The organism is Peribacillus frigoritolerans (genome assembly GCF_030676415.1).
GTDB classification, from domain to species: domain Bacteria; phylum Bacillota; class Bacilli; order Bacillales; family DSM-1321; genus Peribacillus; species Peribacillus frigoritolerans_A.
On the sequence record NZ_JAUUTW010000005.1, the window covers coordinates 1 to 222,525 of the forward strand.

The 222,525-nt window shown below is 40.5% G+C and carries 222 protein-coding genes, 1 other RNA gene, 2 pseudogenes and 2 riboswitches; of the genes and pseudogenes, 37 read left to right on the forward strand and 188 right to left on the reverse strand.

Annotation, left to right across the window (positions count from 1 at the left end):
* Window positions 1-197: 197 nt before the first annotated feature.
* The 3 genes from Q8G36_RS06550 to Q8G36_RS06560 are packed head-to-tail and all read right to left on the reverse strand — an operon-like array spanning window position 198 to window position 2,066.
* Window positions 198-446 (reverse strand): hypothetical protein, encoded by a 249-nt coding sequence (locus Q8G36_RS06550; protein ID WP_305159997.1) that lies wholly within the window; start codon window positions 444-446, stop codon window positions 198-200.
* A gap of 17 nt (window positions 447-463) precedes the next feature.
* A complete protein-coding gene (locus Q8G36_RS06555) occupies window positions 464-754 on the reverse strand; it encodes an SAV0927 family protein (protein WP_192205254.1) in 291 nt (96 codons plus the stop codon).
* Between the two features lie 34 nt (window positions 755-788).
* Window positions 789-2,066 (reverse strand): Glu/Leu/Phe/Val family dehydrogenase, encoded by a 1,278-nt coding sequence (locus Q8G36_RS06560; protein ID WP_305159998.1) that lies wholly within the window; start codon window positions 2,064-2,066, stop codon window positions 789-791.
* A gap of 507 nt (window positions 2,067-2,573) precedes the next feature.
* Between Q8G36_RS06560 and Q8G36_RS06565 the strand changes: the two are divergent.
* Window positions 2,574-2,853 (forward strand): annotated as a pseudogene (locus Q8G36_RS06565) (transposase); the annotation flags it as partial.
* 8 nt (window positions 2,854-2,861) lie between these two features.
* Window positions 2,862-3,092: a hypothetical protein gene (locus Q8G36_RS06570; RefSeq protein ID WP_305160153.1), complete on the forward strand. Its 231-nt coding sequence runs from the start codon at window positions 2,862-2,864 to the stop codon at window positions 3,090-3,092.
* 36 nt (window positions 3,093-3,128) lie between these two features.
* On the opposite strand, the gene Q8G36_RS06575 is transcribed toward Q8G36_RS06570, so the two are convergent.
* Window positions 3,129-4,475: an APC family permease gene (locus Q8G36_RS06575; protein WP_305159999.1), complete on the reverse strand. Its 1,347-nt coding sequence runs from the start codon at window positions 4,473-4,475 to the stop codon at window positions 3,129-3,131.
* Between the two features lie 164 nt (window positions 4,476-4,639).
* On the reverse strand, window positions 4,640-4,780 hold the full coding sequence (locus Q8G36_RS06580) for a hypothetical protein (protein WP_305160000.1): 141 nt from the start codon (window positions 4,778-4,780) through the stop codon (window positions 4,640-4,642).
* Between the two features lie 115 nt (window positions 4,781-4,895).
* Between Q8G36_RS06580 and speB the strand changes: the two genes are divergently transcribed.
* The gene (gene speB, locus Q8G36_RS06585) at window positions 4,896-5,864 is read left to right on the forward strand and encodes an agmatinase (RefSeq protein WP_305160001.1); all 969 of its coding nucleotides are present in this window, start codon (window positions 4,896-4,898) and stop codon (window positions 5,862-5,864) included.
* 233 nt (window positions 5,865-6,097) lie between these two features.
* Here the strand turns inward: speB and Q8G36_RS06590 are convergent, their stop codons facing one another.
* From Q8G36_RS06590 to Q8G36_RS06625, 8 genes are all read right to left on the reverse strand, one after another.
* Window positions 6,098-7,162 carry a M14 family zinc carboxypeptidase gene (locus tag Q8G36_RS06590; RefSeq protein ID WP_305160002.1) on the reverse strand — a complete coding sequence of 355 codons (1,065 nt, stop codon included), beginning with the start codon at window positions 7,160-7,162 and terminating at the stop codon, window positions 6,098-6,100.
* 262 nt (window positions 7,163-7,424) lie between these two features.
* The gene (locus tag Q8G36_RS06595; protein WP_305160003.1) at window positions 7,425-8,618 is read right to left on the reverse strand and encodes a M14 family zinc carboxypeptidase; all 1,194 of its coding nucleotides are present in this window, start codon (window positions 8,616-8,618) and stop codon (window positions 7,425-7,427) included.
* Window positions 8,619-9,154: 536 nt separating this feature from the next.
* On the reverse strand, window positions 9,155-10,246 hold the full coding sequence (locus Q8G36_RS06600) for a GerAB/ArcD/ProY family transporter (protein ID WP_305160004.1): 1,092 nt from the start codon (window positions 10,244-10,246) through the stop codon (window positions 9,155-9,157).
* A gap of 13 nt (window positions 10,247-10,259) precedes the next feature.
* Window positions 10,260-10,493, reverse strand: a complete 234-nt coding sequence (locus Q8G36_RS06605) for a hypothetical protein (protein WP_305160005.1) — start codon at window positions 10,491-10,493, stop codon at window positions 10,260-10,262.
* 6 nt (window positions 10,494-10,499) lie between these two features.
* A complete protein-coding gene (locus tag Q8G36_RS06610; RefSeq protein ID WP_305160006.1) occupies window positions 10,500-11,687 on the reverse strand; it encodes a Ger(x)C family spore germination protein in 1,188 nt (395 codons plus the stop codon).
* A 25-nt stretch (window positions 11,688-11,712) separates the two neighbouring features.
* Window positions 11,713-13,341 (reverse strand): spore germination protein, encoded by a 1,629-nt coding sequence (locus tag Q8G36_RS06615; RefSeq protein WP_370694041.1) that lies wholly within the window; start codon window positions 13,339-13,341, stop codon window positions 11,713-11,715.
* A 1,343-nt stretch (window positions 13,342-14,684) separates the two neighbouring features.
* Window positions 14,685-14,897 (reverse strand): hypothetical protein, encoded by a 213-nt coding sequence (locus Q8G36_RS06620; protein ID WP_305160007.1) that lies wholly within the window; start codon window positions 14,895-14,897, stop codon window positions 14,685-14,687.
* 55 nt (window positions 14,898-14,952) lie between these two features.
* A complete protein-coding gene (locus Q8G36_RS06625; RefSeq protein ID WP_305160008.1) occupies window positions 14,953-15,306 on the reverse strand; it encodes a GNAT family N-acetyltransferase in 354 nt (117 codons plus the stop codon).
* 891 nt (window positions 15,307-16,197) lie between these two features.
* Here Q8G36_RS06625 and Q8G36_RS06630 point away from each other — a divergent pair.
* The 4 genes from Q8G36_RS06630 to Q8G36_RS06645 all read left to right on the forward strand — a co-directional run bounded on the left by Q8G36_RS06630 (window position 16,198) and on the right by Q8G36_RS06645 (window position 18,131).
* Entirely contained in the window at window positions 16,198-16,521 is a 324-nt protein-coding gene (locus tag Q8G36_RS06630; protein WP_305160009.1) for a GerAB/ArcD/ProY family transporter, read from the forward strand.
* Window positions 16,521-16,796, forward strand: coding sequence for a hypothetical protein (locus Q8G36_RS06635; RefSeq protein WP_305160010.1), 276 nt, complete (start codon window positions 16,521-16,523; stop codon window positions 16,794-16,796). Before Q8G36_RS06630 ends, Q8G36_RS06635 begins: the two co-directional genes overlap by 1 nt.
* A 163-nt stretch (window positions 16,797-16,959) precedes the next feature.
* The gene (locus tag Q8G36_RS06640) at window positions 16,960-17,535 is read left to right on the forward strand and encodes a membrane-spanning protein (protein ID WP_336622955.1); all 576 of its coding nucleotides are present in this window, start codon (window positions 16,960-16,962) and stop codon (window positions 17,533-17,535) included.
* Window positions 17,536-17,555: 20 nt separating this feature from the next.
* Entirely contained in the window at window positions 17,556-18,131 is a 576-nt protein-coding gene (locus Q8G36_RS06645; protein WP_305160012.1) for a hypothetical protein, read from the forward strand.
* Window positions 18,132-18,402: 271 nt separating this feature from the next.
* On the opposite strand, the gene Q8G36_RS06650 is transcribed toward Q8G36_RS06645, so the two are convergent.
* Together Q8G36_RS06650 and Q8G36_RS06655 are read right to left on the reverse strand one after the other, a co-directional pair.
* Entirely contained in the window at window positions 18,403-18,873 is a 471-nt protein-coding gene (locus Q8G36_RS06650) for a hypothetical protein (protein ID WP_305160013.1), read from the reverse strand.
* Complete coding sequence (locus Q8G36_RS06655; protein WP_305160014.1) at window positions 18,863-19,243, reverse strand: hypothetical protein; 381 nt, start codon at window positions 19,241-19,243, stop codon at window positions 18,863-18,865. Before Q8G36_RS06655 ends, Q8G36_RS06650 begins: the two co-directional genes overlap by 11 nt.
* Window positions 19,244-19,766: 523 nt before the next feature.
* Here Q8G36_RS06655 and Q8G36_RS06660 point away from each other — a divergent pair.
* Complete coding sequence (locus tag Q8G36_RS06660) at window positions 19,767-20,192, forward strand: DUF5392 family protein (RefSeq protein WP_305160145.1); 426 nt, start codon at window positions 19,767-19,769, stop codon at window positions 20,190-20,192.
* Window positions 20,193-20,387: 195 nt separating this feature from the next.
* Here the strand turns inward: Q8G36_RS06660 and Q8G36_RS06665 are convergent, their stop codons facing one another.
* From Q8G36_RS06665 to hmpA, 11 genes are all read right to left on the reverse strand, one after another.
* On the reverse strand, window positions 20,388-21,419 hold the full coding sequence (locus Q8G36_RS06665) for an aromatic ring-hydroxylating oxygenase subunit alpha (RefSeq protein WP_305160015.1): 1,032 nt from the start codon (window positions 21,417-21,419) through the stop codon (window positions 20,388-20,390).
* A 68-nt stretch (window positions 21,420-21,487) separates the two neighbouring features.
* Entirely contained in the window at window positions 21,488-22,930 is a 1,443-nt protein-coding gene (locus Q8G36_RS06670; RefSeq protein WP_305160016.1) for an aldehyde dehydrogenase family protein, read from the reverse strand.
* 94 nt (window positions 22,931-23,024) lie between these two features.
* On the reverse strand, window positions 23,025-24,455 hold the full coding sequence (locus Q8G36_RS06675; RefSeq protein WP_305160017.1) for an amino acid permease: 1,431 nt from the start codon (window positions 24,453-24,455) through the stop codon (window positions 23,025-23,027).
* Between the two features lie 59 nt (window positions 24,456-24,514).
* Window positions 24,515-25,696, reverse strand: coding sequence for a Glu/Leu/Phe/Val family dehydrogenase (locus Q8G36_RS06680; RefSeq protein WP_305160018.1), 1,182 nt, complete (start codon window positions 25,694-25,696; stop codon window positions 24,515-24,517).
* Between the two features lie 84 nt (window positions 25,697-25,780).
* Window positions 25,781-27,445: a thiamine pyrophosphate-dependent enzyme gene (locus tag Q8G36_RS06685; RefSeq protein WP_305160019.1), complete on the reverse strand. Its 1,665-nt coding sequence runs from the start codon at window positions 27,443-27,445 to the stop codon at window positions 25,781-25,783.
* A gap of 298 nt (window positions 27,446-27,743) precedes the next feature.
* The gene (locus Q8G36_RS06690; protein ID WP_305160020.1) at window positions 27,744-28,718 is read right to left on the reverse strand and encodes a hydroxyacid dehydrogenase; all 975 of its coding nucleotides are present in this window, start codon (window positions 28,716-28,718) and stop codon (window positions 27,744-27,746) included.
* 187 nt (window positions 28,719-28,905) lie between these two features.
* Window positions 28,906-30,840, reverse strand: a complete 1,935-nt coding sequence (locus Q8G36_RS06695; protein ID WP_305160021.1) for a sigma 54-interacting transcriptional regulator — start codon at window positions 30,838-30,840, stop codon at window positions 28,906-28,908.
* A 674-nt stretch (window positions 30,841-31,514) separates the two neighbouring features.
* Entirely contained in the window at window positions 31,515-31,949 is a 435-nt protein-coding gene (locus tag Q8G36_RS06700) for a general stress protein (protein ID WP_305160022.1), read from the reverse strand.
* A gap of 80 nt (window positions 31,950-32,029) precedes the next feature.
* A complete protein-coding gene (locus Q8G36_RS06705; RefSeq protein ID WP_305160023.1) occupies window positions 32,030-33,277 on the reverse strand; it encodes a glutamate-5-semialdehyde dehydrogenase in 1,248 nt (415 codons plus the stop codon).
* Window positions 33,278-33,315: 38 nt separating this feature from the next.
* Window positions 33,316-34,404 (reverse strand): glutamate 5-kinase, encoded by a 1,089-nt coding sequence (gene proB, locus Q8G36_RS06710; RefSeq protein ID WP_305160024.1) that lies wholly within the window; start codon window positions 34,402-34,404, stop codon window positions 33,316-33,318.
* A gap of 334 nt (window positions 34,405-34,738) precedes the next feature.
* A complete protein-coding gene (hmpA, locus tag Q8G36_RS06715; protein ID WP_305160025.1) occupies window positions 34,739-35,947 on the reverse strand; it encodes an NO-inducible flavohemoprotein in 1,209 nt (402 codons plus the stop codon).
* A gap of 170 nt (window positions 35,948-36,117) precedes the next feature.
* On the opposite strand from hmpA, the gene Q8G36_RS06720 reads away from it, so the two are divergent.
* The gene (locus tag Q8G36_RS06720; RefSeq protein ID WP_305160026.1) at window positions 36,118-36,582 is read left to right on the forward strand and encodes an RrF2 family transcriptional regulator; all 465 of its coding nucleotides are present in this window, start codon (window positions 36,118-36,120) and stop codon (window positions 36,580-36,582) included.
* A gap of 61 nt (window positions 36,583-36,643) precedes the next feature.
* On the opposite strand, the gene Q8G36_RS06725 is transcribed toward Q8G36_RS06720, so the two are convergent.
* From Q8G36_RS06725 to Q8G36_RS06735, 3 genes are read right to left on the reverse strand one after another with little or no spacing between them, the layout of a single operon-like run.
* The gene (locus tag Q8G36_RS06725; RefSeq protein WP_305160027.1) at window positions 36,644-36,949 is read right to left on the reverse strand and encodes a hypothetical protein; all 306 of its coding nucleotides are present in this window, start codon (window positions 36,947-36,949) and stop codon (window positions 36,644-36,646) included.
* Entirely contained in the window at window positions 36,950-37,135 is a 186-nt protein-coding gene (locus Q8G36_RS06730) for a zinc-finger domain-containing protein (protein WP_305160028.1), read from the reverse strand.
* Window positions 37,136-37,140: 5 nt separating this feature from the next.
* The gene (locus Q8G36_RS06735) at window positions 37,141-37,812 is read right to left on the reverse strand and encodes a ribonuclease H family protein (protein WP_305160029.1); all 672 of its coding nucleotides are present in this window, start codon (window positions 37,810-37,812) and stop codon (window positions 37,141-37,143) included.
* 222 nt (window positions 37,813-38,034) lie between these two features.
* On the opposite strand from Q8G36_RS06735, the gene Q8G36_RS06740 reads away from it, so the two are divergent.
* Window positions 38,035-38,448, forward strand: a complete 414-nt coding sequence (locus tag Q8G36_RS06740) for a reverse transcriptase-like protein (RefSeq protein WP_305160030.1) — start codon at window positions 38,035-38,037, stop codon at window positions 38,446-38,448.
* Entirely contained in the window at window positions 38,432-39,340 is a 909-nt protein-coding gene (locus tag Q8G36_RS06745) for a DMT family transporter (protein ID WP_305160031.1), read from the forward strand. The genes Q8G36_RS06740 and Q8G36_RS06745 overlap by 17 nt, the downstream gene beginning before the upstream one ends.
* Before the next feature lie 44 nt (window positions 39,341-39,384).
* On the opposite strand, the gene Q8G36_RS06750 is transcribed toward Q8G36_RS06745, so the two are convergent.
* From Q8G36_RS06750 to Q8G36_RS06850, 21 genes are all read right to left on the reverse strand, one after another.
* Entirely contained in the window at window positions 39,385-39,666 is a 282-nt protein-coding gene (locus tag Q8G36_RS06750; RefSeq protein WP_305160032.1) for a DUF6123 family protein, read from the reverse strand.
* A gap of 121 nt (window positions 39,667-39,787) precedes the next feature.
* On the reverse strand, window positions 39,788-40,663 hold the full coding sequence (locus tag Q8G36_RS06755) for a 5'-3' exonuclease (protein ID WP_305160146.1): 876 nt from the start codon (window positions 40,661-40,663) through the stop codon (window positions 39,788-39,790).
* 85 nt (window positions 40,664-40,748) lie between these two features.
* Window positions 40,749-41,576 carry a sulfurtransferase gene (locus Q8G36_RS06760; RefSeq protein ID WP_305160033.1) on the reverse strand — a complete coding sequence of 276 codons (828 nt, stop codon included), beginning with the start codon at window positions 41,574-41,576 and terminating at the stop codon, window positions 40,749-40,751.
* 12 nt (window positions 41,577-41,588) lie between these two features.
* Window positions 41,589-42,350: a DNA polymerase beta superfamily protein gene (locus tag Q8G36_RS06765; RefSeq protein ID WP_305160034.1), complete on the reverse strand. Its 762-nt coding sequence runs from the start codon at window positions 42,348-42,350 to the stop codon at window positions 41,589-41,591.
* Between the two features lie 15 nt (window positions 42,351-42,365).
* Window positions 42,366-46,079, reverse strand: coding sequence for a dynamin family protein (locus Q8G36_RS06770; RefSeq protein WP_305160035.1), 3,714 nt, complete (start codon window positions 46,077-46,079; stop codon window positions 42,366-42,368).
* A gap of 192 nt (window positions 46,080-46,271) precedes the next feature.
* Window positions 46,272-46,430: a hypothetical protein gene (locus tag Q8G36_RS06775; RefSeq protein WP_251430661.1), complete on the reverse strand. Its 159-nt coding sequence runs from the start codon at window positions 46,428-46,430 to the stop codon at window positions 46,272-46,274.
* A gap of 164 nt (window positions 46,431-46,594) precedes the next feature.
* Window positions 46,595-47,125: an isoprenylcysteine carboxyl methyltransferase family protein gene (locus Q8G36_RS06780; protein WP_305160036.1), complete on the reverse strand. Its 531-nt coding sequence runs from the start codon at window positions 47,123-47,125 to the stop codon at window positions 46,595-46,597.
* Window positions 47,125-48,213, reverse strand: a complete 1,089-nt coding sequence (locus Q8G36_RS06785; protein WP_305160037.1) for a type III polyketide synthase — start codon at window positions 48,211-48,213, stop codon at window positions 47,125-47,127. Before Q8G36_RS06785 ends, Q8G36_RS06780 begins: the two co-directional genes overlap by 1 nt.
* A gap of 455 nt (window positions 48,214-48,668) precedes the next feature.
* On the reverse strand, window positions 48,669-49,982 hold the full coding sequence (locus Q8G36_RS06790; protein ID WP_305160038.1) for a nucleobase:cation symporter-2 family protein: 1,314 nt from the start codon (window positions 49,980-49,982) through the stop codon (window positions 48,669-48,671).
* The gene (locus Q8G36_RS06795; protein ID WP_305160039.1) at window positions 49,975-50,574 is read right to left on the reverse strand and encodes a xanthine phosphoribosyltransferase; all 600 of its coding nucleotides are present in this window, start codon (window positions 50,572-50,574) and stop codon (window positions 49,975-49,977) included. Before Q8G36_RS06795 ends, Q8G36_RS06790 begins: the two co-directional genes overlap by 8 nt.
* 161 nt (window positions 50,575-50,735) lie before the next feature.
* A riboswitch (purine riboswitch) is annotated at window positions 50,736-50,837 on the reverse strand.
* 265 nt (window positions 50,838-51,102) lie between these two features.
* Window positions 51,103-52,620 carry a carboxypeptidase M32 gene (locus Q8G36_RS06800; RefSeq protein WP_305160041.1) on the reverse strand — a complete coding sequence of 506 codons (1,518 nt, stop codon included), beginning with the start codon at window positions 52,618-52,620 and terminating at the stop codon, window positions 51,103-51,105.
* Window positions 52,621-52,753: 133 nt separating this feature from the next.
* Window positions 52,754-54,670 (reverse strand): ATP-dependent DNA helicase, encoded by a 1,917-nt coding sequence (locus tag Q8G36_RS06805; protein ID WP_370694040.1) that lies wholly within the window; start codon window positions 54,668-54,670, stop codon window positions 52,754-52,756.
* 211 nt (window positions 54,671-54,881) lie between these two features.
* A complete protein-coding gene (locus Q8G36_RS06810) occupies window positions 54,882-55,082 on the reverse strand; it encodes a cold-shock protein (protein WP_034307871.1) in 201 nt (66 codons plus the stop codon).
* Between the two features lie 192 nt (window positions 55,083-55,274).
* Window positions 55,275-56,423 (reverse strand): THUMP domain-containing class I SAM-dependent RNA methyltransferase, encoded by a 1,149-nt coding sequence (locus Q8G36_RS06815; protein ID WP_305160043.1) that lies wholly within the window; start codon window positions 56,421-56,423, stop codon window positions 55,275-55,277.
* 647 nt (window positions 56,424-57,070) lie between these two features.
* An RNA gene (gene rnpB, locus Q8G36_RS06820) (RNase P RNA component class B) lies at window positions 57,071-57,460 on the reverse strand.
* Window positions 57,461-57,540: 80 nt separating this feature from the next.
* Complete coding sequence (gene gpsB / locus Q8G36_RS06825) at window positions 57,541-57,852, reverse strand: cell division regulator GpsB (RefSeq protein ID WP_076365757.1); 312 nt, start codon at window positions 57,850-57,852, stop codon at window positions 57,541-57,543.
* Between the two features lie 203 nt (window positions 57,853-58,055).
* Complete coding sequence (locus Q8G36_RS06830) at window positions 58,056-58,607, reverse strand: DUF1273 domain-containing protein (RefSeq protein WP_305160147.1); 552 nt, start codon at window positions 58,605-58,607, stop codon at window positions 58,056-58,058.
* 64 nt (window positions 58,608-58,671) lie between these two features.
* Entirely contained in the window at window positions 58,672-58,962 is a 291-nt protein-coding gene (locus tag Q8G36_RS06835) for a CotD family spore coat protein (RefSeq protein WP_305160044.1), read from the reverse strand.
* Between the two features lie 674 nt (window positions 58,963-59,636).
* Window positions 59,637-60,893, reverse strand: coding sequence for a ribonuclease H-like domain-containing protein (locus tag Q8G36_RS06840; RefSeq protein ID WP_305160045.1), 1,257 nt, complete (start codon window positions 60,891-60,893; stop codon window positions 59,637-59,639).
* 36 nt (window positions 60,894-60,929) lie between these two features.
* Window positions 60,930-63,206 (reverse strand): DEAD/DEAH box helicase, encoded by a 2,277-nt coding sequence (locus tag Q8G36_RS06845; protein ID WP_305160046.1) that lies wholly within the window; start codon window positions 63,204-63,206, stop codon window positions 60,930-60,932.
* Window positions 63,207-63,327: 121 nt separating this feature from the next.
* Window positions 63,328-64,089 carry an alpha/beta fold hydrolase gene (locus Q8G36_RS06850; RefSeq protein WP_305160047.1) on the reverse strand — a complete coding sequence of 254 codons (762 nt, stop codon included), beginning with the start codon at window positions 64,087-64,089 and terminating at the stop codon, window positions 63,328-63,330.
* 141 nt (window positions 64,090-64,230) lie between these two features.
* Here Q8G36_RS06850 and Q8G36_RS06855 point away from each other — a divergent pair, with 141 nt between their 5' ends.
* Window positions 64,231-64,683, forward strand: coding sequence for an Hsp20/alpha crystallin family protein (locus tag Q8G36_RS06855; protein ID WP_305160048.1), 453 nt, complete (start codon window positions 64,231-64,233; stop codon window positions 64,681-64,683).
* Window positions 64,684-64,751: 68 nt separating this feature from the next.
* Here Q8G36_RS06855 and Q8G36_RS06860 read toward each other — a convergent pair whose 3' ends face one another.
* From Q8G36_RS06860 to Q8G36_RS06875, 4 genes are all read right to left on the reverse strand, one after another.
* Window positions 64,752-65,339, reverse strand: a complete 588-nt coding sequence (locus Q8G36_RS06860; protein WP_305160049.1) for a YppG family protein — start codon at window positions 65,337-65,339, stop codon at window positions 64,752-64,754.
* 78 nt (window positions 65,340-65,417) lie between these two features.
* Entirely contained in the window at window positions 65,418-65,786 is a 369-nt protein-coding gene (locus Q8G36_RS06865; protein WP_305160050.1) for a YppE family protein, read from the reverse strand.
* A 69-nt stretch (window positions 65,787-65,855) separates the two neighbouring features.
* Window positions 65,856-66,131, reverse strand: coding sequence for a hypothetical protein (locus Q8G36_RS06870; RefSeq protein ID WP_305160051.1), 276 nt, complete (start codon window positions 66,129-66,131; stop codon window positions 65,856-65,858).
* 355 nt (window positions 66,132-66,486) lie between these two features.
* Window positions 66,487-67,434: a DUF2515 family protein gene (locus Q8G36_RS06875; protein ID WP_305160052.1), complete on the reverse strand. Its 948-nt coding sequence runs from the start codon at window positions 67,432-67,434 to the stop codon at window positions 66,487-66,489.
* Between the two features lie 143 nt (window positions 67,435-67,577).
* Between Q8G36_RS06875 and recU the strand changes: the two genes are divergently transcribed.
* Both recU and Q8G36_RS06885 read left to right on the forward strand, forming a co-directional pair.
* Window positions 67,578-68,189, forward strand: a complete 612-nt coding sequence (recU, locus tag Q8G36_RS06880) for a Holliday junction resolvase RecU (protein ID WP_305160053.1) — start codon at window positions 67,578-67,580, stop codon at window positions 68,187-68,189.
* A gap of 27 nt (window positions 68,190-68,216) precedes the next feature.
* Window positions 68,217-70,952, forward strand: coding sequence for a PBP1A family penicillin-binding protein (locus Q8G36_RS06885; RefSeq protein ID WP_305160054.1), 2,736 nt, complete (start codon window positions 68,217-68,219; stop codon window positions 70,950-70,952).
* A 42-nt stretch (window positions 70,953-70,994) separates the two neighbouring features.
* Here the strand turns inward: Q8G36_RS06885 and Q8G36_RS06890 are convergent, their stop codons facing one another.
* The 6 genes from Q8G36_RS06890 to Q8G36_RS06915 all read right to left on the reverse strand — a co-directional run bounded on the left by Q8G36_RS06890 (window position 70,995) and on the right by Q8G36_RS06915 (window position 78,114).
* Complete coding sequence (locus Q8G36_RS06890; protein WP_305160055.1) at window positions 70,995-71,534, reverse strand: YpoC family protein; 540 nt, start codon at window positions 71,532-71,534, stop codon at window positions 70,995-70,997.
* A complete protein-coding gene (nth, locus tag Q8G36_RS06895) occupies window positions 71,531-72,187 on the reverse strand; it encodes an endonuclease III (RefSeq protein ID WP_305160056.1) in 657 nt (218 codons plus the stop codon). Before nth ends, Q8G36_RS06890 begins: the two co-directional genes overlap by 4 nt.
* 22 nt (window positions 72,188-72,209) lie before the next feature.
* Window positions 72,210-72,905, reverse strand: a complete 696-nt coding sequence (locus Q8G36_RS06900; RefSeq protein ID WP_305160057.1) for a DnaD domain-containing protein — start codon at window positions 72,903-72,905, stop codon at window positions 72,210-72,212.
* Between the two features lie 116 nt (window positions 72,906-73,021).
* Complete coding sequence (asnS, locus tag Q8G36_RS06905) at window positions 73,022-74,314, reverse strand: asparagine--tRNA ligase (RefSeq protein ID WP_305160058.1); 1,293 nt, start codon at window positions 74,312-74,314, stop codon at window positions 73,022-73,024.
* 261 nt (window positions 74,315-74,575) lie between these two features.
* The gene (locus Q8G36_RS06910; protein ID WP_305160059.1) at window positions 74,576-76,435 is read right to left on the reverse strand and encodes a XylR N-terminal domain-containing protein; all 1,860 of its coding nucleotides are present in this window, start codon (window positions 76,433-76,435) and stop codon (window positions 74,576-74,578) included.
* A gap of 146 nt (window positions 76,436-76,581) precedes the next feature.
* Complete coding sequence (locus Q8G36_RS06915) at window positions 76,582-78,114, reverse strand: 4-hydroxyphenylacetate 3-hydroxylase family protein (RefSeq protein ID WP_305160060.1); 1,533 nt, start codon at window positions 78,112-78,114, stop codon at window positions 76,582-76,584.
* Between the two features lie 206 nt (window positions 78,115-78,320).
* Here Q8G36_RS06915 and Q8G36_RS06920 point away from each other — a divergent pair, with 206 nt between their 5' ends.
* The 3 genes from Q8G36_RS06920 to Q8G36_RS06930 are packed head-to-tail and all read left to right on the forward strand — an operon-like array spanning window position 78,321 to window position 80,298.
* Window positions 78,321-79,109, forward strand: coding sequence for a fumarylacetoacetate hydrolase family protein (locus Q8G36_RS06920; protein ID WP_305160061.1), 789 nt, complete (start codon window positions 78,321-78,323; stop codon window positions 79,107-79,109).
* Window positions 79,106-79,894: a fumarylacetoacetate hydrolase family protein gene (locus Q8G36_RS06925; RefSeq protein ID WP_305160062.1), complete on the forward strand. Its 789-nt coding sequence runs from the start codon at window positions 79,106-79,108 to the stop codon at window positions 79,892-79,894. The genes Q8G36_RS06920 and Q8G36_RS06925 overlap by 4 nt, the downstream gene beginning before the upstream one ends.
* A 17-nt stretch (window positions 79,895-79,911) precedes the next feature.
* Entirely contained in the window at window positions 79,912-80,298 is a 387-nt protein-coding gene (locus Q8G36_RS06930) for a 5-carboxymethyl-2-hydroxymuconate Delta-isomerase (RefSeq protein WP_305160063.1), read from the forward strand.
* A 78-nt stretch (window positions 80,299-80,376) separates the two neighbouring features.
* Here Q8G36_RS06930 and hpaB read toward each other — a convergent pair whose 3' ends face one another.
* Window positions 80,377-81,849 (reverse strand): 4-hydroxyphenylacetate 3-monooxygenase, oxygenase component, encoded by a 1,473-nt coding sequence (gene hpaB, locus Q8G36_RS06935; RefSeq protein ID WP_305160064.1) that lies wholly within the window; start codon window positions 81,847-81,849, stop codon window positions 80,377-80,379.
* A 165-nt stretch (window positions 81,850-82,014) separates the two neighbouring features.
* On the opposite strand from hpaB, the gene Q8G36_RS06940 reads away from it, so the two are divergent.
* Entirely contained in the window at window positions 82,015-82,884 is an 870-nt protein-coding gene (locus Q8G36_RS06940; RefSeq protein ID WP_305160065.1) for a LysR family transcriptional regulator, read from the forward strand.
* 183 nt (window positions 82,885-83,067) lie between these two features.
* On the opposite strand, the gene Q8G36_RS06945 is transcribed toward Q8G36_RS06940, so the two are convergent.
* The 21 genes from Q8G36_RS06945 to Q8G36_RS07045 all read right to left on the reverse strand — a co-directional run bounded on the left by Q8G36_RS06945 (window position 83,068) and on the right by Q8G36_RS07045 (window position 103,930).
* Window positions 83,068-84,633, reverse strand: a complete 1,566-nt coding sequence (locus Q8G36_RS06945; RefSeq protein WP_305160066.1) for a solute symporter family protein — start codon at window positions 84,631-84,633, stop codon at window positions 83,068-83,070.
* A gap of 3 nt (window positions 84,634-84,636) precedes the next feature.
* Window positions 84,637-84,975 (reverse strand): DUF485 domain-containing protein, encoded by a 339-nt coding sequence (locus Q8G36_RS06950; RefSeq protein WP_305160067.1) that lies wholly within the window; start codon window positions 84,973-84,975, stop codon window positions 84,637-84,639.
* A 251-nt stretch (window positions 84,976-85,226) separates the two neighbouring features.
* A complete protein-coding gene (locus tag Q8G36_RS06955) occupies window positions 85,227-86,105 on the reverse strand; it encodes an FAD synthetase family protein (RefSeq protein ID WP_305160068.1) in 879 nt (292 codons plus the stop codon).
* Between the two features lie 224 nt (window positions 86,106-86,329).
* Entirely contained in the window at window positions 86,330-87,313 is a 984-nt protein-coding gene (gene hpaD, locus Q8G36_RS06960; protein WP_305160069.1) for a 3,4-dihydroxyphenylacetate 2,3-dioxygenase, read from the reverse strand.
* A gap of 31 nt (window positions 87,314-87,344) precedes the next feature.
* On the reverse strand, window positions 87,345-88,859 hold the full coding sequence (gene hpaE / locus Q8G36_RS06965; protein ID WP_305160070.1) for a 5-carboxymethyl-2-hydroxymuconate semialdehyde dehydrogenase: 1,515 nt from the start codon (window positions 88,857-88,859) through the stop codon (window positions 87,345-87,347).
* Window positions 88,860-88,937: 78 nt separating this feature from the next.
* Complete coding sequence (gene hpaI, locus Q8G36_RS06970) at window positions 88,938-89,855, reverse strand: 2,4-dihydroxyhept-2-ene-1,7-dioic acid aldolase (protein WP_305160071.1); 918 nt, start codon at window positions 89,853-89,855, stop codon at window positions 88,938-88,940.
* A 109-nt stretch (window positions 89,856-89,964) separates the two neighbouring features.
* The gene (locus Q8G36_RS06975) at window positions 89,965-90,642 is read right to left on the reverse strand and encodes a GntR family transcriptional regulator (RefSeq protein WP_305160072.1); all 678 of its coding nucleotides are present in this window, start codon (window positions 90,640-90,642) and stop codon (window positions 89,965-89,967) included.
* Window positions 90,643-90,932: 290 nt separating this feature from the next.
* The gene (locus Q8G36_RS06980) at window positions 90,933-92,117 is read right to left on the reverse strand and encodes a pyridoxal phosphate-dependent aminotransferase (RefSeq protein WP_305160073.1); all 1,185 of its coding nucleotides are present in this window, start codon (window positions 92,115-92,117) and stop codon (window positions 90,933-90,935) included.
* Between the two features lie 19 nt (window positions 92,118-92,136).
* Window positions 92,137-92,613 carry a DUF5590 domain-containing protein gene (locus Q8G36_RS06985; protein WP_063233239.1) on the reverse strand — a complete coding sequence of 159 codons (477 nt, stop codon included), beginning with the start codon at window positions 92,611-92,613 and terminating at the stop codon, window positions 92,137-92,139.
* A gap of 18 nt (window positions 92,614-92,631) precedes the next feature.
* Window positions 92,632-92,802 carry a YpmA family protein gene (locus tag Q8G36_RS06990; protein ID WP_065310840.1) on the reverse strand — a complete coding sequence of 57 codons (171 nt, stop codon included), beginning with the start codon at window positions 92,800-92,802 and terminating at the stop codon, window positions 92,632-92,634.
* A 156-nt stretch (window positions 92,803-92,958) separates the two neighbouring features.
* Window positions 92,959-95,739, reverse strand: a complete 2,781-nt coding sequence (dinG, locus tag Q8G36_RS06995; RefSeq protein ID WP_305160075.1) for an ATP-dependent DNA helicase DinG — start codon at window positions 95,737-95,739, stop codon at window positions 92,959-92,961.
* Window positions 95,740-95,899: 160 nt separating this feature from the next.
* The gene (gene panD, locus Q8G36_RS07000) at window positions 95,900-96,283 is read right to left on the reverse strand and encodes an aspartate 1-decarboxylase (RefSeq protein WP_054400285.1); all 384 of its coding nucleotides are present in this window, start codon (window positions 96,281-96,283) and stop codon (window positions 95,900-95,902) included.
* 26 nt (window positions 96,284-96,309) lie between these two features.
* Window positions 96,310-97,158, reverse strand: coding sequence for a pantoate--beta-alanine ligase (gene panC / locus Q8G36_RS07005; protein ID WP_305160076.1), 849 nt, complete (start codon window positions 97,156-97,158; stop codon window positions 96,310-96,312).
* Complete coding sequence (panB, locus tag Q8G36_RS07010; protein ID WP_305160077.1) at window positions 97,155-97,991, reverse strand: 3-methyl-2-oxobutanoate hydroxymethyltransferase; 837 nt, start codon at window positions 97,989-97,991, stop codon at window positions 97,155-97,157. The genes panC and panB overlap by 4 nt, the downstream gene beginning before the upstream one ends.
* A gap of 340 nt (window positions 97,992-98,331) precedes the next feature.
* Window positions 98,332-99,312 (reverse strand): biotin--[acetyl-CoA-carboxylase] ligase, encoded by a 981-nt coding sequence (locus Q8G36_RS07015; protein ID WP_305160078.1) that lies wholly within the window; start codon window positions 99,310-99,312, stop codon window positions 98,332-98,334.
* The gene (locus Q8G36_RS07020) at window positions 99,297-100,478 is read right to left on the reverse strand and encodes a CCA tRNA nucleotidyltransferase (RefSeq protein ID WP_305160079.1); all 1,182 of its coding nucleotides are present in this window, start codon (window positions 100,476-100,478) and stop codon (window positions 99,297-99,299) included. Before Q8G36_RS07020 ends, Q8G36_RS07015 begins: the two co-directional genes overlap by 16 nt.
* A gap of 14 nt (window positions 100,479-100,492) precedes the next feature.
* On the reverse strand, window positions 100,493-101,632 hold the full coding sequence (gene bshA, locus Q8G36_RS07025; RefSeq protein ID WP_305160080.1) for an N-acetyl-alpha-D-glucosaminyl L-malate synthase BshA: 1,140 nt from the start codon (window positions 101,630-101,632) through the stop codon (window positions 100,493-100,495).
* 4 nt (window positions 101,633-101,636) lie between these two features.
* Window positions 101,637-102,350, reverse strand: coding sequence for a bacillithiol biosynthesis deacetylase BshB1 (gene bshB1 / locus Q8G36_RS07030; protein WP_305160081.1), 714 nt, complete (start codon window positions 102,348-102,350; stop codon window positions 101,637-101,639).
* Window positions 102,334-102,759, reverse strand: coding sequence for a methylglyoxal synthase (locus Q8G36_RS07035; RefSeq protein ID WP_048681639.1), 426 nt, complete (start codon window positions 102,757-102,759; stop codon window positions 102,334-102,336). Before Q8G36_RS07035 ends, bshB1 begins: the two co-directional genes overlap by 17 nt.
* Before the next feature lie 18 nt (window positions 102,760-102,777).
* On the reverse strand, window positions 102,778-103,578 hold the full coding sequence (gene dapB / locus Q8G36_RS07040) for a 4-hydroxy-tetrahydrodipicolinate reductase (protein WP_305160082.1): 801 nt from the start codon (window positions 103,576-103,578) through the stop codon (window positions 102,778-102,780).
* Complete coding sequence (locus Q8G36_RS07045) at window positions 103,571-103,930, reverse strand: nucleotide pyrophosphohydrolase (protein ID WP_076366321.1); 360 nt, start codon at window positions 103,928-103,930, stop codon at window positions 103,571-103,573. Before Q8G36_RS07045 ends, dapB begins: the two co-directional genes overlap by 8 nt.
* 166 nt (window positions 103,931-104,096) lie before the next feature.
* Between Q8G36_RS07045 and Q8G36_RS07050 the strand changes: the two genes are divergently transcribed.
* A complete protein-coding gene (locus Q8G36_RS07050; RefSeq protein ID WP_305160083.1) occupies window positions 104,097-104,969 on the forward strand; it encodes a YitT family protein in 873 nt (290 codons plus the stop codon).
* Between the two features lie 138 nt (window positions 104,970-105,107).
* On the opposite strand, the gene Q8G36_RS07055 is transcribed toward Q8G36_RS07050, so the two are convergent.
* The 27 genes from Q8G36_RS07055 to Q8G36_RS07185 form a co-directional block, all read right to left on the reverse strand.
* Complete coding sequence (locus Q8G36_RS07055) at window positions 105,108-105,782, reverse strand: zinc metallopeptidase (protein ID WP_305160084.1); 675 nt, start codon at window positions 105,780-105,782, stop codon at window positions 105,108-105,110.
* Between the two features lie 85 nt (window positions 105,783-105,867).
* A complete protein-coding gene (gene ypjB, locus Q8G36_RS07060) occupies window positions 105,868-106,653 on the reverse strand; it encodes a sporulation protein YpjB (protein WP_305160085.1) in 786 nt (261 codons plus the stop codon).
* A gap of 119 nt (window positions 106,654-106,772) precedes the next feature.
* Window positions 106,773-107,369 (reverse strand): DUF1405 domain-containing protein, encoded by a 597-nt coding sequence (locus tag Q8G36_RS07065; RefSeq protein WP_305160086.1) that lies wholly within the window; start codon window positions 107,367-107,369, stop codon window positions 106,773-106,775.
* Window positions 107,370-107,546: 177 nt separating this feature from the next.
* On the reverse strand, window positions 107,547-108,314 hold the full coding sequence (locus tag Q8G36_RS07070) for a menaquinol-cytochrome c reductase cytochrome b/c subunit (protein ID WP_214750469.1): 768 nt from the start codon (window positions 108,312-108,314) through the stop codon (window positions 107,547-107,549).
* Between the two features lie 56 nt (window positions 108,315-108,370).
* Window positions 108,371-109,045, reverse strand: a complete 675-nt coding sequence (gene qcrB, locus Q8G36_RS07075) for a menaquinol-cytochrome c reductase cytochrome b subunit (RefSeq protein ID WP_034307974.1) — start codon at window positions 109,043-109,045, stop codon at window positions 108,371-108,373.
* A 3-nt stretch (window positions 109,046-109,048) separates the two neighbouring features.
* A complete protein-coding gene (locus Q8G36_RS07080) occupies window positions 109,049-109,555 on the reverse strand; it encodes a ubiquinol-cytochrome c reductase iron-sulfur subunit (protein ID WP_034307977.1) in 507 nt (168 codons plus the stop codon).
* A gap of 160 nt (window positions 109,556-109,715) precedes the next feature.
* Entirely contained in the window at window positions 109,716-110,177 is a 462-nt protein-coding gene (locus Q8G36_RS07085; RefSeq protein ID WP_305160087.1) for a YpiF family protein, read from the reverse strand.
* Window positions 110,178-110,339: 162 nt separating this feature from the next.
* Window positions 110,340-110,891: a ReoY family proteolytic degradation factor gene (locus Q8G36_RS07090; RefSeq protein ID WP_063233222.1), complete on the reverse strand. Its 552-nt coding sequence runs from the start codon at window positions 110,889-110,891 to the stop codon at window positions 110,340-110,342.
* 41 nt (window positions 110,892-110,932) lie between these two features.
* A complete protein-coding gene (locus Q8G36_RS07095; RefSeq protein WP_305160088.1) occupies window positions 110,933-112,204 on the reverse strand; it encodes a tetratricopeptide repeat protein in 1,272 nt (423 codons plus the stop codon).
* A 370-nt stretch (window positions 112,205-112,574) separates the two neighbouring features.
* Window positions 112,575-113,861, reverse strand: a complete 1,287-nt coding sequence (gene aroA, locus Q8G36_RS07100) for a 3-phosphoshikimate 1-carboxyvinyltransferase (protein WP_305160089.1) — start codon at window positions 113,859-113,861, stop codon at window positions 112,575-112,577.
* A gap of 23 nt (window positions 113,862-113,884) precedes the next feature.
* Entirely contained in the window at window positions 113,885-114,988 is a 1,104-nt protein-coding gene (locus Q8G36_RS07105) for a prephenate dehydrogenase (RefSeq protein ID WP_305160090.1), read from the reverse strand.
* Window positions 114,989-115,035: 47 nt separating this feature from the next.
* On the reverse strand, window positions 115,036-116,148 hold the full coding sequence (hisC, locus tag Q8G36_RS07110) for a histidinol-phosphate transaminase (RefSeq protein ID WP_305160091.1): 1,113 nt from the start codon (window positions 116,146-116,148) through the stop codon (window positions 115,036-115,038).
* A gap of 87 nt (window positions 116,149-116,235) precedes the next feature.
* Window positions 116,236-116,604, reverse strand: coding sequence for a chorismate mutase (gene aroH / locus Q8G36_RS07115; RefSeq protein ID WP_095389661.1), 369 nt, complete (start codon window positions 116,602-116,604; stop codon window positions 116,236-116,238).
* A 25-nt stretch (window positions 116,605-116,629) separates the two neighbouring features.
* Entirely contained in the window at window positions 116,630-117,709 is a 1,080-nt protein-coding gene (gene aroB / locus Q8G36_RS07120) for a 3-dehydroquinate synthase (protein ID WP_305160092.1), read from the reverse strand.
* A gap of 3 nt (window positions 117,710-117,712) precedes the next feature.
* Entirely contained in the window at window positions 117,713-118,885 is a 1,173-nt protein-coding gene (gene aroC, locus Q8G36_RS07125) for a chorismate synthase (protein WP_144478429.1), read from the reverse strand.
* A 254-nt stretch (window positions 118,886-119,139) separates the two neighbouring features.
* The gene (locus tag Q8G36_RS07130; RefSeq protein ID WP_305160093.1) at window positions 119,140-119,913 is read right to left on the reverse strand and encodes a CheR family methyltransferase; all 774 of its coding nucleotides are present in this window, start codon (window positions 119,911-119,913) and stop codon (window positions 119,140-119,142) included.
* A 188-nt stretch (window positions 119,914-120,101) separates the two neighbouring features.
* Window positions 120,102-120,548 (reverse strand): nucleoside-diphosphate kinase, encoded by a 447-nt coding sequence (gene ndk / locus Q8G36_RS07135; protein WP_034308008.1) that lies wholly within the window; start codon window positions 120,546-120,548, stop codon window positions 120,102-120,104.
* Between the two features lie 96 nt (window positions 120,549-120,644).
* Window positions 120,645-121,607: a heptaprenyl diphosphate synthase component II gene (hepT, locus tag Q8G36_RS07140; protein WP_305160094.1), complete on the reverse strand. Its 963-nt coding sequence runs from the start codon at window positions 121,605-121,607 to the stop codon at window positions 120,645-120,647.
* Between the two features lie 34 nt (window positions 121,608-121,641).
* Complete coding sequence (locus Q8G36_RS07145; RefSeq protein ID WP_305160095.1) at window positions 121,642-122,352, reverse strand: demethylmenaquinone methyltransferase; 711 nt, start codon at window positions 122,350-122,352, stop codon at window positions 121,642-121,644.
* A 3-nt stretch (window positions 122,353-122,355) separates the two neighbouring features.
* Window positions 122,356-123,186, reverse strand: coding sequence for a heptaprenyl diphosphate synthase component 1 (locus Q8G36_RS07150; protein ID WP_305160096.1), 831 nt, complete (start codon window positions 123,184-123,186; stop codon window positions 122,356-122,358).
* Between the two features lie 248 nt (window positions 123,187-123,434).
* Window positions 123,435-123,683, reverse strand: coding sequence for a trp RNA-binding attenuation protein MtrB (gene mtrB, locus Q8G36_RS07155; RefSeq protein ID WP_076365643.1), 249 nt, complete (start codon window positions 123,681-123,683; stop codon window positions 123,435-123,437).
* A gap of 20 nt (window positions 123,684-123,703) precedes the next feature.
* On the reverse strand, window positions 123,704-124,270 hold the full coding sequence (gene folE, locus Q8G36_RS07160) for a GTP cyclohydrolase I FolE (RefSeq protein ID WP_063233209.1): 567 nt from the start codon (window positions 124,268-124,270) through the stop codon (window positions 123,704-123,706).
* Window positions 124,271-124,282: 12 nt separating this feature from the next.
* Window positions 124,283-124,456 (reverse strand): hypothetical protein, encoded by a 174-nt coding sequence (locus Q8G36_RS07165; RefSeq protein WP_305160097.1) that lies wholly within the window; start codon window positions 124,454-124,456, stop codon window positions 124,283-124,285.
* 122 nt (window positions 124,457-124,578) lie between these two features.
* Window positions 124,579-124,851, reverse strand: a complete 273-nt coding sequence (locus Q8G36_RS07170; protein ID WP_034308023.1) for an HU family DNA-binding protein — start codon at window positions 124,849-124,851, stop codon at window positions 124,579-124,581.
* 503 nt (window positions 124,852-125,354) lie between these two features.
* Window positions 125,355-126,833, reverse strand: coding sequence for a stage IV sporulation protein A (gene spoIVA / locus Q8G36_RS07175; protein ID WP_125162210.1), 1,479 nt, complete (start codon window positions 126,831-126,833; stop codon window positions 125,355-125,357).
* Window positions 126,834-127,065: 232 nt separating this feature from the next.
* The gene (locus Q8G36_RS07180; RefSeq protein ID WP_370694042.1) at window positions 127,066-127,788 is read right to left on the reverse strand and encodes a hypothetical protein; all 723 of its coding nucleotides are present in this window, start codon (window positions 127,786-127,788) and stop codon (window positions 127,066-127,068) included.
* 16 nt (window positions 127,789-127,804) lie between these two features.
* A complete protein-coding gene (locus Q8G36_RS07185) occupies window positions 127,805-128,002 on the reverse strand; it encodes a DUF2768 domain-containing protein (protein ID WP_048681698.1) in 198 nt (65 codons plus the stop codon).
* A 473-nt stretch (window positions 128,003-128,475) separates the two neighbouring features.
* Between Q8G36_RS07185 and Q8G36_RS07190 the strand changes: the two genes are divergently transcribed.
* The gene (locus tag Q8G36_RS07190; protein ID WP_305160099.1) at window positions 128,476-128,601 is read left to right on the forward strand and encodes a hypothetical protein; all 126 of its coding nucleotides are present in this window, start codon (window positions 128,476-128,478) and stop codon (window positions 128,599-128,601) included.
* 170 nt (window positions 128,602-128,771) lie between these two features.
* Here the strand turns inward: Q8G36_RS07190 and Q8G36_RS07195 are convergent, their stop codons facing one another.
* From Q8G36_RS07195 to Q8G36_RS07225, 7 genes are all read right to left on the reverse strand, one after another.
* Entirely contained in the window at window positions 128,772-130,145 is a 1,374-nt protein-coding gene (locus Q8G36_RS07195) for a putrescine aminotransferase (protein WP_305160100.1), read from the reverse strand.
* Window positions 130,146-130,448: 303 nt separating this feature from the next.
* Window positions 130,449-132,554 (reverse strand): sigma 54-interacting transcriptional regulator, encoded by a 2,106-nt coding sequence (locus Q8G36_RS07200; RefSeq protein WP_305160101.1) that lies wholly within the window; start codon window positions 132,552-132,554, stop codon window positions 130,449-130,451.
* 607 nt (window positions 132,555-133,161) lie between these two features.
* Window positions 133,162-133,401, reverse strand: a complete 240-nt coding sequence (locus Q8G36_RS07205) for a hypothetical protein (protein WP_305160102.1) — start codon at window positions 133,399-133,401, stop codon at window positions 133,162-133,164.
* A 49-nt stretch (window positions 133,402-133,450) separates the two neighbouring features.
* A complete protein-coding gene (locus Q8G36_RS07210; RefSeq protein WP_305160103.1) occupies window positions 133,451-134,788 on the reverse strand; it encodes an APC family permease in 1,338 nt (445 codons plus the stop codon).
* Window positions 134,789-135,174: 386 nt separating this feature from the next.
* Window positions 135,175-136,227, reverse strand: a complete 1,053-nt coding sequence (locus Q8G36_RS07215; RefSeq protein WP_305160104.1) for an NAD(P)H-dependent glycerol-3-phosphate dehydrogenase — start codon at window positions 136,225-136,227, stop codon at window positions 135,175-135,177.
* 16 nt (window positions 136,228-136,243) lie between these two features.
* Window positions 136,244-137,554: a ribosome biogenesis GTPase Der gene (der, locus tag Q8G36_RS07220; RefSeq protein ID WP_305160105.1), complete on the reverse strand. Its 1,311-nt coding sequence runs from the start codon at window positions 137,552-137,554 to the stop codon at window positions 136,244-136,246.
* Window positions 137,555-138,054: 500 nt separating this feature from the next.
* Window positions 138,055-138,675 (reverse strand): YphA family membrane protein, encoded by a 621-nt coding sequence (locus Q8G36_RS07225; RefSeq protein WP_305160106.1) that lies wholly within the window; start codon window positions 138,673-138,675, stop codon window positions 138,055-138,057.
* A gap of 112 nt (window positions 138,676-138,787) precedes the next feature.
* On the opposite strand from Q8G36_RS07225, the gene Q8G36_RS07230 reads away from it, so the two are divergent.
* The gene (locus tag Q8G36_RS07230; protein ID WP_069981702.1) at window positions 138,788-138,919 is read left to right on the forward strand and encodes a YpzI family protein; all 132 of its coding nucleotides are present in this window, start codon (window positions 138,788-138,790) and stop codon (window positions 138,917-138,919) included.
* A 67-nt stretch (window positions 138,920-138,986) separates the two neighbouring features.
* Here Q8G36_RS07230 and fni read toward each other — a convergent pair whose 3' ends face one another.
* From fni to Q8G36_RS07325, 19 genes are all read right to left on the reverse strand, one after another.
* On the reverse strand, window positions 138,987-140,033 hold the full coding sequence (gene fni / locus Q8G36_RS07235) for a type 2 isopentenyl-diphosphate Delta-isomerase (protein ID WP_305160107.1): 1,047 nt from the start codon (window positions 140,031-140,033) through the stop codon (window positions 138,987-138,989).
* Window positions 140,034-140,052: 19 nt separating this feature from the next.
* Window positions 140,053-141,192, reverse strand: coding sequence for a 30S ribosomal protein S1 (rpsA, locus tag Q8G36_RS07240; RefSeq protein ID WP_305160108.1), 1,140 nt, complete (start codon window positions 141,190-141,192; stop codon window positions 140,053-140,055).
* A gap of 214 nt (window positions 141,193-141,406) precedes the next feature.
* Window positions 141,407-141,988 carry a lysophospholipid acyltransferase family protein gene (locus tag Q8G36_RS07245; protein ID WP_305160109.1) on the reverse strand — a complete coding sequence of 194 codons (582 nt, stop codon included), beginning with the start codon at window positions 141,986-141,988 and terminating at the stop codon, window positions 141,407-141,409.
* 2 nt (window positions 141,989-141,990) lie between these two features.
* Window positions 141,991-142,665 carry a (d)CMP kinase gene (cmk, locus tag Q8G36_RS07250; RefSeq protein ID WP_305160110.1) on the reverse strand — a complete coding sequence of 225 codons (675 nt, stop codon included), beginning with the start codon at window positions 142,663-142,665 and terminating at the stop codon, window positions 141,991-141,993.
* Window positions 142,666-142,857: 192 nt separating this feature from the next.
* Window positions 142,858-143,043, reverse strand: a complete 186-nt coding sequence (locus Q8G36_RS07255) for a YpfB family protein (protein ID WP_305160111.1) — start codon at window positions 143,041-143,043, stop codon at window positions 142,858-142,860.
* A gap of 462 nt (window positions 143,044-143,505) precedes the next feature.
* Window positions 143,506-144,861 carry a germination protein YpeB gene (gene ypeB, locus Q8G36_RS07260; protein ID WP_305160112.1) on the reverse strand — a complete coding sequence of 452 codons (1,356 nt, stop codon included), beginning with the start codon at window positions 144,859-144,861 and terminating at the stop codon, window positions 143,506-143,508.
* Between the two features lie 14 nt (window positions 144,862-144,875).
* Complete coding sequence (gene sleB / locus Q8G36_RS07265) at window positions 144,876-145,682, reverse strand: spore cortex-lytic enzyme (protein ID WP_305160148.1); 807 nt, start codon at window positions 145,680-145,682, stop codon at window positions 144,876-144,878.
* A 154-nt stretch (window positions 145,683-145,836) separates the two neighbouring features.
* Window positions 145,837-146,523, reverse strand: a complete 687-nt coding sequence (gene prsW / locus Q8G36_RS07270; protein ID WP_095389678.1) for a glutamic-type intramembrane protease PrsW — start codon at window positions 146,521-146,523, stop codon at window positions 145,837-145,839.
* A 97-nt stretch (window positions 146,524-146,620) separates the two neighbouring features.
* Window positions 146,621-147,586, reverse strand: a complete 966-nt coding sequence (locus Q8G36_RS07275; RefSeq protein ID WP_305160113.1) for an asparaginase — start codon at window positions 147,584-147,586, stop codon at window positions 146,621-146,623.
* 28 nt (window positions 147,587-147,614) lie between these two features.
* Entirely contained in the window at window positions 147,615-148,583 is a 969-nt protein-coding gene (locus Q8G36_RS07280; RefSeq protein ID WP_305160114.1) for a YpdA family putative bacillithiol disulfide reductase, read from the reverse strand.
* Between the two features lie 152 nt (window positions 148,584-148,735).
* On the reverse strand, window positions 148,736-150,013 hold the full coding sequence (locus Q8G36_RS07285; RefSeq protein WP_305160115.1) for a Glu/Leu/Phe/Val family dehydrogenase: 1,278 nt from the start codon (window positions 150,011-150,013) through the stop codon (window positions 148,736-148,738).
* Window positions 150,014-150,282: 269 nt separating this feature from the next.
* Window positions 150,283-150,858 (reverse strand): genetic competence negative regulator, encoded by a 576-nt coding sequence (locus Q8G36_RS07290; protein ID WP_305160116.1) that lies wholly within the window; start codon window positions 150,856-150,858, stop codon window positions 150,283-150,285.
* 91 nt (window positions 150,859-150,949) lie between these two features.
* Complete coding sequence (locus Q8G36_RS07295; RefSeq protein ID WP_305160117.1) at window positions 150,950-151,843, reverse strand: MerR family transcriptional regulator; 894 nt, start codon at window positions 151,841-151,843, stop codon at window positions 150,950-150,952.
* Between the two features lie 98 nt (window positions 151,844-151,941).
* Window positions 151,942-152,757, reverse strand: coding sequence for a metallophosphoesterase (locus Q8G36_RS07300; RefSeq protein WP_305160118.1), 816 nt, complete (start codon window positions 152,755-152,757; stop codon window positions 151,942-151,944).
* A 96-nt stretch (window positions 152,758-152,853) separates the two neighbouring features.
* Window positions 152,854-153,312: a YpbF family protein gene (locus tag Q8G36_RS07305; protein WP_063233188.1), complete on the reverse strand. Its 459-nt coding sequence runs from the start codon at window positions 153,310-153,312 to the stop codon at window positions 152,854-152,856.
* A 141-nt stretch (window positions 153,313-153,453) separates the two neighbouring features.
* On the reverse strand, window positions 153,454-154,278 hold the full coding sequence (locus tag Q8G36_RS07310) for a LysM peptidoglycan-binding domain-containing protein (protein ID WP_305160119.1): 825 nt from the start codon (window positions 154,276-154,278) through the stop codon (window positions 153,454-153,456).
* Window positions 154,256-154,882 carry a CPBP family intramembrane glutamic endopeptidase gene (locus Q8G36_RS07315; protein ID WP_305160120.1) on the reverse strand — a complete coding sequence of 209 codons (627 nt, stop codon included), beginning with the start codon at window positions 154,880-154,882 and terminating at the stop codon, window positions 154,256-154,258. Before Q8G36_RS07315 ends, Q8G36_RS07310 begins: the two co-directional genes overlap by 23 nt.
* Window positions 154,872-156,383, reverse strand: a complete 1,512-nt coding sequence (locus tag Q8G36_RS07320; RefSeq protein WP_305160121.1) for a RecQ family ATP-dependent DNA helicase — start codon at window positions 156,381-156,383, stop codon at window positions 154,872-154,874. The genes Q8G36_RS07315 and Q8G36_RS07320 overlap by 11 nt, the downstream gene beginning before the upstream one ends.
* Before the next feature lie 2 nt (window positions 156,384-156,385).
* Window positions 156,386-157,447, reverse strand: coding sequence for a helix-turn-helix domain-containing protein (locus Q8G36_RS07325; RefSeq protein ID WP_305160122.1), 1,062 nt, complete (start codon window positions 157,445-157,447; stop codon window positions 156,386-156,388).
* 289 nt (window positions 157,448-157,736) lie between these two features.
* Between Q8G36_RS07325 and Q8G36_RS07330 the strand changes: the two genes are divergently transcribed.
* Window positions 157,737-157,985, forward strand: a complete 249-nt coding sequence (locus Q8G36_RS07330) for a ferredoxin (RefSeq protein WP_034308087.1) — start codon at window positions 157,737-157,739, stop codon at window positions 157,983-157,985.
* A 139-nt stretch (window positions 157,986-158,124) separates the two neighbouring features.
* Here the strand turns inward: Q8G36_RS07330 and Q8G36_RS07335 are convergent, their stop codons facing one another.
* Window positions 158,125-158,706, reverse strand: coding sequence for an ECF transporter S component (locus Q8G36_RS07335; protein ID WP_305160123.1), 582 nt, complete (start codon window positions 158,704-158,706; stop codon window positions 158,125-158,127).
* A gap of 165 nt (window positions 158,707-158,871) precedes the next feature.
* A riboswitch (FMN riboswitch) is annotated at window positions 158,872-159,008 on the reverse strand.
* Window positions 159,009-159,338: 330 nt separating this feature from the next.
* On the opposite strand from Q8G36_RS07335, the gene serA reads away from it, so the two are divergent.
* Entirely contained in the window at window positions 159,339-160,913 is a 1,575-nt protein-coding gene (gene serA, locus Q8G36_RS07340) for a phosphoglycerate dehydrogenase (protein ID WP_305160124.1), read from the forward strand.
* A gap of 130 nt (window positions 160,914-161,043) precedes the next feature.
* Here the strand turns inward: serA and Q8G36_RS07345 are convergent, their stop codons facing one another.
* The 18 genes from Q8G36_RS07345 to Q8G36_RS07430 all read right to left on the reverse strand — a co-directional run bounded on the left by Q8G36_RS07345 (window position 161,044) and on the right by Q8G36_RS07430 (window position 179,049).
* Window positions 161,044-162,267, reverse strand: a complete 1,224-nt coding sequence (locus tag Q8G36_RS07345; RefSeq protein WP_305160125.1) for a hypothetical protein — start codon at window positions 162,265-162,267, stop codon at window positions 161,044-161,046.
* Window positions 162,233-162,793, reverse strand: coding sequence for an RNA polymerase sigma factor SigX (gene sigX, locus Q8G36_RS07350; protein ID WP_305160149.1), 561 nt, complete (start codon window positions 162,791-162,793; stop codon window positions 162,233-162,235). Before sigX ends, Q8G36_RS07345 begins: the two co-directional genes overlap by 35 nt.
* A gap of 218 nt (window positions 162,794-163,011) precedes the next feature.
* Window positions 163,012-164,805, reverse strand: coding sequence for an ATP-binding protein (locus tag Q8G36_RS07355; RefSeq protein ID WP_305160150.1), 1,794 nt, complete (start codon window positions 164,803-164,805; stop codon window positions 163,012-163,014).
* Window positions 164,802-165,518, reverse strand: coding sequence for a response regulator (locus Q8G36_RS07360; RefSeq protein ID WP_305160126.1), 717 nt, complete (start codon window positions 165,516-165,518; stop codon window positions 164,802-164,804). The genes Q8G36_RS07355 and Q8G36_RS07360 overlap by 4 nt, the downstream gene beginning before the upstream one ends.
* 297 nt (window positions 165,519-165,815) lie before the next feature.
* Window positions 165,816-166,994, reverse strand: a complete 1,179-nt coding sequence (gene ccsB, locus Q8G36_RS07365; protein WP_305160127.1) for a c-type cytochrome biogenesis protein CcsB — start codon at window positions 166,992-166,994, stop codon at window positions 165,816-165,818.
* Window positions 166,987-168,636 carry a cytochrome c biogenesis protein ResB gene (gene resB / locus Q8G36_RS07370; RefSeq protein WP_305160128.1) on the reverse strand — a complete coding sequence of 550 codons (1,650 nt, stop codon included), beginning with the start codon at window positions 168,634-168,636 and terminating at the stop codon, window positions 166,987-166,989. The genes ccsB and resB overlap by 8 nt, the downstream gene beginning before the upstream one ends.
* Window positions 168,637-168,653: 17 nt before the next feature.
* Window positions 168,654-169,184, reverse strand: coding sequence for a thiol-disulfide oxidoreductase ResA (gene resA, locus Q8G36_RS07375; RefSeq protein ID WP_305160129.1), 531 nt, complete (start codon window positions 169,182-169,184; stop codon window positions 168,654-168,656).
* Between the two features lie 205 nt (window positions 169,185-169,389).
* The gene (gene rluB, locus Q8G36_RS07380; RefSeq protein WP_034308106.1) at window positions 169,390-170,130 is read right to left on the reverse strand and encodes a 23S rRNA pseudouridine(2605) synthase RluB; all 741 of its coding nucleotides are present in this window, start codon (window positions 170,128-170,130) and stop codon (window positions 169,390-169,392) included.
* A 313-nt stretch (window positions 170,131-170,443) separates the two neighbouring features.
* Window positions 170,444-170,983, reverse strand: a complete 540-nt coding sequence (locus Q8G36_RS07385) for a spore maturation protein (protein WP_133347649.1) — start codon at window positions 170,981-170,983, stop codon at window positions 170,444-170,446.
* Between the two features lies 1 nt (window position 170,984).
* A complete protein-coding gene (locus tag Q8G36_RS07390; protein WP_305160130.1) occupies window positions 170,985-171,578 on the reverse strand; it encodes a nucleoside recognition domain-containing protein in 594 nt (197 codons plus the stop codon).
* Complete coding sequence (locus Q8G36_RS07395; RefSeq protein ID WP_305160131.1) at window positions 171,571-172,731, reverse strand: D-alanyl-D-alanine carboxypeptidase family protein; 1,161 nt, start codon at window positions 172,729-172,731, stop codon at window positions 171,571-171,573. The genes Q8G36_RS07390 and Q8G36_RS07395 overlap by 8 nt, the downstream gene beginning before the upstream one ends.
* Window positions 172,732-172,889: 158 nt before the next feature.
* On the reverse strand, window positions 172,890-174,536 hold the full coding sequence (locus Q8G36_RS07400) for an FAD-dependent oxidoreductase (RefSeq protein ID WP_305160132.1): 1,647 nt from the start codon (window positions 174,534-174,536) through the stop codon (window positions 172,890-172,892).
* Window positions 174,537-174,718: 182 nt separating this feature from the next.
* Entirely contained in the window at window positions 174,719-175,282 is a 564-nt protein-coding gene (gene ahpC, locus Q8G36_RS07405; protein ID WP_063233159.1) for an alkyl hydroperoxide reductase subunit C, read from the reverse strand.
* A gap of 452 nt (window positions 175,283-175,734) precedes the next feature.
* Window positions 175,735-176,610, reverse strand: a complete 876-nt coding sequence (locus Q8G36_RS07410) for a superoxide dismutase (RefSeq protein WP_305160133.1) — start codon at window positions 176,608-176,610, stop codon at window positions 175,735-175,737.
* A gap of 120 nt (window positions 176,611-176,730) precedes the next feature.
* A complete protein-coding gene (locus Q8G36_RS07415) occupies window positions 176,731-177,219 on the reverse strand; it encodes a YpuI family protein (protein ID WP_034308117.1) in 489 nt (162 codons plus the stop codon).
* A gap of 22 nt (window positions 177,220-177,241) precedes the next feature.
* The gene (locus Q8G36_RS07420; RefSeq protein WP_305160134.1) at window positions 177,242-177,658 is read right to left on the reverse strand and encodes a hypothetical protein; all 417 of its coding nucleotides are present in this window, start codon (window positions 177,656-177,658) and stop codon (window positions 177,242-177,244) included.
* Window positions 177,659-177,713: 55 nt separating this feature from the next.
* Complete coding sequence (gene scpB / locus Q8G36_RS07425) at window positions 177,714-178,295, reverse strand: SMC-Scp complex subunit ScpB (RefSeq protein WP_305160135.1); 582 nt, start codon at window positions 178,293-178,295, stop codon at window positions 177,714-177,716.
* Complete coding sequence (locus tag Q8G36_RS07430) at window positions 178,282-179,049, reverse strand: segregation/condensation protein A (RefSeq protein ID WP_305160136.1); 768 nt, start codon at window positions 179,047-179,049, stop codon at window positions 178,282-178,284. The genes scpB and Q8G36_RS07430 overlap by 14 nt, the downstream gene beginning before the upstream one ends.
* Window positions 179,050-179,264: 215 nt before the next feature.
* On the opposite strand from Q8G36_RS07430, the gene Q8G36_RS07435 reads away from it, so the two are divergent.
* Together Q8G36_RS07435 and Q8G36_RS07440 are read left to right on the forward strand one after the other, a co-directional pair.
* A complete protein-coding gene (locus tag Q8G36_RS07435; RefSeq protein ID WP_072273196.1) occupies window positions 179,265-179,357 on the forward strand; it encodes a YjcZ family sporulation protein in 93 nt (30 codons plus the stop codon).
* 167 nt (window positions 179,358-179,524) lie between these two features.
* Complete coding sequence (locus Q8G36_RS07440; RefSeq protein WP_305160137.1) at window positions 179,525-180,061, forward strand: DUF309 domain-containing protein; 537 nt, start codon at window positions 179,525-179,527, stop codon at window positions 180,059-180,061.
* 27 nt (window positions 180,062-180,088) lie between these two features.
* Here the strand turns inward: Q8G36_RS07440 and Q8G36_RS07445 are convergent, their stop codons facing one another.
* A complete protein-coding gene (locus Q8G36_RS07445) occupies window positions 180,089-180,433 on the reverse strand; it encodes a GNAT family N-acetyltransferase (protein ID WP_305160138.1) in 345 nt (114 codons plus the stop codon).
* 590 nt (window positions 180,434-181,023) lie between these two features.
* Between Q8G36_RS07445 and Q8G36_RS07450 the strand changes: the two genes are divergently transcribed.
* A complete protein-coding gene (locus Q8G36_RS07450; protein ID WP_370694043.1) occupies window positions 181,024-181,884 on the forward strand; it encodes a DUF1002 domain-containing protein in 861 nt (286 codons plus the stop codon).
* Between the two features lie 382 nt (window positions 181,885-182,266).
* Here the strand turns inward: Q8G36_RS07450 and lysA are convergent, their stop codons facing one another.
* From lysA to Q8G36_RS07475, 5 genes are all read right to left on the reverse strand, one after another.
* Window positions 182,267-183,595: a diaminopimelate decarboxylase gene (gene lysA / locus Q8G36_RS07455; RefSeq protein ID WP_305160140.1), complete on the reverse strand. Its 1,329-nt coding sequence runs from the start codon at window positions 183,593-183,595 to the stop codon at window positions 182,267-182,269.
* Window positions 183,596-183,870: 275 nt separating this feature from the next.
* On the reverse strand, window positions 183,871-185,337 hold the full coding sequence (locus tag Q8G36_RS07460) for a spore germination protein (RefSeq protein WP_370694044.1): 1,467 nt from the start codon (window positions 185,335-185,337) through the stop codon (window positions 183,871-183,873).
* Window positions 185,318-185,923, reverse strand: a complete 606-nt coding sequence (locus Q8G36_RS07465) for a stage V sporulation protein AE (protein ID WP_305160143.1) — start codon at window positions 185,921-185,923, stop codon at window positions 185,318-185,320. Before Q8G36_RS07465 ends, Q8G36_RS07460 begins: the two co-directional genes overlap by 20 nt.
* A 42-nt stretch (window positions 185,924-185,965) precedes the next feature.
* Window positions 185,966-186,388: a stage V sporulation protein AB gene (locus tag Q8G36_RS07470; protein WP_127778505.1), complete on the reverse strand. Its 423-nt coding sequence runs from the start codon at window positions 186,386-186,388 to the stop codon at window positions 185,966-185,968.
* Window positions 186,378-186,998, reverse strand: a complete 621-nt coding sequence (locus Q8G36_RS07475) for a stage V sporulation protein AA (RefSeq protein ID WP_305160152.1) — start codon at window positions 186,996-186,998, stop codon at window positions 186,378-186,380. The genes Q8G36_RS07470 and Q8G36_RS07475 overlap by 11 nt, the downstream gene beginning before the upstream one ends.
* A 380-nt stretch (window positions 186,999-187,378) precedes the next feature.
* Here Q8G36_RS07475 and Q8G36_RS07480 point away from each other — a divergent pair.
* Window positions 187,379-188,737: pseudogene (locus Q8G36_RS07480) on the forward strand (IS1182 family transposase).
* Between the two features lie 156 nt (window positions 188,738-188,893).
* On the opposite strand, the gene Q8G36_RS07485 reads toward Q8G36_RS07480, so the two are convergent.
* The 12 genes from Q8G36_RS07485 to spoIIM form a co-directional block, all read right to left on the reverse strand.
* Window positions 188,894-190,183 (reverse strand): NCS2 family permease, encoded by a 1,290-nt coding sequence (locus Q8G36_RS07485; RefSeq protein WP_305162673.1) that lies wholly within the window; start codon window positions 190,181-190,183, stop codon window positions 188,894-188,896.
* Window positions 190,184-190,470: 287 nt separating this feature from the next.
* Window positions 190,471-191,238, reverse strand: coding sequence for an RNA polymerase sporulation sigma factor SigF (sigF, locus tag Q8G36_RS07490; protein ID WP_034308137.1), 768 nt, complete (start codon window positions 191,236-191,238; stop codon window positions 190,471-190,473).
* Between the two features lie 13 nt (window positions 191,239-191,251).
* Window positions 191,252-191,692, reverse strand: coding sequence for an anti-sigma F factor (gene spoIIAB, locus Q8G36_RS07495; protein WP_034308139.1), 441 nt, complete (start codon window positions 191,690-191,692; stop codon window positions 191,252-191,254).
* A 1-nt stretch (window position 191,693) separates the two neighbouring features.
* Window positions 191,694-192,044 (reverse strand): anti-sigma F factor antagonist, encoded by a 351-nt coding sequence (gene spoIIAA / locus Q8G36_RS07500; protein WP_305162644.1) that lies wholly within the window; start codon window positions 192,042-192,044, stop codon window positions 191,694-191,696.
* Between the two features lie 131 nt (window positions 192,045-192,175).
* Window positions 192,176-193,342, reverse strand: a complete 1,167-nt coding sequence (locus tag Q8G36_RS07505; protein ID WP_305162645.1) for a D-alanyl-D-alanine carboxypeptidase family protein — start codon at window positions 193,340-193,342, stop codon at window positions 192,176-192,178.
* Window positions 193,343-193,548: 206 nt separating this feature from the next.
* Complete coding sequence (locus Q8G36_RS07510; RefSeq protein ID WP_305162646.1) at window positions 193,549-194,853, reverse strand: pyrimidine-nucleoside phosphorylase; 1,305 nt, start codon at window positions 194,851-194,853, stop codon at window positions 193,549-193,551.
* 67 nt (window positions 194,854-194,920) lie between these two features.
* Window positions 194,921-195,733, reverse strand: coding sequence for a purine-nucleoside phosphorylase (locus Q8G36_RS07515; protein WP_305162647.1), 813 nt, complete (start codon window positions 195,731-195,733; stop codon window positions 194,921-194,923).
* On the reverse strand, window positions 195,734-196,936 hold the full coding sequence (deoB, locus tag Q8G36_RS07520) for a phosphopentomutase (protein ID WP_305162648.1): 1,203 nt from the start codon (window positions 196,934-196,936) through the stop codon (window positions 195,734-195,736).
* Between the two features lie 298 nt (window positions 196,937-197,234).
* Window positions 197,235-198,128 carry a site-specific tyrosine recombinase XerD gene (gene xerD, locus Q8G36_RS07525; RefSeq protein WP_305162649.1) on the reverse strand — a complete coding sequence of 298 codons (894 nt, stop codon included), beginning with the start codon at window positions 198,126-198,128 and terminating at the stop codon, window positions 197,235-197,237.
* A gap of 5 nt (window positions 198,129-198,133) precedes the next feature.
* Window positions 198,134-198,361 (reverse strand): YqzK family protein, encoded by a 228-nt coding sequence (locus Q8G36_RS07530; RefSeq protein ID WP_057914302.1) that lies wholly within the window; start codon window positions 198,359-198,361, stop codon window positions 198,134-198,136.
* Window positions 198,362-198,529: 168 nt separating this feature from the next.
* The gene (locus Q8G36_RS07535; protein WP_034311309.1) at window positions 198,530-198,979 is read right to left on the reverse strand and encodes a Fur family transcriptional regulator; all 450 of its coding nucleotides are present in this window, start codon (window positions 198,977-198,979) and stop codon (window positions 198,530-198,532) included.
* 119 nt (window positions 198,980-199,098) lie between these two features.
* Window positions 199,099-199,746 carry a stage II sporulation protein M gene (gene spoIIM / locus Q8G36_RS07540; RefSeq protein ID WP_034308157.1) on the reverse strand — a complete coding sequence of 216 codons (648 nt, stop codon included), beginning with the start codon at window positions 199,744-199,746 and terminating at the stop codon, window positions 199,099-199,101.
* Window positions 199,747-199,888: 142 nt separating this feature from the next.
* Here spoIIM and Q8G36_RS07545 point away from each other — a divergent pair, with 142 nt between their 5' ends.
* Window positions 199,889-200,452 carry a GNAT family N-acetyltransferase gene (locus Q8G36_RS07545; protein WP_305162650.1) on the forward strand — a complete coding sequence of 188 codons (564 nt, stop codon included), beginning with the start codon at window positions 199,889-199,891 and terminating at the stop codon, window positions 200,450-200,452.
* 37 nt (window positions 200,453-200,489) lie between these two features.
* Here Q8G36_RS07545 and Q8G36_RS07550 read toward each other — a convergent pair whose 3' ends face one another.
* Window positions 200,490-201,671 carry an endonuclease Q family protein gene (locus tag Q8G36_RS07550; RefSeq protein WP_305162651.1) on the reverse strand — a complete coding sequence of 394 codons (1,182 nt, stop codon included), beginning with the start codon at window positions 201,669-201,671 and terminating at the stop codon, window positions 200,490-200,492.
* Window positions 201,672-202,223, reverse strand: coding sequence for an NUDIX hydrolase (locus tag Q8G36_RS07555; RefSeq protein ID WP_305162652.1), 552 nt, complete (start codon window positions 202,221-202,223; stop codon window positions 201,672-201,674). It lies immediately after the preceding gene.
* A gap of 75 nt (window positions 202,224-202,298) precedes the next feature.
* On the opposite strand from Q8G36_RS07555, the gene mciZ reads away from it, so the two are divergent.
* The 3 genes from mciZ to Q8G36_RS07570 all read left to right on the forward strand — a co-directional run bounded on the left by mciZ (window position 202,299) and on the right by Q8G36_RS07570 (window position 204,121).
* Window positions 202,299-202,460: a Z-ring formation inhibitor MciZ gene (gene mciZ / locus Q8G36_RS07560; protein ID WP_076365517.1), complete on the forward strand. Its 162-nt coding sequence runs from the start codon at window positions 202,299-202,301 to the stop codon at window positions 202,458-202,460.
* Between the two features lie 56 nt (window positions 202,461-202,516).
* Complete coding sequence (locus tag Q8G36_RS07565; RefSeq protein ID WP_305162654.1) at window positions 202,517-203,425, forward strand: aldo/keto reductase; 909 nt, start codon at window positions 202,517-202,519, stop codon at window positions 203,423-203,425.
* A 270-nt stretch (window positions 203,426-203,695) separates the two neighbouring features.
* On the forward strand, window positions 203,696-204,121 hold the full coding sequence (locus tag Q8G36_RS07570) for an Ohr family peroxiredoxin (protein ID WP_053535641.1): 426 nt from the start codon (window positions 203,696-203,698) through the stop codon (window positions 204,119-204,121).
* A 378-nt stretch (window positions 204,122-204,499) separates the two neighbouring features.
* On the opposite strand, the gene Q8G36_RS07575 is transcribed toward Q8G36_RS07570, so the two are convergent.
* Together Q8G36_RS07575 and Q8G36_RS07580 are read right to left on the reverse strand one after the other, a co-directional pair.
* Complete coding sequence (locus Q8G36_RS07575; RefSeq protein ID WP_305162655.1) at window positions 204,500-204,937, reverse strand: MarR family winged helix-turn-helix transcriptional regulator; 438 nt, start codon at window positions 204,935-204,937, stop codon at window positions 204,500-204,502.
* Window positions 204,938-205,099: 162 nt separating this feature from the next.
* Window positions 205,100-205,360, reverse strand: a complete 261-nt coding sequence (locus tag Q8G36_RS07580) for a YqkE family protein (RefSeq protein WP_095389715.1) — start codon at window positions 205,358-205,360, stop codon at window positions 205,100-205,102.
* A 130-nt stretch (window positions 205,361-205,490) separates the two neighbouring features.
* Here Q8G36_RS07580 and Q8G36_RS07585 point away from each other — a divergent pair, with 130 nt between their 5' ends.
* A complete protein-coding gene (locus Q8G36_RS07585; RefSeq protein WP_305162656.1) occupies window positions 205,491-206,390 on the forward strand; it encodes an alpha/beta hydrolase in 900 nt (299 codons plus the stop codon).
* Between the two features lie 42 nt (window positions 206,391-206,432).
* On the opposite strand, the gene Q8G36_RS07590 is transcribed toward Q8G36_RS07585, so the two are convergent.
* The 3 genes from Q8G36_RS07590 to Q8G36_RS07600 form a co-directional block, all read right to left on the reverse strand.
* The gene (locus tag Q8G36_RS07590) at window positions 206,433-206,756 is read right to left on the reverse strand and encodes an iron-sulfur cluster biosynthesis family protein (RefSeq protein ID WP_305162657.1); all 324 of its coding nucleotides are present in this window, start codon (window positions 206,754-206,756) and stop codon (window positions 206,433-206,435) included.
* 222 nt (window positions 206,757-206,978) lie between these two features.
* Entirely contained in the window at window positions 206,979-207,311 is a 333-nt protein-coding gene (locus tag Q8G36_RS07595; protein WP_305162658.1) for a YolD-like family protein, read from the reverse strand.
* A 26-nt stretch (window positions 207,312-207,337) separates the two neighbouring features.
* On the reverse strand, window positions 207,338-208,597 hold the full coding sequence (locus Q8G36_RS07600) for a DNA polymerase thumb domain-containing protein (RefSeq protein ID WP_305162659.1): 1,260 nt from the start codon (window positions 208,595-208,597) through the stop codon (window positions 207,338-207,340).
* 413 nt (window positions 208,598-209,010) lie between these two features.
* Here Q8G36_RS07600 and Q8G36_RS07605 point away from each other — a divergent pair, with 413 nt between their 5' ends.
* Window positions 209,011-209,670 (forward strand): C40 family peptidase, encoded by a 660-nt coding sequence (locus Q8G36_RS07605; protein WP_305162660.1) that lies wholly within the window; start codon window positions 209,011-209,013, stop codon window positions 209,668-209,670.
* Window positions 209,671-209,753: 83 nt separating this feature from the next.
* Here Q8G36_RS07605 and Q8G36_RS07610 read toward each other — a convergent pair whose 3' ends face one another.
* The 3 genes from Q8G36_RS07610 to Q8G36_RS07620 form a co-directional block, all read right to left on the reverse strand.
* A complete protein-coding gene (locus Q8G36_RS07610) occupies window positions 209,754-210,275 on the reverse strand; it encodes a hypothetical protein (protein WP_305162661.1) in 522 nt (173 codons plus the stop codon).
* Between the two features lie 156 nt (window positions 210,276-210,431).
* Window positions 210,432-211,223 carry an SDR family NAD(P)-dependent oxidoreductase gene (locus Q8G36_RS07615; RefSeq protein ID WP_305162663.1) on the reverse strand — a complete coding sequence of 264 codons (792 nt, stop codon included), beginning with the start codon at window positions 211,221-211,223 and terminating at the stop codon, window positions 210,432-210,434.
* A gap of 23 nt (window positions 211,224-211,246) precedes the next feature.
* Window positions 211,247-212,215, reverse strand: coding sequence for an MBL fold metallo-hydrolase (locus Q8G36_RS07620; protein ID WP_305162664.1), 969 nt, complete (start codon window positions 212,213-212,215; stop codon window positions 211,247-211,249).
* 514 nt (window positions 212,216-212,729) lie between these two features.
* Between Q8G36_RS07620 and proC the strand changes: the two genes are divergently transcribed.
* Window positions 212,730-213,575, forward strand: coding sequence for a pyrroline-5-carboxylate reductase (gene proC / locus Q8G36_RS07625; protein ID WP_305162665.1), 846 nt, complete (start codon window positions 212,730-212,732; stop codon window positions 213,573-213,575).
* A 112-nt stretch (window positions 213,576-213,687) separates the two neighbouring features.
* On the opposite strand, the gene Q8G36_RS07630 is transcribed toward proC, so the two are convergent.
* Entirely contained in the window at window positions 213,688-214,119 is a 432-nt protein-coding gene (locus Q8G36_RS07630; RefSeq protein ID WP_305162666.1) for a VOC family protein, read from the reverse strand.
* Window positions 214,120-214,400: 281 nt separating this feature from the next.
* On the opposite strand from Q8G36_RS07630, the gene Q8G36_RS07635 reads away from it, so the two are divergent.
* The gene (locus Q8G36_RS07635) at window positions 214,401-214,952 is read left to right on the forward strand and encodes a MerR family transcriptional regulator (RefSeq protein ID WP_305162667.1); all 552 of its coding nucleotides are present in this window, start codon (window positions 214,401-214,403) and stop codon (window positions 214,950-214,952) included.
* 162 nt (window positions 214,953-215,114) lie between these two features.
* Here the strand turns inward: Q8G36_RS07635 and Q8G36_RS07640 are convergent, their stop codons facing one another.
* The 5 genes from Q8G36_RS07640 to rnz form a co-directional block, all read right to left on the reverse strand.
* Window positions 215,115-215,909 (reverse strand): ABC transporter ATP-binding protein, encoded by a 795-nt coding sequence (locus tag Q8G36_RS07640; protein ID WP_239858464.1) that lies wholly within the window; start codon window positions 215,907-215,909, stop codon window positions 215,115-215,117.
* A complete protein-coding gene (locus tag Q8G36_RS07645) occupies window positions 215,884-216,915 on the reverse strand; it encodes an ABC transporter permease (protein WP_305162668.1) in 1,032 nt (343 codons plus the stop codon). Before Q8G36_RS07645 ends, Q8G36_RS07640 begins: the two co-directional genes overlap by 26 nt.
* 32 nt (window positions 216,916-216,947) lie before the next feature.
* Window positions 216,948-217,943 (reverse strand): ABC transporter substrate-binding protein, encoded by a 996-nt coding sequence (locus Q8G36_RS07650; RefSeq protein ID WP_305162669.1) that lies wholly within the window; start codon window positions 217,941-217,943, stop codon window positions 216,948-216,950.
* A gap of 206 nt (window positions 217,944-218,149) precedes the next feature.
* Window positions 218,150-218,968 carry a phytoene/squalene synthase family protein gene (locus Q8G36_RS07655; RefSeq protein ID WP_305162670.1) on the reverse strand — a complete coding sequence of 273 codons (819 nt, stop codon included), beginning with the start codon at window positions 218,966-218,968 and terminating at the stop codon, window positions 218,150-218,152.
* Between the two features lie 63 nt (window positions 218,969-219,031).
* The gene (gene rnz, locus Q8G36_RS07660) at window positions 219,032-219,973 is read right to left on the reverse strand and encodes a ribonuclease Z (protein ID WP_305162671.1); all 942 of its coding nucleotides are present in this window, start codon (window positions 219,971-219,973) and stop codon (window positions 219,032-219,034) included.
* A 229-nt stretch (window positions 219,974-220,202) separates the two neighbouring features.
* Between rnz and zwf the strand changes: the two genes are divergently transcribed.
* Both zwf and Q8G36_RS07670 read left to right on the forward strand, forming a co-directional pair.
* Window positions 220,203-221,702: a glucose-6-phosphate dehydrogenase gene (gene zwf / locus Q8G36_RS07665; RefSeq protein ID WP_305162672.1), complete on the forward strand. Its 1,500-nt coding sequence runs from the start codon at window positions 220,203-220,205 to the stop codon at window positions 221,700-221,702.
* A gap of 501 nt (window positions 221,703-222,203) precedes the next feature.
* A complete protein-coding gene (locus tag Q8G36_RS07670; RefSeq protein ID WP_305162674.1) occupies window positions 222,204-222,371 on the forward strand; it encodes an asparagine synthase in 168 nt (55 codons plus the stop codon).
* Window positions 222,372-222,525: the final 154 nt, after the last annotated feature.

Below are 222,525 nucleotides of genomic sequence, written 5' to 3' on the forward strand. Positions count from 1 at the left end.
AGCGAGTCCAAGGGAGACCCCACAGGCGCAAGTGCGCCGAGGAGGCTCCCGGACCGCCCGCGAAAAGCGAGTGCCTGAAGTGGAAATCAACGTCCAAATTTGTACAAGCCAAAAAAAACTGTAGACAAACTCGATTTTCATCGAGTTTGTCTACAGTCTGAGAAGATGAATCATTTCATCTTCTTTTCATTTTTATATTAATCGCTGCCGGTAACAAATAAATCTTCTTTAAAATAGGCGAGGACCTCGCCGGCCACCACTGGTTCGCCCTCCAATACCTCCAATGATTCAATTTTCCCGCTGACACCCATGTCAATGATTTCCACACGTCCATCTGCCTTCTTAATCTGAAATAATTGTTCCCATTCATAAAATCTGGAATTTTTGGATATTGAAATTTTTTCAATCCTGCCATCACAAGGGCTAAGAATCACATCAACGTACATTTACATCATTCCTTCCTTCAGTATTCTTCAAAATGAAATGGGGTTTGTAAGACTAATTTGAGAAAGTTTTGGAACTCATGTATATCTTCTTGTTCAATGCCAAGGGTCGGAGCCCAGTACTGATCTAAATTAATATCATTGGCACAAAGCAGGATCATTCTTCCGCTTTGCATGGAAGTCACCATTGCTTTACCGAAAAACTGGGCCGAATATACAATGGTCACATCATATCTATAATCTTGTGACAATAAGCAATAATGATGAATAGCTTGGTTTTCTTTATTTTCGGAAAGAATATCAAAATTCAACGGATTGCCTCCTTTCTTGTAAACCCTAATTCGTTCAGAACCTGACCCAACCTCGAAGCTGGGATGCTTCTGCTATTTTGCGAATCCCTTCAATGTAAGCAGCCACTTTCATGTTCACTGAATATTTTTGTGAGGTATGATATACATTCAAAAAGCTGGCCGTTATCTTTTCCTTCAATCGTTCATCCACAAGCTCTTCCGTCCAGTAATAACCTTGGTTGTTCTGGCACCATTCAAAATACGAGACTATCACCCCTCCTGAATTCGCCAAAATATCCGGGACTAGCACTATACCTTTATCATCGAGAATCTTGATCGCTTCCTTTGTTGTCGGCCCATTTGCTGCTTCGATCAGGATTTCACATTTTAATCGTTTTGCATTATCTTTATTCACCACTCCGCTAATAGCTGCGGGAATCAGCACATCACACTCTTTTTCCAATAATTCTTGATTGGATAATGAATCTTTGTATACGTTCGAAACGACCCCAAACGAGTCCCTGTTCTCCAAAAGGTAAGGAATGTCCAAGCCGTTCGGATCATATAAACCTCCAAGCTCATCCGCTATTCCGACAACCTTAGCCCCCATTTCATGTAAATACAATGCTAAATGACTGCCAACATTCCCGAAGCCCTGGATGATTACCCGCATGCCTTCAATAGGAATCCCCTTTAAATCACATATCATTTGAAGTGTATATAATACTCCCTTGGAAGTGGCTTTTTCCCTGCCCTTCGATCCTCCTAATCTCAGAGGCTTTCCTGTAATGAAGCCTGGTGAATCGAATTCCCTGATGTGATCGTATTCATCCAGCATCCAGGCCATGATTTGTGAATTCGTATACATATCAGGTGCCGGAATATCTTTTGTAGGGCCCACTATTTGACTTACTGCCCTGACATACCCTCTGCTTAATCGTTCTAGCTCAGATGAACTCATCTGTCTGGGATCACACACAATGCCACCTTTTGCCCCTCCATATGGAAGGTCGGTTATTCCGCATTTCAAGCTCATCCATCCGGCCAATGCCTTAACTTCTTCAGGAGTGACATCCGGGTGAAACCGAATTCCCCCTTTCGTTGGACCGGCTGCATCATTATGTTGAGCCCTATACCCTTGAAACATCCTAGTCTCCCCATTATCCATTTGAATAGGAATACAGACTTCCAGAAAACGCATTGGCGCTTTCAGAAAATCAAAAACCTGATCTGGATAGTCCAAAACATGAATCGCTTCTTTTAAGATATCCTGGAATTCTTGCAGTGGATTATCCAATTGACGTTTTTCAATTACCTTAATTTTCTCTGTCATTTTAGCACCTCACTTTTATTCTTATAACTTTATTAAGCAACTTTCATGCCAGGTTTGAGGATATAGTGTGGATAGCAATATACCGCCATTTGCAATCATCAATATGACACATACATTCATCAGGACATATGTATTAATTCATAAGCAATTCAGGTTTGCATATGTAAAAAGTGATGATTAAAAACATAAAAAAAACGCATCCTTTTTAGAATGCGTCAGACTGTAAACAAACCCCGATAATAATAAATTCTAACGTGGCCTCCAGGCACTCGCTTTCCGCGGGCGGTCCGGGAGCCTCCTCGGCGCCTTTGTGCCTGCGGGGCCTCCCTCGACACGCTTTTCCCGCAGGAGTCTCGCACCTTCCGTTCCATTCAACTTTGTTTATCTTTTAAATAGAACCCTTTTGCCTACCAGTCTTATTTGTTTTTAAAAAAGAAGTATTAAAGTTTGAAGTGAAAAGGATACTTTCTAACATGATTCTATTAAGCGAAATCGACTTTAAATGTTATTTTATGTCATTTGGCGCCATCGAAACATTTGGTTCGTATAATTGAGTCCGCCATTGATATCTCTTTCATTTATGACTTGGTGAAAGATATGTATTCAGAGGTAGTACGCCCAAGTATTGACCCAGTGATTTTGGTTAAACTGACATTCATTCAATCTACCTATTTATTCGATTGATGCGTAAGACCATTGAAGAGGTAAATACGAACGTGGCCTATGCTGATTATCAGGTTATGTCATACATGATAAAGGACCTCACTTCTCTACTACTTATGGAAAAATTCGCTGATGCAAAAGAAAAGCCATGGCATGCTTTGGACAACAAGCGGACGTAAAATATTGTCGATGCAGGCGACGCTTACCTTCGCTGCCAGGAATTTAAGAAGATATCCAACTGGACAGGCAAGGGCCAGAAATGGTCGCGGTCATTTATTCTTTAAACCTGCTTCAAATCCAATTAAAAATCAAAAAGGTTCCGGAATGAAACCATTCCGAAACCTTTTGAAGTCTATTAACTGAAGCATCCTTATCGGATGCGTTTTTTCTTGGAAAATCTCATAGCTGAATTTCTTCAACTTGGTATTGGGGCGGAGCCTTCCGGAATGCCTTTGTGATATATAATAGATAACAAAAGCCAATAATGAACCAACTTGTCCCCATTATTAGGGAACTTGCCTCAAGGTTGATCCAAAGAATGCTAATTGCTATGGCTCCAATTAAAGGCATAATTAAGTATTGAATACACCCCTTTATCGTTCGATGCTTCTTTTCCCGAATGATAAAATGGCTGATCACTGACAGATTTACAAAGGTAAATGCCATTAATGCACCAAAGTTGATCAGTGACGTTGCTGTGACTAAATCAAAGAATAAAGCCGACAATGAAATGACTCCGACTATGAGTACATTAATGGCTGGTGTCTTCCATTTAGGGTGAATAAACCCAATCCATTTTTCCGGAAATACTTTATCACGTCCCATAACATACAAAAGACGGGAAACGCTGGCATGCGATGCTAGTCCCGAGGCTAGCGTATTGACGAAAGTGGTACAAAGAAAAATGGATTGAAATAGCTTCCCGCCTACATAAAGGGCGATTTCCGGTAATGCAGCATCCGGTTCCTTAAAACGGGATATATCCGGAAAAAAGAGCTGAATAAAGAAAGATGCGGTAATGAAGATGATTCCACCCCAAAGTGCAGTTAAAAATATCGCTTTTGGTATCGTTTTTTTCGGATCCGGCGTTTCCTCAGATAGTGTCGTTACCGCATCAAATCCCAAAAAGGAAAAACAAAGGATCGTGGCCCCGGTTATTATGGCCGAAACGTCCATTCCTTCTTTTATGAAAGGGATTATTGTAAACACTTCTCCTGTACCTTCTCCATTATTCAAACCTTTGACAACAAGAATGATGAACACTGCCATGATGGCAATCTGAATTAAAACAAAAAGCGCATTAAAGTTAGCTAGTACATTGACGCTCCTGAGATTGAGAATGGTGACGATTGCAACGAACACTACTACCCAAATCCATGTAGGAACTCCTGGAAATAATGCTGTCAGATAAATCTTGGTCAACAATGCATTTACCATAGGTAAAAACAAATAGTCTAACAACGAAGACCATCCTACCAGGAATCCTAAATGCGGGTTTATGGCCTTTTGCGTATAAGTGTAGGCAGAACCTGCAGCAGGAAAAACCTTTACAAGTTCTCCATAGCTTGCAGCTGTAAAAAGCATCCCCACCAATGCAACGATATAGGCAGTCGGCACATGGCCGCCCGTAATCCCAGATACAATGCCGAATGTATCAAATACGACCATGGGGGTCATATATGCTAACCCCATCATAACGATTTGCCATAATTTCAGTGATCTTTTCAATGTAACCTCATTTTCCATCTATCATTCCTCCTTGAAACCGCTTTCAAACTAGTAGGTTCAATTTCTTTACTAGATTAATCTCATTCCTCCCTCTTTTATAAAAGTTTTACATGTATACCTTAATGCAATTTATGTGCCACATGATTTCGGTTTACTTTGACAAACGAAAAACGCCTAAAATGCTACTTAATTCCTGTATTTTTAACGGAAAATGATTGATTCATGGAAATGAAGTCTTTCAGCATCTCTTCCATCGGCGATTCAATTTCCCATAAATTATTCGCCTTTGCATACACAAAGCCAATGTTATCTGGTAAAAACACTCATTAATTCACTTACTTTGACTTGGCATGATAATTGCATGATTAATCATCTATAGGAATTCATTTATATGAATTTCAAAACTATTAAGTTATAAGAAAATGGAGGAATAGAAAAATGAAATATCCTTTATCACCTGATGTTAAACCAGAGTTTTGTACCACGGGATCATTTATGCGCTTACCTTCTACAAGAGAAAATGCCAAATTGGCAGTGGTAGGTATGCCTTTTGATACAGCTGCTTCATTCAGGGTAGGAGCCCGGTTTGCTCCACAGGCGGTCCGCCAAGCATCCATGACGTTGTTTCCTTATCATCCCATTCACAAGGTATTTCCGTTTGACGAATGTAATGCCATTGATATTGGGGATGTTTCGGTGATTCCCCATAATATACATCGAAGCTATGAGTTAATTGAAAAGGCTATGTCAGACTTGATGAAAAACGGGATCATTCCAATAGGCATCGGAGGAGATCATTCAGTAACATTGGCTAATCTAAGAGCAGCCGCAAAAATACACGGTCCTGTTGCACTTCTTCATTTTGATTCACATACTGATACCTGGGATACTTACTACGATGAAAAATACTGGCATGGTTCCCCGTTTATCCGTGCATATGAGGAAGGCTTGCTCCAAACGGATAAAGTTTTCCAGATTGGCATCAGAGGTACGCTCAATCATCCAGGAGATATAGATTCAAGTACAGATCTAGGCTACAATGTGATAACTACGCCCGAGCTGAAGAAAAGAGGAATTGAAGATGTCGTGAAGGAAGTCAGGAAAGCCATTGGGGATACACCATGTTTCTTGACCTTTGATATTGATTTTGTTGATCCGTCCTGCGCTCCTGGAACTGGCACATTGGAGGTCGGCGGTCTAAATAGCTTTGAAACCCTAGAGATGATACGCTCTCTGCAAGGATTCAACTTTATTGGGTTCGACCTGGTGGAAGTCCTCCCGCCGTATGATCCAACACAAATTACTACACTATTGGCAGCCACCATCATTCATGACTTTGCCAGTTTAGTAGCCTTACAACTAAAAGAAGAACAAAAAAAGGAGAATTCAACCGAAAAAAGCTTATAGGAGCAAACAGTAACTATGAAAGAAGGACATCATTTCAGGTCGATACTGTTACCGTTCAAAAGGCATCTGCTTTTAGTGAAAGCAGATGCCTTTTTTCTATGTAATCTTTTCTCTTGTCCTGCTATTTCCACTATAAATCATTTTCATATAAACTGATGAACAAGTTCGAGCTTCTATCGGTGTGGGAAAATAAAAAACACATCCCATCAGAAAAAATGGGATGTGTCATCATTTTATTCGTCCGATTCTGCCCCAGGACGATTGTATTGTGTTGGCAGCGTGTCCCAAAAGCTTGCATCAGCAGTTTCAATTGAATCATCGGCAATAGCCCTGACAGCTGCATCCAAAGTGGTTACCGTTTGCTTTATTAGATAGCCATTACTTTTTTGTCCAAGCGCTACTGACTCGACATTGTGGTCCGACATACCTCGCATCTCAAAGAGCAGTGTAGCAATATCATAACGAACGGCTGCACCATTACGGCCTATATTTACTCCAGAACCGCCATCATACCTACCAATATGCCCCCAACCAGTTGGTTCAATGGAGTTATATACAACAGCACCCAGTTTTTTTGACGCTTCTAACACTTCAGGCTTTACGTTTGCGTTTGTAGGATAAAGAATTGAACCTGAAACAAGTTCACCGTCCGTTTCACTTAGCGTCCCTTGATGATGTAAATCTATCATATAATCTATATCGTATTTCGCAAATACATTTTCGTGTAAAGCCTTTACCTCTACTTGCATGGAATCAGTTTTTTTATCATGCTCACGGTTCAAGTCGATCCCATTTGCATTTGCCCGTGTTAGATGCCGATCACCTTTTGCTAAATAGTCATCAAGAGGGAAATTAACATCTCCCATGGCCCCATCTGCATTTAACATGGGTATGATCAGGATATTAACATTTTCCAATAAACCTTTAGTCTTATCCGTGCCTAGATGTTTAATGAATTCGAGTGCACCCTCAGTAGTCAGTTGTTCATTTCCATGCTGTTGAGTTAAAAATAGTATAGTAGGATTTTCAGGATTTGACATGTACTTCGCTAGGTAAATATCCCTCCCTTTTACCGTTTGCCCGATTACTTCCAGTGCCAGCTTTTCTTGTTTAGCATCCTGTGTTTCAAGATAGCTTACCAAGCTTTCATATGTATGAAGATTTGAAGTTGTCACTTGACCATTTCCAGCACTGGGGCCATTTCCAACCGCTCCGACTGGTAGCGCAACAGCTGTTACTGCGCTTAACGTCATTAAACTAGATAATGAAACTGATAGAACTTTCTTTTTAAAATTCAATAAAAACCCTCCTTATCAAATATAATAACCATAAAAATAACTATTAATAATATTCTGACATTTTTACTACTTTATGTTAATAGTGAAAAATAACTATGTTTCCAAATAGTTTTCTTCTACACAATATAACTTGAAAGGAATTACTTCTACAAAGGCGGTATTCCAAATAAACATTTTCTGTTCCCGATGAAGAAAAACCAGGCGGGTACCCGTCTGGTTACTTCAATCTATACTGGAAGTTGATAAAAGTATCCAATTTTCATTATTGCCTGCCCTCCGTCAGTGGAATTGATTCGTATTGTTCCGGATTGATTTTATATACAGAACCATCAGTAACTCCATCAATTATCCCATATAACCCTCTTTCCACTGCTTTAATAAGCATGCCTTTTTTCTTTTGGCCAAAGGACTGTGTTTGGCCTCTAACTTCAAAGAGTACTGTCCCACTTCCGTTTAAAGCAAAGGCTCCTAAAGCCGTTCCAGGAAGGTTTTGGTTTTGCGGATATAAGGATATATTTCCATATGGAGAATTACCTTGTTCTTTCATGGCATTATATACCGCTACATTCAATTGTCTCGAAAAATCATAATTATAATTTTTTGCATATTTGGCATACTCTTGTCCCGAAGCCGTGCTTGGATCAGGAACAAATTGGGCGGAAAGCGAGTATGTGACTATATCATCCGTTCCATCAACTTCATAATAGGGAGCTTGGTGGTGCAAGTCCACAAAAATCTCCACCTTTCCGTATTGCTTCAGTAGAGACTTGTAAACATCACGTGTTGTTTGTGATTCAGGTGTTATGAACCAACCAGGGGCGGATGATTTTCCAGGGAAGTCTTTAAATTGAGGAATATAATTTAAATCAGGATTAAAGTCACGATTGACATCGAAACCAGGTTTGGACTCATAATCGAATGATTCATTTTTGTATGTATAATAGTTCCATGATGGATTAGCTCCTGCTAACTGCGGAAACTGTTCCACGGCCTCTGCCCAGGTCATATCATTTCCACGACGGTTCAATTCAGCAGCATCCGGATTCATTTTAGGCAAAGCGACAAGGGTAATTTCTTTACGAATTTTCTCCGCTTCAGGAGAATTGGTCCCCAAAAACTTCAAGATATTCAAGATGGCATCCGTTCCAGTTTTCTCATTTCCATGGATCTCACTTTGAATGAAAACGACTTTGTCGCCTGTTCCCACGGTTGCTTTATAGATTTCTCTATTTCTATTGGAATATCCAGCTACATCCACTTTTACTTTACCTTGGCTATCACTCGCAATTTGTTCTAGCTTTTTCCCTAGTTCAGCATGATCTGTAAAACCTGAAACCGAATAAGCTTGTTGAATGGGTGTCCCCGGGGATGTTTCATTAGCTGCAAATGTTGGTACCGCAAAACTTGCCGATAAAACAGCAACTCCTAGAGTTGAAACAATTTTCCTGGTTTTCATATTACAACAATCACTCCCTTAAAATTAACTTTCTATCTCATTATACAAAATGGAAAAGTAGAAATATGTTGGAATTTGATGTCGTATTATGGCTTTTTTGATTCGGGAACCTGCTTTAAACATTGAAGTATTGTCCATTTTCTTACAAGGGTTTTTGGACGGACTAAAATCACACATTTTGTTCTGTTTTCTTTCCAAGACGAACTGACTAAATCGTCCTTACCACCTTTCTCTATATCCCTCCTCCTTTTCCTCTGTACAGATTTTATCTATGAAGAAGGAAGGTTTTCCAAATTGCCAAGTAACTATAGGATTTCTGCTACGTCATTATTCAGAATCGTGATTATATGCTATTTGAAAAAAATGCCGATTTTCCCATACAAAAAGATTCGCGACATGTGTATCACGGATAGTTCCCGGAAGTCCTTAAACATGTAAAAAAGTCGTCAAGTTGCAGCGAATCCTGTCTCTTTTGTGATTAATTCCGTCAGCCGCTCTAGATGCATCAACCACTTGAACATCAAATGTGATGCAAGCTACCCTTTCTTTTTCTTAATTTTCCCAACCAATAATAATAACAAAGGCAGGATAAAACAAATCGTTAAGGAAAAAGGTGTCCAAGCTGTAGCCATAAAGTTCTGATAATGCACTATATCGGGATGCGAAAAGATGGTAAAAGTGAGAATTAAAAAAGCTAATGGGAAAAGAAGAATTTTGTAATTTTGCATACCTAGCAATTGAGCTAGTCCTAAGGCGAGTCCATAAAAGCAAATGGTCAACTTAAAATACTCTGTAAATACCCAAATGAATGCCACAATGATCTCGACCCTTTCAAAAAATTCACCAATGCTTATCCTCATCCCCAGTTTATAAGAAGGATAGGTTAATCTTGCTGTATTAGAAGCATCCAATACGAGGATACTGAAAGTAATCACTAAGAAAAGAACGCCGCCGCCTAATAAAGTCCCTAAATAAAAGTTTTTCTTCATTTCAGCCTTTTCCGTTACATTTGGAGTGATCATTAAAAAGAAAACAAGCTGAACATAAGGCAGTGCTAAAGAGTGATAGGATCCCTTCATTATCGGTATCATGCCTTCTTCAAATATAGGTTGCATATTTTCGAATTTGATATCCGGAATAAGAAATCCGAATAATATGAAAAGCAGCAGTACAAGCCAAGGAAAAAAGATTAATGCAGTTCGGCAGATGACTTCCAATCCTAGCCGTGCACCAAATAAGCTTGTTAATATAAACAAGATCATAATCATTTCCATAGGTGTATCAACCAGAACCTGTGTCGAAAAGAAATTCCCAATTTCACTAAGTAATGCAGAAGAAAGGTAATATATATAAAATAGGAATAGCAGGGCCGAGATTTTCCCGATCCATTTCCCTAATATTTTTTCATTAACTTCAATATAAGTCATGGATGGGTAAAGTGAGGAGAGCCGGGTAAATAAGAAAACGAAGCATAAACCGACGAGAGTAGCTATAATATAGGCAATCCAGCCATCCTGTTTTGCTAATGAGACAAGTACGGAAGGTAAAGTAAGTATCGCTCCTCCTATGGTGAATATGATGACTAATATAAGAAATTCACCAGAGCTGATTTTTCCTTTTTCGAGCATATTCGATACCTCCCTAGGATAAAATGCGATCCATGAAATGAGCGAGTGGACTATATATTTTCGTTATCCAGTCTATGGGAGTGGGAATGGTAATATCCTTGATAATTAAAATACTCAACGTCATGCCAACTAAAAGCAATAAATTAAAAATGATAATTTCCTTCCAGCACTTCTTTTTAATGAGAGGAGGCATTTCGAAAAATGAAATAATAACTCCAGTACATACTGTTCCGATAATTGCCCACATTGATCTTTACTCCTCGATTTCTTTTTGAAAGGATTCTGATATCGTCCCTAAATTGCGAATCTTTGCTTTAACGGTTACATTCACGTCCAAATTTGCGAATTCCTGTTCCCAATTTCCTTCTAAACGTTTCCATGCTTTAGGATCAGTTCTATGAATTTCTTCACCAAAACCAAAGATGTCACTTTGATACTTCTCTTGAAGCGTTTTTATCGCCCCTTCTATTTTAGCTTCAATCGTTTTTTCATACCTTTTATTCAATTCTTCGATTTTTTCGGGTTTAGTTAAGTCAATTGTGCATTCTACTTCACCTATACCCCCTTCTGACGTGACATTTATATCAATTTTTGGATTTCCTTTTTCCATTTTCCCCTTGATTTTCGTTTTTGAACTAGTCGTGTTGACCGAAATTTGCTCCCCTTCACATGGAATATTCTCCACAGTGGACTTAACATGATCTGTAATGTAACTAACACCTTTACTGTCGCTTCTGTTTAACCAACCTACAAGTTTATCCTTCTTGAATACTCCAATATAATCCAATCGCAAGCCGGATTTCGGGGAGATATTTTGTGCATTCGTAACATTGCTTCCTGATTCGGGATCACCATAAACGTAAATCCCCGTTAGCATGGCCTCACTGCCTTTGCTGACGATACTGCTGACCAGCTCATCCAAAGTGACCGTCCTTGTCGGCGCCCATCCTTTCTCTGAATTTTCCAAGGAGTCATAAACTTTATTTGCCGGAATTTTTTCAAGAGCCGTTTGCACATTAAGCGTATCATAAGCAGTTGAACCCTTCGCAACTGTCATATAGAAATCGGAACGCAACTCCTTTTGCCGGGAAAGGACATCCAGAGTTTTTGCAATTCCTTCCCTGGCCATTTCCTCACCAAAGACAACTTCACGAAGATGTGCTACATATAACCTCCTTGGTATATCAGTTGATAGGCTTCTTATTGCTTCATAAATGGTTGCACCGCTTTTCCTGAAGGTTACAACTTCCGTGCGACCAGACTTGGCATCACCTGCCAGCTCGCTCGAATTCAGAACTTGGACGGATACAAGATAACCATCTTCTGTTTTATCAATTCCCATGGCAGTAACGATGGCAAGTTCATTCAACTCAATGCTGCTCCAACAGCCGGATAAACAAATCATAGATAACATTAAAAATACCTTCAGCATTTTTTTCATCGTAAACCCTCATTATCTCATCATTTTATCTAGGTGGTTTTGGAGGACTGACATCTCCTCTGTCTGTATTGTTTTTACCGATCAAACGAGGCCGCTTTAATAATGACCAATGTGGCAATCGGATGATATTGTCTTTTTGATCTTGTAAAATGAATGGTGCATTTGGAGCTAAATATGGTAAACCAAAGGATCGCAAGCTATTTAAATGTAGGACCATCACGATCAGCCCCAAAATGATCCCGTATAATCCAAATGTAGCGGCAAGGATCATAAACAAGAAGCGAAGCATCCGAAAAGCCATGGCCATACTATTGGATGGGAACACAAAGCTGCAGATGGCTGTTAAGGACACGATGATAACCATTGTTGCTGAAACGAACCCTGCTTCGACAGCAGCCTGCCCAATAACTAATGCACCTACGATGGAAATGGATGAACCGATTGCCCTAGGCATCCTCACACCTGCCTCACGCAAGATTTCAAACACGACCTCCATTAGCACCGCCTCTACAAAAGCTGGAAAAGGAACACCCTCTCGTTGTGAGGCTAGACTTATGAGTAAAGGAGTAGGTAGCATTTCTTGATGAAAGGTTGAAACAGCTATATATAGTGACGGTGTAAGCAAAGCAAGGAAAAAGGATAAATACCGTAATACTCGAATTAATGTTGCAATGTCTGCCCTTTGATAATAGTCTTCACTGGACTGAAAAAAATGCACCATAAGTGCTGGAACGATAAGGACAAACGGCGTTCCGTCAACTAGTATCGCAATCCTTCCTTCTAAAATGGCAGCGGCTACAGCATCAGGACGTTCCGTATTATAAACGGTTGGAAATGGAGTATATACTTCATCCTGAATAAGCTCTTCAATGTAACCACTCTCAAGAATCGCATCTATATTGATTCGATTTATCCGGCTTTGCAATTCTGAAACCGTTTTATCATTGGCAACACCTTTTAGATACATAATCGCAACGTCTGTTTGCGTTTTTTCTCCAATCTGTTTTGTTTCAAGCCATAGGTTAGGATCTTTTATTCTACGTCGTATTAAAGCAGTATTCGTTCGCAGTGTTTCAGTGAAACCATCCTTTGGTCCTCTTACTACTGTTTGGGAGGAAGGTTCCTGAACTCCGCGATCGGCCCAATCTCTTGATCCGAGTGCCATTCCTTTTGGGGTACCGTCCATCAATAACATCGTGTCTCCCGATAAAACATGGTTAAAAAGTTTTTGAAAATCAGTTATTTCCACTATTCCACCTACAGGAAGAGTATGTGATTTTATCATTTCAAAACAGTCAGATGGATTAAGGACCGCTACGTTCAAGTCCGAGTTCCGAATTTCAACCATCAAAGTGTTGAGGATGAAATCTTGGATGGAAGCTGAATCCGTTAATCCATCTGTGTAAACAATGCCTAATTTAATTTCCCCATTTTCACCTGCTTGAAAATCCCTTATAACTATGTCTGAACTATTTCCTAACGTTTTTTTAATATGGTCTAAATTATATTGAAGATCAGAAGATATAAGTTTTGTTTGATGATTCTTTGTGTCTTTACTTCGGTTTTGGGCTTGAACTGGATTTTGATTTTTAGTTTTGCTGGAGTTTGGATTTGCGCTTTCATTTAGGTCTTCTTGTTGTTTTTTATCTTTCACTGATTGTTTATCTTCAATTAACTTCCTTAATGGGATAGGAACTCGAGATTTCAATGCTAACCCCCTCATAGCCAAAAGCCTGTTAAAATTATGTTTTCACCTTGGCTACAATTATATCCATCTAAGTAAAATAAATTGCAATCAATAAAGAGCTAAACCATTGGAGACAGGATAACTTTATCAAAATTTTACTTTTTTCTTCAACAAACACGCCCTATTCTTGAAGCTTGATGATTTAATTAAAGGTTGTTGAAGGAGGCTCGGATATTAACCATTCTGAAAAGCAAATATCTCTTTTAGAGTCAGATCAGCAGGTATAAATAGACATTAAATAAGGATTTTCTTTGACAACATCCGATGTAGGCATTTTCCGCTGAAAATACAGATTGTATTTGTAGCTATAAGTGAAAGCGATTTCCTGAAGTGTTATGATTGATGACTGAGAAGATGAGGAATGTAAGATTGCTAACCCGTTCGTTGAAAGAAACTGATTATATTGGTTACGTAATGGAAAAGCTGAAACTACCCATATTTCTTTATTAGAGGGTGGGGCGGATGCCACGGAGAGACATCAATTTGCAAGTTATGTTTTAGGAAGAAAATAAATGCGGGTGACTTTTTGCAACGGATAAGCAATGATTGCTTTTTTTTTGGTTCATTACTATGTATTTCAAACTAACAATTTATTTTTATGCATGGGTTTTAAGCCTTTCCCACGTGTTTAAACTATATGACTATCGTTTTCTAACTTATCCTCTGGGAATGATCACTATGGTTTTATCTCTAGTGATAAATGAAAATATAGTCGAATCAAATAAACAAGCTGAATTATGGACTTCTTACTCTCTGTCTTTTGGACATTTTTTCCTTTTTGTTGTTGGTAGTTTGTAAAATAAATTCCAAGGATGAGAAAAACGGTTTATAAGATGATTTTGATGAATAGCTGATTTTCTATATTTTCGGAAAGAATACCGATCCTTCAATAGATTGCCTTCTTTCATGAGCTATGGCAAGAATAATCCACCTTAAGACTTTTCTTTTCACTTAAGGTAATTTGGTATGTTAATTGTCTTTTATTAATCTCCAACTTACTTGCCTCTGGCGACAGTTGCCTCATCCAATCGTTTATGGGCATCCTGAAGCACAATCTCCATTAAATTTATTGGAAGTTTGTTTAAAAGTAACCTATGAGTAAATGCATAGATTGCCAATATTCGCATAATCTAAGCAACGACTTCAATTTTTTTTGTAGGACTAAAGTGGCAGAATGTTGGAGGGTTTAGGAACACAAAAAGATAAATGAAGAAAAACTCTGCAGACCTCTACAGAGTTTGTATAAGCTTTCAACTAATTTTTGGATGGCAGGGCACCCTTCCCTTTGAAGCATAGAATTTTTTTCCTTTAACTTGTTCAGATGTATGTTTCATCCCAAGTTTATTAATACCTGGTTTTTCCACCCTTAACTTCATAATTGTTTTGTCCCATTTTTCCCCACACTCTAAAAGTCGTAAAATATCATTGCTGATACATATGTACGAAAAAAAGGCTACACCCAATAGGTACCATCCCCATCCTAAAAAACTTGTACATTATGGCGTCAATACGCCAAATTCAAGACTCTAATGTAATATATTCAGCTCCATGTTCTTTTGCCCAGTTATGTATATAACTGAGCAGACTATATCCAAGGCCACTAGGACGATGATTTACATCAGTAACCAAATCTTGCACATAAACGTAGCGTTCATTATATGAATCTTCACGCCAGCTGACACCTGCTAATGCTACGATGCTTGTATCATGATATAAGGCAAATAACTGATTACCCTCCTTACGCATATCATTTAATAATTCTAGATATTCCTTTAAAGTCAAATCAGTACGTAACTGACTCAATATAGGATAAGCCTGTAAGAATTGATGTTCAACAGTTAACTCTACTATATTTTCCACTGGTATTTTCATACTAATATTCTCCTAACTTTTTTAAGTTTAATTGCTTCGCCTTCCCTTTGTGAATCCGGATTAATTTTCTGACATATAAACCTATCCAATATGCTTGATAACCTTAAATGTTTTTCAATAAATGGGTGTCTAACAGTTTCCTATCTCTTCCTTTCTCCTATATATTCGATATACCAACAAATTATATGCAAGAATCGTGCCATTCCAAAGGAAATATACAACTTATAACATAGTGCAATTAATATGCTTAAAAAATCATTCCTAACATTTGCACCAAACTCTAATCTACTTGCAAAGGATTTTGTTGTACCTTTTCCTTAATTGACGAAACAAGGCAGATTAATCAGAAAATCTCACCAAATATACATCGTCTAGAAAAGTCGTACTATGAGGATTATGAAAAATTAGGGGTCAGTTAAAACAATATTCAGTTCCTAAAACATTAAGGTCCGGGACTAAGAAATTAGGGTATGATTTATCTACTTTAAGGAGGTTTTCTATCATGAAAAAAAACAATCAACAGCGAAAAATGGAGTGTCATTAAAAAGAAAACATGTATCGGAGTGCTACACTTCTTTCAAATGAAGGTTGTTTATTTTCGATTTTGGTTCTGGAATAAGAATAATATAAAAAACAGCACTAAAAAATTTGTAATGGCATTTCATTGTTTTTCTTTTAAAGCGATTTCGCGATATATTTTTATACCTATACCCATGCAACCGGTTCTAATGAATATCTTAGAATTTTGAGGAAAAAGCCAGAAAAATTGAGGACCGAATGAAACGGGGATGGATTGTTGGAGAAAGGCATTAATTTCTGTATGAATAACTTTAACATGAATAGCCAAAAATAAGGAGTATTAAGAAGGAACTAACAAAAAGGTGAATAATAATGCCTGGTAGTTTCAAAATTTCATCACATCAATTGATGATTTTAATCCTTTTATATTCGGTAGGAACGGTGATTTTACATACTCCTTCTCCTTTAGCTAGTTTTGCAAAGCAGGATGCGTGGCTTGCTGCATTATTTGGGACGGGAATCGCATTGATTTTTGTATGGTTCTACATCAGGGTTAGAAATTTATATCCTGATCTCGCTTTAGATCAAATAAAGGAAAAGGTTTTCGGTAAGTTAGTCGGAAAGATGATCAATCTCACATTTTTTTGTCTTTTTCCACTGTTGCCTAGACTACTTATTATGTGGGGAATTTCTTAATGCGGATTGAAGCTATAATTGCTACGATTTGGATCTTTACAACCTATACCAGGACGGTGATGTATTTTTATGTATCGGTTGTTGTATTTTCAAACATATTCAATATAAAAGATTTTCGTCCATTTACTACAGCTTTAGGGATGATAATGGTTTTTTATTCATTGATTGTTTTTCCGACGGTCCCATCATCCGGGGAATTCAATAAAAATATATGGTTATTCTATGCATCGCGCTTTTGGTCTGGTCATGCCTTTATTATTGTTTATCACCGCTAAATTTAAAATCATCATTAAAAAGCACCATGGTAGCCAACAATGATACTACTACTGTGAGTTGGATAATTTAAAAAAGAACATCATAAAAATACCCCGAAAATTCAATTTTCCGGGTTGCATCTGACTGAATTGGATATGACCGTAATGAATATTTACGAATGAGGTGAGTATATTGAAACATAAAATAATCATTATTTTTAGTCTGGTTTTTATAGCATTCATGACTGGTTTACTCATCTTTTACCTCATAAAAGATGATTCTTCCCGATGGATGGTAGCTCTTGGGGGAATATTGGTAAGTGCCTTGCCCATTTCATTACTGTTTGTAAAAAATAATCCCTTTAACATTCCAATCATAATCGGTTATTATGTTTTTGTTTTCTGTACGACATTTTTAGGATCTATCGCAAATTTTTATGTTGATTTTAAATGGTGGGACTCTAGCCTTCACTTCTACAAAGGTATTTTCGTGGGTTTTGTTGGGATTGCTCTTTATAAACTGTACATCCCTCAAAAAGCGAGAAAGGATGTTTCAAGGTGGGTCATCTTTCTTTTTGTTCTTTCACTTTCAGTCATTGCCACTGTTCTTTGGGAAATATATGAGTTCGCAGGAGATCTCACTTTTACTCATACCATGCAGCGAGGCGGTAATAAAGATACCATGTACGATATACTTTTCGGTCTTGCCGGCGGCCTGCTTATTTCCATTTATTCTAGTGTACAAAAATTAAAATTATAATGATTTGTTGAGGTAATCATATGAATCGTAAGCTAGTTATTTCATTAAGTTTAGTGTATGTACTTTTCATGGCAGCTTTATCTATTTTTTACTATACAGCCGATGAAACTTTCAAATCACTGGTTTCGATAGGCGGTGTGGTATGTGGGGCTATTCCCCTTTTATTGGCCCTTTTTACCAAGCTTCAATTCAATCTGCCAATTATCATTTCCTATTTAATCTTCTTATTCGGTTCACAATTTTTAGGATCTATTTTAGGTTGGTATGGACTGGGGTGGTGGGACACATTCTTACATTTACTTAGCGGTTCCCTTCTTGCTTTTACGGGAATTGCTTTATATGAACGATTGGTATACAGAGATGCAGGCAAAGAGATATCCCCTTGGTTTGTCTTTTTGTTTACCCTCTCTTTCTCAGCACTTGGTGGTGTCATATGGGAGATCTACGAATTTAGTTCTGATCAATTATTCGGAATGACACTACAAGGCGGAGGAAATAAAGATACAATGATAGATTTAATCGCGGATACTATTGGAGGACTTATCATTGCAGTGTGGGCCGGAGTGCGGACAAGGATTAAGGTCAAGAAAACATGAAAAAACGCTTGGTTTAATCACAGCAAACCATATGTAATATTGAATTGCTGCATTAGTTGATTTTAGAAATCCATCCCTTTCCGCCGACTGTCTGCCAAGCCTCCTTGACGCAAACGTCTCCGGGGTCTCGGCTAACCAGTTATTCGCCAGGAGTGTCGCAAATTTCTTCAATCTAGTGAGGGAACAGTAAAAAACCATAGGATTCAGGATGAACCATACCCCTTTTGCCGACAAACTGAAACGACCATCTTATCGATGGTCGTTTTTATGTTCATTTAAATATGATGGAAATTATTTTTTCCGTCGTCATCGCACTATCTACCACATATGTTCCAGGACGCAACCCGTTGGCCTTGCCTTTCTTTTCAACCGCGTCAGAAAACTCATAGGCATTTTTAATGACTTTAGCCTTTTGTAGGTTTTTACCCACATCGATGCTTGTCGAGCCTTTAGACACAGTAAGAACAGTACGGTATATGATTTTTTCCGTTGGTTCTTTTACTGTTTCTTTTTCAGCCTCCGCTTTATCTTTAACCGACTGTGCTTCAGCAATCTGATCTTCCCATTCTTTTTCGGAATGTATGACATACCCTTCTGAAGCCAGAGACTCTTTCATTTCATCTTCTGATGGTTTCTCTGATGTGCCGGTCGCTTCACCTGGACCAAAGAAGTACACTGCACCGCATAAGCCTGCTGCAACAACAAGGCCTCCGGCAAAGCTTCGCATTGATTTAGATGTCATTGGCCACATTTCTCCTTTCATTCTTCGTTTTTATGTAAGGAGTAAGCATGCGTTCAATTTCATCTTCCGGCTGTTTTGTCTTTAATGCAATGCTTTCAAATGAATAGCCTCGCTTATGTAGGTCGAGTACTTCGCGCAACAATTTCCGTTCTTCCGAAGACATTGCTAGAATGCCTGCCTCTTGCACCGTAATTTCAGCATCTATCTCGATGTTCCTGATTTTTTCCTGTAGTACATTCATTTCATCCCCAAAAGTGATAGCAAGCTGTTCCAATTGACTGTCCACTTTTGCAGAATCCTTTTTAATAAACGATAAAATGAACAGTAATACTGCTACAGCAAACAAAATGATCAGAGCCCATTCCATCATTCTATGTCCCTCCTTAATCTTTGAATCTAATATCTTGCTTTCTAATTATATATGGATTTGTTCCAAAACTCGATTTAAAAGTACTAAATACCACAATAGTCACGTATTTATAACAAAAAAAGGCGCAGGGTCGCCATCCATAACGATTACTAATGATAAAACGAATAATATAGCTTCCATTTGAGGACCATTTTACCATAATCCATTCATCATTTATACCATTGTTAGTATATTAAGGCAAATGATCTTTATTTGTCCCCCTCCTCATACTGCAAGAACGCTGTCTATCTGGGATAGTTCAACACATATAACTGGGCATACCATTCATCACCCACATGCCTCACTGCGTTTACTTTTCCCTTAAAAAAGTCCAAGGGGTATATTAAATGACAAACACGTTTCCAAACGATAAGATATATATTATTTATTTTGATATTCATTGTTTCCTCCTTAGTATCTTGCATCACCCAATAAATGGCACTGAAAAATCGTACCTATTCAATGAAACAGGAAATGGAACCTAATACCGGGTTTCATGCAAGCCGAAATCGAACAACTTCAATCAAAATTGTCCCCCTTGTTGAAGAAAAATATGAAATACGGTTTTTTTTCGACGGTAATGATTGGCTTTTCCATCATTAATCTTTTTTTTCTTTTATTTAAGAACGAATCTTTACCCATCTCGAAAATCGCACTTGGAATTTATGCATTGGTGGGAGCTGTAGGATTTGCCTTATTAAAAGAAAACAAACACAACCAAAGAGAAATAGTGAAAATGAGTCAAAAATATATGTTGGAGAGAATAAAAAAATGCAGCTATTTAACGGATTCCAGAAAAAGTAACTACTTTAAAAGAGTAAATGAGCATCCGCTTACTGCCATGAATGTTTTTTTTGAGTTTCTTGCTGAGGAACAACAATGGAAGAACAAATCCTCACACCCGGAATAAATAAAAGGATGTTCGCAAATTTCATAACTTTATCGGTCGTTCAAATAAGGCAAAAAAGTCATCACTAAAAAACAACTTAACCAGTATGCTCCGGTAAACTACCGAATCACACTGGTTGGTTGCTTAGGCTATTAAATTTATACATTCTCTATGAACGTTTCTTTTTTTAATGTATTCCTATTGGCAGCTCAGTGGTTAGGCCTGGAGGTTATTATCAATAAGTTCATGGAAATAGACTGCTGCATGTTCAGTTGGAGAAAAGATACCATTTGTAAATGCCTCGGAACTCAATCCTATTTGCAATTTTTCCACCAGTTCAAAATCTTCCTGCCGTACTTGGTCAACAAATTTAAAATATTCTTCTTTTTCCTTGGTTGTTTTTTCATTGAGTGAGTAATCACGATAAATGCCTAACGACGTCACAGCATCAACAGGAATTACTTGAATGGTATTCACATTCCCGTCCCCTGGATAAACGTTAATCATCATATTTGGCCAAACCCAATAAAAACGTGCTTGGTCACCTTCACCATTCTTGCTTGCTGTCATATATTGATAGGTGAATTTTTCGTGTGTCGTTGTACAAAAGTTTGATAAATCAAAAGATTTTGCAAAGCCAGGATGAGCAATGGAACAATGATCACATTCAAGGTAATTGTCAACAACAGCTTTCCAATTAGCTTTAACTACACGGCGGGTTTCCCTAACTAGTTTCAGTGAATCAAAGAAGGGATACTCTTTCATTTCCTCTAAAAATTCCTGATACGCTTCTGCCATAGAAGGTGCATTTTTGTCTAGATTGACAAAAATCATAGCATTCTGAACTTCTAAGCGTATGGATTTCATACAGCTGTGTACTCCCAGTTCATTCGTTTTAAAATTAGGAGCTCTATATACACTTCCATCTAATTGGAATGTCCATCCATGGTATCCGCATTGTAAAATTTTTTTATTTCCTTTATCGGAGTTTTCTACTTTCATTCCGCGATGAGGGCAAATATTGTAAAAGGCACGCAGTTCACCATCGGTACCGTGAGAAACGATGATAGGCTCTCCAGCGATATCTAATGTCATGAAATCGCCTGCTTTTTCAACTTGGCTTGCATGCCCAGCTAATATCCAACTCTTTCTGAAAATTTTTTTACTTTCTTCATTGAATACCTCTGGATCTATATACCGTGAATAAGGGAGTGTAGGGCTGAACTGTACATTTTCTTTAGTAGACATATAAAATACCTCCTGATTATTATCTAATTAAAAGTTTTAAAATCGCATAGAACAATTTTTATTTCTAGTTATACCCGATCCATATAGACTGTCTTGATTTCTGTATAAAATTCAACGGCACTCTTCCCTTGTTCACGGCTCCCTGCACTTGAATTTTTACATCCGCCAAATGGCATTTGCGGTTCGGTTCCCGCTGTTTCAGAATTGACATGGACAAGTCCCACTTCGACATCTTCAATAAACCGTTGAGCCAAGGTTAAATTATTCGTACAAATTGCTGCGCTCAAGCCATACTCTGTATCATTCGCCATCTTAACTGCTTCCTCATAATTTCCAGCCTTAAAAAGAGCGATGATTGGTCCAAAGATTTCTTCCCGTGCAATGCGGGCATGTTGAGGAACATTTTCAAAGATAGCCGGTCGGACATAAAAACCGTTCGCCAATTCCTCTTCTGTCGGAACCTCTCCTCCACACAAAAGATTTGCTTCTGATTTCCCAACATCAATCATTTCAAGCACGCCATCGCGTTGTGATCTAGATACAGCGGGACCGATATATGTTTCTTCGTTAAGCGGGTCGCCCACTTTTAATTCTTTCGTCCGAGCCACCAGAAGTTCCCGGAATCCTTCATAAATTCCTTCTTCCACAATCACCCGGCTAGTGGCTGTGCATTTTTGCCCTGTGGATTTAAAAGCTCCGCCTATGGCTATTTCCACTGCTTTTTCAAGATCAGCATCAGCGAGAACGACAAGCGGGTTTTTCCCTCCCATTTCCACTTGCACTTTCTTTCCATGTTCAATCGCTTGTTTTTGAATTTGCTGACCTACTTGATTCGAGCCGGTAAAAGAAATAGCCTTCACATCAGGATGTTCCACTAATGCAGCACCAATGACGGAACCCCTTCCGAATACACAATTAATGACACCAGGCGGAAGACCCGCTTCATCAAATGCTTTTATCACATGATAGACCGACTTAGGTGTAAGATCAGCCGGTTTAATCACGACTGTATTCCCGTAAATCAGGGCCGGCGCCAATTTCCATACAGGGATGGCGATAGGAAAGTTCCATGGTGTAATCAACCCCACCGGACCGAGCGGGGTACGGGTAGTGTATAAAAATGTATTGGCATTAGCTGAAGGAATTACTTCCCCGAGTGGCTGCCGAGCTTCAGCAGCATAATATTCAAGTATGCTGGCAGCACGATTGGCTTCCCCCATCCCTTCCAAGAATGTTTTCCCTTCTTCCTTTATCAAATCTTGACCTACTTCCTGCACATTCTTTTTCAAAATATCAGCTGCTTTCAGCAAATATGAAGCCCGTTGCTGAAACGACAGTTTTTTCCATTTGGAAAAAGATTTTTTTGCGGCTGCCACTGCATCATGTAAATCAGCCGCCGCACTAGATGGAAATTCCCCTAAATTTTCACCATTATGGGGACTAAGATTTTCCTTATACTCCCCTGTAGTGGGTTTTTTCCATTTTCCATTAATATAATTTAAGTAACGCATAATATTTCCTCCGTATTCTATTTTTCTACTTTTAAATTCAACGATTCCTGCTTACTTGACCGTTTTCTTTTGTCGGGCATATTAAGAATAATCCCTATTGAACAAAATCATTGGACTGTTCATTTGTTAAGGCTGGCACCTCCACTTTCCTTCTCGCATATCTGAAATAGTAAAATATATAGCAAGCAATGACGAAACCTAATCCCCAATACAACGAGGTTCGCTGTGTCGGATCATAAGCGGTGAACACGAAAATACCTAGACACATAAGGATGCAAAGAATCGGGGCAAGCGGGAAAAAAGGTACTCTAAACTTCAGATTTTCAACCTTTCCGCCTGCTTTGATATACTGCTTACGGAATCTGTACTGAGCGAACGCAATAGCCATCCAAGTAAGCACCCCTCCAACCCCGCTTATGGAAAGCAGCACAACGAATAACGTTTCTTCCGCTACTACACTAGTAAGTAGCGACAGCAAGGCAAAGACCATGGTGACGAGTAAGGCATTCATAGGTACACCGCGCCGATTGAGCTTTCCAAATGAAGAATGCGCCATACCGTTTTGAGAAAGGGAGAAAAGGATCCTGGTACAAGCAAAGAGACCCGTGTTCCCTACAGAGAGGACCGCCGTCAAAATTACGAAATTCATAATGTCTGCTGCATAAGGAATGCCTACCATTTCAAACACGGTAACAAATGGGCTTTCCAGCACTCCAACTTCTTGCCAAGGGACGATAGCCGAAAGAACAAAGATTGCTAGTACATAGAAAAGCAGCACACGTATTACGATGTTTCGAATCGCTCTCGGAATGCTTTGTTGCGGGTTTTCCGTCTCTCCTGCTGCAACTCCCATGATTTCCGATCCCTGGAATGCGTATACGACGGTCATCATCGATATAAACACACCCGTGAATCCTGTAGGGAATAGTCCATCACCTATAAAATTGGAAAAGAACGGAGCAGGTTGTGCATCCTCCATATGAATCAATCCAAACATCGCTGCCGCACCGATTAGTATGAATAGAATAACGGCAAGTACTTTAATCCCGGAGAACCAATACTCTGTCTCTGCGAAACTTCTCGTTGTTAAAGCATTTATAGTGAATAAAAGTACCGTAAATATCACACACCATACCCATACTGGTATATCAGGAAACCATCTAGTCATAAGCAAACCGGCCGCTACAAATTCCAAGCCTACGTAAAGAGCCCAGCTCAGCCAGTAAATCCAGCCAATGACAAAACCAGTGGCGGGTCCAATAAATTTCGTTGCATGGACCTGAAAGGAACCGGACACCGGCATCACTACAGATAATTCACCGAGACAAATCATCGCCAAGTACATTAATAATCCACCGACCAAATAGGCAACAATCGCTCCTAAGGGTCCAGCTTCACCGATCGCATATCCTGATCCAAGGAAAAGACCAGTTCCAATCACGCCACCTAAGGAGAGCATGAATAAATGTCTGCTCTTCATTGAACGCGGTAATTCTTTTGGCTGATTTTCATGTTCTGTTTGCATGAATTCCCCCCCGTTTCTGATCGACAAACTGCCCTAAACACACTTATGATTAATACAAGTTAACGAGAGTTCCCCGATAACGCTTCGGAAGGCTCTGCGTATTCTGGCAAGTCGCTGATTGTCGGTTTGAATATTTCATAAGCCACTTCTCTTTGATATTTTTTTTGTTTTTTAGCTTGTGTAAACAAGTGATACGTATTTTTCCTGCATAGTTTTTCGATATCATCAACGACAGCTTGTGGATTTGGTTTAACTAGTCCGAAAATAACCACATCATAAAATCTTATTGCCCCCAGGTTGGCAACGAAATCATTGACAACATCAATTCCTCTCTGTTTTAAGATTTCGTCTCCCTCGGAAGAAACGGGAATGTTTGCCGCTTCCACGATCAAGCCCGCTTTTACGCTTTTTGCATTGGATATGTGGATGACATCCTCCAGTGCGGACGGAATCAAAATGTCGCAATCTATGTCGAGCCATTCCGTGTTTGGCCTTACATCATAATGCGGTTCAAAAAAGGCTTTATCCATTTCGCCGTATATATTCTTATGATCAATAAGCTTTTGGACATCTAATCCTTCTTCACACGTTACCAAAAGAGCTGCATCGGAAATTCCCACAACTTTATAACCTAACTGGGACATTTTCAATGCACAGCTTGCCCCTACACAGCCGAATCCTTGAATGACTACTCTCGCTCCAGCTTTTCCGCTTTTAAATTTCCATGCCTCATCTGCGGAAAATGCTACACCGTAGCCTGTTACGACATCGTTTAAAAACAACCCGTCGATTTTTGTCGTCAACAGTTCATCGAAGTCTTTTATCCCTTGCAGAACATTCGGATTCTGCTTCATTGATTTCGTAAGAGGGATATCAATACCAAATTCATTAAATATTTTGAGAACATCTTCATATTTGGTACCTAAATCACTGCCTAAAGATACCCCGATATCTATATAAGGCATCATCGCAATCAGAAATCTTCTTAACACTGCATATGCGTCTGGCGCTTTATAATCATAGGCAATGCCCGCTTTACAACCGCCAGTCGTCTCAGACTCACAGGCTACATACTTATAAGCCATAGCCTGGGCCAACCTTTCGACCTCTTCTCTTGTAACCGTTGGGTGCATTCTTGTACCGCCGCCTGTGTATCCTTTTACAAAGTTATGGACGACCAGCCAGCCTATAGCATCTGTTTCAGTATCATTCCATTCCACAACCAAATATGGTTTTAACAACTATGAAACCTCCCTTAAATACCTTACTTTTATTGGTTCCTGCTAACTTCCAATGCAACAATACCAAAGCGGTCATGCCGGCAATTAATTGTTTGACACTAGCTTTTCGTGTACTTCCTTCTTGTCTTGGCCTACAGATAGAATCATTGGATTGACTGCAACTTCGATTACAGCCGGCAGCCCAGAAGCAATAGCCCTTTGCAGAGCTGGCGCAAAATCACTATTTTTTTCAACCTTTTCACCATGTGCTCCAAATAAGCGGGCCAATTCGGCAAAATCAGGATTGGACAAGTCAGTTCCAACGACCCGATTTGGAAAATGCCTTTCTTGATGTACACGAATTGTTCCGTAAATATTGTTGTTCACAACAATTGATATGGTCGGAATTTTATACCGTACAGCAGTTTCAATCTCTTGGAGAGTCATCATAAAGCCGCCATCTCCTGAAATAGAAACAACATGTTTGTGAGGCTGCGCCAGCTTTGCCCCAATAGCAGCAGGCAGTCCATATCCCATCGCACCCGACGTTGGCCCTACGTATGTGTTTTCTTGTTCAAAGCGATAATATCTGGATAGCCATCCAAAAAAGTTGCCTGCATCATTTGTAATGATGGTATCCTTCGGCAGACTGACAGCAAGATCATGCATCAATCCGTCCATATCCACGAAATCTTCTGTATAGTCGGCCTTTGGTTCAGAAAATTCCATATATTTATCGTGCAATTCTTTCAAATGATCTTCGCTTGAAGTAAAAGATTCGGATTCTGGCGTTTGCAGTGTTTGTTCCAAGAAGCTCTTGGCATCTGCTTCAATGGCAAGAGAAGGAGCATACACTTTACCAAAAATATCGGGACAAATATCCACATGGATCAGTTTTGTATTTTTAGAAAGCAAGGTGTAATCTTGCGTTCCTACTTGAGAGAATCGTGTTCCTAATGCCAAAACTACATCGGCATCCCGGATTGCATCAAGTAAATATTGCGGTGTCCCAAACCCAAGCCATCCTGCATAGCAAGGATGTGAGTTCGGAAACGCGTCAAATCGACGGAAAGCAGTAACGACAGGGAGTTTCATTGCCTCGACAAACTGTACAAGCAACCTGTTGGCCTTAGCATGAATCACACCTCCGCCAGCAATCAGTACGGGGCGCTCCGCGTTTCGTATCGTATCCATCGCCTGCTTCACAACGTCCTTATGTGGTTGGGGAGGAAGTGAGCGATAAGAAGGATTTATATTCAACTCTGCCTCATCTTCTAACATGTCATGCGGCAAAGCCACTAATACAGGGCCCGGACGCCCCGATCGCGCAATATGGAAAGCCCGTTGCAATAATTCCGGAATTCTTTCCACACGATCGATCTCCACCGTCCATTTACATAAATGACTGAAACAACCCGTTAAATTCACTTCCTGGAATGCTTCCTTTTCTTTAAAAGGGCGTTCGACTTGGCCAATAAGTGCAACCAAAGGGGTTGAATCCTGAGCAGCAGTATGAATGCCGATAGCTAAGTTTGTAGCACCCACTCCACGCGTTGCCATACAAACTCCTACCTCTCCTGAAGCCTTGGCATACCCTTCCGCCATAAAAGAGGCACCTCCTTCATGCCTGGCGGAAATAAGTTCTATTTCATGATGTTGATATAGTGCATCCATTACACTAAGATAACTTTCACCTGGTACACAAAAAGCTTTTTTTACCCCTTCTTTAGCCATTACTTCTACGATTGCTCTTCCTCCACTGACTTTCATAATCAAGCCTCCCGCTTTCAAGTACGTGTTATTGTTCTAGTAATTTATGATTCTATTAATATTGGACTCATTCCCTCTATCATTTAACGAGTTTTTCCATTCCTGAAGCTTGTTTATTATCTTCTTCCTCCCAATTGAAGTTTTTCTTGTAACGGCACTCACTCCCAAAGTTACTGCAATGTTGATGAATTCACATAGATTATTTTCTTCATTTGTTCACCATCCTTATCAACAAATGACAAACTTGAACCATTCAAACCTCATTTTTCTGAAAAAACAGATAATTATAATTGTATTATCACATTGACACCCCTTTAATTAAGGGCTCATTTACAGCCCAATTCGGTTTCGTGCCAGTAAGAACTTGTTCCACTTGCATTGCTGCATGTACAGCCATCCGTGTCGAACCTTCCTTCGTCAATGCCGCATTATGAGGGCTGACAATCACATTTTCCAATTTAAAAAGGGGATTCCATTTATCAGGAGGTTCAACTTCAAATACGTCTATTCCAGCACCTGCAATCTCGCCCGCTTGCAAAGCATTCACTAAATCACTTTCCTTCACCACACCGCCTCTGGAAGCGTTTACAAAAAAGGAGGAAGGTTTCATCCAGGAAAACTCACGGCTTCCTATTATACCTTTTGTTGTTTTCGTTAACGGCAGATGCAAACTAATTACATCAGAGTTTCTGAATACCCTTTCTAAATCTGTTGCTATCTCCAACTCCGAATTCGTGCTGGCTGTAACATAGGGGTCGTAGCCAATTACTTTCATATCGAAGCCTTTGGAAGCCTTTTTTGCCAGTATTCTACCGATTCTCCCTAGTCCAATAATCCCCAAAGTCTTGCCTTCCAAGTCCATGCCAAAAAGTTGATTACGGATAGCAAAATTCCCGCTGCGCAGCTCTTTATCAGCCAAGCTTAAGTTTTTGGACAATGATAAAATTAATGCCATTACATGTTCAGCTACAGAATTCGCATTTGCCTCTGGGGTATTTGTTACATAAATGCCACGCTCTGTAGCAGCTTCGATATCAATATTGTCCAATCCCACTCCATACTTAGCTATTACTTTTAGGTTTTCAGCTGCTTGAATAACTTCTTTATTTATTACAGCCGTTGATCTCGTTAGTACTGCATCACAACCCTTGATTTCTTCCATAAGAATTTCTTGCGACAGATCAGACCCTACTTTAATCTTGTAACCTTTTTCTACTAAATAACTTTTCCCCTCTTTCTCAATATCTTGAGGAATATACACTAAATGACACACATGCCCACCAACCTTTCATGTTAACCTTTCAGGTAAAATATTTCCTACTCCATTCTATATATACAATTATTGTGCCAACATAAAAAAACATCAAATTATTCAAGTAAGAAGCCAATTAGTTCTCAAATTAAGACATAAATAAAGTTAACAAATTGTTTCAAAATGAATGAATTAGTTTCATTACGTTTCAATTTGTTTCAATATTCAAGTTTTTCATTTTTCTCCATAAAGTCGTGCGACTCATCCCTAACTCAAAAGCAGCTTTCCCTTTATTAAAATTCACCTTTATTAACGTTTGAACAATTCTTTCACGCTCGGATAAATGTACCCCAGGTGACATATCCATCTCTTCGTCTTGTTCCGACAGAAGTATTTTCTTTTTACTTCTATTCGGAAAATACATTTCGATATCGTACACATCAATTAATTTGTTCTTATAAAGAGCGCATAATCGCTCACAAAAATTTTGCAATTGGCGAATATTCCCTTCCCAATTCGCTTCACTCAGCTTTTTCATGGCAGTATCCGTAATCTTGATTTTTTTTTGATCCGAATGACCTTTCCGAATAAAAGCATTCACCAATAACGGAATATCTTCTCTGCGTTCCCGAAGTGGAGGCAATACAAGGTCCAGTACACTCAAGCGATAATACAGATCCTCCCGAAAGTCATTACTCTTTACCATTTGCATGAGGTCTTTGTTCGTTGCCGACACAATTCTCACATCAACCGGAATTACTTTATCATCACCGATGCGCATGATTTCCCGCTCTTGCAGGACACGTAGCAGCCGGCTTTGCATTTTTGGGGAGATTTCTCCTATTTCATCTAAAAAAATCGTACCTCTATGGGCCAGTTCAAAAAATCCTTGCTTTCCGCCTTTCATGGCTCCCGTGAAAGCTCCTTCTGCATATCCGAAAAGCTCACTTTCCAATAAATTTTCGGGCAGGGCTGCGCAATTAATGGCTACAAACGGGTTATTTTTCCGGTTGCTATGATTATGTATGCTTTGGGCGAATATTTCCTTGCCCGTTCCAGTTTCTCCAATTATAAGAATGTTTGAATCTACTTCACTATAATGTTGAGCTGTTTCAATCGTCCTCTTGATTTCCGAACTCCGATACAATATATCATCAAATGTATACTTAGCCACATGTCCGCGTGAATGAAGCTTTCTGAAGAACTTCCCTTCCATCTCCTGAATGCGTGTAACATCTTGAAAGGCGACCATATCCCCCACTTTTTTACCTTTTAAAAATATCCCAACCTTTTTTACCGATAATTGAATGGATTGGTAAGCAACGGTATCTTTTTCGTATTCATCGTCGCTTAAAAGCATATTACGAAATTTCCCGGGCTTTATTATAGCGTATATAGAATTTCCAATTAAGCTCCCCTTGGAAATGGATAATATCTCCTGAGCCGCCGTATTAAATACAGATATTTGTCCTTTTAAATCTATAGCAATAACCCCTTCATAGGCATAATTAAGAATCGTTTGGTAACGTTTGGTCTTCTCCTGTTCCCTTCTGCTGACAAGAGCTACTCTTTTCGCCTCAATCAACGCCTGCCGAAATGATTCCTTTCCAGTGTCAACCAGAATGGCCCCCAACCCTATCTCTTCGGCATATTTACAGGTACTTAAACCACTTAACACAACCTCACAGCCATCTCTGGCTGCTAAATCCACTAAACTGACTGAGGACTCGATATCATTTAATATATAGGACTGAATTGGCAAATCAACGATATCCGAAAGATTTTCCACGCCATAAATCATATTTAACGCACCTATAACGGCCACTTTTTTACTGCCAAATCGTGCCTTGCAATCATACAGGGAACGAATGAGATCAATACCTTGTACAGGTATATCAACGATAGGAATGAATTCATTGCTTTCTTTTAAAAGTTTCGTGATTAATCCCCTTGAGATGATTACATCAGCATCAAGCTTTAACTTCCCAATCTTATCGGCATCCTCAACTACCTCCTCTAATACAAACTTCACTGAACCGTTATCATTGTTTTCCGATTCTTCCAACTTGTTGAATTCCTCAAATCTTTCAAAAGCATCCGTAATATACCCTTTTCGAGGAACAACGAGTTTTATCTTTATCAAAACACCCACCTCCAACGAAAAATCATTTTGGTTTATTGGATATAAGCTCAAGTAACCTGTTATTCTAGCCCTAGTCATACAATGACTTGATATAATCGGGTAAGCTAAGAATGCCGCAAAGGTTTTCAGTCAAAACCGTAATGCCTTAATTTCAATTGAGACTTTCTAAAATAGTAATTTTGCATTTTATTTAGATTTTAGATATTAAAATGACTTTGAAAAATAAAAAACCCTGTTATCGTGGGTTTTTTCAGCATAGGTATTTCGATTGATACTACAAAAAGAATAGTCATTCAAGTCATCTCATTAAAACTTGCTTTTCATCACTAGAATACGCTTTTTAACCTGAACATCAGTATAATGTTCCTTAAGGTGAAAAAAATCATGAATAAAATCCTCTTTAATATCTTAAAGTGGCATCGTCATCTACTTTATTTTCCATAACTCCCCTTCCTTTCTCGCTAACGGGACTATATTCCTTTTATTCTTCATACAAATGTGTAATTCCTTTTGATTTTATAGTTACTGACAATAAAATTAGTCTACAAACATATTAACCCCGTTCAAGAGATCCTGAACGGGGTTTTCAATAAATATTTTAAGTTTTTGTGGGCATTGAGCACAGTTGTCAAACTTCGTAAATCTGTTCATTCAAGATGGTTTTACTTACGAACTTAAAAAGGATCGGCGATGACAAGGATTTTCCCTGCTTTAATATCCTCTACATATTGATCGACTTCGGCTTCCTCCAGTCCAATATCCAATAATGGCTTTCTCAATCCGCCTGCTCCCGATGCTGCCCCGGCTGCGGCTCCGCCAAAAGTGGCGAAAATCGGTCCTGCTGCCAAAATCGGGCCAATTCCTGGTACGGCTAATGCACTCATTCCAATAAGCAGGCCTGTCAATCCGACAGCTCCGCCGGCTGCTGCCCCAGCCACTAATCCATCCGTCTTTGCCGGGCTGACTTCCTCGGCTTCATTCGGTAATTTATCGATGTTTTTCGCCACTACTGATATTTGATCGGATGTATATCCTTGTTCCTTTAGATTTTCGACTGCTGAAGTCGCTTCATTTTCATTTTCATATATTGCAATAAACCTCTTGTCCATGGTATCTGCTCCTTTAAAAGTATTGTATTATTCAATACCCTTAATTGAGTTTTACTAACCTTCCATGAAAGAAATGAATTTCATTCCCGGATTTGCCCCTGGCCGTAAATGAAGTACTTGCTTGATGTTAAGGCCGGTAAACCCATTGGTCCACGTGCATGCAGCTTTTGTGTGGAAATGCCGATTTCTGCGCCATAACCGAATTCAAAGCCGTCGGTAAAACGGGTGGAAGCATTGTGATAAACTGCTGCGGCGTCTACTTTATTCAAAAATGCGGAAGCGTTTTGTTCATCCCTCGTTAGGATTGCTTCGGAATGCTTGGAACCGTATCGGTTAATGTGTTCAATCGCATCGAATACACCTTTTACAGTTTTCACGCTGATTTTTAAAGCCAGGTACTCCGTTGACCAATCTTCCTCCGTAGCCGCTTTCGCTCTCGGAAAGGCGCTGCAAACCGCTTCATCACCATATACTTCAATACCCTTTTCGTCCAGGAGTTCCAAAATACGCACTCCATTTTCTTCAAACCATTTTTCATGAATTAGAAGCCCCTCGATAGCATTGCATACGGATGGACGCTGAGTTTTACCATTTAAGACAATTTTCTCGGCCATCGTGATATCTGCGGTCTGATCGATGAAAATATGGCAATTGCCTGCTCCTGTTTCAAGGACGGGAACAGTGGACTCCTTAATGACCGTTTCAATTAAATTCTTTCCGCCGCGAGGAATCAAAACATCTAAATATTCATTAAGATGAAAAAGTTCCTTAGCAGTTTCACGACTCGTATCCTCGATCAACTGAACAGCTTCTACAGGAATTTCCGTATTCACTAATGCCTTATGAACGGAGGAGACTAGTGCCATATTGGAGTATTTGGCTGACGAGCTGCCTCTTAATAGGACGGCATTCCCCGTTTTCAATGACAATGTAGCTGCATCGATGGTCACGTTCGGCCTGGCTTCATAAATCATCCCGATTACCCCGATCGGCACCCGTAACTTTTTAATCAATAAACCATTCTCTTTTTCGATCGTCTCCAATTGTTCCCCAATCGGATCATTTAAATCGATTAAAAGCATAATGGCCGCTGCCATGTCATCAATACGGTTAACATTTAACATAATTCGATCTAATATAGACTCATTGATACCTTTTTTCCTGCCTTCTTCCAGATCCTTTTGGTTTTCTTTTATCAAAAAATCTTTATCGATAATAAGTTGTTTAGCAATTTTTCTAAGTGCCTCATTCTTCTTTTCCGTCGTCAATCCGATTAGCTGATAACTGGCTTTTTTGGCTGCCTTTCCTTTCGCCGTCACTTCACTCATTTCCAAATGCCCCCTTTTCTTTCTCTGATATTGATTATTTATGCTTTCACCCATTTATCGCGGTGGATCACTTCTATGGAAGTGATCACAAGCTCGGATGTCCTCTTTCCCATCGCCTGTTTTAATTCTTCGTCGGAATAAAGGACCTCACCCCGCCCCAATAATCCATTTGCACCAAAGACTTCGACAACATCCCCCTTATTGAAGACTCCTTTAATTTCATAAATTCCAGCTGGCAGCAGACTGCTGCCATTTGAAACTAAAGCCCTTTCAGCACCTTCATCAACGAAAATTTTCCCGGATACTTGTGAGTGAAGGGATATCCATTGTTTGTTTTTCGTTACTGTCGCCATGACATCATTCCCAATATACGTACCATCACCATTGCCTTCAAGAATTGTTAGAAGTTTATCACTCCCCAAACCTGATCCGATGAATACTTTCACCCCAAGAGACAATGCAGTTTGCGCTGCAATCAGCTTCGATTTCATACCCCCGGTTCCGACATTAGATCCTGCCCCTTCTGCCATTTGCAATAAATCCTCCGTTACTTCGGATAATTTTTCAAATCGTTTGGCCCCTGGATTTGTCTGTGGATTGGAATCATAAAGCCCATTAATGTCTGTTAATATGATCAAGTTGGTGGCGTGGACTAGTCCGCTTACTAAGGCGGATAGCATATCATTATCCCCAAAAGTCAACTCCTCGACCGATACTGTATCATTTTCATTTATAATCGGAAGGATGCCGCGTTCAAGCAATTCCATCAATGTCGCATATGCATTTTTATATCTATCTTTTTTCGAGAAATCTTTCCTTGTTAATAAAATCTGCGCCGGAACGATTCCAAAGTGCCCTAATTGTTCCATATATGATTGAATCAATAGGCTTTGCCCTACAGCAGCAGCAGCTTGTTTTCCTTTGAGAGTGACAGGTCTCGTAGGGTAGCCAAGCTTCCGGAAACCTGTCGCTACAGCACCTGATGAAACAAGGACAACTTCATGTCCCGCTTTCCTTAATGCTGCCACTGCCTGGATATGATCGGAAAATTTATCTTGGTCGATTTCACCTTGTGTGTTGGTCAAAGAACTACTTCCTATCTTTACAACGATACGTTTCTTTTCCATCGATTACTTCCTCCAAATAAATATCTAAGACATGAAAAAAGCCCTTTTCATCCTCGAAATAAGGACGAAAAGGGCTGCTCTCCGTGGTACCACCTTCATTGAATGCACGTTCATGCATTCCACTTTGCCTGATAACGCCAGGATTTGCGCCTATGTTTTGCATAGGACTCAAGAAGCAGGTTCTGCGCTTTCCTGTCGCGGGTCTTCCAGCAATTGACGCCGCTCTCTGTCACAGTGATTCTCGCATACTAATCTTCTCTCAACGTTCATTGTTTTAATATAGTATGCAAAATTATCTCCTTGATGTCAATAACATTCCTAAGAAGAATGAACCTTATAGCGCCATGGCTGGGCCGAAGAACTCATAATGAATTTTATCCGTATCTATCCCAAGCTCTTTCAGGTAAGTGATGATGGCCTTCATGAAAGGAACAGGGCCACACACATAATAATCAGCTTCAGGTTTAACAAAACTGCTCAATAATTCCCTATCGATATACCCTTCCTTTTCAAAATTCGGCAGGTTCTTATCATCCTCACTCGGATTTTTAAAGACAAAGGATAAATGATAGTTGGCAAGCTTGTGCGTCAGTTCTGTCAGTTCCATTCTGAACGGCTGTAAATTGCCATTATCGGACGCATGAAGGAAATGGACATCACGCTCAGGTGTTTGTTCAGCTACCGCATGGACCATACTCATGAAAGGCGTTATGCCAACGCCTCCGCTCAAGAATACTGCCGGTGTTCGTTTTTCCAAATCGATGGTGAAATCACCTGCAGGAGCCGTTACGTCTATACTGTCACCCATCTGAATGGATTCATGCAAGTAGTTAGAGACCCTTCCATCAGGAGAAGTTCCCGGCTTTTCTTTTTTAACGGAAATCCGGAAGTAATCTTTTCCCGGAACATCAGACAAACTATACTGACGATTGAATAAATAGCGTTCACCCGGTATCTCGATACGAACGGTAATATATTGTCCAGGAAGAAATAATGGAACTTTATCTCCATTTGATGGCTTTAAATAAAAGGAAGTGATCACGTCACTTTCCCGTACTTTTTCCACCACTGTGAATCGTTTGAAATCAGACCATCCGCCGACCTGATTGGAAGCTTGGTCGTACATTTCCTTTTCGATGCTAATGAAAACATCGGCAATGACTCCATAGGCCTCTCCCCAAGCTTGAAGAATCTCTTCTGTAGCCGCATCTTGTAACACTTCCTTGATTGCACCTAATAGATATTCTCCAACAATGGGATAATGTTCGGCTTTAACTGCAAGACTTCTGTGTTTTTGTGCTATTTGCTTCACGGCAGGTATTATCGTTTCAAGTTGATCTATATATTTAGCTGCTGCCAAAACCGTGTTGGCAAGTGCATTTTGCTGGCGCCCCTTTTTTTGATTGGCATGATTAAAAACATTCAATAATTCAGGATGTGCTTCGAAAAGATTTTTATAGAATACAGTTGTGATAGTTGTACCATGCACTTCTAATACAGGTACGGTTGATTTGATAACATCGATAGTTTTCTGGGATAGCATAGGTAAACCCCTCTTCATAAACAAGTATTTTGAATACATGTTTATATTAGAACTTAAATGCATTAAAAGCAATATTTTTCATACATCTTTTCAAATAATAAGTTTTCATGTTTATAAAATGTTCACATTTATGATATAGTCAAATGGGGATAGAATGTGAGGCGATAAACATGAGGTTGACGAGTTATTCCGATTACTCACTTAGAGTGTTGATTTACCTGGCTTCCCACGACCAAAGCAAATTATCAAATATTAAAGAGATTTCTGAAGTATATCAACTGTCTAAAAATCATTTGATGAAGATTGTTCATAATCTAGGTAAATTAGGCTATATTGAGACGATACGTGGAAGAAATGGCGGTTTCCGGCTTGCAAAATCACCCACTGAAATAAATGTAGGCGAACTGGTGCGGAGAACCGAAGAAGATTTTTATCTAGTGGAATGTTTTAAAGATCACGATAACTGTGTGATTTCTCCCGTTTGTTCATTGAAATTTGTCCTTAATAATGCCTTGGATGCTTTTCTTCAGGTCCTTGATCAATATACGATTGCAGACTTCAGCGAAAATAAAGTAATGCTGAAAACCTATTTTAATTCGGTAAAGCAGAATGACGAAGAGCCCGATTTATTATAATCGGGCTCTTTTTCATTAACCGATGATCCGTTCGATTTGCCAATCTTTTTCCATTCACAAATCAATGATCCGTACTGGTTTTCAATAAAACTTTAAGGGGAACGTATGGATTGATCCTGATGATCGTCCCGATTCGTCCATTGGTAAGCATGGCTTCTTTTCCGACCAAAGTGGACATTAATCGGCTTACAAACTCCAGCAGGATTCCTGGATTGAATTTACTGAACATATCGCTTTTCTTTTGCTCAATCCCCTTATAAAACGGCATGGCCTGATGGAAATCAATTTCAGTTATGGTAAGAGGCGGGTTCGCTTTATTATTCAGTTTGCCTCTTCTATTTTCATTGCTCTCACACTTTTTGGGCACTTAAGATCGTTCACCAAGTTCATTGCCCAGCTGTTTTAATTTTTCACCAACCGTACATTCTGAAATACAGAACTGATGGGCATACGTACGCCCCTTCTCTTTTCGAAAATGCTTTCGTAAAAAACAATCTTGGCAAAATGAAGCGAGAACATCTTCCACTTCTTCATATATTTTTTTCCTGTTCATTGTTGTTATGGCTCCTTTGACCCATCAATTTCTATTTTGCTGAAAATGGCTTTTCCCTGCAGTGCAAGAGTTGCCAGGCGATCGGCTTCCTGGTTTTCCTTTCGAGAAATTGGCTTGCAGACCGGAATGATCTTTAATTTATCCAATTTCGCTTCAATGCGGTCCAGCCATTTATTTAAGTTTTCTTCCATACAGGGCCATTCACCTGAAAGTTGATTTAAGACAACTAGAGAATCCCCTTTAAAGACACAGCTTTGATGGTGGATTCCAAGTTCGTCCATCTGCCTGACCGCTTCATGAAAGGCCGCATATTCCGCTTCATTATTGGATTCGAATTGCTCCAATTTCACATTGGTGCGTAACCGCCAGAACTTCTTACCTTGACGATAATAAATGGCAACACCGATTCCTGCCACCTTTTCATCTTTTTGAAAACCGCCATCAAAAAAAACTGTCACATCCTGCGGCTCTTCCTCAACTTCCGTCAGGAGTTTCTTTAGCTCCTTCTTGGTCCATGTTGTATCGAATTCATCCTTGAATTCCACTTCCTTCAGCCTTCCTGCCTTTTCAAGATCTTCCGTAATGACCAGTGCAGTCCCGGCATCAAGCCAATCCGAAACGAAATCGGCAGTTGGTTTTTTTGAAGCATGATATGTCCATTGCATAATTACCTTCAAAGATTTCCAGCTCCTTATCCATTCACCATTCATGCAGAACAGCTTACAATTTTCATACCTTTTTTTCGTCATACCCTTTATAATATATTGTAAGCATTTGAATCACTCTTTTTAATTATAGTTCCCATATCAGCCTGAAATTCTCATGTTTCAATCTTAATTTTATATGAAACGTTTTTTTATCAAAGCATATTAACAGTTAAACTCGAGGAGGGGCACATCTTGATTGAAGTGTATATTGATGGTGCCAGTGCGGGCAATCCAGGGCCGAGCGGCGCAGGTGTTTTCATAAATAATAACGGTGTGGTCGAGAGGCATTCCTTTCCGCTTGGAAATATGGAAAACCATGAAGCGGAGTACCATGCTTTAATCAAAGCATTGGAAATTTGCGTAGCCAATAAATATCAAATCGTTTCTTTTCGGACTGACTCCCAAGCCATCAACCAGGCCATTGAAAAAAGGTTTGCAAAAAATAAGTATGCCATATTGCTGGAACGGGCGCTAAAGCTTTCCGATGAGCTTGAATTATTTTTCATTAAATGGATTCCAAATCTTGAAAACAAGTCCGCGGATGAGTTGGCGAGACGGGCCATTCGATTGAATAAGGCTGAGGAAATTCATGAACAAGACAGCTGATTTTTCATTATTATTCGTTGTATTCATCTGGGGCGTCACTTTTGTCATGGTCCAAAATGCCCTATCTTTTCTTGACCCCTTCACGTTTAATGCCGTCCGTTTCTTCATGGCCTTCGTTTTCTTGCTCATCCCTTATATATTGACTTTACACAAAAAGGGGAAAACTTGGAATAAGCGCCTTTTTATAGCTGGGTTTCATATTGGAGTTTGGCTTTTTCTAGGATATGGGCTTCAAACGATCGGATTAAATTATACAACTCCTGCGAAGACAGGCTTCATAACAGGATTAAGTGTCGTCATGGTACCTGTTTTTTCCCTGCTGCTTTTAAAACATAGGCTTTCCCGCAATACTATAATAGGTGTAGCAGCCGCAACCATCGGGCTTTATTTAATGACTTTCGCTGACCGCTCCAATTTGAATATCGGTGATTTACTGGTATTTTTATGCGCAATCAGTTTTGCCATGCAGATCATTACTACCGCTAGATATGCCAAGACGCTTCCCGCTTTACCGTTGACGCTGATTCAGGTTTCCACCGTATCTTTATTATCATTTATTTCAGCCTTCATTTTCAAAGAGAATCATTCCGTCATCTTCAGCTCAGAGGTCATGATGCAGAAGGATGTATGGACTGCTTTATTGGTTACGGCAGCCCTGGCCACGGCGTTCGCCTTTTTCGCACAAACCTTCTTCCAAGCCTATACGACACCTACAAGAGTGGCGCTGATCTTTTCAATGGAACCGGTTTTTGCTGCGTTATCCTCATACATATTGATAGGGGAAAAATTGAATTCCGCTTCTATCATCGGCTGTGCATTCATTTTCTTGGGAATGATATTTGCAGAACTGCCTGTTAAGAAAAAGAAACCGGTGACACAGGAGTTTTCTTGAAAAGCCCAATAAAATAAATCGGACTTCCAGTTACGAAGTCCGATTTATTTAAGCAGCCCTTGTTCTTTTGCAAACGATACCGCTGCACTACGCGTTTCAATGCCATTTTGTTTTAAGTTTTCCAAAAAGGAGATATAAAAGCTGCCATCAAAATTCTTTTGTACCTTCAATGTCAATTCTATTGCTGCATTGACTAAAATATCACTCGCATCCGTGTAGCGCTTACCAAAATAAATAAAACCAATTGCGTCATTACCAAAAGTGAATCCCTTACCCTCTAAAAAACTAACATACTCTTCAGTTGATTTCGCCACTTCTGTATCCACTCCATACTTCATGCCTTATTTTCATCTTACCGTATATCAAAGATTTTGACTATCCATTTTTCGACAAAAAACTCACCATACAATATAAAGGAGCTCCCATTGGGAAGCTCCGCTTGTTTGATTAGATCATTCGCAGTAAAGCCTTGAATTCATGATCTCTAGCCAGATTTTTGACCTTCTCGCGATCATACTGATAGACGGCATCGTCCAAAGAACATGAAATTGGTACATCACATTTTATTTCTGCTAGCTTTCTGGATAAATGAAGCATATCGACTGCGGATTCAATTTTAGCCCGCTGACCATTCGTCAATGAAGTAACATTTTCAAGAATCCCTTCGATACTTTGATACTGGATCAACAATTTCAACGCTGTCTTCTCCCCAATTCCTTTAACTCCGGGATAGTTATCAGCTGTATCACCCATTAAAGCTTTTAAATCGATCATTTGTCTTGGTGTGATCCCCTTCCATTCAAAAAAGCTATCGGGATTATGCACTTCATAGTTACCATACCCTTTTTTTAACAATAGTACGGAGATGTTTTCATCTATTAACTGTAGCATATCTTGATCGCCAGTCAATATACCCACCCGGCTATGTTTGGCAGATGCCTTGGCAATTGTCCCGATACAGTCATCCGCCTCATATCCAGAGAGCCCTATGTTAGGGATATCAAATGCTTCAACCGCTTTTTTCGCTAGGTCGAATTGAGGGATCATTTCGACTGGAGCTTCTGATCGATTAGCCTTGTATCCATCAAATAATTCATTTCTGAAAGTCTTGCTGCCCATATCCCAACATACCGCTACATGACTAGGTGAAAAGTGATTCACCGCCGTCAGCATATGCTTCAAAAAACCTTGAACGGCATTAGTCGGGATGCCTTTTGAGTTAATCATGAATTGACCAGTAACGGCCGTTGCATAAAAAGCTCTAAATAAAAGCGCCATCCCATCGACAAGCATAAAGGAAGGATGCTGCTCATTTTCTTTCATTAACACATTATCACCTCTATCATGATGTACTTCCATTTTAACATAACTGTCCTCTTTTTTAAGGATCGTTTAATTGGAAAAAATATTATTCAATTGGATTATCATCATAGGAGATCCAGTCACTGAAACTGCCAATATAAATCTTCACATCTTTAAAGCCTGCTTCTTTCAGGGCGATATAATTGGGTGATGCCGTTACACCTGAACCACAGTACACAATGATTTCCTTATCTTTACCTATGCCTGTGAAATTCGACTGAAGATCTTCCTTCTTTTTAAAATAGCCATTTTCCACAACGTTCGTCCACACCTTATTTACTGCACCAGGTATATGGCCGGCTTTTTTATCAATCGGCTCCTCGATTCCCTCGTAACGTTTAGATTCCCTTGAATCCATTAATACGACATCGTCAGGCCTATTCATTGTGTAATCCTTCACTTTATGAAAAGATGCAAAAACGGACTCATTTAAATCGATATGATATTCTGTTGGAACATAATTCATTTGATTCGAGTCAATCGGATAGCCCGCATCCCTCCAGGCGCGATATCCCCCGTTAAGAACAAAGACTTTCTGATGCCCAAGGTAGCTCAGCAGCCAGACAAACCTGGAAGCAAAAGAACCTTCCCCGCCATCATAAGCAATAAGAACCGTATCATTTGTGATTCCATTTGATTCCAGTTTATCTTTAAAGGTTTCCAGGTCGGGAAGAGGATGTCTTCCGCCATGTTCTTGAACCTGCCCCGATAAGTCCTTTTCAAGATCGAAATAAACAGCGCCGGAAATATGGTCTTTTTTGTATTCATTATACCCTGCATCAGGAGAGCCTAGCTGAAAGCGGCAATCACAAATTCTGATATCACTGGAATTCAACAACGGCAGCAGCTCTTCTTTTTCGATTATAAAACTCATCTGCAAAACCCCCTATTTAAAAATGGTCCAAATTAATTCATTAAGCTCCGTTTCCATGTTCTTCCCTTGATGTAGCCTAGTTATCTCATTCTTTATGGAAAGTGATTTCCCTTCTATCAGCGAAAGATTCTTTTCAATTTCAATGTCGCTTATACATTTTTCCATTTGTTTTGCCTTAAAAATCCGGATCATCATGGTTTTCAGTTCTAGATCAATTGAAACCAAATCAAGTAATTCCCATACCGGTAATGGTGGCAGTGAACTCCGTTGGATGATATATTCAAGGATTAAATACGAACGGTATACTTGTACCCATATTTTTAGTTCTTTTCTTTCGGAATCCCTTGTTTTTGTCAATTGTTGAAGATTGTCGCTCATCATCCGATAGTAATGGTGCCCCAGTGCCTTTTTGGAATAGGAATCCGCTATCAAACCATTCATTTTCCTATAATAATCCGGATGGGTTATCAACTTGATTGGCGATTGAAATAATTCAAAAAGAGCAGGATTACTCTTTAAGGTAAGGCGGGATGATTTAAATAGATCCCAGCCTTCGATGTCAAATAGGCCTTCTTTGAATTGAATGACTTCAACTGGCTGACTCAAACTGAGGTATGATCGCTTATCATTATGAACATATATAAACCGAACATCGTAATCCGATTGGACCGATGATAAACCAAAAGAATGGCTGCCAGTAACAGCAGCCATCAAAATGGTCATATCCTCTTTCTTTTCCAGGTTTCTCAAACGTGAAATAAGGTTTTCTTTCATGAATGGACCCCGTTTCTATTTCGAATGCATTTTTGCCAATTCCGCTACGGCATTTTCATAATACGGTAAATCGACCGTTTCCTCCAATGCTGCACGTAAACCTGCAAAGATATCCGATATTTCCGCCTTAAACTCTTTTTGAATCGCGAGTAACTCTTGATCGAGGACTTCATTATACATTTCGAAAATCCGCTCACCCTGTTCTTTTACATATATAAGGGCAGGTTCATCTAAACGCTTCTGAAGCCCTTCGCTCATTTTCGCTTTTTCATTTTTTTCAAAGAAAGATTTTGGATTTTTAAATAATGCCAATTCCTTTTTGAATTCCCCCGTATCTAATTGGTCAAAAGCTCCTGTAAATTCAAGGGACTCCCTCTCATTAGGTTCATATGGCTGTAATGAAAGGGTTCTTCTTATTTTTTGCATTTGCTGAAGCAAACTGCTTTGTTTCTCATTCAGTAATTTATTTACGAACATTTCCGTCCTTAAAGCCGTTGCCCGCATTTCCTGGGCAAGGTCAAACCCTAACGCATCCAATAAGTTCTTCATCGATTGCTTGAGGACAATTTTCAGATCGCCTCCATCATCTTTTAAAACAGCCGGATTGAACGATTCTTTGAAGAAATCATTAAACCGGAAGAAGACCCGTTGTTTACTATAGAAAGTCAATTCGTCTATCTCTTTTTTCAAACGTTGCTTTTCTGCATCCCCTTTAATGACTGAGAGGAGTTCAGAAATGGACTGTGCCTCATGAGAAAGGGTCTCCAGGGCATTTCGTTTCGCTTTCTCATCCTGCCTGGAAGCTGTAATTACATCTCGTAGCAGTTCTTCCGTTCTTATTACAGCCGCTTGAGCCGATTCAATTGCAAGTCCAGTCAAATCGTTTTCTATGAAAGAATCAAATTGACCTTGGAATTCCGAGATTCCGCTATTAGGAAGGAACGAATGCTTAAACGAACCAGGCGTTTGTTTTTCCATCAACGCTCCCTTACTCGTAAGCGGGAACAGTTTTGGAAAACGGATTCCGAATCCATTCAATTGATCTGTGACATAATCCATCACTTCGTCCAATTCGTCAGTGGTTTGTGCCAGGTCGACGGCATTGACAATGAAAAACATCTTATCCATAGCGAATGAATCTTTCACACGTCCCAGTTGTATCAAGAACTCCCTGTCTGCCCGTGAAAATGGGTGATTATAATAGGTCACAAAAAGGATGGCGTCCGAATTCTTAATATATTCGAAAGCTGCTCCTGTATGTCGTGCATTTATCGAATCCGCCCCAGGTGTATCAACAAGGACCATCCCCTGCTTTGTCATTTCACAGTCATAACGCAATTCAATCAGATCAACAAGACACGACTTGGACTCTTCTGCAGCAAAACGTTTAAATCCTTCAAGATCTACCGTAACCACATTTCCTAAGTCATTTTGGTACTCAGGAAGCCCTTGATGAAACGCCCTTAGAAAGGATAAATGCGTTTTCCCCTTATCGACTTCCCCCGCCTTCGCAATGATTTGTCCTGCTAGTTGAAGTGCTTCATCTAAAGTCTTTGCCGATTTATCAAAAGCTGCCAAGGCCAGGCTTACATCTTCCAACAGCATCGCTTCCGTCTTTAATTTGACGGTTGCCGTTCCATGTGGATGCTCCGCGTCTGAAGACATGATTTTGTTGATTGCGGCAGTGGTCGGATTTGGTGAAACAGGAAGGACGCTTTCTCCCATCAACGCATTGGCAAAAGAAGATTTACCCGCACTGAATGCACCGAAAAGGGCAACCGTGAACGTTTGCTGTTCCAAGCGATTTGCCTTCTCTTTCAATTCTTTATAAAGTGATTGAAACCCTCTCAATGGTTGGATCAACTTGGCCGCATGATTCAAACTCGTTGCAGTCTCCATCAGCTTTTCTTTTCCGCGTAAATCAGTAGCATCAGATGAAGAAACAGTCACGGAAGGTACAGCTTCCGTGTTTTCTTTAACATGATCCGTTTCAGGTTGTTCGTTGACGGACCTTGAATTACTTCCTTTATCGGTTTTCATGATTTTGACTGTAATATTTTTCTCCTCTTCATTCCATTGAGTTAAAAGCATATCGATATCGCGCTCATCGACTAATGATTCAGTTTGATGAGCAATGGCCTCTAAACGTTCCGTTTGGTACTCGATTTCCGCGTTCATAGCAGCAGTGACTTTAAGGGCTTCCGCAAATTCAGAAAAACCTTCAAGTTCCTTATCAATGGATATAGACTGCTGTTCCACTATTCCTTCCATAACGGTAACCATATTATTCAAAAATCCTTCTGATACATCACGCGCTTTCTTTTTGATGGCTGATGCCAAATCATTCGTATAGTTTAAAACGTATTCACCCGTAATATCGACTTGAGGCTTCAAAGAGTTTTTTATGTAAGATTCCGTTACCTCGATCTGAAGTGCCTGAGCCTTACTTTCAAGTGTTGAATCATGGATCTCCGCTTGATTAAGCGTTTTAACGGCTAGTTCTTTAAGATGCCATTCAAGCTGGGTTTTCACCTTTTCTTGTAAATCGGTCAAGAACGCCGTGATCCGTGCCTCACGTTCGGCATCCGTTTTTTTCTTGGCAAATAATAGACCCATTTTAAAGTCCGGCTGAGCCGATTCCAAGAAAGATTTACCTAGGTCCCGTGTTGCCGCGGGCATGATGTACGCACCTTTCAAAATGGTTTCTAATGCATCAGCATATTGGACCTTGATTTCCTCTATACGTCCAGTTAATGATTTTTTTTCTTTCAATAGGCTGTCCACCTGATTCGTCAGGTGTATTCGCTCTTCATGAGGAAGTTCCGATAATACTTCAAAATCATCGGCATGTTCCTCTTCATACTGCTCCTTAACCCATTTAAGGTGCCTTTCGACCAGGGCATTAGCCGATTGCATGATGGCATCTTTCCCATCATTCAGACCTTTGCCCGCCATTTCATATATGAATTGCTTGACCACTTCTATTTCATTTTCGGTATTGTTCAAGTCTCTTACGGATGTATAAAAAATACCATCAGGATATACATTCCAGTTCGCAAATGCTTCAGAAACGGAAAGCTTGAAGTCTTGAAAGCTTAGCTCGTTCTCATCATGCTTATCGATCATATTGATAATTAAGTATGTCGGTTTTTCAGCTTCTAACAATTCTTTCGTGAATAGGAAGTTCACTTCTGATTGGACGTGATTGTAGTCCATGACATAAAAGACGACATCAGCTAAATGCAAGGCAGATTCCGTAGAAACTCTATGTGCATCATCTGTCGAATCAATTCCTGGCGTATCCATGATCGCGCATGAATCCGGCAGTGAAAAATCATTGGAGCTTATCGTTATTGCCGATACTGAATCTCCATCCTTGGCAAATTTCTTGACCTCTTTAAAATCATAAGGTGCAGGAAATAAGACTGGTGGCTGATGATGGTAAAAGACTTTGGCATAGTCTTCCCCTTTTTGGACTTTTACGGTATTTGCACTTGTTGGAATCGGACTTGAAGGCAATACTTGATCACCGAGGAGAAAGTTGATCATACTGGATTTCCCCGCTGAAAAATGCCCGCAAAAAGCAATGATGAACTCCTCATTATTCACTTTCATGATTAACTGTTTCAGTTTATCGGCATTCCCTGTATCACCTGCCGATTGAAATTTCTCATACATGGCAGTCAAAATCCCCAATTTGGACTGTTGCTTTAATGTTTCTTGAATCATGAATCCATACCCCTTAATCTATCGTCATTTTGATATTCTTATTGTAAACGATTTCGTTTGTTATTCATACCATCAGCTTTATTTTTACTATATGATTCATTACAGGCCTTGTTCAAAAAAAAAACCACCGATTGGTGGATTCATGCAGTTTGAATCATATTGACTTTGAATGCAAAAAAAAAACCAGGATGTTTACCTGGTTGTAGGGGTGGGGTTAAATGCAGCTCGGTTTTCCATTGGTGACTCGGTGTAAGGTTTTACTGCCTTTGCCGGTTTTTGAATATTATTCAATACATGTTTCATCACAAAACCATATGTAGCGACTGTCAATAAAATGAATACCCAAACCATTACCAACACCATCCTCTTATATATTGATTAGCTTTTAGTTATTAGTTATTAGTTATTAGTTATTAAAATAAATTTATCGAAATACGAATGAGAATAATTTTCATCTTCATTTAGAATCTTATCACGAACGATAATCATTTTCAATAAGAAATTAACATTTTTTATTATTTTCCCTTAAAAACCGTAGAATATTCCGTATGTTCCTTTAATGCCTTCTCTTCCAGCGGGATTCTTACCGTCATCATCCAAACATTCAATAAACTGAAGATGATAGTTGTATAATATGCATTGAATAATAAGGAAATAACAATAATCTCAGTTGCCACTATGATATAGTTCGGATGTTTGAAATATTTATAAGGACCTTTAATGACTACATCGGCATCAGGAACCACTATGATTTTTGTATTCCAATGTTTTCCCAATGAGCGGATTACCCAAATCCTTCCTGACTGCGCAATTAGAAAAAGGGTCAGCCAAATTGGCCAAAGTCCCGCCACATCCCTTTCAAGCACGACCACTTCAATAATGAGAACAATAAAAAAACTAAGGTGCATTAGTACCATCCACCTGTAATGGGACTCACCATATTCTACTGCTCCTGCAACTTTCAGCTGTTTTTCATTTTGTTTGGCGATATATAATTCAAACATGCGCTGTATAGCGATCAAGATAATGAAAATGGCAAAGATCATCACTTCCACCTCATTAACACAAGTTCAGATGAAAACCCAGGCCCTAATGCAGCAGCCAAGCCCACCTCATTTTTATTCCCGCCACGCTGCATGAACCTCTCCAGGACGTACAAAATAGTTGCTGAGGACATATTGCCAAATTCCCTCAATACGCTCATTGACTCTGCAGTCATGCTTTCATCGAACCCGAGGGCTTCGTGATAAGCATCAATTACTTTTTTGCCTCCAGGATGAGCAATGAAATCTTTTATATCCGTGAGATCAAATCCATTCCCCATTAAGAACTCTTGAACATTCGGTTTAAGCCAATCCTTGATGATTGTAGGGATATCTTTCGAAAAGATCACGTATAACCCTTGATCTTTAACATCCCAACCCATTACATCCAATGAATCCGGCATAAGCGTAGATCGAGAATCCAAAAATTGTAAATGTCTTGTTTTTTTGGAAAACTGTTCATCCGGCACTTCATCACCGCAAACCAAAACACAGCTTACTCCATCAGAAAATAAGGAAGTTCCAATTAAATTGCTTTTGGAGATATCATTCCTTTGAAATGTCAGACTGCATAACTCCACACATAAAACAATGACCTTCGCCGTCGGGTATGCTTGGCAATATTCAAAAGCACGTGATAGGCCACTCGCTCCCCCTGCACAGCCAAGCCCCCAAATCGGAATCCTTTTAGCATGCGGGTTAAATGGGAGTTCATTCATTATCCTGGCATCAATGGTCGGGGTAGCAATCCCCGTGCTTGAGATAAAGAAGAAAGCATCTAGCTCGTTTGCCCGCAGTTCTTCTTTTAAAAATTCTGTGTTGGCTAAGCATTTTTCTATAGCTTCTTTTCCAAACTTGACTGCCTGTTGAATATATAAATCATTCCGATCGGCAAAAGAATGATCCTCTTTAAACCAATCAAGATCATTTGAAAAATATCGATTTTCCACTTGTCCATTCTTAAAGGCCTTTAGTAACCGTTCTATATTCTTAAACGATGCTCCAAATATTTCTCTAGAAAATTCCATGATTTTTTCCTGTGAAAATAAATGCGGCAGCTTAATATGTGATGCAGATAATAAATACGGCATGACTCCACCCCTTATTATTCATTACATGGTTAATATACCCAACGGGATATCATTTATGCTTTATAGCCAGATGGTTCATGAAACATTAAACCCCCTTACCTATAATCGGTAAGGGGGCGCTTTCATTCTTCTTTCTTTACTGAAGATTGATTTTGCACTTGAATAATGATATTTTGAAACTCCTCTTTTCCACAAACACTGCACCTATACTCCTGGCTTAGAATGGTTCGACAATGAATACAATATTTTTTCTCCATCCCTATCACTACTTTCCTAAACATATACTATCAATATATTCGAAAAGTGAAGAGAGTTTCCTTTTATCTGACAAAACTCAAATTTCATTATCAATGATATGCTTCGGCCTAAATGAAAAAATGCCCAAAATCCTCATCACCTGAGGATTTTGGGCATTTAATGGGTGAAACTATCAAGTTTACCGAATCTATTTTTAATCAGGCTACATTTTTCCCTTCAATACGCGCTTCCTTTACTTTCCCTTTTGTAGGGACGATGTTAAAGACGATATTCAAGAAAATGGCAGTCAAACTTCCGGCTACAATACCGTTTTCCGTTAAGATTTGAAAGCTTTCCGGAATTTGCGCAAATAGCTCAGGAACGACCGTCACCCCAAGTCCCATACCTACTGAACAAGCAATGATCAATAAATTTTCTTGAGAAGCAAAATCCACTTTGCTCAACATCTTAATTCCAGCGGCAATTACCATCCCGAACATCGCAACCATTGCACCGCCAAGTACCGATGAAGGGATAATTGTCGTGAATGCACCAATTTTCGGAACAAAACCTATGAAAATGAGAATGCCAGCTGTTGTGTATATGACATTTTTAGTTTTAATGCCTGACAATTGAATCAATCCGACATTTTGTGAAAAAGCCGTATACGGAAACGCATTGAACAAACCGCCAATCATGATGGCAAGTCCTTCAGAACGATATCCGCGAGCTAGATCGTCTTCTGAAATCTCTTTGTCCGTGATTTCTCCAAGGGCATAATAAACACCAGTCGATTCCACCAAGCTGACGATCGCCACCAATGTCATAGTAATGATCGCCGTGACGTTAAATGTAGGAGTTCCAAAGTAGAAAAAATGAGGCATATGCAGCCAAGTGGCACTGACCACTGAGCTAAAATCCACTTTTCCAAGGAAGAAAGCTGCAAATGTTCCGACTAACAGCCCCAATAAAATAGAAATGGAGCGTACGAATCCTGATGAGAATTTATACATAAATATAATGAATAACAAAGTTCCAAAACCAAGAGCTACATTATTCAAGTCTCCGAAATCAGCAGCACCTTGGCCTCCACCAAGATTGTTGATGGCAACAGGAATGAGCGTAATACCAATAATCAAAACGACCGATCCAGTGACAATGGGTGGAAAGAACCTTGCCAGTTTTCCGAAGAATTTACTAATGATAACGACGATCAATCCCGACACCAATATAGATCCATAAATGGAGTTGATTCCATATTGCGTACCAATTGCAATCATCGGGCTAACTGCTGTGAATGTGCAGCCTAGGACGACCGGAAGCCCAATTCCAAAGAATTTATTTTTCCACACTTGCAATAAAGTTGCTATCCCGCACATCAAAATGTCTATCGAAACTAAATAAGTTAACTGCGCTGCAGTCAATCCCAGCGCCCCACCGACAATCAATGGAATGACGACTGCACCGGCATACATGGCAAGAACATGTTGTAATCCTAAGGAAGCAACTTTTAAAGGTGATTGATTAGACATTGACCGTTGCTCCTTCCATTTCCTCAGCGAACGTTATCTCACCGAATTTCAACTCAGAAATTCGTGCAAGTGATTCCACTTGGAAACCTTGTTCCCTAAGATCCTTTCCACCACTTTGGAATGCTTTTTCAATCACGATCCCGATTCCGGCGACTTCTGCTCCAACCTGCTTACAGATTTCCACCAAGCCCCTGGCTGCCTGTCCGACCGCAAGGAAGTCATCGATGATCAAAACCTTATCTCCAGCTTCAATATATTTATTGGAAACCGTAATAGTATTGGTTTCTTTTTTTGTAAAGGAATGAACGGACGCCGTCACTAAATCATTTGTTAAAGTAAGTGATTTACGTTTTCGGGCAAAAATTAGCGGAACTTCCAATTCCAACGCAGCCATCAAACCAGGTCCAATGCCTGAAGATTCAATCGTCAGCACTTTCGTTATTTCCTTTTGTTCAAAACGTTTTACGAATTCTTTACCAATTTCTTTCATTAGCATAGGATCCATTTGATGATTTAAGAATGAATCTACTTTTAAAATATCTTCTGATAAAGCTTGACCCTCGGACAAGATTTTTTCCTTTAAAAGTTGCATGAAGGTTCCTCCCAATCTTGGATGTTTATTGACCCATAAACCACGCAATTATTTCCCGGCATATAAAAAAGCCCAAGAAACATTGCGGCACTTTTTTGGAGTGAAGCAATACTTCTTGGGCATGAATGAAAAATGAATCAGCAAAAGCCTTCCTTATGCAACAAGATCTATTACTCACCCATAGTCGAATTATTTACGGTAATCCGGTAGAAACTTGCAGGCCATATCCCTGCTATTATACGAGTGAAACTTTATATTTTATTAATATGTGAATTATAACAACGCTCGCTCTATTTGAAAAGTAATTTTTGATAAAAAACCGAACTTTCAATTAAAAAAAGAAGTCATCATTCGTATTCTTAGAAAATTGTGAAATCACCAAGCCTAAATAACATGGATTTTCCTATCAAGAAAAACATCACCCCGTCTTCATATTCCATTTACTAGTATTACACACATGCTCTTTTGTAGCGACCCCAAAAAAAGAAGAAGGCCTTGTCATTTAACCCAAGGCCTTCTTCTTTTGATTCATTTGATTTTATAAACTTCTTTATATTTATTTTCAAGGTACTTTATTAAATACTGAACATTCAGGCCTTCCCCTGTCGTTTCTTTCAAAATCTCAAGAGGCTTTTTTGTTTTTCCGTATTTATGTATCTTTTCATTAAGCCATTTCCTGATTGGAGCAATATCACCCGCTTCCAACAGTCCATCAAAATCTGGCAAATCTTTAAGCATCGATTGCTTGATTTGGGCTGCATACATATAGCCCAATGCATAAGAAGGGAAATAACCAAAGCTGCCATCTGCCCAGTGTACATCTTGCAGCACGCCCATGGCATCATTTTCAGGCACAATTCCCAAATAATCCTTGTATTTTTCATTCCAGACTTCCGGTAAATCCTTCACTTCAAGTTCTCCATTAAAGAGAGCCTTTTCCAGTTCATACCGAATCATAATATGTAGAGGATACGTCAGTTCATCAGCTTCAATACGGATGAACGATGGTTTTGATTCGTTAATGCCCCGGTAAAATTCATCCAGCGTCACATCATTGAATTGTTCGGGAGCATACTCTTTTAATAAGGAGAATTTATTTTTCCAAAAGCTGCGGTTCCGTCCAATGAAGTTTTCGAAAAACAAAGATTGTGATTCATGGATCCCCATTGATGTCCCGCTATCGAGAAGTGTTCCGGTTAACTCTTCGGCGATATTCTGCTCATAAATGGCATGCCCACATTCATGAATGGTACCAAAGATTGCCCCCCTAAAATCATTTTCATCGTATCGGGTCGTCACCCGGACATCGCCCCTATTTATTCCAGTCGCGAAAGGGTGAACAGTTTGATCCAGCCTGCCAGCCTTGAAATCGTATCCTAGCTGTTTTAAAACTTCCAAGTTGAGTTGATGCTGTTTTTCTTTTGGAAATTCTTTATAAAGGAACGCTGTTTCAGGTCTATGTTCGCTTTCAGCAATCTGTTTTACCAAAGGAACGATCCTCGAACGAAGCTCACTGAATACGCTGTCAAGTATATCTACAGTCATGCCTGGTTCATACATATCTAAAAGGGTATTATACTTCGTCCCTTCATATCCCCAGTACTCTACGAACCTACGGGTATAAGCTACAATTTGCTCCAGATAAGGTTGAAATAAAGAAAAATCCGCTTTTTCCCTTGCCTCTTCCCATGCACTTTCAGAACGTGATTGTAAAATGACGAATTCCTTATATTCGTTTGCAGGAATTTTCTTATTCCTTTCAAACTCTTTTTTACACTCTTGTACCATTTTATTTGTCGTTTCACTAATTGTGGCTTTCTCCATCGAAAGTTCTGCAATGAAGGATTCCATTTCTTTACTTGTACTCATATTGAACACCTCGGAGGAAAGCACGCCGATAACTTCGGAACGTTGCTCAACTCCCTTTTTCGGTGCACCTGTACGCAAATCCCAAAAAATTAACGCGAGAGCTTCATTATAGGCCGAGATTTTCTTTACATATTCTTTAAAATCTTTTTCTATCAGATCTATACCCTTTTTTTTCATATTCACTGCTCCTTCCAACTACACTTTACCATATTATACAAAAATCTTTCATATCAGAACCACTCCGATTAATAAATTAAAATAAACTAAGAGCCAAGGGGGACCTTGGCTCTTAGTTTGGATTGGACCTTAGTTAAAGCGTTACAGGAAGAATGGATACAATCTTCTCTTTCACCTGTTCCGAAAGATCCTTTTCAATCAAAATCTGGACTGTTCCCGAATCATTGCTCGTCCTGATCAAACGCCCTATTCCCTGACGCAATCGAAGGAGCATGTATGGAAGATCCACTTCTTCGAATGCATCGGTAACCGAGTTGCGTTTGGCCTCGAAAACTGGATCGCGTGGCGGGAATGGAAGGGAGTGTATCACTACATTTTGTAATGAAGGCCCTGGAACATCAAGCCCTTCCCATAAGTGATAGGAGAAAAGGACAGATTGCTCATCCTCTTGGAACTTCTTAACAAGCTCGCTGATTTCCGCTTCCCCTTCAAAATAAAATGGATAAGAAGAAATTTTGCAGTTTTCCTTGAACCAATGCAATTCTTCTTTTGACTGGAACAACACTAGTGTTCGACCTTCATTTTCCTCAATTGTCTTCATCGTATATTGAAGTTTTGCCAATTGATCTCCATTTTCGAAGGCCGGCATGTTCATTTTCATGACTTCATCGTAATCAAATGGTGATTCAACGGAGAAGCTGTCATACTTTTCTATCCCTAAACTATCTGCAATATACTGGAAGGATTTATTATCCGATAATGTTGCCGATGAAAAAATGTAAGGGATTTTTTTAGAGAATACCTGTTCAGACAAAATATCCTGTACAAGCCTTGGCATGATGACCAAAGTTTTGGTCATTTCATTTTCTTCAAACCAAGAAACGGCCTGTTCATCCTTCACAAATAGAGAAAGGGAGTAGCCCAGCTGCTCTAAATATTCTTCCGTCACTTTTAAATCATAATCATTGATCGTGTACATTTCCGCTTCAAAAACAAGGTTCTCCTCTAACTCTTCAACCTTTTTGTGAAGCTTTTGGGCAAAGCTTGTTATTTCTTTGGACATCGGGATTTCATAACGATTAGATCCGCTGACATGTATCGCTTTTTCATCCAACAAATCAAAAAATTCTTCATTGATATCAATTAAATCCTCAATGATGTATAAGGTTTCTTCACGAACCTGATTGGCTGTAAGCAATTCTAAAACCGAAGCAAGGGTTTGTTCCCCAACTTTATAAGTTAAAGCCTTTTGAGCAGCAAATTCCAATAAGTGACCTTCATCAAAGACAACGCAGCTATGATCAGGCAGCAATGGTAACTGTCCTTCACGCTTACGCTTTTCCTTAGTCCATACATGCTCCATGAAGAAGTCATGTGAACAAATAATCAAATCACTTGATTTTCGGTAGTGGTCCCGTGATAGAGTTTGCCCACAACGATGGCGTTTATCACAAGTAAAACAGTTTTGGAGCTGATCCCAGCCAACTTTAGACCAGTCTTCATCATTTAAATATGGGTACTGTTTACGGTCCCCATATGCTGTATAGGCGTTCATCGATGAGTTATCATGGACAAACTTGGGAAGTTCATCATATAGCTGATCTATTCCCTCTGAATCTTCATGATTCACTGCATAATCCAATTTCTTAAGACATACATATTGATCGTGATATTTGGCAAGCCGAACATCCACTTCAATACCTAAAGCATTCTTGATTTTTTGGATGTCGCCTTCCTCTTTGACAAGCTGTTCAATCAACGTTTCATCTGCACACGAAATAATTGCCGGTTTATTCGTATATCTCGCATAACAAATCGCATATAGTAAATAGACCAATGTCTTACCGGTCCCTACCCCTGCTTCAGCAAAACTTACATTCTTTTCTTTAAAGGCTTTTTCTAACTGAAAAGCCATGAAGATTTGTTCGTCACGCAGCTCAAATCCTTTTTCGGGAAGAATATCGTAAAAAACATCACCGATCCATTCTGAAAGCTTATCGTAAAAAGAATCTTCCTTTGTTACCGAAAAAGGCAGTGTTTTAAGCATCATGGTCTCCCCTTTTATCTATCATCAGTATATAGAATCCGAATCATTATAATCTTAAGCAAAAGTATATTATCCTTTATTTCACATTAATAGTCAAGATATTTACCAACCATCAGAAATGAAACGTATTATGTATGCTGCCTGGTTGCCCCGATTCGTAAAATAAAAGACAGGCTCCAATAGAGAGCCTGTCTGTAAATAATATAGGGTTGAATTAAGCTTTGTTTACGTTTGATGCTTGTGGTCCACGTTGACCTTGTTCTACATCAAATGTAACGTCTTGGCCTTCTTCAAGTGTTTTGAAACCTTCGCCTTGGATAGCTGAGAAATGTACGAATACATCGTCTCCACCTTCACGTTCGATGAATCCAAAACCTTTTTCTGCGTTAAACCATTTTACTTTACCTTGTTCCATTTTTGTTGCCTCCTAGTGTGTTCTCCACACATTATATTACTATCCTTGCTCATTGAATATTAAGGTATTCCTTAAATCTGAACAAAAATAATTCATTATTAGAATAACAGAAAAGGAAATGATAAGCAAGACTGGAACCTATTATGAATAAATCGTCCTGACTATCTAAATCCTCTGTTATATTCTACCTATTTATTCACCTTGAGGTTGTCTTGGCGGCCTTTTCCCCCAATATTGATAAAGGTCAGCACGGATGAAACCATTGAACAATTTCCTTTTTTTCGTTGCAGGCTTACCGTAATGCTGTTCGAAGTCAGGATTGGAGGTAATCATGTATACAGACCATGTATCAAGCTTCTTGAAGGCTTGGCCCATTTCTCTATACATCTGCTCAACCGCTTTTTGCTCACCAAGACGTTCTCCATAAGGCGGGTTCCCGACAATGACACCATACTCTTTCCTGGTCGAGATATCCCTCACCTGCATTTGTTTGAATTCAATCAAATCACCAAGTCCGGCTTCAAAACTATTCGCTTTAGAAATATCGACCATTCGATGGTCAATATCACAACCGGTTATGTCCAAGTACTGATCATAATCGGCTAAATCTTCAGCCTCAATCCGCGCTTCATCCCAAACCTTGCTGTCCATCCATGACCAGGTTTCAGATACGAATTCCCTGTTAAACCCAGGTGCAATGTTCTGCCCAATTAAGGCCGCCTCGATGGGAATCGTTCCAGATCCACAAAATGGATCTATGAAAGGTTTATCCGGTTTCCAATTGGTCAGCATGATTAACGCAGCTGCCAATGTTTCTTTAAGGGGTGCCTCCCCCTGCCCTGTCCGATATCCCCGTTTATGCAAACCAGCACCTGAAGTGTCCATGGTAAGTGTCACTACATCTTTTAAAATAGACACTTCAATTTTAAACAAAGGACCAGTCTCTGCAAACCAAGATACTTGCTTATATTTGCTTTTCAATCTATCAACTATCGCCTTTTTGACGATAGCCTGACAATCAGGGACACTGTATAGCTTTGACTTAACGGATTTTCCACTCACGGGGAACTCGACATCGGCTGATAAGTAATCTTCCCAATTCAAGGCCTTTGTTTTTTCAAACAACTCATCAAATGAATATGCTTTAAATTCTGCGACTTTAATTTTCACCCTATCGGCACTGCGCAGCCATAAATTAGAGCGGGCAATGGCAGATTGGTCCCCTTTATACGTGATTTTACCATTTTCGACTTGACAATCGTAACCAAGATCCCGAACCTCCTTGGCGACAATTGATTCCAATCCCATTGCTGATGTTGCGATAATATCGAATTGTTTCATTAATCCTGCACCTTCTTTCCATTAATGCAAATCAATGGCACCTTTTCCGCGAATTTCTTTCATATATGTACTTAAGAATTAGGCATTGATTTTAGACAGGTAAACCTTATTCAAAAGGTCCACCGCCTTTTTATATTTTAGTTTGTATTCTTCATTGTTTGCCTAGCTTATATCATGATCATGTAGCGAGAACATTTATTAATTACCGTGAAATAAAGCTTTACTCAATTATCCATGTACCTTAAGATACACGCTGCAATTATATGATTGAAATCATCCAAACCAATTATGTATGCTTCCCATCCATTATCCTAAAATTTGAAGTTTCTGTCTTGATACCTCATTTTAGGGCTAACAGAAGAGTTAAGGAACCTTTATAAATAGGATACCCAGAATCATGAAAATGCTTAACATTCCAACAATATTTTTAAAAACGTTACCGACAGACTTCATTCAAGCCATTTTCTTTCCGCTTGACACTTTTCGGATGGAATGAAAAACATGCCAAGTTCTAAGTTTAACACAGCGGTGTTTCAGAAAACGAAAAATAAATGGAAATGCCCAATCTTTTTATAATCGGGCAATCTCCATAAACAAAAACTCCCCTTTTAAAAGGAGAGTTGTGCTTTTGGTGTTATATGATAACGTTCTGTAAGCCATGTTTTGTTCCTCAGTACTGCAAGCGACTCGCGTCTCGTACTTCGGCGGTAATCATCTATCTACAGAAGCATGTGCTTCTGTCCTTCTCCTCGTTCAATTCCGAGGAAGAAAGCGCCCCTACCATTAATTTGGGTTTCTCGCTCGTGGGGTTTACCTCGTTCCACCCTTTACATTTCTGTAAAGGCTCCGTCACTGTGGCACTTTTATAGGTATTCATGCCATATCCCAAAGGACTTAGGCATTTTCCCAGCCGTCAGCAATCCAAGATTGCTGCCCAAGCTTATTTTTTCGCCAGGCACGAACACTACGGACATCGCAGTCCGTGCGAGCATGGACTTTCCTCTACTGCATAAATGCAGCAGCAATTACCCAAACGTTAACATAACATTATTGATTATACTCCATTATTCATGAAAACACAATACCAAAATCATTTTCATTTTTACAATGCAAAATCTCAGTCAAAAAGCTTGTTACCAAAAACGTGCTTTTCCAAGTTGGATAACCGTTTAAGGATGTCAAAGTTAGTGGTTCCCGGAGTGGCACTTGGAGCAGGTTGATTTGGACGTTTTGTACTCTCTTCGGCTAGTTTTTTCAATTTAAGATTTTCTTGTTTAAGATCTTCAATTTCCTGATGGAACACTTCATAATCTTTAATGATCAGATCCAGGAATTGATCCACATCTTCAGGTTTATAACCGCGCATGGCTGTTTTAAAATCTTTTTCAAGAATATCTTTAGCCGTTAATTTTATCTTATCGGATAGCATAAGACTTCACCTCAATACTTTCGCCAATACAATCGACTTTTTATTATTTTTTCAAATCTGCTTGGGTTTGTCAACGAAACACCTTTTTGTAAACTCACTGTTTCTATGAACGATATGTATTCCCATTAAATCTGTATCTAGATTTCATCATAATATGATTATGCTTTAGAAACAACTTTTAATCCATAATTATTTTCACTCCATCATTCTTCGGTCCAGCTCGCTTCTTCCGCAGCCAGTTGCAGATCATCAAAGTTTATCTGAAAGATGGGGTATGGCTGTGTTTCGGCTTTTTTCATCGCCTCGAAATAAGGATATCGGGCTGATCCTTCTTTTTCAGCTTCGAAAATGATGAGCATGGCATCGCTTTTATGGACCATATACCTATTTTTGATTTTCAGCTGTTGTGGCCCTTCATATGGTTTGTTGAAAATGGACTCAACAAAATCGGCACGGGCCAATATGGATCGGTAATAGTCTTGATTCGTCTCGTTCCATGACTCTTCCTGTTTCAGGAAAGGAGTAAGCACCCCTAATTTAAGCTGATGATATTCTTCCTGTAATTCGAACACCACTTCGGCACCCCATAGTTCCGTACCCAACTGACCTGAGATGATCACCCATTCCAGCCCATCTTCCACCAATGTCAGGAGACGCTCCTTCATCGCTTTCTTTATATATTTTACGGCTTCATGGTCATTTTTGAATATCCCGAATTCAAAAGCTTTGTAGCCCGTCATATACAAAACCTTCATCACTTGACTAATCTCCTTTTAACATGATTATGAAAGAAAACAAGGGCTTAATAAGCCCTTATTTTTAATAACCGAAATGCCTAGGCGGACAGTGTGGGTTATGCGGCGGCCTTCCACAAATCAAGTGTTGATTATAGCACTCGTTCACCACGGATTGAGTATGCGGGAAATAATGCTTATACGTGTTCACATGTTTATTGACATTTGTAGTATGTGATGGATGAACGACAGGAATCACTGTGTTCGATACATTCGTATTGACATATTGCTGTGTTGGAGAGACTTGCGCTGGGGCAACTTGAGATGGAGATGTTTGTGTTGGACCATATTGCGCTGGAGACACAGCCGTTGGCATTGGACTAGTATACGCTCCCATTACGTTGTTGGGGTGTTTACCGGTTGACGCACCCATTACATTGTTGGGGTGTTTACCGGTTGATGCGCCCATTACGTTGTTGGGGTGTTTACCGGTTGATGCGCCCATTACTCCAGGTGCGTTCCCGTATGCTCCCATTACATTGTTGGATGCTCCCATTACATGGGGTTTATTTCCTCCACAATTACGAAAATACATTTATAATACGTCCCCTTTCATCATGATAAGTTTAGTCTTACCATTACAGACTATGAAAAGAAAGGGATACGTGTACTGATGAAATGACCTATTTATACAGTATAAGTATAAAACTACGTATGGCTATCAATAAGTACACTATTATTATAAAATCTGGCTAACCTTCAAATGAACTGAGGAATTTTCTATAAAAAGGAATAGAGACTGTCTTTTAATGAAGTAAATAATACTATCGTTAAACAAAGGACAACAAAAAATAGAAATAAAGTCGTTTTATACATTTCTTCGCTCCGCTTTCACCTTGAATTTATGATGTAAAGGAATGAAATGAACGCTTCGGAATTTCACCCTCAACCCTTTCCATTTTACACATAATAGTTGAAGGCTACAATAATTGTATACATATTTTTTATTTTCAGCCTTTTGCACTAAAAGACCCTTTCGATTCCCATATTTTATACAGAAATACCCTTAGATTGCTCTTTCTTTTCGAGCCGATGAATCCTCTTTTCCAATTCCAATTGTTTTTTCCCTGGCAAGGTCCCTTCCCTCACCATCTCTTGAAGTGCGATTATTGAACATTTTAAAGCTAGACCGACTTCCTTAAATTGATGTTCATATAATTTTGCACATTCAATCTGTGCCTGTATCCTAATTTGCACATTCCCTTTTAAGGCGACTTCCTTCCAAATTCCCAACGCTTCATTGAATTGTTTTTGCTTCTTTTTCTGGAAGGCTAAGGCATGGCCAGCTATTATCCGGTCTTCCTCATTCCCCGCTTCCACTATTTTTTCATATGTCTCGACCGACTCCTCTTTTTTTCCCAGATATGCGAGCCATCGTGCAATTTCCATGGACTCTTCCGTATACCCATCGATTTGGAGGATTTTTCGGGACAAATGAATATACAATGTGATCAGTGATAGGATATCCAATTCATTATGCTTCATGATCCCAAACAGTATTTCCGGATTCTTCCGCTCAACAAAATCAAAATAAATCATCGGTGCCAAATATCCTGGAATATCACCTTCCCTATGTACACCTAGAATATCTGTTTCGACTACTGATAATTTCACTCGTTCCAATTTGTTTCTCCAAAGGCGTCTTGAAGCATGATATAAATCGAAATGTCCGAATTCCGGTAATTTTGGTACATGTTCTTTTATCAAGGTATGTCTGGTTTTTAGCTGGGGCCAATCAAAGGATTTACCATTATATGTGACCAGCGTTTCGTAATTGATGTTTTCCAGAAAGCTTTGATAAAGCGGGATTTCACTTCCAGGCTGCGGAAGGATATGTTGCTTCACGACTACTTCTTCACCTTCTAAATACGCATAGCCAAGTAAAAAAATCGTATTGCCGGCTCCGCCTCCAAGCCCTGTCGTTTCCGTATCGAAGAAAAACAGATCTTCACTTTTAACGCCCCTAGCGGATAGGGGATGCTCCAATGAAGTTCGATTCCACTCTTTTACGACCTTTTTCAGCTCGGAAAATGCATATAACCCGTGTTTGTGATTTATAGGGTAGCGGACTTCCCTAATGAAACAATAGTCACCATCGAATTGAAAGGAAACGGTATCGTTCTCCAGCCACTTTTCAAAGTAAGGAATTTCGTCATTCACTTTCTGGTCATTTTCTTCTACAGGAGAAGGATGTTTCCCTAGGTTCATATGCGTTTTCATACGGTTCAATTTATTTTTTAAAGACATAAAATCACACCTCTTTTCACTTATCACTGCAATCTATTAATGGTTTTGCTTACAAAATTGACTTAATAATTGTTTGGCATCACTCTTGGCTGTTTTCGTTGCGGATTCCGTCCCGATACAGGAAGGACAGCCGCTTTCACAAGTGCAATTTTCGATCATTGATATTGTTTCATGCAGAATGACTTCAGAGTTTTCATATACTTTATCACTTAACCCTATGCCTCCCGGATAACTATCATAGATAAAAATGGTCGGTTTTTCATTATGCGCTGCCTTAACCTGCGGATAAACATGAATATCATGCGGATCGCACATAACATATAGCGGAATCATGTAATTAAGAGCATGGGAGGCACCTATCATTCCTTGTTCTATTCGATTTTCGTCCCAATTGAATATATCAGAATCCATGGAAAGCATGGCCGAACTCGTGTGCAGTTCCATCTCCGGGAGACTGATTGGTCCTGAACCAATATTTTCATGAGTTTCGAATTTGATTTTTTTGAAGATCGTAGGCATTGCCCGGATTGCGACATCACCAAAAGCAGCTGCTGTGGAAGCGAAAGTTCGCTGTTTATCGACTTCCAATACAGACAACTGAACAGCAAGGTTAGCATCCGTATAATAATCCACATTGACTTCACGTACATAAGCTTTCTTTTCATCCCAATCAAGTTCTTCCACCTGAAATTGAATTCCCTGGTGCAAATAAATGGCTTCATCGTGGAGAAGGGTCATTGCACTGAACGTATCCATTTCCCCTATGACCCGATTAACCGGTGCATTCGTTTGGTCGATGATCACGACATTTTCCTGTGCCGCTGAACGCAGGCTGATATTGCTTGCGGGAAAAGCATCATTCATCCAATGCCATTTGTCCCCATTTAGGTGTAAGACCCTTTCTTCTGTAAGGAATTCAAGAACGTCCATAATCTCCGTATTCCCAAAGGTATCGCCTTTTTTAAATGGCAGCTCATATGCTGCACATTTTACATGATCAACCAAGATCAAAAGATTATCCGGATTGATTCTTGCCGTTTCTGGATTTCTGGTAAAAAAATAATCGGGATGCTGTACGATATACTGATCAAGGGCACTAGAACTGCCGACCATGATGATCAATGCTTCACCATGCCTTCTTCCTGCTCGTCCCGCCTGTTGCCAGGCACTCGATATCGATCCAGGGTAACCAGTCATAATGCAAACCTGAAGCTGGCCGATATCGACACCCAACTCAAGTGCATTTGTAGAAACCACTCCATAAATGGAACCATCCCTGAGGCCTTGTTCAATTTCTCTACGCTGTGTTGGCAGATATCCACCGCGATAGCCCCTGATCGATTTTGGCCCCAATTGCTTTGACACAAGTTCCTGTAAATAGGTCAATAGAATTTCCACACGAACCCTGCTTCGCGCAAAAACGATCGTTTGAATTTTATTTTTCAAAAATTCATTTGCCAGCTTCCGGACTTCCAAAACCGCACTCCTTCGTATGTTCAGCGGTTTATTGACTATTGGGGGATTGTAAAACACAAAATGCTTTTTCCCACTTGGGGCTCCGTTATTATCGATAAGGACCATTTGTTTTTCTGTAAGCTCCTCTGCCAACTCTTTTGGGTTATTGATCGTAGCGGAAGTACAGATGAATACAGGATCGCTTCCATAAAACTTGCAGATCCTTTTTAACCTTCTTATGACGTTGGCTGTATGACTTCCGAAAACGCCGCGGTAAATATGAAGTTCATCGATGACGACATACTTCAAGTTTTCAAACAAAGAGACCCATTTCGTATGATGGGGCAGGATTCCAGAATGGAGCATATCGGGATTGGTGATCACGATATGCCCGGCCTGGCGGATTTTTTGCCTGATATTTGAAGGTGTGTCCCCGTCGTATGTATAACTATTTATCTCAGCATCCATTTCATGAATCATTTCATTCAATTCACTTTTTTGATCATAACTCAGCGCTTTTGTCGGAAAAATATAAAGCGCCCTAGTTTTTTTATCTTCCAATATTTTTTGAAGGACCGGCAAATTATAACATAATGTTTTACCAGAAGCTGTAGGTGTGACCGCTACAAGGCTATTGCCCCTGACAGCAGTATCAAATGCAGTTGCCTGATGGGTATACAACCCATTTATCCCCCTTATTTCAAGAGCATGCTTGATCTTGTCATTCATTGCATCGGGAAATGGAACATGTTTTGCCTCTTTTGCTTCAATTACTTGCCAATGTACTATATTATCTTTAAAATCTTCATTTGTTTTTAAATCCCTGATGACTTCTTGTAAATTTTTTCGCAGTTTCATATACCCACCTCATACTCCTATTCTACCGAATGAACGTTCTATGCAAAAGGGAAACTATTTCCTATTCCAAAAAAAAAACTGGAAACGTCAACATCTCGTTTCCAGCTCGGTCTTTTTTCATTTAATTCTTCTCGACAAAGCGAGTGATTTCTTCGATTAGTCTGCTTGGAGCTTCCAACATTCCCATATGGCCGCTGCCCTTAAGTATAACTTCATTGATATGGCTCCCTTTTACAGAAAAGGTTTTTTCAACGGGAATCACCTTATCCTGTTCACCTGCAACCAATAGGACAGGCAACTTCGTATCTTTGAGTACATGATTTCTGTCTATTCTGTTCCTCATGGCATGTAAAGACCCTATCGCACCAATTTCACTTGTTTTATATCCGATTTCCTTTGTATGGTCAATATTGGGATCATCGGAATTAGCGAAAAGCTTCGGTATAAGTCCGTCAATGAAAGCAGGGATTCCCTCACTTTCGATTTTCTCGACAGATTTTAAGCGCCCCGCCTTTCCAGTCTCATCGTCCGGGAAAGCGGTAGAATGTACTAAAGAAAAACCGGACAATTTCCCAGGAAACCTTTCTGCGAATGCCAAGGTGATATACCCCCCAAGCGAATGACCAAACATATATACCTGTCCGATTTCCATTTCTTCCAAAAATGTCGCAATATCAGCAGCCATATCTTCAATCGAGAAAGATTCCCCTATTTCTTCACTTGCACCATGCCCCCGTAAATCAACGGCAATAACCCGGTATTCATCCTTTACTTCAGCAATGATGTCACTCCAATATTCATGGCTTCCGCAAAATCCATGGATAAACAACAATGTTTTATTTCCTTTCCCGGTATCTATGTAGGAAAGCTTGCTACCTGTCATATTAATCCCTCATTTCCTTTACTAATCACTCAGTACCGTTATTCCCTATAGACCTGTATCTGAAACCCAATAGTGCATTCACATTTCTTCATTCCTCACATAGCCTATAGGCAAAGGAATTTTTTAGAAAGGAGCACCGTGATGACCTCTTCTGAAAAAAATAATAATCGGAATCGAATAGAACCCTTTACCCATTTCATTAACAAAATGGATCGGCTGTTTTCCGAAAGGCCACCTAAAGGCATGCTGCAATCTCTTGACGATTTCTTCGGTTCGGCGAAAGAACGCAGCTTTCCGGTTGATGTTGACGAAACGCATTCAGAATATACCCTTACTGCCACCTTGCCCGGAATTGCACGCAGCCAAATATCAATTGATGTACTGTCCCATGCCGTAACCATATCTGCAAAGCATGTAGATAGAAAGCATAAAAATCAAAAAGTGTTCCAAAAGGAAGTTTCAGCCGGTACTTTTTCAAGAACCATTTCCTTTCCAAAACCGATTGATGAAGCAAAAGTGACCGCTCGACATCGCGATGGCATCCTCACGCTTCACCTGCCCAAAATCAAAGGGAATCGGATTGAAATCGATTAGGCATGAATAAAAGCAGACTTAAAAAAGTGGCTGGTCACTTGTAAGTCTGCTTTTCCTTTATTCACCATCTAAGCTTTGAAGAAGCCACCTACTCCTTTGACCATGGAAGATACTTGAGAAACTGTATTCATCATTTGTCCAGCTGTATTCATCATCTTCGTTATATCCATGGATCCATCTTGTGTTTTGAATTGATTCATGACCGATTTGAAACCCGATGGCTGGGGTTTTTGCATGAACTGCTGCTTAGGATATGGATTATGAGCCTGATGCTGACTTTGCGGAGGTCTTTTAGCTGGCTGCAACGGATTGGCGAACGGACTAAAAGCTTGCGGCTGATAATTGGACTGGATTGGCTGCATTTGTGCCATTGGCTGCATTACACTGCTGCCCGGATAAGCTCCCACAGGCATCGCCTGCTGTTGGACTGGTTGGAATGGGTGATAGGCCGCCTGCTGATAAGGATCATGATATGGCGGCGTCATATAGCCCCCTGTATCCTGGAGATGATATGGATACATAAATGGTTGTTCAAGATTATGATTATTTGGCGGAGGATACGGCATTGGCTGTTGGTATCCTCCCCAATTTTCCGGCATTGATTGAGGAAACTGTCCTTGATTTGGGGAGATTTGGTTATAACCGGATCTCATCATGTCAATGAGCCCTCCTCTTTTTTCATTACATGGTTCTGATAATATATGAAAAAAGTGGTAATAAAGTGTAGGTGTTTTTTATGATAAAATCCGATCGATTTCCGTTTTTACATTATTAAGGATGAATTCGACCGATTGGACATGGCTCTTAAATCGCTTATAACTAGTTTTAGGAAAAAATGCCTGGACGGCCACATCAGAAAGGTTATGGGCGGTTTGTTCGATTTGCTCGGGGAAAAGATGCCTAAATTCAGTTTCTTTCATCCACTCCTTCATTCCGGTTTCCCATTCGATGCATACGGTCCTGACTTGATCTGCAAACGGTTTTACCTCCGAAAAGAAATCCTTTTCCTTTCCTTCCTTGCGTACACACTCATAAATATCATCCGCTTGATCCGTATATTTTATTAATTGTTCTGTTAATAGCTGCAGTTTTTCTTTTTGCACAATATATTCCTCCGTACATTTGTTTCCCTAAGTATAATCCAGTTCTTTATAAAATGATATTCCTCCGGCTTATACGTGCAATTCAGTGAAAACTTTGTGTTTTATTATTGTTTTTTCCGGGACAATGGAAAAGGAATGGTTCAAACCTTCAGCATTTACCCAATAATCCTCGGCTTTCTCAATGGCTTCCTGGGCTTCATTAACTAATGTATATTGCTCCGCCCATAGTTTGCACCGCACTGTATTTACAGTTTCCCCATATGAATTCTCCAAACGATCCAGGCTGGTACTGATCTCAGCTATCATCCTTAATATCTCTTCTGTTGCGACGCTTTTATTGACCATGCTGATCCCTCCCATTCTTTACCTGTACTATTCTTTTTTTTATCTGAAAGCCCTTCATGACTGACAAAACTAGAAGGGAATCGGCAAAGAAAGTGCAATTCACTTAATTTATTATGCCCTTCGACAACAATGACAGAATGAAGAATGAAGTTTTAAACAAGAATACAGACAGGAGGTGATTTTATGCAGTCGAATGAAAGCAGACAGCAAAAAAACGAAAAACGACAAAAGCCGCCCACTAAAAAGGCAGGAACGGGAAACCCGAAACTTAGTGGAGAAAACCGCCCCTCTACGTAAGACATAAATATTGACCGATAAACAGGGAAGGCTTAATCGACGCCTTCCCTGTTTCCTATTATAAAATCCAATTTTTGATCATTGCTGCCGTGTGCAGCTGCTTTTGTTTATGGTCATACCAATCGGTCAAATGCGGGTCTTCTTCCCATTTGGGTTCAATGAACCATTTTTTTTTAACCTTTTTTTTCATATCCCATTGCTCTGTCTCCCCTGCTCGATGATGAATCAACGGATATACTCCCCTCAGCATCGGGGTTTCATGGTACCTAGGCTTTTTTCGATATTGTTCATAATCATATCTGGCACCCGTTGGTTCAGTCCTGCAGGAAAATTCATAAAATAGCGGAAACAAATCTTCAGAAAATAAAAGGCCAGCCAACCTTTTCCCCAATTCAATCCTTTTATCGATATTTCTGAAATGCGAAACGGACGAGCCATACAGTTCTCCATTGCAAGTAGGAAATAAAACGGTGCTAAAATGCATCCAGTCCTGCAGGAAAAATAATAATGAATGAAAAACGAAAGATTGCTTTTTAATAACCGGTTCTTCAATGATGTTTTGTTCATTTATGATAAGCGCAGTGACTAATTTTTCACGATTTCCATGTTTCCAAAAGGAATACCATTCGTTCTTCATGAATTTGGTAATAAAAAAATAATGACATAAGTGAAACAAAGGACGTCCATACTTCGTCGAATAATGATAGAGAAGTAATTGGGGATACGCATCTTGGAATATTCTCCAGTTGGCTTCTTCATACGTTAGGAATAAGTGATGCCTGTATTTAACGCCAAGCAAATGGGAAAACCAAATTCCTTCAAGATCACACATATTCCAGCCTGCATTCCTAGAAACCATCCCAGCTAAAAAAGACCATTGTATTTCTGGATGCAGTCTGAAAAATTGTTCATATGCTTTTGTTCTTGATATATTATCCCTATTCCCTTTAGCGGTTTGGGCTTTTATGGAATGGAGCAATTGCTTCTCCGTCTTTAACATTCGCATCTATGTGTCCAGCCTTTCTATAGCGATGAATTGTGACATATAGTTGTACATAAATCCTATCGTTCTAAGAAACAATTCTTTTTATTCACATATTGGATTCTTTTTTTGCTAATATAGATAAGTGAAAAAAAGGAGGGGTAAAAGTGGCATTTCATTATCCCAACGGACGAAGATTTGTACCGCAGGCTATGGAAGAAAAGAAAAGCCCACTAAAAAAAATCAGTTTCAGCAACCGGGGAAAAACATTGGAAGACGATTTGAACGAAACCAATCAGTATTATTTAGCACACGGCATTGCCGTCATCCATAAAAAACCGACACCCATTCAAATTGTCGATGTCCACTATCCGAAAAGAAGTGCTGCAGTCATTAAAGAAGCTTATTTCAAACAAGCATCGACCACCGATTACAATGGTGTTTATAAAGGAAAGTACATTGATTTTGAGGCAAAGGAAACGAAAAACAGCAGTTCGTTCCCTCTGAAGAATTTTCATGACCATCAAATTGAACATATGAAACATATCGTTCAGCATGACGGAATTGCGTTTGTCATCATCCGGTTTTCCGCAATGGATGATATATATCTAATGAGTTCTGAACAACTGAGTTTTTATTGGAAGAGAATGAAAGAAGGCGGACGCAAATCTATAACTCTTCAAGAGGTTGAAAGCAGTTCACGAAAGATTACTCTTGGCTTTCAACCGAGAATTGACTATATTAAAGTAGTAGATTCGCTCATCGCAGAAAATTTTTAGTTTTTTTAGAAAGGCAGGTTAGCTGTAATGGCTGAAAAATATAATACTAGAGAAGAACGCCGAAAGCAGGGGCAGACTCAAAAAAAGGGACAGAACAAAGGTCCTGAAAAGCCAACCAATATGCTTAAGCGAATTTTCCTTATACTTGTTACAATCGGAATAATAGGCCTGGTTGCCGGAGGAGCTGCAATGGCTTACTTTATAAGCGACGCTCCAAAACTTGACGAAAAGCTTTTGAAAGATCCGGTCACATCCAAGATTCTCGATGAAAATGGTAAATTGCTAGCTGAAATCGGTAAGGAAAACCGGGATTATGTAAATTATGAAGACATACCCGATCTTGTCGAAGAAGCTTTCCTGGCTACGGAAGATTCACGCTTTTATGAACACCACGGGGTCGATTTCTTACGCCTTGGCAGTGCCGTCATAGCAAACGTCAAAAATGGGTTCGGCTCAGAGGGTGCAAGTACATTGACCCAACAGGTTATCAAGCGTTCTTATTTAACACCTGATAAGACCATTAAAAGGAAAGTCCAGGAAATGTGGCTATCCATACAGCTTGAAAGAAAATATACTAAAGAAGAAATTTTCGAAATGTATGTGAATAAGATTTTCTTTGCAAACCGTGCCAACGGAATCTTAACTGCATCGCAAACTTATTATGGAAAAGATCTTAGCGAATTGAAATTGAACGAAGCGGCCATGCTTGTAGGATTACCGCAAAGCCCAAGCAGGTATAACCCGTATATATACCCTGAACGTGCAAAAGAACGCCGTGATATTGTTCTGCACTTAATGAATAAACATGGATATATTACTGAAACGGAAATGAAAAATGCACAAAGCATCGATATAACACAAGGACTTCAAGAAATCGATAAGAGCCAAATCGATACGACCGCATACGATGCATTCATCGATTTGGTAATTGAGGAAGTCGGAGATATGGGTGACTATAACGTCTTTACCGATGGTTTGGAAATCCAAACGACCATTGATAAAGATGCCCAAGAATATGTATATAACATGTTGAACAGTGATGAAATCATCAATTATCCAAGTAAAGATCTCCAAGCCGGGGTCACATTACTCGATACAGAAACTGGTGAAATTAAAGCAGTGGGCGGAGGCAGGAACACCACGGTTAAACGCGGCTGGAATTATGCAACGGATGCCAAGCGATCACCTGGTTCGACCATTAAGCCGATTCTGGATTATGGTCCTGCCGTAGAATATTTAAATTGGTCCACCTACCATCAAATCAAGGATGAGGAATATAGTTACACTGATGGAACACCGCTTAAAAATGCTTCCGGACGACATTATGGTACTGTAACGACTCGCGAAGCACTGGCACGTTCATTAAATATTCCTGCTTTAAAAACGCTTCAAGCAGTAGGCTTGGACCGGGCACGTGATTTTGCCACTGACCTTGGCATTCCTTTTGACAAGGAAATTACCGAATCGGCAGCATTGGGCGGCGGTAAGGATGTTTCTACACTTGAACTTGCCGGTGCATACAGTTCATTCGGAAACAAAGGTATTTATAATGAACCGCATAGTGTGAAAAAGATTGTTTTACGTGATAAAACAACCATCAAAAACAAGACGGAATCAAAACCGGTCATGAAAGATTCCACAGCTTTCATCGTGACGGACATGTTGAAAAGCGTCATGAAAGAACCTTATGGAACAGGAAGATTAGCCAATATACCTAATCTCCCGGTAGCCGGTAAAACGGGGTCAACTAATTTCACGCCTGAACAGCGTGCCAAGAACAACATCCCATCTTCCGGTGTAAAAGATAGCTGGATGGCAGGTTATACAACCAATTATACAGTCGCGGTTTGGGCTGGTTATGATAATGCATCTGGTGAGCAAATGGAATATCTGGGTGAATCATCTCAAAGGATCCCTAAATCCATCTTCAAGAATTTAATGGAACATATGGCTCAATCAAAAGAAACGAAGGACTTTGATCAACCTGACAGTGTTGTGAAGGTTGGAGTCATCAAAGGTTCAAATCCAGCTGTTAAAGCCAATGAATATACACCAAGCAGTAAAATCACTTATGAATATTATGTTAAAGGTCACGAGCCAACACAAGTGACGACAGAATATGAAAAAATCGACTCACCTGGCATTAACGCTTCTTACAACCAGGAAAGCAATGAAATCAATCTATCATGGTCACACCCTAAAGGTAATGGGAATACCCAATTCGAGGTTAAGATGTCCGTTGACGGCGGAGCACAGAGCGTATTAAAAAAATCGAAGGATACTAGTTTAACGATCCCTAATCCAACCCCTGGAAGTAAATATACTTTCTCAGTGGTAGCTCTAGTGGATAACCAACAAAGTGATCCTGCGAGTACATCTGTCAATATACCTGCTGAAGCGGAAGTCCCTGAGGATACTGAAGACGAGGAGATTGAAGATCCGGCCGAAGGTGAGGATACGGAACAAGAAACTCCTGCTGAAGGCGAAGAAGATAAACAAGACGAAGACAAAAATAACAATGGCGAAAACGGCAATAACGGCAACAATGATAATGGTGGTAATGGTAATGGCAACAATGATAATAATGGCAATGGCAACAACACTGATGACGGAAATGGAAATAAGGGTGATGAGGACGTCGAAAGCGGGGATGATGTCACTGACCCTGGAACGGTAGAAGAGGAAAAACCAGTCGAGACCCCGGACCCGGACCCGGACCCTAACCCGGACCCAGATCCAGATCCAGACAAAGATACGGAATAAATATATATAAAGTTTGACTAAAAAAACGTCTAAGCTAAAAGCTTAGACGTTTTTTTGGCTCTTCTTATTTTTGATCATGAACTTCACATATTGTTTTTCAAATTCTCGGAACAACTCACTAAGCTGTCTATAAGAATGAAAAAAAGCGGGTCTAGCAATGATGAAAGAAAGCCTTTCATCCATGTTTACCGGAATATTGTTAAAGGATTCTATTTGGACCCGGAAATCTTTCAATGCCACTGGCTTCCCATGCATCCAGAAGACTGCGGTTAAAAATAAACCGACCCCCTGCTTCATGAGTCCCAAAGTCTGTCCCACTTTTCGCTCAGAAAATAGCAAACTGCATTCTGAATCAATTCCCTTCCATATTTCCAGCAGTTCCTTTACATGCATTGCCCCCTTAGTCCAAGGAGCATACGCCTCTACATTGTTATAATAAAGTAACTCATATGGGAAACCTTCGAATGGGAACGTTTCACTCCAACCTGCATATCGCTCTTTTTCCAAGGTGGTTTCCTTTTCAGGAAAAAACAAAGGATGGTCCAATTCTTCAGGGACTTTTATTGATCTGGACTGCGTCAATTGGCTTCTTTCCTTTTCATTCTTTTTTTTCCTTCGCGGCATAATTCGAGAAGCGGGCAGGTTTCACATCTTGGTGACTGCGCTTTGCAATGATAGCGTCCAAAGAATATCAGGCGGTGATGCGTAACGGACCATTCATCCTTTGGTATCTTAGCCATCAACGTTCTCTCAACATCGAGGACACTATCCTTCCAACGGCATAATCCCAGGCGCTTGGAAACACGCTCTACATGGGTATCCACAGCAATCGCCGGCACATCAAAAGCAACGGAAACGACTACATTCGCCGTCTTTCTGCCAACGCCAGGCAATTTAACAAGCTCATCACGATCTTTGGGAACTTCCTTACCGTATTCTTCGATCAGCATGCGCGACAACTTTTGTATGTTCTTAGCCTTGTTACGAAACAAACCGATTGAGCGAATGTCATTTTCCAGCTCTTCTATCGGAACGCTTATGTAATCCTCAGGCGTTTTATATTTCTGAAATAAATCCTTCGTGACTTTATTGACTAATACATCCGTACACTGAGCTGACAGGGCAACAGCAACCACCAATTCAAATGGATTGGAGTGATTCAGCTCACAATGGGCATCTGGAAACATTTCACCCATCGTATCCAGACAATATCGAATTTGAGCTTTATTCAACATATTGGTTCTCCTTCACTTTACATTACTGCTCGAGCCAGTTATAGAAAGGCACATCTTTCAATGGTTGTGCAGTTTCCGTCTTTCGGTCCCTCTTTTGGTGAACTCTAAATTTTTGTCCTTGCTCCCTAGCCTGTTCCAAGGTTTTAATTCCATTCTTTTTCCACTCGAATAAAATTCGATCAATGTATCGGAAATTCAATTTTCCGGAAATGACAGACTCCCTCAGAGCTGACTTAATGATTTCAGGTTGATGGTCGTCCTCCATCCACATTGCCAAGGTCTCACATTCAAATGGAGATAAAGGGCGGCCGAACTCCTGTTCAAAAATCGTATAAAGGCTCTCCCCCGCTTTTTGGATTTCAGCAGACTCTGACTGTTTCAAAGTTTTCAAGAAACAGTCCATCATTTTTTCATAAAGTGGCGACAACGAATATTTTTCCTGCCCGATTTCTTGGCTCCCCTCAACCACCATTTCAACAAATCCCCTTTGAACCAGACGCTGGATCAAGAATAGACATTCCGTTTCCTGCAATGTCATTCGGTCAGAAAGTTGGGATGGTGCAGGGAAATGGTTACCTTTATCGATGAAGCTTTGCAATTGTAATAATAGGACCATTTCTTGTTCATTTAGTCCCATTGTACTATAGTTAGTCAACAAAAAGGATGGAATCGTTATCGTTCCTTCCTTAAACCACGCATATAAATGTTCTTTATTCATGTTTTTGGACACCTCTGGTTAAGTATAACATGAATACGGCTCTCCGAATAAGTTTATAATTTTAACAAAAAACGGTTATCTGCCATATATGGCAAGATAACCGCTTCATTACGGAATCAAGGATATAATCGATTTAATAGACGTGGGAACGGGATGGTTTCACGGACATGCTCGACTCCACTGATCCATGCAACGGTGCGTTCTAATCCCAAACCGAAGCCTGAATGCGGTACAGAGCCATATTTTCTTAATTCCATATACCACTTGTAAGCATCTTCACTCAAGCCATGCTCATTGATTCTCTGTTCAAGCAATTCCTGATCATGAATCCGCTCTGAACCGCCAATTATTTCTCCATATCCTTCCGGAGCGATCAAATCGGCACAAAGAACGACTTCTTCCCTGTCAGGATCTGGCTGCATATAAAAAGGTTTAATTTTGGTTGGGTAATGAGTTATGAAAACGGGCTTATCATAACTTTCCGCTATCGCAGTTTCATGCGGAGCCCCAAAATCATCCCCCCATTGGATATCATCAAATCCTTGTTCATGAAGGAACTTAATGGCCTCATCATATGTAATACGCGGGAAAGGAGCTTGAATTTGTTCAAGCTTCGCTGTATCACGCCCCAGTGTATTCAACTCAAGCTGACAGTTTTTCAATACGGATTGGATGATGGAAGAAACGAATTGCTCCTGGACCTCCAGGTTTTCTTTAAATTCGATAAATGCCATTTCTGGTTCAATCATCCAGAACTCGATTAAATGTCGTCTTGTTTTGGATTTTTCTGCCCTGAAGGTAGGACCAAAGGAAAATACCTTCCCAAGTGCCATGGCAGCCGCTTCCATATAGAGCTGACCACTTTGTGAAAGGTATGCATCCTCATCAAAGTATTTAGTGGCGAACAATTCACTCGTTCCCTCTGGTGCGCTTCCAGTTAAAATTGGGGGATCCACTTTAACGAAACCTTCTTCATTAAAGAATTCATATGTAGCACGGATTATTTCATTCCGGATTTTCATGACTGCATGCTGCCGTTTTGAACGCAGCCACAAATGGCGGTTATCCATTAAGAATTCCGGACCATGCGCTTTAGGTGTAATGGGATAATCCAATGATTCATGAATGATTTCAATATCTTTCACCTGTAACTCAAAACCGAACGGCGATCGTTCATCCTTTTGAATGACACCTGTTACATACAAGGATGACTCTTGAGAAACCGATTTCGCACGAGCGAAAATCTCTTCACCCACTTCAGCTTTCACGACCACACCTTGAATGAAACCAGAGCCATCACGGATTTGAAGGAAAGCAATTTTCCCACTGGAACGTTTGCTGGCAAGCCAGCCTCCAATGGTAACTTCTTGATCGACGAATTTGCTAGCATCTTTTATTGTGATTTTCACGGAATTTACCTCCAAAAATAGCTTAACTTACTAAGGAATTTACTCTACTTATTATACCCATAGCCCTGCTTACAAGCAAATAAATCAATTGAAGCGGTAGTTCCATGCCTTTTATATCACTCTCATTATGTTTTTGTAGAGTATACACCAGATTTAATGGTAGATTACTTTTCACTAACGCCCAAACTCTTATTACGGTAAAATCATCTCGGTATATGTATCGATCGACATTTCTATTTTTAAACAAAGGATTGAATCCAATCAACCAATGGTAATCATTTTCGCCTTTAACAGGGTTTCAAATGATGCATATAATTGAAAAGCACTTTTAGGATTTCTTATTTGGCAGGAAAGCAGCTCTTCAAGTCTTTTGATCCGATAGCGTAAACCACTCATTGAAATGTTCAATTCTTTCATACTGCATTCAAGATTTCCACCGCATTGCAGAAATACATAAAGCGTTTTCAATAATTCATTCATTTTTGGATCATCTTTCATCAATAAAGGACCCAGCATTTTCTCAGCTTTTTGCAGGACCGCTGGCGTACTCCCAGTATGCATTAAAATGGATAGCAGATCGACTTCTTCAAATTTGATAATATCCCGAGTTCCTTCATTCATATTCAAAGCGGTTAAAGCTTCTTGAAAAACATCATGAGCCCGTTCCAATTCATCACTTATTGTGCTAAGTCCCATTTTAAAGTTATATCCGCTGAAAACAGTATATAAATGATTGATGCATTCCTTGGTTCGAAATTGAAATTCATTTCCAGGACTCAGCGGTATAAGCAATACGATATTACCATCCCTTAAGGCTGATAGGACGACTTGATTCCACTTCTTAAAGAAACTATAAATCTCTTCGATGATTTTCTGCTGAATGAAATAGTCATTCTCTGTCCCCCGATCGGAGGAAAAACGATAGCCCAGCACCGCAATGGTGAAAGGATGATCCAATGAAGCGTCTAAATACATGCTTTTTTTGATTATTTCTTCTCTAGAAGCAAACTCTCCATTTAATATCTGTTCAAGGAATAAACCTTTTACCCTTTCAAGGGCTTCAAAACTGCTTTTCTCATTTAAGAGGAATAGGGAACCAGTCATGGACACCCTCTCAAGAATCATTCGATTGATTTCCAGGTTCGTATTTCCTTCGACCAGATCAGATTGCGCAAAGGTACAATAGCCGTAAGTTTTATTTTGTAACGTAATGGGAGTATACAGCAGCTCCATCCCATCTTTTACGATACTTCCGGTCTCCAAAGTCAAAGTACCATTTTCCCTCATTAATTTAAGCTGATTCCTGACTTCGCTTACCTTCCCTTTATGAAACCCAGCATGATAAACCTGATTGCCATTGAAATTCTCCATCAACAAAGGTATTTTTGTTTTCTGATAAACCATCCTCACTATGGATTGAAGGCTTCTTCCGTTAATTAACTCTTCTGTAAGCAAATTATGAATATCCATCACTTTTGACAAACTATTGCGTTCCTCCAGCAGCTTTTCATATGTTACGGCAAGCTCTTGAACAATCGGTTTGGTTTTATAATATTTCAACTCATCCTGAATCTCAATGCCCCATAAATGTATCGATTTACCTTCGTATCTACACTCTGATTGCCCTGCTCCCTTACAGGCGCTTTCCTTAAAGATCACTTCATGACCGCACACCGTTGAATAAAATCCACTTGCATAGCCCGTCAATGTATAACAGACTGGCTTTTCCGCGATGCCTGTCTGGGTGATATGTTCCTCTGCCTCATAGGAATTCACCCAAACCCCTTCCACCTTTACAGAGTGTACATCCGCTTGACTATCCATCGATAATTCCAGTTTCGTAGTATTAACTTTTGTATAACCTTGCAGCATATGTAAAATGGGGCCTTGCCTCAGTATCTCCTTAACTGTTGACAAATTCCCTTTTAGTGCCTTTTTAGCATCATTGACTCCGATATTCCAGCCATAACGTATTAAAAAAGACTTCATTCTTTCAAATCCAATATTCTCGATCAAGTCCTTTCTTAGGGTACCGAAAATTGAAGAGGAAGTGAGGATCATCCTCTCATCATTTAAATGAATTTCACCATCATCATTCTTAAGATTCAAAAGGTTCGTCATGATTCCCCCCAGCTTTCCTTTTACATAATATTATACTTTTTCCATACCTTACCTATCAAGAAAAATGTAAACGCATTCATATCATGCAGTGGTGGAAAACCGGTGGGAGTCCGATACAAACCATTCTTTTTCACGTTTTAATCAGATTAATTCATTCGGAGCTGGATCAAATCAGCATTAATGCCTTCATCTGCATTTATCCACTTATCATTTGTCCAGCCATGAAGGTCATAATCGTCCATTGCCAAGTCCACAAAAGCTTTGAATTTTTCCGATTGTCCATTTAAATCTGCCATTTTCATGGTTTCAAGCCTAATATTTTCATGGTTACCCGCATAATTGATTTCATATAACTCATTCCTGCCACCAAATTCCGTTCCGATGGAATCCCATATAAGTTTCATCAGTTTTACCCTTTCCACTGCCGAAACCCCGCCTGAACCCTTATAATATTTATCGAGATACGGACGGACCTCAGGGTTTAAAAAATCCTTGGAGCTTGATGGGAGTTGAATGAGATTACCTGCTACAACCTGTTCAAATATCTGTTTCACCTTTGGCCAAACCATAGGTGCGAACACCCTATATGCAGTTGCATATGTGCTATTGGGGAGAACAGTGCCATTCGGTCCTTCCATCGGATCTGTAGCCATCGCTGTCGAGATTGCCCAAAACATATTCCTGTAAGCAAGCACTTCCCCTATATTGGCTTGAACTCCCCTAAATTGATTCGTTCCTGCCATTTCCGTAGCCTTCATCAGAAGGCCAGCCATAAAGTCCAATTTCACCGCATAGCGAGTGCAGCCATGAAAGGTATATCGATTCATCCACCCAGTCTTGGATCTAAATCCATTTGCAATATCCACATTATTATAGGCGAATACATTCTCCCATGGGATGAATACATGATCAAGGACGATGACTGCGTCATTTTCGTCGAACCGACTGGAAAGCGGGTAATCGAAAGGAGTGCCTGTCTTGGCAGCCGTTTCTTCAAAAGACTGTCTGCTGATCATTTTTAATCCCGGCGCATTCATCGGCACAAAGAAAATCAATGCATGGCTTCTATCTCCTTCCCCAAGATCGACGGGAGAATAATTCGCGACAAAATTATAATTCGTAAGTGCTGCAGAGGTTCCAACCATTTTGGCTCCGCTTACGATTATTCCATCATCCCGCTCTTTCACCGTACGTACAAATACCTCTTTATTTTCATGTAGCGGTTTATTCCTGTCCATGGCCGGATTTATAATTGTATGGTTACAGAATGGAACGTCCCTTGTGGTTTTTTCATACCATCTTTTCGCATTATCTTCAAATCCCTTATAAAAATCGCTATACGGTCCCAATGATCCTGTAAAAGCAGCTTTGTAATCAGGGGTACGACCCATGAAACCATAGCTCAATTTTGACCATTGTGCTATGGCATCCCTTGCTTCAAGCAGCTCTGTTGCGTTCTTTGAGGCCTTGAAGAACTTATGGGTAGTATGGCCTTCATCTGTCTTAGCCGTTAAAATCCGTGCAGTAACCGGATCATGGAGAGCATCATATAGTTGGGCAATTGACCTGGCAGAATTGCGATATGCTGGGTGTGTCGTCACATCATCTACCTTATCGCCGTTTAAGAATACCGTTCTTCCGTCTCGTAAACTTTCTAAATACTCTTTGCCATTCATCATCGGAACATCCCCCATTTCACAATCTTTCAATTTGAATTCCTAGCTTCATACTAACTAAATGTTCAAGACATTTTTCTGTTGAAACTCATCTTTTTTCTGACATTTTTTGTTTAATTATACTGAATAATCTAAATATGTTGAACTTAAACAAAAAATCATATACGATATCATATATGATTAATAATAAAATCAAGGGGTGAGTGTCCATGGCAAAAGCAAGAGTGAAACTCCAAAAGTCAGATTATTCAGAAGAAATGGAGATACTTTCGAACCGCTATATTTTAATGAACGGAGATAAGTATGAGGTATCACAGGTCAAGTTGGATAACCCTATTTCAGGAACGGTATATGGAACATTATTAAACTATAAAGGATCATTGGAGGCATTGAAGGGAAAGATCGACCATCCTCCTTATAATGAACCTCCTAAAGGGCCGATCCTTTATATTAAACCTAGAAACACGTTTTCTTCTTTTTCCAATCCAGTTCCCCTTCCAACCGGCATACCTGAATTGGAAATCGGGGCCGCACTTGCCATAGTAATCAGTAAAACGGCCACAAGAGTCAAGAAAGAACATGCATTGGATTATATAGAAGGTTTTACGATTGCCAATGATATTAGCATTCCACACGAAAGCGTTTTCCGTCCTGCTATCCGCCAAAAAGCCCGTGATGGATTTTGCCCGATCGGTCCATGGGTCGTATCCAAGGAATCCATCTCCAACCCCGATTCTTTAGGAATCCGTGTATATATAAATGGAGAACTAAGGCAAGAAAATTCAACTTCAAATCTAATTCGCTCCATATCCCGCCTTATTGAAGATGTAACTGACTTCATGACTTTGAGTACGGGTGACGTCCTTCTAGCTGGAGTTCCAGAGAATGCACCGCTGGCAAAAGCCAATGATCATGTCAGAATAGAAATAGACGACATCGGATATTTGGAAAATACTATCATTTCCGAGGAGAAACTATCACTGGAGGGGATTTTATGAAGAGAGCACGTGTAGCCTATGCAGGTGCCGTACATCCAGCAAGTGAATATTGTGGCCGGCTCAAATTGGCGGATGGCCGGATTGTCAATGAGCAGGATGTTGTCTGGCTTCCCCCGGTGGAACCACGAACGGTCTTCGCGCTTGGCCTGAATTATGCAGACCATGCGAAGGAGCTTGCTTTTAAAGCACCGGAAGAACCCCTAGCGTTCTTAAAAGGTCCCAATACCTTTATCGGCCACCGGGGACAGACAAGGCGGCCTGCTGATGCAGCTTATATGCATTATGAATGTGAATTGGCAGTCGTCATAGGTAAAAAGGCGAAGAACATAAAAAAGGAAGAAGCCTTTAAGTATGTATGTGGATATACGATTGCAAATGATTATGCAATACGGGATTATCTGGAGAATTACTACCGACCAAACTTAAAGGTCAAAAATCGCGATACCTGCACCCCCATTGGGCCTTGGTTAGTCGATGCCGAAGATATTCCTGATCCTTCGAATCTTGCCATCAAAACTTACGTCAACGGAAAATTGACTCAGCAAGGCAACACGAAAGACATGATTTTCGGCATTGCTGATTTAATTGAATATTTTAGCAGCTTCATGACATTGAGTCCAGGCGATATCATATTGACAGGCACACCTGAAGGATTGGCAGATACTGCTGTAGGCGATGAAATCATCACTGAAATTGAAGGGATCGGGAAACTCGTTAACACAATAGTCGGTGACGATATATTTACTGAAGGCGGGGATCGGCCGTATCTAAAAATCCATAATTAACGGAAGGGACTAATCACATGCCTCATATTATTATTGAATATACGGATAATATCAAAGATGAAATCCAGATTGACGGCTTATTAAGGAAGGTGAATGATGTACTTATATCCTATCCTTCCATCTTTCCAATTGGCGGCATTCGATCCCGGGCCATTGAATTGAAGCATTACCGTGTTGCCGATGGTACAGAAGATGATGCCTTTGTTCATGCCATACTAAAAATTGGCGCTGGTCGCCAGGACAGTGATAAAACCAAAGTATGTGACCAACTTTTCGAAACGATGGAATCCCATTTGGCACCCCTTTTTTCAAAAAGATATCTTGCCCTCTCCATGGAACTTACCGAATTCAGTGATTTTGGCACATATAAAAAGAATAATATCCATGATCGATATAAAAAATGAACAAGATTTCATATTTAAAGGCCTTCCTCATCATCGGGAAGGCCTTTAAATTAAAATGTTTTGCCATTGCTACCGTGCTCAGTTGATTTCTGCAAGGTTTTCAGTACGGTTCAAGAACTCCTTGACACGGTCCACATATTCCTGTTTATCATAGCCGTTATATAAAGCGCTTGCCATACGGACCGGATCCCCAAAGAAGAATCTTTCGTACAGCGTTTGCCTGGATCCAAATGAACTCATGCATACATCCCATGCGAGACGATACAATTTAACCCTGTCATAGGCTCCACCATTCGCGGCTTGGAGATATTTATCCAAATCCGGTCGAAGCTCCGAATTGAAATCGGCTTCATTTGGTATCGCCATTAAGCCACTAGCTCCAAGAAGCTGCATAATTTCACTGAATCTAGGGTAAATCTTCGGATAATAATTACGGGCTATGTTTAACGGTGTGAAATCTGGTGTCATCATTCCCCACTTATCCACTTTCGCGTTTGCCTCCGAAGCTGTAATGAAAGCCTTTACCGTTTCAAGCGCTATGATGACTTCCGAGATTTTCTCCTGAACATGCTGGTATTGCCCGATATTGATGGTTTCCACCATTAGTTGCAAAATCCCCAGAATGAACTCGGTTTTGGCGATATTCTTCGATACCACCTGATGGGTCATATGAACAACTGCATTGCTTTCATTATAAGCCTGGTTGCAAATGCCGACATCCCCATATGCAAATACCCGATTCCAAGGAACGACTACATCATCAAAAACGATGATCGTATCCATTTCCTCAAATCGTGAACCAAGTGGATGGTCAAAATGTGATTTGCCATAGTCGAATGATTCACGACAGATGAATTTCAACCCCGGTGTATTATTTGGTATGGAGAATGCGAATGCATAAGGGTTTTCTTCTTCTGATTGTTTAAGCAATGTTGAAGGGAAAACCATGATTTCATCCGTTATTCCTCCTTGTGTAGCTAATAATCTGGCTCCCTTTATAATAAGCCCTTCTGAATTCTTGCCAGCAATCCGTGCAGCAATGTAAGGGTCCGGAAGCTTTGCGGCACTAACTCCCCTATTAACCTGGGGTTGAATCAAGGTATGTGTCAACGACAAATCCTTTTCCCGGCAGAGCTCATAATAATCTTTCATATTTTTAGCAAATGCCGAATCTTGAGTGCCGAACATATCAGCTGCAGTACCGTAAGCCATCATCCCGCTGTTGATATAGTCAGGGGAACGCCCCATCATTCCATTATTATGTCTTGCCCATTCTTGAATCATCTTCCTCCTTTTTTCAAGGTCTTCCTTAGTCCGCGGCTGCATGAATGAGGTCCCTACTCTTTCGTTTGAAGTTGGTGAAATATAAGTCATGATGTCATTTTTCTCGGAATCATGCTGCAAATCATATAATTCGGCCTGTGTTTTCATGACCCCTTTAAAAGCTGGATGTTGACTGATCTTATCTTTTACTTGCTCTCCATTGATCCATACATTCGCCTTTGCTTTGTCTACCCTATCGATATATTCTTTACCTGTTTTAGCCGGCATGCTTACATCCCCCTTTAGTATCAATGTTAATTAAGCGCTTACAATTAAATAAATTCCAAATATTGAATTAATTCCTATAACAAAATATACCATGTGTTATGATATATATATAATACTTAAAAAATTCAATATGTATATGTAAATCATATGTATGAGGTGTATATAATGGACATCCGGCAGTTAAAATATTTTGTGACGATTGTACAGGAAGAACAAGTAACCAAAGCCGCAAAAAAATTACATATGGCTCAACCGCCTCTTAGCCAGCAACTTAAATTAATGGAAATGGAAATCGGTGAAAAACTTTTCGATCGGAATGGAAAGAAACTTGAACTCACTGAAACTGGCAAGGTCCTATATAAAAAAGCTGAAGCCCTATTAAACCAGTTTGAAGAATCACTACTGGAAGTGAAGGAAGTCAGTAAAGGGGTAAAGGGCACTCTTTCCATAGGGTCAGTAAAAACTTGCTTTTCTTACATTCCGCAAAGGATGAGAACCTTTAGAGTAAAATACCCTGACATACGCTTCAAGTTAATGGAAGGTGATACGTTCCGTTTGACAGAAGGCTTGATAAACAGGGAAATCGAGTTGGCCATTGTACGGCTTCCTATTAACGGTAAACAATTCTCATCGATTAACCTTCCGCCGGAAGATTTTGTGCTTGTCACCCCAAAAGATTGGGATATCCCAGACTCCATCGAATTTAAACAAATTAAGGAATATCCCCTCTTATTGCTGCATAGGGTAAGCGGACAAGGTACTTATGAACTTATAGTGGATGAATGCTTCAGACATGGATTTGAACCTACGATTGTATGTGAATGTCCTGATGCTGCAATGATATTATCTTTAGTGAAGGAAGGAATAGGCGCTACCATCATGCCACGTACCACCTCCAAATCGTTTTCAACCCAGGGTATAAAAATAGTCGAATTGATAGATTGTGAAGTACAATCGGAAGCCGCCCTTATTTGGCTCGAAGAACGCTATCTTTCCAAAGGCGCCGTCAAATTTCTAGAAACATTTTCTGAATGAATGGCCAGTTATCCTTGAATATTATTGCATCTGTACCTCTTTCTGATAATCTTTGGTGGTTTGTTTGAATTTCTTTATCCAATGAAAAGAAAAAAGCAACCTATCAGTAGATGGCTGCTTTTTCAAATCCATTCACAAGTGCGATGACCTCCGCTTTATTTATAGGCATGCTTTTTTCACCGTTCAATGCCGCAAAACACCCTTAACATCATGACCGGTATTGGACTTTACGAGGATTTCATTATAATTGTCTTTTGTAACCGTTTTCAATCCTTTCCTGCGGTTCCCGAACAGGGAACCTAAATAGCATGCGAGGAACCCAAGCGGAATGGAAACGATTCCTGGTGAATTCAAAGGGAAAATCGGGGCACCTGTCATAATGGTGGCTCCTGGGGTCGGGTTCCAGACATTTGGACTTAGGGCCACGAGCAAAAGTGTACCAAAAAGACCTGTCATCATACCGACTATTGCTCCGGTTTTATTGAATTTTTTCCAATAGATCGTAAGAAGGATTACTGGCAAATTTGAACTAGCGGCCAATGTAAAGGCAATCGATGCCAGAAACGCTACATTGAATTCCTGCAGCCCTAATGATAAGACGATCGCAAGTGCAGTCACACCAATGGAAGCACATCTAGCCATCGTCATTTGCTGTTTTTCCGTCGCTTTTCCATCTTTTAATATTTCATTATAAAAATCATGTGAAAAAGCCGTAGCACCTGTTAAAACGATTCCCGCAACAACAGCGAGTATCGTTGCAAAGGAAACGGCCGCAATGAATGCGAATAAGATGTCCCCGCCCACAAGTTGGGCCAATAAAGGTGCAGCCATGTTACCCGCTGGATTAGCGGCGATGATATTCGATGTTCCAACCAACTTCGCAGCACCGAATCCGAGAAAAATGACCATGATATGAAAAGCACCCATAATCCACATCACCCAAACAACCGACTTTCTTGCCACTCGTGCATTCGGGACAGTCAAAAAACGTATTAAAATGTGAGGTAGACCTGCCGTTCCCAGAATTAGGCCCAGTGACAAAGAAGCTGCATCCCACCCACTTGCATATTTAATACCTGCCTTCAGGTAATCTGCACCCATGGGTGTCGCTGTTTTCATATCCGTGAAAATTCCGATGAAACTAAAATTCAACTTCCACATGACGATCATGAATAATATAAACACTCCGCCTATCAGCAGGATGGCTTTAATGATCTGCACCCAGCTCGTCGCCGTCATCCCCCCAAATAGAACGAATACCAACATTACAATACCTACGATGATGACAGAGGTATTATACGGGATGTCCAAAAGCAATTTAAATAAAGCACCTGCCGCAACAAGTTGACCCAGCATGTACATGACTGATATCACCAGGGTATTAAAAGCGGTCACTCCCCGGACCTGTTTATATTTAAACCTTGTAGTCACCATATCAGCCAATGTGTATTTCCCTAAGTTCCTTAAAGGTTCAGCCACTAGGAATAACACGACAAGAAATGAAACAAGTGCTCCATACATCAGGAAAAACCCATCATACCCCGTTAAGGAAAATGCTCCAATCAACCCTAAGAACGTGGAAGCCGACATAAAATCCCCGGCCAATGCAAGTCCATTTTGCCTAGCGGTCAACCCGCCCCCAGCCGTATAAAAAGAGCCTGCCGTTTTAGTTTTTTTGGAAGCGAAATACGTTATGAAAAGGGTACCTATCGACAATAGCGCAAAGAGAATAATAACTTTCCAATTCATGATTCAAAGCCCTTCTTTCTCGATGATTTCTTTTATTTGTTCATCGATTCTTTCTGATTTCCTTACATATATGCTGCAAACCCATACAGACATGACCGTAATGGAGACACCGTACACCCACGCCCATGTTATGTCTCCAATGAAAGGGTGATCCAGGATATCTGTGTAAAAAACTAAGAAGGGCAAAAGCAGGGAATATCCCATAAAGAAAATCGTAAAAGGGATGACGAATTTCCTTTTATCGGAAAGCATATTCTGAAACTCTTTGGAGGCAACAATTTTTTCATAATCCACTAGATTAGTTTGTTCCGATTCTTCAAGGTTTTTTTCCAACCGAACCATCTCTTCACACCTCTTCTGATATTTATTTTTGCAAGGACGGTACTAGAAGTATATTGAGCCTCTCCAATGTCAGCCGCTTTCTTCAATGGCACATCCCCCCCCCACCATCCCAAAATCCAAACAAACTCATCTGCACAAAGAGGGTCTAAATCCCATTCCTAAGCTTTCAGTACTCCTTTTGTCTAACCGATGACGCATACAGATAGGGCAGCAGTAAGTTCCCACTGCTGCCCTGTCCCAGACCATATCTTTTAGAAGGCTTGCACTTTCGTAATAGACTTGGCTCGCATATCCGTCATCTGTTTCGACTTCTTTATACTTTCACTTTTCCATTTGATATGAATCTTCTTTCCTTCCAAGGGAAGGGAATCATAGAAATGTAAGTGCCAACTCTCTTGAAATGATCTGTCCATTGATTGATAGGCAATTCCCTCATAAACATTTCCTTCGTTTTGGATTTCGATTAAATAAATGCCTGGCGGGGGTGTCAGGAATGCTTCCGATAATGTAACGATGACATGTTGATTGTCCTTGGAATTGATTGTCCCTTGACTTTCAAAATATGTGCCAAGGTATGACGGGATATCTGCGAACCGACCTGCCGCAATCAAGTTTCTAAGCTTAGTGGAACTTACCTTTTCATGATCAATTTCAAATTTCTTCATTTCCGTCACTTCAAAAAATCGCTTACCTTCGATTTTCAGCGTTTCCATATTCCCTTCCCCTTTATACCCATAGCGGAAATCGAATCCTGCCACGGCATGTTTGCATTTAAATCCACATAGATAATCCTCGATAAAACCAGAAGGTGAAAGATGGGCAAATGCGGAATCGAAGTTCACGACTATCAAGGTTTCTACACCTAAATCCTGCATGATTTTTGCTTTTTGCTCTAAGGGAGTAATGTATGTTCGGGGCGTTTGATCGTTTCCTATGACTTGCTTTGGATGTGGAAAAAATGTCATGACTGCCAATTTCAAATCTTGCTGTATGGCAATCCTTTTGGCTAGATTTATCAATTCTTGATGGCCTAGATGAACTCCGTCGAAAAATCCAAGAGCCATTACACACGGTTCTGCTTCTGCTGTATATATAATGGAAAGTGGGTGCTGAACATGAATGATATCCAAATCCATCTTCCTTCCTTTGCTTCTTGAAAGGTTCCATTATAAACTCAGTAAACGGACCTTCCATAATTCAGCAGTTTTCCATCAACTATTCAACAATTCCCTTAAACGGTGACAATAGGTCTTGGAACAGGTATAAATGGACTAGCGTCCTATCCAAATGACCATGAGAGTCCATGTATGTTTTGCCGAAACGTTCGATCATTCATCCTAAATCCCGCCTCTTTTTAGATGATGAATTCAGGCTTGCTTTTTGCCAGAATCGGTTCTTCAAGAGGAACTTCTTCACCTGATATTATATCAAGTACAGCAGAAGCCTCATCAAACCATGAATCCGGAGCTTTGGCTCCCCAGAATGTCTGGCGTCTTGGATCATTCAAATCCCAATGAATCGGTTCGGTATCCGGGTCAGATGTTAAGTAATCCCCATTGTATAATTCGATCCTGTGACCGTCCGGGTCTCTTAAATATAGGAAGAATGCATTGGATAGGCCATGCCTTCCTGGTCCGCGTTCGATGGACTGTGCATATCCAAGTGATGCCAGTACATCGCAGGCATGGATAAGTGCAAGGGGGTCAGGCAGAAAGAAGCCTACATGATGAAGTCTTGGACCGATTCCATTCATGAATGCCTGGTCATGGACCGTTTGCTTTCTATGTAGCCACGTTGCCCATAATTGGCCCGACTCATCCAATGTATCTTCCGAGCAGGCAAAACCTAATCCTTTCACATAAAAATCATAGGCTTTTTGCACATTTGTTACACAACAATTCACATGATCGATCCTTTGGACCCTTGAACCCCTATGCATATCGAATCGTTGCAGCAATCTCTCGGCTTTATCCATTTTGCTGAAAAATTCCACTGGCAATCCTGAAATATCCTGAACTCGTATCGACTTGCCTAGTGCATGCTGTGTTCCTTCCTGCATCCACTTCATCTTCATTCCCTTGGACAGGAAGAAAGATTCCAATTCTTCAAGGTCTTCCTCTTTTTCAACCTTGTATCCTATTGCTTCAACGCTTGGCTTTTCTGCCTTTTGCAAGATAAGCGAGTGATGATGCGCTTCCTCTAAACCACGTAAATATATGTGATCATTCGTTCTTTCCGTTTCAATAAATCCTAAAGCATCCACATAAAAGGCTTTTGATTTATCTAAATCTGTTACATTAAGGATCGTTCTCGCAACACGAATAATAGAAAAATTCATAGTATTCTCCCCTTCTTTAATGAAACCCGGATTATTTTTCAGCAGAAGAAACGGCATTTCGTTTTATGTCTCCAAATTTTGGAATGTGATGTTCTCCAATTGCTACGTGGATAACTTGTGTTTCCGTATAGAATTCAAAGCTATAATGGCCACCTTCACGTCCTACCCCACTATATTTCGATCCTCCAAATGGTATCCGTAAATCCCTAACGTTTTGGGAATTCACCCAGACCATCCCACTATCGACAGCTTGAGCAAACCTATGTCCACGTTTCATATCATTTGTCCATACATAAGCAGCTAGCCCATACTTTACATCATTAGCCATTCTCAGTACTTCCTCTTCAGTCTTGAAAGGAATGACTGCCATGACTGGTCCAAAAATCTCTTCTTGTGCTACCGTCATATCATTTGTACAGTTCAAGAGAAGCGTCGGGGCAATATAATTCCCTTCCTTGAACGCACTTGGTATGGCACTGCTTACAATTTCCGCCCCTTCATCTTTTGCTATATCCAGATAGCGGGAGACATTATTATAATGGTTACGATGGATCAGCGGTCCGATTTCCGTTTCTGGATCCATTGGGTTTCCAATTTTGATATTATGAACACGTTCCTTCAATTTTGCAACGAACTGTTCTATTATCGATTCATGGACAAATAATCTGGAATTGGCTGTGCAGCGCTCCCCATTGAATGAATAGATTCCCCATACCACTGAATCCAGGGCCTTTTCCAGTTCGGCATCTTCAAAAATGACCGCTGGTGATTTACCGCCGAGTTCCATGGAAAAACGTTTCATTGTATCCGCACCATTTTTAATGATTTCAGCGCCAGTTGTCGTTTCTCCGGTAAAGGATATCAATTGGACTTCAGGATGGGCAACCAAGGACGCCCCTGCTGTCTCCCCAAACCCGTGAACGATATTGAATACGCCTTTTGGCAGACCGGATTGGTCAACGATTTGTGCTAATTTATTGGCAGTCAATGGAGACCACTCCGCCGGTTTAAGGACACATGTATTACCTGTAGCCAAGGCCGGGGCGATCTTCCAGGTTTCTAACATGAAAGGCGCATTCCAAGGTGTGATTAACCCTGCCACTCCTATCGGTTTATGAATCGTATAATTGATGAAAGTGTCATCCACTTGATACGACTCTCCTATTAGCCTGCTTTTCACCATTTCAGAATAAAAACGGAAATTCTCGGCTCCCCTTGCCGCCTGTTTTTTTGTCTGACTAATCGGCAACCCTGTATCAAGTGATTCCAAAAAGGAAATTTCTTCTGCATTTTCTTCAATTAAATCAGCAATCCTATTAATGTACTTCAATCTTTCTTCCACTTTCATCGTTCTCCATGGACCATTATCGAATGCAGCTCTTGCGGCAGCTACCGCTTGATCAATATCCTCTTTAAACCCTTCTGCCACATTATTGATGGCTTGATTATTAAAAGGGCTCAGATTTTCAAATGTTTTTCCTGAGATACCAGCGACAAATTGACCATTGATGTAATGCTTGACATCCTGCACGGGAAAAGTTTGCATGATAAATCCTCCTTTAAAAATTAATACGGGAAGATGACAATAATCGTTTGGATTTGTGCAATCTTCCCAATCTAGCAATTATGACTGGATTATTTGATCAATCAACCCGTATGATTGAAGGGTTTCACGCAGTTCTTTTTCCAATGGTTCCGAAGGCGGTCCCATAGGCGGCCTTAATGCAGGATTGATTTTCCCCATCATCCCCATTGCAGCCTTTAATGGTCCTGGATTGGTTTCTTTAAACAAAACATCATTCAATGGCATTAATTTGTAATGGAGGTCAAGTGCCTTATCCACATCCCCCTCCACCCAATGGTTATAAATTTCCGCCACTTCTTTAGGAGTGATATTAGCTGTAGCACTTATATGTCCTGCCCCTCCAATAGCCAACATTGGATAGCATAATAATTCGATGCCCGAATATAAGAGAAAATCCCTTCCGCAATTCAATAAGACACGGTTCACATGTTCAAAATCCTTATTTGATTCCTTCACACCAATAATATTTTCACAATCTTCAGCAAGACGTGCCAATGTCTTCACTTCTAAATTCGTCGCCGTTCTTCCGGGAATGTTATAAACGATAAGCGGGATATCAACAGAATCGGCTACCGTTTTAAAATGATTGTAAAGTGCCTGTTGATTCGGTTTATTGTAATAAGGAACGATGACTAGAGCAGCATCCGCACCCATTTCCTGTGCCCTTTTTGTCAAATGCAACGTTTCTTTCTGATTGGCAGATCCAGTACCTGGTGCAACTGGAACACGGGCTTTTGCTGCTTTAATTGCCGTTTCCATCACTAATTCCCGTTCCTCAATCGTTAGTGAACTCGGCTCGCCGGTAGTCCCGCATACCGAGATTCCATGGGAACCGCTTTCAATATGCCAGTTTACTAGATTTTCAATTGCCTTTACATCCACTTCCATCTTGTCATCAAACGGGGTGATAACGGGAGCGATGGATCCTCTTAAACGACTTTTGATTTCCTCGTACATTTTTTCTACCACCTTTTTATTATTTGAATATTCGGAATAATTAAAGTGAAAAAATCGGCTTTGCTTTTATGAATAATCGATCGACTATTATAAAACAAAGCCTGGGTCATCAAAGTGCCTGATCGTGATTAGTTTCCGCCCTCTGCTTGAATGTGCTGATGGCATTCAGTTTATGCTTTCTCACCAATGATTCAATTTCTTCAAAAGATGCTTTTTCCTTTAGAAGCTTTATGATGCTTTCATGTTCGCGAATCGATTGGACTGCGCGTTGCGGCACCATGGTGAACATGGACTTTCTGACTCTATTCATTCTTTGTTGCGCCTGTTTAATTTCCTCCTTTAAAAAGGAATTTCCGCACTTTTCATAAATTTCCGCATGGAAACATTCGTTTAACTTACCAAACAGCTCTAATTCAAAGTTATGGAGGGCTTTTTCCATTTCTTGGTTTAAATTAATTAGATTTTCAAAATCATGATCATTCATCGTTAAAGAACTGAGGGCAGCTGCATATCCTTCAAGCAAAGATAAAACAGAAAGGGTTTCAATGTATTCGCTCTCATTAATGCTTGTAACCACTGCTCCACTATAAGGCTTATATTGAATAAGGCCTTCAGATTCCAGTTGTCTGATCGCTTCCCTGACAGGAATCGGACTTAAACTAAGTTCTTTTGCCGTTTGATCGATAATGATCCGCTGTCCAGAACCATATGTTCCATCCAAAATTAATTTACGAAGGTGCTCATAAGCTATTTGCTTTTTGCTGGGGTTTTTGTTTTTCTCTTCCATATTTTCATCATATATGAAATCATATATGATTGCAATCGATTTTTATTAAAAATCATATATGATTTTTATTTTTCTTTACAAGCTTGTTTTGCCATATATAATGATCCGTTCCTATGAATAGTCTGAATTGCAACAAAAAAATCCAGTTGCCCACCTTTTCCTTTACGATAGTGAAGTGAGCTAAAATGCTTATCATGTCTCCTTCCCGAAAGTACCATATCGAAATATAATCCAACTAAAAAAACCTGCAGACCCTGATGTAACCAGGTAGTCTGCAGGTTATAAAAAAATTATGCCATTTTTGATTTAACGAATGAATGTATTCTTTCAACGGCTGCCTCCAGCAGCTCCAGTGAAGTTGCATAAGAGAGTCTGATGTTATCAGGTGCACCAAACCCTGAACCTGGAATGACAGCCACTTGAGCTTCTTCCAGCAACGCAGTCGTAAAGTCTTCGACATTGCTGTACCCTGTTAATTCAACTGCACGTTTAACGTTCGGGAATAAATAAAATGCCCCTTGTGGTTTAATGCAGCTAACGCCTGGAATTTCAACCAATTTATCATATATCTTATTCAAACGGCCTTCAAATGCCTGACGCATTTCTTCAACAGGCTCCTGTGTACCTTCATAAGCGGCAATCGCACCATATTGAGCAGTTGTGGTAGGGTTGGATGTACTATGGCTGGCAAGGTTCGTCATTGCTTTAATGATGGACTCTTCACCGACTGCATAACCAATTCTCCAGCCAGTCATCGAATGCGATTTAGAAACACCATTGATGATGATCGTTTGCTTTTTCAATTCAGGTGAAATCTCTGCAATGGATGTATGTTTAGCATTTCCATAAACCAATTTTTCGTAAATTTCGTCGGAAACGATCAAAATATCATGAGCCAGGCAAACTTCCCCGATAGCCGCCAATTCTTCCCTTGAATAAAGCATGCCCGTTGGATTGCTTGGAGAGTTGATGATAACAGCTTTCGTTTTTTCGGTAATTGCTTGTTCTAATTGTTCTTTAGTGATTTTATATTGATTTTCTTCCGTACCGACTACATAAACTGGCTTTCCGTCAGCAAGCTTGATTTGCTCAGGATAGCTCACCCAATATGGTATCGGTACAATGACTTCATCTTCTTCATCCAGGATAGCTTGAAACAATGTGTAAAGCGCGTGCTTTGCACCTGAGCCAACTAAAATTTCAGATGGTTTGTATTCCAAGCCTTGATCACGCTTTAATTTAGCCGCAATTGCTTCTTTTAGCTTCGGCAGACCAGCGGATGGCGTGTATTTAGTTTGACCTTCATTCATGGATAGAAGTGCAGCATCTATGATATGTTTTGGCGTATTATAGTCTGGTTCACCAGCACCCAAACCAATTATATCTAGACCTTGGGCCTTAAGTTCCTTTGCTTTTGCCGTAATGGCCAATGTTGTTGATGGCGTTAATGACTGAACGCGGTTCGCTAATTTCATTTTAAATTAATCCTCCATTCTAAATGCTTCGATAATACTTTAGCCATTCCCCAGTTTTAAAATCATAATAGTCATAGTTAAAACGCTCGGATTCATCAAGATACGTTACTTCCCAAAGCGGAACGTTCTTTTCCATGCCTAGCTTAACGGAAATGATTTTTTGGGGATTAAGCTTTTCTTTGACAATGTTTAAGATCTCTTTTTTTGATTTACCATCTTTATAGTTTTCCACTACTATTTCTTTCTTCTTGTCCTCAGGAAGCCAGACTATTTTTTTAGTCCCTTTTTCTCCCTTACCAATGATGACGGAGTATGAATCCTGCCCATTATAAAGGTAGAACTCTTCCATGGTCACAAGGCCGCCCTCTTCCTTTGCCTTTTTAAAAGCTTCATTACCAGCCTCTTTTTTAGGCTGCAACGCTTTAATATATGCCCCGCTGACAAATCCGATAAAACAAAGGACTAGGATGGAAGCAATAATCAACCATTTTTTCAAAGCTGCTTTTCCTTCTTTCTATGTACGATAAATTGTAAATATCGCTTTTTCTTGATCTTGGGAATCCAATGCCAGACCGAACATTAAGTCATCTTTTTTCAGTGTTCGGTTCAAAGAATCCACAATTTTATACAGATCAGGAGAATGTTGCAACCTGACTGTTGAAATTACTTCGATTTTACTTTCCATGAAAACGCCCCTCCATTTTAATAAATTGTCAACAACCACTGGTATGAATAGGATTTGAAGGCTTTACCACCTATCACATTATACCAGTTCAAAGGTTATTTTTCTTTATAAATTCATAAAAATTCATTTTACATTAATGAATAATCTAAAGATTCTTTAAATCCACTCTTCTATCATTTCAGCCATTTCTGTTATTGAGGCTTGGTGCCAGTCCACTTCAGGTATGGCCTTTTGAAATTCAGGTCCATATTTGGCAGTGATGATGCGGCGATCAAGAATAACCAAAATCCCTTTATCTTCTGGAGTGCGTATAAGCCTGCCGAAACCTTGTCGGAACCTTAATAGGGCTTCAGGTAAAGAATACGCAGAGAAGGGATTGCGCCCTTGCTTCTCGAGAAGTTGGCATTTTGCAGCTGTCACTGGTTCATCCGGTGGCGAAAAAGGCAGCCTGACAATGATTAAACAAGATAAATCCTCGCCGGGGATATCGACGCCTTCCCATAGGCTGGTTGTCCCAAACAGGACGGCTTTCTCGAAGTTTTGGAAATTCCTGAGCAGTCTCATCCGGCTTCCGCCGGAAATCCCTTGTGCAAACAGCGTGAACTCATCCAGTACGGCACTGTCTTTGATGGAATGATAGGTTGCCCGCAGCATTTCATGCGAAGTGAATAATACCATCATCCTCCCTTTCGCTGCCTGAGCGGCAGCAATAATATGGTTTGCCGCGGTTTCGGAGAATTCCTCCACCGATAAGCCATTGATATCTGGTAAATCATTGGGAACCAGTACCTTCACGAGTTCCTTATAAGGAAAGGGTGAAGGAAAGCTTGCTGTCTGCATTGGCTCATTCTCTAAACCGAGTTGTTCTTTAAAATACTTAAAGGAATCCTTCACCACGAGGGTTGCCGATGTCATGACCACACTTTTTTGGCGCCCGAAATATGAATCCCATAACCGTTTACTTCCTGCAATCGGCTGAACCGTCAAAGTTACCCCATGCTGGGGTGCTGCATTCGTATAATCAAGCCAATAAATATTTTCTTCATGCGGCTTGATGAAAAATTCATGCAAGGAATCCCTGGTATCCTGTAAATGTCCAAGCAGCACCTCGATATCATTCAAGTGAAATAATGAATTTTTTCCTAAGGGGGACTCATTATTCAATAAAAGAGCCAATCTTTTCTCTAACTCCGTGATGATGCATCCTAATAAATCCACCAATCGCTCAGCGACCAGAATCGCTTTACCCCATCTTCCATCATCTATTTTGAATGAAAGCCGTTTCGGACTCATGGAACGTGAAAGTTTTTCCGCCTGATTGGAAATGTAATAAAAAAGCTGTTCGAATTCATACGAAAAATCACTAAGCTTTTGATCTAATCCATGTGTAGACTTCCCATCCGTCAGTCCATTATTTAAGAGCATCCTGTCCAATTTATATAATAATTGCTTTTGATCTGATGTCCCTAGTCTGTTCAAAACAGTCTTCACCGAAATGTAATTAAGCCTGCTCCCAAGCTGTTTAGATGCAGCCTGTTCCAAATGGTGTGCTTCATCGAGAATTAAATACCCTTTTTTTGGAATCAAGGCGTCTTCTGTAAGCAGATCCGTCATTAAAAATGAATGGTTAGTAATGATGATATCCGCCTTGGCAGCCGTTCTTTTTGCCCGTTCAAAAAAATCCAATTCAAGCCAGGGCTGTTTTAAACCGGCGTATGTAAGACCATCACTTTGAAGCCTATTCCAAAATAGCTGACCGCCGCTTGTAAGATTCAATTCATCTTTATCGCCTGTTACGGTTTCAGTAAGCCAAACCAATATCTGCATTTTCGTTAATGCCGTTTCATAATTATCTTCCTTCTCACGCAATGCCCTTTCGAACTTTGCCAAGCTCAAATAATTACTTCTCCCCTTTAGCAAAACAGCTTGAAAGGTAAAGGGAAGGATTTTCTTAAGCTTAGGAACCTCGTTTTGAAGAAGTTGATCCTGTAACTGAAGCGTATACGTCGAAACGACGACAGGTTTATGATGTTTTTTTGCAAAATAAACGGCCGGAAGCAGATAGCCTATGGATTTTCCAATACCTGTCCCAGCTTCAATGATTGCATCTTGGCTGGATTCGAAGGAATGGTGAATCATGTTCATCATATCAAGTTGTCCGCTTCTAGCTTCAAAGGCAGGGAATGCACTTTGAAGCATAGCTATTTTTTCCGCATTATCGAGCGGGAATTCAGACTCCGTGTCTTTATGATCACTTTCGTCTTCGGCCTTTTTAAATGCGAGGCCCCTATAAGTAATAAGATCAGGTGAATGGACTTCTGCTTTAGCAAGTTTGCTTGCAATGCAAGCATCTATTAATTCGGAAACCTCACTTTGTAAGGAATAAGATAATCGATATAACTGTTTAAGTGTCATCACTGGAAGATTCATCAGCTTTTTTTTCAATTCCAACAATAATAAAGCGGTGGCATATGCATCACTATCCGCTTGATGGGGCCTGGAATGATCTAGATTTTCTTCTTTAGCCAGCTGGTGCAGCTTATATCCATCGGATGTTGGTTTTAATATTTTCGCTAACTCTACCGTATCAAGGGTGGAACCATAAAACGGCTCAAACCCGCATCGTACTAGTTCTTCCTGTAAAAAAGATAAATCAAATAAAACATTATGGGCAACAAAACAAGCCCCATCTATAAGCCGGGCAATATTTGCTGCAACATCTTCAAAGTCAGGTGCATTTTTTACCGTCTCGTTGCTTATTCCGGTCAATTCTTCAATAAACAAGGAAATTTCCTGTCCAGGATGGATGAATGTCGAGTATTCATCCACAATTTGATCATTTTCGATGACCACGCCAGCAAACTGAATAATCCTATCTCCTTTTTTCGGAGAATTCCCTGTTGTTTCCAAATCGACCACTACATATCGTTGCATCATGAATTGTACACCTCAAACTTCGCTTTCTCCACTTCCTGATGGAATTCTCTTATCTTTTTTATACCATAATAATCGTAATAAAGGAAACAAGCCGTTCATCAAAGGACGAAAAGGGCCGGCACCTGTATGCGTGATTCATGCACACGTGCCGGCCCTCCGCTTACATGATTGTAGCTGCAGGTTCGTTTGAAATCAGATCAATGATTTTGTTGTTTTCATCCATGATCGCAACTTTTGGTTTGTGATCTCCCAGTTTATCCTCTGAAACCATCACATAAGAAATGATTATCACGATATCATCCGGCTGCACCAGTCTAGCTGCCGCTCCATTCAAACACACGACACCGCTACCCCGTTCACCCGCAATCACATACGTTTCAAGTCGTGCACCATTATTATTATTCACGATGGCGACTTTTTCATTAGGCAGAATGCCCACCGCATCAATTATGTCTTCATCAATCGTAATGCTTCCTACATAGTTCAAATTAGCTTCAGTTACCCGTGCACGGTGGATTTTTCCATTCATCATCGTTCGAAACATCTCAATTCCCCCCTGATCTTCATGAATTATTCTACAAATAAAGTGATATTATCAATTAGTCTTGCATGCTTGAACTTTACAGCCATTGCAATGATGACGTTTCCAGCTAACGCTTCAAGTGGTTTAAGTTCCGGGTATTGATAGACTTCAATATAGTCGATCACTCCACTTGTATGGGCACCAATATGATCCCTTACTAGAGCCGTGACGGATGCTGCATTTCTTACACCTGATTCGACCGCTTCTTTGGCCTTTAATAAACTTTGGTACAGCTCTTTAGCCTCCAGGCGTTCCCGATCTGATAGATTCACATTTCGCGAGCTCTTCGCTAACCCATCCTCTTCGCGAACGGTATCTACAGCAACAAGCTGGATAGGGAAATTAAAGTCTTTGATCAGTCCATCTATCACGGCGACTTGCTGGGCATCCTTCTTACCAAAGTAAGCTCTATCAGGAAGGATGATATTGAAGAATTTCGTTAAGACTGTCGCTACACCATCAAAGTGTCCAGGCCTTTGCCTCCCGCATAAAACATCCGTCCTGCTTTGGACAACAACTTTCACAGATGGTTCTTCACCGTACATTTCGTGGACTGTTGGATAGAACAGATAATCCACTCCGCCATTGGCTGCGACATTTTCATCCCGTTCAAAATCCCGCGGATATGTTTCAAAATCCTCATTGGGTCCAAATTGCATCGGATTTACAAAAATACTCAATACCACAATATCATTTTCATTGCGCGCCTTTTCCAAAAGGGTTGCATGCCCCTCATGTAAAAACCCCATTGTCGCTACATAGCCAATGCTTTTGTGATTGTTTTTTTCCTCTTTAAGTGCCAATTGCAAATCAGCTGCTGATGTAAAAGTTTTCATCTTTTCCCTCCGTAAAGTTCAGAAAGCTGCTCTTCCTTCATCGTAAAAGTATGTTCTTCCGACGGAAAATCTTTAGATTTTACTTCATTCACAAAACTTGTTATCGATTGGCCAATCAGTTCATTTGCATCTCCATAAACTTTTACGAATTTCGCTAGCCGGTCTACCCCATACTTGATGACATCATGGTAAACGAGGACTTGACCATCCGTTTCTGCGCCTGCCCCAATTCCAATGGTTGGAATTCCCAGGTTCCGTGTGATGAGTTCCCCCACTTGATATGGAACACATTCAAAAACTACTGCCATCGCCCCCGCCGCTTCACACTTTCTCGCATCTTCCAAGAGCTGTGCTGCACTTTCGGCATCTTTTCCTTGCACTTTATATCCACCTAGAACGCCGACTGATTGAGGAGTCAAGCCAAGATGTGCTACAACTGGGATGCCCGCCTTGGTCAATGCAGATATTTTTTCAACAACATCATCCGCTCCCTCGAGCTTCACGGCATCCGCATGACCTTCCTGCATGATCCGGGCTGCATTCTTGAGTGTTTCATCCATGGATAGGTGATAGCTCATAAAAGGCATATCCGTCACGACAAAAGTATTTGGTGCCCCGCGTTTTACTGCCTTTGTATGATGGATCATGTCATTCACCGTAACTGGAATCGTTGAGTCATATCCCAATACGACCATTCCTAAAGAATCGCCGACTAAAATCATGTCTACACCAGATTGTTCGGCTAACTTTGCTGACGGGTAATCATAAGCCGTCAACATGACAATTTTCTCTTGATTTTGTTTCATTTTCAAAAAATCTCCGGACAATTTCATTACGTTTCCTCCTTTTGATGGAGGAGATGAAAACATCAGCGAATACTGGTGTCTATACATTCATGCGTAAAAAAAGGACTGACTAAAAAAGTATCTGTTTCGCTACGAAAAATGGCTTAAAAGCCACAAATCGATCAATAAACAGCACTTATCTTTTAGTCAATCCCTTTGTTTCATCAGAAGTTTCATCCCTCCGTCCCCGTCCAGTTCTCTGGATCAAGGCAGATTTTCAAATAATTTGGTATTTATGGGGGTGCAGTTCACATGAGATACTGCCCACTTGCATTATATCAAGCCAAATTGAAAAATTCTATTTAATTTTCACGAATTTGACAAAAATCTACTGAATTTCAATATCTGCAGAATATATCGAATGTACGGTTCCTTTTCCGTCTTCAAGAAGTAAAACGCCTGAATCCGTTATGCCCAACGCTTTTCCGACAATCGTGTCATTAACGGTACTGGCTTTGATTACCTGTCCAAGACTGATCGCATAACTCTCCCATAAATCCTTTATAGGCATGAAGCCTTGATCTAAATAGAGTTCGTACAAATTTTCCAGTCTAAACAATGCTCGTTGAATGACCTTGGACCTTGAAACCGCCCCTCCACTTTCTATAAGAAGGGAAGACGCTTTTTCCTGCAGTTCTTCAGGAAAATCCTCCAATTGCTGATTGATATTCATTCCAATTCCGATAATGACAGAATGGATTCGATCTGACTCCGCCTGCATCTCCGTCAGGATGCCCACCACTTTCTTGCGATTCACCAAAATATCATTCGGCCACTTTATTTGTGGCTTCAAATCAGTGGTATCCTCTATAGCCTGAGCCACAGCGACAGCAGCCAATAATGTAAGTTGTGGAGCCTCATGAATCGGGATTTTCGGTCTTAGGATGAGACTCATCCAAATGCCGCTGAATTTTGGGGAATGCCAAGATCTCATTAGCCTTCCTTTACCGGATAACTGCTCCTCGGCAACTACGAGGGTTCCCTCCTGAACGCCTTCATTTGCTAGTTGATGCGCAATTTTTTGAGTGGATTCTACAGTTTCCTGATAGTGGATCATCTTGCCGATTGTTTTTGTTTCCAAGCCAAGTTGTATTTCGCTCTCGGACACTTTTTCCGGCGCTGATATGATCCGGTAGCCTTTTTTCCTAACGGCTTCCACATTATAACCTTCACTGCGCAGGTCTTCTATATGCTTCCAGACAGCTGTGCGCGAACAGCCAATGTATTCAGCAATTTCCTGACCGGATATAAACGTACCATCCGCTTTTGAGAGGGCTTCCATCAGCTTTGTTCTTAACTCAGATTGCATTTCACCAGCCACCTCTTTATTTCTTCTTTATCATTTCTTAATTCTTCATTCAAGACAGCTTTCAATATATTTTCCAAGTATTCTTTGACCCATGGACCTGGCTTTTCTTGATGCCAATTCAATAAATCCGTACCCGTAACGGCAAGATCCGACATTTGTTTGATAATAAGTTCATTGTAGCGTCTATGTGCATCCTCCTCCGCATCCGATACATTACCGCCAGTCAGTGCCGCCCTGACTTTAGCAGCTTGTACAGTTACGCCATGACCTGCCTGAAATACATCGAAGGCTGATGGTTCTTTCTTTACTAGCTGTATCGTGCTTTTAACATTTCTTATAGTTTTCAATGGCAGCTTCCATGCCCTCAAAGCCTTTTCCATTTCCTGATCCTTAGTGTGAACCATGATTATAGACCAAATTTCTGCCGCTTTTAGCTGGTGAAGCGGCAGGTTCAGTAAGTCCATTAAATGATCTTTTTTACTGGAGAATAAAGGCAGGTATTGATATAATCCGCTTTCCAGCAAGAGTGAGAAAGCCCTTATCTTATTGGAGCCGGCCACTAGCTTCTCAAATTCAACCAGGATTCTTTCGACAGCGATTTCACTGATTATCTGGGCGTTCTCTTTAAGGGAATCAAAGGTTTCTTGATCCAGTTCAAAATCAAGTTGACTGACGAACCTTAAAGCACGCATCATTCTCAATGCATCCTCATGAAACCTTTCATGCGGGTTACCAACCGTGATAATCCTTTTTTCTGCCAAATCACACTTACCATTAAATGGATCGATGATCTTTCCGGTCTTATCCATTGCCATTGCATTCATCGTAAAATCTCTTCTTTGCAAATCCTCAGTCAAAGAACGGACAAATTGTACAGCATCTGGTCTGCGAAAGTCCGAATACCCGCTTTCCGTTCTAAACGTCGTAATTTCGTATGTACCTGTATCCGTAATGACAAGCACTGTTCCATGGTCGATTCCGATATCAGCCGTATTAGGAAAAATCCTTTTGATTTCCTGGGGTGTTGCGGAAGTAGCGATGTCCACATCGTTTATGGGCCTGCCAAGGATATAATCCCTTACGGAGCCGCCAACGAAATAAGCCTCGTATCCTGCTTCTTCAATCAATTCCAGAATGGGTACTGATTTTAAGAATAACCGATCCATCAGCATTCCCCTCCCTATTCCATGGATTTACCTTCAAGTGCTTGAATGTAGATGGCTTCATACTCTGACATAATCGTATCGGAGTGAAAATCAGAATTGGCCCTTTCCAGCGCAGCTTCAGAAAAGCGTTTATGTAAAATCGGGTCGCTTAAAAGTCCAATCGCTTTTTCAGCAACCATTTTGACATCTCCCAATTCACAAATATAACCAGTCTCCCCATCAACGATGACTTCAGGAATTCCCCCGATATTCGTCCCGATACATGGAACTCCACATGCCATCGCCTCGAGCAGCACAAGTCCGAAACTCTCTTTTTCCGATAACAGGAATATCAAATCACTGATTGAATATAATTCGGCAAGGTTATCCTGCTTACCAAGAAACAAGACAGAATCATCGATTCCAAGATCTTTAGCCAATTTCAATACGGTTGTCACTTCCGGCCCGTCTCCTACGAGTAGAAGCTTTGCAGGCATTTTCCTTTGTGTTAAATAAAACGCCTGAATGACGTCTTTCACCCGCTTGACCGAACGGAAATTCGAAACATGTATGATCACTTTTTCATCTTCCCTGATTCCGTATTCATCCTTTAGATAATCGGAATTGGTTTTATGGTATTCCCTTTCATCAATAAAATTATAAACGGTTTTGATTTCCTTATCCGGCGAGATTAATTCGTGCGTTTGCTGAACAAGGGAATTAGATACTCCTGTAACGACATCGGATTGCTCAATGCCGAATTTTATCAAATTGGTCAATGAGGGATCATGGCCTAATACAGTTATATCCGTACCATGCAGTGTGGTTACGATTTTTACTTCATTACCTGACATCTGCTTTGCAAGGATCGCACAAACTGCATGTGGAATTGCATAATGAACGTGGAGAATATCTAATTTCTCCCGTTTTACGACATCCGCCATCTTGCTCGCAAGCGCCAGGTCATATGGTGGATATTGAAAGACTGAATATGAGTTCACTTCAACCTGGTGATAAAAAATATTACAGTACATTTTATTCAAGCGAAAAGGGATGCTCGAAGAAATGAAATGTATTTCATGTCCTTTTTCTGCAAGCATCTTACCTAATTCAGTTGCTACGACGCCAGAACCCCCAACTGTAGGGTAACAGGTAATTCCAATTTTTAATTTCATAAGATTATTTTTCTCCTAACAAATCGGCTTCGATCAGTAACGGCTTTTTTGTCATGAATCCCTCCGCAAAGGCGACACCCACTTCTTTGCCGAACATCCGCTCCCGTGCCTCTACAGTCTCGATATAGCCATTAACCAGCGGTGTTTCTACAGATACTTGACTTTTTTCGAATTGGCTGCCATATGCCCTAAGGCTATCCAGCTTGTTCGATATTGTAGAAGAGATGTCCACGACGAAATCCGGTTTGTGAAACCCATTGATCATATAATAGTACATATTTTGGATACGATGAGAATCCAGGTCTTCTTCTTCCATATACTTTCTTACTCCTGCCGAAAAAACTGCTTCCTCGACTAATTTGGCACAGTTACCATGATCCGGATGGCGATCTTCCAAAAATGGTGCAAATACAAGGGCAGGTTTATATTGGCGAATGACCGTAATGATTTGATTTATGTATTCCGCTTTCATGTATAGTCCCCGGTCGGGTAGATTAAGGGAAATCCTCTTCACCCCAAGGATTTCAGCAGCCTTATGCGCTTCCTCTTGCCGCAATGGAACGGATCCATTGGATGACATTTCAGCTTTTGTCAAATCACAAATGACAATTTTCCTGCCTTGTTGCACATATTTAGCGATCGTGCCACCCATACCGATTTCAACATCATCCGCATGTGCGCCGAAAGCCAGGATATCTATGTTACTTTTGTTTATCATTTATCTCACCTTGTTTTTGCCGTAGTTTTAGCCAGTCCATATACCCATGTTTCAAACCTTGTATCAGCACTTCTGCCGTGCCCATATTTGTCGCCAAGGGAATTTCATATACATCTGATAGGCGTATAAGCGCCGATACATCCGGTTCATGTGGCTGTGATGTCAAAGGATCGCGGAAAAATAGGACCATGTCCATTTCTCCGCGTGCAATCATTGCACCTATTTCCTGATCCCCGCCAAGAGGTCCTGAATGAAAACGATGGACAGGCAGTGATACTTCTTCCATGATTCGTTTCCCAGTGGTACCTGTTGCAAATAATTCATGCTGCTCAAATACATCTTTATAGGCTGTTACAAATTGAATGATATCTTCTTTTTTCATATCATGGGCAATTAAGGCAATTTTCATCGTAAATCCTCCTGATCCCTATTCAATAATATTTTCCAGGCCGTATACAAGAACATCCAATTTCATGACGGTATCGACAGCAAGTTTGACACCTGACATGAAGGACGCTCGATTAAAGGAATCATGCCGAACCGTCAATAGCTCTCCATCACTACCGAAAAGCACCTGTTGATGGGCAACCAGTCCCGGTAGCCGTACACTGTGGATATGCATGCCATCTACATTTGCACCTCTTGCCCCCTGGATGGTTTCTTTTTCATTAGGGTGCCCCTGTTGTTTTGTTTCACGTACCGCTGCAATCATGTCTGCCGTTTTGGAAGCAGTTCCAGAAGGTGCATCCAGTTTTTGATCATGGTGCATTTCTATGATTTCCACATCCGGGAAATACTTTGCGGCCATTTGGGAAAACTTCATCATCAAAATGGCTCCAATTGCAAAGTTTGGCGCGATGATGCAACCAATGCCCTTTTCTTTTGTTAATGAATCCAGCTTAGCTAAATCTTCCTTAGTAAAACCAGTCGTTCCCACTACAGGACGGATGCCATGATTAAGTGCCGTTTCGGTATGGAACATCCCCACTTCTGGTGTGGTCAAATCGATCAATACGTCCGCCTTTATAGAAGAAAAGCATTCATTTATATCCGAAAAAACCGGCGCTTCAATACCCTGAAAACCTTCTATTGCGGAGAGGCTTTCCCCGTTATGCTTGCGATCTATGACAGCTGCCAATTCAAACCCTTCTGTCCTGTGTACAAGCTTCACCGCTTCATTTCCCATTCTGCCACGTGGACCAGCTACAATCACTTTAACTTTACTCATCTTTACCTTCCTCCTCCATTTTCTCTTCTTTTCTTGTCCATCTATCTTTATCGCGGGTTGTAAATTTCTCCATGACCAAATCATGCGAGTTTTGAAGATCAATCCCTAAAGAATTGGCAAAACAAATCAAGACAAAAAGCATGTCCCCTAATTCCGCTTCAATCGTATTCTCTTCCTCTGTTGCTTTCTTTGGTTTTTCACCATGGTAATGATTGACTTCCCTAGCCAATTCCCCAAGTTCTTCAGACATACGGGCGAGCATGGCCAGAGGGCTGAAATATCCTTCTTTAAATTGTCCTATGTATTGGTCGACTTCCGCTTGCATTTGTTGGATCGTCTTATGCTTTTCCATATAGTCACCCATTCTTGATTTTCGTTTTCAAACATCATACCTTCTCCATGTTAGCTAAAAGTGAAACAGATGACAACAGATACGTTCGCTAATCTAAATTGCCCATAGTTGGTTAATTAGTTATAATAAGTAAATTGATGATTTGCAAACTTTGGAGGTATGGGACATGCTTTTGGGATTAAAATTGAAAAATATTATATTCATCCTTTTTGGGGCTGGAATATTCGCCTTTGGCCTCGTGCATTTTAACATGCAGAACAACTTGGCCGAAGGCGGATTCACCGGTCTCACCTTGATTATATATCAACTTATCGGGATAAATCCTTCATATTCTAATTTGATTTTGAATATTCCCTTATTTTTAATAGGGTGGAAATATTTAGGGCGCACATCTTTCCTTTATACGATTATCGGAACGGTTGGCCTCTCCGTTTGGCTATGGGTTTTCGAGAGATACGAAATTGAAATCGACCTCGGTAACGATTTGATGCTGGTGGCATTGTTTGCCGGGGTCTCGGTAGGTGTCGGGCTGGGCATCATCTTTCGTTACGGCGGGACAACAGGCGGAGTAGATATCATTGCCCGTTTTGCCCATCGTTACTTAGGGGTGGGCATGGGACGGACCATGTTCATCTTTGATGCCGTCGTCATTGGCCTGTCCATCCTTACCTACCTGGATTACCGGGAAGCGATGTATACCCTCGTTGCCGTATTTATAGGTGCCAGAGTAATCGACTTTATGCAAGAAGGAGCCTATGCTGCTAGAGGTGCAATGATCATTAGTGATAAAAACAAGCAAATTGCTGAAAAAATCATGAATGATATGGAGCGGGGCGTAACCGTATTAAGGGGATATGGATCATTTACACGCAATGACCGGGAAGTGCTCTACTGTGTTGTTGGTAAAAATGAACTAGTCCGCTTAAAAAATGCCATAACATCGGTGGACCCTCATGCATTCGTATCTGTAAGTGAAGTGCATGATGTATTGGGTGAGGGCTTTACCCTTGATGAGAACAAGAATCCCATTGAAAGGTAATCCATTGATTTGTGGCATACCGATGGAATGCAATCCTTATGAATGTTGCCCTTTCCAACTGAATTTTATTAGCAATGTACAGCAAATACCTTTAAAAATGAAAAAAGGACCCCATCGCAGATGGTGTCCTTTTTCAAATTAATCTTCTTCCCTCATTCCTGTATACATAAGCAGAAGACGAACTAATTCCAGTACGGCTACAAGAGCGGCAGCAACATAAGTCATCGCAGCGGCACTTAATACTTTTTTCGTTTCGCGTTCTTCATCATTCCGGATGACCCCAGCGGAAACGAGTTGATCCATCGCCCGAGAAGAAGCATTGAATTCAACCGGCAGCGTTATCACTTGGAACAATACAGCGGCTGCCATAAATACGATACCTGCCAATAGCAACCCAGGAAGTGAAGCTAACATCCCGATTAAAATCAAAATCCAAGATATGTTAGAGCCAAAGTTAGCTACCGGTACTAATGCATGGCGGAAACGCAAGAATGCATATGCTTCTTTATCTTGAATCGCATGTCCAACTTCATGGGCTGCAACCGCTACACCGGCAACGGAATGGCCGTGATAGTTTTCCGTCGATAAACGCACTGTTTTATCCCTTGGGTCGTAATGGTCCGAAAGCATTCCAGGTGTCTCTTCGACCCTGACATTGAACAGTCCATTTTGATCCAAAATGGCCCGTGCCGTCTCAGCACCATTCATACCAGAAGAGGCTGATACCTTTGAATATTTTTTATACGTGCTTTTCACTTTCATTTGTGCATAAATCGGGATTAAAATGATAATCGCCAAATAAATGAAATACATGGTATCCTCCTATAACTATTATTACTCTTAATTCTATGGATTGAAGGCAACCGTGTCAAATATAGTGTTCTCTTCCCCTGTCTTTTTAATCATTATGTTCTTTCCTTGGTTTTTCCCTATCACCTTTATATTTTCTCCAACCAACATAAGAAAGCGTCATGATAATGATTGAGCCTGTCGATATGATGACCCACCAAAGGGAAGGATCTGCATCATCTTCCCCCATATCATCAAAAATGGAGGTTAGTTCGTTTTGCAGCGCATCCAGTTCCTTTTGACTTTCTCCATCACTGATTACCTCCGGACGGTATTGGTTGATGTATTGAATCCTCGTGTCCAGTTGCTGCATCGTTTCTTTAGAAAGGTCGACTTTCAAGCTTGGATATATCATTTCATATTGTGATAGGAATAAGTTCAATTGGCTATTGAATTTAATTGTGTCTTGATTGATCGCGGCATTCTTTGTCTGCTGGAAAGAATTCATCATTTGATCCTCCATCTCTGTCCAAAGAGGCTGATGGGTAGACTTGACCGCATCAACAACAAGCCGGAACTTTGTAACAGAATTAACCTTTTCGGAATCTCCCTTGTTCATATCCTTTATTGTCATCAACGCCTCATTATGAGCTACAGTGATAATTCGAAGTTCGTCCATGTCAAGGATCTGCTCTTTCGCTGTCTCTTTTAAAAACCGGTCAGAAAAAAACGTCAGCATCTTTTCCGAATCTCCATATCGCTTCAACTTGGTCATTTCCAAGGCTCTATCGGAAATGTTATCTAATTGCTCCAAACTTGAAGAGGATTCTGCATAGACAGGGAAATGTAAGACGACAAATAAAACAGCAATGGTTAATATGAATTTTTTCAACATGCTACTCGTCCCTCCTCATATCTCTACTAAAACGATATGAAAGAAAAAACATGAGTAGACCTCGTTCATCATAAAAAAGTTAACCCTGCTTTTACAAAGCTGTATTTATAGTTAACTTTTTAAGAGATGAAGGATAGGGTGATTCTTTTTTTTCTGTATCCAAAGTACCAGCCGACAAAAATGGAAAGTATGCTGAGCCAAAAAGTGAAATAACCTATCGAATTCATATATACCAATAAATCACGGTAAATTGGCATCATTTTAAAAACATAATCGATTATGTCATTATGTATGGTCCAAATCCCTGCCACTATCAAATGCCAAGGTTTTATTCGATAAAATGGTGCATATAATACCCCTTGAATCGCCATCCCCAAATGGGAAGCCATTAACATATAACCTTCCCATGGCAAAGAACCTGTTGTCACGAAGGTCATCAAATTCATTACTACTGCCCATATGCCATATTTGAATAGTGATATTATCGCCAACGCTTCCATAAGTCCAAAATTCCTTCTTAACAGGAACCCCAATAAAACAAATACAAAAAACAGGCTGGCTGTCGGGCTGTCCGGTACAAATGCCAAAAAAATCGCCGGAGTGCTTTCCAATTGACTACCGTACCAATAATATCCATAGGCAGTTCCGAATATATTTATTATTAATAACAAAGCAAGCATTTGCCGATTTGCAAGCCAACTGTAGATAACATTCATTCTTTTACCCTCACTTACATTCTCATGTATACTCATTTTACAGGCCATCAACCAGAAAACCAAGTATTCATTTCAATTTCTTCTCATTAACGCTTCAATTTACCAATAAAAAAGCCGACAACCGTAGTCGTCAGCTTGATTTGCAGCATAAGAAAGAAAATGCTGTTGATGGCTATATTATTTTGCCGATAAACCAGATACAAATTCAGCTAATGTTGCCAATTCTTCATCTGTACCTTTGAACATGCCAGCTGGCATAGCGCCCTGGCCTTTGACTGCGATTTTAGAGACTTCTTCTGGGCTCAAGCCAGTGTCAATTAAGCTTGGCGCTCCTGCTCCACCAGTTAACTCTGCTCCGTGACAGCTAATACAGCCACTGGAATCCATCAGTTTATACCCATCGCTCTCTTTATCAATGTCTGCACCTTCCACAATCGCTCCTTGTTTCTTGGAAGCTTCCCAATCGTGGTGGGCTGCAGACTCCCATGTTAAATAGAATACGCCGGCAATTGCCAATAGCATGAAGCCTACTGCAAAAGGACGTTTTGCCGGGCTCCGCTCTGGACCACGATCTAAAAAAGGTGCCAAGAGCAATGCTCCGAAAGCCAAACCGGGTATTACTAGAGCCCCGATTGCATTATAAGGGCCTGAAGCATAGGTATATTTAAGTAATTGGTAAAGGAATAGGAAATACCAGTCTGGCAGCGGAATATACGCTGTATCTGTAGGATCTGCTATCCTTTCCAACGGTGACGGATGTGCGACTGTCAGGCATAGATAACCTACAAGAAATACAGCTCCTACCATCCATTCTTTTAAAAGGAAATTAGGCCAAAATGCTTCAGTTTTCCCAGGATATTCTGAATAATCTTTCGGAATATTCGGTTTACGGTCCGCGGAGATACGCGAGTCACCTACGAATTTCATACCTTTCCCACGATGCATTGAACAATTCCCCTCCTTTATGAAAAGGTTTTTTTGGTTCTTGGTTCACCATTCTTTTATAGTGGACCTGAAATACCTTGTTTTCGGATCATCAGGAAATGAGCCGCTAGTAAAGCAAATAATGCTGCAGGCAGGAAGAATACATGAATTGCAAAGAATCGTGTCAATGTCTGTGCACCAACGATGGTTGGATCTCCTGCTATCAATGTCTTGAGTGCCGGTCCCATCAACGGTACCGATTCGACAATTGTCAAAGTAACCTTCGTTGCGAATAGCGCTTTCATATCCCATGGCAATAAATAACCAGTCAAGCCTAATGCCAGCATGATGAAGAAAATCAATACGCCGACCATCCAGTTCAATTCACGCGGTTTTTTGTAAGCTCCCTGGAAGAAGACACGAAGAGTATGTAAAAACATCATAACGATAACTAGACTTGCTCCCCAGTGATGCATACCACGGACAATTTGACCGAAGGCAACTTCATTTTGCAAATAATAAACAGATTCCCAAGCGTTTTTAATGTCCGGGACATAGTACATCGTCAAGAACATGCCTGACAAGATTTGGATGACCGTAATAAAGAAAGTTAACCCACCAAAACAATATACGAATGCAGAAAAATGATGTGCGGGGTTAACATGTTCAGGAACCTCATGGTCAGCAATATCCCGCCATAACGGCGTAATATCTAAACGCTCGTCCACCCAGTCATATAACTTTGTTAGCAATGTTTACGCCTCCCCGTGCGGTTTTAGTTGACCCAAATAAAGTATTCCATCTTTTTCTTTCGTGTCAAAGACATCCAATGGTGAAACCGGCGGTGTCCCCTTGACATTCATCCCATCTTTCGTATACCTGCCGTAATGGCAAGGACAGAAAAATTGATTCGGATTAGTCTTATCCGTATTCCACCCTACCGTACAGCCTAAATGTTTACAGATTGGAGATAAAGCAACGATCTTACCATCATCCGTTTTGTAAACCCAAGCTGTATTTGTTTCTTCAGACTCATACCACCCATCGACCTGTTTAAAACTAAAGTCGACTCGGGTTGGTTCGGTAGTCAGTTCACCTACCTTCTGTTTAGTTGCAACGTAATCCCCGCCTTTATCAGCTGATAAAACAGGATCAATTGCAAACCTAACCATAGGCATCAACATACCGGCCGCCATAAATCCACCAACGCCAGTAAGTGTGTAATTAAGGAATTGACGTCGTGAAACATTATGCTTGCTCATGCGTTTTCCCCCCCTCTATTACTATACTGAGAGCCCAAAGGACCAATAAATAGCGACACTATAAAACTAGGACATTTCCATGATATCTCAATAATTTACCAAGGTCAATATTTGTAAAACCCAAAAGGTGGCAACTATGTGTCAAATAATGCGAAAAATCCTACTTTTTTTCATTTTTCCAATTATAAGAGAAAATATCAAGGATTTGGAGAACTTGCTGGTTAATCATTTCCCTTGCTTGTTCAATTTCAAGCCCCTCCAGGGGGATGGCAGGAATCCATACTAAATTATTTTCTAATTCCCGCTCTTCCTTTTTCCACTCAAAATCCGATGTAAGAAAAAAAACATGCTCGAAATTATTTTCTTTCACTTCATTGGCCCAATGCTTTAACCGCTCAACCTTATCCATTTCATCACTTAAATAATGAAATGTTGGCAATAAAAGAATCCTTCCTTTCATCTGCTTTTCAATTTCCAAGCTTAAAATGGTAAGAAATTCATTCATTGAGCCCGTTTGTTTCATTTGCCCTTTAAAAGATAGGGGAACCAAAGGAATCAAAACGGTATCCACATACTCTTTTGACTGCATATACATGTCAAGATCTTTTGCTGTCCACTTCATGTTTTTTCTTCACTCCCGATTTTTTGAATCAACTCCTTATCATTTTACCATTATTTTTATAACATCTTTACCATATACCCATAGTCTTTACAAAAATGTGGATTTTATCATTGTTTTATAAAAAATAAAAACCTTTCCTGATTACGGAAAGGTCAATTTATTTCATCCAAGCACTTTTAATTGATTCAATTGTTCGGTTAAGTTCTTAAATGCTTGTTCATCATGCTTATCAAGTGCTTCATCGATTTCCTTAAGCAGACGGTCCCTTTGAAAATACAACATGCTTCTTTCTAAAAATTGTTCAGCCAGCAGCTGATCTTTTTCATTCGATGCCGTCGATTTCGGCATGAAGGGATTGTGCTCGAGTACCGCTGCATATTGATAGGAAGAGTAAGACGATTTAAAATTGAGCTGAATATAAATGTCTTCATCCCGATTTAAACGGATATCATGAAAAGATTTCTCTGCATCGGTCGTCATGATATTGGACTTATAGAACCTGAAAGGGACCTCATCCACACAATGTGTCGACATAATCAGTCCACGTGGGCAATATTGTGCATTTTCTACAAAATGAACCTTTTTCATCAGTTGATCATGACTCATTAAGTAATTCAATATCCAAACGCATTCTCTTCGTTTCAGTTGATAATGATTTAAAAACCACCGAATAAAATCCTTCTTTTCATTCACAGAAACAGGGGCAGCCACCATGAATTCCCTCCTCTGTCTTGATTTAGTTTTGTTTCACTTATCTACATTTCATCTGTGCTTTCACTTAGCCGCTCCAAAATCATCGCATACTCATCATTCGCCGGGTTCATCTCAAGCAGCTTATTAAATACTTCTCTAGATGTGGCTCTGTCTCCTTCTTCAATTAAAAAGAAACCATAATCTTCAAGGAAATCTTGATTGTCCTTGAATGAATTATATGCTTTATGATAGCTGGTTAATGACTCTTTAAATTGTTCAGTATGCTGATAAGATACAGCAGCTATCCATTCAAACTGCGGATCATCCTCTCCATATCGCCTAACTTCACCAATACACTCCAAAACATCTTCATACCTTTCGTTGTGCATATACAATTTCAAGAGGGTCAGTGCAGCTTCCAGGTATCCCGGATCAATGGCAAGTGCTTCTTTAAATAGATTTTCCGCCTCTTCATCAAGCCCGCTTTTCAAGGCTATTTTTCCACCGAAGAAGTAAAGTTCCTTATTGAATTCATCAGCCTTGATTCCTTCTTTGACCGTTTTCAAGGCCTTTTCCAGATCTTCAAGATGTTCATAACTCTTTGCCAGGTACAAATATAGAGAATGGTATTCATGATCTAATTCTTTCAGTTCAATAAACTTTCGTACGGCTGTCTCATAAAGACCTGCCTGAAAAGCTGTAAATGCATATTCAAATAGGGTATTGATTTCAAGTCCATCCTTTAAGGCCTTTTCAAAGTGCGGAAGGGCCTCCTCGAACTTCCCTGAACTGCTTAGTGCTTCAGCAAGCCTCTGATTGACATTAACACCAGCGATTTCTTGTTCCTGTTCCAAAACCTTTATGTAATTTGCAATGGCTTCCTGATCCCTTCCTTGATGAAAGAACAGTTCAGCTAGTGCAAAATCAATGATGATCTCATCTGGAAGCATTTCCTTGGCCTGCAGTAATTTCCGTTCGCTGACCTCATCCATCCCCTGTAATTGATAAAGGTCCGCTTCCAAAAGCAAAGCACTTGGATATACTTCATCATCTGCACTTACTTTTTCAAGCATCAGCATCGCTTCATCTTCCTGGTCCATGTCAATCAGGATTTCCGCCAACGAAACAATCAATTCCCCTTCATCGGGATAGAGTTCCAACAGATGTTCAAAAAGATCCTTTGCCTCCTCCGCAAACCCAAGCTGGAGCATTTCTTCGGCCAGCAACAATATGTCCTCCGCTGACTCTGATGATTTAATTCGATTTATATGTTTAAGAGCTTCTGTTAATTCCCCTTTTTTTAAATGCTGTATAACTTGTTCCACTGTGTTCATTGTTGAATCCTTCCTTTTGCATGATAGACTTGGTCCCTAGTCATACACACTCACGCCATAATGTTACATATTCTGTCATTAAGTACAAAATACCATGTAATTCGCGAGATGCATAGTAAACAGTATTCATTAGTTTACCATACTGTAGCCCTGTATTCCATTGATGAAGTCCCCTCCCATTCTCATTAAAAAAAGGTTACTAGTTAATTCTCCACGCTACGGTAAATCTCCTTTTTGATCATGAACCCCTTTTTCATTATTTTCATGATTAATACTGGTACAAAAAGCCCGCAATGTTAGCGCTTTCAACACTTTTAAGCATTTAAAAAAAGTTTACAGACCAAATAAGGTATGTAAACTTTTTTTATCTTTACTTTATCAATTGCGTCAAATGCCCAAAAAATTGTGGATATGATACATCTATGGCATCAGGGTCAGCAAGTTCCACTTCCCCATCCGTTATCAAAGCCGCTACAGCAAGCATCATCCCGATACGATGATCTCCATGGCTTGTAACCATACCTCCATTCAGGGCTTTACGTCCTTTGATGATCAATCCGTCTGCTGTCGGGGTTATATCTGCCCCCAGGATGGAAAGCTCATTTGCAACAGTATCAATTCGATTCGTCTCTTTCACTTTAAGTTCTGCTGCATCCTTGATTGTCGTTATCCCTTCAGCCTGTGTTGCCAAAAGTGCAATTACCGGTATTTCATCGATGAGACGTGGAATCAGATCACCGCTGATGGTCGTTCCTTTTAATCGGGAGCTTCTGACAGTGATGTCTCCTGCAGGTTCACCCTCGCTCGTCTTCTTCTCTATCGTAATATCCGCCCCCATCGATTTCATGACCTCGATGATTCCAGTCCTTGTCGAATTAAGGCCCACATTCTTTAACACCACTTCACTATTTTCCGTAATCGCTGCAGCCACCATGAAGAAAGCCGCTGAAGAAATATCACCCGGCACATGGATGGTGGTCCCTTTGAAGACTTGATTTCCGCTTACTTTAATCGTTTGGCCGTCCTTTTCGATTTTCCCGCCAAACTCTTGGATCATTCGTTCTGTATGATCACGGGTCTCTTCCGGTTCGATAATGATCGTTTCACCTTCTGCCTGTAAACCCGCCAAGATTATCGCTGATTTTACCTGCGCACTTGCTACAGGCAATTCATAGCGAAACCCTTGTAATTTGCCTCCTCTTATGAAGAGCGGGGTGTATTCGGCTTCCTTTCGGCCATCAATGACTGCTCCCATCTGACGAAGAGGGTTGACTACCCGGGTCATTGGACGTTTCGCTATCGATTCGTCACCTGCCAAAACGGCCGAAAATTCCTGTCCTGCCAAAATGCCCATCATTAACCTGATCGTGGTACCAGAATTTCCGACATCCAGAACTGATTCAGGTTCCTTTAATCCATTAAAACCTTTGCCTTCAATTTTGACGTGCTGGCCATCTTGTTCAATATGGACTCCCAGCTGCTTAAAACAGGAGATGGTACTTAAACAATCGGCTCCTGGAAGAAAATTAGTGACTGTCGTTTCCCCCTCGGCAAGGGCTCCGAACATGATCGAACGATGGGAGATCGACTTATCTCCAGGTATGGCAATCGAACCACGTAATGTTTGGATGTTCGTTTGTAATTTTTTTGTATTCATAAAACCATCCTTCCCTATCAATATTATGCCAGGATCGTTTCATAATCTGTATGTCTTGAAATACACTCCGCAGCTTTTATGCGATCAACATCCGTTTGGAAGCTGATGACCAGCACACCGTATATCTCTTCCCTGGTTTCAATGATCCTTATGTTTGTAATGCTGATACCTTCTTGAGCCAAATATCCGGTAATCTCAGAAATTATTCCGGCATAATCCGGTATATCGATATATAAATCATAAAATGCTGGTATGGCGCCTTTCGCATGTGTTGGCAAATCATCCCTGAAAATCTTGGCATCTGTAAAGAATCGAAGGATTTCTTCACTATCTTCATTCGCAACGAGACCTTTTATATGCTCCATTTCATTCAGCCAATCATTCATTAATTCAAGTAGCACATCCCGGTTATGTAACAAAATGTCACGCCACATTTCCGGACTGCTTGAAGCAATTCTTGTAATATCTCGAAATCCACCTGCTGCAAGCCTTGAAATCAACTTGTTTTCCTTACTGTAATTTTCTGCCTGCTTAACGAGCCCCGATGCGACAATATGCGGAAAATGACTAATGACCCCAGTCAGCTTATCATGTGTGGCAGGACTCACAACCAGAAAGTTAGCTCTTGTCCCTTGTAGCCACCCTTTTAACTGCTCAACTTTTTCTTCTTCGATGGAATCTCCGGGAGTAAGCAAATAAAATGCATGTTCGAATAAATGCAATTTGGCTGCCGCAGCGCCGCTTTTATGGGAACCAGCCATAGGGTGCCCCCCGATGAAGGCCACCCCTTTATCTATCAATGGTTTTGCTGCCTTAACGACTGTATCCTTCGTACTTCCTGCATCCGATATGAGGACATCACTTTTTAAATCCATATCAGCCAATTGAGCTAAAATCTTCACGGTTTCATTGACAGGCACAGCAAGTAGAATCAAATCAGCTTCACATGCTCCCGCTTCCAAAGATGATACAGAATCATCAATGATCCCCAATAGCATCGATAGTTGAATATTCTTTTCACTTAGGTCCGTACCAACAATCACGGCTTCAGGATGTGCATGGCGTACAGCCATGGCCAGTGATCCGCCAATTAGACCTAGACCTATTACAAAAACCTTACCCTTCACTCTTCTCTCCCCCGCATCTTTTATGCTCCTCTAGGTTTGATGAAACGTTAAAGCAGCGAATCAGAAGGTGCCTCAACTTCATTCAAAAAAGTTTTAATAGCATTAATCATTCCTTCATTTTCTTCCGTAGAACCAATCGTTACCCTCAGGCTGTTAGGAAAACCGAAAGATTTCCCCGACCTTGCGATGTACCCGCGCTCAAGCAAATATTGAAACACCGCATCGGCATCCTGTTTAAAATGGATAAAGATGAAATTACCTTGTGACGGGTAATAAGCTAAATTTTCCTTATTGCAAAATTCATAGTACCGCTTGAGCCCTTTTTGATTTTCTTCCTTGCATGTTTCAATGAAGGCTTGATCTTCCAAAGCGACGATAGCAATATTCTGTGCGAATGTGTTCACATTGAATGGTTCCCGGGATGGATCTAGTTTCTGAATAATATCCTCATCCGCCAAACCGTACCCTACCCTAAAACTGGCAAGTCCATAAATTTTTGAGAATGTCCGGAGTATGATTAAATTTTTATATTTATTAATCCATTGATTCGTTCTCGGGTAATCCTCAGCCGTTGCATATTCACAATAAGCTTCATCCAAAACGATAAGAACATCTTCCGGCACTTTTTCGATGAACGATAATAGGTCCTGTTCCGAAATGTATGTACCTGTTGGATTATTTGGTGTACAAAGCCAGACAACCGCTGTTTTGTCATCTATTACTTTAAGCATTCCTTCTAGATCATGAGCACCGTCAATATGCGGAACTTCCCTGATTTCCGCACCTTCTAGCGTGGCATTATGGCGATACTGCGAAAAAGTGCCTGTTGCCATGACCGTATTCTTTCCAGCTCCCAATAGACTCCTGGAGATGATTTGAATGTTCTCATCAGATCCATTTCCAAAAATAAGCTGAGTTTCTTTCACACCTGTATGTTTTGCAACAGCTGCCCTAAGCATCGTTGCATATCCATCAGGATAGATGGCAAACGAATGGGTTGAATTCCTAACGGACTCCTTGACCTTTTCCGAACAGCCAAAAGGATTTTCATTTGAAGCTAATTTCGTGATTTTTTCCAAGCCGTATAATTTTTTCACTTCATCAGTGGATTTTCCCGGTTGATAAGACTTCAAGGAAAGGACCGCTTCATTCCATTTCATGTCAATCACCTCTATATATATATATTTATCACTTTAAAGTAAGAAAGTGTGAGAATAGTATAACATATTCATAGATTTAAAATCATCTTATATCTGCTTTGTCAAATCTGGCCGTAATACCGTAGCCCCTGCCTGGTATACATGCTGTATCTCTTTTTGAGATTTTGTCGTATTTACGTGGATCATGACCCGGATGCAAAATGGCAAGGAATTGCTCACCGGTATTTCTTTCATGCATGTAACCGGTACATAAGTCCAGCCTTCGAATTTCCTCAAGGCTTTGGCAGGGAAGACAGAACGAATCTCTTCCGTAGCGGAAAAAAATACAGAAGCTACCATATCGGGATCAATCTCGTTGACCTGAATGATCTCTGCCATCAACTTTTCGACGGCGGAAATCACTTCCATTTCTGTATCTCTTTCTACTGTAGTGGCACCCCTTATTCCTCTTATCACACATAGTCCCCCCTTCTCCTGAACTCTATATCATATCCGCCATTTCCTTTATCAGCTCAGAGTCGGCTATATCCATTACTAGCGGTGACCCCACTTCGTTTAGCAGGACAAAGGTAGCTGCATCATTGACCGATTTTTTGTCTGTTTTCATTAATTCAAGTAGCAATGCATGTTCAAGTCGGGTTGGAATGGTTATTTGATAACCTAAAGTAGAAACCCAGTTAATGAACTCATCTAGTTTAAAATCAAGATCCACTTTCTTTCTGCTTAATTTAAGAGCATACACCATCCCGATTAAAATGGATTCCCCATGCGTAAAGTTTCCGTATCCCATTGAACCTTCCACTGCATGTCCAAGTGTATGACCAAAATTCAAAAAGGCACGAATGCCGTTTTCCTTCTCATCCTCTTCGACAGTTTTAGCTTTGATGCCAATCCCTTTTGTAATCATGGTTAGGAATTGCTCATCCGTTATATCATTCAAATCAACAATATTCGACTTTAACCATAGATAAAACTCATTATCTGCTATCAAGGAATGTTTAATGACTTCTGCAAAACCTGACCTTAATTCTTTAAGAGGCAGAGTTTTTAAAAATTCAAGATCATAAATGACCGCTTCAGGCTGATGAAAGGCCCCAATCATATTTTTCCCTAGCGGGTGATTGATGGCAACCTTGCCGCCCACTGCACTATCGTGGGCGAGCAAAGTCGTCGGAACCTGTATAAATGGAATCCCTCTCATAAAAGTAGCCGCAACGAATCCAGCTAAGTCACCGACTGCACCACCGCCAAGGGCGATAATCAATGACTTGCGATTAATCTGTTGGGATAAGCAGAAGCTTTGGCATTCATAAAACACATCGAATGTTTTAGCATGCTCCCCTTCTGGCACTACATGATGCAGGACCGGTTTTCCCGTCTTGATCAGGGCGTTTTTCACAGTCTGCAAATGAAGTGCAGCCACTTTCTCATCAGTTATGATCAGAATCTTGTTTAGATGATTTAATTCATTTGTTATTAATTCGGGCAATTCATTTATTGCCTTCTTGCCAATTAAAACCGGATATTGCTTGGAAGCCGTTTTTATTTGGATGGATTCCATGATTTAAAACCCCTTTACTTCTTCCCGATATGATCTTATGTATTCAGCTAATTGCTCATAACGATCTGAAGGGAATTGATCAACGATGGCAGCCGCCAGTTCCCACGCTACTACCGCCTCAGCAACTACTGCTGCTGCAGGAACTGCACAACTATCGGAACGCTCGACACTTGCTTCAAACACTTCCTTCGTATCAATATCAACACTTTTCAAAGGTTTATATAAAGTGGGGATCGGCTTCATCACACCGCGTACAACTATCGGCATTCCAGTTGTCATTCCGCCTTCAAAACCGCCAAGGCGATTGGTTTTCCGGTAATAACCCTGTTCTTCGTCCCATGCGATTTCATCATGGACATCACTGCCGAATAGATGGGCCGCTTCAAATCCAAGACCTATTTCAACACCTTTAAATGCATTGATGCTCATTATTGCTGCGGCTAGTTTTGCATCAAGCTTACGGTCATAATGCACATAACTTCCCACACCCACCGGCATTCCTTCTACAATGACTTCAACGATTCCGCCTATGGAATCTCCTTTTTGTTTCGCTTCATCAATTGCATCCTTCATCTGCTGTTCTACGTTTTTGTCAAAACATCTAACAGAAGATTCTTCTGTTACTTGTTGCAATTGCTGAATCGTTTCGTATTTTGGCGGTTCTGCCTTCACACCGCCAATTTCCAAAACATGCGATGCCACTTCTATCCCCAATAAAGACAATAGCTTTTTAGCGACAGCACCTGCTGCCACCCTTACTGTCGTTTCACGGGCTGAAGAACGTTCCAGAACATTTCTCAAATCGCGGTGCCCATATTTAATCCCGCCGTTCAAGTCGGCATGACCTGGACGAGGCCGGGTTATTTTACGTTTAATTTCTTCAGCTTCCTCTTCTGAAAGCCCTTCACTTCCCATAATCTTTGTCCAATGCTTCCAGTCATCGTTCTCAACCACCAAAGCAACCGGTGAACCGAGTGTGTAGCCATGTCTGATTCCCGAAGAAATAAAAGCCTGATCTTTCTCGATCTGCATCCTTCTTCCACGTCCATGCCCTTTTTGCCGGCGCCCTAATTCTTGATTAATATCCTCATTCGAAATCGGCATTCCTGCCGGTAATCCTTCAATGATAGTAGTCAATTGCGGACCATGTGATTCTCCCGCTGTTAAATATCTCATCTTCCAGCCCCCTTTTAGCACTTTAAAGTGTATATGTATCAATATACCACAATTTTATGAAATGTGGGTATATGTAAAACGTAAAAACCATATTGTTTGAATTTAATCACTTTTCTTTCTATTTTACAAGTACTTAAACATTTTTGATATCGTTTAATCTTTCAAATTAGAGTTCCACTGGATTTACTATTACACGACAAACGGAAAGGGACTGAATGCTCATGTGCAGAATCAGTCCCTTTTTTCCAAAGTATTTACTTTTTCTTATAAAAAAATGTGTCGATCGTTTCAAATTGATATTTTCCTGGGGTGAATATTTGCTCTGTACTTCCTACAAAAAAAACCCCGCCGTTTTTTAGTGATGCACTGAATTTTTCATATAATGAATTTTTGGCTTCTTCAGTGAAATAAATTAACACATTGCGGCAAACGATTAAATCGAACCCCTGTTCGAATCGGTCAGCGAGAAGGTTTTGCTTTTTAAATGTTACCCTTCTCTTGATTTCATCATCGACACGATAAAAATCCGCTTTTTTTTCAAAGTATTTCCTTTTGATTTCTTCAGGTACTTCATTTAAGGAACGTTCAGGATACATCCCCGATTTCGCTCGCGCCAATACATTTTCATCCAGATCCGTCGCCAATATCTCTATCTGGCTTAGTGGAACCAGATTGGATAATGTCATTGCAATCGTATATGGTTCCTCGCCAGTTGAACAGGCCGCACTCCAAATTTTCAACTTTTTTTTGCTTGCTAATAGCCCAGGAAGGATTTTCCGCTCCAACACTTCCCATCTTTTCGCATTTCTATAAAATTCGGAAACATTGATAGTCATTCTATCCAAAAACTCATTTAAAACTCCGGGATTGGTTTGAATGTCTTTATAGTATTCACGAAATGAATGATATCCTCTTTTTTCATATAGAGATGTTAGTCGCCTTTTCATTTGCCCTTCCTTATATAATGTTAAATCAATGCCCGTCAACATTTTGATATTACGAATAAACTCTTCATATTCTTGAGGCATTCCCACGACTCCCCTGCACATAATTATTTTAAGTGGATCTTCTCTTTATATATCGGAGAGTGCCATATTTTCTTTAAACTAAAATAATTCCTTACGTTGCTGTTCGAACCTAAAAAAGCAACTCAAAAAAAGCGGGTTCCATCGCATAATGACGATGGAACCCGCTTTTTTTAAAGTGATCGTATTAATTAATAAACCCACTCGTTAACAAGTTTAGAATACTCAACAAGTTCTTCTTCTTTGAAGAATAAACCGATTTCACGTACAGCGCTTTCAGCTGAATCAGATCCGTGAATGATGTTTTTGCCAACAGTTACGGCAAAATCGCCACGAATTGTTGCTGCTGCTGCATCTTTAGGGTTAGTGGCACCCATCATTTGACGTGCAGTAGCGATTACGTTTTCACCTTCCCAAACCATTGCGAAGACAGGGCCTGAAGTAATGAAGTCCACTAATTCGCCAAAGAAAGGACGTTCTTTGTGCTCGCCATAATGTTGCTCAGCCAATTCTTGAGAAATGACCATTAATTTTGCTCCTGCAAGAAGGAAGCCTTTCTTTTCAAAACGGGAAACGATTTCACCGATTAAATTGCGTTGAACGCCGTCAGGCTTAACCATTAAAAATGTTCTTTCCATGAATGTCACTCCTAATATGTATCATTGTTATTTGCCTATATAAGGCAATACTTTTAGAATATTACCATTGTTTGATGAGTTTCGCAACTCCCATTATCAAAACTTTCTTTTTCCGATATTTTTCGCGATATCCGATAAAGTTTTTCTAGCTTTAATGGCAGGAAGACCTTTCAACTCAGTAAAAGCCTTTTCTAAATACATATCACTGATCCTCGCTGCCTGTTCAATGGCACCGGAAGTTTTTATCGCATGGATTATATGGGACATTTCGTCTTTTGGCGTATCTTCCCGAACTGTTTCGATAAGCTTTTTTAACTTTGGATCTTCCATAGCAATCAAAACGGGTAAAGTGATATTACCTTGAATCAAATCACTACCGGCTGGTTTACCAAGCTCTTCTTCCGAAGCCGTAAAATCCAATATATCATCGGTGATTTGATAGGACATACCGACATAATATCCGAATTTAAATAGCTTTTGGTGAATCTTCTCTTCAACACCTGCTGAAATGGCTCCCAACTGGCAGCTGGATGCAATGAGCAATGCCGTTTTCCGTTTGATCCTTCTAAAGTATATCCGCCAATTCTGTTCGAAATTGTACTTATCTTTTATTTGTTCAATTTCCCCAAGACATAGTTCAACCATAGTATCAGCGAGAATTTGATGCGCAAGCGGCGACTCGATAACCGCCATCATTTCCAGCGCACGAGCAAAAATGAAGTCGCCTGTGTACATGGCGACACGATTATCCCATTTTGACTTAATGGTAGCCGATCCCCTGCGTAAATCCGCATCATCCACCACATCATCATGTACAAGGGAAGCCGTATGGATCAGTTCCAAAGTTGCTGCGACATGCTTTACGACATGAATATCATAGTTGCCAAACTTAGCACCCAATAGGACGAATACCGGACGGATCCGTTTTCCACCGGATTGCAGTAAATGCAGGGAAGCTTCCCTTAAAACCGTGGAATCCGCTTCAATTGCGGCTTCCAGTTCTTTTTCTATTAATTGCAAATCTGCATTCAAAAATGAATACATCATTTTAAATTTCATACATTCCACCCAGCTTTGTCCATTGCTATTCTGCTTATTTTGAAGGCTTGTACCCGAAATGTGTTGCTGCTACCCCACCGAAATGGGCCTTATAACTGACATTTTCCATTCCAGCCTGCTTAAACATGTTTTCAAGCTTTTTCATGCCTGGGAAATCTCGAGCTGATTCCTGCAGCCATGAGTATTCACTATAGCTTTTTGCGAATAATTTGCCGAACATGGGCATGATGAAACGGAAATAAAAATAATAGCCCTGTTTAAAGCCTAGCATCGTTGGCTGTGACGTATCCAGGCAAACGACCATTCCACCCGGCTTGGCTACCCGGTTTAACTCTTTAAGCACTTTCATGTAATCAGGGACATTCCGCAGCCCGAAACCGATCGTGACATAGTCAAAGCTATTATCCTCAAAAGGAAGTTCCATTGCATTCCCATGCATTAGGGACACTTGATCCAGATTGAGTTCATTCACCTTTTGTTCGCCGATTTTCAGCATGTTCTTACTAAAATCCAGACCAACAACCTTTCCTTCTGGTCCTACTTCATTAGCAAGGGCAAGGGTCCAGTCCGCTGTTCCACAGCATACATCCAGTGCATGGGCGCCTTTTGGGACATTCATGATGGCCATTGTAGCCTTCCGCCACTTAAGATGCTGTTTGAAGCTGATGAGGGAATTCATCTTGTCATAATTTCCGTAGATCTTTTCAAAGACATGATGAACTTTTTGCTCTTTAGACTGCTCCATGATTCACCCTTCTTTCACATATGAATTTGCTATACTCTCTGTTTGTTCCAAGATGACCTTCACTCTTTCCAGTAGTTCACCATCCAACTTTGCCAGCTTCCGCATCGAGCGCTCTACGGATTGCCTGGCATCCCTCAGGCACTTGTCGAATTGGGTGCGTACCTGTTCTTCTTTTTCCGAAATGGGAACTTCCCCACCAATCGAGTCATCAATAGGCATTTCCCTTAGGACATCAAAAACTATCGATTGCCCCGACTTCATATAACTGCTCTTCTCGGCATGCAACCGTTTTAAAAGCAGCAGATCTTCCGATATTTCTATCCAGGCAGGCTCACTATAGTAATCCGCCAGTTTATGAATCAGCGAAGCCTCGATCGCTTTTATCGTCATTATAAGCGTTGGTACATCATTAATGGACCCTTGTTGGTAAAGAATGATTTTATTATCATTTATTTTTTTTATCGCGCTTGAAAGTATACGGATCATATCAACATTACCTACACTGGCAAGCCCTTGATAATATAAGCCACTATAGTAATCACCGGCAAGCACTTGTAATTGACGATTTTTCAATACCTCGGGCGACTCGATTCCTTCACCCGAATTCGAGACGATTTCATGGGTATTAAGAGCTATTTGCACTAACATGGTTGAGATGATGTATTGATTCCGTTTTTCGCTTGTAACGTCCAAATCGTTAAACAATCCCCAAAGCAATATCAGTTTATCTTCGTCCAAGCTTGGCTTTTGTATATACTTCAATAAATATGGATGTTGAGCTTTCGTTTCTATTAATCGTTTTAATTGCCGTATGTCGTCCGTTATGTTTAACAATTGAGATCACCCTTGCATCCCCGAAAGATAATTTTTTTCATACATATTGGTTTCTGTCTGTGTAAAATACACATTATTATACCATAAAAACAATCAGATGAAATGGTCAACGTTTATAAAATGAAACTTCCAAAAATAAGGAAACCATCGTCTTTTGCTCTTCAAAAAAATGGATGCGGGAAATTTACAGCTTGTTAAACGCGATATCAGATGATTGATTTACTAATTAACCATGCATTGAGAAGCTATCATTTGTCAGGTGAATTCTTTTTTGAATCACTTTCTATCTCTCCGAATGGAGTATAGACCTTTGCATGGCCCCTGATTTTAATTGCCGAGGTATGCTCCGTGAATTGTGCGATCATCACCTCTCCTGAGTCAAGTTTTTCGGAGTGATGAAACTTGGTGTCCGTTCCCCTTGTCAACCCGATGACATTCACACTGTCCTCAATGGCTTTGATTACGACAAAATCATTCAGAATCTTTTTTTCATTCATTTTTTCCAGCCCCCATGTCCTTAGTCTTTAATGAATGCCAGAACTTCAGCTCTAGTACGGTGATCCTTCGCAAACGTTCCCCTTACAGCTGAAGTCACTGTTTTAGATCCGGGTTTTTTTACACCTCGCATGGTCATGCACATATGTTCAGCCTCTACTACAACCATTACACCATGAGGTTCGAGCTTTTCCATTATCGAGTCAGCAACTGTAGAAGTGATGCGCTCTTGAAGTTGCGGACGCTTCGATACAGCCTCAACCGCCCGTGCCAATTTACTTAAGCCAGTCACTTTTCCGTTTTTCGGAATATATGCTACATGGGCTTTCCCGTAAAAAGGGACTAAATGATGTTCACATACTGAGTAGAACGGAATATCCTTTACAAGTACGAGTTCTTCATGGTCCTCTCCAAAAACAGTATCGAAATATTCCTTCGGATCTTGATTAAGTCCAGAAAAAATTTCTTCATACATTCTGGCTACTCGGCCAGGTGTATCCAGCAGTCCTTCCCTCGTTGGGTCTTCCCCTACAGCCTCAAGAAGCATTTTAACCGCTTCTTCTAATTTGGCATGATCAACATTAGCCATTTTTTGTACCTCCTAAAAAATCAATAATATTATGTATTCAGATAAAAAATCCAAAGCGCGTTGCACCCGGATATCCATAATTGCAATTATTAAAGCGACCCATCCCCCCATACAAGGACGCCCTTGAAAGGCCGTTTCGTCGTAAGCGGTTTTCGGATGGTTATTTCCTTGTGACGGATTTACCATCTGCAGCGCTTCTAAAATATTCACTGTCTTTTATATTATCACAGATGGAAATTAAGAAGCAAAAAAAGGACCGCGTTTTCACGCGGCCCTTTTCGGTTAAGCACCCGTATGTAATGGTGGAATTACTTCACTGCATCTTTCAGCGCTTTACCGGGTTTGAAAGCTGGCACTTTGCTAGCTGCAATTTCGATTTCGTCACCAGTTTGTGGGTTACGGCCTTTACGAGCCGCACGTTCACGAACTTCAAAGTTACCAAAACCAATCAATTGGACTTTATCACCGTTTTTTAGAGCTTCTAAGATTGTATCAAAAACAGCATCAACAGCTTTTGTAGCGTCTTTCTTAGAAATTTCAGTTGCTGTAACAACTTCATTAATTAATTCTGTTTTGTTCATGCCATTCACCTCCTCCCAAAAGGAATCTTTATAAAAAATCATTATTACAACACTATAATAGTGATTTGATATTAGTTTCGGTCAAAAAATTTCATTCCCTGGCAATCAAGGATTACCAAGCCGGATTTATTTCCAAATAATTCATCCAGAAATTTATAAATAGGTTGAAATCGCTGTTATAACGCGTTTTCTGTATGTAGATTATCACAAATCCTATTAGCTTAGCAAGGGAATTCAAAAAATAGTGGGAATCTTTTCATTAATAATTGTATATATTATAAATTTTGTCTTTCGCTATTCATCATTTCCCTTTTTTATAGAAATTAAACTTATTATATTGCTGAAAATCGCTTAACCACAGGGTTTTTTCAAGATTATACTAAAAAACAGCAGATTATTTCAAATATGAACGTTCATAAATGTATTTTTCTTGCAATCCTGCCGTTCATTCCATGCAAAAAGACCAATCCATAAATGGAGTTGGTCCAGCTTTTAAACGTTTTCTATAAGATGATGGCAATCAATCCCCCACTGCCCTCATTAATAATTCTCTCCAGTGTTTCTTTCAATTTATAGCGCGCATTGTCTGGCATCATCGCTAATTTCACTTGTATGCCTTCCCTTACGTAGGAACTTAGGCTTCTTCCAAAAATATCGGAGTTCCAAATGGAAAGTGGATTGTCTTCGAAATCCTGCATCAGATACCGTACTAATTCCTCACTTTGCTTTTCCGTACCGATGATTGGCGAGAATTCGGATTCGACATCGACCTTGATCATATGGATGGAAGGAGCTACGGCTTTTAGCCTGACACCGAACCTGGCTCCCTGACGGATGATTTCCGGTTCATCAAGACTCATATCGTTAAGGGATGGGGCTGCGACACCATATCCAGTTTGTTTGACCATTCTCAATGCATCGGCCACCTGATCATATTCTGCTTTCGCATACGCAAAGTCCTGCATCAAAGATAACAGATGATCCTTGCCCCGAATCTCCACGCCGACAATTTCCTTCAGAATATCATCATAGAGTTCATCAGGGGCGTATAGGTCTATTTCTGCAACACCCTGCCCCATCTCGATGCCCGCAAGCGCGGCACGGTCAATGAACTCGAATTCATTGAAATGACCGACTACACGATCTACATCCCTCAGGCGTTTAATGTCCTTGACGGTCTCTTTAACCGCTTCCTGGTAACTTTCCCTTAACCAATGATCCTCGCGCAGAACCATTACCCAGCTCGGGAGATTAACATTGACCTCGAGAACAGGAAATTCGTACAGGGCCTCGCGCAGTACGCTGTAAACATCCGATTCCCGCATTCCTTCGACACTCATGGCCAATACAGGGATATCATACTTTTCCTGCAGGGATTCCTTCAGTGCTACCGTATTCGGGTGGTGAGGCTGAACGGAATTGACAATCATGATAAATGGCTTGCCAACCTCCTTCAATTCTTCGACAACCCTTTCCTCGGCTTCTAAATAATCACTTCGAGGGATTTCTCCTATGGACCCATCCGTCGTAACGACTACGCCTAATGTGGAATGATCCTGAATTACTTTGCGAGTACCGATCTCAGCCGCTTCATTGAACGGAATCGGCTCTTCATACCAAGGCGTGTGAATCATGCGGGGACCATTTTCATCTTCATAACCTTTAGCCCCGGGTATTGTATAACCGACACAATCGACTAAACGGATGTTCACGTCGAGACCTTCCGCTACTTGAATCGATGCTGCCTGGTTCGGTACGAATTTGGGTTCGGTCGTCATGATCGTCTTTCCGGCAGCACTTTGAGGCAATTCATCCTGTGCCCTGGCACGATCCGCCTCTGACGGAATATTCGGAATGACGACTAACTCCATGAATTTTTTAATAAATGTGGATTTCCCAGTCCTGACGGCACCGACCACCCCCAAGTATATATCGCCACCGGTCCGTTCAGCTATATCTTTAAAAATATCTACCTTTTCCAAGGTATCCCCTCCCGAATTAGAGTTTTGGGATTTCGTTTATCCATTTGCATTTATTTAGGACATTATATATCTATGATGTTGTCCTAAAAATTTATTCCAATTATTTCCCTGGTTCAATCCCTTCCTCCACCAGAAATTTTATATAAGGGTTGTTATTTTAAAAGTAAGATGAAATAAAGATAAAAGAAATAACCCTTCCCCTACAATATATTTTGCAGAAGAAGGGTTATGCCTATTTTGTAAGAAATATTGGATTATTTGTTTTTTCATCAATTGTATATGGCAATGAATAGGCAGGGACGAACTCCGAACTCTGAACAAGCAGTTCCCGGATATCTTCACCTGGCTTAATTTCTCCCTCATGCTTCTTCAATGCCTCAAGTAAATCCGGGGTATAATCAACAAAAATGCTGCCTTGACCATCGACTACAAGATATAAATCTTTTTGTGAAAATGGGCTCGTGACCGTCGGAGCTTCCTTCAGGCCCATTTTCTCATAATCAAGCGTGAAGACATTATCGGATAATCTTTCCTTAAATGGCGGGTATCCGTTGCTTTGCTGATAAGCAGTCAATCTCAAGGAAACATCCTGGATCTTCTGCGCCATCCTGACATCCAACAGCTTTACAGTCGGATCCTTTTCAACATTAACGAGGATGTATTGAAAGACACCTCCTGATTCAAAGGCATTGTCCGGTGGTTCAGCCATATACCTCGGTGAAATCTTAGAAAATTTTATGACATATTTTTGATAAATCGGTGTACCTGCATCTTTTGTAACGATGGGCAGTATGCCGCCTTCATCTTTCTGAAATTGATCCACTGCACTTTGGACGGATTGGATTTGCTCTTTATAAGGCAGTTGGTTTTGCATTTTTTGCTTCTCCGGATATAAGCAGCCAGATAATGTTACAGAGATGCATAATACACATAATATTTTGAAAAAATTTCTCATCATTTCTCCTCACCTATCAAGTGGTTGGCCCGCTTAGAACAACGATAAGGATGATCAAGCCGGCTAGAATCATAAGTATGTATGCGATAATTGCTGTCAAGACTCTCCAAAAACCTTTTAATTTATAGCGGCTTAAGTAGATTAGAAATATAGAGATAACCATAAAGCCCATAGCTATAAAGGATATCCACATTTTTTGCAGAGCAGGTGTCATATCTTCATCACTCCTTTTTCCAGAAATTATTATAACATACCAAATTACGTTAAAGGAATTAAATCATTGTCCAATCTGTGTAATTCGCGTTTTCATGACTCCTTTTCGCGAAAAAAATTTTTGAGGTACAGGTATATAACAAGAAATATGTATAGTAATTTCCATACCTCCTCCCTCCAAACAACAAAAAAACAGCCCAAAGGCTGTTTCAGACTGTAGACAAACTCGATGAAAATCGAGTTTGTCTATTTTTATGGCTTGCACAATTTGGACGTTGATTTCCACTCCAGGCACTCGCTTTCCGCGGGCGGTCGGGGAGCCTCCTCGGCTTTCGCCTGCGGGGTCTCCCCTAGACGCGCTTTTCCCGCAGGAGTCTCGTACCTTCCGTTCCAATCAACTTTGTCTTACCTTTTAGATAGAACACTTTTGCCTGGAGTCATTTCTGTTTTAAAATAGAAGGATGAAAACTTGAGGTGATGAGGATACTTTCTAAACATGATTCTATTCAGCAAGATCAACTTGAAATGATTACTTTAAACCAACTGGCGCCAGCGAACCATTTGGTTCGTAAAATGGAGGCTGCCATTTATGTAAAGTAGATAGCCAAATGGACTTGGCGAAGGCTGACCTAAATAATGACCTTGGAGAGGTCACCATTCTCTAAAACTGCTTCAAATCCAATAAAAAATCAAAAAGGTTTCGGAATGAGAACATTCCGAAACCTTTTTGTCTGAAACCGCCCAAAGGCATGTTTTTTTGCTTACTTAAATTAAGATTGAAGCGTCGGCAAGACCTCTTTGAACGCTTTAATGACTGTATCGACTTCATCCAACTGAATAGTCAAAGATGGCTCAATCCTGATTGTTTTGGAATTTATAAGCGTACCTGCTACCAAGATGCCTTTATCAAAGAGGGCTTTTGAGAATTCATAACCCACTTCGTCTTTATGGAACTCAATACCAATCATTAAACCTTGGCCGCGGATCTCCAAAACCTTATCTTTGTGCTCAACAGCCACTTCCCTTAACCCATTTAAGAAGTATTCACCAACTTCTGCAGCACGCTGCGGTAAGTTTTCTTCCAAAAGTACGTCAATTGTAGCAATGGCCGCAGCACAAGCTAGTGGATTTCCTCCAAATGTCGTAGTGTGCATGAATGGATTGTCGAACCAGCTTTTAAACACTTTCTCATTGGCTACAACAGCCCCTGCAGGCATTACTCCGCCGCCAAATGCTTTCGCTAAACAAATTATGTCCGGAACTACATCATATAGCTCAGAAGCGAACATTTTACCTGTACGGCCCATTCCAGTTTGCACTTCATCCAATATTAATAAAGCATCATATTCGTCACATAATGCCCGAACCTGCTTTAAATAACCTTGCGGAGGAAGGATGACCCCTCCTTCACCCTGGATAGGCTCCAACAGCACAGCAGCAACATCTTCACCGACCAACGCACAACTTTCAAACGTTTTTCTCATCATATCCACATCACCAAAAGGTACATGACGCACACCTGGTATCAATGGAATGAACGGTTTTCTGAACATGCCCTTTGCCGTTGCTGATAGTGAACCAAGGCTTTTCCCATGAAATGATTTTGTCGTGGAAATGATCGTGTATCGGTCACTGTACATTTTGGCTAGCTTAAGTGCAGCCTCCACGCTCTCGGTACCACTATTCGTAAAGAACGAGTATTTTAGATCTCCCGGCGTGATTTCGGCAAGGATCTTGGCAAGCATTGCACGTAATGGATCAAGTAAGTCCTGGCTATGAAGGGCTTGTCTTTGCAATTGATCGGTTACAGCCTTTACTACTTTAGGGTTACGATGGCCAACATTATAAATACCAAAGCCACCTAAACAATCAATATATTTTTTTCCATTTACATCCGTAAAACAGGAATCTTGATCAGACCACTCCACCGAAGCGAATTGTGTGTCTTTAGTGACCGTCTTCCGGTATTCCAAAAACCCTGGGTTTACATGGTTACGGAAATTCTCGACCGTTTCTTTTGTTATCCACTGCGCATCTTCTTTTGAAATTTCTTTTTGTTCGATTAATTGAAGCACTTTTTTAATATAATCTTGGGTTGCTGATTGGTTAGCTTGAGTGTTTTTACTTTCTACGTTAATTGACATTTTATAATCTCCTTTTTTTTATAACTTTAGTGGATGGTTAATTAAGATTGCTTTTTTAATGAAACTTTGATGCTTACCTCCCTTTTTTCTTATACTTACTAATCAAGCAAGAACCATGCCAAGTTAATTAACCAATAAAATCGCATTTTTTTTAATAAATCACTCAAAAACTATGCAAATATGCATATCGTTATTTCACTTTGCATAATCATCCTTGGAAAATCATTGAAAAGCTTCCCAAAAGCATTCATAAAAATAAAAGCCGTTGACAAGTGATTTTCAACACTCGGCAACGGCTTTTATTCAAAATGCATTTTTTTCGATTTTCTTACTCTGTTCAGCTAACACTTTTTGATACTTCCTGCTCACTGAAGATTGACTTATCCCGAGCGCTTTAGCCGCTTTGGTGGTAGTTTTATACTGTTTCATGGCAAGCATGATCAATTGCTCTTCGACATGATCCTGAGCTTCCTGCAGTGGAAGAATTCTCGTAATGATGGGTTTCGTTTGTTTAAAGTCACTGCCCACAGGTATGAACCTTTGAATGAAGTCAGCATCGATCATCTCTTCATCTGCAGAAACAACCAATCTTTCAATCATGTTCTGCAACTCACGAATGTTCCCCGGCCATGTATAGACTTCCAGTATATTTAATGCATCCGGGGAAAAGTGGTAATTCCGCTGATACCTTTCATTCAGTTTTTGCAGGAAATGAAAGGCTAGCGGTGGTATATCCTCCGGCCTTTCCCTTAAAGGGGGTACATGTATGGGTATGACGTTCAATCGATAGAATAAATCTTCTCTGAACGTGCCCATCTCGACCATTTTTTCCAGACTCTTATTCGTGGCCGCAACAATTTGTACATCAATGGAAATGGGTGTAGTGCTGCCAATCGGAATCACTTCCTGTTCCTGGAGGACCCGCAGCAGCTTGACTTGCAGATGTATAGGCATGTCACCTACTTCATCAAGGAATAAAACACCTTTATTGGCCTGTTGAAAGTATCCTACCTTCCCATTTTTATCCGCTCCTGTAAAGGAACCCTTCGTATAACCAAACAATTCACTTTCGAGGAGGTTTTCCGGAATCGCCCCGCAATTTATCTTCAGGAAAGGTTGTTTAGAGCGCCTGCCCATTTTATGAATGGCTTCGGCTATCACTTCTTTACCTACTCCCGACTCCCCATTGATTAATACAGTAGATGAAAAATGAGCGATTTTCTTGACTTGGCTGATTATCTGCTCCATTTTAGGACTTGCAAAAACCAACTCTTTATAAAATTGATCCTGTTTTTTGAAAGAGTCCAGTTCTTTCCTCATTTCATTTAATTCCGATTTCAATTGTGTCGTTTCCGTTATATCCCTTGATGCAATGACTATTCGATCAATATCCCCTTTTTCATTGAACACAGGGGTGCCCACGGAAAGGACTTTCTTATTCATTTTCGTATCTTGGACAATCGATACTTTCTTTTTTTGTTCAAGGACTAACCGGGTGACCGAAGGATTAAAAATCCCTTCATCTTCTAATTGCAAGAGATTCTTCCCGATATAATCTTTTAAATCCTTCCCCCAGAATCCTGAGATGATGCTGTCACTATAGCGCAGCAGCTCTCCTTTTTGATTGACTACAAGTATTTCATCATAGATATTCGCTAAAATGGCATTCAAGTCTTTATTCGAGCTTTTTATCAATTCTATTTCCATGGCCATTTCCTCAACCATCGGTAAATCCTGAACGATGATGATCAGGCCTTCGACTTCTTTTTCATGGTTCAGAATCGGGCTATAGTCGACAAGCACACTCATGACATCAGTAATCTCCAACTGATTCAGAATACTGCTCCCGCTGGCAAACACGCTATGTATATGCTGCTTATTGAAGATGTTCGCAGCAGGTTCATTAAGGACTTGTTCAGAAGGCTTTTTTATCATCTTCAAGCCTGATTCATTAAAGTTCACAATATTTTTTTCTTTATCAGCCACAAAAATCCCCATAGGAATGGAGGTTAAAATAACATTTAGCAGGTCTAAATTTTGTTTGCTGTCCTGCTTGAATAATTCAGCTAATACATCTTCCCTTTTTACATAACCGGTTAGCTGGCCCTCATCCGTTTTTATCAGTACGATAGGTTCACCGATAATTTGAAACAGAAGCGGCAAGGAAATGTTAGGGTGCAATTTACAGACATTATCAATCGAAAAAGCATACTGTAAAAGCTGATCGACTGTCGTTATTTTTTCGTTTAACGGGAGGTCATCCATACGGATATAGGCAAACACTTGATTTTCCTTCATAAGAAAGAAGAAAGGTTCCTGTATCTCATGAATTTTTTGGTCTGAAAATGTAGGCTGATCAATTGTTATAGTTATGAATGGTCTAATTTTATCATCCGGAATAGATAACACAGTTTCACTCTCCTTTTGTAACCTAACCTATATTTTATCACAATTCTGAATTGCAAAATAAAAAAATAACATGCACCATTACTCATATCCAGTATTTACCTTAATTCATTCCACAACAAAAGGGTCCTTTAACGGACCCTTTTAACCTAAAAACCAGATATGCACCTTAGACTTAATTATAGAGGACCGTTCACCTTACCTTATTAATTCTAAACAGGTTAGACTTTGCTTACCCCTGCTTGTTATGATTCGTGGATGGTCGTCCTCGCCCTAGGCCTTTTATACAGATAGGGCAGCTTCCACCATACCGTCATACGGTTCCATACCTGTTTGCATAGTTTATAAGAACCCGTGGGTATATGCTTATAAAGCTTTGCTCCGTCACTTTTCCTTGTTCATTCCCCGTATGTAATTTCACAGATAGATAAAAAGATGAATATGACCATGAAGTAAGTGCAAGGCGACTAACGTTAGTACAGCATTTGCTTTCGTAGCCATTTTCATCCCCGACATGGATAAACGTCACAATAATCAGCAAATTCAGCATGCATAAACCGGTACAGAAGGAAAAGCTGCTGAAAAGAAAATGCTGAACAATCAGTTTCGACTAACCTACAAGAAAACCGACATTAATAGACTTTTGCGTATACGCATACACCAAACCTACCGAAGGAATGACTTTGCCATCTGTCCATAACTGTACGCTGTGAAAAGCATCACCATAAAAGCGTGCCAGCAGGCTCCCGGAACCATACCAAGTGACATATTTGCTTATAAGTGCTGAACACGTTGTTAACGCCATGAACGAAAATAGAACAACAGGCATGAGCATTAACGACCTCTTCATTTCTCATAACCATATAACAGCCTCCCTCGGTTTCATGAATACAGTTGATTCACTGTGCTTTTTCAAAATGGAATAGCGGAGGGGATTCCGTAAACCATTTTGTCCGATAAAGAAGATAACCAATCCCAATTACCGCCCAGACAATTCCTAAAATCAACGAACTCATCTCGAGATTAAGCCAAAGGATGAACACCGAAGCCGCGCCTAAAACCGGGGACAGAATAGTTGAAAGAAATCCTTTAATCGTTCTAAAGCCTTTGTTTCTTATTGCATGGACGATTACGCAAATATTCACGAAGGTAAAAGCAATTAAAGCTCCAAAGTTTATGAGGGAAGTGGCCGTAACCAAATCAAGGAATAAGGCAACCATTGATATGGACCCAACAAATATGACATTAAAAAATGGCGTGTTGTATTTGGGGTGGATAAACCCAAATAGTTTTTTCGGGATCATTTGGTCACGCCCCATGACATATAGCAACCTAGAAACACTAGCATGAGATGCAAGACCGGAGGCAAGGGTACCGCATAAGGTTCCTGCAAGAAAGAAAGCCTGAAATAACTTCCCGCCCACGAAAAGGGCAATTTCCGGAGAGGCTGCTTCAGGATCGCTAAAACGGGAAACATCCGGGAAAAATAACTGTGTAAAGAATGATGCCGTCACAAATAAAACCCCTCCGATAAGAGCAGTCAAAAAGATGGCCCGGGGAACCGTTTTGGATGGATTCGGTGTTTCTTCCGATAAAGTAGTGACTGCGTCAAACCCCAAGAAAGAAAAACAAAGGATTGTAGCACCCGTTATGAGCGTCGACATTTCCATATGAGGCCCGATGAATGGCTGAACCGATAAGACCTCTCCAGTCCCTTCTCCACCCATGACTCCTTTAACGACAAGTACCACAAAAATAATGATGACCAACATTTGAAAAAAAACAAGAAAGCTATTGAAATTGGCTGCAAAATTAACATTGAATAAGTTAATGACTGTCATTAAAAGGACAAATGCCACCACCCATATCCACGGGGATACATCCGGAAAAAGAGCAGTTAAGTATATTTTTGTTAAAATGCCGTTCACCATCGGTAAAAATAAATAATCAAGTAACGAAGACCACCCGACAAGGAAACCTAAATGTGGATTGATCGTTTTTTGGGTGTAAGTATAGGATGAACCTGCCTGCGGATAAATTTTCACCATTTTTCCGTAACTGGCTGCAGTAAACAACATCGCTAAAAGAGCAATGACATATGCGGTTGGCACATGCCCCCCCGTTTTTTCGGAAACTATCCCGAATGTATCAAAAACAACCATCGGCGTCATATATCCAACACCAAGCAATACGATATGCCATAAGTTTAAAGACCTTTTCAGTTTACCTGTTTGCATGTATCATTCCCCTTCCTTTTTAGAGAGAAAAGTTAAGCAACTTTTCTCGCCTCCCATATAATTTTTTTGGTCATATTACACTTCGCAATTTTCATACCAAAAAAAAGAGTCGATTTTTAACAAAAAACAAGGAAATATGTAGAATGATTTATGCAAATTTGAATAATCTATTCAATTATTCATAAATTAAAAGAGAACAGATGATTTTTTGCCCATAAAAAAAAGCAGAAGATATCTAGATATCTTCTGCTCATTTGACTAAATCCCCCGTGCCGAGGTCAAATTACTAGTTTACTTTCGTTGCATTGTATGCTGATACACAGCAAGGCGCATCATCAAATGCCTAATTTAATGAAATTCTTTTATGAAAATCAACAGATTGGAGGTTAATCCTGCTGCCTGCTATCCAATATGTTAAAAAGTTCTTCCATCTCATTCGTTTTTGAACGATTCATCAAAAGGTCAACTGCCTTTTTCACTTCTTCCCCATTGAATAAAACATCGTACAGGGCTTCAGTGATCGGCATGTTCACTTCGTACTTTTGGGCTAGTTGATAAGCGGCTTTAGTGGTTCTGACACCTTCAACGACCATACCCATGTTTTCCAAAACTTCTTCAAGCTTTTGCCCTTTACCAAGCATATTTCCAGCTCTCCAATTACGGGAATGAACGCTTGTACAAGTGACGATCAAGTCGCCAATCCCAGCTAAACCTGAAAACGTTAGTGGATTAGCCCCCATGGCTACCCCTAGACGGGATATTTCAGCCAATCCTCGTGTCATTAATGCAGCCTTGGCATTATCCCCATAACCTAAACCGTCCGTAATGCCGGCAGCCAAAGCAATGATGTTCTTTAATGCCCCTCCGATTTCAACACCAATCAAGTCCGGATTTGTATATACACGGAAATTATTATTGATAAAGATGTCCTGAACCCTTTCGGCAGCTTTCATATTCTTTGAAGAAACGGCAACTGTTGTCGGATGACGTAGACTGACTTCTTCTGCATGGCTCGGTCCTGAAAGAACCACTATATCCTTAAGCCATTCAGCCGAAGAGACTTCTTCAATCATTTCCGATATACGAAGCAGGGAATCAGGTTCAATTCCCTTACTCACATGGACGATTGTCAATGGTTTATCATGAGCCTCTTCAATCTGACCAAGCACTTCCCGGTAGGCTTTGGTCGGCACAGCCAAAATTATTATTTCAATCCCGACCAATGCTTCCTTAATGGAAGAATAACCTTTAATCCCCAATGGCAATTCAATCCCAGGCAAGTATTTTTCATTCGTATGATTTTGATTTATTTCATTGATTTGTTTCTGATTATGTCCCCATAATCTCACTTCATGCTGGTTATCAGCGATTACGAGCGCTAAAGCAGTTCCCCAGCTCCCAGCTCCAATCACTGCGATACTTTCTTTATCTTTCACCATGGTATAACCACCTTTACTATTTTCTCTGGCGTCCAAAAATTCGTATTGGTGTTCCTTCAAAACCAAAGGCATCCCTAATTCGATTTTCTAAAAATCTCTCATATGAGAAATGCAACAACTCTGGATCGTTAACGAATACAACGAAAGTTGGCGGCTTGATCGCTACCTGAGTCGTATAATAAATTTTCAAACGGTTGCCATTATGAGTTGGTGTCGGATTCATAGCCACGGCATCCATGACCACTTCATTCAATACATTTGTCTGAACCCGGATAGCATGATTCTCACTAGCCTGATCGATGACCGGTATTAAGGTATGTGTCCGTTTTTTCGTTAAGGCAGAAAGATAAATGATTGGCGCATAATCCAAGAATAGGAAATGGGCACGGATCTTTTCTTCAAAATCCTTCATCGTTTTTTCATCTTTCTCGATGGCATCCCACTTATTGACGACGATGATGACCGCCCTACCCGCTTCATGGGCATATCCGGCAATTTTTTTATCCTGCTCACGAATACCTTCTTCAGCGTTCAGGACCACAAGAACAACGTCTGAACGTTCAATTGCCCTTAATGCACGAAGTACGCTATATTTTTCCGTACTTTCATACACTTTACCTTTTTTCCGCATCCCTGCTGTATCAATAATGACATATTCTTTGCCATTATACTTATAAGGAGAGTCAATCGCGTCGCGAGTCGTACCTTCAATATCACTAACAATGACACGTTCTTCACCTAACAATGCATTGACCAGAGATGATTTACCTACGTTCGGTCTTCCAATCAAACTGAATTTAATGACATCATCAGCATAATCCTGGCCGGTGAATTTAGGGAAATGTTTGGCCGCTTCATCCAGAAGGTCACCAAGACCAAGTCCATGAGACCCGGAGATCGGGAAAGGATCGCCAAAACCTAACGCATAGAAATCATAAATTTGATCTTTCATTTCTGGGTTATCGACTTTATTTACCGCAAGGACAACTGGCTTTCTCGATTTAAAGAGTATCTTAGCGACTTCTTCATCAGCAGCCGTTACCCCTTCACGACCATTCGTCATGAAAATTATCACATCAGCTTCGTCGATGGCAATTTCAGCCTGCTGGCGAATTTGTTCTAGGAACGGCTCGTCACCGATATCAATTCCACCTGTATCAATAATGTTAAAATCATGTGTCAACCATTCACCAGAACTATAAATCCTGTCCCGAGTTACTCCAGGAACGTCTTCGACAATCGAAACCCGTTCTCCAACTATTCTATTAAAGATTGTCGATTTTCCTACGTTCGGACGACCGACTATCGCAATTACCGGTTTTGGCATTGCTATTCACCCTTTCTGCTACTATATCTCTGTCAAAGTCACGAAATTCATGAATGCATTTATTACGGTTGCTTTGCATTATTGATTTTCATTATTTCCTTTTAAAGGAAAAGGCTGTATCCATAATCATTTAAAGGAATCTTTCATCAGTAAGAAAATCCACACTGATGTTCAGTTAATCTCATCAAATATTCACGGGCAGTTTGTCCACTTGACGTCCCGGTTCCTAAGGTGACGTGAAGCTGAACCCTCTGCATGCTCAAACTTGATTATAAACAGACCAAAAAAATGAAGAAAGCTTCGACATACGGCTTCCTTTTTAATTGTTTAGAGCATTTTACGATTTATCTACAGACCTCTAACTATCCTATAGTAACAAATTTCTCGCCAATCAACAATGATTGTATGAATAAAAGCCTTCCAATTCCAATTGGTTCCATTTATAATTCTGCCTTTTGATGAAGCGGCTAATACCACATAACTATTTTTTACCATGCTCTTCATTGATTAAAATTCTCTTTTCCTTGTTTTGATAAAAATCTCGATTGGGATATTAAATAAATGTATTGGCCAACCAGTTCCAACATTCTCCACAGTATGTTTGCGCCCAATACCAGAACTGCATTATCATGCCATGCGTAAGCAAGGGCCACATAAGGTAAAGAGTGGTAAGCAAGTAATCCAGAATATATGATATCCCCCATCATCATCCCAATTAAAAGGACGAACAATCGATGTTTCCAATTTTTAAAAAGTAATAGGATAAGATAATTCAGGAAAATACACAAAAGATAAGAGGGTTTCATGATGAGCCATATCGGATCAAGCAAAGAAAAAAGTTGAAAACTGGCATAAGCGAGAGTGATGATAAGACTTCCGCTGATCAGTTCCATCATCTTGATGATTGATATCTTCCTAATATACACACACAGTATAAAGAAAAGATACGGACCACTCAAATGCACGGAAACCAAAGGAGCCTCCAGTTTATAGCCCGCTAATACCATAACGGCTAATAGATGAAAAAGAAAATCAAATCGAAAGGGAACCGTTTTCGGAATAAAATACATGACAATGACCCAAACTATCCATGAAATCCAATAAAATATAATCCCATCCATGCAGCGTCCCCCTTTTAGGAACATTATGGCTTGTTTATTCAAAGTATAAACCTAAAGCACGGCATTTAATGAGGAATACCTTCCCCCTATCATTTAAAAAGGAGGTGTGAACATGGGAAAAGATCGTCAAGAGAAGAAATTGAAAGAAAGTAAACGGGTGGAGTCCGACAGGGACCAATCACTGGATCATAAAGGGGCAACAAGAATGGAAAGCCCTGAAGAGGCACGAAAAAGGAATAGTTAAGTCTATCCCTGAACAAAAAAAAGCATCTCAATTCGTTTCATTTGAGATGCTTCCTTTTTGTGGTCATTCATTTAGCATACGCCGAACAATCAATGCCTCTTTGAGATAACCAATGATAGGTATTTCCTTTGATGACTAATTTCGATTTCCTTAGCTCTGAGATATTACCACATCCGAGTGCAGTCATGATGACCTTCAAATCTTCATGTATGTAATGTATTTCTTTAATCAACTGTTCCAAGCCCAACTCTTTATAGAGTTTGAGGAAATGTCCGGCCAATCCGACACCTTTCGCTCCTAATGCCAGGCTTTTTGTAATTTCCAAAGGGCTTTGAATGCCACCCGACCCAATGACTGAAAGCTGTGGTGAAACATTAATCGCTTCGACAATCGAAGCGGCTGTCGGTATGCCCCATTCATTAAAATATCCGAGTACTTTTGCTCGTCTTTCATTCTCGATTTTAGCAAAATTCGTTCCGCCAAACCCGCCTACATCAATGATTGAAACACCCACGGATTGTAATTGCTGCACCGTTTCCATACTCATCCCAAATCCAACCTCTTTTACGATGACAGGAATTCCGATCGATCTGTTGATTTTTTCTATTCTGGAAAGGGTACCCGCAAAATCCCTGTCCCCTTCAGGCATCGTCAATTCTTGGATGACGTTAATATGAATCTGAAGGGCATTGGCCCCGATCATTTCACTGGCCTGCTTAGCCTGTTCGACTGTTGCTTCACCACCGAGATTACCAATCAACACACCATCTGGATTTTCCTTCCTTACAACTTTAAAAGAAGCTTGCTGGCTAGAATCCTTGATGGCTGCCATTTGCGATCCTACCGCCATGGCGATTCCTGTTTCCCGTGCAACAATGGCTAGGTCACCATTCAATTTTTCGGTTTCAGGGCCTCCGCCTCCGGTCATGGCATTTATAAAAATTGGCGAACTTAATTCAAGTTCGCCAACTTCTGCTGTGAGGTTCACATTATTCAAGGAAATACCTGGTAAGCTTTGGTGAATAAACGAAATATCTTCTAGTCCGGTTTTATGCTGCTGTCCTGTCTTTAGAGCAAATTCTATATGATCTAATTTTCGTTGTTTTCTCTCCAAGGCCATCACCATTATTATCTTATTTTAGTTTTTTCAATTGATCACCGATCATTTCACCTAGCTGAAATCCCTTAGATTCTTCAGGGAGCTCATAATCTGATGTGTTGTAATTGGATTGAGGTTCCTCAAGTTCCTTAATGCTCAATGATAGACGTTGATCCGTTTCATTGACTTCCAGCACTTTCACTTCGACAGACTGGCCTTCTTTAAGTACTTCTTGCGGTGTGGCAATATGCTTGTGCGAAATCTGTGAAATATGGACAAGCCCTTCAACCCCTGGAAAAATCTCCACGAATGCACCGAAAGAAACAAGGCGTTTGACGGTACCTTCCAGTTTAGAGCCTTTGGCCGCTTTTTCTGCTATGCCTGCCCAAGGTCCCGGAAGGGTATCCTTAATGGAAAGTGAAATCCTTTCATTATCACGATCGATGGATAGTACTTTCACCTGCACCTTATCCCCTTCGGAAACGACATCGGATGCCTTGTCGACATGCTGATGGGAAAGCTGGGAAATGTGGACAAGGCCGTCTACGCCTCCAATATCCACGAATGCACCAAAATCGGTAATCCTTTGGACCACGCCCTCAAGCACTTGCCCGCTTTCAATCTTATCCAAAACGTTTGCTTTTTGCTTTTCCTTTTGGTCTTGGACCACTGCCCGATGTGAGAGGATTAAGCGATTCTTGTCTTTCTCAAGCTCAACGATCTTGAATGTTAAGGTTTTGTTTTTGTAATCAGAAAAGTCTTCAACGAAATAGTCTTCTACTAGAGAAGCTGGAACAAAACCACGTACGCCTAGATCTACAACAAGCCCGCCTTTGACGACATCTTTAACTTCAGCCTCAAATACGTCTCCATTTTCAAATTTCAATTCCAGGTCATCCCATGCTTTAAGAGCGTCAATTTTACGTTTTGATAGAATGAGAGCTTCTTCTTCGACTTTAATGACTTCCAGCTCCAATGCATCACCTTCCGAAACGGCATCTGATGCCTTTTCGACATGCAGGCTTGAAAGCTCACTGATGGGTATGATTCCATCAGTCTTGCTGTTTTCCACATCGACAATGACCTGTTTTTCTTCTACCTTTGAAACGGTTGCTTTAACTTGATCCCCAACTTTGTAATTGTTCACTTCTACCTGGTTCATATCTTCTGTCATTACTAACTCCTCCTTAACCCATGACTGATCTGCAAACTTCCTCTTCATCGGCCACATATTTTATTTAAAGTGGTTCAATAAAAACACTTTCCTAATAAAGATAAAAACAGTTTTTTTAGAGTAATAAAGTTATATTCCTTTTCATCCGCAATAAGGAACAATACCCTTATTTTATAAATTCTAACAAAATCAGAAAATTGTCAAGTATTAAGGACTATTTATGCTCGGAAATCAATTTCCCAATTTGGTCCATGATGATTTTTGTAGCATCATCGGCTGATATTTTCTGTTCACGATATTCGGTAAAATTTATTGGAGGACCGTAAACGACCTTCAACGGACGCAAAAATTTATATGGGCCGATGATTGCACACGGTATGATAACGGCATCAGACCGCAACGCAAAAAATCCAGCACCCGCCAAACCTTCTCCCAGTTCACCAGTCTTGCTTCTGGTTCCCTCGGGAAACAGACCAATCGCCTTGCCCTCCTTCAAAAGCTTTAAACCTTTTCTAAGGGATTCCCGATCGCTATTGCCCCGCTTTACGGGAAATGCATTTACTTTGGGTAATATACCCTTTAAAACAGGTGCTTGAAACAACTCTTCTTTCGCCATGAAATGAATATCCCTTGGAGATGTCATGCCAACTACAGGCGGATCAAAATTATCAATGTGATTGGCACAGATCAATACTCCGCCCTCTTTAGGGATATGTTCCTTTCCGGACGTCTTAACCCTATACGCAGGCGTTAAAACGCCTTTTACGACGTTTTTGGCAAATGTGTAAAAATCCAATTTTATCTTTTCCTCTCTTCTATTAAAGACATGATACTTTCTGCAACTTCCTGAATCGATAAAGAAGTCGTATCAATTTCGATAGCATCTGCCGCCTTTTTCAGGGGAGATACCTCGCGTTCGGAGTCCAGCTTGTCCCTTGTTGCGATTTCTTCCCTTAATTTTTCGATATCTGATGGAAAACCTTTCAATATATTTTCCTGATGCCTCCGCTGTGCCCTTTCATCCACAGAAGCGATTAGAAATACCTTCACTTCGGCCTTTGGTAAAACATGCGTACCGATGTCCCTGCCATCCATGACGACACCGCCATTTTCACCAAAGATTTGCTGCCTGCGAACCAATTCTTCCCGGATGCTCCGGTGCTTTGCCACTTCCGAAACGGAACCAGTCACTTCATTGTTCCTGATTTGGGCTGTTACGTCCTCATTATCCAAGAACACCAACTGTCCATTTTCACTTGGTCTTAATTCGATTTCCGTATCGATGAGAACTTCTGATAACGCTTGTTCATCATCCAGGCGAATCTTTTGATTAAGGGCCTTATAGGTAAGGGCCCTGTACATTGCACCTGTATCCACATATATGTAATTGAACTTTTCTGCAACAATTTTAGCAACCGTGCTTTTTCCAGCAGCTGCTGGTCCATCGATTGCAACTGATAATTTTTTTTCCATAAATCCTCCCAAGAATCCTACAATCATGCTGATTATTTAATACCCTTTCATTTTATCACAACTAGCGGGAAAATCATTAATAAAAGGGATGTGTACATTCAAAATCACCTTAGTTCTTTTTTTTGATCACTACAGCCATCAGAAGTTAACCTTTATTGAAAATCTTCATACAAAAAAAGCGGATCACCGCTTTTACTTTTGGGTCCCATTGAATGTTTCAATGATTTTCGTATAATTATTGCTGGTGACACCTTCATACCTCGAGAGCTTGGTCAAATCAAAGATTTGATCCTCTCTGCTCAAAAGGAACTGGAAAAAAAATAAGCAGGCCAATTGGATGATGATCACTTTAATTAATAGTCTTTCAAAAGTTTTCACAAGCCGTACCCTCCATCCGTTTATATTAGCAGTATGGATGGAATCGCTGTTTTTCATTCAATCATGTTAAACATACAAGCCTTTTTTCTTTAAATCCACCTGCTTTTCAAATATAAACATCATTAATGTCTGTACATCATTTTTTGTGGGTTCAAGAAATTGGACGTGCAGCAGCATTTTCCATGCTCTTTCTCCGTTACGCGAATGACTTTGCTTTTTAACCTGATTTTAGCGTAAGCGCCATTCACAGGTATAATTGCGAAACCGATTGAATATAAGTGCCTCTTAAAAAGCCTTATGGAAGCTCCGCCTGCACTGAAAGGAAGGAAAATGAATAATATCACCCATGCATTTCCCTATATAATCCAATATTCTTTTAAGTTGTTATGTCATGGAATAAGAAAAAGGGAAAGTGACTAAGCACATTTCCCTGCAACCGATAATTTATGATAACAGTTTAAATTAAATTAAATTCTCATATATCGGTTCCGAATTCTTTAATTTTTCCACTTTTTCTTCTTGACCGGTATCTGCATTAATGAAAATACGGTAGGTATCATCTTTAATCGTACCGAGAAATTCATAACAAAGAACTTCTTCACCAATATCATTGGTGATTAACGCCTTTCCTTCTTCCATTATTTTTACATTACTATTAATTTTGCCCTTAGCTTCTTTCTCGGATATGTTCGCATTCCCTATTTCCCTGGTTTTATGTGATTTTAAATACTCATCGGCTGAAAACCCTATAACGGATCCATCATCCAAAGCGATTTTGACCTTGACTGAATCTGGATAAATCTTGACACCATTTTCTGATGTCACGAAATTCAATAATGCGATATTATCGTATTGAGCACTTTCAAATAATTCAAGTGAACTGAAATCATGTTCCTTTAAAAAATCTTCGGCTTTTGTATAGGCTTGATTCAAATCAATATTTGTTTTATTCACGTCCCTATTATTGATGTACCAAATAGGGTAACCGCCTTTTTTTGTCAAATCCATATTCAATTCGGTATCGGAATCTTTATCGAGGATGCTCACACTATAAAATCCATAATCGGAACCCTTTCCGTTTTCTTCCACATTCACCTTCAAATTTTTGCTTTTTGAGTGTGCATAATTTTTTGCCGTCGAAATTGCTTCTTCTTTTGTAATGGTTTCACCTTGCAAATTTTTGAAGTTTTCATCCCTCTGTTGTGCAGAAGTAAAGGTCGGATTCATCTCATTCGTTTCCCCGTACCCAGATACTTTTTTCTCTACCGTCTTTAATCCGTCGATGATCGTGTTATCTGAATTTTCTTTCCCTGATGCAAGAGCCATTTCGACATCCATCCATCTTAAATTGTTTTTAAGGACTAGATACTGGACTTTTCTTAACTCGCCCTGGATGTCCCCTGCCTGTGTGTACAAGGATTGCAGAGTCGCATATTCCTTATCATTCAATGGTTCTTTTTCAAGGTCACGTACCGCTGTTTTATAACTGAAGTCCGCAATTTTTGATAAAAATTCCTCTGTCTTATTAAAAGGAAGCAAGGTCAATGGCAACTGCCCGACATCACTTTGGGCTTCTGAAGTGATACGCCAAACATCTGTTAAAGCTGGACTTAATGAATAACGTGAATTCATAGCCAAAGTACTGCCGACCTTATCGTGCAATAAATCCACTTGATAGCTTAAATCATGAAAGGCTCGCTGATACGTATTTTCCGCGTTGATTAATACAGCATTTTTTTCCTTATGTTCTTGATAGCCCCAGAATGCAGTTCCCGCAACAACTACAACAAGCAGGGCAATCACTATATTCCTGATCATTTTCCTTCACCTCTTTACTTACAAAAGATATGTTTTCCGATTCTTTTAATTTGTTCCCTTGACCAGATCCATTTGCTTGTTGCCGTATCGGGATTAAAGTAATATTCTGCATTTCCGCTTGGATCCCACCCATTGATAGCATCCACCACGGCTTCTTTTGCCCGTTCGTTCGGTGTCAGCCAAATCTGTCCATCCGCAACAGCCGTAAAGGCCCCAGGTTCAAAAATCACTCCCGAAATGGTATTCGGAAAAGCAGCACTTTCCACCCTATTCAGTATTACTGCTGCAACGGCAACCTGACCTGTATATGGCTCCCCTCGTGCCTCTCCATAAACGGCATTGGCCATCAGCTGTATATCGTTTTGAGAATATCCTCCTGGAAGATTGGCTGATGTCGTTGTTTTGGAAGGGGCATTTCCGGAAGCGGCCCCTCCAGACGCAGATCCATTTCGTTTCGCTTTTACCTGTTTTTCAATGGGGACTCCCCCATAATAGGTGAACTCGTTCCCTTTATTAAGCTGTTCGTGAACAAATTGTTTATTGAAATTTGAGGCATTCGCCAACTTCTGTTTTGTTGTAGTCCCTGCCAAACCATCGATTGGAAGTCCGAAATCTTGTTGAAAGTTTCGAAGTGCCCAATAAGTGCCCCATCCATAGGCTCCATCGATCTTTCCATTATAATAACCGATGTTTTGTAGGCGTGCCTGCAGTTCAATTACATCATCACCAACCGCACCTTTTTGGATGACTTGGCTTGAAAAGGCATTTGTTCTTGTTTCCGGGTAAATTCCGAAACAAATAGTTATACACGAAAACAGCAAAAGCCATTTCCATTTTGACGAAATTCCTTTCACCAAAAACACTCCTCTTTTTCTTGAATTAATGTAATTCTATTTTCTTCTTTACTGGCTTTTTTATTCCAAACATGAAAAAAACGGAGCGGGCAAAATATGCCAGCACTCCGTTTTGATAGTATCATTTGCTAAGGTAATGATTTTGAGAAAGTTTTTCTGCGTGAAAGTCAGACAACAAACGTGCTTTTTTTACTTTTTTCATGCCTAACCACCATAGATAAATCATGAATGGCATAATAAAGTACACCCAAAATTTTTGGGAAACTAAAATATAATCGTAAACCCCATGTAACGAAATTGGTATGATCAATGCCAATAATAAATAGACCCTATTATTCGAAGCCGAAAATTTCGCCTTGCCCAAATAATATCCCATGATAACACCGAACAAAGCGTGACTGGATACAGGGAGAACGGCCCTGAGAAAAGCGTGTTCCACCCCGTTGGCCAGCAGGTACAAAATATTCTCCATTGTAGCGAATCCAAGGGAGACTGCAGCTCCGTAAACAATCCCATCATAGGGCTCATCGAATGCCACATGCTGATAAATAACATAAATGAGTATGAACCACTTGAAGAATTCCTCAAGCAGTGCAGCCCATAAAAAAGCATTTGCTAAATCAGTATTCAAGATATGTTCGGTTTCGAGTACATACTGTATGAACATAATCGGCAATACAAGAAATACACCGAATAAAAATGTTTTGACCACAACCGATATCGGTTCGGTTTCATATTGATCTTTCAAATAGAAATAGCTTAGTAGCGCCAATCCTGGCGCAATAGCCGCTGACAACATGACCAGCATTAGCTGACCCTCTTTTCATCTTCTTTTCCTTAATCGTACCATGGAATGAAGAAAAACTGAATCCAAGAATCAAGTCTTCCAAATTTTATTTAACCCTTCAGTACTTAAAGAAGGTCTCATCTATAGGATTTTCGCTTGCCAGCATGACAGCTAACTTAATTCGAGCCTTCTTGCTGTCATAATCAGCGCCTAATATCACACCGCGTTGTTTTAAATCAAATGCGCTGCCTTCATAATCATAAGCTGGGTAAACTTTTCCTTCTTCTGCACTTGTAGTCATGATGATCGTTATGCCTTTATCGATTGCAGCTTGTATGGAAGTTACCATTACAGGGGTAACTTGTCCCCTTCCTACACCCTCGAGCACGATGCCTTGCGCACCGTTTGCAACCGCAGCATCAATAAAGAGGCCATCAGCACCCGTATGGCACTTGATGATATCCACCCTAGGGATGCGATTCTGAATTTCATAACACTCCCTATGTAAAGGTTTTTGATAGATGCTGACGACATCATTATCAATGATCCCCAAATATCCATAGCCAAAAGATTCGAATCCCTGCAAATTGGAAGCATGCACTTTTTTGACATACTTTGCTGAATAGATCCGCTCATTAAAAACGACCACTACGCCAACATCCCTAATAAGATCACTCGCAGCGCATAATATCGAATTCCTTAGATTGGAATATACATCAGTGCCCACCTCTTGAGGAGACCGTTGGGAGCCTGTTAATACGATTGGACGTTGATCTTTACTCGTGACATCAAGGAAATATGCCGTTTCTTCAAGGGTATCTGTACCGTGGGTCACGACGATTCCCGTAACTTCAGGATCCTCCAATTCCTTTTGAATGGCTGATTTAAGCTGTTGCATTTTCTCAAAGGACATGGACATGCTTGAAATCTGGAAAAGATCAACCACTTTAACCTCGATATCGCTGGGCAATTCGCAAAGTGATGCCAACTCATGGCCAGTTAATGCACCAGAGGCCAACATACCATTCGCAGTTTGTTTACTGGCAATAGTCCCACCAGTCGTTATTAATGATATTTTTTCCATACGGTCATAGCTCCTTAATTGTATTTATTCACTTTTCTTTAACAGCCAAATGATAGGCAATCAATCCACCATGAAACCTGCCATTCTCGATGAAAATTTCGTTCGCGTTATTTCCGGCTGCCAGAACTCCTGCAATATATAGACCTTTAACGTTCGTCTCCATCGTTTCCTCGTTATATGCGGGCCTTCCAGTGTCCTTATCAATAGTAATGCCCATTGAAGCTAAAAAGGAATGGTCAGGATGGTAACCAGTCATTGCAAATACAAAATCATTTTTAATGACTTTTTCCTCCTCACCTACATGATAGATGACGCTGTCTTCCGTTATCCTGGCAACATTCGCATTAAATTCCATCTTGATCGTTCCATTGCGGACTAATGATTCAAATTCCGGAAGAATCCAAGGTTTGATACTTGAAGAGTAATCCGATCCTCTATAAAGGACTGAAACCCTCGCTCCTGATTTCACCAATTCCAGAGCTGCATCCACACTTGAGTTTTTGCCACCAATGACTGCAACATCACAATTAAAGTAGGGATGGCCCTCCTTGAAGTAATGAAACACTTTAGGTAACTGTTCACCAGGAATGCACATATAGTTAGGATGATCATAATATCCGGTCGATATGATCACATGTAGAGCTGTATAGTCACCTTTCGATGTCTTGACTAAAAACTTCCCATCTTCACGCTTTTCCACTTTTTCCACTTTTTCGAATTTATTGACCCGCAATTCTTTCCTTCTGACTACCTCCCTATAATAGGCTAGCGCCTGATTGCGGACCGGTTTACGGTTTTCGATTATAAAAGCGATATCACCAATTTCCAGTTTTTCACTCGAACTGAAAAATGTTTGATGTGTCGGATAACGGTAAATGGAATCAACCACATTGCCTTTTTCAATGATCAGGGACTGTATTCCCACTTCTTTAAGAGCGATTGCAGCAGCCAATCCACAAGGGCCCCCACCTATGATAATGACTTCTTCAACATTCATTTATATTCCACTGCCTTTCCATGCACTATGTAATTCGTTCGTCTAAAAAATAAAAACTCCTATCAATACATGATAGGAGTTTTTACAAATCATTTCAATGATAAAGCAATGAACATGATTTTAACGATAAATTTATACATGATTTGGATCTTTTAGATCCAACCACGGAAGCGAGAAGCTTCAGCCATTTTTCTTACGCCAATCATATAAGCCGCTAGACGCATATCGACACGTCTTGATTGTGCAAGTTCATAAATGTTATTAAAAGATTTCACAAGGATTTTTTCCAGCTTTTCGTCCACTTCTTCTTCAGACCAGTAATATCCTTGATTATTTTGTACCCATTCGAAGTAAGAAACCGTTACACCACCAGCAGAAGCAAGGACATCAGGAACAAGAAGGATTCCGCGATCCGTTAGGATTTGTGTCGCTTCAATTGTTGTAGGTCCGTTAGCTGCCTCGACAACGATCGATGCTTTGATATCAGCAGCATTTTCTTCTGTGATTTGGTTTTCAATTGCAGCCGGAACTAAAATATCACATTCCAATTCAAGCAGTTCTTTATTAGAAATTGTGCTTTTAAACAATTTCGTTACGGTTCCGAAACTATCTCTCCGATCGAGAAGATAATCGATATCCAATCCTTCAGGATCATGAAGTGCACCATATGCATCCGAAATCCCAATAACTTTAGCACCTGCATCATGCATGAATTTAGCTAAGAAACTACCTGCGTTACCAAAACCTTGAATGACGACCCGTGCCCCTTTAATATCGATGCCGCGTTTCTTGGCAGCTTCATTGATACAGATCGTTACACCCTTAGCAGTGGCTGATTCACGGCCATGAGAACCACCAAGCACTAGCGGTTTACCCGTAATGAATCCTGGCGAGTTGAATTCATCCATACGGCTGTATTCATCCATCATCCATGCCATTATTTGAGAGTTTGTAAATACATCAGGTGCCGGGATATCTTTAGTCGGCCCCACGATTTGGCTGATAGCACGCACGTAGCCCCGGCTCAGCCTTTCAAGCTCACGGAATGACATATTACGAGGATCACAAACGATACCGCCTTTACCCCCGCCGTATGGCAAATCTACGATGCCGCATTTCAAACTCATCCAAATGGATAATGCCTTCACTTCACGTTCCGTTACATCAGGGTGAAAACGGATACCACCTTTTGTAGGCCCAACAGCATCGTTATGCTGTGCACGGTAACCCGTGAAAATTTTAACCGAGCCATCATCCATGCGGACCGGTATCTTCACCGTTAATAAACGCAAAGGTTCCTTCAACAGCTCAAAAACTTCTTCCGGGTAACCCAGCTTATCCAAAGCTTTATGTATTACAGTTTGGGTAGACCTCAGTACGTCGTGTTTTTCTTCTTCATTTACATGGCTATTGCCTTTTGCCGATTCCATTAAAAGTACCTCCTAGAAAATCTCATCCATATATAAAATTATAATGTACAAATAGTCCTCTTCATGTGCTAGTATACACCTTCGTTACATTTATGCAAGAGTAAAAATGGGAATTTAAAAGTTGGAAATATTCTAAAAATGAAAACGTTATCATATCAACGGTTTTCTTACTCTTTTATCGTATATCTTCTTCGGCCGAAAGTTGAGACAAATAAGGCAAACCGCATTGTTTTACCATAATGTGGCTGCCTTGTCTCATTCGTTTTACATCAGCTAAAGTGTGTGAGCAAAACATGTATCGCTTCATTTTCGATTATACATGTTCCATATTCATTGATGCGGCTGAGTGTCAATGTAGATGCATGGCCATACTCAGCCGCTAAAGATATGACCGTGTCATAGGTCGTGTCTTTAACATTTTCGATAAGTAAATAATATCTTCCCTCAAAATGATAAAGAGTACTCTTAAGCAAACCTTGAAAAGATAATCTAAGAGATAATTGGACGATATCTTCAAAGTCATTGAAAACATACAGAATATGGGGGAAGTCATCAATTTTCACTTGTAAATCCAAGAATTCCTCTTCGTCAGTCAATAATTCCTCTTCGTCCTTTGTCACAATGATTATCAACCCTTGAGCAGGCAAGGAGAAAATTTCGATTGCAATGGAACCACTCATTTTAAAGCTGAGTTCTTCGCACGCTTCTTCGACCATATCCTGAAATAGCTTGTGGACCTTTAAGGAATTCCCTAAAATATCTTCTTTTGTTATACCTCTATCAATTAAATCATCAAGGGTCAAAAAAATCTTGATTTTATTATTAGTTAATCGCTCCAGCTTCATAAAAAAATGCCCCCTGGTTACCATCTTCATACATCATATGAAGCCTTGGTCGCAGGGTGCATATCCATTATTTAGCCTAAGCCGCCGGCCGCTAATCTTTCAGCCATTCCTCCCATTTAGATTGCGTGTCCCCCATTAAAACTCCGCTGAAGGCCGTACTGTTTTCTTCGGAAATAAGGCTCAGAGCCGCACCGCCAAGACCCACCTTCAAATCCGGGAAATCCTTTATTAACGCTTCAACCAGCCTAAATGTTCCATCAAGATTCTCTTTCAGTGAACATGACATGAATAGGTAAGAGGGCTTTATGATGTCTAAAACGGTGAAAAGGTCCTTATCAGCAATAGATTCACCTAAATAAATGGTTTCATACCCTTTCCGCTTTAAAAAAATGGTAAAGACCAATAGTCCAAATTCATGTTTTTCACCGGGAGCACAAACGGTAATGGCTTTCGGAAGAAAACCATTAGTCGGAATCGTATGCATAACTGAACTGATCCTGGATTTTAGGATGTTCGACGCAAAGTGTTCATGAGCGGAAGTAATTTCCCCACTTTCCCACTTATCCCCAATCTGAACCAATATTGAACCGAGTACATCAACTATGGTTTGTTCGATTGTATACATACTGAATGCTTGGCTTATCAGCATATGGGCTTTATTTTCATTGAAATTCAATAGAGCTTCGATTAATTCATCCGATAACTTAAGCGCTTGTTCATCCTTACGGTTCGTTTCAGGAACTCCAGGCGTTAGAGTGCCAGTACTTTCGAGAAGTGAAACGGCTTGGCTTATTGTAAAACCCTGCTTTGTTTTATTAATGAGCCACTTTAGGATTTGCAGATGTTTTTCAGTATACAGCCGGTGCCCTGATTCATTCCTGACAGGTTCGATAAATTTATAGCGTCTTTCCCATGCCCTAAGGGTTCCCGACTGAATGTCTAGCAGTTTTGAAACTGCCTTTATATTATATTTACCTTCTTGCATGGTTTTACAAGGCCTCCAATAACTGTACGATCATTTGTTGAAATTATAGTGGATTTTTCAAGGTCTGTAAAATCCCGATATGCTCGATTAAAAGCAGCCTAATAGTTTTTTTCCACAGCTTCGCCTATTTCAGTGTCTGTCCCCCTTTTCAGGGTGAAGAGGTGCGTTTCCGGCTTAGCCTCAAGCCTCAAAGGCACTGCGCTTGTCCCATAGCCATTACTCGTCATATATAAACAGTCCCCTTCTTTTTTTATGCTGCCAATCTGATAGGGCCCGAATCCGAAAATGCGAATCTGCCCGCCATGGGTGTGACCTGACAGGACGAGACTAATATGGTGTTCCGGAGTCAACTGTTTCTTGACCAATGGATTATGGCTCACCAAAATCCGAAAATCTTCATTGCCGCAATCCGACAGGGCAAGGTCAAGCCTATCTCGTTCTTCCGATATATCATCAATGCCCAGAAGAGCGATTTTGCTGCCATTTTGAGACTCAAAAGAAACAGCTGTATTATCAAGGATTTTCACACCATGTTTCAAAAGAGTCGCATCCAGTTCATGGAAGTCTCCTTCATAATCATTATTACCCCAAACAAAATAAAGGGGACCCAGTTCTTTTAGTTTCAATATATTTTTTTCCACACGGTCTAAGGGAACCCCGCTTTCCCTAATGTCACCGCCGATTATCACCAAATCTGCCTTGTCACGGGCTTCCTCAATTAATTTATCCGCAACGATCCGTCGATGAAGATCGGATATAAAAAAAATCCGAACATCGCCAAAGTCTTCAGGAAAGTCTTTGAAATATAAGTCTTGATAAATCAGCCTATCTTGCATAGCCGTACGCCACATGTAAATGATCGTGGCAAATGACAGCAGAATGATGACTAAAAATAATCCAGATAACCATAACATCTTAGTTAAACCTTCTTTCCAACCTTATCCCAAACGTACTTTCATATAACCATAAAACCATATTCCCCCGCAATTAAATATGATTTAACGCGACCATCATTTATTTTCATGATATAAGTTAATATCATAATTCTTCTTCATCATTTCAAAAACCTTATGGCGACTTTTCCATTCTTCCTCTTTTTCCCACAGTTGCTTACTTTTATTAATGATTTCACAACGCAGCAGTTGAAACTCCTTTTCAGCTTTATCAAGCTTTTTCTTAATTAAAACCATATATCCATATAGACCAATTGCTGCCGCCAAAAAAAGAAAATGGCTAAAATGGTCGACGAAAACACTAAACATACTGAAAAAGGAATAGGAATAGGGGACAACGATATAAAAATAAAGATAAATCATAAAAAGGGCAGCAACAATCATGGTTGCCCATAAGCTTTGAAGGTGCTTCTTTTTAAGTGCCTCGAATTTTTTCTTTCGATCCACGACATTCTGCAGCATTTGTTTTGTTGCTTGATCCGTTTTCTCATCCAATAAAATGATTGTCGATTCCATCGCATTTCCTCCTCTGCTCTTTCAAATCATGATATGAAAGAGTAGAGGAAAAAATGATAATGTACCTGTCGCGTTTACCTTCAAACTTTACCAAGTCAAACAATTTTAAAAACACCCTGCCTAAAAGACAGAGTGCCATCGTTATTTCTTAATCGGAATTTTCAATACCTGACCTTGGGAAATTTCATTGCCATTCAGCCCATTCCACTCCCTGATCAGAGCAATCCCTTCCTGTGATTTGTAGTAATTCATGGAAATGCGAAATAATGTTTCTTCACCTTGAACAGTATGTAAGACAACTTTGTATTCCTCTTTATCCGGTTTCGCGGCTTGAACATTTTCGGCAGCCTTTTTCTTTTCTGCTGCTGCCTTCTTTGCTTTTTCGTCAGCTATTTGCTGTGCTTTGGCTTTTTCCGCAGCTTCTTGCTGCGCTTTGGCCTTTTCCTCAGCTTCTTGCTGTGCTTTGGCCTTTTCTTCAGCTTCTTGCTGTGCTTTAGCCTTTTCCTCAGCTTCTTGCTGTGCTTTGGCCTTTTCTTCAGCTTCTTGCTGTGCTTTAGCCTTTTCCTCAGCTTCTTGCTGTGCTTTGGCTTTAGCCTCAGCTTCTTCTTTTTCTTTCTCAGCTTCAGCCTTTGCCGATTCTTTTTCCTTTAAATCATCTGCCATTGCTGTAGTTGGAATCGATTCAGTATCTTCCTCACTAAAGACGACTTGGTCACTTTTTTTAACAGGTACAGGCCTATCCTGCAGATATGTATAAAGAGTGTAAAATCCAATTGGAAGCAAAATAAAAAATAACGCTAATAATTGTATCATTGGGAACTTAATCTTCACTTTACTTTTTTTCTTCTTATTCTGGTGGACTTTGCTCCGCTTGGGCAATGATGACTTAGCCTTCTGACGTTCAATTCGCGAACGAAGTTCACCAGCCTGATCGTTTTCTTTTTCATTCTTTTGCACTCGGCTCATTCAAGTCACCCCCTTTCTTGCTAAACCCTCTTTGTTTTTTGTTCCTGATTAAAATACCAAGGATAAAGTCAATCAAAAAGTGGGCCGTTATCGTCACGATGATATTATTAGTCATTTCAAATAGAAAACCGATAAAGAAGCTCAAAACCAAAACATTTAAAAATAAAAACCAATTAAAAAGGTAACGATAATGAACGGCTGCAAAAATGAGGCTTGTAAGAAGCAAACCAAAATGTGTTTGCAACACTCCACGGAATAAGATTTCTTCACTTATCGCTACCACTAAAGTTACGACAAAAATCATCGGGTATGACAAACTACTGAAAATGCGTTCGTTAATACCACCATCATCCTGATAGGAAGATGGTGTCACTTTCATAAGCCATAAATCTAATAACACGACAATGACTCCAGCAGGAATTCCAATCAGCAAAATGTTCAGGTCATCAAAGATAAATAAGTCGAAAAAAGCAGAACGGTCTTTAAATAAAATAATACCTAAAAAGATGGCTAACGTTAAGAGAATAATTTGTGTAAGAAACAAATTATATAGCAACTGTTTATCTGTAAGTTGTTTAATCATTTCAGCTTGCTTATTTTTCATTGCTATTTTCCTTCTTTAATAAGATATAAGCCAATTCCTTTTTCCAAGTGGAAAAGGAATTGACCGGATCCACCTTGACTTCCGGCCATACATCAGCCATTTTTTCAGCATCCATCCCACAGATATCACAGCAGATGGGGTTCACTTCCCTTTGCTTTTCCCCAAAGTAGTCCAGTATCCCTAAACGGCGACATTCCTTTGCGTATATCCAGTGAAGGAATTTATGCAGCTTTTCTTGATTCCTGGATTTCCTCTTTTGACAATACTCTTTCATCTCTGCCACTTGATCTAGAGGATTTATATGGCCCGTAATAAGCTGCGTAAAAAAACGGAGCTGGATTTCGTTCAACGAAAAGGATTGAGACAGCTGTTCTTTTTCTGAGGGGGTCAAATTCGCCAGAATTTTTTGTGATGCATTAAGGAAAGAACATACACCATCGATTTGCGAATCCGTAGGCAACTGTTGCTCCATCAAATGCAGGGGGAGCCCTTCATCCCCTTCGCTATATAATAAGACAGCCACACTTTGTTTCCGATCTCGTCCCGCCCTGCCTATCTCCTGAAGATATGATTCCATCGTGGACGGGATATGAAAATGGATAACATATCTGACATCCGATTTATTCACACCCATTCCAAAAGCACTTGTTGCACATATAATTTTCAACTGGCCGGAAATGAATTGCTGCTGAATGAGCATCCTTTGTTCCTGTTCCATTCCACCGTGATAATAATTGACACTATCGATCCCGTTATCCTGTAAAAACCCAGTGACTGATTCCGCCACTTTTTTAGAGGAAAAATATATAATTCCGCTTCCGGTAAATTTCCTGACAAGCTCCAGCACACGGGCTAGCTTCTCATCGTAGCTGAACATTCGCTCGACAATAATTGCAATATTTTCCCGATCAACAGATGAGACCGTTTCCTTGGCCTGTCCAATGTTGAGTTTACCAACGATGTCCCTCCGGACCTCATCGGTTGCAGTTGCTGTCAGGGCAAGAGTCAACGGATTGTTCAATACACGCCTCACTTCTCCTAAATTCAAATAATCCGGACGGAAATCATACCCCCATTGTGAGATGCAGTGTGCTTCGTCTATGACGAACAAACCTATTTCTATGGATTTCAAAGATTTTATCACACCATCCAGGCTAAGCATTTCAGGAGATAAAAAGATAAAACGATAACTATGTAACCGGTCGAAAGCTTTCCTTTTTTGATTTAGCGTTAAAAAAGAGTTGAGGGTCAATACACTTTTTTCGCCACTCATCTTCAGCTGATCTGCTTGATCCTGCATTAAAGATAATAACGGGGAGACAATTAGGACAGTCTTATTTAAAAGATAAGCCGGCAGCTGGTAGCATAATGATTTACCTGATCCGGTTGGGAGCATCGCTAAGGTATGACGGCCGGACATCAATGATTCAACCACTTCCTTTTGTCCAGGACGGAATTCATCAAATCCGAATTTTTCTTTGAGGACTCGTTCTATGTTCATCATCACTCACCTATTTTCGCAAGTACAAGTCTTATTTGGAAAAAGCTTATTTGTTTATTATCGACCATCTGCTTGATTGCTTTGAGCTTTTTCGTACCAAGTTCCTTAATAGCTTCAGCAATTTCCCTCTCATCCTCGATAGTCACATAATCGGAAATCGGAAAATCTTTTTCCGATAAGACAATTTCTACGAGGTGATCTTCGATGGTATTGACTTTCAATCTGCGGATTTCAGCTATTTCACCCAGATTTTTCCCTTCCTGGATGTATCGTAAAGTAGTCTTTGTAGATTGTGTCAAATGAGGATTCCCACTTCTTTTCCAATCATTGGTTAATGAGGACAAGAGAGGGTAATCCTTTCCCGTTTCCATTTCTGCAAGCATTTGATGCAATGAGTCAAGGAATGTAAAGCGAACATACTCTTCTTCTACATCTTTCCTTTTTGCAATCTGTTCAAACGTAAGACCAATCCTGTTTATCCCGGTTAATTTCATAATGAAAATGTCTCGTTTCATATCACTTTGACTTTCTAAAAGAGATATCAGTTCATCATATAGATGTTGGGCGATCAACGCTCGATCCTGACGATTTGCATGTAAAAATTCCTTTACGAAGAATTGGATTTTGGGATTTCGCTGTATCGGATAAAAACGTCTTTCATTGTGGACAATATGGGATATGGTTTGAATGAGTAAGTTTAACCTTCCCCAGAAAACCGGGGTGATATTGTGATATTTCCAACCATTTATATACGTCGGAAAAGGATTATTTTTAAAGTAATCGCCTAACATTCGCTCACCTTGCATACTAATTTCATATGCATCCGATTTATCCGTTAAATTAATCAAGTCATGCTTAAGTAAATGTTCAATGTTTTGATTCAATTGCTGACGGGTAAATCGAGGCATTGTCCCAAAAATATCCGTTAACCCGAATAAATGGGCATCTTGGATTGTTTGTGACGATTTCTTACCCTGTAGCATATGGTATATAGCATAAATGGAGCGTTCGCCTTGAAATTTTTTTATCGCATATAGAATGATGGCCTGTAGATAATTATTCATGGGAATCACATCCTTTTTTCATTTACCAATAAACCCATTGTAACAAAAAACTGCAAAAATCGCCGTTATTATTGATGAATACAAGGGAATTTATGTGACTAAATGACGAACCATGGAAAGAACAAAGTTAATTATTTCGATGTTTTTCGTTGACATTCCGCTACATGATAGTAATTATCAATACAATTTCTATTGAAAAGTTTGGCATTCGGTCTTACAATAAGAAAGAGATAATAATCTGAAATAAAAAGATTATCAGTTGTTAATCAACTTAGGAGGGGTTATATTCATGGCTAAATTTACTATTGTGGATAAAGAAACATGCATAGCTTGTGGAGCTTGCGGAGCAGCGGCACCAGATATATATGATTATGATGACGAAGGGATTGCATTTGTTACCCTTGACGATAACGAGGGAATCGTTGAAATTCCAGATGTACTTATAGACGACATGATGGATGCATTTGAAGGATGTCCAACGGATTCCATTAAAGTTGCTGACGAGGCATTTGATGGAGATGCACTAAAATTCGAATAAAAGTACAAGCCATTTTCAATCGAGAATGGCTTTTCTTTTGGCCAATGTCTCATTACATCCTCTCATACAAAAAAAACAGACATAAAAAACAACCGAATATGGATATCCGGTTGTTTTTTTATGTCTATCAACAATGCCATTAAGCATTTTTATATAATGTTTGCTTATTGATCCATGTCTGTAATTTAATGAACAGCAACATGAATACAGATGTGATGAGTACGCCTTTAATCACGTTAAAAGGCAAGATTGCCGTCGTAACGAACTTTCTTGACTCGGGCGCCGACATTGCATCCCCTCCCATAAAGAAGGTATAAGCCGGTAAAAAGACAAAATAGTTTAAAACACTCATGAATACTGCCATGGAAACTGTCCCCGCAAGTAAAGCGAATGTCATCCCTTTTTTTGAATTGATTTTCTGAAATACATAATAAGTTGGCAAGACAAACAGTATTCCCGCTATAAAGTTAGCGATATGCCCCACAGGTACAGCAGTCAAGGTCCCTGTCATGACTAAATCCAATAGGTTTTTAATGAACTCGACTAGAATTCCAGCCATCGGACCGAAAATCAATGCCGCCATCAGTGCTGGTATGTCGCTAAAATCAACATTGAGAAAAGGCGGGAATCCTGGAAACGGGAAATTTAAAAGCATCAATAAATAAGAAATGCTTCCCATCATGGCAAGTGTGACCGTTTTTTTCACTTTGTTCTTTTTCATAGTTCTCTCTCCTTCTTTTCCGATCTACCTGAAAAAGAGGTTAGGGTTCCAAAATATGTTGATGCTCAATAAAAAAACCTTTAATTCCAATAGAATTAAAGGGATAAATTAAAGGTTACATCAAACAAACGTTCAGCAAATAATTGTTGAAACGCACTCAGGAACCTCCATCTTCTCCCATCCAGACTATACTGTCGGCTTTGGAATCACACCAAATCCTGCCTTGTAAGGCTCGCGGGCTTAGAAGGAGATATTCCTTCATCACCGCCGGTGGGGAATTGCGCCCCGCCCCGAAGATAGACCTATAAAATTTTTTATACTTCCCATTATATCTGAAATTCCCTTTTTTTGATAGCATTTTTTCTCAGTTGATGCATCTAGGATGAATATTGATCGTCGCAGTGAATGGCTTAAAACAAATTGTGGATTTACAAAATGACAATTCGAAATTTTTTTTTTATTATGCAAACGAAGACGAAGCCATTGATATCGCGGCATTAAACAAATGATCAGATGATAATAATTTTATTAAGCGCTTACATCCGGATAAGCCAAATTGACATAATCAGCATTTCAATTGTAAAATTAACTGAAATTTAAGATAATTCTTTTCCCTAGGAAGGTGTTTAGACGTGTATCGGATTTTAGTAGCAGACGCCATTAAACCAGAAGGACTCGGACCGCTATCAGAGGCATCCAATATTCATCTCATTCAGAAGACCGTAGAGGAAGCTGCAAACGAACTTGATCAGATCGATGCAATTCTTGTGAGAAGTGCAACGAAGGTTTCGGAAGATTTAATGAACCGTATGCCGCAGTTAAAAATTATAGCACGCGCTGGTGTCGGAGTTGATAACATAGACATCCCCGCGGCGACAAAACGCGGGATTGTCGTGGTTAATGCACCTGACGGCAATACCATTTCAACAGCTGAACATACCTTCGCCATGATGGCTTCATTAATGCGCCACATTCCCCAAGCATATGCTTCACTGAAGAATGGGGAGTGGAAACGTTCTTCATTTACGGGAACTGAACTTCGTGGTAAAACATTAGGTATAGTTGGCTTTGGACGTATCGGAGGGGAAATTGCCAAACGTGCTAAAGTGTTTGGCATGGATGTCATTGTTTATGATCCGTTCCTGACTGTCGATCGTGCAAAGAAAATGTCCGTAACGGCCCTGCCGTTAGATGAATTGCTTCCTAAAGCAGACATCATTACTGTTCATACACCATTAACAAATGAAACTAGAGGATTAATCAATAAAGAAAAACTGCTTACCTGTAAAAAAGGGGTTTATGTTCTGAACTGCGCCCGTGGTGGAATTCTAGACGAAGATGATTTATATGAAATGTTAGTTGAAGGACATGTTGCAGGGGCGGCACTGGACGTTTTCGTCGAAGAACCTCCACTTGGCCATAAACTGCTTGAACTGGCTAGCGTCATTGCTACACCGCATCTAGGTGCTTCCACGAAAGAAGCCCAATTAAATGTTGCCGTACAGGTTGCCCAAGAAGTATTGACCTATTTCGAAGGAAATCCTGTCTCAAGTTCAATCAACCTTCCAGCCATATCTAAAGAAGTGTTTGAAAAGGTACAGCCATTCTATCAACTTGTTCAGCAAATGGGATCCATTGCTTCTCAGTGCATGAATGAAGGAATTCAGGAAATCTCCGTTACGTATGCAGGAGAATCATTGGATTTCGATACAGCAATTCTTACAAAAAGTCTAATCTCTGGCTTTTTCAGATCAAGAGTTGATGCATCAGTCAATGAAGTGAATGCTTTGTTGATCGCAAAAGAGCGTGACATAACCGTTGGTGAAAAAATCTCTACGGACTCTTTAGGTTATTCGAATTTGATCAGCCTTAAAGTAAAAGGTGACAACCGTGAATTAACAATCAGTGGGACCTATATCGAAAATTACGGTTCTCGGATTGTAAGTTTGAATGGTTTCAAAATCGACTTTCATCCGGAATCGAATTTACTTTATATCCAGCATACCGATAAACCTGGTGTAATCGGTAACGTAGGTAAAGTCCTAGGTGATCACGGAGTGAATATCGCCACCATGCAGGTTGGCCGAAAAGAAGCTGGCGGGGAAGCCATCATGGTTTTGAGCTTTGATTTACCATTAGAAGACAACATGAAACAATTTTTAATGGAAACAGAAGAAATTACATTCATGGCCCGCATTTCATTATAAGAAGAAAAAGTGCCCGTCAGCGCGGGCACTTTTTCTATGAATGCAAGGGGCTTTTGCCAACCATTGACAGGGTGTTTATAAAGCACCATCATATGGAAAACCTCCCCATCGTTTAGTCTTGCTCCCTGCATCAATTCACTTGGTTCGGTGCTTTGGGCACCAATATGTCTTCAGTTAAATTCAGCTGGCCTACCTCTTCAATAGGAGCATTTTCAAACTTCACTTTTTCAAAACCAAAATCCTTAGCTATGAAGAGTATGGCTTCTAAAGCTTGAAGGGATTCCTCACTATTTTCAATAGCAGCTTGATCTGATAATTGAATGACCACAAGATTTCCATTAGAGCTTATCCTTTCCCATTTCAGGTCATGCGGGATTGCAGGTGAAATTCCCTCGATGTCCGCCTCCCCTTTTCCAGCTTGCAGCGCCTCCTCAAAGTCCGCATAACCCATATTGCTTGGAACAAGGAACCTTGGGGAGGACTCATCTCTTTGGTAAAGAAGGTATGTGCGATTTTTTTGATGAGGTATATCCACTTCCTTTAAATATCCCGCATGCGCAAACATGGCACCTTGCTCACCATCTGTAGAAAATGTCATTTTCTCTATATTGTTATAGGAAAGCGTTTCCTCCATCGAATGGAGAAAAAGTGTATCTTCATCCAATAGTTGGCTTTTTTCTTGAAAATCAATATGAGCAGTGGTCATATCGTTTCCTTGGCTAATCTTTATATCAAGTGGAAAATAGTCAGATAGCCCATATTGCTCTTCATCGATATCGGACATTTGATTAACTAACTGATTCAGTGTATCACTTTCGTCATAATGTTTGAGTTTAATTGAAATGGGAACGATGAAATTCATTTGATCATCAGGGACACCCATCGTAATGATCGATCCATTTTTAAGGTCATCTTGATAGATCGCTTGTGCAAATGTTTTTTCCTTTTCACCTTTTCGGGGTTCCATTTCTGAAACCTTGTCTTTAGATTCGATTTCCGCTTGCTTACTTGAAAACTCTTGATTATCCTGTTTATCTTCTAAAGGATTTTCTTTGTTACTTGCATCCTGCCATTCAAGATCCGCCATTTCCTTATTTTCAGATAGAGATAATTTCCCACTACCGCCGCTGCCCTCTTGACTTGTCGTTCCTTTTTTTTCGATAATTAACGATGATGCCAAAACAACCATTAAGAATAAGGAGGCAACGCCCGCAAATAGAGGCATCCAGTGTTTCTTTTTCTTTTTATCATGTATTCTCGCAAACACCTCTGCCTTGGTTCGGTCATCTTTTAATTTCGGAAGCTCGCGTAGCATGTCTTCAATTTCGCTTTCTTTCCAACGGGATCTTCTCAATGCGGTGGCCCTCCTTTCCTGATAAATCTTCCATCAACTTTTTAATAGCCTTCAAAGCACGGTGCTGGGTCGTTTTTACCTTACTTTCACTCCAATTCAATACTTCAGCAGTTTCCGTAATGGACAATCCCTGAATATATCGTAAAATGATGACGGATCTTTGATCGACAGTACACCGGTTTAAGCATTGATAAATACCTTGGATTTCATCGTTCATGATAGCCACTTCTTCGGGAATGGGTTCTTTATCTTTTATCAATTGCCTATCCCAATCAAAGTTAGGAAAGATTTTGTCTTTCCACCCTTTTTGTTTCCGAAAGTAATCGATCGTCACATTTCTTGCAATCGAATACATCCACGTTTTTTCACTGCTTTTTCCTTCGAAGCGTTCATAGGCCTTCATCACCCGGATATAGACCTCCTGAACAAGGTCCTCAGCCGTTTCTCGATTTTTAGTCATATAAAAAATGAATTGATATATTTCCTGATGATATTTTTCATAAAGATCGTGGAAAACGGAATCCATCATTTCCCCACATCCGTTCATAAATATAGTCGTCAATCCTAACGAAAAGTTACATACTTCGGCTTTAATCTTATTATAAAATTCCGTTAATTTCCACATATCAGGGACTTCTTATTTTGTTTCCTAAAAAAAAACAAAGACAAGTTGGAAAGAAATCCAATTGCCTTTGTCTTCTCAGTTCCTTATGAAACAGGATTTTTTGGCAAGCCACCCGTCATTCATTCAGCATTTTCCATAATTCGAGGCAGGATAAAACTAAACGTCGTCCCTTTATTAGGTAAACTGTTTACCGAAATGAAGCCATCATGGGCATTGATTATATTTTTCACGATGGCCAAACCCAATCCGGTACCCGAACGGCCGCGGGTCCTTGCTTTATCCGCTTTATAAAACCTCTCGAATACAAAAGGTAAATCTTCTTCGGGAATTCCAGATCCAGAGTCCCTCACATCAATGATGAGACCCCTTCGATCACTTGTCCTCTGAATGACATCAATGTTACCGCCTGGAGGTGTATGACGAATCGCATTATCAATTAAATTGGTCAAAACCTGTTCAATACGGTCCGGATCGAAATGCCATTGAATTTGATCGTCTTGCAGACTGGCTGATATTGTGATCTCTTTTTCTTTAGCCAGCCCGGAAAACTTACTTGTAATCCTCTTTAAATAAGGAGAAATAGGTACGCATTCATAGCTAAGGTTCATTTTACCCGATTCCAATTTAGCAAGATCGAGGAGATCATTGACTAAACGTCCCATTCTCAAAGACTCATCATAGATGATGCGGGCCATTTCCACCTTTTCCTCTTCACTGCTCGCAATGTCATCTACAATCGCTTCACTATATCCTTGCAACATTGAAATCGGCGTTCTTAACTCATGGGAGACATTCGCTATGAAATCCGTCCTAAGTTTGTCCATACGTCTTTCATCACTCATATCCCGTATGATGGCCACCGCTCCGCGAATATTGTCGGCATTTGTATATAGCGGACTGACAATCAATCCCCAATCACGGCCCTGCAAGGTAATTTCACCGACTTGCTCCTTATCGAAGGACTCTGATTCATCAAAAAGATTCATCAAAACCAAGGGGACATTCACATTATCTTCCCGGTTATAACCCTTTTCAAAGTACCAGGATTGCAGAAACCTTTCCGCTGGCGGATTCGTTTCAAGAATTGTGCCATCTTTATTGAAGGTAATGACCCCATCTGCCATACTGCTAAGGATGCTTGAGAGATGTTCCTTTTCCTGACTTAGTGCATTCATATTGAATTTCAGTTGCTTCCTCATCTGATTAAACGCTATGGCCAGCTCACCGATTTCATCTTGAGTCAAGATTGGTACCTTTGTATCAAATTTCCCCCGGGCAATCGCTAAAGCGGCTTCCCTCATCTTCACCAAGGGGGCATTGATTCTTGTGGATAAAAAGAAAGCAAAAATCGTTGTCAAAATAATGGCGATGCCCGCTGCCAATAAAATGAACTGTGTAGTCGATTTTGTGGTTTCTTCCATGGACTCCAACGATTGAAATAGGAAAACTTCATCCTGTTCCCCATTCAATTCAAGTGGAATGCCTACTACGATTGCGGACAATTCCTCGTTTTCCGCATCATCGGATAGGGCCATTTCCTTTTTTACAGTCTTTCTTTCGGTAAAAACCTTGAGCAATTCAGAATCATTTTTAATGGATTCCGGAGTGATTTCAAACTCATTATCTCCCCCGATGGATGAGAATACCATTTTATCATCATTAAGAATGATCATTTTCGTTTCATTGCCTATTAATTCCGAAGCTATTTGTAAAACCTCATTGCTGGATCCCTGATGTTCATTGGTTACCTTAATGATTTGTTCAGCGGTTTTGGTTAAATCATTTTCAATATTTTCAATTTGGAAGTTCTCAAAGAATTCAACCAGGAGAACGGTTAAAACGATTAATACAAACGACACGAGCAATAGGATCGTTGCCCATAGCTTCCCTACAACACTGCCCCATAGCATCAGTCATTAATGACTTCGAACTTGTAACCTACACCCCAAACGGTGACAATCATCTTGGCCGCGTTTTCGGATATACGATTTAATTTTTCACGTAAGCGTTTAACATGCGTGTCAACAGTTCGAAGATCTCCAAAGAATTCATAGTGCCACACTTCTTTTAACAATTGCTCCCGATCGAAAACCTTATCTGGGGATTTCGCCAAGAAATATAATAATTCATATTCTTTTGGTGTTAATGAAACCTCTTTGTTATCAGCGAGTACACGGTGAGCATCATTATCAATGGTTAGATGTGAGAAGACGATCACGTCTTTTGCCGTCGTTTCCGTCTGCATGTAACTTGTGCTTGAAGAGCGGCGTAATAAAGCTTTAACCCTTAACACGACTTCACGGGGGCTGAAAGGCTTTACGATATAATCATCGGTCCCCACTTCAAACCCTTGAACGCGATTCACTTCTTCCCCTTTAGCAGTCAGCATGATAATCGGTGTCGTTTTCTTTTCCCTTAATTCACGGCAAACTTCGATTCCATCTTTACCAGGCATCATAATATCCAATAAAATTAATTCATAATCATTTTCAAGGGCTTTTGTTAAAGCCATATCTCCATTTTCAGCTTCATCGATTATGTATTCTTCTCTTTCCAAATACATCTTTAGCAGCCGGCGGATTCTTTCCTCATCATCCACCACGAGAATTTTAATAGCATTATACATTATGTAATCAGCCTCCTATCATATATTCTACAAAACGAAAACTTCCATGACTAATACTTTTTACTTACAAAGTACGATAAAGAGCCAATTTCGCCTGGCTTCCATGAACCTTTCACCATTTTGTCACAAAAAAAAGGACTTCGACCTCTCACTTAGAATTCATTAATGCTATTTCACCGAAATATTCTTATTAAAGGGAGTGATGGAAAAAGGGATCATTCTCAAGAAAAATCGATAAGCCAACTCCTCGACGTTTCTATCAAAAGACCCCCTTCATCTAAATATTACAATACAGAATCAAGCATATGAATGCAAACCAGCAATAACAAGATTAACGAATATCAAGTTAAACATGATGATGGCAAAACCGATGACGGCAAGCCAAGCTGATTTTTCCCCTTGCCACCCCTTTGACATGCGCAGATGCAAGAAAGCCGCATAAAACAACCAAGTAACCAGTGCCCAGACCTCTTTCGGATCCCAGCCCCAGAATCGTGTCCAGGCCACTTGAGCCCAGATCATTGCAAATATGAGGGCACCGAGTGTAAAGATCGGAAAACCGATAAGGACCGAACGATAACTAATCTCGTCCAATAAATTCAAATTCACATTTTTAACGATCGGTTTAATCAATGCTGCCACTCTTTTACGGGCAATCAACCTTATTAAACCATACAGGACGAGTCCCATACCGAATGACCAAAGTACAGTATTCAGTTTCTTGGCATTGATCAGTGCAGGCATGTCCACCAGTGGTTCAAATCGATCCGTCTCGATAAGTTTCCCTTCATTGGGACCTACCAATGCCGGTAGGTTGAATTCCTGTTTGACCTCGGCACCATGTTTATCGACCCAATCAAAATTCGCCTTATAATCCATGGCAGCAAAAGAAGAAGTGATGATGACGAAGCCGATGGTGCAGACTAATGTGAACATGATGACTTCAAGCCAGAACGTTCTTTTGCTTGATTTTGTCTGATCGACGAATTTGATTAAATAAATGATGGCAGTAACGAAACTTATGGCAAGGATCGACTGTCCTGCCGCTGCAGTCGTTACATGAATATGAAGCCAATCGCTCTGCAAAGCAGGAATGAGTGGCGAAATTTCTGTAGGGAACATACTTGCATATGCGATTATCAATAACGCAATAGGTAAAGCGAATAGCCCAAGGGCAGGTGTTTTATAAAGAAAATAAATTAATATGAAAGCACCGACCAGCATCATTCCGAAAAAGGTCGTAAATTCAAACAGATTACTTACCGGGGCATGGCCGGCAGCAATCCATCTGGTGATGAAATACCCAATTTGCGCCGCGAAACCGAGAATGGTGATGAAAATGCCCAGTTTAGCCCATTTGTTTTGTTTCTTTTCCTCCGCTCCGCGTTTATCCTTGATCGATCCCCCAAATAAAAAGGTAGCGATCAGATATAATAAGAAAGCTGCATATAAAAAGTTACTGCTTAATTCAGCCATTTAAAACTTCCCCCTTACTAGAAGATTTCTCCTCTTCAAGTTGATCCATTGGTTCGGAAAGTGATGTTGATTCTATCGCTTGTTTGATATCTCTTTTAATACCGTGCCAGTTTTTGTTTGTATGGCCGGCCATTAAAATCTCATCATCTTTCTTCTTAATCCATATACGCCGGTGATTCCAATAAGACCCTTGGACAACGCCGATCATGAAAATGATACCACCCGTGAATAGGATCCAAAGGGTTAAATCCTTCCTGACGGTCAAAGCCGTGACATCTTGGGTTTCCACACCATTAAAAGCCATTTTATAAGTGTTTTCCCCTAAAGGCTCCACAGTTTCCTTAATCGCTACGAAACTGACTTCACCCTCTGGCTTATCCGGAGTATGCATTTTAAAGATAAATGCTGGATTATTCGGAATCTTCGATATCGTTCTAGGTTCGCCTTTTTCATCGAACTCGAAATCGGGGAAATAACTGATCAAGTCAACGGAATATCCATCTTTCAACTCGTATTTCTTTTGAGGATTATTCAAATCAACCTTTAAGCTTCCATATTTCTCTTCGGTTTTTTTATTTATCAAATTAAATGCCATCGTACTGAGCTCATCCAGTTTATAGTCTACTTGGTAGAGGGCATAATGATCATGTTTCAGAGGTTCATTGACTTTGATTTTATAATCTTTAAGCTTATCAAGGTCCACTTTTTCCCCAGGTAAGGTTTCTCCCTTGCGCTCATACAACGTAACATCGGATTGATAGGTTTTTGCGATCGTACCGGTTTTATCAATGGCAGCACTGTACTGCTCATCTTCTTCATTCTCTTTGTCATACACCTCTAAGGTAAACTCATTATTCTGAAGGTAATATTCACCATTTGTACCCGGAATTTCTTTTCTCTCGCCTTCACGCAGCCAAAGTACTTTGTCGATATACATCCCAGGGACGGAACGCAATAATGCTCCAATTAAGAAAACGATAAGTCCAATATGATTTACGTAGGGTCCCCAACGTGAAAAACGACCCTTTTCGGCAAGTATATGACCGTTTTCCTCTCGTATATGATAACGCTGCCTTTTTAGTCTATCCTTTACTTCTTCAAGGTTTATATCTTGGTCTTCAAGCTTTGTCACCCCATAAATCCGCTGACGTTTCATGAAACCGTCATGACGTGTGACCCCTTGTTTTTTTAACGATCGATATAATGGAAAGAACCGGTCGATACTGGCAATCAATAGTGATATGCCCAGCATGCCTATGATAATCAAATACCACCATGAACTATACAAGTTATGAAACCCGAGCTCATAATACACCATTCCGAACCAGCCGTATTCCAGTTCATAATGCTCTGCAGGCGTAGCTGTTGAAGGGATGTACATTTCCTGAGGTAAAATCGTCCCGATAGCTGAAGCGATCAAGGCAATGACAATGAGCGTCACCCCTACCTTAACGGAAGAAAAGAAGTTCCATATTTTATCAATGATCGTTTTTTTATATGTTTGTGAACGCCTGGCACTTCCTTCATATCTCATATCAATAAGATTGTTTTCTTTTTCGTTACCAAGCACCATCCCGCATTTCCCACAAATCTTTGTGCCAAACGGATTTATATGACCACAATCGCATTTTACTTCTTTCATGTCAAAAACTCCCCAATTTATGGTTTAATTCTCTCCATATGCTTTTGGATGCTCTCTTCTGTCAAAGCTCCGGTGATGATATCTATCACTTTACCCTCTTTATCAACCAAAAAGGTGACAGGCAATATATCGACGCGATAAGCATTTTCCACTTCCCTACCTTTATCGATCATGACAGGAAAGGTTAGATCATGCTTTGTAATGAAATTATTGACAGCATAGTCAGATTCCCCGACATTAACCGCCAATATCTCAACGCCCTGGTCTTTAAAGTTTTTATATTGATTTTCCATATAAGGCATTTCATATTCACACGGCTTGCAATATGTACCCCAAAAGTTCAGGAAGACGCCTTTCCCCTTGTAATCGGAAAGTTTATGCTCATTACCTTTCATATCAGTCAAGACGAAATTGGGTGCATCGGATCCTTTTCTCAGACTTTCATTCTTATCTTTAGTGAAGTTCGTATAAAGGGCAAACACTAAAGCTGCACCTAAAAGCAGGAGAATGATGGTTCTGCTAATTAGGCGTCGCTTCTTTTTATCCATAGAGATCCTCCTAAGGCCACACTAAATTTAACCATACCATTATACCATTTAACGCCATGTCCTTTTTATTTACATTTCTGAAGGTTTTGTGACATTCTTTCGATTCATGAAGGAAAAGGTATTTACAGGTTGTTTTCCACCACCCATTCTTCCAGGGAAGAATAGGGTAGTGGTTTCAACCTATTAATACAGAAAAAATTCTTTCTTACATTCTCCGCTGTTTAGGTTCGGTCGTTGCTAAAGTCCTCATTAATTTAACTTCATGTGGAGTCAGCTCCCGGGAATCTCCTGCTGTTAAACCGTCCAAGGTCAAGAAACCATATTGTTCCCTCTTCAATTTAATGACGGGATGGCCAATTGCCTCGAACATCCGGCGGACTTGCCTGTTCCTGCCTTCATGTATTGTGATTTCAACTATGGCCGTTTCCTTTTTCTTGTCGGTAGACAATACCCTTGTCTTGGCTGGTGCAGTCTTGCCATCCTCCAACTTGATACCTTTATCCAACTTTTTCAAGCTTTCACGCAAAGGCATCCCTTTCACTTTTGCCACATACACTTTATCCACTTCATGCTTCGGATGCATTAACGTGTTTGCAAATTCCCCGTCATTGGTTAAAATCAACAAGCCCGAAGTATCGTAATCCAACCTGCCAACTGGATAAATCCGTTCATTGATGTAAGGGAAAAAGTCCGTTACGACTTTTCTATTCTTATCATCAGAAACTGCCGAAATGACACCGCGCGGTTTATAGAATAGGAAATAAACCGGGGCTTCTTTTTCAAGCGGGACTTCATTAACCTCAACCTTATCATTAGGCCCCACTTTCACACCTAATTCCTTCACTACTTTGCCGTTCACTTTTACCTTGCCTTCTAATATCAACTCTTCTGCTTTACGGCGGGAAGCCAGTCCAGCATGTGCTATCACCTTTTGTAATCGTTCCATCTATCTTCACCCCATAGTATAATCATTCGTTTGTTATTGTCTATACATACACAATCATACAATTATTACATATTGAGAGGCAAAAACAAAAGGTTTTTCGCGATTAAGAGCTTTTCTTTTATTATTACACCAATAATGGGACGGTTAAATGGGTTGGTTTCCATAATGAGTGTAACATAGCTTATTTTTCCATACAAAAAAATGTTTCTTTTAGACGAAAGTTTGAATCCGCTTAAAAATGGAGAGCTTAACATAGCCGATTTTTTAAGAAAAAGACAAAAAAAAGAAATGGAATCACCCATTTCCCTAGCCTTTAATTCATACCGAAAACAAGTGTGACGACGATAACGGCAGCTATGATTCCGATCAAGTCTGCCAAAAGACCGACCTTAAGGGCATCACCCATTTTTTTGATCCCGACGGCTCCAAAATAAACGGTCAATACATAGAAAGTAGTATCCGTACTTCCCTGAATCGTGGCAGCCAAGCGCCCAACAAAAGAATCCGGTCCATAAACTGATATCAGGTCGCTGGTTATTCCCAAAGCGGCAGTTCCAGATATTGGTCTAATAATCGCAAGGGGTAAAACCTCAGACGGAAAATGAAGAAGGGAAAGCAAGGGGTGCAGTGATTGTACAATGAAATCCAAGGCCCCTGATGCCCTAAATACTGAAATCGCCACAAGCATCCCTACCAGGAAAGGGATGAGGGAAAAGGACATGCTGATTCCTTCTTTCCCCCCCTCAACGAAGGTCTCATAGGTGGGAACTCTTTTCAATGTGCCGTACAGTAATATACAGAGGATCAAAATCGGTATCATCCAAATTGAAATGGTGGTCATCCAGTGCAACATCCTATTCCCTCCCGCTCCTCTTTCTCCTGTAATAAAAATATCGATCTATCGCGATTCCTCCAACGGCAGAAATGGCCGTTGCTATTATGGTCGGAAAAACGATGTCCGTCGGGGAGTGTGCATCGTAATTCATGCGAATCGCAATGACAGTAGTCGGAATCAACGTTACGCTTGAGGTATTGATTGCTAAAAAAGTGACCATCGAGCGGCTGACCGTTGCTTTTCCTCCATTTAGTTTCTTTAGCTGTTCCATGGCTTTTATACCAAGAGGCGTAGCTGCATTCCCCAATCCGAATGTGTTTGCCATCATATTGGAAAGTATATACCCCATAGCGGGATGATTAGGAGGCACTTCAGGGAATAGCCATCTCATGAACGGCCTGAACAAGTTGGATAGTTTATCTAACAGCCCCGATTCCTCCGCTATTTTCATCAAACCCAGCCAAAAGACAAGTATGCTCATCAGTCCCAGGCAAAGGGTGACCGCTTCCTTTGCGCTGACAAATAGAGCTTCATTCACCTGATCCATCGTTCCATTAATCATGCCAAAGACAATACCGATCACAAACATCCCGACCCAAATGTAATTAACCATTGCGTCCGATTCCCAATACCGCTTCAAATACCTCAGCCCATGAAGATTGGAATGATTGTTGCTTGAAGCTTTCTTTTGCTTCCCCATAAAAAATCGAACGCGTACCTATTTTCTTGCCATCGAGATAGATGGATGCTCTGCCGACCACTTCCGGGATTTCCCTTTTATCTTTCCAAGCCTTCTGGGGCTTCAACAATTTCATTTTCACATTGACCAATTTTCTCTCTTCTTTTGTTAGTGGGTACGAAAAATTATTTTTAATGTAAACATGCCCTTCATATATTTCATTTTCCATATTTTTCACCATGCCTTCAGGTAAAATTTCTGTCGGCTGATAATCCTTAAAGGCGGATTCGTACATTTGAATATGATCATTCCAATCATCCGGACCATTCAAGGTCACAGCAATCAGGTCATGCTCGTTTTTTGTTGCCGTCGTGACTAAGGTCCGTTTTGCTAGTTTGGTATACCCTGTTTTCCCCCCTGTGCAATACTCATATAATTGTGTAAGCAGGCGATTTTTGTTTTTCCATACATAATCCCATTGTTCTGTGGAATTAGGTGCCCTGTGTTCCTTTGTGCCGGAAATCTTTGCATACGTATCATTTTGCATGGCATAACGAGTGAGTATGGCCATATCATATGCGGTTGAATAATGGTTCTTCGTATTATCCAAACCATGCGGATTTGAAAAATGGGTATTTTTCATCCCGATTTCTTCCGCCTTTTGATTCATCATCCAGACGAATCCATCCAGGCTTCCGCCAACCTTTTCGCTGATTGCGACTGCTGCATCATTACCTGAACGAAGCATCAAGCCATAAACCAAATCTTCGAGCTTAATTCTTTCTCCTTCTTTTAAATAAAGGGAAGAGCCCTCCGTCCCGAAGGCATTGCTGCTCACCTTCACTGTTTCATCCATTTGACCCGATTCAATAGCCAAGATAGCCGTCATTATTTTCGTAATGCTTGCTATGCGATTCTTTTCATGGGCATTCACTTCATAAATGACCCTTCCGCTATCCTCATCCATTAAAATCGCACTATGGGCACTTACGAATACATTTGCTTTGGCGCTTTGTACAGGTGCCATAAAAGACAACAGGAGAATGACGATACACAAACTTGGTAACCCTTTATATGGAAAACGCATGAGTGCCCCCTCGTCTCTTTACTTGTTTTTGTACAAGTTTATGCAAAGGGACAAGGGTTATGAATAAAAGAATGTAACCCTTCATGATATCTACTGATTTTCAAAGGGGATTTCCCATAAAAAAAATCGATAGGGGCCCCTATCGATTTAGTGTTCTATCAGACTAATAATGCAGCGATTTCATCAATTTTCTTGGCTCCAAATACCACTTCTTCATCATTGATGATCATCGCCGGCACGCTCATGACTTTATATTTCTTCTTGATTTCCTGGAAATTGCTTATATCGACCATTTCAGCTTCAACGTTAGGGTTTTCAATCGCTATGCGCTGTGCACCCACTACGACGTCTGGACAGTAGTGACATGCCAATGAAACCATAACCTTAATGTTCGCTTTTTTACTGATTCCCTTAATTGAATTCAATACGACTGAATCCAACGCTTGACCAGGTCCGGCCAGGTTATAGATAGCCAAAATGAAGGAATTCAACTCATGGCCGCCTGGTACACCGTGGTATTTGACGCCACTGTATTCACCATTCGAATTTAAGAGGGAAACGACAGGGAACTTATCTGCATTGATTTTTTCTTCAATTTCCGTATTTTCCCCCTTATTGTATAACTCAAGATGAAGCCTATCTCCTAATTCCGCAACATCCAACAAGAAGTCTCGCAATTCGACTGATTTTGGCAAACTTTCATCGACGATGGACACCAATGTAACGTCGCTCTCCATCTTGCCGAATATTCCCTTTAATTGGCCACGTAACGCATCACTTAATAAAGCGCTCTTGCCTGCTGGGACAGCGGCCTGTTCTTTTTTTGCCGGCTTTTCAACTTCAGGTTCATCTTTGATTCCTAGGCGATCTTTTTCTTCTTCAATATATTTACCGGCATCCGTTGCTGCAATCGCGCCATCAGATACAGCTGTGATAATCTGGCGCAAGGATTTTGGCCTTAGGTCTCCCGCCGCATAGACACCATTCACATTAGTCTTCATATCATCATCGGTTAAAATGTAACCAGCATGATCCATTTCGATATGGCCCTTGAAAATCTCTGTTTTCGGTTCGTAACCTATGAAAACGAATACTCCAAACGTATTGTCTTCTTCCTTCGCCTTATATTCAAATTCTTCTTTAGTCGCGTTATTGATGAAACGTGCACTTTGAATCATCCCGTCTCCATATACCCCAAGGATTTCCGTATTGAATTTCACTTCAATCTTATCATTTGCCATTACTTTATCAACAATGGACGGGGCACACGAAAAGCTTGATTCTCGGGCGATGATTGTAACTTTTGTAGCAAAGCGTGTCAGGAATATTGCTTCTTCAGCGGCTGCATATCCTGCCCCGATAACGAAAACTTCCAACCCTTCAAAGAATTCACCATCACATGTTGAACAATAAGCTACACCGCGGCCAGTAAATTCCTCTTCACCTGGAAATCCTAGTGTTCTTGGAGTAGCACCCGTTGCAATGATGACGGCGCGGGCATGGTAGTCCCCGCCAAGGGTTTTAACGACTTTCACCTCACCGGAGAAATCCACGCCCGTTACATCAGCTTTGGCGAATTCAACGCCAAAATCTTCGTTTTGAAGCTTCATTTCTTCAACTAACCTAGGGCCCGATATATGACGGATACCAGGATAATTGGCTATTTCCGACGTAGTTGCAGCTTGTCCGCCGCCCGTTCCTTTTTCAAGAATTATTGTTTTTAACTTAGCTCTTCCTGCATAAACGCCGGCTGAGAGGCCTGCAGGTCCGCCACCAATAATTAATAAATCATATATTTTTTTCATCTTTTGTGCTCCTTGCTGAATGATAATACGTGCTAAACTGATTATTTTGAAAAACAAAAGGCACTTATTTTTTAGGTAAGTGCCTTTTGCCATAAGATCTTATAGGACGAATTGTCCCAGTAATCGTAATCAATGCTGGGTATGGTTCCATTACCTGTAGAAATGGACCATCCCATTAAAAATTAAAGTTTACCTACAAGGTCTAGGCTTGGTTCAAGAGTAGCTTCACCTGGAGTCCATTTTGCAGGGCAAACTTTATCCCCATGTTCCGCTACGAATTGTGCAGCTTGAACTTTTCTTACAAGTTCTTCAGCATTACGGCCAATTCCTAGGTCATTAATTTCGTATGCTTTAATTTGTCCTTCTGGATTTACGATGAAAGTTCCACGTAGAGCCAATCCATCTTCTTCAATCAATACACCGAATTGACGGGATAAAACGTTCGCTGGGTCAGCTAACATTGGATATTGGATTTTACCGATTGTATCAGTAGCATCGGCCCATCCTTTGTGGCTGAAATGAGTATCTGTTGAAACTGAGTAAACTTCACAACCAATTTCCTTGAATGTTTCATAGTTATCTTGAAGATCAGCTAATTCAGTTGGACATACGAAGGAGAAGTCAGCTGGGTAGAAAAAGAATACTGCCCATTTTCCTTTAACATCTTCAAGTGTAACCTCTTTGAATTCTCCTGCATGGTAAGCTTGTACTTTAAAATCTTCAACTTGTTTATTGATCAATGACATAATAAATTCCTCCAATAGCTAATTTTTTTATCTGCTCCTGTTTATAATAATTATTAAATAGAAACTAGTCAATAAATATACCTTAATAATTTTTAAGTTCACAAATTGGTCACAGTTTTTATATTGATATAAATTAATTATTTTAAAAAAACCCATAATACTTTAAAGTAGCATATTTAACACATTTCCAATGTTATTTCAAGGGTTTAAATAAGACACATGCTCATTATTTCGTGAGATGATATCATCTCCTTTTCAATAAAATTATAATATCCAAATGAGAATCCATAAGTCGCTTTCAAATAAAATTTTTCAGGTCCTCCTTCATACCTTTCCCATTTTTTCCCTAAAAAATTCTCGATACAAAATTTCAGGCAAAAAAAAAAAAAACGAACCTTTACGGTTCGTATATTTGTAATTGGTTCTCCAAAGACATTCCTGTATTTTATCAGTTATTGCCTTTTCCAAATAAGCTTTTTCGCTTCGGTGAACCTCACTGCTGTTTTCGGCCAGTTTACAACGTCCCACCATTTGTCCACATAGGATGCCCGATTATTTTTATATTGCAGGTAATAAGCATGTTCCCATACATCAAGAACAAGAATTGGGATCGTATCCCACTGGGTCAAAACCATATGCAATTCCGATTGAAGTATTTCTAGCCGCCGCGAACGCGGAACCCAGACTAAAATCGCCCAGCCAACACCTTCCACTTGTTTAGCCGCTTCACTAAAATGACTTTTAAAAGCAGCAAAGCTTCCAAAATCCTTCTCAATCTGTTTAAGTAAATCACCCCTTGGCTGTCCGCTGCCTCCCGGAATCATCACTTCCCAGAACAGCGTATGGAGATAATGGCCTGACCCATGAAAGGCTGCTTCCTTTTCCCAATGTTTCAACAAGGAAAAATCATTCGTTTCCCTCGCTTTTTTCATCATCAATTCCGCTTTATTCAGACCATCGACATATGTTTGATGATGCTTATCATGGTGCAGATACATGATTTCCCTTGAAATCGTCGGTTCCAACGCATCATAGGCATAAGGTAACGGCGGTAGCGTATGCTTCCCAATCGGCACTGATTGCCTTTCCTGTATACTGAATTCTCTAGCGAGTTCTTCAATTTCCTCGTAGACCCGAGCCATCTCTTCTTCAATCAGGACCATATCCTCATAATCCATTTCTTCCCCATCCATATCTTTTGCCAACTCGGAAAGCCGTTCAATATTTGACAGCAATGGCGAATCGGTGATATCGATCTTCTCAAGATATTCCATCACTCCATCAACCCAATCACTTACCTCTTTAGCATAATCTCTTACATCAGACATCTTGCAACCTCCTCCTAACCTTTATGCACATAAATCATCAAAGTATTTTATGTTTCGATTAAGCGGAGATTCCATTTATAGCTAAAAAAACAGCGAGGCCTATTAAGCCTAGCTGTTTCATTATCTGGACTGTAACATTTTCGTCCGGTAATCCGTTTCATAAAACTCCAATTCTTCACGCATGGTCTGGAATCCACTTTCCACGGCCTTCAGAATGGATATTATGCTGTCAGGTACACTTTGGTGAAATTTAATCGAGTTTTTTCCTGTATAGGCAGATCTGCTGTCCTCAAACCACCGATCTGATTTTGGGGAAAAGTATTCTTCGATACATTGATGATAAACTCTATAAAGCGTCTTTTCAGCTGCAGCTTTATTGAAAACATCATTTTTTAGAACGATTTGGCAAGCCTCCAAGCCCTCTTCACAACTTACAAGCATTCTTCTTAAACTGGAAAGGATCCCTTTATAATAGGTTTCATCCCCGCTTTTTTCCTCTTGCAGCTTAGAATAGGTCGTCTCATTTATAAATTCTTCTAGTTGAGCCACTGTCGTTTCTAAAAAGCCTTTTACATCCTCAAGCTGAGATTTTACCAATGTATTCCCCAACCGTGAACCCTCCTCAAAATGATTAAGATTGAATATAATAGTCAACATGTGATTCTATATCATATGGTTTAGCTTGGTCAATAGATATAAACACTTTCTCCAATTTTTCAAAATCTATATTTTCGAAATAACCAGACAGCTCTTTTTCTGCATTTATATATATACGTTTTCGGTTAACCAGGCTCGGGTCTTTGAGTAGACAGACCATGGCAATGATATCAGCCATATAAATATCTCTGGTATGGCTTTTGAATATAGGATTGGCGGGATATGGGGTCCAACGAGTGACCATCTCATCAAAATAGCGAAGATACAGGACATTCAGCGTCTTTTCTTCTCCATCCTTTATGTATTGTATAACGGATCGATTAAAGAAGTCCTCAGGTGAATTTGACTTTTCCTTTTCAAGCCCAAATCCATTGCATGCTACAATTTGCACCCGCGATCCCTCCGCATTCATTTTTTTCTATATTATCACAATTTAAAGAAAAATGTTATTCGATTGTTTGCTGAAATTTTTCAAAAAACAGATCGGCTTCACCATTTTCAAAGCTATCATCCGAATTATCGGCGAGAGGCGGTAATTCATCTATGGAATTCAGGCCGAAGTAATCCAAAAACTCTTTTGTTGTCCCATATAAATAAGCCCGGCCCGAGCCTTCAGCACGTCCGACCTCTTTTATTAAGACTTTAGTGACAAGTGTATGAATGGGGCGTTCCGTTTTCACTCCGCGAATTTCATCAATTTCAGCTCTGGTAATCGGCTGCTTATAGGCAATGATTGCGAGTGTTTCCAAAGCCGCCTGGGACAAGCCTTGAGTGCTTGATGTTTCCACTAGTCTTTTCAAGTAATCCGAGTGCTCTTTCTTTGTCGTCATCTGGTAAACACCCGCTATTTCCATCACCTGAATCCCGCGTACATCCGATATATATTCTTCCTTTAAACTTTCAACGATGTCCGTTGCTTGATATTCCGTAATTTCCAGGACAGAGGCAATTTGTTTGACGGATAGCCCTTCATCTCCGGCAGCAAACAATAATGCCTCAAGAATCCCTTTCCAATTAATGACTTCCAACTGGTTCTACACCTTCCTTAGCAGCAATCATGATCTCCGAAAAATTATCTTCCTGTTCAACGATGATTTCATTTAATTTCATCAGTTCCAGCACCGCCATAAAAGTGATGACGATATGCTCTTTAACCGGGAGCGAAAACAGTTCAAAAAAACTTTTCTTCCCTTTTATTGATTGTAACTCAATCATGATTTCATCCATTCGTTTCTCTATCGATATCTCTTGTTTCGTTACTTTCGTGTAAAGCGGCTTTTGAATTTTTTGCCTTCGCAGCAGTTTTTGCAGAGCCCCCAACATATCGTATAGACTTATATTCAACTCTTGTTTATCACTTTCCGCTTCTTTAACATAAACAGATAAATCACTTGGGGGTTTGGTGAACATCAAGCTTCTTTCTTCTTCCATCCCTTTAAATTCTTCGGCTGCATATTTATACTTTTTATATTCTAATAGTTTTTCCACAAGCTCATCCCGTGGATCTTCCTCAAATAATTCCCCATCTTCATCAATCATTAGTTCATCTTCATGCTTTGGAAGCAACATTTTACTCTTGATGGCAAGCAGTGTTGCAGCCATCACCAGATATTCACTGGCCACATCCAATTCCAGATGCTGCATCGTATGGATGTAACCTAGGTATTGGTCTGTAATATCAGCCATCGGAATATCGTAGATGTCTATTTCCAGGCGATTAATCAAATGCAGGAGTAAATCCATCGGACCTTCGAAAGCGTCAATTTTTATATTATAACCCATTAAATTACCTCATTTAAATCTAATTGGCCGATATAGACCTATTTCTTTTACTAATCAAGTATAGTGGATTGCCGCCCTTTATCCAAATAATAATTTACTGCCCTTAGAAAAGTTTTTATTTGGGATTACCGTCAAATGGGTCGTTGCCCAATCACATTCCGAAATCCAACATAACCTAGAAATGTAAGAATCGCAGAACAAAGGAGGTACTCATTATGGGTGCAGGTGGTTTTGGAAACGGCGGCGGATTCGCGTTTATTGTAGTATTGTTCATTTTATTAGTTATTGTCGGTGCTTCTTGGTGTTAATTGAAGACTGATGAATCAAGCTGATTGCCTTGCAATCGGCTTTCTTTATTTTCCAAGAAAAAATTCTATGCTAAACTTAGTGAGTATACATAGCGGGTGTTAAGCTATAAGAAAATGGCTTTTTGCCTTACCTTACTTGATTCCATCAAACAAAAGGGGTGCTCCTATTGAATTACGCGGAAGACTACCTTTCTTTCCTTGTCCATTTCCATGCGACAAGGGATTACTTCGAATGTCATGAAATTCTTGAAGAATATTGGAAGGAAATCGCACCAAAAGAGCGTGACTCTCATTGGGTCGGGCTCATTCAAATTGCGGTTGCCCTGTATCATGATCGCAGGGGAAACAAAAAGGGGGCTGCAAGGACCCTGTCTAAAGCCCTGGCAAATCTCCACCTTAAAAAGGCCGAGCTCCTGAAGTTGGGACTCGATCCAGAACGACTGTTCAAATTGCTCGAGGACACCCATGAGCGAATGTTATCACAAAAGCCATATAAAAGCATTAATCTGCCGATAGCGGATCAAGGCTTGATCGAAAAATGCCAGTCCATGTGTTTGCAAGAAGGGTACATATGGGCTGCAGATAGCGACATGGCTAATTCATCAATAGTTGATAAGCATCTAATGCGTGACCGTTCGGATGTCATTTCAGAAAGGGCTCGGCAGCTATCCCTTCGAAAAACAAGAATGGAGGACCGCCCTTAAAGGTGGTCCTCCATTCAACTTTCATATTCAGAAATCTTCACACCTGTCAAGAAAGCTTTCAGTAAACTCATTTGCTTTTAATTCTTTGTCAGGATATTGCTCCTTGATGGCCCTGACCATCGTTTTACCGATACCTTGCTTCCGGAAGGATGGATTTACAGATATATGTTGTATCTCAATGTGGTTTTGAGAGACTTCTATCCCGATCAAGCCCGTAATCTCTTCATCTTTCCATAAGAACAGCTGTAGATTTTCATCCGTTTCATAATTCTTCATCGTATTCCGAAGCGTCTTTATCTCTTTTTCATTTGGCATGAAAGATAATAATCCCATGGCAAACTTTTCATAACTTTTCTTATACTTAATCAACATAATATCCCTCGTTACTAAATAACGTTTTTATTATCTTCCTGTTTCCAATTAATTTGCTTTGAATAATAATCCTCACATATAACATTTACATCATACATAAAAACCTCGTTCGTTTCAACATCACTTTCAGCACTTGATTTATCGATGTGCTATATGCTAAGCGATAAACAGCCAGTATATGATTCCCCACATCAAAGCGATAATAAGCATCATAAGTAAAAGAGTCTTATTACTTTTCCTCATCCCATACTCCCTTTATGAATGGTCCAAATATTTAAATAACGAATTCATTCTACTATAACTTAACACAATCTGACAAATATCCTTGCAATCTTGCTTCGATTTTACTACATTGGTAAAGTGATCTAGGTTCATAGAGTGCCCTCTTAGGTATAAAAGACAAAGATACACCCAACTTCTTCGTTAAAAGAACGTAGCTATCTTGGGCTATATAAATTTTTTTCAGGAAAATATGTATCTTTTTTATCCTTTGTTTCGTCAAATACTATGAATCTGATTTAAAGTGCCGCCCTTTTATTGAAAGATTCCCAATTCAGCAGGAAAAGTTAAGGAGGATTATCATGAAAAAAATGAATAAATGGGTCATTGTAACCATTTTATTATGTCTATTATTGCCATATAAAGCTTTTGCAGATGCAGCTGTTGGTGAAATGATTGTCACACTTGGTGAGAATTTGACAAATGAACAAAAAAATATGATTTTATCAGAAATGAAAGCGCCAAATGATGTTGAGGTTCTAACGGTTACAAATGCGGAAGAGCATGAATACTTAGGAGACTATATCGCTAGCCGTCTGATCGGTACAAAAGCGATTTCATCTTCTGCCATTACTTTGGAGGAAAAAGGTACCGGACTTAAACTGGAGTCGAAAAACATTAACTGGGTTTCCGATGAAATGTATATCAATGCACTGGCCACTGCTGGAGTAAAAGATGCTACCGTTTATGTCACCGCACCTATACCCGTTTCCGGTACAGCGGCTTTGACAGGAGTCATTAAAGCCTATGAAATCTCTGCCGACAAGAAGATTCCTGAAGATGTGAAACAGGCTGCGAATGAAGAAATGGTGAAAACAGCAAAATTGGGTGACGAAATCGGTACAGAAGAAGCCTCTGCACTGGTTACGAAAATCAAAGAGGAAATGGCTGCAAATCCACCAGCCAATACTGAAGAAGTCCGCGAGGTTGTCGAGTCTTCAGCAAAAGACCTTGGAATCGCCTTAAATGATGATCAAGTTCAAAGTTTAATTGATTTATTCAATAAGCTAAAAGAATTGGATATTGATTGGAACGCTGTCGGTGATCAGCTTACTGCAGCTAAAGATAAACTTTCCAATTTTCTTGAATCCGAAGAGGGTCAATCATTTCTGGATAAATTGAAAGAAGTCTTCAGTAGTTTAATAGACGCGATCAAGTCACTTTTCAGCTGAATCAAATAAAAAAGGATGGCCAATGCCATCCTTTCAGACTGTGGGTAAACTCGATGAAAATCGAGTTTGCCCACAGTTTTTTTATAGCTGTACAATTTGACCGTTGATTTCCACTCCGGACACTCGCTTTCCGCGGGCGGTCCGGGTGCCCCCTCGGCGCCATTGCGCCTGCGTGGTCTCCCTTGGACGCGCTTTTCCCGTAGGAGTCTCGTACCTTCCGTTCCAATCAACTTTGTTTTAACATTTAGATAGAAACCATACCTGAGGAGTTGAAGGTATTGCTTTGGGTCAATTGGTTCGGAAACATCATTTGATTAAAGTTACGTTTTCCAAAGCCCTTTTATCTACAAAACTGAAAGGATGGCCAATGCCATCCTTTTTTTTATTTTTTATGGACGACTGCCGCTTCATGAAGGGCCAAATCCAAATGGATAAGATCTTCGTACGTCTCACGTTTGATGACCAACCGGGCTTCTCCATTTTCGGCAAAGACGACTGCCGGTCTCGGAATCCGATTGTAATTGTTCGACATGGAATATCCATATGCCCCTGTACAAAATACCGCCAAGACATCACCGCGGCCGGCTTTTGGCAATGGTAAATCCCAAATCAACATATCTCCGCTTTCACAGCATTTCCCGGCAATGGACACTGTCTCTTCTACAGGGTCAAGCGGTCGATTTGCAAGAATGGCATCATACTTCGCTTCGTAAAGAGCGGGACGTAAATTATCACTCATGCCCCCATCAACGGCAATATATTTACGGACATTAGGAACTTCCTTTTCAGAACCGACCTTGTACAGTGTCACACCCGCGTCCCCGACTAATGAACGGCCAGGTTCGATCCAGATTTCAGGCATCACTAAATCAGAATCAGCAATCAGGTTCTGTACTTCCCTAACGATTTCCTCAACATATTGAGACGCCGGTAGCGGGTCATCCTCTTGCGTATATCGAATCCCGAATCCCCCTCCGAGATTCAATACCTTTGGTTGAAACCCTACCGAACCGTGCCAATCATTCAGCTTACCGATAATTTTTTGGGCTGCAAGAAGGAAACCGGTCGTTTGAAAGATCTGGGAACCGATATGGCAGTGCAGTCCCAGCACTTCCAAAAATTCACTTTCCAGCGCTTGTCGAAGGGCAGCTTCGGCCTGGCCGTTAATAAGATCAAAACCAAATTTCGAATCTTCTTGCCCTGTCAAAATATAATCATGCGTATGGGCTTCGATACCTGGTGTTACACGAAGAAGGATTTTTACTTTTTGTTCACGGTTTGTACAAATTTCTCCCAACAGTGTCAACTCTGAAAAATTATCGACTACAATACAGCCAATGTCATAATCCAAAGCCATATGTAGCTCTTCTTCACTTTTGTTATTTCCATGGAAGTGAATCCGTTCTGTTGGGAAATTAGCCTTAATTGCCGTATACAATTCCCCCGCTGAGACAACATCGAGAGAAAGTCCCTCTTGCTCAGCCAACTGGATCATGGCAATCGAAGAAAAGGCCTTACTTGCGTAAGCAACTTGTGCTGAAATCCCCAATTCCTCAAAAGTTCTCTTGAACCCTCTCGCCCGTTCGCGAATCAGCTCTACATCATAAACATATAATGGTGTACCAAATTGTTCGATCAAATCGATCGTGTCCACTCCGCCAATCTCCAGATGTCCACGTTCATTGACACCACCGGTTCCGTACAAATGCATGATAGCCTCACCTTCCTGAATTAAAACTAAAGATTAATAAGAAATGAGGCAGCCTCAAATAAAGAAACCCTGCTGTAAAAGGTCCTCTATATGAACAAGCCTCATCCGTATCGATTATCCCATGTAAATATTGTTCTCTATGACTGCTTAGTAGTTCGAAGGGAAAGACAGATTGGTTTAAACTCCAAAGAGTCATAGTAGCTTTATCTCTTTGTGAAGCCTAACTTTACCGCTTTATCCGAATAAAATTAAATTACCACAACTTTTCGACAACATCAACCTTTAGATTTTCTCGGCTGCCTATATAAATCCTGGGGATGTACAATACTCGGACGTTCTATAGATCCTGGATAAGGTCTTCTAAATATTATATGTGACAAGGCCTTCGGCTGAAACGGGAGAAGCGGCCATAAATAAGGTGTATTTAACGTTTTTATACTGGCGAGCATAATCAAGTAGAGTGTGATGCCTATGACTAAGCCAGGCACTTTAAATAAAGCGACCAGCACTATCAGGACTAAACGGGAAATTTTATTCGCAACCCCTAGTTCTAGACTCGGAGTGACAAATGTACCGATTGTCGCTACGGAAGCGTAGAGAACCACTTCAGGAACAAATAGGCCAACATCTATCGCTATTTGTCCTATCAAAACCGCCGCAACCAAGCCCATTGCCGTGGAAAGCGGGGTCGGGGTATGAACGGCTGCCATCCTTAAAAATTCTATCCCTATATCGGAAATGAAGATTTGGAACACAATGGGTATATGCGTTTTTTCATTCGGCCCGATATACTCGAACTTTTCCGGCAGAAGGGAAGGGTCTAAACAAAACAATAACCAAATCGGCAGCAAGAATAACGAAACGAAAATCCCGAGAAACCGGACCCAGCGCACCAAGGTTCCAACAGCAGGTGCCTGCCGATACTCCTCAGCGTGTTGCATGTGATGGAAAAGAGTGGACGGGGTGATGATGACACTCGGTGAGGTATCCACATAAATAAGGACATGCCCCTCAAGTAAATGCGTTGCCGCTACATCAGCACGTTCCGTGTACCTGACAAGCGGGTATGGGTTATATCCTTGCCTGACAATGAACTCTTCGATCGTTTTATCAGACATTGTAATGCCATCAACCTCAATACTATTCAATTCCTTACGAATGATATCAATTAAATCAGGATCGGCAATATCTTTAATGTAGCCGATGGATATATCTGATTTCGATCGTTCTCCTACATGCAACATTTCAAAACGTAATCTTTCATCCCGTATCCTCCGTCTGGTAATCGCTGTATTAATGATTATATTCTCGACAAAACCATCCCTTGATCCACGGACGACTTTTTCCGTATCGGGTTCTACTGGCTGTCTCCCGGGATAACTCCTGACATCCACAACCAACCCTATTGGTTTACCATCAACAACAACGACTATTAAACCGGATAATACCTGATCAACAAGCTCATCCATCGTCTTTATTTCCTGAACGGATTGGTGTACAAGCAAGTCTTTGACTACATCAAAAACTTTAGTAGACACGATATCGGCATTTTTGTTATGAATGAGAGAATCGAGGATATCAATGATGTACTCTGTATCCGTCAGCCCGTTTATATAGTAAATATGCACATCTTTTCTTAAGACCTTTATCCTTCTTACTCCTAAGTCGAAGCTGACGCCTAGACCTACTTTCTCTTCCATGTACGCGTCAACTTCCGCTACCCTACTCGGAATCGGTATCATGTTTTGAGGTTTCTCTGAAGTCATCATGACCACTCCTTTCCAATATGATTTCCACTGCCAGCTTCGTTATCGGTGCTCCTCTTTTAAAATCGTCCTGATGGGACATTTTCCCTATATCTCCTATCCCCACTACTATGGGAACATGTAATTGATCGATGCAATACACCGTATCTCCTGTTATCTTGCCCAGTTCAAATTCCTCAGCGCCGTATTTATCAACCCCGTTCGGTGTCAAATTACCATCACGGTCAATACAGATATCCACCTTGGTCCATTCTTCCCTTCTAGTCTTTGAAGCGACCGCTATTACGCCAAGGACATTAATATCAGGGTGTCCGGCAACTACCTTCATTGCCTGTTCGCCTGATCCTTCTCCTATAAAACCGCTATCATCAAACATGACCAATACAGGATCATACTTCGCCTTTTTTATTAATTCAACTAACTCCAAGCCCGTATATCGTGATGGATTACCCTGGGACATGGAGATACATCTTCCCCCAATTTCCTTGGCTACATGCTCGACAGCCCGTTTCGCATACTCATCACCATCCGTAATCAATATCACTTTTCGTTTGGTCACCATCTTGGGCCTACCTTTCATCACAGGAATAGTTACCTCATACACTTATAAATCGACAAAATAAATCCATTGGAATAATGATCCGGCTATTTTTCCCAATACGAGTGCCATTAACAGATAAATGATCTTTTCTTGAATTCCGATTCGTTTTGAAAGAACCGGAAATACATTCAGGACTTCAGTTAAGGCAGCAGCGAGCATCCCATTAAATATCCCGTCAGCCAAACCGATTGGAATTAATAAAAAATACGGGAGGGAAAGTTCCGTTTCCTGTAATCCTAACCATGTTCCTGCGACAACTCCGGCAATGATGGCTCCTTCGTAGTAATGTATCATTTTCATTGTTTTTGTCAGCTGAGTCAGTCTCGGAATCACCCCAAGTACAGTTAAAAACGCTACAAAACCGGCACCTGTCGCAAAACCTCCGGCTAAACCGACAAAGATTCCGAAGATGATTTTACCGGTCATCAAGGTGGCGCACGTTCTCCTTATTTTCATTCATGATTACATAACGGTCCAAATCCTGCTGATAGTTGAACATTTCAACCTCGAGCGGACTAGGTTCCTCATTGAAGCGTTTTTTAAAGAAGTGATTAAAAAATAGAATCATGCCCATACCAAGGCCGAAGCTATATGGGATTTGGATCAATAACGGCTTATCTTCCACTTTTCCCGTTATTATAGTAAAGATTTTTTGATGCACTTCCCCCATGCTGACATCCACATGAAAATTCATGATCGTCATCCCGCCGCCGACAAATAACAAAAACCAAACGAAGGCGAATGTCAGGTATGACATTTTCTTTTTCGAGAGGATGATTTCGATGATCGTTTGGGAGGGCCCGAATGTCTCCACTTCAATAGTCTGATCCATCTTGCGGATGGCCATGATAACTTGAGCCAAATCAATGACAATAATATTCCTATCTTCCTTCTTGACCGTTAATAATATGATTTCTTCAATTTTGGTAATCACTTCTTCAGGTCCAATTATCCTTGCAATATCTTTTATCCTCACCGTTTGATTTCCCTTTACTTGTACACGGTTCCTCATCCTGATATATACAACTGCCACTATCATCACATCCCGACCTTTTATTTCCTTATGATAGTAGTATGGATTGGAAACAGATTGAAAATGCAGGAAGTGAACCATGTCCAAATATTACTAAATTGAAAACAAAAAAAGACATGCTGCAATGACAGCATGTCTACAGTTTTTTTTGGCTTGTACAAATTTGGACGTTGATTTCCACTTCAGGCACTCGCTTTTCGCGGGCGGTCCGGGAGCCTCCTCGGCGCACTTGCGCCTGTGGGGTCTCCCTTGGACTCGCTATTCCCGCAGAAGTCTCGCACCTTCCGTTCCAATCAACTATGTTTAAAAATTTAGATAGAACTCCTTTTGCCTACAGTCTTTTTTGTTTTAAAATAGAACGATTAAAACTTGAGGTGATGAGGATGCTTTCGAAACATAATTCTATTCAGCGAGATCAACTTGAAATGATTACTTTAGATCAACTGGTGCCGGCGAACCATTTGGTTCGTAAAATGGAGGCTTCCATTGACTTCACTTTCATTTACGACTTGGTGAAAGATATGTATTCAGAGGTAGGACGCCCAAGTATTGATCCAGTTATTTTAGTTAAACTGACATTCATTCAATATACCTTCGGTATTCGTTCCATGCGTAAAACGATTGAAGAAGCTGAAACAAATATGGCTTACCGTTGGTTCTTAGGCTATGGTTTCCATGATAAAGTACCTCATTTCTCAACGTTCGGGAAAAATTATGAGCGACGCTTTAAAGATACAGACCTGTTTGAACAGATTTTCTATCGCATCTTAATATCAGCTGCTGATAGAAAGTTAATAAGTGCTGAACACGTATTCGTCGATTCCACACATGTAAAAGCCAATGCGAATAAGCGCAAATTTGAAAAGAAAATCGTACGCAAAGAAACACGAGCATATCAAGGACGTCTTCAAGATGAAATAAATCAAGATCGTGAAAACCATGGAAAGAAACCTTTTCCACCAGATAATTTTGATAAGGAAGAAACCAGAGCAATTAAAGAAAGTACTACGGATCCTGAGAGTGGCTACTATGTGAAAGATGAACGAACAAAACAGTTTGCCTATTCATTCCACGCGGCCGCAGACCGCAACGGTTTTGTATTGGGAACGATTGTAACACCTGGTAATACACATGACAGTCATATTTTGGAGCCACTTGTTGAGCAAGTGATTGAGAAAGTTGGAAAACCAGAAGCAGTTGCCGCAGATGCAGCTTATAAAACACCAGCGATTACAAGCTACCTATTTAACAAAGAAATCACACCGGCTTTACCCTATACACGTCCTCGTACAAAAGAAGGATTCTTTCGCAAACATGACTATGTTTATGATGAACACTTTGATTGTTACCTTTGCCCTTCGGGCGAAACTTTAAAGTACTCAACAACAAATTAAGAGGGCTATCGCGAGTACAAATCGCCAAAACAAATTTGTGCAACATGCTCTTTTTTATCACGGTGTACAGAAAGCAAAGACCATCAAAAAGTAGTGACACGGCATATCTGGCAAGCATATGTGGAAGAAGCAGATCATCTGCGTCACCATCAAGATGTAAAACCTATATATGCGAAACGCAAAGAAACGATTGAGCGTGTATTCGCAGATGCAAAAGAAAAGCATGGTATGCGTTGGACTACTTTAAGGGGACTTAAAAAATTGTCGATGCAAGCGATGCTTACTTTCGCTGCCATTAATTTAAAGAAGATGGCCACGGGGACATGGCAGGGTCCTAAAATGGCTTAACATAGTGGCTCGAAGAGCCCAAATCTCTTAACCTTTGGTCAAAATTTAAAAGGGAATTTCAAAAGGGGTTCGGAATTTTTTAATTCCGAACCCCTTTTGTCTACAAACTGAGACATGCTGCAATGACAGCATGTCTTTTTGATTTAGATTCATACTTTAATGAGTGGGGAAGAAGACCAGCTGAACCAAAAATATCAATCCAAAAATATAAATGAGCGGATGTACCGATTTTCCTTTTCCACTGAATACCTTCATAAGGGGATATGTAATGAACCCGATTGCAATCCCTGTAGATATACTTGAAGTAAGCGGCATCGTTAAAATGATCGCAAATGCCGGAAATGCCTCATCGAAAATTTTCCAATTGACTTTAGCCAGCCCTTCCATCATGAAACATCCCACGATGATCAAAACGGGAGCTGTGATTGCTTGAACTGAAGAAATTGCCGATATCAATGGCGAAAAGAAAATCGATACAGCAAACAAGGTTGCCACGACAGTTGCGGTTAATCCCGTACGTCCGCCTGCGGCCACCCCCGTGCTCGATTCCACATAGGCAGTCGAAGGGCTTGTTCCAAACATCGAGCCGACTGTCGTCGCAATCGCATCACCTAAAAAGGCTTTCTTGGCACGAGGGATTTTCCCATCCTTCGTTAGTCCTGCCTGTTCCGTCACGCCAATCAAGGTTCCTGTCGTATCAAAGATCGTCACAAGTAAAAAGGCGAAAACAATTGAATATAAAGAATTCGTGAAGACACCGGCAATATCGATATCGAAAAATACCGGTGTTGGAGGTACAGATAAGACCCCATCGAAGTTGAGCAAACCGATAAAGTAGCCAATAATTGCCGTAATGATCATACCAATGAAAATTGCCCCTTTAATATTACGGGCCATAAAAATCAAGGTAATAAATAAACCTGCTAACGCTAAAACGGTTCCAGGCTGATGCAAATCGCCAAGTGTCACCATCGTTGATTCATTAGGCACTACGATTCCAGCATTTTTCAATCCGATAAACGCAATGAATAAACCAATTCCGGATGTGATGCCATATTTTAATGAGTTAGGAATCGCATCAATTATCATTTTACGCAAGCTTGTCACGCTAATTAATAGAAATAGTAAACCAGCAATGAAAACCGTACCGAATACGGTCTGGTATGAAAGGCCCTGTGCCCCCACCACGCTGGCAAAGTAAGCATTCAAACCCATCCCTGGTGCTATCGCAATCGGGTATTTTGCAACGAGCCCCATGATAAGGGTACCAATCACCGCTGATATGACCGTTGCCATGAAAACTTGTTCAAATGGAATTCCGATTGAAGACAATAAAGCCGGATTCACAATAAGGATATAAACCATAGTTAAAAATGTCGTAACACCCGCCATGACTTCTGTACGGACATCCGTCCCATTTTCTTTCAGGGAAAAAAACTTTTCCATAAACATATTTTAGACCTCCAGATCTAAAGGAAACACCGACAACCGTTTGCACGAAAAAACAAGGTGTCCTAATATTGTACTGCATCGTCGTTTTCCTGATCATTATTCATTGAAAGAAAGATAAAAAACGAATGAAAAACGCGACCTTTACTATAATATTCGTTTTTATTCCTAAATTCAACTAAAAATTCGACCCCATTCATATTTTCATCCTACCTGATAAGAATCACTTTTACTTTTTCCTAAAATCAATATTTATTTTCAGCTCAATAAAAAAACCACATGAATCACTGATTCATGTGGTTTTTCATTTGCTGAAGAATCTTCTTTTCCAGCCTAGACACCTGAACTTGGGAAATACCAAGCCTTGCCGCCACTTCCGATTGCGTCTGATCTTTATAATACCTCAGGAAAACAATCAGCCTTTCACGTTCATTCAATTCATGTATGGCTTCTTTCAAAGCGATTTGATCGAACCAGGATGTTTCATTATGGTCGGCAATCTGGTCAAGAAGAGTAATCGGATCTCCATCATTTTCGTAAACCGTTTCATGAATGGATGAAGGGCTCCTGCTAGCTTCTTGGGCCATAATGATTTCCTCTGGCGACAGCTCTAGATGTTCCGCCAATTCATTGACAGTCGGAACACGGCCATACGTCTTTGAAAGTTCCTCTTTGGCCCTGCGAATTTTATTCGCCATTTCCTTTAATGACCGGCTTACCTTAACCGTTCCGTCATCACGGATAAAACGTTGGATTTCACCAATGATCATAGGCACAGCATACGTTGAGAATTTCACTTCAAACGATAAGTCAAATTTATCCACGGACTTCAACAGACCAATACAGCCTATTTGATAAAGGTCATCCGGTTCGTAACCTCGATTGAGGAATCTTTGCACTACTGACCATACAAGCCTCAGATTGCTATTGACAATCAGATTCCTCGCATCTTGGTCACCGCTCTGGCTGCGTTGGATTAAATTCCGCAATTCCTCATCTTTTAAATGGGGCTGGCCTTTCTTGCTCTTCTCGTTTTTAACCTCCACATCCATATGCAAGTCTCCCTTAATTGCACAAAGCTCTGCTTGTAGTTAAGTGCTTTTTTAATCGAATGATCGTGCCTTCGCCCTTATGGGAAATTATATTGATTTCATCCATGAAGTTTTCCATGATGGTGAATCCCATACCGGAACGTTCAAGTTCGGGTTTTGTCGTAAATAACGGCTGTTTAGCCTCCTCGACGTCCTCAATGCCCAGTCCTTCATCCCGGATGGTCAATTCCACAGTATCGCCTTCGATGACCACTGAAATGTAGACCCAACCTTCCGGGTCACTCTCATACCCATGGATAATCGAATTCGTAACGGCTTCTGACACGACAGTCTTGATCTCTGTCAATTCATCCATCGTCGGGTCCAATTGGGCAATGAAAGCCGCAACAGTTACCCTGGCAAAAGATTCATTTTGGCTAAGTGCAGAAAATTTCGTTTCCATTTTATTTTTCATCTTAGGCAACCCCCAGTCTTTGCAAAGCGTTTTTTTCGGATAGTTCCATTTTAACAATTTTAAACAACCCTGACATCTCAAATAACCGCTTTACTGCTGGAGAAATTGCACAGACCACCATTTCACCTTGCTTTTTGTTTACCTGTTTATAGCGCCCTAAAATAACTCCGAGCCCTGAACTGTCCATAAAATCCAATTCTTCCATGTTAAGGATGATATGCTTGATATTATGCTTTTGAATGGCTGCCTCTGCCTGGTTTTTCAATTTTTCTGCTGTATGATGATCTAAATCACCTTTGAGGCGAATGCACAATACGCGATTTTTCGCCTCCATATTAACTGTAAGACTCATTATATACAGCCTCCTTCACTGTCTTATAAAGAGTCAAATTCTCTTTTTCACCTGCCGATTCCTCCTTACTAGCAAAACTAGTGGAGTTTCGCCTAAATTAGTACGATTAACAGGCAATGCGACAATTTATTCTATTTCGCTTGGGTAAACATGCCGAAAGCCCGTTTATACAATTGCCACCAGCTGGCATTTTCAACAGTTTCCTTCGCAACAATCGGAGATTCGACATACACCTTACCGTTTTTCTTCAATTCAAGCGTACCAATTTCATCACCTTTTTTAATCGGGGCATCCAAATCTTTATCAAGCGTGATTTTTTTTGTAAAGTCCTTTGCCGTTCCGTTTTTGGCTGTCAAAACTGAAATAGGTTCACTTGTGACTCCCACCACGGATTTCTTGTTTCCTTTACTTACCTTGGCTTCACCTAACACCTCGCCGCGCTTATAAATCGGGTATGTGATGTATTGTGAAAATGCATAATCCAGCATCTTGGTAACCTGAGCGTTTCGTTCCTTTGGAGAAACGGCTCCGAAAACGACGGCAATGACACGCATATTCCCTTTTTTGGCAGTCGCTGTCAAACAATACTTCGCTTCATTTGTGAATCCTGTCTTCAGTCCATCGACCCCAGGGTAGAATTTCACTAATCTGTTCGTGTTGACCAGCCAGAATTTCTTTTCGGTATTTTCACGGAGATAATCTTCATATGTACCCGTGAACCTCGTAATCGTATCGTATTTCAATAATTCCTTCGCCATGATCGACATATCATGTGCCGAACTGTAATGATCTTTAACAGGAAGGCCTGTTGCGTTTTGGAACTTTGTATTTTTCAACCCGAGGTCTTTCGCCTTTTTGTTCATTTTCCTAACAAACTCTTCTTCCGAACCTTCTAGACGTTCAGCCATCGCCACCGATGCATCATTCGCCGAACCAATCGAGATGCCCTTGAGCATTTGTTCTGTGGTCATTTCTTCACCTGGCTCAAGAAAGATCTGGGAACCGCCCATCGAAGCTGCATACTCACTAGTCCTGATTTTCTCCTTCATGCTAAGTTCGCCTTTATCAATTGCTTCCATGATCAGCAGCATCGTCATGATTTTCGTCATGCTTGCCGGTGAAAGACGAACGTCTGCATTTTTATCATAGAGAACAGTACCTGTATCCCGTTCAATCAAAATAGCTGATTTAGCATTTGCCGCCAATTCGACTCCTTTTTCTTCAGCTGCTTTTGTATGCGGGATGCTAAAACCCATTGCTACCAAAACGGTTAAAAATAGAGAAAGAATCCGCTTCATCTCCATACCCTCCAATCTGTATAGATTTTATTTTTTCCATTAAACCCATTTTTATACAAATAAAGATGAATTTTGAACATATACTGGATATAGGGTAACAAAGTGAACCAAATTAAAAGAGGATGCGCATGGGCATCCTCTTTTAAAATTCAATGGGATAAACGTAAAAAAGGCCGCTCAAAAGCGCGGCCTTTTTTGGAAAATGTTTATTCCATGATTTCTTTATAGATCAATGTAGGTTTTTCTATTTTCTCTTTTGAAATCGCAATGCTATCATACAATTTTTCTTTTACCTTTGAAACATCTTCAAAATTACTGTAAATCGTCACAAGGGATTCACCTTTTGCCACGGTTTCCCCGATTTTTTTACGAAGTACCAGTCCGACTGCCAAATCAATCTCTGATTCTTTTGTCGCCCGCCCGGCACCTAACAGCATGGCTGCCGTTCCTACTTCATCAGCAATGATTTCCGATACATATCCATCCTCTTTCGCTTCCAGCTCGAAAGTATGAGCAGCCTGCGGTAGCTTTTCCGGCTGATCTACAACCGAACCATCGCCTCCCTGCGCTTCTAGGAAAACCTTGAATGAGTTAAGTGCAGAACCATCCTTAATCGCATTTTCCAGCAAGGTTCTTGCTTCTTCCAGCGAGCTTGCCTTTTTGGCAAGGTATACCATATGGCTTCCTAGTGTTAAAGAAAGTTCCGTTAAATCTTCCGGTCCCTCTCCTTTAAGCGTATCGATGGCTTCCTTCACTTCTAAAGCATTTCCGATTGCGTAACCCAACGGTTGGCTCATATCGGAAATGACAGCCATCGTGTTTCGCCCCACATTGTTTCCAATGCTAACCATTGCATGCGCCAACTCTTCGGAATCTTCGAGAGTTTTCATGAAAGCGCCCGCTCCCGTTTTAACATCAAGTACGATTGCATCAGCACCAGCGGCGATTTTCTTACTCATGATCGAGCCAGCAATCAAACCGATACTGTTAACGGTAGCCGTAACATCGCGCAATGCATATAACTTTTTGTCGGCTGGTGTCAGGTTACCACTTTGACCAATTACAGCTATCTTATTTTTATTAACAAGTCGAATGAACTCGTCATTTTCTATTTCGACATGAAATCCTTTTACAGACTCCAACTTATCGATCGTTCCGCCTGTATGGCCAAGCCCGCGTCCTGACATCTTTGCCACTGGAACACCTACAGCAGCAACCAATGGTCCAAGCACTAGAGTCGTGGTATCGCCAACACCGCCTGTTGAATGTTTATCGACCTTAATTCCTTCAATCATCGATAAATCAATTTGATCTCCTGATTCGACCATTGCCATGGTTAGATCAGCACGTTCCTGCTCATTCATGCCTTTGAAATAAACAGCCATTGACCAAGCGCTCATTTGGTAATCCGGAATCGATCCATCGGTAAACCCTTTGATGATGAACTGTATTTCTTCTGTAGTAAGAGACTTTCCATCACGCTTTTTCTCGATTAAATCTACCATTCTCATATTAGAATCCCCACTTTTTCAAAGACACCGCTTCTCTTTAGGTGTACTTGTATTTTTTTGGTTCGTTTTATATGTCTTTAACGATATGCTTAACAAATTCAAGAAAACTGCTTTTCACTTTTTCAGTCGTTTCAATTACCTCTTCATGCGACAAAGGCTGATCCAGAATGCCTGCGGCCATATTGGTAAGGCATGAAATTCCGAGCACCTTCATACCGCTATGCCTAGCTACGATAACTTCCGGAACTGTCGACATACCAACTGCATCCCCCCCAAGGATCCTTGCCATTTTCACTTCTGCAGGTGTCTCATAGGTTGGTCCTGTATTTCCGATATAGACACCTTCTTTAATATCCAATCCTAGTGAAGCTGCTATTTTTTTTGCTTGCGTCCGAAGGTCTTTATTATAAGCCTCCGACATATCAGGGAATCTAGGGCCGAAACGCTCTTCATTAGGACCAATCAATGGGTTTGCCCCCATTAAATTAATATGATCCGTAATGAGCATCAAGTCACCTGGTTCATAGCTTTCATTAACGCTTCCGGCAGCATTCGTTACGATTAACTGCTCAACACCCAGAAGTTTCATTACACGTACAGGAAAAGTGACCTTCTCCATGGAGTAGCCCTCATAAAAGTGGAAACGTCCTTGCATGGCTACAACTTTTTTGCCACTTAAATGTCCAATGACAAGCTGTCCAGCGTGTCCTTCAACAGTCGATACCGGGAATTCCGGGATTTCGTGGTATGGAATCGTTATGGGATTTTCAATTTCATCCGCCAATACTCCAAGTCCGGAACCAAGAATCAGTCCTATCTCCGGAGAGCCTTCAATTTTACTTTTTATAAATGACGCAGCAGTCTCTATTTTATTAAACATCTATTTAATCTCCCCTAAATTTAGATCGCCCAATATATTTTTTCCGAAGGCAGGCATTTTCACATCAAAATTAGCAGCGACCGTCGCCCCAATATCAGCAAATGTATCTCTTATCGGGAGTTCGGCACCTTCTGTAAATCGTTTGGAATAGACTAATAATGGTACATATTCACGTGTGTGATCGGTTCCTTCATGGACCGGATCATTCCCGTGATCGGCAGTGATGATCAATAAATCATCCTCTTTCAGTTTATCAAGGACTTCCGGCATCCGGGCATCGAATTCTTCCAATGCCTTTCCGTATCCCTCTGGATCGCGGCGGTGACCGTATAAAGCATCGAAATCGACTAGATTAAGGAAACTTAACCCTTTGAAATCCTGTTCTACCGTTTGGATTAATTTATCCATTCCATCCATATTGGATACGGTCCTTAATGATTCAGTGACGCCTTCCCCATCAAAGATATCCGAGATCTTCCCGATTGCGAGAACATCATATCCAGAATCTTTCAATTCATCCATCACTGTCCGGTTAAAAGGCTTCAATGCATAATCATGACGGTTAGGCGTTCTTTTGAAGTTACCTGGTTCACCTGTGAAAGGTCTGGCAATCACGCGTCCAACCTTGAACTCATCAGCCATTGTCACTTCACGGGCAATCTCACAAATCTTGTATAATTCTTCTATCGGGACAATATCTTCATGTGCAGCAATCTGTAATACGGAATCAGCTGATGTATATACGATCAGCGCACCCGTTTTCATATGTTCCTCGCCAAGCCTTTCAATGATTTCCGTGCCGCTTGCAGGGACGTTCCCAATAATTCCCCGACCCATCTTCGCCTCGAGTTCATTGACTAATAATTCCGGGAAACCATCTGGAAATACACGGAATGGAGTCGATATATTCAATCCCATGATTTCCCAATGTCCAGTCATCGTATCTTTTCCTGTAGAGGCTTCCTTCATTTTCGTATAGTATGCGAGAGGTTTCTGAGCTTTATCAATCCCCTTGATTTCACGGATATTGCCTAAACCCAATTTTGCGAGAGTCGGCATGTTCAATCCATTCATTTTTTCTGCGATATGGCCGAGTGTATCCGCCCCTTTATCGCCGAATAAATCTGCATCAGGTGCTTCGCCAATCCCAACTGAATCCATAACTATTACAAATATTCGTTTAAATGCTGAATTCCCTTTCATGAGTCATTCCTCCTAAAATAGTAAATCACTTTTTATACTCCCTATAATACCCTTATTCTGCTCAGTTACTCTTCATTTAAATGAAATCGCGAGAACGTCAGAAGTCTGACCTCTCTACATTGTAAACGATTACCATGATGGAGACAAATAATATATTTCGGAATGAAACAAAGTGCCATAAGATGTGCGTTAGAATCATCAGCACCCCTTATAGCAGTCAAGTCCACAAAGAAAAAAGGCTGCTCCTTCAACTGCCTCGCAGTTAAATTCACAACCTTTCTATCATTCTACTATTCTTTTAAGCTCGCGGATGGAATTTTGAATATACGTCCTTGATCCGCACGTTCGTAATATGTGTATAAATTTGAGTTGTCGAAATATCCGCATGACCAAGCATTTCTTGGACGGCACGTAAATCAGCCCCATTCATCAATAGATGTGTCGCGAAAGAATGTCTTAGTGTATGCGGTGTAATTTCTTTTTCAATTTGTGCCGATTTTACAAGTTTTTTTAGAATCTTCCAAAATCCCTGCCTTGTCAGCCTGTTTCCATGATGATTTAAAAAAAGTGAATCCGTCCTGTGCTTGGGGCTGGCCATTTTCCCCCGGGAACTTTCCATATAATGTTCAATCGCACCCAATGCAGTTTGTCCAATCGGAATGATCCTTTCTTTATTTCCTTTCCCTACACAACGGACAAAACCCATCGATGCATGGACATCACTCACATCCATGGATATCAACTCACTGACACGCATACCCGTCGCATACATCAGTTCTAGCATCGCCTTATCGCGTAAACCGAATTCATCCATTTTCTTCGGGGCTTCCAATAGTGCTTCAACCTCTTCCATGCTTAATACCTTTGGAAGGCTTCGTTCCGGTTTTGGCGTTTCTATATGTATGGACGGATCCTGATCGGTTACTTTTTCCCTTAGAAGAAATTGATGAAAAGACCGAATGGAGGCTATATGACGCGCCACCGTCTTCGATGATTTCCCTTGATCCTTCAAATGCACGAGAAAATGCAGGATGTTCACCCGCCGTGAATCATTCCAATCTTCAATGGTTTCAACATCTTTCATATAGCTCCAATACGATCTTAAGTCACGCTCATACGAGACGAGCGTATTCTTGGCAAGTCCTTTTTCAATGGTTAAAAAATGAATGAAATCCCTAATTTGATTCTCCATATTCATTACTCCCCGTTTAAATAAAACAACATTAAGCGTTCAAGCCATGCATCATCACCCGTATCAACAGCCTTCGATACTTTTACAGCCATGCCTTTCGGTTCATCATAACGATGATAACTTTGATATTCCTGATTTAACCATACCATTCCTATATAAAAAAGAACAGTGAAGCTAACAAAGAGAACCATCACTTTAGCCGTGTGCAAAACAAGCGATAATGATGTTTTCATCAACTTTCCCCTCCCATTAGATCCTTTGTATCAATCTATGCCCAACAGGACAAGTTTTATACGTGTTTCGGAAAGGAGAAAACAAAAACAGCTTTTACTTGAGAAAATAGGTTTTTAAAATGCAGAAAACCTTCTCCATTAAATGGAAAAGGTCCGACTTCATTCACCTTAATTTTCTTCTTTGTCATGACATCGATGACAAATGCCATGAAAGGTTAATCTATGGTCTTTTATCTTGAAGTTCCAGTCGCGTTCCACAATGTCTTCTACGTCTTCAAGTAGGTCTTCCTGGATCTCATCTACCGCACCACATTCCACACAAACAAGATGATGATGGAAATGCGCAGCTCCTTCTTGTCTTAAATCATAACGGGAAACCCCGTCTCCAAAGTTAATTTTATCTACTATCTTCAATTCAGTCAGCAACTCTAGCGTACGGTAAACTGTTGCCAATCCAATTTCCGGCGACTTTTCTTTGACAAGGAGGTAAACGTCTTCTGCGCTTAAATGATCCTCTTCATGCTCAAGTAAAACGCGGACGGTCGCTTCTCGCTGAGGCGTTAATTTGTAGCTGGACGAGTGTAACTGCTTTTTTATCCTATCAATTCTGTTTTCTATTTCCATACCTAATATTCCCTCCCGCGCCGCTATCCTATCCATTATATCAAAAGAGGGAAAACTGTCAAAATAGATTTCTTATTAATGATAAAAAAATTTGCGGGAGCGGTAAATTTCCATCAATGACCCAATAAACTTACGACATTTTTCATTAAAGAAGGGGATAGGTACGCTTCAAATGCAGCAGCAGTAATCAAAAATAACCCCGACAAAACCAATGAGAAAATATACCGTGAAATTATCGGCTTCAGCGGTTCACGAACCTGCTTAAGGAAAATCCGGCTGATCATTTTCATGGATAGTGAGACGGCAAGGACGGTTATCACGATGAATATCGGGACGATGAATATATTTTGGGGCAGAATGGCGACAAACGATAATAAGAACCCGCTCCATCCCATTTGATTGACTAAAAAGCCGACTGTGAACCCAACAACCATCCCTTTTATAAATAACAAAACCAGGATGACAGGCAAACCGATGACCGATATTCCGAGAATCCAGATGACCCCGATATATTTTATATTATGCATAATACTTTGGCTGAACATATCATGCGAAGATGCAAATTCACCTTTGGATACTTGTCCGAAAAATTGCGATAAATAATAGAACAAGTCTTCCTTTTGGGTAAAGCTCAAACTATTCACCAATATTGCCCCAAAAATGACACCCATCAAAAAAAGCACAGTGATAAAGACATATAATGAGGAATGTTCGTTAATGTGTTTCATTACGGCATTTTGTACGACAGATTTTTTTTTCATCTTTCATCCTCCCAACTCCGCTTACTAGAATCTATGTTTTCACTCTCTCATTTATGCTAAGAAAACTTTCTCCAACAGCCGAACATCTTGAACCTGTTTTATGTTATAATTTTCCACATATATATATATATGGAGGCAGGATATGAAAGCTATATTAATGGACTTTCCCGAAAAAATTGAAACCCCGCGATTATATCTAAGACCTTGTCAGCCTGGTGATGGCCTGGACCTTTACGAAGCCATTGTCCATTCTAAACCTGAATTGAAACAGTGGCTGCCGTTTGCCCATCAAGATGTTTCTTTGGACACTTCTGAACAGAACGTCCTTAAGTCTTTTGCGGACTTTATTTTAAAAGAGGATATCAGACTCCATATTTATAGGAAAGAAGACGATCAATTCATCGGCTCCACTGGTTTGCACCGAATTAACTGGGATATCCCTAGATTCGAAATTGGCTATTGGATTGATACGAGATACAGTAAACTAGGCTACATAACGGAGGCAGTGGAAAAGTTAACTAAATTCGCCTTTTACCATTATGGCGCAAAACGAGTCGAAATCCGCTGTGACCCTAATAATATTGCCAGCAAACGGATTCCTGAGAAGCTAGGGTATACCCTTGAAGGAATTTTGCGTAATGACTGCCTTAGTGCAGACGGCAAGGAAGTGCGGGACACCTCCATTTATGCAAAAACAACAAACTAAAAAAGTCCTGACAGATCTCATCTGTCAGGACTTTTTTTCAGGTTAATTCCTTTTTGACCTTTCCGTACTTTCCTCCGCCCCCCACTTCAAAAGAAAGCGTCCCTTTTCTGGCAGAATCAATGTAGCCCGCCAATTTTTCAGGAACGATTTCCATAAGCTGTTCAAGCGTAACTTCATGAAGGATATTCATCTCTGTTCCAAATGCCACCAGCAGTTTTTCCATGGATTTAGGTCCGAGTCCTGGGATGAAATCGAGTGGTACTTGATGGATATATCGCGGCCTTTCCCTACCGTTTCTTCCGTCCATCTCGGAATTGGAGAGTTCTTCGATCCTGGACGATACCCCTTTAATAATGGATTTATTACCACACTTGGGACATTGTTCACTATCCCTCAATACCTGGTGTAAACACCCTGAACATACAGTTTGATGATACTTTCCCAATAAGGGGTTCAATCCATAATTAACGGTCACCTTACGATTCCCTTTTTCTTTAAGGGCTTTTGCCAGCTCATTGAAACTTGGTTCTTCAAGCAGGACTTTTTGATATTCACGAGCGATTTTCCCAAGCGAATGCGCATCTGAATTTGTTACGAATACATAGGAGTCCAACTCCTCGATATCCTTGACCATTTCTGTATCTGAACTTAAACCAAGTTCGATGGCATCAATTAGCTTCGGATCGAATACTTCTGTCAGACTGGATCGCACCCCTTTTCCATATAAGCTTTTAAAAGGGGTAAAAACATGTGCCGGGATAAACAGGCCGCCCAGTGACTTCACGATCTTTTGCAGCGTTCGTCCATCACAATAAATCCTTTGGGAGCTCAAGGTGATATTTTTAACATGTCCGCTCATCCACGAGGAGAATTCCTTCATCGCTTTTAAAGTGGGAAAATAGGCGAGGACATGGATCGGTCCATTACAATTCTGATCATAAATTTCAATCTCCGAGCCTGGAATGATGGTTGTATTCTTGTATTGAAGTCCGCCTTCAATCTTTTCCGTGATTTCACCATCCAGAATCCCCGCTTCGATCTCTTCGATAATTTCAGGTGAATGGCAATCGATTATACCGATTAGATCAAGGCCCTTCCTTTCACTTGCCACTTGCAGCACATTGCTGAACGTTAACGTTTTAGCACCTGTTATTTTCACGGCCCTTCCGCTTCTCGTTCTGCCTATATGGATATGCAGGTCGGCGTAAAACTCTTTCATTTATGATGTCATCGCCTTTTTCAATTGCAGATACTGAACTGCATATGCCGTTTTGGCATCCTGGATCTTTCCTTCATCCATGTACGTTTGAGCTTCCTCCAACGTGAGTTCAAGCATCTCTACAAATTCATCTTCATCCAGTGGGGCCGCATTTTCTTTCTTTTTCAAATTGTGGGCCACATACAGGTGGACCAATTCATCGGCGAAACCTGGGGATGTATAGAAGGATATGATGTGCTCCATTTTTTCACATTCATAACCTGTCTCCTCTTCCAGCTCCCGTTCAGCCGACAGAACCGGTTCTTCGCCTTTTTCCAGCTTTCCTGCAGGAATTTCCACTAAGCTTCTCTCCAGCGCTTTACGGTACTGTTCAACCATGATGATTTTATTTTCTGCCGTGAGAGCTATGATGGCAACCGCTCCCGGATGTTTGATTATTTCACGTTTACCCGTTTTCCCATCAGGAAGCTCTACATCATCCACTTGCAGGCTGATTACCTTTCCTGTGAAGATTTTTTCCGAAGACAGCGTTTTTTCTTCAAATTTTTTCATCCTGACCACTCCTCTGTTCTAATTGCAGCATGATTCCTCATACATTTTACCATAATAAAGATGGAGGGCGATTTAATGAAAGTTTACGTATTGGAAAAAAGCGTTACTTTATCCGGAAAGAGTTGGGAAATCCTTCAAAAACTAAAACAATTACAAAATCAATATGTCTATATCAATGATTGGATTGCCGACATACACGATCAGGTGCCGCCCACTCCTTTAAAACGAATCAAGTGAATTCTTTGAGTGAAATGGGTTTCTCCTTTACAATGAACGTAAAGGGAGTGGATAACATGAAAAAACGCAGACTAGGAAATTCTGACTTGCTAGTTTCTGAAATCGGGCTCGGATGCATGTCATTGGGGACTGTTGAAAATCAGGCATCCGAAATCATACAGGCCGCTTTAGATGAAGGAATCAATTATTTTGATACTGCTGACTTATATGATTTCGGTATGAATGAAGAAATCGTCGGAAAGAATTTAAAATCGGTTCGCGATAAGGTATACATAGCCACCAAGGTCGGAAACCGCTGGAATGAAAATAAAGATGCCTGGAGCTGGGATCCGTCTGGCGCTTATATTAAAACGGCAGTAAAAGATAGTTTAAAGCGATTGGGAACTGATTATATTGATCTTTATCAGTTACATGGCGGCACGATTTCAGACAATATCGGAGAAACGGTAGAAGCATTTGAAGATTTGAAAAAAGAAGGCTATATCCGGTATTATGGAATTTCCTCGATTCGTCCGAATGTAATCAAGGAATTCACTGAAAAGTCTGAGCTTGATTCCGTGATGATGCAGTTTAATCTACTCGACCGCCGCCCAGAAGAGTGGATGTCCCTTTTGGCCAACAAACAGATCAGCATGATCGCCCGTGGCCCCCTTGCCAAAGGGCTGCTCAGTGAAAAAATGCTTGAAAAGGCAAATGAGGATGGATACCTTGACTATAGCTATCACGAACTTAAAGATTTGCTTCCGCAAATAAAGGACAAACTTTCTGATAGGAAGTTGAATGAAACGGCACTTCAATATGTATTGTCCCATCCAAGCGTCGCTACCGTTGTACCAGGAGCAAGCTCAGTACAGCAGCTCCGTGAGAACTGCCAGGCCGCTAACAGTCCTTCACTGTCCAAAACCGAGTTGGATATCCTGAAGCAGTTGACCAAAGTGAACAAATATGAAAGTCACCGGGATTAAAAAGAATAGAACTGAACTAAATTTTCCAAAGGAAAAAGGCTGACTATCTCCGTTTAACCAACGTGATAGTCAGCCTTTTTCCATTCCATCGTTTTTTTTGCCCTACTGCTTCTGTACCTCTTTCAAGTTTCCCATCATTCTAATCCCTTTCCAAACCAATTTTGATCGATAACTTCATACAAATGGTTTTTCAACTTTTTTCATTGGACATCCTAAATTTAATATTGTACAATTCAATTGTGAACAATTAAAAATAAGGGAGAAAAAATGATGACAAAAACATTATTTACAACATCTGTAACAGTTGATGGCGGAAGAGAAGGAACGGCAATTTCTGCTGACGGCAACTTCACGGTTGATATTGCGATGCCTGGAACACCAAGGGCTAAACAGATGCCTGAAGCATCTAATCCGGAACAGCTTTTTGCAGCTGGGTATGCTGCATGTTTTGATAGTGCTTTGCAATCAGTTGGTAAAATTGAACGCGTTTCTTTCGATTCCAAAGTCACCGCAAGCGTCAGCCTATTGATGGGTGAGATGCATCAGTACAGCTTGGCTGTAACTTTGGCTGTGAAGGGATCCGGGGTCGACAAGGAGACTTTCGAAACCCTTGTTCATAAAGCACATCAAATGTGTCCTTATTCAAAAGCAATCAACGGCAATGTGGACGTCGCCTTTGAAATAGATGTAGATTAACGGCCTTCTTCTTGAATTCCAACAAAAAGACGCTTGGGGTTACCAAGCGTCTCAGACTGCAGACAAACTCGAAGAAAACCGAGTTTGTCTGCAGTTTTTTATTTAAAAAAGTTTCAGCTAGTTTTCAGAAATCCGCTCCCTTTCCGCCGACTGGCTGCCAAGCCGCATCAAAGCAAGTGTCTGTGGGGTCTCGGTTAGCCAGTTATGCAGGAGTGTCGCAAATTTCTTCAATCCAGTGAGGTTTCATCCCATATAGAAACGTGAAAATTCATGAAAGATAACCAAGTCTTCTTTTAGAATCATGGTTTGGGATTAGACCATTCCGAATCTCCTTTTTTCAACAAACTAAGATCCATGGGGTTACCAAGCGTCTCTTTGCTAAAATTTCTGTAAGGTTTTCAATAGTTGGAGCAGCGAAGCTTTTAAATCCTCAACCACCTTCTTATCATCACCCGACATAGCTGAAATGCGATCGGGAATGAAACAGGCCTCTTCCTGTAACCCAAGTCCCTTTTCCGTCAACTTAATCATGACAGACCGTTCATCTTCAGTCGAACGTTCACGGACAATCAAGCCATTCTGCTCCATTCGTTTCAACATGGGGGTAAGCGTTCCTGAGTCGAGGGCAAGGAGCTCCCCTAGTTTTTTTACTGTAAGTGTATCCTGTTCCCATAATAGAAGAAGAACCAGATATTGAGGATATGTCACTTCGAGTTTATCAAGCAGCGGTTTATATTTCTTCGTCATTTCCCTTGAACTTGCATAAAGCAGGAAACATAATTGGTCTTCCAGTACTTTTTCTATTTTACTTTGCATCATATCACCAGCTAATAGTAGTCCATCCGATATGAAAGCATATCGAACTTATCTTTAATATAATCGTTATACTTTATAAAATAAAGGAATATCAGCAAGGAATGGTCTTCCTGAACAGAAAAAGGGAGCCAGCCCTCTAAAACTTAAACTGCTCCCTGTTCTTCATTTATAGTTCTTCCAGTTCAGATTGCTTTCACCCAATAGTTCTTCGAATGATTTATTCTTCTCCCGCCGCTTTCTTTCTTCGCGTTTTTTTTCTTCTTCCGCTGCCCTTTTCTCTTGTTCAGCCTCATTAAGTTCTTTTTGCTTTTGACGAAGCTGGGACATGATATCTTGATTGATCATATCACCAAGTTTCAATGAAGATGAATCTTTATCTTGGTTTTTGCTTTGGTTTTGATTTCGCGGCTGTTTCTTTTTCATCCTTAAAACCTCCTGGCCATTTATGAAGTTATTATATCACGACTGCCGTTTTCCTCGTCATGGTTTTCAAACAGTGTTTTCCCATTTTCCTCATGGTAAAATAAAGGAAATCAACCGAGGAGGATCTCTCATGAAGAAATGGTGGCTTACACTGGCCGGAATCCTAACGTATATCATCGGCGTCGGCATTTATTTTTCCAATCGGATCATGTATATGAAAAAGAAGGAAGATGATTTTATCCAGAATCGTGAAATCATGGCTAAACGCCTGATCAGGGAGGATTTTGATAATCTTCCTAAAACGGAAATTTGGGTATCGTCACCATCCGGATATTCCTTGAAATGCTTGTTTATCGAGCCGCACGACACCAATAAGTGGGTGGTCATTTCTCATGGTGTGACGGAGAACAAAGTCAATTCGATTAAGTACATGAATATTTTTCTTAAGCGGGGCTTCAATGCCATCATTTATGACCATCGCCGGCATGGGGATTCCGGGGGCAAGACGAGCAGTTACGGACATTATGAAAAATTCGACCTGAAGGCTGTAATCGATGAATTGAAAAGACGTAAAGGTCCCGATCTTCATATTGGCATCCATGGAGAATCCATGGGGGCCGTAACCCTGCTTTTATATGCCGGAATGCTTGAAGATGGTGCGGATTTTTACATTGCCGACTGTCCATTTTCAAATTTCGAGGATCAGATCAAACACCAGCTCAAGCATGAAGTCCCATTTCCTTCTTGGACCGTGTTTCCGCTTGGGCGTACGTTCATCAAACTCCGTGACGGATATTGGACCAATGAAGTGTCCCCAATCGATTATATGAAAAATATCCGAAACCCCGTGCTCTTCATCCATAGTGAAAATGACAGTTTCATCCCCGCTTCCATGACAGCGGAATTATATGCAGCAAAAGAGGGCCCAAAGCAGCTTTACATCGCTAAAAAAGGGGCCCACGCTCAATCTTATAATGAAAATCCAAAAGAATATGAAGATCAAATCGATCAGTTTCTAAAACTTGTCTGAGAAGAAAAGAGAGGGTATCCAAGATCCCCTCTTTGCTTTTAGTCAGATTTTATTAAAAAAGCTCATCCTCGGATTTAAGATTTGATTCGGACTTTTCAATTGAAAGCTGTTCGCTTCCGGAACAAAGTCTATTTTCATGACTTCATCAAGAAAAATCATTTTTGATTTCTCCACATATAGAGGAATCCCGTTTGTTTCCACTTTTTCGGTACCTTCTTCAGGTTCGTTGACCCACCATAGCGCGGTCACACCACTTACCACGCAGCCACAGCCATCAGTATCATATTTCAACTGTAAATACCCTTCTTGTCCCTGTATCTTACCCGCTATTTTCTCAGCCGCTGTTTCCGTCCATTCAATATACATGATTACATCCTCCCGGTGTCTTTGCATTCCCCCATTATAAACGATAAAAACGCTTCTGTTAAAGAAACTGCCTGCTTCCTTTTGCAAGATCAGCCCACACGATAATCACTTTTTTCATTGACGTGCTAGCAGATGCCGATTCTCTTACGCCCCGTGATTCCTTTCATCACGATGCCGTTTTTAAAATGAAAGGCTGTACCTTGGGAACAGCCCTTCCGCCCATCATTCCATTATCCTTACATCTGCTATATCGGAAAGCCTGATATAGTGAGCCTGCTGAAACCGATCAACGATATGAAGCTTTTGGGTGAGCTCATTATAATAATGGATCCTGCCGATTAACAGCTGATACCGGTTTCCTTCATAATGAGCAATCGTGACATCCTTTCTTTCCTCCATCGCTTCCCCCATTACCGCATTCATTTCTTCCAGTTGCTGCTCATCCAAGATGCGCTTCGTTTCATAGCCATCCTCCCCCACCCAATCCCGAAGCATCTTCACATGCTCCGGCAACATCATCGATGTCCATTTGATACGGCCGCGATCACGAATCATTCTTTTCCCTCCCTTCAAAGTCAGCCTTACGCCTTATGCCCACCAAGCAGCTTGCTTCGGTAAACGGCTGTACCTGCTTCTGTATACGAAACTGCACGCAATAACGATTTGGCTCCATATTTGTGGCGGATTCGATCAACCGTGTAACTCAATTCCCGCTTCTTCCAGCGCGAAGCATCGAATAAAGTCAGCTGCATTTCGTTATCATCCACAATATTCGAGAGTCTGACCTCTATGCTCCGAACCGTTTTTTGCTTATAGTTCCCATGAAAAAGCTCCAGGCAAACTTTATATAACTCCATCGTAATGTTGGTCGGTTCGCTAATCGAACGCGAACGATGGAAACCTCCGCCAAACTCATCCTTGCTGTAACCAATGCTTAGGCTCACCGTCCTCCCTGCCTTGCGATGGGTGCGTGCCCTTCTTCCAACTTCTTCGCAAATTTCCAGCATGACCTGCTTTACCTCATGCTCCTCCTTATAATCCCGCAGCAGGATTTGACTTTTGCCGAAGCTCACCTGCCCTTCGATGATCGCTGCCCCCATATCGGATAAATCTATTCCCCACGCATGGTGGTAAAGCTGATTGCCCATGATCCCAAACTTCGCTTCAAGTAATTCAAGATCATAATTGGCAAGCTGCCCAACCGTAAATATTCCCATTCCATGAAGGGTTTTTTCCACACGCCTGCCAATCCCCCACATTTCATGAAGCGGGGAAATCGGCCAAAGTTTGCTTGGCACATCCTCATACTTCCATTCTGCAATCCCTTTATGTTTGGCCTCCAAATCAAGGCAAAGTTTTGCCATAAGCATGTTCGGTCCAATTCCAATGGCACAGGGGAGCTGTAATTCCCGTTCGATTTCATCCTTTATCTTTTCAGCTATCATCCGGGCATCTCCCCATAAAGAAGCGGCACCATCGACTTTCACAAAACTTTCGTCCACACTATATACGTGAATCGCTTCTTTGGGGACATAACGGTTGAACAAGCGGGTGATTTCCGTCGAAACCCTTAAATAGGTCGCCATTTTAGGTTCAACGACGACAACCCTCGGATCATTCGGGATCTCAAACATCCGCGAACCTGTCTTGATGCCAAATTCCTTCTTCATTTTTGGAGAAGCCGCGAGCACAATGCTCCCTGTCCTCTTCAAATCACCAACCACCGCCAGATAACAATCAAGCGGGTCCAGACCAAGCATGACCGCTGAACAGCTTGCATAAAAACTTTTCATATCGATACACATAATTGATTGTTTCGGCATCGTCCCATAATCCATCATTTCTTCACCCTAACAAGAATATACGTTCGCTTTTATTATATTCATAACTTTAACCGAATATACGTTCTTATTCAATGGAAGTTTTCATACAAATTTCTACTTTTTATTGTAATTTCCTTGAAAAATATAAAGGATACTAAAAATGGATTAAATACCATATTTAAACTACTTATCCAAATAGTTTTTTTAAAAAGAATCAATTGGTAGCTTGAATAATTTTTAATGGATCAATATACTCAGTTTTTTAAAATTCCCCACCCCTTTTCAACAGTCTTTCGTCTATTTAATTTTAGTCTTATTACTCATTTTTTGTAATGAAACTGTAACCGAAATTATGTCTAATTGTCATAATGGTATTGTAGGATAATATTGTTAAGAATAATAGAGAGATAGATAGAGAGGAAATGAAAATTATGAAGAAATGGATCGCTTCAGCTGCTGTTGCATCTGCCATGATGCTAACCCCACTGCAAGCCTTTGCCAATATTGGAGACCAAACCCTCAGACCCGGAATGACACATAGTGATGTCAAACAACTACAACAACTTTTAAAAACCAAAGGTTATTTCACATATTCAGGTTCACTGACTACATATTATGGTACCTATTCTGTATCCGCAGTAAAAAAATTCCAAAAAGCCAAAGGGTTAACTGTCGACGGTATTGCCGGCCGAGGCACATTTAATGCGCTTGGTGTTTATAATGTCAATAATACAAGCTTGATCAGCTATGCAAAAACCTTAATAGGCAAACCCTACAAATGGGGCGGTACAACACCAACTGGATTCGACTGCTCAGGCTTCGTCTATTACGTATTCCAGAAATCACAAGGAATTACCTTACCGCGTACAACATCCTTACTCTATTCCAATACGGGTTTAAGAGTATCTTCACCATCTAAAGGTGATCTTGTATTCTTTGATACTTCTTCCGGAAGAACAGGAGTATCCCATGTTGGGATCTATATCGGAAATGGTCAATTCATTAGTGCTACGTCTTCTAAAGGAATAACCATCACGGATATGGATAATCCTTATTGGAAACCAAAATATTTAGGTGCGAAAACTTTATAAAATCCAGGACATGAGCTCATCCTTGTGAGCGAAATCCCATTAAAAAAACCGGACAGAATTCAAAGTGATTCAGTCCGGTTTTTTTATTTTATATATAATATTTCATCCGTCAAATCCTCGACTGTAACCATGAATGAAGAGTCCAAGTTGGAACGATTCATCATTTCGATATTATAAACATGCTCTGAGGGTAAATGGACGACATCGAGAACCATGAATCGCTGACTTTCCGCTTTGCTGACATGATTGAGGGCAGCAGTGACCGCCCTTTGTTCCGCTAAGCTTTTTTCATCCGTCAAAACAAGAATCAATTCCGCTTCCGCTTTCCCAGGAAATGATTTCTTCACCCCGCCCCGGTGCCATGGTTTCACTTTCATCCCGATTTCCAGGTCGGAATAATCGAGGTCATTACCATGTTGATCTTGAATATATGTATCATCGGTCACCATATAGTACGTCCCTTTAATCAAAATCCTTTTATCGTCAAGATCCGTAATGAAACCTTCTTCCCCCTTATCAATGGATTCATCCATGTTCCAATCAGAGGATTGACAGCTACCAAGAATGAAGGCAACGAATATATAAAGGTTTACAATCATCTTCATGAAAATCCCTCCTAATAGAATAGACGGTTTCCCCATGAAATAGTTACCAATCCAAATGAAAACTTCTGTTATTTCAAAAAAAGGGGAATGTCATCGACATTCCCCTTCACCTATTATTAGAGCATCTTTCGCCTTGTCCGGTATCGAAAATCTAGCCTACTTTTTAAAAAATGCTTTTTTTCCTAATGTTTCGGTGACCTTTGGAAACATGTTATACCATTTCCCAGCTAAATTCATCCAGCCAGGGAGATTGATTTCCCTCTTATTGGTCAGCATCGCCGCTACGATTTTAGCAGCGACATCTTCAGGCTTAAGCATGAATTTTTCAACATTCTTTAAGTATGTACCTGATTCATCTGCAATGTTAAAGAAATTCGTTTCTATGGGGCCAGGATTGACGGTGGTCACAAAAACATGATCTTCCATCAACTCGAGCCGAAGTGCGTTTGAATAGCCTAGAACTGCGAACTTGGTCGAAGAGTACAATGTTGATTTAGGAGTGGCGATTTTACCGGCCTGTGAAGCGATATTGATGATATGCCCCGATTTTCTCCTCTTCATATACGGAAGAACCAGCTTTGTGCAGGCCATTAATCCAATGACGTTGACAGCAAACATTGCTTTCGTTTCATTTAATTCCGTATCCTGCGCTTCTTTAAACGTGCCGAAACCAGCATTGTTGACCAATACATCCACTTCACCTATTTGCGCATGGATGTCATTAAACACATTTGTCACCTGATCAGTGTCTGCAACATCAAGCTTATAGGCATATGCATCAATCCCATATTGGGTGATCAGTTCATTCTTTAGCTGTAGTAATTTATCCATGCTTCTGGCCAAGAGGACGAGACGCCCCCCCTGCTTTGCACTTTGAATGGCAACTTCCTTGCCAACCCCTCCGGAAGCACCGGTAATAACAATGACTTTGCCTTGCAACTTATTCAAAAAAGTGAGCCTCCTTGCGAACATTAAGCGATTGAATACAGAATGACCCCTGATCGGATTTCTGTTTCGACTTCACCCAAGTCTTCTAAATAGTCCAGCTGACCGACCGTTTCCGAAAGTGTCAGGCCCACTTCCTGAAGGTATACTTTCGGAAACAGCTGCTGACACACTTCAAAGGCCGATAAAGGCTTATCTTGAAGCATGCTTTTCACCTGCATGGCACGGTTATGCTGCCGCTCGAATCTATATTGAATCAAGTCGGCAACCGCATCTCCTTCCACTTCAGATCCATGTCCGGAGTAAACAGTGGATATGGAAAAATCCAATAATTTCTGAAGTGATGCATTATATTGCAGTAACGGACGAGGCCTCATGCCTCCGGGAAGTAAAGGTGGTTCCATTAATGGATTAGGTGAAATCTTGGCAAGCAAATGATCGCCGGCGATCATGACCCCGTCACTTTCCCGGTAAAAGGATAAATGGCTTTGCGCATGCCCTGGAGTCTCGATCACTTTCCAGCCTGGAAGACCAGGGAGTTCATCCCCCTCAGCCAAATATCCATGCAGCTTCCGTTCACTAAGGAAACTGATTTCGTCGCGGTTATGGATCAGTTTATTTTTCAACTCTTCTGCCACTCCGAACTTTGTGGCATAATCAAGGAAAAAACGATTATGGGTTTCAAGAAATTCATCACTGATAGTCAGCCAGCGCTGATTGTTTTTGTGTCCATAAACCGGGATTTCCTTTTCAAAGAAATCGAGTGCACCAGCATGATCAGGATGATGATGGGTTAAAATGATTTGTTCGATATCAGTCAGTTTCAGACCCAACTCCCCAAGCCCGTTAGTCAAGGCTTCCTTTGATCGTTTTGTTTTCACTCCAGTATCGATTAACGTTAAAGCATCCCCTTTAACTACATAAACATTCACATCACCCACTGCAAACGGCGTGGGCAAAGCAATTTTTGCAATATCTCCATTCCAATTCGCCATAATCTTTTCCACCTTAGAAAATTATATTTATATAAATCTTTTTATACGCTAAACAGGATTCTAAGTACACTTATCATGTATAATTACCATTTTACATGTATTTTTAATTACTGTCATTATTTTCACATAATTCATGTCTATTTTTTGTCGTCCATGCATATATTATCATTGACAGAGTGCTAATATATCCTTCATAATCACAAGTAATTAAAGACGGCATGGCTTTGATTAAGGCCAAGTAAATTATTGATGGCGTAAAGAGAGTGAAGCTCGGAATGTGCTGAAAGGCTTCATCGCCCCCTCATTATTGAACCTACCTTATGAGCCTTCAGGAAAACCTGACGTAATTCCCGCGTTAGAGGATTCAAGTGCAGCTTTTCTGTTTATTTATTATGGAAAAGTTGAACAAAGGTGGTACCACGGAAGCTAGACCTTTCGTCCTTTATTGGATGAGGGGTCTTTTTGTTTTTCAAAAATAAGGCCGAAAATTTAAAAGGAAAAAGGAGCGGGAAATATGAAAAAAATCGCGTTTATCGGAGCTGGATCGATGGCAGAAGCAATCATTTCGGGGCTGGTGACCCAACAGGTAATTGAACCAGCAAATATTTTTGTAACAAATAAATCAAATGATGATCGGTTCGATTATTTAAGGAACCAATATGGTGTAACTGCCACAAGATCCCTGCAGCTATTAGTACAGGATGCAAACCTTGTCGTACTGGCGGTGAAACCAAAAGATATTTTAGAAACGATGCAATCAATAAAAGAATACATTCGTGAAGAAATGCTGTTCATTTCCGTTGTTGCCGGGGTTCATACAACAAGCTTGGAAGGAATCGCCAACAAGCGGTTTTCGATCGTCCGTGCCATGCCTAATACATCGGCAGCTGTAGGAAAATCAGCAACGGCCCTTGCGGCCAACTGTCATACGAAAGAATCGCAATTACAAACGGCGATCACCCTTTTTGAAACGGTAGGTACGGTGGCAGTCGTCGACGAAACCCAGCTAGATGCGGTAACAGGCTTATCAGGCAGCGGTCCGGCTTATATTTATTACTTGGTCGAGGCATTGGAAAAATCAGCAGAAAAAATAGGTCTCGATTCCGAAACCGCTAAGCAATTGATTCTCCAGACACTGATGGGTGCGGCCGATATGTTACAGAAATCACCTAAAACGCCTGCCGTACTAAGGAAGGAAGTAACTTCACCAGGCGGAACGACTGAAGCAGGTCTGAAAGCACTTCAAGCACATCAAGTGGAAGAAGCATTCATTGCCTGTGTACAGGAAGCGACAGAGCAATCGAAGCGAATGGGCAATCAAATAAGTAAAGAACTAGCCAAATATGTAGTCTCGCCGTAAGCCGCATGATGATGATCGGCTATTGCCTGGCCGCTCCTACGGCAGTGGCCAGGCAATAGCCCTTTTTTATGATCCGGACATCTTAAAAAGGGTAATCCTTCCGGAGTGAGCGTTACTTTATAATCAGCATATCATTTTCATCGAAACTCCAATCCTTCGAATACGCAACCTCCCAATAGTAACCATCGGGGTCTGAAAAATATCCACTGTATCCTCCCCAAACAACATCCTGAGGTGATTTCTCGATTGTTCCGCCAGCCTTTTCAGCCTTGTTGATCACATCATCCACTTCTTCAATTGATTTAGCATTATAAGCGAGCGTAAGTCCCGGGAAACCATTTTTCTTGGGCGGTTTTTTCTCATGGATGTCTTTTGCTAGCTCCTCTAAAGGATACAAAGCAAGTTTCGTTCCGGCATTATTAAAAAAAACGATTGCGGGTTCGTCTTCTTTAATCGATGTATGGAATCCCAACCCGTCCCGGTAAAACCTTAATGATTCAGTAATATCCCTGACACCTAAAGTTATAATGTTGATCCTGTTCATACTAGTCCTCCTTTTTCCATGTTTTAAGGGTACATTCGACATCTAAATCACTTTTCCCTTTTTAGCTTGATTGACCATCAGCCAACCATCACAAACGCTTCTTAAAGTTCCTAACAATGCGCACCATTTGCAAAGGCTCCAAGGGGAATTCCACCTTGGATTGCTCCTCATGCAAATTACGTAGGAATTCCACTTTCTTTGCCGAATGAATACATGTTTTGTCAGCTCTAAAGGAATTCCCCCAAACTTATCGAATTCAACAACCAAAAGGGGGAATCTCGATGAATACAAGTGCAGTTGCCCGGTTACTGAATGTTTCCCATAGTACGATTCAACGCTGGGTCACCCAATTGAACATGGAAGTAGAACGGAATCAGCTTGGCCACTACCAGTTTTCGGATGAAGACATTGCATTATTGAGAAAAATCCAAGATCAGCTGAACGAGGGCATCATTCTCCAAAAGGTCAGCATCTCAGAGAAAAAGATTAGAAAAGCAACCATCCAGAAACACTCCGAATCGAATAAAGATCATAATCAACTGCTTGAACGGGTCATCAGGCTTGAAAATGGACTGAAAACAAAAGCGGACGATGTAGTATCCTATCAGCTTTTACAGCACAGAAGTGAAATGGAAGAAATGCACAAACTCGTTAAGAAGCTCGAAGCCCGTATCGAAGCGTTAGAAACACCAATGGGTCAGCCACTTGATTATTTCCTCGCGGCTGAAGAAGCTGCTGCCACTAAAAAGACGAAGAAAAGGCCATTCATAAAAATGATTTTTGGAAACAGAAAGAACGATAATTCATCATGGAGCACAGCCGACAGCGATTAACATCGATTATCATTCAAGATCGTTTATGAGCTCCCCACGATAGCCATTTTCCTTATGCCAAGCATTTCTTCAGTAATAGGACCTGAACTGAATAATCACCCCAAAAACAAAAAGGCCCTGACCCAAGGTTAAGTCTCACCTGGGTCGGGCCTTTTCATCATCTTAAATCAACACTGCACGGTCATTGAGCATTTTTTCGCCTTTGATGCGCTGGAATTCGTTAAGCAGTTTTTCGACGGTTAGCTTCTGCTTTTCAGCTCCTCTAGCTTCAAAAATGATCTGTCCCTTATCCATCATGATTAATGAATTTCCAAGATCGATTGCCTGCTGCATATTATGAGTCACCATCAACGTCGTTAACTGGTTCTTTTCGACGATTTCCTTCGTCAGGTTAGTAACGAGCTCTGCCCGTGAAGGATCAAGCGCTGCTGTATGTTCATCAAGAAGCAGGATTTTAGGGTCGGTGAAGGTCGCCATCAGCAATGATAGTGCCTGGCGCTCCCCTCCTGATAATAATCCCACTTTTGCAGTCATCCGGTTTTCCAATCCTAAATGAAGGGTACCCAAACATTCTTTAAAAAGTTCTTTCCGTTTTTTTGTCACCCCAAAGCCTAAACCTCTTCTATTGGTTCTGCCATAGGCGATCGCCATATTTTCTTCAATCGTCATATGTGGTGCCGTACCCAGCATGGGATCTTGAAAAACTCGTCCAATCATTTTAGCACGGGCATGTTCTTCAATGGCCGATACGTTTTCGCCATCGATGATGACTTCACCTGCATCAGGGAGAATCTTACCGGAAATCATATTCATCAACGTCGATTTACCTGCTCCATTACTTCCGATGACTGTTACAAATTCACCTTTAGTCATCTGCAGTTCCAGATTTCCAAGGGCTAGCTTTTCATCTGGTGTTCCCTCATTGAAAACTTTATAGATCTGATTTAACCGAAGCATATTCTTCCCCCCCTTTCGATAAAGTCCCATCATGACGCATCTGTATTTCTTTAAGCCGCCTTTTCTTCCGGCTTTTTTCCTTTTGTTTATCGGAAATTTTAGGAATGACAAGTGCCCCGACCACAATAAGTGCCGTGATTAATTTAACATCACCTGTTTCCAGGAATTCTACGCGAAGTGCCAAAGTTACGACGATTCGGTAAATGATCGCCCCTCCAATGACCGCAAGCGTTGCACGTGCAATCGTTTTTGCACCAAATAAAGCCTCACCGATTATGACGGATGCCAACCCGATGACAATGATTCCAATCCCCATGCCTATATCGCTAAAACCGTTATATTGGGCAACCAAGGATCCCGAGAAAGCCACTAGTGCATTTCCGATTGCAAGTCCCAGGATCTTCATGTTTCCGGTATGGGCGGAAAAACTCTTGACCATGGCTTCATTATCACCAGTGGCCCGTAAAGCGAGACCAATTTCCGTTTTTAAAAAAGCGGACATTCCAGCTTGGATGACTACAGCCACAATCAGCATAACGATTAATATGGCCCACGTTTTTGGCAGGCTGTCACCGAGACCCACGAAGGATAAAAGACCATTCAACAAATTGTCCAGCCCGGTGCCAGCCCAGGCATCCTGGATATTCGTGATAATGGTTGTTTGAGAAAGCAACGGAATGTTGGATGCACCCATGATCCGCAAATTGATGGAGTAGAGTGCGATCATCATTAAAATACCTGCCAAGAGAGGATTGATTTTCCCTTTCGTATGCAGGAGCCCCGTTATTGTCCCAGCGATGAACCCTGCCACCATGGCACTCAACGTGGCAACGATCGGCGAGAAACCGTTAACGATCATAATGGCAGCAACAGAGGCCCCTGTCACAAAACTGCCTTCCACTGTCATATCCGGGAAGTCGAGAATCCTGAATGTTAAATAGACACCGAGTGCCATGATCGCATAAATCATTCCCGACTCAAAAGAGTTGAATAAGGCTGAGAACATTTTTTTCTTCCTTCCCCGAACAAAAGCAGAGTTTATTTTACAAACTCAGCATCTGCTTTCCATTCTTCTTTTATTTCAACACCCATATCTTTTGCTGCCTTTTCATTGATGACCAATTTCAGTTTTTGTGGATATTGAACCGGGATATCTCCAGGTTTTTTACCATCCTTCAGGATTTCAACCGCTTTTTGCCCAGCTTCATAACCAATATCATAGTAACTGAAGCCATATGCTGCAAAACCGCCAGCATTCACGGAATCAAGCTCGCCAACAAACAATGGGATATCTTGATCACCTGCCACAGAAATAACCGATTCCAGTGCCGAGACAACTGTATTGTCAGTAATGATATAGAAAGCATCCGCTTTTCCGATTAATGATTCCGCTGCCTGTTTAACCTCCGCTGAAGTCGAGACGGATGCTTCCACGACTTTCAATCCTGCTTTTTTCGCTTCCGCTTTCACATTTTTTATTTGGACGACTGAATTTTGCTCCCCTGTGTTATAAACCGTTCCAATTGTCTTGGCGCCAAGCTCTTCCGCTAGGAATTTCATTGACTTTGAAATGGCTTCAGGATGGGAATCCGTCGTACCCGTCACATTTCCGCCTGGTTTTTCCAGAGAAGTAACAAGCTCCGCCGCTACAGGATCGGTAACCGATGTAAAGACGATCGGAATATCCTTGGTCGCATTTAAAGAGCTTAAAGCACTAGGAGTCGAATTCGCAAAAATCAGATCCACTTTATCCCCAACGAAGTTATTGGCAATCGTCTGACTGTTGTTTTGGTCACCCTGTGCAATCTGAAGATCATATTCGGCATTGATGTCACTGTCCTTCAATGCCGCCTGGAAGCCTTCATATGCCTGATCTAGGGAATCATGCTGAACGATTTGAGATACCCCAATGTTGAAGGTATCCTTTCCGCTTTCATCCTTCGCCGCATCTTTTTCCTTGTCATTTCCACACCCAGCCAATAATAAACCTGCGACCAATGTCATAGCTGCAGTTGAATATAATTTCTTTTTCATATTTTCCCCCCGCTTTTTTCTTATTTAAGATTATGTTTTTCTATCGACGCCAGCTTTTTCGCTTTTATTTCCTAAATTATAATCGTTTAGTCCCAATTATTCCAATATATTTTTTAACTTTTTAGAATTTTTTGAGTTCTACATGTAAAACATGAAAAAAGCTGCTGTGAAAGGTATGGTAACTTTCACAGCAGCTATATGAAAAATCAGTGTTCGACAACCTGGCTGACAATTTCGGTAACTGTAGCACGATCAATTTTTTCTTTGCCTTCTTTTAGGGCCTTCAATGTGGCTTTTGCCAATTCCAAGGGTATTTTACAGAAATGGATGATCTCTTTCGTTTCAATCTCTCCAATGTACGCATCTGCTAATGCAAGATTATGTTCGGTATGGGCAAGCATCTCGTCGAAACCCCAGCCATCCGGATAAAAGTTCACACCACGTTCTGCATCTTCCTCACGGTTACGCAGGATATTGACCGTTTGGAGCCCACGGCCAAATGCGATGGCAAGTTCACGGTCCGTTTCGGTTCCATCGTACCAGTTCCACATATCAGACAGCATGACTCCCACTAAACCTGCAACATAATATGTGTAATCATCGAGCTCCTCTTCATTATGGATTTGCCAGTCCTTAGTAACCCATTTTGCCATGCCTTCGGCCATTTCCTTTGTCGACTCCAGGACTTTGGCTTTTGCACCGGGAGGACAAAATTCAATCCAGTCCGAAAGAAGCAGGGTCACCTCGGGCAGATCATCCTTATATGGTTCAAATAACGATTGAAGATCTTCTTCCCTGAAATCCGCATCAAGCAGCCCACTAAGAGCCTGTAAAAGGGAAACCTTACTATCTGCAGAAAGACCGGGGTGATCCTCGATCTCATCGATAGCGCGCATGCAAAGGTATGCAGCTCCAATAGCCTCCTGTAATCCCTTTGGAAGATAGCTGATTGGAATGAAAAAAGTCCGGCTTGTTTTTAAGAGAAAATCCATTGCTTTAGTATGTAGGTCACTTTGGTCAGTCATATTTACACTCCTTTAAATATCCAATGAACAATTGATTTATTATATCAAACATTGGCTTTGATTTCAGCTTCCCGATTCCTCTGAATATAAAGGAACTTTAATTGCCATCAGATCTTCACCCATGATCGTGTTTGCAAAGATCGCTTTACTCTCCTCTTTTAACCTCTCAGCATCCTCCGGAGTATACCGTGAGCTGATATGGGTGAGGATTAGATGTTTAGCTCCCGCTTTCAATGCCGTTTCTGCCGCCTGAACGGTGGTCGAATGATAATAGGCTGATGCCATTTCAGCTTCTTCCGCTGAAAATGTAGCTTCATGAACAAGGTAATCCGCCGATTCAGCAAGAATGACAGCATTGCTGCACACTCTTGTATCACCAAGAATCGTGATGATCCTGCCTTTTTGCGGAGCACTGAGATAATCCTTCCCATTTAAGACACGGCCATCATCGAGACGGACCGTTTGTCCATTTTTCAATGCTTTAAAAAGCGGACCTGGCTTCACACCTTCAGAACGCAGCCGGTCGACAAGTAAGCTTCCCGGACGATCTTTTTCCACAACCCGGTAACCGATGCTGTAAATGCCATGATCGAGCGACATGGCCGTAACTGTGAATTGTTCGTCCTCAAACACTGCGCCTTCCTCTATTTCGATGACTTCCAAGGGATATTTTAAATGAGTGCCACTCACCTGTAAGCTCGTCTTAATAAATGCATCTATGCCTTGTGGACCATATACGGTCAATTTATCCACTCCGCCCTGAAAAGATCTGCTGCTTAAAAATCCAGGGAGTCCGAAGATGTGGTCACCATGTAAATGGGTGATGAAAATCTTTTCAACCTTTCGCGGTTTGACCGCCGTTTTTAAAATTTGATGCTGTGTTGCTTCCCCGCAATCGAATAGCCAAACCGTCCCTCGCTCTTCCAATAATTGAAGGGCGATTGATGTCACATTACGCGCTTTAGCCGGGACGCCTGCGCCTGTACCCAATAAAACGAAATCCACGATACTACCTCCGTTGCAAATACTTTATGACTTAACTATAGCATAACCAAGGTGCTCTTTCATTTATGACCCATTAAAACGAAGCCAAATTAAACTTTTAATGAAATATGAGAAAAAATGCGCAAATTGATTGCTTTGAGGGAAAGCTAAACGTAAAATTAGAAATTGGTGGACACATACGGGAATTCCAACTTTATAGACAGATTTAACGGAAAGTTGAGGTTTTAACATGACAGAAAACAATAAACCCACAGCATTGATCATGATTTTTGGTGCTACCGGAGATTTAGCGAAAAGGAAATTGTTTCCTTCCATATATCGTCTATTTCAAAAAGAGAAAATCAATAAGTTCGCCGTCGTTGGAGTGGCAAGGAGGCCATTGACGAACGAGGAGTTCCAAACGAGTGTCAAGGACTCGATACTTACGTTCGGACATGCGGAAGAAAAGGTCGACGAATTCATTTCCCATTTCCATTATCACTCCCATGACGTCTCAAGTTCGGAATCCTACTTGCAGTTAAAAGACATCGCCGAACAATTAGACGGACAATATCAATTAGAAGGAAACCGGATCTTCTATTTGGCGATGGCACCTGAGTTTTTCGGAACGATTGCCGAACAGATTAAAGCTCAAGGCCTGACTGACACGGATGGATATAAGCGCCTGGTCATAGAAAAGCCATTTGGACACAGTTTCGAAACAGCACAAAAATTGAATGAGCAGATTCGAACTGCATTCGCTGAAGATGAAATCTACCGTATCGATCATTATTTAGGTAAAGAAATGGTACAAAATATTGAGGTCATACGTTTTTCCAATGCCCTATTCGAGCCGCTTTGGAATAACAGATATATATCCAACATCCAGGTTACTTCAAGCGAAACACTTGGCGTTGAAGAACGTGGCCGTTATTACGAAACCAGCGGTGCCCTTAGGGATATGGTCCAAAACCATCTGCTGCAAATGGTGGCCTTGCTTGCCATGGAACCCCCGATCGCTTTGACGACAGAAGAGATCCGAAGCGAAAAAGTGCGGGCATTACGTTCACTTCGACCAATGAAAGTGGACGAAGTCAATCAATACTTCGTCCGTGGCCAGTATGGTGAAGGAACGATAGGCGGTCAAACACTTCCGGCCTACCGCAATGAACATAACGTAAATCCCGAATCCAACACAGAGACCTATGTTGCGGGTAAATTGATGATTGATAACTTCCGATGGGCCGGTGTTCCTTTTTATATCCGTACGGGTAAGAGAATGGATGTCAAATCAACGAATATCGTTGTTCAATTCAAAGATATCCCAATGAATCTGTATTATAAAACGGAAGAAACGCTGAACCCGAATCTTCTGGTTATCAATATCCAGCCTGACGAAGGTATCACACTGTACTTAAATGTTAAGAAATCCGGGACGACATCCAATACAAAGCCAATGAAGCTGACCGTCTCAAACAAAGGGATCGAACACATCAATTCTCCCGAGGCATATGAAAAGCTATTGTTTGACAGTATGCGCGGGGATGCTACAAACTTTACGCACTGGGACGAGGTTGCCCTCTCATGGAAGTTCGTCGATACCATTTCCAATGCATGGGAAAACACTAAAGATGAGTCTTTCCCTAACTATGAAGCGGGATCCACAGGTCCACTTGCATCCGATGAACTCCTTGCAGAAGATGGACATATTTGGTGGCAAGTCAAGAAAAATGAAAATAATGATGATTGAAATGAAGAAGGGATGCAGATTTGAATCTGCATCCCTTCTTTCATTCATGAAACACTCTTCCTCAGCAATTTATCCCGGATAATATGAAACATTTCCTTGGGCTTAGACATTTCTTCCTCTATTTCTGAATTAAGCCAAAATGAAACACCAGATTCTAAGGCAATGAAAAATATAAAAATGGCTACAGCCCACCAGATGATGAACATAAGTCATCCGCTCCTTCTCTCTTCTTTCTGCCTACTGTATCCTACAGTCCGTCCATCTCTTTCAATGTTCAGATTCCTTTTTCCGCAGGTGTTTAAACCTAAAAAGCAAGGATGAATGACATACATCATACTACGTTTTCCCTAAAAAAGGTAAATTAATTGGAACTATTTACAACTAGTTCACCTTTACCATTTTTACCTTTTTGAAAAAGAATGGTAGTCCGCTAAGGTTACACTAGAAAAGGCGCCCGTGAAGGCACCGCTAACTTCGATGTGGAGGGATTAAACGACGGATATTCGTAAAGGATTAATTCCAACAGCGTTGGGCACAGCCGTTACAGCTGCGGGTTATGCAATGAAGCAGACCCGGGGCTCAAACAAAATGGTAGCTAATACGGTTTTTGGTTTCGGTTTGGCACATGTTGTATTAGGGGTCATTGACCTTGTAGAGCATCGGAGATAGTAAAAAAAGAGGGCGCAAAAGCGCCCTCTCAGACTGTAGACAAACTCGATGAAAATCGAGTTTGTCTATTTTTATGGCTTGTACAATTTGGACGTTGATTTCCACTCCAGGCACTCGCTTTCCGCGGGCGGTCGGGGAGCCTCCTCGGCTTTCG

Excerpts from the sequence above, each read along its gene's own strand:
- resA (WP_305160129.1), bottom strand. The coding sequence starts at position 169,184 with ATGGATAAAAAGAAGCGACGCCTAATTAGCAGAACCATCATTCTCCTG.
- Q8G36_RS06675 (WP_305160017.1), bottom strand. The coding sequence starts at position 24,455 with ATGCAAACAGAACATGAAAATCAGCCAAAAGAATTACCGCGTTCAATG.
- hpaE (WP_305160070.1), bottom strand. The coding sequence starts at position 88,859 with ATGCAAACTTTTCCCGTGCAGGATGTCAAGCATTACATCAATGGTCAA.
- Q8G36_RS07465 (WP_305160143.1), bottom strand. The coding sequence starts at position 185,923 with ATGGTGACCAAACGAAAAGTGATATTGATTACGGATGGTGATGAGTAT.
- Q8G36_RS06920 (WP_305160061.1), top strand. The coding sequence starts at position 78,321 with ATGGCAAAAGCAAGAGTGAAACTCCAAAAGTCAGATTATTCAGAAGAA.
- Q8G36_RS06670 (WP_305160016.1), bottom strand. The coding sequence starts at position 22,930 with ATGCGTTACTTAAATTATATTAATGGAAAATGGAAAAAACCCACTACA.
- Q8G36_RS06645 (WP_305160012.1), top strand. The coding sequence starts at position 17,556 with ATGAATCGTAAGCTAGTTATTTCATTAAGTTTAGTGTATGTACTTTTC.
- Q8G36_RS06785 (WP_305160037.1), bottom strand. The coding sequence starts at position 48,213 with ATGCCGTATTTATTATCTGCATCACATATTAAGCTGCCGCATTTATTT.
- folE (WP_063233209.1), bottom strand. The coding sequence starts at position 124,270 with ATGGCTAATGTTGATCATGCCAAATTAGAAGAAGCGGTTAAAATGCTT.
- zwf (WP_305162672.1), top strand. The coding sequence starts at position 220,203 with ATGACAGAAAACAATAAACCCACAGCATTGATCATGATTTTTGGTGCT.
- mciZ (WP_076365517.1), top strand. The coding sequence starts at position 202,299 with ATGAAAGTTTACGTATTGGAAAAAAGCGTTACTTTATCCGGAAAGAGT.
- Q8G36_RS06720 (WP_305160026.1), top strand. The coding sequence starts at position 36,118 with ATGAGGTTGACGAGTTATTCCGATTACTCACTTAGAGTGTTGATTTAC.
- Q8G36_RS06940 (WP_305160065.1), top strand. The coding sequence starts at position 82,015 with ATGGACATCCGGCAGTTAAAATATTTTGTGACGATTGTACAGGAAGAA.
- Q8G36_RS06650 (WP_305160013.1), bottom strand. The coding sequence starts at position 18,873 with ATGACATCTAAATCAATGCGAAGCTTTGCCGGAGGCCTTGTTGTTGCA.
- Q8G36_RS06655 (WP_305160014.1), bottom strand. The coding sequence starts at position 19,243 with ATGATGGAATGGGCTCTGATCATTTTGTTTGCTGTAGCAGTATTACTG.
- Q8G36_RS07035 (WP_048681639.1), bottom strand. The coding sequence starts at position 102,759 with ATGAAAATTGCCTTAATTGCCCATGATATGAAAAAAGAAGATATCATT.
- Q8G36_RS07515 (WP_305162647.1), bottom strand. The coding sequence starts at position 195,733 with ATGTTTAATAAAATAGAGACTGCTGCGTCATTTATAAAAAGTAAAATT.
- Q8G36_RS07410 (WP_305160133.1), bottom strand. The coding sequence starts at position 176,610 with ATGTCTGATGTAAGAGATTATGCTAAAGAGGTAAGTGATTGGGTTGAT.
- Q8G36_RS06855 (WP_305160048.1), top strand. The coding sequence starts at position 64,231 with ATGACCTCTTCTGAAAAAAATAATAATCGGAATCGAATAGAACCCTTT.
- Q8G36_RS06860 (WP_305160049.1), bottom strand. The coding sequence starts at position 65,339 with ATGATGAGATCCGGTTATAACCAAATCTCCCCAAATCAAGGACAGTTT.
- aroA (WP_305160089.1), bottom strand. The coding sequence starts at position 113,861 with ATGAATACAAAAAAATTACAAACGAACATCCAAACATTACGTGGTTCG.
- Q8G36_RS06700 (WP_305160022.1), bottom strand. The coding sequence starts at position 31,949 with ATGGACAAGAGGTTTATTGCAATATATGAAAATGAAAATGAAGCGACT.
- hmpA (WP_305160025.1), bottom strand. The coding sequence starts at position 35,947 with ATGCTATCCCAGAAAACTATCGATGTTATCAAATCAACCGTACCTGTA.
- Q8G36_RS07080 (WP_034307977.1), bottom strand. The coding sequence starts at position 109,555 with ATGAGCAAGCATAATGTTTCACGACGTCAATTCCTTAATTACACACTT.
- Q8G36_RS07545 (WP_305162650.1), top strand. The coding sequence starts at position 199,889 with ATGAAAGCTATATTAATGGACTTTCCCGAAAAAATTGAAACCCCGCGA.
- dapB (WP_305160082.1), bottom strand. The coding sequence starts at position 103,578 with ATGAGTAAAGTTAAAGTGATTGTAGCTGGTCCACGTGGCAGAATGGGA.
- Q8G36_RS07280 (WP_305160114.1), bottom strand. The coding sequence starts at position 148,583 with ATGAATGTTGAAGAAGTCATTATCATAGGTGGGGGCCCTTGTGGATTG.
- Q8G36_RS06570 (WP_305160153.1), top strand. The coding sequence starts at position 2,862 with ATGCAAAAGAAAAGCCATGGCATGCTTTGGACAACAAGCGGACGTAAA.
- Q8G36_RS07205 (WP_305160102.1), bottom strand. The coding sequence starts at position 133,401 with ATGAAGAGGTCGTTAATGCTCATGCCTGTTGTTCTATTTTCGTTCATG.
- Q8G36_RS07195 (WP_305160100.1), bottom strand. The coding sequence starts at position 130,145 with ATGTCAATTAACGTAGAAAGTAAAAACACTCAAGCTAACCAATCAGCA.
- sigF (WP_034308137.1), bottom strand. The coding sequence starts at position 191,238 with ATGGATGTGGAGGTTAAAAACGAGAAGAGCAAGAAAGGCCAGCCCCAT.
- Q8G36_RS06730 (WP_305160028.1), bottom strand. The coding sequence starts at position 37,135 with ATGAACAGGAAAAAAATATATGAAGAAGTGGAAGATGTTCTCGCTTCA.
- prsW (WP_095389678.1), bottom strand. The coding sequence starts at position 146,523 with ATGCTGGTCATGTTGTCAGCGGCTATTGCGCCAGGATTGGCGCTACTA.
- Q8G36_RS07335 (WP_305160123.1), bottom strand. The coding sequence starts at position 158,706 with ATGAAAAAGAACAAAGTGAAAAAAACGGTCACACTTGCCATGATGGGA.
- Q8G36_RS06945 (WP_305160066.1), bottom strand. The coding sequence starts at position 84,633 with ATGAATTGGAAAGTTATTATTCTCTTTGCGCTATTGTCGATAGGTACC.
- Q8G36_RS06765 (WP_305160034.1), bottom strand. The coding sequence starts at position 42,350 with ATGAAAGAAAACCTTATTTCACGTTTGAGAAACCTGGAAAAGAAAGAG.
- dinG (WP_305160075.1), bottom strand. The coding sequence starts at position 95,739 with ATGATGCAACGATATGTAGTGGTCGATTTGGAAACAACAGGGAATTCT.
- Q8G36_RS07555 (WP_305162652.1), bottom strand. The coding sequence starts at position 202,223 with ATGAAAAAATTTGAAGAAAAAACGCTGTCTTCGGAAAAAATCTTCACA.
- Q8G36_RS07065 (WP_305160086.1), bottom strand. The coding sequence starts at position 107,369 with ATGAATGTTATCTACAGTTGGCTTGCAAATCGGCAAATGCTTGCTTTG.
- Q8G36_RS06575 (WP_305159999.1), bottom strand. The coding sequence starts at position 4,475 with ATGGAAAATGAGGTTACATTGAAAAGATCACTGAAATTATGGCAAATC.
- Q8G36_RS06755 (WP_305160146.1), bottom strand. The coding sequence starts at position 40,663 with ATGAAAGAAAATGAGCAGCATCCTTCCTTTATGCTTGTCGATGGGATG.
- Q8G36_RS07215 (WP_305160104.1), bottom strand. The coding sequence starts at position 136,227 with ATGGTGAAAGATAAAGAAAGTATCGCAGTGATTGGAGCTGGGAGCTGG.
- spoIIM (WP_034308157.1), bottom strand. The coding sequence starts at position 199,746 with ATGAAAAAAAAATCTGTCGTACAAAATGCCGTAATGAAACACATTAAC.
- Q8G36_RS07315 (WP_305160120.1), bottom strand. The coding sequence starts at position 154,882 with ATGAAAAATAAGCAAGCTGAAATGATTAAACAACTTACAGATAAACAG.
- Q8G36_RS06870 (WP_305160051.1), bottom strand. The coding sequence starts at position 66,131 with ATGGTCAATAAAAGCGTCGCAACAGAAGAGATATTAAGGATGATAGCT.
- Q8G36_RS07645 (WP_305162668.1), bottom strand. The coding sequence starts at position 216,915 with ATGTTCTCAGCCTTATTCAACTCTTTTGAGTCGGGAATGATTTATGCG.
- hisC (WP_305160091.1), bottom strand. The coding sequence starts at position 116,148 with ATGAAATGGAATGAAGCGGTCCTTTCCTTGAAGTCTTATCAACCGGGA.
- Q8G36_RS06845 (WP_305160046.1), bottom strand. The coding sequence starts at position 63,206 with ATGAAACTGCGAAAAAATTTACAAGAAGTCATCAGGGATTTAAAAACA.
- Q8G36_RS06745 (WP_305160031.1), top strand. The coding sequence starts at position 38,432 with ATGAACAAGACAGCTGATTTTTCATTATTATTCGTTGTATTCATCTGG.
- Q8G36_RS07390 (WP_305160130.1), bottom strand. The coding sequence starts at position 171,578 with ATGGTTAATTACATTTGGGTCGGGATGTTTGTGATCGGTATTGTCTTT.
- Q8G36_RS07485 (WP_305162673.1), bottom strand. The coding sequence starts at position 190,183 with ATGGAAAAGTTTTTTTCCCTGAAAGAAAATGGGACGGATGTCCGTACA.
- ahpC (WP_063233159.1), bottom strand. The coding sequence starts at position 175,282 with ATGTCATTGATCAATAAACAAGTTGAAGATTTTAAAGTACAAGCTTAC.
- Q8G36_RS07635 (WP_305162667.1), top strand. The coding sequence starts at position 214,401 with ATGAATACAAGTGCAGTTGCCCGGTTACTGAATGTTTCCCATAGTACG.
- Q8G36_RS07070 (WP_214750469.1), bottom strand. The coding sequence starts at position 108,314 with ATGCATCGTGGGAAAGGTATGAAATTCGTAGGTGACTCGCGTATCTCC.
- spoIIAA (WP_305162644.1), bottom strand. The coding sequence starts at position 192,044 with ATGAGTCTTACAGTTAATATGGAGGCGAAAAATCGCGTATTGTGCATT.
- xerD (WP_305162649.1), bottom strand. The coding sequence starts at position 198,128 with ATGGAGAATCAAATTAGGGATTTCATTCATTTTTTAACCATTGAAAAA.
- proB (WP_305160024.1), bottom strand. The coding sequence starts at position 34,404 with ATGGAAAAGAAACGTATCGTTGTAAAGATAGGAAGTAGTTCTTTGACC.
- ccsB (WP_305160127.1), bottom strand. The coding sequence starts at position 166,994 with ATGGCTGAATTAAGCAGTAACTTTTTATATGCAGCTTTCTTATTATAT.
- Q8G36_RS06840 (WP_305160045.1), bottom strand. The coding sequence starts at position 60,893 with ATGTCTTTAAAAAATAAATTGAACCGTATGAAAACGCATATGAACCTA.
- Q8G36_RS07145 (WP_305160095.1), bottom strand. The coding sequence starts at position 122,352 with ATGGAGCAGTCTAAAGAGCAAAAAGTTCATCATGTCTTTGAAAAGATC.
- Q8G36_RS07305 (WP_063233188.1), bottom strand. The coding sequence starts at position 153,312 with ATGGAATCGACAATCATTTTATTGGATGAGAAAACGGATCAAGCAACA.
- hepT (WP_305160094.1), bottom strand. The coding sequence starts at position 121,607 with ATGAAATTTAAAATGATGTATTCATTTTTGAATGCAGATTTGCAATTA.
- hpaI (WP_305160071.1), bottom strand. The coding sequence starts at position 89,855 with ATGTACGAGGAAATCAAAAGTCGTTTAAGAGGATCCATCGCTCCCGTT.
- der (WP_305160105.1), bottom strand. The coding sequence starts at position 137,554 with ATGCCAAAACCGGTAATTGCGATAGTCGGTCGTCCGAACGTAGGAAAA.
- hpaB (WP_305160064.1), bottom strand. The coding sequence starts at position 81,849 with ATGCCGGCTAAAACAGGTAAAGAATATATCGATAGGGTAGACAAAGCA.
- Q8G36_RS07655 (WP_305162670.1), bottom strand. The coding sequence starts at position 218,968 with ATGACTGACCAAAGTGACCTACATACTAAAGCAATGGATTTTCTCTTA.
- Q8G36_RS06850 (WP_305160047.1), bottom strand. The coding sequence starts at position 64,089 with ATGACAGGTAGCAAGCTTTCCTACATAGATACCGGGAAAGGAAATAAA.
- rluB (WP_034308106.1), bottom strand. The coding sequence starts at position 170,130 with ATGGAACGATTACAAAAGGTGATAGCACATGCTGGACTGGCTTCCCGC.
- Q8G36_RS06665 (WP_305160015.1), bottom strand. The coding sequence starts at position 21,419 with ATGTCTACTAAAGAAAATGTACAGTTCAGCCCTACACTCCCTTATTCA.
- Q8G36_RS06760 (WP_305160033.1), bottom strand. The coding sequence starts at position 41,576 with ATGAGTTTTATAATCGAAAAAGAAGAGCTGCTGCCGTTGTTGAATTCC.
- rpsA (WP_305160108.1), bottom strand. The coding sequence starts at position 141,192 with ATGACAGAAGATATGAACCAGGTAGAAGTGAACAATTACAAAGTTGGG.
- Q8G36_RS07570 (WP_053535641.1), top strand. The coding sequence starts at position 203,696 with ATGACAAAAACATTATTTACAACATCTGTAACAGTTGATGGCGGAAGA.
- Q8G36_RS06780 (WP_305160036.1), bottom strand. The coding sequence starts at position 47,125 with ATGATCTTTGCCATTTTCATTATCTTGATCGCTATACAGCGCATGTTT.
- bshB1 (WP_305160081.1), bottom strand. The coding sequence starts at position 102,350 with ATGATAAACAAAAGTAACATAGATATCCTGGCTTTCGGCGCACATGCG.
- Q8G36_RS07595 (WP_305162658.1), bottom strand. The coding sequence starts at position 207,311 with ATGATTCGTGATCGCGGCCGTATCAAATGGACATCGATGATGTTGCCG.
- Q8G36_RS07185 (WP_048681698.1), bottom strand. The coding sequence starts at position 128,002 with ATGACACCTGCTCTGCAAAAAATGTGGATATCCTTTATAGCTATGGGC.
- Q8G36_RS07580 (WP_095389715.1), bottom strand. The coding sequence starts at position 205,360 with ATGAAAAAGAAACAGCCGCGAAATCAAAACCAAAGCAAAAACCAAGAT.
- Q8G36_RS07395 (WP_305160131.1), bottom strand. The coding sequence starts at position 172,731 with ATGCGTTTTCCATATAAAGGGTTACCAAGTTTGTGTATCGTCATTCTC.
- Q8G36_RS06810 (WP_034307871.1), bottom strand. The coding sequence starts at position 55,082 with ATGGAACAAGGTAAAGTAAAATGGTTTAACGCAGAAAAAGGTTTTGGA.
- Q8G36_RS07330 (WP_034308087.1), top strand. The coding sequence starts at position 157,737 with ATGGCTAAATTTACTATTGTGGATAAAGAAACATGCATAGCTTGTGGA.
- Q8G36_RS06605 (WP_305160005.1), bottom strand. The coding sequence starts at position 10,493 with ATGTGGGCAATTATCGGAACAGTATGTACTGGAGTTATTATTTCATTT.
- Q8G36_RS06625 (WP_305160008.1), bottom strand. The coding sequence starts at position 15,306 with ATGAAAATACCAGTGGAAAATATAGTAGAGTTAACTGTTGAACATCAA.
- panB (WP_305160077.1), bottom strand. The coding sequence starts at position 97,991 with ATGAAATTGTCCGGAGATTTTTTGAAAATGAAACAAAATCAAGAGAAA.
- Q8G36_RS07450 (WP_370694043.1), top strand. The coding sequence starts at position 181,024 with ATGAATAAATGGGTCATTGTAACCATTTTATTATGTCTATTATTGCCA.
- lysA (WP_305160140.1), bottom strand. The coding sequence starts at position 183,595 with ATGCATTTGTACGGAACCGGTGGTGTCAATGAACGTGGACATCTGGAG.
- Q8G36_RS07015 (WP_305160078.1), bottom strand. The coding sequence starts at position 99,312 with ATGCAATCTGAGTTAAGAACAAAGCTGATGGAAGCCCTCTCAAAAGCG.
- Q8G36_RS07600 (WP_305162659.1), bottom strand. The coding sequence starts at position 208,597 with ATGATGGATTATGGGACGATGCCGAAACAATCAATTATGTGTATCGAT.
- Q8G36_RS06885 (WP_305160054.1), top strand. The coding sequence starts at position 68,217 with ATGGCTGAAAAATATAATACTAGAGAAGAACGCCGAAAGCAGGGGCAG.
- Q8G36_RS06635 (WP_305160010.1), top strand. The coding sequence starts at position 16,521 with ATGCGGATTGAAGCTATAATTGCTACGATTTGGATCTTTACAACCTAT.
- Q8G36_RS07130 (WP_305160093.1), bottom strand. The coding sequence starts at position 119,913 with ATGCCTCAAGAATATGAAGAGTTTATTCGTAATATCAAAATGTTGACG.
- Q8G36_RS07020 (WP_305160079.1), bottom strand. The coding sequence starts at position 100,478 with ATGGATCGGTTATTCTTAAAATCAGTACCCATTCTGGAATTGATTGAA.
- Q8G36_RS06990 (WP_065310840.1), bottom strand. The coding sequence starts at position 92,802 with ATGGAAAGTAAAATCGAAGTAATTTCAACAGTCAGGTTGCAACATTCT.
- ypeB (WP_305160112.1), bottom strand. The coding sequence starts at position 144,861 with ATGATCAGGAATATAGTGATTGCCCTGCTTGTTGTAGTTGTTGCGGGA.
- Q8G36_RS06930 (WP_305160063.1), top strand. The coding sequence starts at position 79,912 with ATGCCTCATATTATTATTGAATATACGGATAATATCAAAGATGAAATC.
- Q8G36_RS06610 (WP_305160006.1), bottom strand. The coding sequence starts at position 11,687 with ATGAAAAAAATGCTGAAGGTATTTTTAATGTTATCTATGATTTGTTTA.
- Q8G36_RS07400 (WP_305160132.1), bottom strand. The coding sequence starts at position 174,536 with ATGAAAAAAATATATGATTTATTAATTATTGGTGGCGGACCTGCAGGC.
- Q8G36_RS06790 (WP_305160038.1), bottom strand. The coding sequence starts at position 49,982 with ATGTCTAATCAATCACCTTTAAAAGTTGCTTCCTTAGGATTACAACAT.
- Q8G36_RS06875 (WP_305160052.1), bottom strand. The coding sequence starts at position 67,434 with ATGCGAATGTTAAAGACGGAGAAGCAATTGCTCCATTCCATAAAAGCC.
- Q8G36_RS07290 (WP_305160116.1), bottom strand. The coding sequence starts at position 150,858 with ATGAAGCTGGAGCGATTAACTAATAATAAAATCAAGATTTTTTTGACC.
- Q8G36_RS06595 (WP_305160003.1), bottom strand. The coding sequence starts at position 8,618 with ATGAAAACCAGGAAAATTGTTTCAACTCTAGGAGTTGCTGTTTTATCG.
- panC (WP_305160076.1), bottom strand. The coding sequence starts at position 97,158 with ATGAAAACTTTTACATCAGCAGCTGATTTGCAATTGGCACTTAAAGAG.
- Q8G36_RS07650 (WP_305162669.1), bottom strand. The coding sequence starts at position 217,943 with ATGAAAAAGAAATTATATTCAACTGCAGCTATGACATTGGTCGCAGGT.
- Q8G36_RS07095 (WP_305160088.1), bottom strand. The coding sequence starts at position 112,204 with ATGAACACAGTGGAACAAGTTATACAGCATTTAAAAAAAGGGGAATTA.
- Q8G36_RS07090 (WP_063233222.1), bottom strand. The coding sequence starts at position 110,891 with ATGGTGGCTGCCCCTGTTTCTGTGAATGAAAAGAAGGATTTTATTCGG.
- Q8G36_RS07050 (WP_305160083.1), top strand. The coding sequence starts at position 104,097 with ATGCTTTTGGGATTAAAATTGAAAAATATTATATTCATCCTTTTTGGG.
- Q8G36_RS07045 (WP_076366321.1), bottom strand. The coding sequence starts at position 103,930 with ATGGAAAAGCATAAGACGATCCAACAAATGCAAGCGGAAGTCGACCAA.
- spoIIAB (WP_034308139.1), bottom strand. The coding sequence starts at position 191,692 with ATGAAAAATAAAATGGAAACGAAATTTTCTGCACTTAGCCAAAATGAA.
- aroB (WP_305160092.1), bottom strand. The coding sequence starts at position 117,709 with ATGGAATCCATCCAAATAAAAACGGCTTCCAAGCAATATCCGGTTTTA.
- Q8G36_RS07165 (WP_305160097.1), bottom strand. The coding sequence starts at position 124,456 with ATGGTAAATCCGTCACAAGGAAATAACCATCCGAAAACCGCTTACGAC.
- Q8G36_RS06805 (WP_370694040.1), bottom strand. The coding sequence starts at position 54,670 with ATGATGCTTAAAACACTGCCTTTTTCGGTAACAAAGGAAGATTCTTTT.
- Q8G36_RS07585 (WP_305162656.1), top strand. The coding sequence starts at position 205,491 with ATGAAGAAATGGTGGCTTACACTGGCCGGAATCCTAACGTATATCATC.
- Q8G36_RS06975 (WP_305160072.1), bottom strand. The coding sequence starts at position 90,642 with ATGGAAGAGAAAAACAAAAACCCCAGCAAAAAGCAAATAGCTTATGAG.
- Q8G36_RS06600 (WP_305160004.1), bottom strand. The coding sequence starts at position 10,246 with ATGCTCGAAAAAGGAAAAATCAGCTCTGGTGAATTTCTTATATTAGTC.
- Q8G36_RS06685 (WP_305160019.1), bottom strand. The coding sequence starts at position 27,445 with ATGAAAGTCAGTGGAGGAAGAGCAATCGTAGAAGTAATGGCTAAAGAA.
- Q8G36_RS07310 (WP_305160119.1), bottom strand. The coding sequence starts at position 154,278 with ATGAGCCGAGTGCAAAAGAATGAAAAAGAAAACGATCAGGCTGGTGAA.
- Q8G36_RS07610 (WP_305162661.1), bottom strand. The coding sequence starts at position 210,275 with ATGAAGATGATTGTAAACCTTTATATATTCGTTGCCTTCATTCTTGGT.
- Q8G36_RS07170 (WP_034308023.1), bottom strand. The coding sequence starts at position 124,851 with ATGAACAAAACAGAATTAATTAATGAAGTTGTTACAGCAACTGAAATT.
- Q8G36_RS06925 (WP_305160062.1), top strand. The coding sequence starts at position 79,106 with ATGAAGAGAGCACGTGTAGCCTATGCAGGTGCCGTACATCCAGCAAGT.
- Q8G36_RS07550 (WP_305162651.1), bottom strand. The coding sequence starts at position 201,671 with ATGAAAGAGTTTTACGCCGACCTGCATATCCATATAGGCAGAACGAGA.
- Q8G36_RS06950 (WP_305160067.1), bottom strand. The coding sequence starts at position 84,975 with ATGGTTCGGTTGGAAAAAAACCTTGAAGAATCGGAACAAACTAATCTA.
- Q8G36_RS06550 (WP_305159997.1), bottom strand. The coding sequence starts at position 446 with ATGTACGTTGATGTGATTCTTAGCCCTTGTGATGGCAGGATTGAAAAA.
- Q8G36_RS07300 (WP_305160118.1), bottom strand. The coding sequence starts at position 152,757 with ATGTTATGGTTATCTGGATTATTTTTAGTCATCATTCTGCTGTCATTT.
- Q8G36_RS06980 (WP_305160073.1), bottom strand. The coding sequence starts at position 92,117 with ATGAAATTAGCGAACCGCGTTCAGTCATTAACGCCATCAACAACATTG.
- Q8G36_RS06775 (WP_251430661.1), bottom strand. The coding sequence starts at position 46,430 with ATGGTTTGGGTATTCATTTTATTGACAGTCGCTACATATGGTTTTGTG.
- nth (WP_305160056.1), bottom strand. The coding sequence starts at position 72,187 with ATGTTGAATAAAGCTCAAATTCGATATTGTCTGGATACGATGGGTGAA.
- Q8G36_RS06800 (WP_305160041.1), bottom strand. The coding sequence starts at position 52,620 with ATGAAAAAAAAGGGTATAGATCTGATAGAAAAAGATTTTAAAGAATAT.
- Q8G36_RS07385 (WP_133347649.1), bottom strand. The coding sequence starts at position 170,983 with ATGTTGCACTGGATGACCACCATTTCAATTTGGATGATACCGATTTTG.
- Q8G36_RS07630 (WP_305162666.1), bottom strand. The coding sequence starts at position 214,119 with ATGAACAGGATCAACATTATAACTTTAGGTGTCAGGGATATTACTGAA.
- Q8G36_RS06915 (WP_305160060.1), bottom strand. The coding sequence starts at position 78,114 with ATGATGAATGGCAAAGAGTATTTAGAAAGTTTACGAGACGGAAGAACG.
- resB (WP_305160128.1), bottom strand. The coding sequence starts at position 168,636 with ATGAAAGAAGTAAAATGCGATTGTGGTCATATAAATCCGTTTGGCACA.
- Q8G36_RS07210 (WP_305160103.1), bottom strand. The coding sequence starts at position 134,788 with ATGCAAACAGGTAAACTGAAAAGGTCTTTAAACTTATGGCATATCGTA.
- Q8G36_RS07360 (WP_305160126.1), bottom strand. The coding sequence starts at position 165,518 with ATGTATAATGCTATTAAAATTCTCGTGGTGGATGATGAGGAAAGAATC.
- Q8G36_RS07285 (WP_305160115.1), bottom strand. The coding sequence starts at position 150,013 with ATGGAATCGGCAAAAGGCAATAGCCATGTAAATGAAGAAGAAAAACAC.
- Q8G36_RS07640 (WP_239858464.1), bottom strand. The coding sequence starts at position 215,909 with ATGCTTCGGTTAAATCAGATCTATAAAGTTTTCAATGAGGGAACACCA.
- Q8G36_RS06705 (WP_305160023.1), bottom strand. The coding sequence starts at position 33,277 with ATGAGTGAAGTGACGGCGAAAGGAAAGGCAGCCAAAAAAGCCAGTTAT.
- Q8G36_RS07320 (WP_305160121.1), bottom strand. The coding sequence starts at position 156,383 with ATGAACATAGAACGAGTCCTCAAAGAAAAATTCGGATTTGATGAATTC.
- hpaD (WP_305160069.1), bottom strand. The coding sequence starts at position 87,313 with ATGAATTTTTCTATTATTCGTGTTGCGAGAACGATCCTTAATGTAACA.
- Q8G36_RS06630 (WP_305160009.1), top strand. The coding sequence starts at position 16,198 with ATGCCTGGTAGTTTCAAAATTTCATCACATCAATTGATGATTTTAATC.
- proC (WP_305162665.1), top strand. The coding sequence starts at position 212,730 with ATGAAAAAAATCGCGTTTATCGGAGCTGGATCGATGGCAGAAGCAATC.
- deoB (WP_305162648.1), bottom strand. The coding sequence starts at position 196,936 with ATGAAAGGGAATTCAGCATTTAAACGAATATTTGTAATAGTTATGGAT.
- gpsB (WP_076365757.1), bottom strand. The coding sequence starts at position 57,852 with ATGCTATCCGATAAGATAAAATTAACGGCTAAAGATATTCTTGAAAAA.
- Q8G36_RS06770 (WP_305160035.1), bottom strand. The coding sequence starts at position 46,079 with ATGATTCAAGAAACATTAAAGCAACAGTCCAAATTGGGGATTTTGACT.
- Q8G36_RS06795 (WP_305160039.1), bottom strand. The coding sequence starts at position 50,574 with ATGCAACTTTTAAAGGAAAAAATCTTGTCCGAGGGTCAAGCTTTATCA.
- Q8G36_RS07085 (WP_305160087.1), bottom strand. The coding sequence starts at position 110,177 with ATGAAGTGGACAGCAAAAGATCTTGACATGTATATGCAGTCAAAAGAG.
- Q8G36_RS07180 (WP_370694042.1), bottom strand. The coding sequence starts at position 127,788 with ATGAGAAATTTTTTCAAAATATTATGTGTATTATGCATCTCTGTAACA.
- Q8G36_RS07590 (WP_305162657.1), bottom strand. The coding sequence starts at position 206,756 with ATGTATATTGAATGGACGGAAACAGCGGCTGAGAAAATAGCGGGTAAG.
- Q8G36_RS07605 (WP_305162660.1), top strand. The coding sequence starts at position 209,011 with ATGAAGAAATGGATCGCTTCAGCTGCTGTTGCATCTGCCATGATGCTA.
- Q8G36_RS07510 (WP_305162646.1), bottom strand. The coding sequence starts at position 194,853 with ATGAGAATGGTAGATTTAATCGAGAAAAAGCGTGATGGAAAGTCTCTT.
- Q8G36_RS06835 (WP_305160044.1), bottom strand. The coding sequence starts at position 58,962 with ATGCCAACGGCTGTGTCTCCAGCGCAATATGGTCCAACACAAACATCT.
- Q8G36_RS07470 (WP_127778505.1), bottom strand. The coding sequence starts at position 186,388 with ATGACCGGTAAAATCATCTTCGGAATCTTTGTCGGTTTAGCCGGAGGT.
- Q8G36_RS07295 (WP_305160117.1), bottom strand. The coding sequence starts at position 151,843 with ATGCAAGAAGGTAAATATAATATAAAGGCAGTTTCAAAACTGCTAGAC.
- Q8G36_RS07530 (WP_057914302.1), bottom strand. The coding sequence starts at position 198,361 with ATGAAAACATCATTATCGCTTGTTTTGCACACGGCTAAAGTGATGGTT.
- Q8G36_RS06910 (WP_305160059.1), bottom strand. The coding sequence starts at position 76,435 with ATGACGAACCTTTTGAATCTTAAGAATGATGATGGTGAAATTCATTTA.
- Q8G36_RS07565 (WP_305162654.1), top strand. The coding sequence starts at position 202,517 with ATGAAAAAACGCAGACTAGGAAATTCTGACTTGCTAGTTTCTGAAATC.
- panD (WP_054400285.1), bottom strand. The coding sequence starts at position 96,283 with ATGTTTCGAACGATGATGAATGGAAAAATCCACCGTGCACGGGTAACT.
- aroC (WP_144478429.1), bottom strand. The coding sequence starts at position 118,885 with ATGAGATATTTAACAGCGGGAGAATCACATGGTCCGCAATTGACTACT.
- Q8G36_RS07225 (WP_305160106.1), bottom strand. The coding sequence starts at position 138,675 with ATGGATGGGATTATATTTTATTGGATTTCATGGATAGTTTGGGTCATT.
- speB (WP_305160001.1), top strand. The coding sequence starts at position 4,896 with ATGAAATATCCTTTATCACCTGATGTTAAACCAGAGTTTTGTACCACG.
- Q8G36_RS06560 (WP_305159998.1), bottom strand. The coding sequence starts at position 2,066 with ATGACAGAGAAAATTAAGGTAATTGAAAAACGTCAATTGGATAATCCA.
- Q8G36_RS07230 (WP_069981702.1), top strand. The coding sequence starts at position 138,788 with ATGGGAAAAGATCGTCAAGAGAAGAAATTGAAAGAAAGTAAACGGGTG.
- Q8G36_RS07325 (WP_305160122.1), bottom strand. The coding sequence starts at position 157,447 with ATGAATAATTATCTACAGGCCATCATTCTATATGCGATAAAAAAATTT.
- Q8G36_RS06815 (WP_305160043.1), bottom strand. The coding sequence starts at position 56,423 with ATGAAACAATTCGATATTATCGCAACATCAGCAATGGGATTGGAATCA.
- ypjB (WP_305160085.1), bottom strand. The coding sequence starts at position 106,653 with ATGTTGAAAAAATTCATATTAACCATTGCTGTTTTATTTGTCGTCTTA.
- Q8G36_RS07445 (WP_305160138.1), bottom strand. The coding sequence starts at position 180,433 with ATGTTGATTAAGTATAAGAAAAGTTATGAAAAGTTTGCCATGGGATTA.
- Q8G36_RS07430 (WP_305160136.1), bottom strand. The coding sequence starts at position 179,049 with ATGGGTTATAATATAAAAATTGACGCTTTCGAAGGTCCGATGGATTTA.
- Q8G36_RS06830 (WP_305160147.1), bottom strand. The coding sequence starts at position 58,607 with ATGAAGGTTTTGTATATGACGGGCTACAAAGCTTTTGAATTCGGGATA.
- Q8G36_RS07435 (WP_072273196.1), top strand. The coding sequence starts at position 179,265 with ATGGGTGCAGGTGGTTTTGGAAACGGCGGCGGATTCGCGTTTATTGTA.
- ndk (WP_034308008.1), bottom strand. The coding sequence starts at position 120,548 with ATGGAAAGAACATTTTTAATGGTTAAGCCTGACGGCGTTCAACGCAAT.
- sigX (WP_305160149.1), bottom strand. The coding sequence starts at position 162,793 with ATGGATTCCGTTTTCCACGATCTTTATGAAAAATATCATCAGGAAATA.
- Q8G36_RS07275 (WP_305160113.1), bottom strand. The coding sequence starts at position 147,586 with ATGGAAAAAATATCATTAATAACGACTGGTGGGACTATTGCCAGTAAA.
- cmk (WP_305160110.1), bottom strand. The coding sequence starts at position 142,665 with ATGGAAAAAAAATTATCAGTTGCAATCGATGGACCAGCAGCTGCTGGA.
- mtrB (WP_076365643.1), bottom strand. The coding sequence starts at position 123,683 with ATGAATGAAAAAAAGATTCTGAATGATTTTGTCGTAATCAAAGCCATT.
- Q8G36_RS07575 (WP_305162655.1), bottom strand. The coding sequence starts at position 204,937 with ATGCAAAGTAAAATAGAAAAAGTACTGGAAGACCAATTATGTTTCCTG.
- bshA (WP_305160080.1), bottom strand. The coding sequence starts at position 101,632 with ATGAAATTAAAAATTGGAATTACCTGTTACCCTACAGTTGGGGGTTCT.
- Q8G36_RS06900 (WP_305160057.1), bottom strand. The coding sequence starts at position 72,905 with ATGAATAAAGAACATTTATATGCGTGGTTTAAGGAAGGAACGATAACG.
- Q8G36_RS07620 (WP_305162664.1), bottom strand. The coding sequence starts at position 212,215 with ATGGCGAATTGGAATGGAGATATTGCAAAAATTGCTTTGCCCACGCCG.
- Q8G36_RS07055 (WP_305160084.1), bottom strand. The coding sequence starts at position 105,782 with ATGTATTTCATTTATTTGGCGATTATCATTTTAATCCCGATTTATGCA.
- Q8G36_RS07505 (WP_305162645.1), bottom strand. The coding sequence starts at position 193,342 with ATGAAGCGGATTCTTTCTCTATTTTTAACCGTTTTGGTAGCAATGGGT.
- Q8G36_RS07460 (WP_370694044.1), bottom strand. The coding sequence starts at position 185,337 with ATGATACCGATTCCGAGTAGGGTAGCGGAAGTTGACGCGTACATGGAA.